The organism is Cupriavidus pinatubonensis (genome assembly GCF_019602855.1).
Classification (GTDB): Bacteria; Pseudomonadota; Gammaproteobacteria; order Burkholderiales; family Burkholderiaceae; genus Cupriavidus; species Cupriavidus pinatubonensis.
The window spans coordinates 115,344-337,721 of record NZ_CP080767.1; the positions used below are offsets into that span (position 1 = coordinate 115,344).

Annotated in this window: 219 protein-coding genes, 1 tRNA gene, 2 pseudogenes and 2 riboswitches (2 of these 224 running past the window's edge); of the genes and pseudogenes, 146 read left to right on the forward strand and 76 right to left on the reverse strand. The window is 65.7% G+C overall.

Annotation, left to right across the window (positions count from 1 at the left end; translation table 11 throughout):
* From K2O51_RS12910 to pcp, 5 genes are all read left to right on the forward strand, one after another.
* Window positions 1-190, forward strand: the end of a protein-coding gene (locus K2O51_RS12910) for a 5-oxoprolinase subunit C family protein (protein WP_140950885.1). Its footprint begins 830 nt before the window's first position; 190 of the gene's 1,020 nt are visible here — the last part of the coding sequence; the start codon falls outside the window, past its left edge; the stop codon is at window positions 188-190.
* A gap of 12 nt (window positions 191-202) precedes the next feature.
* Window positions 203-943 carry a 5-oxoprolinase subunit PxpA gene (gene pxpA, locus K2O51_RS12915; protein WP_011296279.1) on the forward strand — a complete coding sequence of 247 codons (741 nt, stop codon included), beginning with the start codon at window positions 203-205 and terminating at the stop codon, window positions 941-943.
* Window positions 944-1,044: 101 nt separating this feature from the next.
* Window positions 1,045-1,776 carry a DUF969 domain-containing protein gene (locus K2O51_RS12920; RefSeq protein WP_011296280.1) on the forward strand — a complete coding sequence of 244 codons (732 nt, stop codon included), beginning with the start codon at window positions 1,045-1,047 and terminating at the stop codon, window positions 1,774-1,776.
* A gap of 3 nt (window positions 1,777-1,779) precedes the next feature.
* Complete coding sequence (locus K2O51_RS12925) at window positions 1,780-2,730, forward strand: DUF979 domain-containing protein (RefSeq protein WP_011296281.1); 951 nt, start codon at window positions 1,780-1,782, stop codon at window positions 2,728-2,730.
* Between the two features lie 15 nt (window positions 2,731-2,745).
* Window positions 2,746-3,396, forward strand: coding sequence for a pyroglutamyl-peptidase I (gene pcp, locus K2O51_RS12930; protein WP_011296282.1), 651 nt, complete (start codon window positions 2,746-2,748; stop codon window positions 3,394-3,396).
* Between the two features lie 112 nt (window positions 3,397-3,508).
* Here pcp and K2O51_RS12935 read toward each other — a convergent pair whose 3' ends face one another.
* From K2O51_RS12935 to K2O51_RS12955, 5 genes are read right to left on the reverse strand one after another with little or no spacing between them, the layout of a single operon-like run.
* Entirely contained in the window at window positions 3,509-4,759 is a 1,251-nt protein-coding gene (locus K2O51_RS12935) for a VanZ family protein (protein ID WP_220631202.1), read from the reverse strand.
* Between the two features lie 12 nt (window positions 4,760-4,771).
* Window positions 4,772-5,398, reverse strand: a complete 627-nt coding sequence (locus tag K2O51_RS12940; RefSeq protein ID WP_140953229.1) for an ABC-type transport auxiliary lipoprotein family protein — start codon at window positions 5,396-5,398, stop codon at window positions 4,772-4,774.
* 34 nt (window positions 5,399-5,432) lie between these two features.
* Window positions 5,433-6,374: an MlaD family protein gene (locus tag K2O51_RS12945; protein WP_140953228.1), complete on the reverse strand. Its 942-nt coding sequence runs from the start codon at window positions 6,372-6,374 to the stop codon at window positions 5,433-5,435.
* A complete protein-coding gene (locus tag K2O51_RS12950; protein ID WP_220631203.1) occupies window positions 6,371-7,207 on the reverse strand; it encodes an ABC transporter ATP-binding protein in 837 nt (278 codons plus the stop codon). The genes K2O51_RS12945 and K2O51_RS12950 overlap by 4 nt, the downstream gene beginning before the upstream one ends.
* The gene (locus K2O51_RS12955) at window positions 7,204-8,334 is read right to left on the reverse strand and encodes an MlaE family ABC transporter permease (RefSeq protein ID WP_140953227.1); all 1,131 of its coding nucleotides are present in this window, start codon (window positions 8,332-8,334) and stop codon (window positions 7,204-7,206) included. Before K2O51_RS12955 ends, K2O51_RS12950 begins: the two co-directional genes overlap by 4 nt.
* A 203-nt stretch (window positions 8,335-8,537) precedes the next feature.
* On the opposite strand from K2O51_RS12955, the gene K2O51_RS12960 reads away from it, so the two are divergent.
* The 3 genes from K2O51_RS12960 to K2O51_RS12970 all read left to right on the forward strand — a co-directional run bounded on the left by K2O51_RS12960 (window position 8,538) and on the right by K2O51_RS12970 (window position 11,073).
* The gene (locus tag K2O51_RS12960) at window positions 8,538-9,398 is read left to right on the forward strand and encodes a biotin--[acetyl-CoA-carboxylase] ligase (protein ID WP_140953231.1); all 861 of its coding nucleotides are present in this window, start codon (window positions 8,538-8,540) and stop codon (window positions 9,396-9,398) included.
* The gene (locus K2O51_RS12965) at window positions 9,395-10,222 is read left to right on the forward strand and encodes a type III pantothenate kinase (protein ID WP_140953226.1); all 828 of its coding nucleotides are present in this window, start codon (window positions 9,395-9,397) and stop codon (window positions 10,220-10,222) included. The genes K2O51_RS12960 and K2O51_RS12965 overlap by 4 nt, the downstream gene beginning before the upstream one ends.
* A gap of 74 nt (window positions 10,223-10,296) precedes the next feature.
* The gene (locus K2O51_RS12970) at window positions 10,297-11,073 is read left to right on the forward strand and encodes an SPOR domain-containing protein (protein ID WP_140953225.1); all 777 of its coding nucleotides are present in this window, start codon (window positions 10,297-10,299) and stop codon (window positions 11,071-11,073) included.
* A gap of 6 nt (window positions 11,074-11,079) precedes the next feature.
* Here the strand turns inward: K2O51_RS12970 and rfaE2 are convergent, their stop codons facing one another.
* From rfaE2 to K2O51_RS13010, 8 genes are all read right to left on the reverse strand, one after another.
* Window positions 11,080-11,574 carry a D-glycero-beta-D-manno-heptose 1-phosphate adenylyltransferase gene (gene rfaE2, locus K2O51_RS12975; RefSeq protein WP_140953224.1) on the reverse strand — a complete coding sequence of 165 codons (495 nt, stop codon included), beginning with the start codon at window positions 11,572-11,574 and terminating at the stop codon, window positions 11,080-11,082.
* A gap of 61 nt (window positions 11,575-11,635) precedes the next feature.
* Entirely contained in the window at window positions 11,636-12,592 is a 957-nt protein-coding gene (locus tag K2O51_RS12980; RefSeq protein WP_140953223.1) for a LysR family transcriptional regulator, read from the reverse strand.
* 660 nt (window positions 12,593-13,252) lie between these two features.
* Window positions 13,253-14,107: a ferritin family protein gene (locus K2O51_RS12985; RefSeq protein WP_011296297.1), complete on the reverse strand. Its 855-nt coding sequence runs from the start codon at window positions 14,105-14,107 to the stop codon at window positions 13,253-13,255.
* A 159-nt stretch (window positions 14,108-14,266) separates the two neighbouring features.
* Entirely contained in the window at window positions 14,267-15,595 is a 1,329-nt protein-coding gene (locus tag K2O51_RS12990; protein ID WP_084791888.1) for a patatin-like phospholipase family protein, read from the reverse strand.
* A 40-nt stretch (window positions 15,596-15,635) separates the two neighbouring features.
* Window positions 15,636-16,433, reverse strand: a complete 798-nt coding sequence (locus K2O51_RS12995; RefSeq protein WP_041679440.1) for a PhaM family polyhydroxyalkanoate granule multifunctional regulatory protein — start codon at window positions 16,431-16,433, stop codon at window positions 15,636-15,638.
* 74 nt (window positions 16,434-16,507) lie between these two features.
* Window positions 16,508-17,341: an enoyl-CoA hydratase/isomerase family protein gene (locus tag K2O51_RS13000; RefSeq protein ID WP_011296300.1), complete on the reverse strand. Its 834-nt coding sequence runs from the start codon at window positions 17,339-17,341 to the stop codon at window positions 16,508-16,510.
* 118 nt (window positions 17,342-17,459) lie between these two features.
* Window positions 17,460-18,440, reverse strand: coding sequence for a fumarylacetoacetate hydrolase family protein (locus K2O51_RS13005; RefSeq protein WP_011296301.1), 981 nt, complete (start codon window positions 18,438-18,440; stop codon window positions 17,460-17,462).
* Between the two features lie 76 nt (window positions 18,441-18,516).
* The gene (locus tag K2O51_RS13010; RefSeq protein ID WP_011296302.1) at window positions 18,517-19,533 is read right to left on the reverse strand and encodes a Bug family tripartite tricarboxylate transporter substrate binding protein; all 1,017 of its coding nucleotides are present in this window, start codon (window positions 19,531-19,533) and stop codon (window positions 18,517-18,519) included.
* A 246-nt stretch (window positions 19,534-19,779) separates the two neighbouring features.
* Here K2O51_RS13010 and K2O51_RS13015 point away from each other — a divergent pair, with 246 nt between their 5' ends.
* The 4 genes from K2O51_RS13015 to K2O51_RS13030 all read left to right on the forward strand — a co-directional run bounded on the left by K2O51_RS13015 (window position 19,780) and on the right by K2O51_RS13030 (window position 23,054).
* A complete protein-coding gene (locus tag K2O51_RS13015) occupies window positions 19,780-20,613 on the forward strand; it encodes an IclR family transcriptional regulator (protein WP_011296303.1) in 834 nt (277 codons plus the stop codon).
* A gap of 85 nt (window positions 20,614-20,698) precedes the next feature.
* The gene (locus tag K2O51_RS13020; RefSeq protein ID WP_011296304.1) at window positions 20,699-21,679 is read left to right on the forward strand and encodes a DUF3108 domain-containing protein; all 981 of its coding nucleotides are present in this window, start codon (window positions 20,699-20,701) and stop codon (window positions 21,677-21,679) included.
* A 52-nt stretch (window positions 21,680-21,731) separates the two neighbouring features.
* The gene (locus K2O51_RS13025; RefSeq protein WP_011296305.1) at window positions 21,732-22,580 is read left to right on the forward strand and encodes an alpha/beta fold hydrolase; all 849 of its coding nucleotides are present in this window, start codon (window positions 21,732-21,734) and stop codon (window positions 22,578-22,580) included.
* A gap of 216 nt (window positions 22,581-22,796) precedes the next feature.
* Entirely contained in the window at window positions 22,797-23,054 is a 258-nt protein-coding gene (locus K2O51_RS13030; protein ID WP_011296306.1) for a BTH_I0359 family protein, read from the forward strand.
* A gap of 78 nt (window positions 23,055-23,132) precedes the next feature.
* Here K2O51_RS13030 and K2O51_RS13035 read toward each other — a convergent pair whose 3' ends face one another.
* Window positions 23,133-23,525, reverse strand: coding sequence for a rhodanese-like domain-containing protein (locus tag K2O51_RS13035; RefSeq protein ID WP_011296307.1), 393 nt, complete (start codon window positions 23,523-23,525; stop codon window positions 23,133-23,135).
* 167 nt (window positions 23,526-23,692) lie between these two features.
* Between K2O51_RS13035 and K2O51_RS13040 the strand changes: the two genes are divergently transcribed.
* From K2O51_RS13040 to K2O51_RS13060, 5 genes are all read left to right on the forward strand, one after another.
* A complete protein-coding gene (locus K2O51_RS13040; RefSeq protein WP_011296308.1) occupies window positions 23,693-24,748 on the forward strand; it encodes a homocysteine S-methyltransferase family protein in 1,056 nt (351 codons plus the stop codon).
* A gap of 19 nt (window positions 24,749-24,767) precedes the next feature.
* Window positions 24,768-27,515, forward strand: coding sequence for a methionine synthase (gene metH, locus K2O51_RS13045; protein ID WP_220631204.1), 2,748 nt, complete (start codon window positions 24,768-24,770; stop codon window positions 27,513-27,515).
* 263 nt (window positions 27,516-27,778) lie between these two features.
* Window positions 27,779-28,141 (forward strand): hypothetical protein, encoded by a 363-nt coding sequence (locus K2O51_RS13050; protein WP_011296310.1) that lies wholly within the window; start codon window positions 27,779-27,781, stop codon window positions 28,139-28,141.
* Between the two features lie 334 nt (window positions 28,142-28,475).
* Window positions 28,476-29,108 (forward strand): response regulator, encoded by a 633-nt coding sequence (locus K2O51_RS13055; RefSeq protein ID WP_011296311.1) that lies wholly within the window; start codon window positions 28,476-28,478, stop codon window positions 29,106-29,108.
* A gap of 71 nt (window positions 29,109-29,179) precedes the next feature.
* Entirely contained in the window at window positions 29,180-29,590 is a 411-nt protein-coding gene (locus K2O51_RS13060) for a response regulator (RefSeq protein WP_011296312.1), read from the forward strand.
* Window positions 29,591-29,639: 49 nt separating this feature from the next.
* Here the strand turns inward: K2O51_RS13060 and K2O51_RS13065 are convergent, their stop codons facing one another.
* A complete protein-coding gene (locus K2O51_RS13065) occupies window positions 29,640-31,040 on the reverse strand; it encodes a CHASE3 domain-containing protein (protein WP_011296313.1) in 1,401 nt (466 codons plus the stop codon).
* 301 nt (window positions 31,041-31,341) lie between these two features.
* Between K2O51_RS13065 and K2O51_RS13070 the strand changes: the two genes are divergently transcribed.
* Complete coding sequence (locus tag K2O51_RS13070; protein ID WP_011296314.1) at window positions 31,342-31,506, forward strand: DUF1328 domain-containing protein; 165 nt, start codon at window positions 31,342-31,344, stop codon at window positions 31,504-31,506.
* Between the two features lie 45 nt (window positions 31,507-31,551).
* Entirely contained in the window at window positions 31,552-31,971 is a 420-nt protein-coding gene (locus K2O51_RS13075) for an ElaB/YgaM/YqjD family protein (RefSeq protein ID WP_011296315.1), read from the forward strand.
* A gap of 172 nt (window positions 31,972-32,143) precedes the next feature.
* On the opposite strand, the gene K2O51_RS13080 is transcribed toward K2O51_RS13075, so the two are convergent.
* The gene (locus K2O51_RS13080) at window positions 32,144-32,461 is read right to left on the reverse strand and encodes a DUF1840 domain-containing protein (RefSeq protein WP_011296316.1); all 318 of its coding nucleotides are present in this window, start codon (window positions 32,459-32,461) and stop codon (window positions 32,144-32,146) included.
* 272 nt (window positions 32,462-32,733) lie between these two features.
* Between K2O51_RS13080 and argS the strand changes: the two genes are divergently transcribed.
* The 5 genes from argS to K2O51_RS13105 all read left to right on the forward strand — a co-directional run bounded on the left by argS (window position 32,734) and on the right by K2O51_RS13105 (window position 37,870).
* Complete coding sequence (gene argS, locus K2O51_RS13085) at window positions 32,734-34,521, forward strand: arginine--tRNA ligase (RefSeq protein WP_140953221.1); 1,788 nt, start codon at window positions 32,734-32,736, stop codon at window positions 34,519-34,521.
* A 126-nt stretch (window positions 34,522-34,647) separates the two neighbouring features.
* Window positions 34,648-35,436 (forward strand): SPOR domain-containing protein, encoded by a 789-nt coding sequence (locus K2O51_RS13090; RefSeq protein WP_140953220.1) that lies wholly within the window; start codon window positions 34,648-34,650, stop codon window positions 35,434-35,436.
* Between the two features lie 103 nt (window positions 35,437-35,539).
* The gene (locus tag K2O51_RS13095) at window positions 35,540-36,175 is read left to right on the forward strand and encodes a thiol:disulfide interchange protein DsbA/DsbL (RefSeq protein ID WP_011296319.1); all 636 of its coding nucleotides are present in this window, start codon (window positions 35,540-35,542) and stop codon (window positions 36,173-36,175) included.
* A 67-nt stretch (window positions 36,176-36,242) separates the two neighbouring features.
* Window positions 36,243-37,040 carry an SDR family oxidoreductase gene (locus K2O51_RS13100; RefSeq protein ID WP_011296320.1) on the forward strand — a complete coding sequence of 266 codons (798 nt, stop codon included), beginning with the start codon at window positions 36,243-36,245 and terminating at the stop codon, window positions 37,038-37,040.
* 2 nt (window positions 37,041-37,042) lie between these two features.
* A complete protein-coding gene (locus tag K2O51_RS13105) occupies window positions 37,043-37,870 on the forward strand; it encodes a helical backbone metal receptor (RefSeq protein ID WP_220631205.1) in 828 nt (275 codons plus the stop codon).
* A 6-nt stretch (window positions 37,871-37,876) separates the two neighbouring features.
* On the opposite strand, the gene K2O51_RS13110 is transcribed toward K2O51_RS13105, so the two are convergent.
* Window positions 37,877-38,953, reverse strand: a complete 1,077-nt coding sequence (locus K2O51_RS13110) for an MBL fold metallo-hydrolase (RefSeq protein ID WP_220631206.1) — start codon at window positions 38,951-38,953, stop codon at window positions 37,877-37,879.
* 230 nt (window positions 38,954-39,183) lie between these two features.
* On the opposite strand from K2O51_RS13110, the gene K2O51_RS13115 reads away from it, so the two are divergent.
* The 25 genes from K2O51_RS13115 (at window position 39,184) to K2O51_RS13235 (ending at window position 63,540) form a co-directional block, all read left to right on the forward strand.
* Window positions 39,184-39,639 carry a MerR family transcriptional regulator gene (locus K2O51_RS13115; RefSeq protein WP_220631207.1) on the forward strand — a complete coding sequence of 152 codons (456 nt, stop codon included), beginning with the start codon at window positions 39,184-39,186 and terminating at the stop codon, window positions 39,637-39,639.
* A gap of 93 nt (window positions 39,640-39,732) precedes the next feature.
* Complete coding sequence (locus K2O51_RS13120; protein WP_011296324.1) at window positions 39,733-40,212, forward strand: PaaI family thioesterase; 480 nt, start codon at window positions 39,733-39,735, stop codon at window positions 40,210-40,212.
* 45 nt (window positions 40,213-40,257) lie between these two features.
* Entirely contained in the window at window positions 40,258-41,439 is a 1,182-nt protein-coding gene (locus tag K2O51_RS13125; protein ID WP_011296325.1) for an isovaleryl-CoA dehydrogenase, read from the forward strand.
* A 166-nt stretch (window positions 41,440-41,605) separates the two neighbouring features.
* Window positions 41,606-43,432, forward strand: a complete 1,827-nt coding sequence (gene aceK, locus K2O51_RS13130) for a bifunctional isocitrate dehydrogenase kinase/phosphatase (protein WP_011296326.1) — start codon at window positions 41,606-41,608, stop codon at window positions 43,430-43,432.
* Window positions 43,429-44,100 carry a carbonate dehydratase gene (gene can, locus K2O51_RS13135; protein WP_011296327.1) on the forward strand — a complete coding sequence of 224 codons (672 nt, stop codon included), beginning with the start codon at window positions 43,429-43,431 and terminating at the stop codon, window positions 44,098-44,100. The genes aceK and can overlap by 4 nt, the downstream gene beginning before the upstream one ends.
* Window positions 44,101-44,210: 110 nt before the next feature.
* Window positions 44,211-45,392: an acetyl-CoA C-acetyltransferase gene (locus tag K2O51_RS13140; RefSeq protein ID WP_140953219.1), complete on the forward strand. Its 1,182-nt coding sequence runs from the start codon at window positions 44,211-44,213 to the stop codon at window positions 45,390-45,392.
* 86 nt (window positions 45,393-45,478) lie between these two features.
* A complete protein-coding gene (locus K2O51_RS13145; RefSeq protein WP_011296329.1) occupies window positions 45,479-46,159 on the forward strand; it encodes an SDR family oxidoreductase in 681 nt (226 codons plus the stop codon).
* Window positions 46,160-46,192: 33 nt separating this feature from the next.
* Window positions 46,193-47,323, forward strand: a complete 1,131-nt coding sequence (locus K2O51_RS13150; protein WP_220631208.1) for an acyl-CoA dehydrogenase family protein — start codon at window positions 46,193-46,195, stop codon at window positions 47,321-47,323.
* A gap of 101 nt (window positions 47,324-47,424) precedes the next feature.
* Window positions 47,425-48,084, forward strand: coding sequence for a 2-hydroxychromene-2-carboxylate isomerase (locus K2O51_RS13155; protein WP_011296331.1), 660 nt, complete (start codon window positions 47,425-47,427; stop codon window positions 48,082-48,084).
* Window positions 48,081-48,788, forward strand: coding sequence for an HAD family hydrolase (locus K2O51_RS13160; RefSeq protein WP_011296332.1), 708 nt, complete (start codon window positions 48,081-48,083; stop codon window positions 48,786-48,788). Before K2O51_RS13155 ends, K2O51_RS13160 begins: the two co-directional genes overlap by 4 nt.
* Window positions 48,785-49,216, forward strand: coding sequence for a YchJ family protein (locus K2O51_RS13165; RefSeq protein ID WP_011296333.1), 432 nt, complete (start codon window positions 48,785-48,787; stop codon window positions 49,214-49,216). Before K2O51_RS13160 ends, K2O51_RS13165 begins: the two co-directional genes overlap by 4 nt.
* Window positions 49,213-49,905 carry a glutathione S-transferase family protein gene (locus K2O51_RS13170; RefSeq protein WP_140953216.1) on the forward strand — a complete coding sequence of 231 codons (693 nt, stop codon included), beginning with the start codon at window positions 49,213-49,215 and terminating at the stop codon, window positions 49,903-49,905. The genes K2O51_RS13165 and K2O51_RS13170 overlap by 4 nt, the downstream gene beginning before the upstream one ends.
* A 99-nt stretch (window positions 49,906-50,004) precedes the next feature.
* Window positions 50,005-51,612, forward strand: a complete 1,608-nt coding sequence (locus K2O51_RS13175; RefSeq protein ID WP_220631209.1) for a carboxyl transferase domain-containing protein — start codon at window positions 50,005-50,007, stop codon at window positions 51,610-51,612.
* A 33-nt stretch (window positions 51,613-51,645) separates the two neighbouring features.
* Window positions 51,646-52,551: a dienelactone hydrolase family protein gene (locus K2O51_RS13180; protein ID WP_140953522.1), complete on the forward strand. Its 906-nt coding sequence runs from the start codon at window positions 51,646-51,648 to the stop codon at window positions 52,549-52,551.
* 287 nt (window positions 52,552-52,838) lie between these two features.
* On the forward strand, window positions 52,839-54,257 hold the full coding sequence (gene bioA / locus K2O51_RS13185) for an adenosylmethionine--8-amino-7-oxononanoate transaminase (RefSeq protein ID WP_220631210.1): 1,419 nt from the start codon (window positions 52,839-52,841) through the stop codon (window positions 54,255-54,257).
* Complete coding sequence (gene bioF / locus K2O51_RS13190) at window positions 54,247-55,473, forward strand: 8-amino-7-oxononanoate synthase (protein WP_140953520.1); 1,227 nt, start codon at window positions 54,247-54,249, stop codon at window positions 55,471-55,473. The genes bioA and bioF overlap by 11 nt, the downstream gene beginning before the upstream one ends.
* Window positions 55,470-56,216, forward strand: a complete 747-nt coding sequence (gene bioD / locus K2O51_RS13195) for a dethiobiotin synthase (protein ID WP_011296339.1) — start codon at window positions 55,470-55,472, stop codon at window positions 56,214-56,216. Before bioF ends, bioD begins: the two co-directional genes overlap by 4 nt.
* Window positions 56,217-56,231: 15 nt before the next feature.
* On the forward strand, window positions 56,232-57,260 hold the full coding sequence (bioB, locus tag K2O51_RS13200; protein ID WP_011296340.1) for a biotin synthase BioB: 1,029 nt from the start codon (window positions 56,232-56,234) through the stop codon (window positions 57,258-57,260).
* A gap of 73 nt (window positions 57,261-57,333) precedes the next feature.
* Window positions 57,334-59,358, forward strand: a complete 2,025-nt coding sequence (locus K2O51_RS13205) for an acetyl/propionyl/methylcrotonyl-CoA carboxylase subunit alpha (RefSeq protein WP_011296341.1) — start codon at window positions 57,334-57,336, stop codon at window positions 59,356-59,358.
* 100 nt (window positions 59,359-59,458) lie between these two features.
* Window positions 59,459-60,400, forward strand: coding sequence for a 2-hydroxyacid dehydrogenase (locus K2O51_RS13210; RefSeq protein WP_011296342.1), 942 nt, complete (start codon window positions 59,459-59,461; stop codon window positions 60,398-60,400).
* A 42-nt stretch (window positions 60,401-60,442) separates the two neighbouring features.
* Entirely contained in the window at window positions 60,443-61,378 is a 936-nt protein-coding gene (locus tag K2O51_RS13215; RefSeq protein WP_011296343.1) for a hydroxymethylglutaryl-CoA lyase, read from the forward strand.
* A gap of 31 nt (window positions 61,379-61,409) precedes the next feature.
* Complete coding sequence (locus K2O51_RS13220) at window positions 61,410-61,934, forward strand: YbaK/EbsC family protein (RefSeq protein ID WP_220631211.1); 525 nt, start codon at window positions 61,410-61,412, stop codon at window positions 61,932-61,934.
* Window positions 61,931-62,359, forward strand: coding sequence for a thioesterase family protein (locus K2O51_RS13225; RefSeq protein ID WP_220631212.1), 429 nt, complete (start codon window positions 61,931-61,933; stop codon window positions 62,357-62,359). The genes K2O51_RS13220 and K2O51_RS13225 overlap by 4 nt, the downstream gene beginning before the upstream one ends.
* Window positions 62,360-62,361: 2 nt before the next feature.
* Window positions 62,362-62,598 carry a DUF1289 domain-containing protein gene (locus K2O51_RS13230; protein ID WP_140953484.1) on the forward strand — a complete coding sequence of 79 codons (237 nt, stop codon included), beginning with the start codon at window positions 62,362-62,364 and terminating at the stop codon, window positions 62,596-62,598.
* 48 nt (window positions 62,599-62,646) lie between these two features.
* Entirely contained in the window at window positions 62,647-63,540 is an 894-nt protein-coding gene (locus tag K2O51_RS13235) for an MBL fold metallo-hydrolase (protein WP_140953483.1), read from the forward strand.
* Window positions 63,541-63,625: 85 nt separating this feature from the next.
* Here the strand turns inward: K2O51_RS13235 and K2O51_RS13240 are convergent, their stop codons facing one another.
* From K2O51_RS13240 to K2O51_RS13265, 6 genes are all read right to left on the reverse strand, one after another.
* Complete coding sequence (locus tag K2O51_RS13240) at window positions 63,626-65,755, reverse strand: TonB-dependent receptor (RefSeq protein ID WP_041679786.1); 2,130 nt, start codon at window positions 65,753-65,755, stop codon at window positions 63,626-63,628.
* 155 nt (window positions 65,756-65,910) lie between these two features.
* Window positions 65,911-66,378, reverse strand: a complete 468-nt coding sequence (locus K2O51_RS13245; protein ID WP_245001905.1) for a hypothetical protein — start codon at window positions 66,376-66,378, stop codon at window positions 65,911-65,913.
* On the reverse strand, window positions 66,308-67,498 hold the full coding sequence (locus K2O51_RS13250; RefSeq protein WP_220631213.1) for a GTP-binding protein: 1,191 nt from the start codon (window positions 67,496-67,498) through the stop codon (window positions 66,308-66,310). The genes K2O51_RS13245 and K2O51_RS13250 overlap by 71 nt, the downstream gene beginning before the upstream one ends.
* A 212-nt stretch (window positions 67,499-67,710) precedes the next feature.
* Window positions 67,711-68,130: an RNA polymerase-binding protein DksA gene (dksA, locus tag K2O51_RS13255; protein WP_041679444.1), complete on the reverse strand. Its 420-nt coding sequence runs from the start codon at window positions 68,128-68,130 to the stop codon at window positions 67,711-67,713.
* A gap of 605 nt (window positions 68,131-68,735) precedes the next feature.
* A complete protein-coding gene (locus K2O51_RS13260) occupies window positions 68,736-69,809 on the reverse strand; it encodes a CobW family GTP-binding protein (protein ID WP_011296353.1) in 1,074 nt (357 codons plus the stop codon).
* Between the two features lie 47 nt (window positions 69,810-69,856).
* A complete protein-coding gene (locus K2O51_RS13265) occupies window positions 69,857-70,375 on the reverse strand; it encodes a Fur family transcriptional regulator (RefSeq protein ID WP_140949618.1) in 519 nt (172 codons plus the stop codon).
* Between the two features lie 180 nt (window positions 70,376-70,555).
* On the opposite strand from K2O51_RS13265, the gene K2O51_RS13270 reads away from it, so the two are divergent.
* The 5 genes from K2O51_RS13270 (at window position 70,556) to K2O51_RS13290 (ending at window position 75,525) form a co-directional block, all read left to right on the forward strand.
* Complete coding sequence (locus K2O51_RS13270; RefSeq protein ID WP_140949619.1) at window positions 70,556-71,455, forward strand: alpha/beta fold hydrolase; 900 nt, start codon at window positions 70,556-70,558, stop codon at window positions 71,453-71,455.
* 262 nt (window positions 71,456-71,717) lie between these two features.
* Window positions 71,718-72,704 carry a tripartite tricarboxylate transporter substrate-binding protein gene (locus K2O51_RS13275; protein ID WP_140949620.1) on the forward strand — a complete coding sequence of 329 codons (987 nt, stop codon included), beginning with the start codon at window positions 71,718-71,720 and terminating at the stop codon, window positions 72,702-72,704.
* Between the two features lie 232 nt (window positions 72,705-72,936).
* Window positions 72,937-73,473, forward strand: a complete 537-nt coding sequence (gene hslV, locus K2O51_RS13280) for an ATP-dependent protease subunit HslV (protein ID WP_140949621.1) — start codon at window positions 72,937-72,939, stop codon at window positions 73,471-73,473.
* Window positions 73,474-73,529: 56 nt separating this feature from the next.
* Window positions 73,530-74,861 (forward strand): ATP-dependent protease ATPase subunit HslU, encoded by a 1,332-nt coding sequence (gene hslU, locus K2O51_RS13285; RefSeq protein ID WP_140949622.1) that lies wholly within the window; start codon window positions 73,530-73,532, stop codon window positions 74,859-74,861.
* Window positions 74,862-75,072: 211 nt separating this feature from the next.
* Window positions 75,073-75,525, forward strand: a complete 453-nt coding sequence (locus K2O51_RS13290; RefSeq protein ID WP_140949623.1) for a PA2169 family four-helix-bundle protein — start codon at window positions 75,073-75,075, stop codon at window positions 75,523-75,525.
* An 85-nt stretch (window positions 75,526-75,610) separates the two neighbouring features.
* Here the strand turns inward: K2O51_RS13290 and K2O51_RS13295 are convergent, their stop codons facing one another.
* Window positions 75,611-76,168 (reverse strand): YcnI family copper-binding membrane protein, encoded by a 558-nt coding sequence (locus K2O51_RS13295; protein WP_245001906.1) that lies wholly within the window; start codon window positions 76,166-76,168, stop codon window positions 75,611-75,613.
* Between the two features lie 271 nt (window positions 76,169-76,439).
* On the opposite strand from K2O51_RS13295, the gene K2O51_RS13300 reads away from it, so the two are divergent.
* A complete protein-coding gene (locus K2O51_RS13300; RefSeq protein WP_140949624.1) occupies window positions 76,440-76,736 on the forward strand; it encodes a hypothetical protein in 297 nt (98 codons plus the stop codon).
* Between the two features lie 37 nt (window positions 76,737-76,773).
* Here the strand turns inward: K2O51_RS13300 and K2O51_RS13305 are convergent, their stop codons facing one another.
* Window positions 76,774-77,385, reverse strand: coding sequence for a response regulator transcription factor (locus K2O51_RS13305; protein ID WP_041679788.1), 612 nt, complete (start codon window positions 77,383-77,385; stop codon window positions 76,774-76,776).
* A 5-nt stretch (window positions 77,386-77,390) separates the two neighbouring features.
* A complete protein-coding gene (locus tag K2O51_RS13310) occupies window positions 77,391-78,746 on the reverse strand; it encodes an ATP-binding protein (RefSeq protein WP_140949625.1) in 1,356 nt (451 codons plus the stop codon).
* Between the two features lie 156 nt (window positions 78,747-78,902).
* Between K2O51_RS13310 and K2O51_RS13315 the strand changes: the two genes are divergently transcribed.
* Window positions 78,903-79,379, forward strand: a complete 477-nt coding sequence (locus K2O51_RS13315) for a copper chaperone PCu(A)C (protein WP_220631214.1) — start codon at window positions 78,903-78,905, stop codon at window positions 79,377-79,379.
* 161 nt (window positions 79,380-79,540) lie between these two features.
* Here K2O51_RS13315 and K2O51_RS13320 read toward each other — a convergent pair whose 3' ends face one another.
* Complete coding sequence (locus K2O51_RS13320) at window positions 79,541-80,476, reverse strand: LysR family transcriptional regulator (RefSeq protein ID WP_220631215.1); 936 nt, start codon at window positions 80,474-80,476, stop codon at window positions 79,541-79,543.
* Window positions 80,477-80,570: 94 nt separating this feature from the next.
* Between K2O51_RS13320 and K2O51_RS13325 the strand changes: the two genes are divergently transcribed.
* Window positions 80,571-81,089, forward strand: coding sequence for a DMT family transporter (locus tag K2O51_RS13325; protein ID WP_220631216.1), 519 nt, complete (start codon window positions 80,571-80,573; stop codon window positions 81,087-81,089).
* On the opposite strand, the gene K2O51_RS13330 is transcribed toward K2O51_RS13325, so the two are convergent.
* Genes K2O51_RS13330 through K2O51_RS13340 form a run of 3 tightly spaced genes read right to left on the reverse strand, consistent with a single transcriptional unit; the run spans window position 81,074 to window position 82,152 of the window.
* Window positions 81,074-81,304, reverse strand: coding sequence for a cysteine-rich CWC family protein (locus K2O51_RS13330; RefSeq protein WP_140949364.1), 231 nt, complete (start codon window positions 81,302-81,304; stop codon window positions 81,074-81,076). The genes K2O51_RS13325 and K2O51_RS13330 overlap by 16 nt on opposite strands.
* A complete protein-coding gene (locus K2O51_RS13335; protein WP_140949363.1) occupies window positions 81,301-81,534 on the reverse strand; it encodes a zf-HC2 domain-containing protein in 234 nt (77 codons plus the stop codon). Before K2O51_RS13335 ends, K2O51_RS13330 begins: the two co-directional genes overlap by 4 nt.
* Before the next feature lie 18 nt (window positions 81,535-81,552).
* Window positions 81,553-82,152 (reverse strand): sigma-70 family RNA polymerase sigma factor, encoded by a 600-nt coding sequence (locus tag K2O51_RS13340; RefSeq protein ID WP_140949362.1) that lies wholly within the window; start codon window positions 82,150-82,152, stop codon window positions 81,553-81,555.
* A 237-nt stretch (window positions 82,153-82,389) separates the two neighbouring features.
* Between K2O51_RS13340 and argB the strand changes: the two genes are divergently transcribed.
* The 3 genes from argB to slmA all read left to right on the forward strand — a co-directional run bounded on the left by argB (window position 82,390) and on the right by slmA (window position 85,025).
* Window positions 82,390-83,319 carry an acetylglutamate kinase gene (argB, locus tag K2O51_RS13345; RefSeq protein WP_011296370.1) on the forward strand — a complete coding sequence of 310 codons (930 nt, stop codon included), beginning with the start codon at window positions 82,390-82,392 and terminating at the stop codon, window positions 83,317-83,319.
* 75 nt (window positions 83,320-83,394) lie between these two features.
* Window positions 83,395-84,363: a pyrimidine 5'-nucleotidase gene (locus K2O51_RS13350; RefSeq protein WP_011296371.1), complete on the forward strand. Its 969-nt coding sequence runs from the start codon at window positions 83,395-83,397 to the stop codon at window positions 84,361-84,363.
* A complete protein-coding gene (slmA, locus tag K2O51_RS13355; protein ID WP_041679447.1) occupies window positions 84,360-85,025 on the forward strand; it encodes a nucleoid occlusion factor SlmA in 666 nt (221 codons plus the stop codon). Before K2O51_RS13350 ends, slmA begins: the two co-directional genes overlap by 4 nt.
* Here slmA and creD read toward each other — a convergent pair.
* From creD to creB, 3 genes are all read right to left on the reverse strand, one after another.
* Window positions 85,022-86,422, reverse strand: coding sequence for a cell envelope integrity protein CreD (gene creD / locus K2O51_RS13360; protein WP_011296373.1), 1,401 nt, complete (start codon window positions 86,420-86,422; stop codon window positions 85,022-85,024). The genes slmA and creD overlap by 4 nt on opposite strands.
* A 110-nt stretch (window positions 86,423-86,532) precedes the next feature.
* Window positions 86,533-87,978 carry a two-component system sensor histidine kinase CreC gene (gene creC / locus K2O51_RS13365; protein WP_220631217.1) on the reverse strand — a complete coding sequence of 482 codons (1,446 nt, stop codon included), beginning with the start codon at window positions 87,976-87,978 and terminating at the stop codon, window positions 86,533-86,535.
* 19 nt (window positions 87,979-87,997) lie between these two features.
* Window positions 87,998-88,678 carry a two-component system response regulator CreB gene (gene creB, locus K2O51_RS13370; RefSeq protein WP_011296375.1) on the reverse strand — a complete coding sequence of 227 codons (681 nt, stop codon included), beginning with the start codon at window positions 88,676-88,678 and terminating at the stop codon, window positions 87,998-88,000.
* 310 nt (window positions 88,679-88,988) lie between these two features.
* Between creB and metX the strand changes: the two genes are divergently transcribed.
* Window positions 88,989-90,161, forward strand: coding sequence for a homoserine O-succinyltransferase MetX (gene metX / locus K2O51_RS13375; protein WP_220631218.1), 1,173 nt, complete (start codon window positions 88,989-88,991; stop codon window positions 90,159-90,161).
* Complete coding sequence (metW, locus tag K2O51_RS13380) at window positions 90,158-90,769, forward strand: methionine biosynthesis protein MetW (RefSeq protein ID WP_011296377.1); 612 nt, start codon at window positions 90,158-90,160, stop codon at window positions 90,767-90,769. Before metX ends, metW begins: the two co-directional genes overlap by 4 nt.
* Before the next feature lie 22 nt (window positions 90,770-90,791).
* On the opposite strand, the gene K2O51_RS13385 is transcribed toward metW, so the two are convergent.
* Window positions 90,792-91,700 carry a LysR family transcriptional regulator gene (locus K2O51_RS13385; protein WP_011296378.1) on the reverse strand — a complete coding sequence of 303 codons (909 nt, stop codon included), beginning with the start codon at window positions 91,698-91,700 and terminating at the stop codon, window positions 90,792-90,794.
* Between the two features lie 111 nt (window positions 91,701-91,811).
* Between K2O51_RS13385 and K2O51_RS13390 the strand changes: the two genes are divergently transcribed.
* The gene (locus K2O51_RS13390) at window positions 91,812-92,699 is read left to right on the forward strand and encodes a DMT family transporter (protein ID WP_011296379.1); all 888 of its coding nucleotides are present in this window, start codon (window positions 91,812-91,814) and stop codon (window positions 92,697-92,699) included.
* A 74-nt stretch (window positions 92,700-92,773) separates the two neighbouring features.
* A complete protein-coding gene (locus K2O51_RS13395) occupies window positions 92,774-93,628 on the forward strand; it encodes an acyl-CoA thioesterase (RefSeq protein ID WP_140949359.1) in 855 nt (284 codons plus the stop codon).
* Window positions 93,629-93,646: 18 nt separating this feature from the next.
* On the opposite strand, the gene K2O51_RS13400 is transcribed toward K2O51_RS13395, so the two are convergent.
* Window positions 93,647-94,906, reverse strand: coding sequence for a muropeptide transporter (locus K2O51_RS13400; protein ID WP_011296381.1), 1,260 nt, complete (start codon window positions 94,904-94,906; stop codon window positions 93,647-93,649).
* Between the two features lie 121 nt (window positions 94,907-95,027).
* Here K2O51_RS13400 and K2O51_RS13405 point away from each other — a divergent pair, with 121 nt between their 5' ends.
* Window positions 95,028-95,987: a M48 family metallopeptidase gene (locus tag K2O51_RS13405; protein WP_220631219.1), complete on the forward strand. Its 960-nt coding sequence runs from the start codon at window positions 95,028-95,030 to the stop codon at window positions 95,985-95,987.
* A 62-nt stretch (window positions 95,988-96,049) separates the two neighbouring features.
* Here K2O51_RS13405 and argC read toward each other — a convergent pair whose 3' ends face one another.
* Together argC and K2O51_RS13415 are read right to left on the reverse strand one after the other, a co-directional pair.
* Window positions 96,050-96,997, reverse strand: coding sequence for an N-acetyl-gamma-glutamyl-phosphate reductase (argC, locus tag K2O51_RS13410; protein WP_011296383.1), 948 nt, complete (start codon window positions 96,995-96,997; stop codon window positions 96,050-96,052).
* Window positions 96,998-97,197: 200 nt separating this feature from the next.
* Window positions 97,198-97,974, reverse strand: coding sequence for an exodeoxyribonuclease III (locus tag K2O51_RS13415; RefSeq protein ID WP_011296384.1), 777 nt, complete (start codon window positions 97,972-97,974; stop codon window positions 97,198-97,200).
* Between the two features lie 32 nt (window positions 97,975-98,006).
* On the opposite strand from K2O51_RS13415, the gene pyrE reads away from it, so the two are divergent.
* On the forward strand, window positions 98,007-98,708 hold the full coding sequence (pyrE, locus tag K2O51_RS13420) for an orotate phosphoribosyltransferase (RefSeq protein WP_011296385.1): 702 nt from the start codon (window positions 98,007-98,009) through the stop codon (window positions 98,706-98,708).
* Between the two features lie 194 nt (window positions 98,709-98,902).
* Entirely contained in the window at window positions 98,903-100,084 is a 1,182-nt protein-coding gene (locus K2O51_RS13425) for a patatin-like phospholipase family protein (protein WP_373460830.1), read from the forward strand.
* A 25-nt stretch (window positions 100,085-100,109) separates the two neighbouring features.
* Here the strand turns inward: K2O51_RS13425 and K2O51_RS13430 are convergent, their stop codons facing one another.
* The 4 genes from K2O51_RS13430 to K2O51_RS13445 form a co-directional block, all read right to left on the reverse strand.
* Window positions 100,110-100,919, reverse strand: a complete 810-nt coding sequence (locus K2O51_RS13430; protein ID WP_011296387.1) for a polyphosphate kinase 2 family protein — start codon at window positions 100,917-100,919, stop codon at window positions 100,110-100,112.
* Between the two features lie 108 nt (window positions 100,920-101,027).
* Window positions 101,028-101,894, reverse strand: coding sequence for a diaminopimelate epimerase (dapF, locus tag K2O51_RS13435; RefSeq protein ID WP_011296388.1), 867 nt, complete (start codon window positions 101,892-101,894; stop codon window positions 101,028-101,030).
* A gap of 43 nt (window positions 101,895-101,937) precedes the next feature.
* Window positions 101,938-102,831: a lipid A biosynthesis lauroyl acyltransferase gene (locus tag K2O51_RS13440; RefSeq protein ID WP_140949357.1), complete on the reverse strand. Its 894-nt coding sequence runs from the start codon at window positions 102,829-102,831 to the stop codon at window positions 101,938-101,940.
* Window positions 102,828-103,715 carry a lysophospholipid acyltransferase family protein gene (locus K2O51_RS13445; RefSeq protein ID WP_011296390.1) on the reverse strand — a complete coding sequence of 296 codons (888 nt, stop codon included), beginning with the start codon at window positions 103,713-103,715 and terminating at the stop codon, window positions 102,828-102,830. The genes K2O51_RS13440 and K2O51_RS13445 overlap by 4 nt, the downstream gene beginning before the upstream one ends.
* 311 nt (window positions 103,716-104,026) lie before the next feature.
* Here K2O51_RS13445 and metK point away from each other — a divergent pair, with 311 nt between their 5' ends.
* From metK to K2O51_RS13460, 3 genes are all read left to right on the forward strand, one after another.
* Window positions 104,027-105,190, forward strand: coding sequence for a methionine adenosyltransferase (metK, locus tag K2O51_RS13450; RefSeq protein WP_011296391.1), 1,164 nt, complete (start codon window positions 104,027-104,029; stop codon window positions 105,188-105,190).
* 144 nt (window positions 105,191-105,334) lie between these two features.
* Window positions 105,335-106,252, forward strand: a complete 918-nt coding sequence (gene kdoO, locus K2O51_RS13455; protein ID WP_011296392.1) for a Kdo hydroxylase KdoO — start codon at window positions 105,335-105,337, stop codon at window positions 106,250-106,252.
* Between the two features lie 157 nt (window positions 106,253-106,409).
* Window positions 106,410-108,089 (forward strand): GMC family oxidoreductase, encoded by a 1,680-nt coding sequence (locus K2O51_RS13460; RefSeq protein WP_220631220.1) that lies wholly within the window; start codon window positions 106,410-106,412, stop codon window positions 108,087-108,089.
* Window positions 108,090-108,104: 15 nt separating this feature from the next.
* Here the strand turns inward: K2O51_RS13460 and K2O51_RS13465 are convergent, their stop codons facing one another.
* The gene (locus K2O51_RS13465; RefSeq protein WP_011296394.1) at window positions 108,105-109,766 is read right to left on the reverse strand and encodes an acyl-CoA dehydrogenase family protein; all 1,662 of its coding nucleotides are present in this window, start codon (window positions 109,764-109,766) and stop codon (window positions 108,105-108,107) included.
* A 199-nt stretch (window positions 109,767-109,965) separates the two neighbouring features.
* A riboswitch (TPP riboswitch) is annotated at window positions 109,966-110,068 on the forward strand.
* Between the two features lie 100 nt (window positions 110,069-110,168).
* Between K2O51_RS13465 and thiC the strand changes: the two genes are divergently transcribed.
* From thiC to K2O51_RS13495, 6 genes are all read left to right on the forward strand, one after another.
* The gene (thiC, locus tag K2O51_RS13470) at window positions 110,169-112,049 is read left to right on the forward strand and encodes a phosphomethylpyrimidine synthase ThiC (RefSeq protein ID WP_011296395.1); all 1,881 of its coding nucleotides are present in this window, start codon (window positions 110,169-110,171) and stop codon (window positions 112,047-112,049) included.
* Window positions 112,050-112,177: 128 nt separating this feature from the next.
* On the forward strand, window positions 112,178-113,386 hold the full coding sequence (locus tag K2O51_RS13475) for an FAD-dependent oxidoreductase (protein ID WP_011296396.1): 1,209 nt from the start codon (window positions 112,178-112,180) through the stop codon (window positions 113,384-113,386).
* A gap of 10 nt (window positions 113,387-113,396) precedes the next feature.
* Window positions 113,397-113,594: a sulfur carrier protein ThiS gene (gene thiS / locus K2O51_RS13480; RefSeq protein WP_011296397.1), complete on the forward strand. Its 198-nt coding sequence runs from the start codon at window positions 113,397-113,399 to the stop codon at window positions 113,592-113,594.
* Between the two features lie 5 nt (window positions 113,595-113,599).
* Window positions 113,600-114,436 (forward strand): thiazole synthase, encoded by an 837-nt coding sequence (locus K2O51_RS13485; protein ID WP_011296398.1) that lies wholly within the window; start codon window positions 113,600-113,602, stop codon window positions 114,434-114,436.
* Window positions 114,433-115,569, forward strand: a complete 1,137-nt coding sequence (locus K2O51_RS13490; RefSeq protein WP_220631221.1) for a thiamine phosphate synthase — start codon at window positions 114,433-114,435, stop codon at window positions 115,567-115,569. Before K2O51_RS13485 ends, K2O51_RS13490 begins: the two co-directional genes overlap by 4 nt.
* A 262-nt stretch (window positions 115,570-115,831) precedes the next feature.
* A complete protein-coding gene (locus K2O51_RS13495; protein ID WP_011296400.1) occupies window positions 115,832-116,281 on the forward strand; it encodes a PaaI family thioesterase in 450 nt (149 codons plus the stop codon).
* Here K2O51_RS13495 and K2O51_RS13500 read toward each other — a convergent pair whose 3' ends face one another.
* On the reverse strand, window positions 116,282-116,713 hold the full coding sequence (locus tag K2O51_RS13500) for a PGDYG domain-containing protein (protein WP_011296401.1): 432 nt from the start codon (window positions 116,711-116,713) through the stop codon (window positions 116,282-116,284).
* 11 nt (window positions 116,714-116,724) lie between these two features.
* Entirely contained in the window at window positions 116,725-117,561 is an 837-nt protein-coding gene (gene thiD, locus K2O51_RS13505) for a bifunctional hydroxymethylpyrimidine kinase/phosphomethylpyrimidine kinase (RefSeq protein WP_049796439.1), read from the reverse strand.
* Between the two features lie 71 nt (window positions 117,562-117,632).
* A riboswitch (S-adenosyl-L-homocysteine riboswitch) is annotated at window positions 117,633-117,714 on the forward strand.
* Between the two features lie 121 nt (window positions 117,715-117,835).
* Here thiD and ahcY point away from each other — a divergent pair.
* From ahcY to K2O51_RS13530, 5 genes are all read left to right on the forward strand, one after another.
* Window positions 117,836-119,254: an adenosylhomocysteinase gene (gene ahcY / locus K2O51_RS13510; protein ID WP_011296403.1), complete on the forward strand. Its 1,419-nt coding sequence runs from the start codon at window positions 117,836-117,838 to the stop codon at window positions 119,252-119,254.
* A 65-nt stretch (window positions 119,255-119,319) separates the two neighbouring features.
* Window positions 119,320-119,670: a phage holin family protein gene (locus K2O51_RS13515; protein WP_011296404.1), complete on the forward strand. Its 351-nt coding sequence runs from the start codon at window positions 119,320-119,322 to the stop codon at window positions 119,668-119,670.
* 60 nt (window positions 119,671-119,730) lie between these two features.
* Complete coding sequence (gene metF, locus K2O51_RS13520; RefSeq protein ID WP_011296405.1) at window positions 119,731-120,561, forward strand: methylenetetrahydrofolate reductase [NAD(P)H]; 831 nt, start codon at window positions 119,731-119,733, stop codon at window positions 120,559-120,561.
* Window positions 120,562-120,563: 2 nt separating this feature from the next.
* Complete coding sequence (locus tag K2O51_RS13525; RefSeq protein ID WP_220631222.1) at window positions 120,564-120,926, forward strand: TfoX/Sxy family protein; 363 nt, start codon at window positions 120,564-120,566, stop codon at window positions 120,924-120,926.
* 37 nt (window positions 120,927-120,963) lie between these two features.
* On the forward strand, window positions 120,964-121,707 hold the full coding sequence (locus K2O51_RS13530) for a Mut7-C RNAse domain-containing protein (protein WP_011296407.1): 744 nt from the start codon (window positions 120,964-120,966) through the stop codon (window positions 121,705-121,707).
* 37 nt (window positions 121,708-121,744) lie between these two features.
* Here the strand turns inward: K2O51_RS13530 and K2O51_RS13535 are convergent, their stop codons facing one another.
* On the reverse strand, window positions 121,745-122,335 hold the full coding sequence (locus K2O51_RS13535; protein ID WP_011296408.1) for a 5-formyltetrahydrofolate cyclo-ligase: 591 nt from the start codon (window positions 122,333-122,335) through the stop codon (window positions 121,745-121,747).
* Between the two features lie 92 nt (window positions 122,336-122,427).
* On the opposite strand from K2O51_RS13535, the gene K2O51_RS13540 reads away from it, so the two are divergent.
* The 4 genes from K2O51_RS13540 (at window position 122,428) to K2O51_RS13555 (ending at window position 127,676) form a co-directional block, all read left to right on the forward strand.
* On the forward strand, window positions 122,428-124,389 hold the full coding sequence (locus K2O51_RS13540) for a lytic transglycosylase domain-containing protein (protein ID WP_220631223.1): 1,962 nt from the start codon (window positions 122,428-122,430) through the stop codon (window positions 124,387-124,389).
* An 82-nt stretch (window positions 124,390-124,471) separates the two neighbouring features.
* Window positions 124,472-125,494: a complex I NDUFA9 subunit family protein gene (locus tag K2O51_RS13545; RefSeq protein ID WP_011296410.1), complete on the forward strand. Its 1,023-nt coding sequence runs from the start codon at window positions 124,472-124,474 to the stop codon at window positions 125,492-125,494.
* 207 nt (window positions 125,495-125,701) lie between these two features.
* Window positions 125,702-126,391 (forward strand): glutathione S-transferase family protein, encoded by a 690-nt coding sequence (locus K2O51_RS13550; RefSeq protein ID WP_011296411.1) that lies wholly within the window; start codon window positions 125,702-125,704, stop codon window positions 126,389-126,391.
* 37 nt (window positions 126,392-126,428) lie between these two features.
* The gene (locus tag K2O51_RS13555) at window positions 126,429-127,676 is read left to right on the forward strand and encodes a multifunctional CCA addition/repair protein (RefSeq protein WP_220631224.1); all 1,248 of its coding nucleotides are present in this window, start codon (window positions 126,429-126,431) and stop codon (window positions 127,674-127,676) included.
* Here the strand turns inward: K2O51_RS13555 and K2O51_RS13560 are convergent.
* Together K2O51_RS13560 and K2O51_RS13565 are read right to left on the reverse strand one after the other, a co-directional pair.
* Entirely contained in the window at window positions 127,653-127,847 is a 195-nt protein-coding gene (locus K2O51_RS13560) for a DUF2905 domain-containing protein (protein ID WP_011296413.1), read from the reverse strand. The genes K2O51_RS13555 and K2O51_RS13560 overlap by 24 nt on opposite strands.
* Before the next feature lie 12 nt (window positions 127,848-127,859).
* On the reverse strand, window positions 127,860-129,062 hold the full coding sequence (locus tag K2O51_RS13565; RefSeq protein WP_011296414.1) for a class I SAM-dependent methyltransferase: 1,203 nt from the start codon (window positions 129,060-129,062) through the stop codon (window positions 127,860-127,862).
* A gap of 15 nt (window positions 129,063-129,077) precedes the next feature.
* On the opposite strand from K2O51_RS13565, the gene K2O51_RS13570 reads away from it, so the two are divergent.
* The 3 genes from K2O51_RS13570 to ttcA all read left to right on the forward strand — a co-directional run bounded on the left by K2O51_RS13570 (window position 129,078) and on the right by ttcA (window position 131,398).
* Entirely contained in the window at window positions 129,078-129,911 is an 834-nt protein-coding gene (locus K2O51_RS13570) for an SDR family oxidoreductase (protein WP_011296415.1), read from the forward strand.
* 66 nt (window positions 129,912-129,977) lie between these two features.
* Entirely contained in the window at window positions 129,978-130,379 is a 402-nt protein-coding gene (locus K2O51_RS13575; RefSeq protein WP_011296416.1) for a dihydroneopterin aldolase, read from the forward strand.
* A gap of 80 nt (window positions 130,380-130,459) precedes the next feature.
* Window positions 130,460-131,398 carry a tRNA 2-thiocytidine(32) synthetase TtcA gene (gene ttcA / locus K2O51_RS13580; RefSeq protein ID WP_011296417.1) on the forward strand — a complete coding sequence of 313 codons (939 nt, stop codon included), beginning with the start codon at window positions 130,460-130,462 and terminating at the stop codon, window positions 131,396-131,398.
* Between the two features lie 59 nt (window positions 131,399-131,457).
* Here ttcA and K2O51_RS13585 read toward each other — a convergent pair whose 3' ends face one another.
* The gene (locus tag K2O51_RS13585) at window positions 131,458-132,285 is read right to left on the reverse strand and encodes a DUF6279 family lipoprotein (protein ID WP_041679449.1); all 828 of its coding nucleotides are present in this window, start codon (window positions 132,283-132,285) and stop codon (window positions 131,458-131,460) included.
* Between the two features lie 311 nt (window positions 132,286-132,596).
* Here K2O51_RS13585 and glmU point away from each other — a divergent pair, with 311 nt between their 5' ends.
* Window positions 132,597-133,961 (forward strand): bifunctional UDP-N-acetylglucosamine diphosphorylase/glucosamine-1-phosphate N-acetyltransferase GlmU, encoded by a 1,365-nt coding sequence (gene glmU, locus K2O51_RS13590; protein WP_220631225.1) that lies wholly within the window; start codon window positions 132,597-132,599, stop codon window positions 133,959-133,961.
* Between the two features lie 148 nt (window positions 133,962-134,109).
* Window positions 134,110-135,948: a glutamine--fructose-6-phosphate transaminase (isomerizing) gene (gene glmS, locus K2O51_RS13595; RefSeq protein WP_011296420.1), complete on the forward strand. Its 1,839-nt coding sequence runs from the start codon at window positions 134,110-134,112 to the stop codon at window positions 135,946-135,948.
* Between the two features lie 93 nt (window positions 135,949-136,041).
* Here the strand turns inward: glmS and K2O51_RS13600 are convergent, their stop codons facing one another.
* The 4 genes from K2O51_RS13600 to K2O51_RS13615 all read right to left on the reverse strand — a co-directional run bounded on the left by K2O51_RS13600 (window position 136,042) and on the right by K2O51_RS13615 (window position 137,582).
* A complete protein-coding gene (locus K2O51_RS13600; RefSeq protein WP_011296421.1) occupies window positions 136,042-136,245 on the reverse strand; it encodes a YgaP family membrane protein in 204 nt (67 codons plus the stop codon).
* A gap of 137 nt (window positions 136,246-136,382) precedes the next feature.
* A complete protein-coding gene (locus K2O51_RS13605) occupies window positions 136,383-136,814 on the reverse strand; it encodes a DUF6691 family protein (RefSeq protein WP_011296422.1) in 432 nt (143 codons plus the stop codon).
* Between the two features lies 1 nt (window position 136,815).
* Window positions 136,816-137,250, reverse strand: a complete 435-nt coding sequence (locus K2O51_RS13610; RefSeq protein ID WP_011296423.1) for a YeeE/YedE family protein — start codon at window positions 137,248-137,250, stop codon at window positions 136,816-136,818.
* Window positions 137,244-137,582, reverse strand: coding sequence for an ArsR/SmtB family transcription factor (locus tag K2O51_RS13615; RefSeq protein WP_011296424.1), 339 nt, complete (start codon window positions 137,580-137,582; stop codon window positions 137,244-137,246). The genes K2O51_RS13610 and K2O51_RS13615 overlap by 7 nt, the downstream gene beginning before the upstream one ends.
* Before the next feature lie 172 nt (window positions 137,583-137,754).
* Here K2O51_RS13615 and K2O51_RS13620 point away from each other — a divergent pair, with 172 nt between their 5' ends.
* Window positions 137,755-138,273, forward strand: a complete 519-nt coding sequence (locus K2O51_RS13620; protein ID WP_011296425.1) for a winged helix-turn-helix transcriptional regulator — start codon at window positions 137,755-137,757, stop codon at window positions 138,271-138,273.
* Between the two features lie 28 nt (window positions 138,274-138,301).
* Here K2O51_RS13620 and K2O51_RS13625 read toward each other — a convergent pair whose 3' ends face one another.
* A complete protein-coding gene (locus tag K2O51_RS13625) occupies window positions 138,302-139,768 on the reverse strand; it encodes an efflux transporter outer membrane subunit (protein WP_220631226.1) in 1,467 nt (488 codons plus the stop codon).
* Between the two features lie 122 nt (window positions 139,769-139,890).
* On the opposite strand from K2O51_RS13625, the gene K2O51_RS13630 reads away from it, so the two are divergent.
* From K2O51_RS13630 to K2O51_RS13640, 3 genes are read left to right on the forward strand one after another with little or no spacing between them, the layout of a single operon-like run.
* Entirely contained in the window at window positions 139,891-140,445 is a 555-nt protein-coding gene (locus K2O51_RS13630) for a winged helix-turn-helix transcriptional regulator (RefSeq protein WP_220631633.1), read from the forward strand.
* Window positions 140,438-141,565, forward strand: coding sequence for an HlyD family secretion protein (locus tag K2O51_RS13635; RefSeq protein ID WP_220631227.1), 1,128 nt, complete (start codon window positions 140,438-140,440; stop codon window positions 141,563-141,565). The genes K2O51_RS13630 and K2O51_RS13635 overlap by 8 nt, the downstream gene beginning before the upstream one ends.
* The gene (locus tag K2O51_RS13640) at window positions 141,565-143,175 is read left to right on the forward strand and encodes a DHA2 family efflux MFS transporter permease subunit (RefSeq protein ID WP_220631634.1); all 1,611 of its coding nucleotides are present in this window, start codon (window positions 141,565-141,567) and stop codon (window positions 143,173-143,175) included. Before K2O51_RS13635 ends, K2O51_RS13640 begins: the two co-directional genes overlap by 1 nt.
* A gap of 256 nt (window positions 143,176-143,431) precedes the next feature.
* On the opposite strand, the gene K2O51_RS13645 is transcribed toward K2O51_RS13640, so the two are convergent.
* Together K2O51_RS13645 and K2O51_RS13650 are read right to left on the reverse strand one after the other, a co-directional pair.
* Complete coding sequence (locus K2O51_RS13645; RefSeq protein ID WP_011296430.1) at window positions 143,432-144,079, reverse strand: dihydrofolate reductase family protein; 648 nt, start codon at window positions 144,077-144,079, stop codon at window positions 143,432-143,434.
* Window positions 144,080-144,130: 51 nt separating this feature from the next.
* Complete coding sequence (locus K2O51_RS13650; RefSeq protein ID WP_011296431.1) at window positions 144,131-145,078, reverse strand: LysR family transcriptional regulator; 948 nt, start codon at window positions 145,076-145,078, stop codon at window positions 144,131-144,133.
* Window positions 145,079-145,193: 115 nt separating this feature from the next.
* Here K2O51_RS13650 and K2O51_RS13655 point away from each other — a divergent pair, with 115 nt between their 5' ends.
* The 5 genes from K2O51_RS13655 to K2O51_RS13675 all read left to right on the forward strand — a co-directional run bounded on the left by K2O51_RS13655 (window position 145,194) and on the right by K2O51_RS13675 (window position 148,882).
* Window positions 145,194-146,171, forward strand: coding sequence for a Bug family tripartite tricarboxylate transporter substrate binding protein (locus tag K2O51_RS13655; RefSeq protein ID WP_220631228.1), 978 nt, complete (start codon window positions 145,194-145,196; stop codon window positions 146,169-146,171).
* 262 nt (window positions 146,172-146,433) lie between these two features.
* Window positions 146,434-146,910 carry a bacterioferritin gene (gene bfr / locus K2O51_RS13660; RefSeq protein ID WP_011296433.1) on the forward strand — a complete coding sequence of 159 codons (477 nt, stop codon included), beginning with the start codon at window positions 146,434-146,436 and terminating at the stop codon, window positions 146,908-146,910.
* A gap of 89 nt (window positions 146,911-146,999) precedes the next feature.
* Window positions 147,000-147,074: transfer RNA gene (locus K2O51_RS13665), tRNA-Cys, on the forward strand.
* 307 nt (window positions 147,075-147,381) lie between these two features.
* A complete protein-coding gene (locus K2O51_RS13670; RefSeq protein ID WP_011296434.1) occupies window positions 147,382-147,825 on the forward strand; it encodes a GNAT family N-acetyltransferase in 444 nt (147 codons plus the stop codon).
* A gap of 76 nt (window positions 147,826-147,901) precedes the next feature.
* Window positions 147,902-148,882, forward strand: a complete 981-nt coding sequence (locus K2O51_RS13675; protein ID WP_011296435.1) for a quinone oxidoreductase family protein — start codon at window positions 147,902-147,904, stop codon at window positions 148,880-148,882.
* 6 nt (window positions 148,883-148,888) lie between these two features.
* Here K2O51_RS13675 and dmeF read toward each other — a convergent pair whose 3' ends face one another.
* Both dmeF and K2O51_RS13685 read right to left on the reverse strand, forming a co-directional pair.
* Window positions 148,889-149,905: a CDF family Co(II)/Ni(II) efflux transporter DmeF gene (gene dmeF, locus K2O51_RS13680; protein WP_011296436.1), complete on the reverse strand. Its 1,017-nt coding sequence runs from the start codon at window positions 149,903-149,905 to the stop codon at window positions 148,889-148,891.
* 339 nt (window positions 149,906-150,244) lie between these two features.
* Window positions 150,245-151,693, reverse strand: coding sequence for an aminotransferase-like domain-containing protein (locus K2O51_RS13685; protein ID WP_220631229.1), 1,449 nt, complete (start codon window positions 151,691-151,693; stop codon window positions 150,245-150,247).
* 341 nt (window positions 151,694-152,034) lie between these two features.
* On the opposite strand from K2O51_RS13685, the gene aptA reads away from it, so the two are divergent.
* From aptA to K2O51_RS13700, 3 genes and pseudogenes are all read left to right on the forward strand, one after another.
* The gene (gene aptA, locus K2O51_RS13690; RefSeq protein ID WP_011296438.1) at window positions 152,035-153,366 is read left to right on the forward strand and encodes an omega-aminotransferase AptA; all 1,332 of its coding nucleotides are present in this window, start codon (window positions 152,035-152,037) and stop codon (window positions 153,364-153,366) included.
* A 14-nt stretch (window positions 153,367-153,380) separates the two neighbouring features.
* Complete coding sequence (locus tag K2O51_RS13695) at window positions 153,381-154,898, forward strand: CoA-acylating methylmalonate-semialdehyde dehydrogenase (RefSeq protein WP_220631230.1); 1,518 nt, start codon at window positions 153,381-153,383, stop codon at window positions 154,896-154,898.
* Between the two features lie 385 nt (window positions 154,899-155,283).
* A pseudogene (locus K2O51_RS13700) lies at window positions 155,284-156,348 on the forward strand (IS256 family transposase); the annotation flags it as partial.
* Between the two features lie 25 nt (window positions 156,349-156,373).
* On the opposite strand, the gene K2O51_RS13705 reads toward K2O51_RS13700, so the two are convergent.
* Window positions 156,374-157,615 (reverse strand): IS110 family RNA-guided transposase, encoded by a 1,242-nt coding sequence (locus K2O51_RS13705; RefSeq protein ID WP_140953302.1) that lies wholly within the window; start codon window positions 157,613-157,615, stop codon window positions 156,374-156,376.
* Between the two features lie 234 nt (window positions 157,616-157,849).
* Here K2O51_RS13705 and K2O51_RS13710 point away from each other — a divergent pair.
* Window positions 157,850-158,071: pseudogene (locus tag K2O51_RS13710) on the forward strand (transposase); the annotation flags it as partial.
* A gap of 629 nt (window positions 158,072-158,700) precedes the next feature.
* Window positions 158,701-160,098, forward strand: coding sequence for a branched-chain amino acid transporter BcaP (bcaP, locus tag K2O51_RS13715; protein WP_220631231.1), 1,398 nt, complete (start codon window positions 158,701-158,703; stop codon window positions 160,096-160,098).
* 13 nt (window positions 160,099-160,111) lie between these two features.
* On the opposite strand, the gene K2O51_RS13720 is transcribed toward bcaP, so the two are convergent.
* Complete coding sequence (locus K2O51_RS13720) at window positions 160,112-161,515, reverse strand: aminotransferase-like domain-containing protein (protein ID WP_220631232.1); 1,404 nt, start codon at window positions 161,513-161,515, stop codon at window positions 160,112-160,114.
* 143 nt (window positions 161,516-161,658) lie between these two features.
* Here K2O51_RS13720 and K2O51_RS13725 point away from each other — a divergent pair, with 143 nt between their 5' ends.
* From K2O51_RS13725 to K2O51_RS13745, 5 genes are all read left to right on the forward strand, one after another.
* The gene (locus tag K2O51_RS13725) at window positions 161,659-162,000 is read left to right on the forward strand and encodes a DUF2917 domain-containing protein (protein ID WP_011296442.1); all 342 of its coding nucleotides are present in this window, start codon (window positions 161,659-161,661) and stop codon (window positions 161,998-162,000) included.
* Window positions 162,001-162,183: 183 nt separating this feature from the next.
* Window positions 162,184-165,465, forward strand: coding sequence for a fused isobutyryl-CoA mutase/GTPase IcmF (gene icmF, locus K2O51_RS13730; protein ID WP_220631233.1), 3,282 nt, complete (start codon window positions 162,184-162,186; stop codon window positions 165,463-165,465).
* A gap of 134 nt (window positions 165,466-165,599) precedes the next feature.
* Window positions 165,600-166,037 (forward strand): HIT family protein, encoded by a 438-nt coding sequence (locus K2O51_RS13735; protein WP_011296444.1) that lies wholly within the window; start codon window positions 165,600-165,602, stop codon window positions 166,035-166,037.
* A gap of 45 nt (window positions 166,038-166,082) precedes the next feature.
* Window positions 166,083-166,937 carry a 3-hydroxybutyryl-CoA dehydrogenase gene (locus K2O51_RS13740; protein WP_011296445.1) on the forward strand — a complete coding sequence of 285 codons (855 nt, stop codon included), beginning with the start codon at window positions 166,083-166,085 and terminating at the stop codon, window positions 166,935-166,937.
* A gap of 220 nt (window positions 166,938-167,157) precedes the next feature.
* Window positions 167,158-167,499, forward strand: a complete 342-nt coding sequence (locus K2O51_RS13745; RefSeq protein ID WP_011296446.1) for a hypothetical protein — start codon at window positions 167,158-167,160, stop codon at window positions 167,497-167,499.
* A gap of 229 nt (window positions 167,500-167,728) precedes the next feature.
* On the opposite strand, the gene K2O51_RS13750 is transcribed toward K2O51_RS13745, so the two are convergent.
* The 3 genes from K2O51_RS13750 to K2O51_RS13760 are packed head-to-tail and all read right to left on the reverse strand — an operon-like array spanning window position 167,729 to window position 169,570.
* Window positions 167,729-168,415 carry a DUF2459 domain-containing protein gene (locus K2O51_RS13750; protein ID WP_166486974.1) on the reverse strand — a complete coding sequence of 229 codons (687 nt, stop codon included), beginning with the start codon at window positions 168,413-168,415 and terminating at the stop codon, window positions 167,729-167,731.
* A gap of 53 nt (window positions 168,416-168,468) precedes the next feature.
* Window positions 168,469-168,897 (reverse strand): DUF3293 domain-containing protein, encoded by a 429-nt coding sequence (locus K2O51_RS13755; RefSeq protein WP_011296448.1) that lies wholly within the window; start codon window positions 168,895-168,897, stop codon window positions 168,469-168,471.
* Between the two features lie 4 nt (window positions 168,898-168,901).
* Window positions 168,902-169,570, reverse strand: a complete 669-nt coding sequence (locus K2O51_RS13760; RefSeq protein WP_011296449.1) for a Crp/Fnr family transcriptional regulator — start codon at window positions 169,568-169,570, stop codon at window positions 168,902-168,904.
* Window positions 169,571-169,819: 249 nt separating this feature from the next.
* Between K2O51_RS13760 and K2O51_RS13765 the strand changes: the two genes are divergently transcribed.
* From K2O51_RS13765 to K2O51_RS13795, 7 genes are all read left to right on the forward strand, one after another.
* Window positions 169,820-171,778 (forward strand): AMP-dependent synthetase/ligase, encoded by a 1,959-nt coding sequence (locus tag K2O51_RS13765; RefSeq protein WP_011296450.1) that lies wholly within the window; start codon window positions 169,820-169,822, stop codon window positions 171,776-171,778.
* A 16-nt stretch (window positions 171,779-171,794) separates the two neighbouring features.
* Window positions 171,795-172,748: an ABC transporter ATP-binding protein gene (locus K2O51_RS13770; RefSeq protein WP_041679450.1), complete on the forward strand. Its 954-nt coding sequence runs from the start codon at window positions 171,795-171,797 to the stop codon at window positions 172,746-172,748.
* A gap of 46 nt (window positions 172,749-172,794) precedes the next feature.
* Window positions 172,795-173,709: a branched-chain amino acid ABC transporter permease gene (locus tag K2O51_RS13775; RefSeq protein WP_011296452.1), complete on the forward strand. Its 915-nt coding sequence runs from the start codon at window positions 172,795-172,797 to the stop codon at window positions 173,707-173,709.
* 26 nt (window positions 173,710-173,735) lie between these two features.
* Window positions 173,736-174,812 carry a branched-chain amino acid ABC transporter permease gene (locus tag K2O51_RS13780; protein ID WP_011296453.1) on the forward strand — a complete coding sequence of 359 codons (1,077 nt, stop codon included), beginning with the start codon at window positions 173,736-173,738 and terminating at the stop codon, window positions 174,810-174,812.
* A gap of 87 nt (window positions 174,813-174,899) precedes the next feature.
* A complete protein-coding gene (locus tag K2O51_RS13785; RefSeq protein WP_011296454.1) occupies window positions 174,900-176,237 on the forward strand; it encodes an ABC transporter substrate-binding protein in 1,338 nt (445 codons plus the stop codon).
* Between the two features lie 87 nt (window positions 176,238-176,324).
* A complete protein-coding gene (locus K2O51_RS13790; protein ID WP_011296455.1) occupies window positions 176,325-177,140 on the forward strand; it encodes an ABC transporter ATP-binding protein in 816 nt (271 codons plus the stop codon).
* A gap of 87 nt (window positions 177,141-177,227) precedes the next feature.
* Window positions 177,228-178,478 (forward strand): phenylacetate--CoA ligase family protein, encoded by a 1,251-nt coding sequence (locus tag K2O51_RS13795; RefSeq protein WP_011296456.1) that lies wholly within the window; start codon window positions 177,228-177,230, stop codon window positions 178,476-178,478.
* Window positions 178,479-178,482: 4 nt separating this feature from the next.
* Here the strand turns inward: K2O51_RS13795 and K2O51_RS13800 are convergent, their stop codons facing one another.
* The 3 genes from K2O51_RS13800 to K2O51_RS13810 form a co-directional block, all read right to left on the reverse strand.
* Window positions 178,483-178,851 (reverse strand): YbaN family protein, encoded by a 369-nt coding sequence (locus K2O51_RS13800; RefSeq protein WP_011296457.1) that lies wholly within the window; start codon window positions 178,849-178,851, stop codon window positions 178,483-178,485.
* A 99-nt stretch (window positions 178,852-178,950) separates the two neighbouring features.
* Window positions 178,951-179,928, reverse strand: coding sequence for an NAD(P)H-dependent flavin oxidoreductase (locus K2O51_RS13805; RefSeq protein ID WP_220631234.1), 978 nt, complete (start codon window positions 179,926-179,928; stop codon window positions 178,951-178,953).
* Between the two features lie 158 nt (window positions 179,929-180,086).
* Window positions 180,087-180,869 carry a DNA-binding transcriptional regulator gene (locus tag K2O51_RS13810; RefSeq protein WP_140949337.1) on the reverse strand — a complete coding sequence of 261 codons (783 nt, stop codon included), beginning with the start codon at window positions 180,867-180,869 and terminating at the stop codon, window positions 180,087-180,089.
* A 268-nt stretch (window positions 180,870-181,137) separates the two neighbouring features.
* Between K2O51_RS13810 and K2O51_RS13815 the strand changes: the two genes are divergently transcribed.
* Genes K2O51_RS13815 through K2O51_RS13835 form a run of 5 tightly spaced genes read left to right on the forward strand, consistent with a single transcriptional unit; the run spans window position 181,138 to window position 186,995 of the window.
* Window positions 181,138-182,994, forward strand: a complete 1,857-nt coding sequence (locus tag K2O51_RS13815; protein WP_140949336.1) for a bifunctional 3-(3-hydroxy-phenyl)propionate/3-hydroxycinnamic acid hydroxylase — start codon at window positions 181,138-181,140, stop codon at window positions 182,992-182,994.
* 2 nt (window positions 182,995-182,996) lie between these two features.
* Window positions 182,997-183,941, forward strand: coding sequence for a 3-carboxyethylcatechol 2,3-dioxygenase (locus K2O51_RS13820; RefSeq protein ID WP_220631235.1), 945 nt, complete (start codon window positions 182,997-182,999; stop codon window positions 183,939-183,941).
* A 20-nt stretch (window positions 183,942-183,961) separates the two neighbouring features.
* On the forward strand, window positions 183,962-184,750 hold the full coding sequence (gene mhpD, locus K2O51_RS13825; RefSeq protein ID WP_140949334.1) for a 2-keto-4-pentenoate hydratase: 789 nt from the start codon (window positions 183,962-183,964) through the stop codon (window positions 184,748-184,750).
* 44 nt (window positions 184,751-184,794) lie between these two features.
* Complete coding sequence (gene mhpT, locus K2O51_RS13830) at window positions 184,795-186,066, forward strand: 3-(3-hydroxy-phenyl)propionate transporter MhpT (protein WP_220631236.1); 1,272 nt, start codon at window positions 184,795-184,797, stop codon at window positions 186,064-186,066.
* A gap of 59 nt (window positions 186,067-186,125) precedes the next feature.
* Window positions 186,126-186,995, forward strand: a complete 870-nt coding sequence (locus tag K2O51_RS13835) for an alpha/beta fold hydrolase (protein WP_140949333.1) — start codon at window positions 186,126-186,128, stop codon at window positions 186,993-186,995.
* A gap of 243 nt (window positions 186,996-187,238) precedes the next feature.
* On the opposite strand, the gene K2O51_RS13840 is transcribed toward K2O51_RS13835, so the two are convergent.
* The 3 genes from K2O51_RS13840 to K2O51_RS13850 form a co-directional block, all read right to left on the reverse strand.
* A complete protein-coding gene (locus K2O51_RS13840) occupies window positions 187,239-188,564 on the reverse strand; it encodes a sigma-54-dependent transcriptional regulator (RefSeq protein ID WP_011296465.1) in 1,326 nt (441 codons plus the stop codon).
* An 8-nt stretch (window positions 188,565-188,572) separates the two neighbouring features.
* On the reverse strand, window positions 188,573-190,552 hold the full coding sequence (locus tag K2O51_RS13845; RefSeq protein WP_011296466.1) for a sensor histidine kinase: 1,980 nt from the start codon (window positions 190,550-190,552) through the stop codon (window positions 188,573-188,575).
* Between the two features lie 82 nt (window positions 190,553-190,634).
* Window positions 190,635-191,933, reverse strand: a complete 1,299-nt coding sequence (locus K2O51_RS13850; RefSeq protein WP_041679792.1) for a dicarboxylate/amino acid:cation symporter — start codon at window positions 191,931-191,933, stop codon at window positions 190,635-190,637.
* Window positions 191,934-192,341: 408 nt separating this feature from the next.
* On the opposite strand from K2O51_RS13850, the gene K2O51_RS13855 reads away from it, so the two are divergent.
* The 5 genes from K2O51_RS13855 (at window position 192,342) to K2O51_RS13875 (ending at window position 196,483) form a co-directional block, all read left to right on the forward strand.
* Window positions 192,342-192,662 carry a (2Fe-2S) ferredoxin domain-containing protein gene (locus K2O51_RS13855; protein ID WP_011296468.1) on the forward strand — a complete coding sequence of 107 codons (321 nt, stop codon included), beginning with the start codon at window positions 192,342-192,344 and terminating at the stop codon, window positions 192,660-192,662.
* 149 nt (window positions 192,663-192,811) lie between these two features.
* A complete protein-coding gene (locus tag K2O51_RS13860) occupies window positions 192,812-193,453 on the forward strand; it encodes an alpha/beta hydrolase (protein WP_011296469.1) in 642 nt (213 codons plus the stop codon).
* Window positions 193,454-193,516: 63 nt separating this feature from the next.
* Window positions 193,517-194,716: a D-alanyl-D-alanine carboxypeptidase family protein gene (locus tag K2O51_RS13865; protein ID WP_011296470.1), complete on the forward strand. Its 1,200-nt coding sequence runs from the start codon at window positions 193,517-193,519 to the stop codon at window positions 194,714-194,716.
* Between the two features lie 55 nt (window positions 194,717-194,771).
* The gene (locus K2O51_RS13870) at window positions 194,772-195,077 is read left to right on the forward strand and encodes a YbeD family protein (RefSeq protein ID WP_011296471.1); all 306 of its coding nucleotides are present in this window, start codon (window positions 194,772-194,774) and stop codon (window positions 195,075-195,077) included.
* A 209-nt stretch (window positions 195,078-195,286) separates the two neighbouring features.
* Window positions 195,287-196,483 (forward strand): class I SAM-dependent rRNA methyltransferase, encoded by a 1,197-nt coding sequence (locus K2O51_RS13875; protein WP_011296472.1) that lies wholly within the window; start codon window positions 195,287-195,289, stop codon window positions 196,481-196,483.
* 24 nt (window positions 196,484-196,507) lie between these two features.
* Here K2O51_RS13875 and K2O51_RS13880 read toward each other — a convergent pair whose 3' ends face one another.
* From K2O51_RS13880 to K2O51_RS13890, 3 genes are all read right to left on the reverse strand, one after another.
* Complete coding sequence (locus K2O51_RS13880) at window positions 196,508-198,625, reverse strand: ATP-dependent helicase (protein ID WP_041679793.1); 2,118 nt, start codon at window positions 198,623-198,625, stop codon at window positions 196,508-196,510.
* 168 nt (window positions 198,626-198,793) lie between these two features.
* Window positions 198,794-199,330 carry a TlpA disulfide reductase family protein gene (locus tag K2O51_RS13885; RefSeq protein WP_011296474.1) on the reverse strand — a complete coding sequence of 179 codons (537 nt, stop codon included), beginning with the start codon at window positions 199,328-199,330 and terminating at the stop codon, window positions 198,794-198,796.
* 118 nt (window positions 199,331-199,448) lie between these two features.
* Window positions 199,449-199,961, reverse strand: coding sequence for a SoxW family protein (locus K2O51_RS13890; protein ID WP_220631635.1), 513 nt, complete (start codon window positions 199,959-199,961; stop codon window positions 199,449-199,451).
* A gap of 131 nt (window positions 199,962-200,092) precedes the next feature.
* On the opposite strand from K2O51_RS13890, the gene K2O51_RS13895 reads away from it, so the two are divergent.
* The 3 genes from K2O51_RS13895 (at window position 200,093) to K2O51_RS13905 (ending at window position 201,626) form a co-directional block, all read left to right on the forward strand.
* The gene (locus K2O51_RS13895; protein WP_011296476.1) at window positions 200,093-200,689 is read left to right on the forward strand and encodes a hypothetical protein; all 597 of its coding nucleotides are present in this window, start codon (window positions 200,093-200,095) and stop codon (window positions 200,687-200,689) included.
* A gap of 35 nt (window positions 200,690-200,724) precedes the next feature.
* A complete protein-coding gene (locus K2O51_RS13900; RefSeq protein WP_140949331.1) occupies window positions 200,725-201,369 on the forward strand; it encodes a LysE family transporter in 645 nt (214 codons plus the stop codon).
* 83 nt (window positions 201,370-201,452) lie between these two features.
* Window positions 201,453-201,626 carry a hypothetical protein gene (locus K2O51_RS13905; RefSeq protein WP_166486975.1) on the forward strand — a complete coding sequence of 58 codons (174 nt, stop codon included), beginning with the start codon at window positions 201,453-201,455 and terminating at the stop codon, window positions 201,624-201,626.
* 16 nt (window positions 201,627-201,642) lie between these two features.
* Here the strand turns inward: K2O51_RS13905 and K2O51_RS13910 are convergent, their stop codons facing one another.
* On the reverse strand, window positions 201,643-203,184 hold the full coding sequence (locus tag K2O51_RS13910) for a YifB family Mg chelatase-like AAA ATPase (RefSeq protein ID WP_011296478.1): 1,542 nt from the start codon (window positions 203,182-203,184) through the stop codon (window positions 201,643-201,645).
* Window positions 203,185-203,275: 91 nt separating this feature from the next.
* Window positions 203,276-203,554: an accessory factor UbiK family protein gene (locus tag K2O51_RS13915; RefSeq protein WP_041679795.1), complete on the reverse strand. Its 279-nt coding sequence runs from the start codon at window positions 203,552-203,554 to the stop codon at window positions 203,276-203,278.
* A 380-nt stretch (window positions 203,555-203,934) separates the two neighbouring features.
* On the opposite strand from K2O51_RS13915, the gene K2O51_RS13920 reads away from it, so the two are divergent.
* The 12 genes from K2O51_RS13920 (at window position 203,935) to mnmH (ending at window position 215,409) form a co-directional block, all read left to right on the forward strand.
* Window positions 203,935-204,732: a TorF family putative porin gene (locus K2O51_RS13920; protein ID WP_011296480.1), complete on the forward strand. Its 798-nt coding sequence runs from the start codon at window positions 203,935-203,937 to the stop codon at window positions 204,730-204,732.
* Between the two features lie 51 nt (window positions 204,733-204,783).
* Entirely contained in the window at window positions 204,784-205,122 is a 339-nt protein-coding gene (locus K2O51_RS13925; protein ID WP_011296481.1) for a P-II family nitrogen regulator, read from the forward strand.
* Window positions 205,123-205,148: 26 nt separating this feature from the next.
* Window positions 205,149-206,690, forward strand: coding sequence for an ammonium transporter (locus K2O51_RS13930; RefSeq protein WP_011296482.1), 1,542 nt, complete (start codon window positions 205,149-205,151; stop codon window positions 206,688-206,690).
* A gap of 439 nt (window positions 206,691-207,129) precedes the next feature.
* On the forward strand, window positions 207,130-208,425 hold the full coding sequence (gshA, locus tag K2O51_RS13935) for a glutamate--cysteine ligase (protein WP_011296483.1): 1,296 nt from the start codon (window positions 207,130-207,132) through the stop codon (window positions 208,423-208,425).
* A gap of 9 nt (window positions 208,426-208,434) precedes the next feature.
* Window positions 208,435-209,388 carry a glutathione synthase gene (gene gshB, locus K2O51_RS13940; protein ID WP_011296484.1) on the forward strand — a complete coding sequence of 318 codons (954 nt, stop codon included), beginning with the start codon at window positions 208,435-208,437 and terminating at the stop codon, window positions 209,386-209,388.
* A gap of 100 nt (window positions 209,389-209,488) precedes the next feature.
* Window positions 209,489-209,944, forward strand: coding sequence for a PTS sugar transporter subunit IIA (locus K2O51_RS13945; RefSeq protein ID WP_011296485.1), 456 nt, complete (start codon window positions 209,489-209,491; stop codon window positions 209,942-209,944).
* Window positions 209,913-210,182 (forward strand): HPr family phosphocarrier protein, encoded by a 270-nt coding sequence (locus K2O51_RS13950; RefSeq protein ID WP_011296486.1) that lies wholly within the window; start codon window positions 209,913-209,915, stop codon window positions 210,180-210,182. Before K2O51_RS13945 ends, K2O51_RS13950 begins: the two co-directional genes overlap by 32 nt.
* Before the next feature lie 49 nt (window positions 210,183-210,231).
* Entirely contained in the window at window positions 210,232-211,992 is a 1,761-nt protein-coding gene (gene ptsP, locus K2O51_RS13955) for a phosphoenolpyruvate--protein phosphotransferase (protein ID WP_011296487.1), read from the forward strand.
* A 213-nt stretch (window positions 211,993-212,205) separates the two neighbouring features.
* On the forward strand, window positions 212,206-212,511 hold the full coding sequence (locus K2O51_RS13960) for a (2Fe-2S)-binding protein (RefSeq protein ID WP_041679451.1): 306 nt from the start codon (window positions 212,206-212,208) through the stop codon (window positions 212,509-212,511).
* Window positions 212,512-212,637: 126 nt separating this feature from the next.
* The gene (bfr, locus tag K2O51_RS13965; protein WP_011296489.1) at window positions 212,638-213,117 is read left to right on the forward strand and encodes a bacterioferritin; all 480 of its coding nucleotides are present in this window, start codon (window positions 212,638-212,640) and stop codon (window positions 213,115-213,117) included.
* A gap of 148 nt (window positions 213,118-213,265) precedes the next feature.
* Window positions 213,266-214,309, forward strand: a complete 1,044-nt coding sequence (gene selD / locus K2O51_RS13970; protein ID WP_220631237.1) for a selenide, water dikinase SelD — start codon at window positions 213,266-213,268, stop codon at window positions 214,307-214,309.
* Complete coding sequence (gene mnmH, locus K2O51_RS13975; protein ID WP_220631238.1) at window positions 214,309-215,409, forward strand: tRNA 2-selenouridine(34) synthase MnmH; 1,101 nt, start codon at window positions 214,309-214,311, stop codon at window positions 215,407-215,409. The genes selD and mnmH overlap by 1 nt, the downstream gene beginning before the upstream one ends.
* A 6-nt stretch (window positions 215,410-215,415) precedes the next feature.
* On the opposite strand, the gene K2O51_RS13980 is transcribed toward mnmH, so the two are convergent.
* The 3 genes from K2O51_RS13980 to gpmA form a co-directional block, all read right to left on the reverse strand.
* Window positions 215,416-216,165, reverse strand: a complete 750-nt coding sequence (locus K2O51_RS13980) for a HesA/MoeB/ThiF family protein (protein ID WP_011296492.1) — start codon at window positions 216,163-216,165, stop codon at window positions 215,416-215,418.
* A 72-nt stretch (window positions 216,166-216,237) separates the two neighbouring features.
* Window positions 216,238-217,836, reverse strand: coding sequence for a S41 family peptidase (locus K2O51_RS13985; protein WP_011296493.1), 1,599 nt, complete (start codon window positions 217,834-217,836; stop codon window positions 216,238-216,240).
* Between the two features lie 171 nt (window positions 217,837-218,007).
* Window positions 218,008-218,754, reverse strand: a complete 747-nt coding sequence (gene gpmA / locus K2O51_RS13990; RefSeq protein WP_011296494.1) for a 2,3-diphosphoglycerate-dependent phosphoglycerate mutase — start codon at window positions 218,752-218,754, stop codon at window positions 218,008-218,010.
* A 189-nt stretch (window positions 218,755-218,943) separates the two neighbouring features.
* On the opposite strand from gpmA, the gene K2O51_RS13995 reads away from it, so the two are divergent.
* The 5 genes from K2O51_RS13995 to K2O51_RS14015 form a co-directional block, all read left to right on the forward strand.
* Entirely contained in the window at window positions 218,944-219,357 is a 414-nt protein-coding gene (locus K2O51_RS13995; RefSeq protein WP_011296495.1) for a rhodanese-like domain-containing protein, read from the forward strand.
* An 89-nt stretch (window positions 219,358-219,446) separates the two neighbouring features.
* On the forward strand, window positions 219,447-219,704 hold the full coding sequence (gene grxC / locus K2O51_RS14000; RefSeq protein ID WP_011296496.1) for a glutaredoxin 3: 258 nt from the start codon (window positions 219,447-219,449) through the stop codon (window positions 219,702-219,704).
* Between the two features lie 131 nt (window positions 219,705-219,835).
* Window positions 219,836-220,354 carry a protein-export chaperone SecB gene (gene secB, locus K2O51_RS14005; RefSeq protein ID WP_011296497.1) on the forward strand — a complete coding sequence of 173 codons (519 nt, stop codon included), beginning with the start codon at window positions 219,836-219,838 and terminating at the stop codon, window positions 220,352-220,354.
* Between the two features lie 110 nt (window positions 220,355-220,464).
* Window positions 220,465-221,481: an NAD(P)H-dependent glycerol-3-phosphate dehydrogenase gene (locus tag K2O51_RS14010; RefSeq protein ID WP_140949328.1), complete on the forward strand. Its 1,017-nt coding sequence runs from the start codon at window positions 220,465-220,467 to the stop codon at window positions 221,479-221,481.
* A gap of 31 nt (window positions 221,482-221,512) precedes the next feature.
* Window positions 221,513-222,378, forward strand: the 5' portion of a protein-coding gene (locus K2O51_RS14015; RefSeq protein ID WP_011296499.1) for a Bug family tripartite tricarboxylate transporter substrate binding protein. 121 nt of this gene lie beyond the right edge of the window; 866 of the gene's 987 nt are visible here — the first part of the coding sequence; it begins with the start codon at window positions 221,513-221,515; its stop codon lies off the right edge, out of view.

The window sequence follows — 222,378 nt, forward strand, 5'->3', positions numbered from 1 at the left end:
CCTGTGGCGCCTGGCGCAGGTGCCGCTCGGCGCGCCGGTACGTTTCGTGCGCGTCACGCTGGAAGAAGCCACCAATGCACAGGCAGCCGTGGACCGCTACCTGCGCCAGATTGACCAGGCCCTGCAATGGCAGGGCGATGGCATGACCATTGCCGCGCGCCGCCGCACCGGCTCGCGCGCCGCAGCCTGAAGGAGAAACGCAATGCAGATCGATTTGAACGCCGACCTTGGTGAAGGCTGCGGCAATGACGAGGCGCTGCTCGCGCTGATCAGCTCCGCCAACGTAGCGTGCGGCTGGCACGCCGGCGATGCCGCCACCATGCTGCAGACCGTGAAGTGGGCAATCGAAAAGGGCGTCGCCATCGGCGCGCACCCGAGCTTCCCGGACCGCGAGAACTTCGGCCGCACCGAGATGCAGCGCGACCCCGAAGCCGTCTACGCCGATGTGCTCTATCAGATCGGCGCGCTTGCGGCGATGGTACGTGCGCAAGGCGGCCAACTGCACCACGTGAAGCCGCACGGCGCGCTCTACAACCAGGCGGCGCGCGATCCCGCGCTGGCCGAGGCCATCGTGCGCGCCGTACGCGATTTCGATTCCGACCTCATCTTCTTCGGCTTGGCCGGCAGCAAGATGATCGACGTGGCGCGCAAGGCCGGCCTGCGCGTCAAGGAAGAAGTCTTTGCCGACCGCGGCTACAACGCCGACGGCTCGCTCGTCAAACGCGGCACGCCCGGCGCGCTGCACGAAGATGAGGAAGTCGCCCTGAACCAGACGCTGACCATGGTGCGCGAGCAACGCGTGCGCGCCATCGACGGCAACTGGGTACCGATCCGCGCTGAAACCGTGTGCCTGCACGGCGACGGTGACCATGCGCTTGCCTTTGCGCGCCGCATCCGCGAGCGGCTCGGCGCCGAAGGCATTGCAGTCCGCGCCGGCGCATAGGGCCACCAGCCCTGTGCGCGGCATGTCCCGCGGCTTTCGCCGTCGTGCCGTCTGACGGCTGAAGGCCGCACGCCTCCATCACACTCTCTCTGGTGTCTCTTATGGAACAGGCAGTCAACCTCTGGCCCCTCATCGGGGTCGGCGTCATCATCATCGGCTTCGTGCTGCGCTTCAATCCCATGCTGGTGGTGGCGCTGGCCGCCATTGCCACGGGCCTGGCGGCGTCGATGCCCGTGATGCAGATCTTCACCGCGATCGGCACCGCCTTCGTCAAGGCGCGCAACCTGCCGCTGATCATTTTGCTGCCGCTGGCGGTCATTGGCCTGCTCGAGCGGCACGGCCTGCGCGAGCATGCGCAAGCGTGGATCGCACGTATCGCATCGGCCACCGTCGGCCGCTTGCTGATCGTCTATCTCGGCGTGCGCGAGCTGACCGCTGCGGTTGGCCTGACCAGCCTTGGCGGCCATCCGCAGATGGTGCGACCGCTGCTGGCGCCGATGGCGGAAGGCGCAGCGGAGAACCGCTTTGGCCATCTGCCAGAACCGATCCGCCAGCGAGTACTGGCGTTCTGCGCGGCTACCGACAACGTCGGCCTGTTCTTCGGCGAGGACATCTTCGTAGCGTTCGGCGCCATCGCGCTGATGCATACGTTCCTGCTGTCGTCGAACATCGACGTGGAGCCGCTGCATATCGCTGTGTGGGGCATCCCGACCGCGATCTGCGCGTTCCTGATCCACGCGGTGCGCCTGAGGCGCCTGGACGGCTGGCTCGAGCGCGAGCTCGGTGGCAAGGCCGCCGCTGCCAATGTCGCGGCCACCAAGAGCGGGGAGTAAGCCATGATCGTTTCCATCGAGTACCTGTACTGGCTGGCGGGCCTGGTCCTTGCCATCACCGCGCTGCTGACCTTTGCCGACCGCGAGCATCCGCGCCGCTTCAGCACGGGCCTGTTCTGGCTGCTGTACGCCATCGTCTTCCTGATCGGTGACCGTCTGCCGCCCGCGGCAGTGGGCATCGGCGCGGTGGTCATGGCGCTGATCGCCGGTTTCGGCGGCGTCGGCCACGGCAAGCACGACACGCTGCCCGAAGAAGAACGCCGCGCCAGCGCGCGCCGTCTCGGCAACAAGCTGTTCATACCGGCGCTGCTGATCCCGGTGGTCACCGTGATCGGTACTGTGCTGTTCAAGGACGTGAAGATCGCCGGCATTCCGCTGCTCGACCCGAAGAACGTGACCTTCGTCTCGCTTGGCATCGGCTGCCTGATCTCGCTGGGCGTGGTGTGCTGGCTCACGCGCGACACCGTGGCGCAAGGCGTGCGCGAATCGCGCCGGCTCACGGAATCGCTCGGCTGGGCGCTGGTGCTGCCGCAGATGCTGGCGATGCTGGGCCTGGTGTTCGCCGACGCCGGCGTGGGCAAGGCCGTGGCGCACCTGACCACCGCCTACATCAACATGGACTACAAGCTGGTCGCCGTGACGGTGTACTGCGTCGGCATGGCGCTGTTCACAGTGATCATGGGCAACGGCTTCGCCGCGTTCCCGGTCATGACGGGCGGTGTCGGCGTGCCGATCCTGGTCGGCATGTTCCACGGCAACCCGGCGGTGATGGCGGCTATCGGCATGTTCTCGGGCTACTGCGGTACGCTGATGACGCCGATGGCGGCGAACTTCAACATCGTGCCAGCGGCGCTGCTCGAACTTGAAGACAAGAACGCCGTGATTCGCGCGCAGGTGCCGACCGCACTGGCGATCCTCGTCGCGAATATCGCGCTGCTGTATTTCCTGATGTAAGCGAGGAGAGTTGCCATGCGCACCGTTTTGCTGACCGGTTTCGAACCGTTCGAGAACGAGCCGATCAATCCGTCGTGGGAGGCGGTACGCGCGCTCGACGGCGAACGCATCGGCGATGCCGTCGTCGTCGCGCGCCAGTTGCCGTGTGTGTTTGGTGCGGCGATCGATGGCATGGCCGCGCTGCTGCGCGAGTTGAAGCCCGCCATCGCCATAGCGGTCGGGCAGGCGGGCGGCCGCACCGAGATGTCGGTCGAGCGCGTCGCGATCAATGTCGACGATGCGCGCATTGCCGACAATGCGGGCGCGCAACCCATCGATACCGTGATCGCCGCGAAAGGCCCGGCCGCATATTTCTCCACGCTGCCGATCAAGGCAATCGTGCGCGATATGCGTGCAGCGGGTGTCCCCGCCGCCGTGTCGCAGACGGCGGGGACGTTCGTCTGCAACCATGTGTTCTACGGGCTGATGCACGCACTGGCCACGCCGGCAGGCGAGGGCGTGCGTGGCGGCTTCATCCACATTCCCTATCTGCCGGAGCAGGCCGCGCGCCATCCAGGAGAGGCCAGCATGTCGCTGGAGTCGATGGTTCGCGGCATTCGGCAGGCTATCGCGACTACGCTGGCGACGGAGGTAGACGTGCGCGAGCAGGGCGGTCAGTTGCACTGAGCGAAGTATTCCGACACCACCGGGTTTGTCCCCTCTCCCGCTTGCGGGAGAGGGGCCGGGGGCCGGAGCGTGCACGAAGTGATCGACTTCGCTACGGGCCGCGGTATCAGGCTCACACCACCTCCTTCTCCCTCTTCCCAGCCTCCCTCCGCGCCGCGGCCGCCTTGCGCCGCTCATGCCGCTTCAGGCTCACCTGCTCAAACCGCCACATCACATAGCAGAACGCCAGGAACGGCCACAGCCACCCCAACCACTGCGCCAGGCTGTTGAAATGCACAAACCGCCCCATGCGCCAGCCTTGCTCGGAGATCCACGCATACGGATTCGACGGCAGCACATTGGTGAGCACGACCAGCGTGATCAGTGCCGCCATGGCCAGCACCGCGCGCAGCCAGCGCGGCACGTATAGCAACAGCGCCAGCGCGAGCGAGCTGGTCAGCAGCGCGAAGCGGCCGCCTTCGGACAGCCAGATGAAAGCGTTGCCATCGGGAAACTGCAGTTCGGCTACCGCAGCCTTCAGCAGCAGCGCCGCGGCGAGCAAGCCGGCGAGAATGCGTAGCATCGGCGCGTGCCGCCGCATCGAGATCGATGCGAACAGTCCCGTGCCGAGCCAGCTGCTCGCCGTTACGAGCGTTTCGAGCAACTGCTGGCTCTGCATGTCGTCCGGTCGCAGGCCGATGCTTTCCTGCCACGCGGGCAGATCCGGCACTAGCATCTGCAGCACCTGCATCGGCCATGAGTCCGGGTCGGTCAGCCATTCGCGCACGATGCCGCCCATGCCGAACAGGTGTTCCTGCGGGAATATCTGCGCGAACGGCCACAGCATCAGCAGGATGATGGCGAAACTTGCGTGCGGCTCGAACCACGCGGTGCGCAACTGCGTGAGCGTGCCGCGGTCGATCAGCGCGGAGGTAAATGGCGCGACCACGGCGCCGCCTAGCAGTGCACCCAGTGCGTTGGTGATGAGGTCGATGTTCGACGAGATGCGGCTCGGCAGCCAGGTCTGCAGCGCCTCCATGCAGCCGGAGAGCAGGGCGCCCGCGACCAGTGCGATCAGCGTGGCGCGCGCGCCCGATATGCGCGGATGCAGTGCGAGCACGACCAGCGCGCCGAACGGACAGTAGCCGAGCACATTGGTCAGCAGATCGAACTCGGTGATGTAGCGCGGCTTGGGCGCGGTCAGGAATGCAAACGGCGAGACGCCGTTATCGACCCAGCCGGTGAACGGGTACAGGCTGGCGTAGACCACCAGCAGCGTGAAGCACACCACACCCACGCGCGCGAGCGGCGAGTACTTGGGCTCGACCGCCTCAGGCAGTGGCGCCTGCGGCGGCATGGCGGGCGGCGTGGGGGCCGGCACCATGGCGTTGCTTCCTTACTTGCCCTGCAAGGGCAGCCCGGCCGCCCACGCCAGCATGTCGGCAATGACCTTGTCGGTCGCGTCCGCCAGTGCCTTGACGCCGCCCGAGCCGTCGGCGCTCGGTGCCGGTTCGCGCGCGGTGAAGGTCTGCTGGCCGATCATGCCGTGCTGGTACACGGTGGCGCGCACGCGCACCACGCCGCGGCTGTCCGTCGCGCTGTCGAACACCTGCTCGAATTCAAGCATGTCGACCTTGAGCGCGGGGACCGAGGTGTCGCCAAACCAGGTCAGCGCGCCGCGCGCGGCCACGGCTTCGCGCAGGCGGCCGTCGAACAGCTGCGTGGGCGGGATGACCCAGCGCTGCGTCGCATAGGACTGCATCCGCTGGGCCTGCGAATACTGCAGGCGGTAGTACAGCGCATTGCTTTCCATCCACGTCGGGCCGTCGGTCTGCGCGATGCGGAGCTTGGGCAGCGTGCCGGCTGCCGCTTGCGTGGACAGCGGCGGGCCCAGGTCATAGGTGGTGACGGGCGCTGAGGCGCGTGTGAGCGAGCAGCCCGGCAGCGCGGACACGATGGCCAGCGCGGCGAGCAGGGTCCTGGCGGCGCGGCGGGCGGTGGGCAGGTCTGGTGTCGATGTCACGGTTGGCCTCGGTGGGTCAGGGTGGGCATGGCGGTCACGGTGCGCTGAAGCCGGGCTCGCCCGGGCCAGGCACGGGCGTCGGCGAACCGAACAGCAGGCTGTTGGGGCTGTCGCTGAACTGTCCGGCGGCGCGGTCGAAGGTGCGCATGGTCTGTCGCGCGTCGCGCGCCAGGCCGTTGACCTGCGGCAGCGTTTCCTGGCTCAGCGTGCCGGCCGCGGACTGGATCGACGCGGCCGCGCCTTGGAGGTCGCGCCCGACCGTATCGACGGTGCGCAGCACCGTGCCGTTCGGGTTGGACAATTCGTGCGTGAGCTTGCGTGTCGATTCCAGCGTTGCGTTGAGGTTTTCCGCGACCTTCGGCAGCCGCGCCGCGGCGGGCGCGAGCGAGTCGGAGAGTTTCGAGTAATCTTCGGCCGTCTTGTGGATCGAGCGAATGGCTGCCATCAGCTCGGCGCGGTTGCCGCCCTGGAACATGTCGTTGAGTGAGGTCATCATCGTTTCGACCTGCGTCAGCAGCGAATCGCCGCGCTTTTCCAGTTCCTCGAAAAATCCCGGGCGCATGGCGATGCGTGCCACGGCCTTGGGCGAGGTGTGCAGCGGCGGCGAGGCGCCGTTGCCTTCTTCCGCGGCGGTGTCGTCGAGCTGCACGTAAGCGATGCCGGTCACGCCCTGGAAGCCGAGCGTGGCATAGGTCGTGCGCGTGATCGGCGTGTCCTGGTTCACATTGACGCGCACGATGATCTGGCCCGGCACCTGCGGATCGAAACGAATCGACACCACCTTGCCCACCTCCAGGCCGCGGTACTTCACGTCTGCCTGCGGACCCAGGCCATTGACCGTCGAGCGCGTAACGAGGTCATACGGCACGCGTACGGCGTGGTCGCTGCTGAACCAGAAAATCGCGAACAGCACCAGCACGGCCAGGCCGATCGTGAACACGCCGGCAAGGAACGCGTGTGACTTGTTTTCCATCATGCTTCTCCAGATTGCCCGTCGCCGCGGGCCTGGTGCAGGGCCTGCATCGCGCGCTGCGCTCGTTCGCCGAGGAAGTATTCGCGGATGAACGGGTGGTCCACCTTGACGACCTCCTCGATCGGCGCCGCGGCCAGCACCTTGTGGTCGGCGAGCACGGCCACGCGGTCGGACAGCGCCACCAGCGTGTCCAGGTCGTGCGTGATCATCACCACGGTCAGGCCGAGTTCGCGGCGCAGTTCGCGGATCAGCGCCACGTAGTCGTCGGACGCCATCGGATCGAGTCCGGCGGTTGGCTCGTCCAGGAACACCAGTTCCGGCTCCAGCGACAGCGCGCGTGCCAGTGCCACGCGCTTGGTCATGCCGCCCGAAAGATCGGCCGGCATCTTGTCGGCGTCGCGCGCCGACAAGCCCACCATCTGCAGCTTGAGCAAGGCTGCCTGACAGATGAGATTGTCGGGAAGGGCGCGGAGTTCACGCAGCGGCAGTGCAATGTTGTCGATGACCGACAGCGCCGAGAACAGCGCGCCCCCCTGGAACTGCAATCCCCAGCGGTTGCGCAGCGCCTGCAGCTGCGAGGGCTTCAGGCGCGTCGGGTCTTCGCCGAAGATGCGGACCGACCCCGAGGTCGGCCGCTCCAGTCCGACGATCTGCCGCACCAGTACGGTCTTGCCGCTGCCCGAGCCACCGACGATCGACAGCACTTCGCCGCGGTACACATCGAGGTTCACGCCGTCGTGCACCACGGCCTTGCCGTAGCGCTTGACGAGGTTGCGGACCTCGATGATCGGCTCAGCCCGCTGCGCCAGTTCGGAGGTTGTCGTTGGCGCGTTCACAGGCCGACATCCTTGAACATCACGGCGAAGATGGCATCGGCCACGATCACGATCGTGATTGACACCACGACCGATGCGGTGGTGCCTTCACCGAGGCTTTGCGTGTTGGGCTTGATACGCAGGCCGAAGTGGCACGCCGCGAGGCCGATCAGGATGCCGAAGGCCACCCCCTTGCCCAGGCCCAGCCACAGGTTGGCCACGGGCACGGCATCGGGCAGCGCGCGCAGGAAAAACGTCGGACTGATGCCAAGCTGCATGCGCGCGGCGATGATGCCTCCGGCCAGTGCCAGGACGTCCGTCCACGCCACCAGCAGCGGCATGCAGACAGCCAGTGCGATCACGCGCGGCATGATCAGGCGGAAGCCGTGCGAGATGCCCATCACGCGCATGGCGTCGAGCTCCTCTGTCACGCGCATCACGCCGATCTGCGCCGTGATGGCCGAGCCCGAACGCCCGGCGACGAGGATGGCGGCCAGCACGGGGCCGAGCTCGCGGATCACGGCCATGCCCAGGATGTTGACGATAAAGGTACTCGCGCCGAACGTGCGCAACTGGTTGGCCGACAGGTACGACAGTACGATGCCGATCAGGAAGCCGACCAGCGCCGTGATGCCAAGCGCCTTGTACCCGATGTTGTAGATGTTGGCCGAGATCTCGCGCCACGGGCCGCGCTGCGGCATGCGCGCGAAGCGGATCAGGTCGAACGTGAGTTGCCCCAGCATGCTGACGCCGTTGGCGGCCTGCGCGAAAAAAGACAGGACCGAGGCGCCGAACACCGTGATCGGGTTGAAGCGCTCGACGATATGCTTCTTCCAGCCGTCGGCATGCAGGTCGGCGATGCGCTCGAACACGCGGCGCTGCCCTTCGCTGGCGTCGAGCCGCTGCGGCAGCTTGCCGTTCCACGCCTGCCACAGCAGCTGCCCGCCGATATGGTCGAGCTTGTCCACGCCGGCCAGCGACCAGTGCGCATCGTCCGGCGTCTGGCAGAGCTCGTGCAGGCGCGAGCGCATGGCGCGAGCCTGGTGGCATCCAGCCAGGCCGAGCGCGGTCCAGTCGCCACATAGCTGCACACTGACGGCTCCGTCCTGGCGCGTGATGTTGAAGGCAGGCGTCGTCTGGCGTTCCAAGGGCTGGGCAATGTGATGGCTTAGTCCCGATTCTAAGCCACAGGCCGGGGTGGCGCGAGGAAAGGGCACCGGCGGCTACAATGCGGCCTTGAGCCGGCGCGCGCCTCGCGGCGGTTCCGGGGCCGGCCAGACCGGCGCAATCCGACATGTTTATCGGCGTCTACGCCGCGTCCCCACGTCCCGACGTCTTTTCCACGCTTGCCATGACCACCGCCCCCGAATCGCAACCCGCCAGCCTGCAATCCTGGCGCATTGACGCCGACGCCCTGCGGGCCGCGTTGCCGCAGGCGCTCCAGGCATGGACGCTCGACCTGGTCGAAGAGACCGGTTCCACCAACGCCGACCTGACGCAGGCCTGCCGGCAGGCGCCGTGGTCGGACGCCGGCACCCTTCGCCTGGCCTATCGCCAGACCGCTGGCCGCGGCCGGCAGGGCCGCCCGTGGCAGGGGCAGGCGGGCCTGACGTTCTCGGTGGCGCTGCCGCTTGCGCTGTCGCCGTCCCGACTGAGCGGCCTGAGCCTGGGCGTCGGGCTCGCGCTGGCGCAGGCGCTTGGCGATGTCGAGGCGGCCCTGGGCGCGCGCGTCGGCTTGAAGTGGCCGAACGACCTGCAGATCGACGGGCGCAAGCTCGCCGGCATCCTGATCGAAGCCGTGCCGGCCGGGCCACAGCGCGTGTGGGCCGTGATCGGCATCGGCCTGAACCTGGTGCGCGATGCGCAGATGGAGGTCGCGCTCGGACGGGAACTGGCCGGCGTGGCCGAAGCCATGCCGGGTTTCGACGCGCAGCGCGACGCGACCCGGCTGCTGGTCGCCGTGCTCAGGCGGCTCGGCGCCATGCGCGATGCGTTCGTCGCGCACGGTTTCGCGCCGATGGCGGCCGAGTGGTCGGCACGCGATGCCTATCGCGACCAGCCCGTGCGGCTTCTGCATGATGGCCAGGTACTGGCTGAAGGCATGGCCCGGGGCGTCGACGGCGAGGGCCATCTGCTGCTGGAAACGCCTGCCGGTCTCGAACGCATTACCAGTGGCGAGCTGTCGTTGCGGCCGGCCGGAGGCGCGGCATGAGCGCACCCGTGCTGCTGATCGATATCGGCAATACGCGCCTCAAATGGGCCTGGTGCAATGCCGGCGAGGTCGCCGTGCAGGAACCGGGCCGGCTGCCGACGCCATGGCAGCACAGCGGCGCGGTCACGCATACCGACGATAGCGCCATGAGCACGCTGGCTGCCGCATTGCGCAACCTGCGCGGCGAGGGTCCGGTTCCGTCGGTATGGATTACCAATGTGGCCGGGCCGGTGATTGCCGGCCAGGTCGATGCCGCGCTCAACGCAGCATTTGGCGATGGCGCATCGGTGCAATGGGTGCGCAGCGCCGCCGCCCATGGGAGTCTCGTCAGCGGCTACCGCGAGCCCACGCAACTCGGCGTGGACCGTTGGGTCGGCAGCATCGGCGCGCACCGCTGGCTCCCCGGCGAGACGCTGCTGATCGTCACGGCCGGCACGGCGACGACGCTCGATATCGTCACGGCGCAGCCTGGCGGGCAGGGCCGCTTCGAAGGCGGGCTGATCCTGCCGGGCCTGGCGCTGATGCTGGCCACGCTTGCGCGCAATACCGCGCAACTGCCGGCGCTGGATGTAGAGGACACCGGCACCGCGGCCGCCTCGCGTCTGCCGTGGGCCGACAACACGCACGATGCCATTGCCGCTGGCTGCCTGGCCGCGCAGGCCGGCGCCATCGAGCGGACGTGGCGCACGCTGAGCGAACGCGGGCCGACGCGCTGCCTGCTGTCGGGCGGCGCGCGACACGCATTGGCCGGGGCGCTCGCTGTGCCATTCGAGATGCACGATAATCTCGTGTTGCTCGGCCTGCATGCAATGGCAACGGCCTGAGCGCAGCTCTGCCGCCGCATCTCGGTGATTCCGCCATCGTCAACGCGCCGACCCTTTCCCAACGCGCCGCCCCCATGTTCCGCCTAGATCCGCCCGACCAGCCGCGATGGCTGTCGATCTCGCTGCCGCTGCTGCTGCTCGCCAACGTCGTCCTGCTTGCTGCCGTGCTGGGCGTGTTCGGCCCGGATCCGCTGTCGGACTGGTCTGGCACGCCGCGCGAACCGGCGCGGCTGCGGCAGCAGGTGCGTACCGAACGCATGGAGCTTCAACCGGCCCAACCAAACCGACCCGCCTCCGGCGCGGTGCCCGAGCCGGAGGCGCGCGGTGCCGGGCCGGCCGGCAAGGTGCTCGCGGCGGCGACAAAGCGCGTGGCAGTTGCGGCCAGCGAGGACCAGTGCGTGGAAATCGGCGGATTCAGCGCGCAGGCGGTCCGCCGCGCGGCGGAGGACTTGTCAGGCGGATCCTGGCAGGTCGAGCAATTCGAGCGCCGCGAACAGGTGCGCTGGTGGATCCACCTGCCGCCCCAGCCGACGCGCGAGAACCTTGAGCGAAAGCTGGCCGAACTGCGCCGCCGCAACGTGACGGACTATTCGGTGGTGACCAGCGGCTCGGCCGAGGCGGAGTCCTTCACCGTGTCGCTGGGCCTGTTCCGCGAACGTGAGCCCGCCGAGCACTACATGGAAACGCTGCGCGGGCAGGGCGTGCGCACCGCGGTGCTGGCGGACGCCCCGCACCCGTTCACGCGCCAGTGGCTGCGCGTGCGCGGCGCCGACGACGCTGCGCGCGCCCGGCTCAATGACATGCGGCAGCGCTACGGCGCCGAAACCTTGCTGGCCTGCGGCGCCGCCTGAAGGCGCTCAGCCATGCTGCCTGACCTTGGTCAGCAGCTTGGTGGTCGAGCGGTCGTGCAGGAACGGGATGGCAATCGCCGTGCCGCCCCAGCTGCGCACCAGGCGCGTTTCTTCGAGCGTGTCGATATCGTAGTCGCCGCCCTTTACATAGATATCGGGACGCACCTGGCGGATCAGCTCCACCGGGGTCTGCTCGCGGAACATCGCCACCAGGTCGACTGACGCCAGCGCGGCCAGCAGCGCCATGCGGTCGGATTCATGGTTCAGCGGGCGGTCGTCGCCCTTGCCAAGCATCCTGACCGAGGCGTCGCTGTTGACGCCCACGACCAGGCTGGCGCCGAGCTCGCGCGCCTGGGCCAGGTAGGTGGCGTGGCCGCGGTGCATGATGTCGAAGACGCCATTGGTAAACACCAGCGGGCGCGGCAGCGTAGCAATGCGCGCGGCCAGCGCGGCAACGTCGTCGGGCGGGGTCAGTTTGGATTCGAAGGCGGGTACGGACATGTCTGGGGCCAGGTTTCTCATCCCCGGAATGGTACCCCGGCTTGGCGACGCTGCGGCCGGATCAGCCTGCGCGCAACAGCGGCAGCAGCGCGTCATTGGCCGGCAGCGGCATCGTGGCCGCCGCAATGCCGCGCAGCACCGCCAGAAATTCCCTGCGCACCGTGGCCAGCCAGGGTGCCTCGGCGCAGCCGGCCAGGTAGAACAAGCTCACGTTGCCCCAGGCCGGAAAGCCGTGCGGCACCTCGGTGATATACGCCGCGCTGGCACCGTCGATCCACGGGACGTTGAACTTCAGCACCGGCGTCAGTCCGCCGCGCGAGCGCCACAGCGCCAGCTGCCCGTTCCAGGACGGCGCCACCGTCAGCCGCACGCCGCCCGTGGTATTCGCCAGGTAGCGCCGCACGGCGCTGTCGTGATCGGCGTCGTCGCTGAGCAGCGTCCAGTGTTCTCGGGGATCGTGGTCCTCGTTTCCGGTTTCCGCCAGCGGCAGGCCGATCAGGCAGCGCTGCGCCATCAGCATGTGCTCGGCCGCGATGCCGTCCAGCGATACCACGCCGTCGACCGTGACCGCGCAATCGATCAGTCCCTTGCGCAGGGCCTGTCCCACCTGCCGGCCATTTTCGAGCACGCTCGAGACGATCTGGCGCTCGGGCAGGGCCGCCGACAGCCGCGCCAGGACCTGCGTCAGGGCCGGATCGCCAAGCGCCATCGACAACCCGATGCGCATGGTCTGCCGCGGTCCGGTTTCCCGTGGCGCCTGCCGGTTGTGTTCGATCAGGCCGTGCCAGCTTTGCAGCATGCCGGATGCGGCTTTCTCCAGTTTCAGCCCGCGCGCCGTGGGAACCAGGTTGCCCCGACGCTCCAGGAACAGCTCGTCGCCGGTGACTTCGCGCAGCTTGCGGATCGCATACACGACCGTGGGCGCGCGCATGCCGAGTGCCGCAGCGGCGTTGCCGATGCTGCCGTGGCGCATGACGTGGAGAAAAACGTCGAGCGCCTTGAAATCAATGTGACGCAATATCGAACCCCCCAACGATTATGTTGCCGCGTGCCTGAATGAAATTGCCGCCCGGCCTTGGGCGGGCCATATCTGGTGGTTTCCATACTTTGCGGAAGCACCGATATGCGAAATGGGATCCCTTCGACAAACGGGAATGACTCACCCTTTCGGGGTAGGAGCACTGCGGTAAGTGCCTCGCCGGGTCGGGAGGCGTGATTATCTTATCGTATATTTCAAAGCCTTACAAAATGACTAGATTAAATCGTCTAATGTTTGAAAGGGTGAACATTGATAATCGGCGCCAATTACCACATCGACCAATGTAGGTGATTTATTTTTTCTTTTTCGTGATTTCAAAAGTTTCGTTGAAATGCCGCTTACCCATGCTGCAGGCGGCACTCCGAAGAGTATGGGCCGACAGATCGAGGCCTATGTAGTAACCCGCTACTACCGCGTCGGCCGATATGTTCTGTAGCATCTTGCGCCCTGGCCAGTAGCGGCCGACTGCGGGCACGTATTTACTGCCGATCCCTGCGTGGCTACACGAGAATTGTGTCGGCGCGTTTTTCTGACGGATTAAGCGTGCGCGCGGATGGGGCGCGCGAAAATGACGGGCACCAATGAAAAAGCCCCATCGAATCGACGGGGCTTTCAGGTCAGCGAGGAAGGTTTCGCGGCTTATGCCGGCTGCTCGCCGCCAGCTTGCAGGCGCGCATTCAGTTCCTTGCGGTAGCGGTTCAGGTCCTGCACCGTCTCGAAGGTGCGTTCGAACAGCAGCGACATATTGTGCAGGATCCGTTCGATGACCTTCTTCTCCCAGCCTTCGTCGAAGCGGATCTGTTCGTCCAGCCACTTCTCGAGCCAGTCCGGATCCGGCAGTCGCGACTGCACCGTGTCGTTCGGGAACAGCGCCTTGTTGACGTGCAGGTTGGTCGGGTGCAGCGGCTTCTCGGTGCGGCGCGCCGACGCCATCAGCACGCCGATCTTGGCAAACGCGGAGCGCGCGTTGTCGCCGAACTGCGACAGATACTTCTTCATGTAGCGCAGGTAGGCGCCGCCATGGCGCGCTTCGTCCTGCGACAGCGTGCGGTAGATATGCTTGATGACCGGTTCCGAGTGCCATTCTGCCGCACGGCGGTACCAGTGGTTCAGGCGGATTTCGCCGCAGAAGTGCAGCATCAGCGTTTCGAGCGGCGGAGCCGGGTCGAACTCGAAGCGCACGGCGTGCAGCTCTTCCTCGGTCGGCACCAGGTCCGGGCGAAAGCGGCGCAGGTACTCCATCAGTACGAGCGAATGCTTCTGCTCTTCAAAGAACCAGATGCTCATGAAGGCCGAAAAGTCGGAGTCGTGGCGGTTGTCGCGCAGGAACATCTCCGTTGCCGGCAGGGCCGACCATTCCGTGATGGCGTTCATGCGGATGGTCTTGGCCTGGTCGTCCGTCAGCAGGCTGGCGTCGAAGGTGTCCCAGGGGATGTCCTTGTCCATGTGCCAGCGGACCGCTTCCAACGATTTGAACAGTTCGGGGTAGAGCATGGTAAGCCTTTGAAATTACGGGCGGATTCTACCAGATGCGAATTATTCTCTATTCCCTTTTTTAGGGCGGATCGCCGCAAATGCAACGACTATCTCTACGGTTCGTGCGGATTCGAAGTCATTTTTGGGCGATTAACGGCGTTGACATACAGTAATGTGTCAGTGGCGGCGCTTGGGCAGTTCGCCGGCGGCCTGCAGAACGGGTTCCTGCACGGCCAGCGCGGCGGGTCCGGACCCCGGGGAGGGCCGCGAAGAAGTGCCGGGAATGATGCCGTAGAGGAAGGCAGCCAGCTCGTCGGCCTGTGCGGCGGCATCGCGCTCGCCAAGCGCGATCAGGGACTGCGTGAACTCGGGCTCGAACAGCAGGTAACTCGCAAAAGCGGCGCCGCGTGCCTCCGTGCCGCCCAGCGGGGTCAGCAGTGCTCGCACCGTGCGCGGCAATTGCTGCAGGTGATCGGCGGCAATGGCCTCGATCGGCTCGCTCGGCGAAATCGTCATGACCTGCACGGGGCGCCAGCCTTCTGCGTCGCCCGCCAGTTCCGGCATGCGCGCGAGCAGCCGGTTGATATGGAGCAGGCGCTCGAGGTCAGCGGAAAGCCCGTCCAGGAAGATGCTGGCGAGCGCCTGTCCGCCCACCTGCGCCAGCGACGGATAGCCACCCGCGGGCACGGTATCGAACCACCCCGGACGCTGCCGCGACGCCGAGCCGATGGCCAGGACGCGCGAAGCCCCAAGATGGATCGCCGGCGACAGCGGCGACATCTGGCGCATGGTGCCGTCGCCAAACCACTCGTGGTGGCCGTCGAGTTCCAGCGCCATGGCCGGGAACAGGAACGGGATGGAGGCCGAGGCCAGCAGGTGGTCCACCGTGATCTGCGCCGGGACGGCGATGCGCTGGCTGCGGTGCCATGGATGGATGCGCCGGTGCGACTGGTAGAACGTCACATGCCTGCCAGTGCTGTACGACAGCGCGGTGACCGCGAAGGCCTGAAGCACGCCGGCGTCGAGGCTAGCCTGGATGCGGTGACCTTCGAACAGCTCGTCCAGCATGCTGCCCAGCGGCGCGTTGTCGAGCAGGGCGCGCGGCGCACGCCGGTGGGTGACCCAGCCGAACGCCAGTGCGGACAGCCACCGCGCTCCTGACACGCCCGCGCGCAGCACGTCGGTGCGATAGACGTCGTCGGTGTGGATGCCGTGCCAGAGTGCCGACAGGCTGTCCGCGGCGGCCTGGAAGTTCGCCGCCTGGATGGCCAGTCCCGCACCGTTGATCGCGCCCGCCGACGTACCGGCCACGATGCCGAACGGGATCGGGTCATGGCCGCGCCCATGCTGTGCCGCAATGCGGGCCACGCCGCTCAGCACGCCGGCCTGGTAGGCCGCGCGCGCGCCGCCGCCCATCATGATCAGCGCGGTGGCATTGCGCGTCACGCTGCCGTGGCGCGCCTGGACGTGTGCAGCTTCGTGGCTGGGGAAACTGTCTCTGTGCATGCGGTTTGTTGGGGGGGCGAGCGACCCGATGCAGGCAGGCTTATTCCTCGCCGCCGTCCGGAGTGCCGGGAGCGCCGTTGGACTTGGCTGCCTTGGCGGCGTCCGCCGGTTTCTTGCGGGCGGCAGTGCTCTTGGGTGCGGCCTTCGTGGCGCCCTTGGCCGGGCTCTTGGCGGCGGCGCCGTTCCTCGGCGCCGGTTCACCTGCGGTCTTGCCCGCGGTGGCCGTCTTGGCCGCCGGCTTTGCAGCCGTGGCAGATGCGTCTGGCGCATGGGCGGCAAAGCCGCCCATGCCGAACGGCGCCATGCTGGCCGCGGCGGCGCCGCTCGCGATCTGGTTGAACTGCTGTTGCAGCATGTCCCACCATAGCGACGCATTGGGCGGCAAGGCGGACTCCGCGGCCTGGCTGGCAGCTTCCGCCTGCGCACCGGGTGCCGGCGCGTCTTCCGCAGGCGCGGCCTGCTGTGCCGGCTTCTCGTCGGCGGCAGGGCGTGGCGGCGGCGAGGCGCTCGGCGCGTTGGCGGTGCGGGCCACGTTTTCCATGGCGCTTTGCATGGCTTCCGGCGAAAGCGCATTGCCGAAGGTCTGCAGCGCGACCAGCGTGGCGCGCTGTACCTCCAGGCCCTGGATGGTGGTATGCAGCAGGTTGGTGTTCAGTTGCAGCCAGCCTTCCACCGCCTTCAGGTCATGAATGCGCTTGTCGAGGTCTTCCAGGTTCATGGGCGGCGTCATGGCCGCCTGCAGGCCGGGCATCAGGCTGCCGGGCAAGCCCGCGCCGGTGCCCCAGAGCTTGCTCATGAGCTCGAAGCCGTTGGTGAAATCGGGAATCTGTCCGAACATGTCGCGCGCTCCGTGGTAGAGGCAGCCGGGCAGGCAAGGGGCGCCGCGGTCTGTCTCCATCCGATCTGGTTGGACTACTTGAACTGAGGCGGCCGCTTCTGGCGCAGGCTCGCCATGCCTTCGTGCACGTCGGGGCCGGCAAAGCCCATGAATTCGAGCGCCAGCGAGGAATCGAAAGCGGGACCGGCCATGCGCAGCCAGTTGTTGAGAGCGTACTTGGTCCAGCGGATCGCCGTCTGCGAACCAGCCGCCAGCCGGTTGGCCACCTCGAACGCGCGCCCGACCAGTTCTTCCTCTTCCACCGCCAGCGAGACCAGGCCGATCCGCTCGGCTTCCTCGCCGCTGACCGACTCGCACAGCATCAGATAGTACTTGGCCTTGGCCATTCCGCACAGCAGGGGCCACACGATCGCCGCATGGTCGCCCGCGGCCACGCCCAGGCGCGTGTGCCCGTCGACGATGCGCGCGGTCTTCGCCGCGATCGAGATATCGGCAAGCAGCCCGGCCACGAGGCCTGCGCCGACGGCCGGCCCGTGCATGGCCGAGACCACCGGCTTGTCGCAGTTGATGACGTTGTAGACGAGGTCGCGCGCCTCGTGCCACACGCGCGTGCGCGTCTCGAAATCATTGGCCATGTCTTCGACGAGCGACAGGTCGCCACCGGCGGAAAAGCCCTTGCCCTCGCCGCGGATCAGCGCCACGCGCACGTCGGGGTCGGCCGATACATCGCGCCAGATTTCGGCGAGCTCGCGGTGCATATTGGCATCCGCGGTGGCCAGCTTCTGGTTGGCGGACTGCGCCGCGCCCATGACGATTTCCAGGATCGGGCCATGCTGGCGCAGCGTGAGTGCGCGATAGCGTTCGTAGCGGGAAGACAGCGGTGTAGGCGCAGGAGTCGGTGTGGTCATGGCAGGCCTGTGGAATGGAAAAAGGGCCGTGCCGGGTGCATGGAACAATTCACCAACCGGCCGGTCGGTAAATTATATGCACATCCGGCACGGCCCTGTCTGGCCGTGCGCTCGACCGTCAGGGTTGCGCGACGAGCTGGTCGATTGCGCCGAACACCGAATGGCCCTGCGCGTCGAACATCTCGATCTTCACCGCATCGCCAAACTTCATGAACTCGGTCGACGGCTTGCCGTTTTCGATGGTCTCGATCATGCGCTTCTCGGCGATGCAGGCGTAGCCCTTCTTGCGGTCGACATTCGAAATCGTGCCCGAACCGACGATGCTGCCCGCGCGCACATTGCGCGTCTTGCAGATATGCGCGATGAGCTGGCCGAAATCGAACACCATGTCGGTGCCGCAATCGGGCTGGCCCACTTTCTTGCTGTTCCAGTGCACGGTCATCGGCAGGTGCACCTTGCGCTCGCGCCACGCGTCGCCGAGTTCGTCGGGCGTGACGGCAACCGGCGAGAACGCCGTGGCCGGCTTGCTCTGGAAGAAGCCGAAGCCCTTGCCAAGTTCGGCCGGGATCAGGTTGCGCAGCGACACGTCGTTGGCCAGCATCACGAGCCGGATGCCTTCGGCAGCCTGCTCGGGCGTGGCGCCCATCTTCACGTCGCCGGTAATGACGGCGACCTCGGCCTCGAAGTCGATGCCGAAGGTTTCGCTCGCGCACACGATGTCGTCGTAGGGGCCGAGGAAATCGTCGGAGCCGCCCTGGTACATCAGCGGATCGGTCCAGAATTCGGGCGGCATCTCGGCACCGCGCGCCTTGCGCACGAGCTCGACGTGATTCACGTAGGCCGAGCCATCGGCCCATTGGTACGCGCGCGGCAGCGGCGCCATGCAGTGCTTCGGATCGAACGCGAACGGGTGGCGCGCGCGGCCCGCGTTGAGGGCGTCATACAGGTCCTGGAGCTGCGGCGCATAGAAGGCCCAGTCGTCCAGCACGGTCTGCAGCCTGCCGGCGATCTCGGCGGCGTAATGGGCGATCTTCAGGTCGCGCGAGACGACCACCAGCTGGCCGTCGCGCGAGCCATCCTTGAGGGTGGCGAGTTTCATGTTGGATAGAGGCTTGATCTGTCGATGCGTGCGGTGCCGGATTTCCGGATTTCCCGGCGACCACACGTGGCGGCCGTTAGTCTACCGTGATGCCTTTCGCCTTGATGAGCTTGCCCCAGCGCTCGGCTTCGGCGTGCGCATACTGCGCGAACTCTTCGGGCGTGCTCGACACCGGTTCCACGCCCACGCCTTCCATGCGCTTCTGCACATCGGGGCTCTTGAGCGCCTTGACGAGTTCAGCGTTGAGCCGCGTCACGATCGGCTTCGGCGTGCCGGCCGGCGCCACCACGCCTTGCCACGCGTAGGCCTCGAAGCCCGCGACACCGCCCTCGGCGACGGTCGGCACATTGGGCAACATGGCCAGGCGCTTCGGCGTTGCCACGCCGAGCGCGCGCAGCTTGCCGGCGGTCACGTTCTGCTGGCCCGATGCCAGGTCCACGAACATCAGGTCCACCTGGCCGGCGAGCAGGTCCTGCACGGCCGGCGCGGCGCCCTTGTAGGGCACGTGCGTCATCTTGATGTGGGTCTGGTCCATGAACAGCTCCATGGCCAGGTGGTGCGGGCTGCCCGGGCCCGGCGACGCAAAATTGACCTTGCCGGGATTCTTCTGCGCGTACTCGATGACTTCCTTGAGCGTCTTAGCCGGGAAATTCGGCGTGGCCACCAGCACCAGCGGGAAGCGCGCGATCATGCCGACGTGCACGAAGTCCTTGTCGGCGTTGTAGGGCAGCTTCTTGTACAGCGACGGATTCGCGGCCAGCGTAGCTGTGTCAGCGGTCAGTATGGTGTAGCCGTCCGGCTTGGCGTGCGCCACCGCGTCGGCGCCGACGATGGTCGCCGCGCCAGGACGGTTGTCGATCACCAGCTGCTTGCCGAGCGCAGGGGTAATGGCCTGACCCAGCGTACGCGCGACCACGTCGGTACCGCCGCCTGCCGGATAGGGCACCACCCAGCGGATCGGCTGCGACGGCCATGCGTCGGCCGCGCTCGCAGTCGCGGCGGCGCCCACGGCCAGCGTGGCGGTAGCGGCAAGGACGGCCAGGGAACGTGAGGCGGCGCGCAGCGTGGCGCGCGCGGGGCGGAAGGGCATCATCGGTTGTCTCCGTCTGGGTATTCGCAGCCCGGCCTTGTCATGCGGCACCGCGGTCCATGCCGACCAGTGGGCGCCCCGGGTCTGTCGGCAAAGTCTACTCACCGTTTAAAAATTGGTAAATCGATTTCGCTATAGTAAATTTACGTAAGGTTTTTGCCGGATCCCCTGTGCTGCCGGCGCTGAATACCCCACAATTCTGCCGTATCCCCCAATTTTTTCCATTCACGCCCCCAATGCTCGCCGCGCATGACCGAACTTGAGGAAGACGACGCCAAGCTGCGCTCCGGTATCCAGTCCATCGAGGTAGGGTTCAAGCTGCTGCAGGCGTTGGCCGCCTCGCCGCGCGCGATGATGCTGCGCGACCTCGCCGCCGCGGCGGAGATGAATCCGGCCAAGGCCCATCGCTACCTGGTCAGCTTCCTGCGCCTCGGCGCGGTGGCGCAAGACCCGGTGAGCGGGCGCTATGATCTCGGGCCGTTCGCGCTGCAGCTCGGGCTGGCCGGCCTGAACCGGCTGGATCCGGTCAAGAAGGCGCGGCCGATCCTGTCGCAGTTGCGTGACGAGATCGACCTGACCGCGGGCATCGCGGTGTGGGGCAACCACGGGCCCACCATCGTGCACTGGGAGGAATCGAGCCACCCGGTCACGGTCAGCCTGCGGCTCGGCGACGTGATGCCGATGCTCAACTCCGCCACCGGCCGCCTCTACGGCGCGTACCTGTCGCGCAAGCAGACGCTGCCGCTGATCGAGCGCGAGCTGGCCGCGCGCGGCCAGGACGACGTGCCCGACATCCCGGCCAGCCTGTCCGAATACGATGCGATCTGCGCCGATGTGCGCACACACGGCGCGGCGCGTACGCGCGGCGGCGTGCTGCCGGGCATCAACGCGTTCTCGATGCCGGTGTTCGACGCCAACGGCCATCTGGCGATGGGTTTGATCGTGCTCGGCGCGCAAAGCATATTCGATGCAGAATGGAACGGTACGGTCGATCGCCGCGTGCGAGAGATCGCCAAACAGCTTTCATCGGAACTCGGCTACCTTGGCGCCGCCCAAACGGCCGGACGGAACGGCCCCCTCTGATTCTCGCGCCAGAACCGGCGCCGATCCGCGCGTTTGGCGGCGGCGGCGCTGGATCCTCGTCATCTTGCTGGTGCTGCTCGTGCACATGCTGGCCGTGATCGGCTTCCTGCGCATGCCCGGCCCGCTGATCCCGCTCGATGTCAGTGAAACACCGGCGCTCGAAGCGGTGCTGTTGCCGCCGCCGCGGCCGGCGCGCCCGCCGCCCGCGGTGCCTCATCCCACGCCAAAGCCGCGTCCTGCCGCGCCTCAGCCCGTCCCCAAGGCCGTGGAAACACCGCCCGAGCCGCCTGCGCCGCCTGTAGCGACATCCGAAGGTGGTACCACCGAAACCGTCACCGGTCCTGGCGGCAACGGCGCCGGCGCAGCCGCTGCGCCGTCCCCGGCTCCGGCTCCTGCTGGACCGGCCGGTCCGCCCGCACAGGAAGGCGAAAAATACGTTCCGCCGCCTTCGGCCACCATGCACTACGCGAGCTTCGTCAACGGCGTGCAGAACCCGGACGGTCTGATCCGCTGGGAGCAGGACGGCAAGCACTATCGCCTGGCGGTCGAGACGCGCGTGCTGTGGTTCCGCTTCGCCTTCCAGAGCAGCGGTGTCATGACCGAGACGGGCCTCGTCCCCGAACGCTACGAGGAAAACCGGCGCGGCAAATCCGAAGCCGCACGCTTCGACCAGTCCGCCGGCACGGTCGCGTTCGCGCGGGGCACACAGGCGCAGCTGTCGCCGGGTGCCCAGGACCGGTTCAGCGTGTTCCTGCAACTGGTGGGGCGCGTCCGTGGCAATCCTCAGCGCTATGCGGCGCCGGGCGTCACCGAGGCGTTCCAGGTCGCCGACACGCGGGACATGCAACCGATGCAAGTGCAGTATGTTGGAGAGGAAGAGATCGATACCGGCCGCGGCATGGTGCGTGCCAAGCACTTTGTGCGGCTGCAACGGCACGCGGGCGACAAGCGTCGCGTGGAAATCTGGCTAGCGCAGTCGCTCGGGTGGATGCCAGTGCGGCTGCGCCAGACCGAGCCGGATGGCACGCAGATCGACCTCGTCTATCGCAGCACCGAAGGCCAGTAACGGCGCGCGGCGCCGCCCGCGCCGAACCGTCAGCCATTCAAGGAGCTCCGCCATGACCGCCAGCACCGCAGCCAACACATCCGGAGAGACGCATCGCATCCACGCCGATGGCGCCGACCTGCACGTCCGCGTGGATGGCGCCGACGGCCCGTGGGTCATCCTTGCGCACGCACTCGGCGCCAACCATACGCTGTGGGATGCCACGGCGCGCCATCTTTCGTCGCGCTATCGCGTCGTGCGCCCGGACATGCGCGGCCATGGCAACAGCGATGCACCGGTCGGGCCCTACACGATGGTGCGGCTGGCCGACGATGTCGCCGCCATCATGGACGCGCTGCAGATACCGCAGGCGCATTTCTGCGGCATCTCGGTGGGCGGCATGATCGGCGAGACGCTGGGCGTGCGCCATGCCGAACGGCTGCTATCGCTGACGCTCGCGGCCACCATCAGCCGCACGCCGCTGGAAGCGCATCCGATGTGGCACAACCGCATCGGGCAAGTCGAAGCGCATGGCATGTCGGGCCTTGCGGATGCCACGCTGGAGCGCTGGCTGACCGAGCCATTCCGCAACGCGCATCCCGACGAAGTCGCGCGCATCCGCGCGATGCTGCTGGCCACGCCGGTACGCGGCTATGTCGGCGTAGGGCAGGCCATCATGGCGTTCGACATGGCAAGCGCCCTGGGCCGCATCCATTGCCCGACGCTGGTCGTAGCGGGCGAACATGACCAGGGTGCGACAGTCGCCATGGCGAAGTCCATCGCCTCGGCGATTCCTGGGTCTCGGCTGGAAGTCTTGCCTGCGGCGCATCTGGTGTCGGTCGAACAGGCGGATCGCTTCCATGCCGCGCTGGATACGTTCCTCGGTCACGCTGCCTGCGGCGGCCAATGCGACGTTCCGTAAGGCACAACACACTGGTGTCCAAACCTCAAGAAACTTGTTGGTGTTGCCGTTGCCCAACTTATAAAGGCAGAAAACGTTGTATCCGTACGGCGGCTCGCACGCAAAACTTGAAATTGCCGTGGCCGCCCCTAGCTTGGAGATAACCACGCCGCGCCCCGCTCAACGGCAACAATGAAAAAGGCCGGCCGCCCCAACCATGACGCAAGGAGGTGTGCCATGCAAATGATCTACAACAGCGACAACTACTGCATCGTTGAGTTTGGCGCAGATGTCGAGCAAGCGCCTCTTGAATTCGGTGGCTATGAAATCGTCGACAAGAACATGAAGCGGGAGATTTTTCTTGGCGGGAAGCTGGCTGAGAATTTCCGTGCCGACGTGCAGAGGCTGATCGAAAGCGAGCCGTCAGTGGAAGAAGTTGACGATTTTCTCGGGAAGTTCGATACGGTGATGACGCATCCGCTGGTGATGCATTGAGCGTGTCAGCCCTCGAATGAACGCCCGCGGTATCGCGGGCGTTGTCATTTCTGGCCGCTTCGTTCGATGCCGGGGCGCTCAATACTGCTCCCACGGCAATCCCTCGAACCTCCACCCATTCACCGTATTCCGGTGCCGCTCCGCATCCAGATCACCTTCAAATCCATGCAGCACGTTATAAACACTCGAAAACCCGGCCCCCTCTAAAGCGCGAGCCGCAGCCGTAGACCGATTGCCGCTGCGGCAGATCAACAGCACAGGTCGCGCCGAAGCCTGCCCGGCAAGCTTCTTCACAACCTGCACGAAATGCGGATTCACTTCCCAATCGGGCCCGTCATTCCAGGGCACGTTGTGTGCGCCTTTGGGGTGTCCGACGAACAGGTATTCCATCTCGCTGCGGCAATCGATGAACAATGCCTCGGGCGATTGCTGCAACAGGGCCTGGGCGTCGGCGGGGCTGAGGTGTTCCATGGCGGTGCGGAGGCAGCCGGCGCCAGCGCCGGCAAATGGTGATCGTTACGCCTCTCAGTGTAGGCGCCCAGACCGTATGCAGGCAACCCGCCACACCCGCAAGGCCTTGATGCACCTGATAAAATCGCCGTCTTGACTATCCGTCCCGCCTTCTAACAGTCCCCGCCATGAGTGCCCCTGAACAACCCTCCGTGCGTCCCTATACACGGGCTGCCAATCTGCCCCGGCTGCTGCGCGAGCGCATCCTGATCCTGGACGGCGCCATGGGCACCATGATCCAGCGCTACAAACTGACCGAAGCCGACTATCGCGGCGAGCGCTTCGCGGAACACAAGGTCGACGTGAAGGGCAACAACGAATTGCTGCTGCTCACGCGTCCGCAGGTCATCAGCGAAATTCACGAGCAGTACCTCGCCGCCGGCGCGGACATCATCGAGACCAATACCTTCGGCGCCACAAGTGTGGCGCAGGAGGACTACAAGATGGCCGAGCTCGCGTACGAGATGAATGTCGAAGCCGCGAAGCTCGCGCGCGCGGCCTGCGACAAGTACAGCACGCCTGACAAGCCGCGCTTCGTGGCCGGCGCGTTCGGCCCCACGCCGAAGACAGCCAGCATCTCGCCCGACGTGAATGATCCGGGCGCGCGCAATATCACGTTCGAGGAACTGCGCGAGTCCTACTACGAGCAGGGCAAGGGCTTGCTCGATGGCGGCGCCGATGTGTTCCTCGTGGAAACGATCTTCGACACGCTCAACGCCAAGGCGTGCCTGTTCGCGATCGATCAGCTCTTCGAAGACACCGGCGAGCGCCTGCCCGTGATGATCTCCGGCACCGTGACCGATGCGTCGGGCCGCATTCTCTCGGGCCAGACCGTCGAAGCGTTCTGGAACAGCCTGCGCCATGTGAAGCCCGTCACGTTCGGCCTGAACTGCGCGCTGGGCGCGACGCTGATGCGTCCATACATCGCCGAACTGGCGAAGGTCTGCGACGTGGCGATTTCTTGCTACCCGAACGCGGGCCTCCCGAATCCGATGAGCGAAACCGGCTTCGACGAGACGCCGGAAGTCACTTCGTCGCTGGTCGACGAATTCGCCGCCTCGGGGCTGGTGAACCTGGTGGGCGGCTGCTGCGGCACCACGCCTGAACACATTGCCGCCATCGCCGAGCGCATGGCGAAGCGGAACCCGCGCACGTGGCCGGGCCAGTACAGCGAAGCCGCCTGAGCCAGCGAGACAACAAGACATGAGCACGAACCAACTGCCCCCGCGCCCGATGCGCCTGTCCGGCCTGGAGCCGTTCACGATCGACGACGACACGCTGTTCGTCAACGTCGGCGAACGCACCAACGTCACAGGCTCGAAGGCCTTCGCCCGCATGATCCTGAACGGCCAGTTCGACGAGGCGCTGGCGGTCGCACGCCAGCAGGTCGAGAACGGCGCGCAGATCATCGACATCAACATGGACGAGGCGATGCTCGATTCGAAAGCGGCGATGGTCCGCTTCCTGAATCTGATCGCCTCCGAGCCGGACATCGCGCGCGTGCCGATCATGATCGATTCTTCCAAGTGGGAAGTGATCGAGGCCGGCCTGCAGTGCGTGCAGGGCAAGCCCGTGGTGAACTCGATCTCGCTCAAGGAAGGCGAGGAACAGTTCCGCCACCATGCCGAGCTGATCCGCCGCTATGGCGCGGCCACCGTCGTGATGGCCTTCGACGAGAAAGGCCAGGCCGACACCTTCGAGCGCAAGACCGCGATCTGCAAGCGCAGCTATGACTTCCTCGTGAACGAAGTCGGCTTCCCGCCCGAGGACATCATCTTCGACCCGAACATCTTCGCGGTGGCGACGGGTATCGAGGAACACAACAACTACGCGGTCGACTTCATCGAAGCGACGCGCTGGATCAAGCAGAACCTGCCGTATGCGAAGGTGAGCGGCGGCGTGTCGAACGTGTCGTTCTCGTTCCGCGGCAATGACCTGGTGCGCGAGGCGATCCACACCGTGTTCCTGTTCCACGCCATCGAGGCGGGCATGGACATGGGCATCGTCAATGCGGGCCAGCTCGGCGTGTACGACCAGCTTGATCCCGAACTGCGCGAGCGCGTGGAAGACGTGGTGCTGAACCGCCGCGACGACGCCACCGATCGCCTGCTGGAGATCGCCGACAAGTTCAAGGGCGGCGGCGCCAAGAAGGAAGAGAACCTGGCCTGGCGCGGCACGCCCGAGCAGCCGGTGCCGGTGGCAAAGCGCCTCGCGCACGCGCTGGTGCACGGCATCACCAATTTCATCGTCGACGATACCGAGGAGGCGCGCCAGGAAATCGCCGCGCGCGGCGGCCGTCCGATCGAGGTGATCGAAGGCCCGCTGATGGATGGCATGAACGTTGTCGGCGACCTGTTCGGCGCCGGCAAGATGTTCCTGCCGCAGGTGGTCAAGAGCGCGCGCGTGATGAAGCAGGCGGTGGCACACTTGCTGCCGTTCATCGAGGAAGAGAAGCGCCTGCTGGCCCAGGCCGGCGGCGACGTGCGCTCGCGTGGCAAGATCGTGATCGCCACCGTGAAGGGCGACGTGCACGACATCGGCAAGAACATCGTGTCGGTGGTGCTCCAGTGCAACAACTTCGAAGTGGTCAACATGGGCGTGATGGTCCCATGCAACGAGATCCTGGCCAAGGCCAAGGTCGAGGGCGCGGACATCGTCGGCCTGTCGGGCCTGATCACGCCGTCGCTCGAGGAAATGGCCTACGTGGCCTCCGAGATGCAGCGTGACGACTACTTCCGCGTGAAGAAGATTCCGCTGCTGATCGGCGGCGCGACCACGTCGCGCGTGCATACGGCGGTGAAGATCGCGCCGAACTACGAAGGCCCGGTGGTGTACGTGCCGGACGCTTCGCGTTCGGTCAGTGTGGCGTCGAGCCTGTTGTCGGACGAAGGCGCCGCGAAGTACCTGGACGACCTGAAGACCGACTACGAACGCATCCGCGTCCAGCACGCGGGCAAGAAGGCCACGCCGATGGTGACGCTGGCCCAGGCGCGCGCGAACAAGACGCCGATCGACTGGAGCGGTTACGTGCCGCCGAAGCCGAAGTTCATCGGCCGGCGCGTGTTCCGCAACTACGATCTCGCGGAACTGGCCAACTTCATCGACTGGGGCCCGTTCTTTCAGACATGGGACCTGGCAGGCAAATTCCCGGACATCCTCAACGACGAGATCGTCGGCGAGTCCGCGCGCCGCGTGTTCTCGGACGGCAAGGCCATGCTGTCGCGCCTGATCCAGGGCCGCTGGCTGACCGCCAACGGCGTGATGGCACTGCTGCCGGCCAATACGGTGAACGATGATGACATCGAGATCTATACCGACGAGACGCGCAGCAAGGTCGCGCTGACGTGGCACAACGTGCGCCAGCAGAGCGAGCGCCCGGTGGTCGACGGCGTGCGTCGCCCGAACCGCTGCCTGTCCGATTTCATCGCGCCGAAATCGTCGGGCGTTGCGGACTACATCGGCCTGTTCGCGGTCACGGCCGGCATCGGCGTGGACAAGAAGGAAGCGCAGTTCGAGGCCGATCACGACGACTACAGCGCGATCATGCTCAAGGCGCTGGCGGACCGCTTCGCCGAGGCCTTCGCCGAATGCCTGCATCAGCGCGTGCGGACCGACCTTTGGGGCTATGACGCGGCCGAGCACCTGAGCAACGACGAACTGATCGCCGAAAAGTACCGCGGCATCCGCCCGGCTCCGGGCTATCCGGCGTGCCCCGAGCACACCGTCAAGGGTCCGATGTTCGCGTACCTCGATTGCGCCGAGATCGGCATGGGCATCACCGAAGCCCTCGCCATGACGCCGGCCGCATCGGTCAGCGGCTTCTACCTGTCGCATCCGGACTCGACCTACTTCACGATCGGCAAGATCGGCCAGGACCAGGTCGATGACATGGCGGCCCGCCGCCATGAAGACCGCAACGCCGTGGCGCGGGCGCTGGCCCCCAACCTGTAACCGCATGCGTCGCCGGGGCGCCGCTATCGCGCGGCGCCTGCTCTGGCGCAGGTCCTTGATGCGGCAGGGAAATTCGCCTTGCATCGCAGCATCGCCAAACCCCAGGCGCCGTTCGCGCCGCTTCACAACTCCTTACACTGCATTGCAATCACTCACAGACCGGGGACGGGCGCACCCCTAGACTGGCTCCAAGTTCACGTGAACAACAGCGTGGATGCCGCAGCGAATACTTCGCAGCGGATCACCCTGAAAGGAGCCTTTCCATGAAGAAACTGCTGATCTCCCTGTCCGCCCTGTCGATCGCTGCTGCTTCGTCGCTGGCCATGGCGCAAGGTACGGGCACTACCGCCGGCAACGCGGGTGTCAAGGCCGATGTCGGCGCCGCCGTGAATGCGCCGGCTCCGGTCGGGGGCACCAGCGCGGGCGTAGGCGCATCGACTTCGCTGGACAAGAGCGCGGCGGCGACGCCTGCAACGCCGGCCACTCCCGCCACCCCGGCAGAGCCTGCGAAGGCAGACGCCGGAAAGGCCAAGAGCAAGCACAGCGCAAAGTCGCACAAGAAGGACAAGGCCGACGCGACCCTGGGCGCAAACGCGGGTGCCGACGCGGGCGCCAAGGCCCAGTAAGCCGGGGCCGGCGCGGCCGGCCTCAGCCGCCCCGGGCCCGGACTGGCCCCACGCGGTTTAACGCACTGCAGCAACCTGCAAAGCGGGACGGACCTCCAGCCGTCCCGCTTTGCTTTTGTGGTACGGATTGGGCATGTGCACGGGAAGGGGCGGTGTCTATGCCGCTTTTCCCGTCCCCGATCACCCGTCCCCTGCTGCGGCACTGCGGCAGCGCGTCCATGTCAGCCTGACACCGACAGTCCGCGGCGCCTTGCGGCACTACAATGCTTACACGGCAAGCGGTTCCGCCTGCACCCGAATCTATTAGGCGAAAGCCCCACCAGTGGAGCCCATGATGATCCGCGTCCTGATCGCCGATGATCACGAGATTGTTCGCGCAGGGCTGCGCCAGTTTCTTGCTGACGAACCCGATATCCAGGTCACCGGCGAGGCCGGCAGCGGCGACGAAGTCATGGCGCAATTGCGCGACGGCGAATTCGACGTGCTGGTGCTCGACATCTCGATGCCCGAGCGCAACGGCATCGATGTGCTCAAACTGATCCGACAGCGCAAGCCTGACCTGCCTGTGCTGATTCTTTCGACTTATCCGGAAGACCAGTACGCGATCAACCTGATCCGCGCGGGCGCTTCGGGTTATCTCACCAAGGAAAGCGCGCCGGATGACTTGGTCAAGGCCATTCGCACCGTGGCCCAGGGCCGCCGCTATGTCAGCGCGGCTGTGGCGGACCTGCTGATCGGCGGGCTCGACAAGCCAACCGAACAGCCGGTGCACCAGATGCTGTCCGAGCGCGAGTTCCAGATCTTCTGCAAGCTGTCACGCGGCCAGTCGGTATCGGTGATCGCGGACGAACTCTTCCTGAGCGTGAAGACCGTCAGCACTTACCGTTCGCGCATCCTGGAGAAAATGGGCATGAAAACCAACGCGGACCTGACCTACTACGCCATCAAGAACGGCCTGGTCGAATGACGGCCAGGAGATCCCGACGCGAACGCTGCATCACGCGCCGGGTGAACCGTCCCACTGAACGTTTTTGAAGAATGTCGGAGCAGGCTTCGAACTCCCCATACCGGGCACTGCGCGTACTGCTGATCGAGGATTCGGCAGTCCTGCGGGGCATGCTCCTCGAATACCTGAACGACTTCCCCTATGTGCAAAGCGTCGACTGGGCCGATACCGAGGCCATGGCGGTGCGCATGATCGCCGGTGACAAGCCGTATGACGTGGTCATCGTCGATCTGCAGCTACGGCAGGGCAATGGCGTCAACGTGCTGCGTGTCATGCAGCGGGAACACCTTCCCGGCCTGCGCATCGTCTATACGAACCACGCGCAGGTGTCCGTGTACCGCAACCAGTGCGCCGAAGCCGGGGCAGATTACTTCTTCGACAAATCGCTGGAGCTGGAGCAGGTGTTCCGCGTGATCGAGGAGCGGGCGGCCGCAGGTGCCTGACGCGCGCTTCTCCACACTCCCCGTATGTCCCGAATTACCGTATTTCAGTCTATTCCGGCTGCGTCTCGCCGATGGGTTCTTCCGCCGGTGCCAGGACCGATGCGGTGAGCGGGACTTCGACGCGGATGCTCACTCCGGTATTGGGCGACGACACGATCTCCATGCTGCCGCCCAGCGCTGTCACGCGCTGCTCCATGCCTAGCAGGCCATGGTGTCCTGCGGTGCTGCCGGCATCGAAATCGGGCGGCAGGCCCTTGCCATCGTCGTGAACGGTCAGCGTCAGCTGTTCGTCGGTGCAACCGACCGACAGCCGGATATGCGTGGCCTGCGAATACTTGCTGGCGTTGGTGAGTGACTCCTGGGCGATGCGGTAGAGCGCGATCGCGGCGTCGTCGCGCAGGCGTGGCAGTTCTTCCGGCACGCTGACTTCGGATTCCCAGTGGTTACGCCCGGCAACGTCCTCGACCAGCTGGAGCAGCGCGGCACGCAGGCCGAGGTTGAGCAGCACGGTCGGCCGCAGGTCTTCGATCAGGCGGCGCTTGATCTGGATGCCCTGGTCCACGTGAAGCATCACGCGCGACAGCTTTTCGGCGGCTTCCGGCTGGCTTTCCTGTACGCGCCGGCGCACCCAGTGCAAGTCCAGCTTGATGGCAGTCAGGATCGCGCCAAGTTCGTCGTGCAGCTCCCGCGCAAGCCTGGTCTTCTCGTCCTCGGTCACGCGCTGCAGGTGGCCTGCGAGCGCCGATAGCTGGCGTGTGCGCGCGCGCACCTTGCGATCGAGCCGCAGGCCTTCCTCCTCGGCCTGCGCGCGCGCTGATTCCGACATGGTCAGGCGCTTGGCATGGCCGAGTCCCACGGCGATCAGCAGCACGATATTGATGGCGGTCAGCAAGGCGATGCCATAGCGCGAAAGCTGCACGTCGCGCTCGGCGCCCTCCAGCCGGTGCGCGACGGTATCGGCTTCGCGCGCCTGCAGCCGGTCCAGGCCGCGGCGCGCGTTGTCCATGGTCTGCTTGCCGTAGTCGGTGCGCACCAGGTCCAGCGCCACCGCCAGGTCGCGCTTGCCGTACAGCAGCGTGAGCGCCATCTCATTGAGCTTGCTGCTGATCTGCTTGGAGGTCTCGCCAAACATCTGCAGCGCTTCGGGATCGGCCGCGTAGTCGGCGCGGATGTGCGCCATCAGCTCGTTGATGCGCGGCAGGGCCTGGTAATAGGGATCCAGGTAGCTGTCCTTGCCGGTCAGCAGGAAGCCGCGCTGGCCCGCCTCGGCATTGACCAGTTCGCCATTGAGCGCGGCCAGTTGCGTCTGCACGCGCTGCGAGCGGATGACCTCGTTGTAGCTTTCGCGCAGGCGTACGTTGCCGGTCTCTGACGCGACCAGCACGGCCAGGGTCAGCAGGATGCCGCCAGCGAGCAGCAGGGTATGTGGAAGGAAAGACTGCTTGAACATGAGGCAATTCCTCGGTGGGGCGCTTGCCGCCGGGGTGCGGCCATGGGATCACATCCTCACGGCGAGGTCAACCTTTGAAAGTGGCCGCGGCCACTTTCGGCATGCACGATTCGACGCTGCATGCGGTGCTCCGGGCGGGCACTGTAGGACTTGGCTGACAGCGGAATCGGCCCGCTGTCGGTGTCTGCGCCGGGGAGGGCTTCCTACGATGAGGCTATGAGCTTGTTCGTCACCGCGCAAGCCCTAACCGGCGATTCCGTCCGCCAGGCGGGCAGGTTTCGCCTCCTTCGGGAGTCCAGTCATGCTGCAATATGCACTCGTCTTTTTCGTTATCGCGCTGATTGCCGCGGTTTTCGGTTTTGGCGGTATTGCTGCCGGCGCCGTAGAGATCGCGAAAATCCTGTTCTTCATTTTCCTGATCGTGGCTTTGGTTACCGCCGTAATGGGTCTGGTCCGCAGACGGTGACGCTTAACGCGCCCTGACCTGTGCCCCACGACCTGAGGAGAGCCCATGCTGACGCAGAACCCCAAAGTCCGGAAGGAAATCACCCACCTCGCCGACAGCGCCGACAGCACCATTCGCCGGATCCGGCACGCCGCACGCGATACGCGCGACGCGGCAGGGCCCATCTCGGACGAGGTGAAATCGCTGATCTCGCAGCTCCAGCACACCATCGAAGTGCTGGCCAGCGAAGGATCGGAGCAAAGCCTGAACGCCGGGCGCCGCCTGCGCGCGCGGGCCAGTGAAATGACGGAGCGCTTGCGGGCGCAAGCCGAGGATGGCGTATCCCAGGTCCGCGAACGGATGGATGGAGCCGTCGTGCATGCCCAGCAGCGCGTAGCAGAGTCCCCGCTGAAAGCCGTGGGACTGGCAGCCGCGATCGGCGCGCTGATTGGGCTGATGCTGGCCACCCGCAATCACCGGGAGTAGCACGCTGCGGCCATCCGCGGGCAGGCGCGATGGCCGGCAACATTCCCCCCTTGTCCGGAAGACATCCACGATCCGGAAGCCCGACGCCGCCATGGCGGCGTCGGGCGCTTTTTTTTGTATGTGCAGCCATTACGGCGCTGCGACAAAACGCAGCACCGTCCTCAGAATTTCCTCACACGCCCCAGAGTACGTCCACGCCTTCGCGCTGCGAGGCGCGCAGCATGTCGAGGAACGGATAGGCGCGCTGGCCGAGGTGCAGCGGCTCCTCTTCCTCTTCGTCATGCTTGCCGTCGACGGCGGCTTCGGCGGGGTGAGTGCGCTTGGCGTCGGAAACCGCGGCTTCGAGTTTCTGGATCGCGCGCGGCAGTTCTTCCACTGTGATCACCCCTCGCTCTCCAAGATGCTTGCCGATGATGCCCATGAGCGTCACGGCCAGATCTCGCATCATGATCAGGTCCTGCGCGGCGTGGGATTTGAAGGTGATCAGCATGATGTTGTTTCCTTTCACGGACCTGCAGAAGGCGGGTTCCCCGGGGGAAGTCACCGCTCGGATTGTGGCTCTTGCGAGCCGCGCGCATGATGTCAGCATAGCACCTGATAAAATTCCGCGTTTCCGAATTCCATTGCCGGTCACGCGGCGCGGCGCGCACTTGCGCACCGCTTTCGGCGTTCCGCACGTGCTCTCTGCCGGCCATTGCCGGTTTGGCTGCGCGGGCCGACGCACCGCCTGCCCGACTACCGCCCAACAGGGCCTCGACACCCATGCTGCCTGTTCAGACCTCCAATCTTGCCGCTGCGTTCACTGATGCCGTGCGCGCGCTCGCGCCGGCCGATGCGGCCCTGCCCGCCGTGACATTCGAGCGGCCGAAGGCCGCCGCCCACGGCGACCTGGCATGCAACATCGCCATGCAGGTGGCGCGCGCGCTCAAGAGCAATCCGCGCGAACTGGCCCAGCGCATCGTGGCGATGGTGCAGGCCGATCCGCGCGCGGCCGAACTGGTCGCGGGCATGGAGATCGCCGGCCCGGGCTTCATCAACCTGCGCCTGACGCCGGCCGCCAAGGCGGACGTGTTGCGCGCGGTGCTGAGCGAGGGCGACGGCTACGGCGCCCAGGAGCGCGGCATGCACGGCAACGTGCTGGTCGAATTCGTCTCGGCCAACCCGACCGGCCCGCTGCACGTCGGCCATGGCCGTCAGGCGGCGCTCGGCGACGCGCTGGCCAATCTGCTGTCGTGGCAGGGCTATGACGTGCACCGCGAGTTCTACTACAACGACGCCGGCGTGCAGATCCAGAACCTGGCCGTGTCGGTGCAGGCGCGCGCGCGGGGCTTCAAGCCCGGCGATGCCAACTGGCCGGAAGCCGCCTACAACGGCGACTACATCGGCGACATCGCCGCCGACTTCCTGGCCGGCAAGACCGTGAGCGCGTCCGATGGCGAGCCGGTGACCGCGTCGGGCAACCCAGAGGATCTCGACTCGATCCGCAAATTCGCGGTGACCTACCTGCGCAACGAGCAGGACATTGACCTGCAGGCCTTCGGCGTCAAGTTCGACCACTACTACCTGGAATCATCGCTGTACACCGACGGCCGCGTCGAAGCCGCGGTGCAGGGTCTGGTCGGCAAGGGCAAGACCTACGAGAGCGAAGGCGCGCTGTGGCTGCGCACCACCGACGACGGCGACGACAAGGACCGGGTCATGAAGAAGACCGACGGTACCTACACGTACTTCGTGCCGGACGTGGCCTACCACACCACCAAGTGGGAGCGCGGCTTCACCAAGGTCATTAACGTACAGGGCAGCGACCACCACGGCACCATCGCGCGCGTGCGCGCCGGGCTGCAGGGGCTCGACATCGGCATCCCCAAGGGCTACCCCGACTACGTGCTGCACAAGATGGTCACCGTGATGAAGAACGGCGAGGAGGTGAAGATCTCCAAGCGTGCCGGCTCGTATGTGACCGTGCGCGACCTGATCGAGTGGTCAAACGGCGGCGATGAAACCATTCGCGGCTGCCTGGACGCAGGCGTGGCCGACTGGCCCGAGCACTTCACGCGCGGGCGCGATGCCGTGCGCTTCTTCCTGCTGTCGCGCAAGGCTGACACGGAGTTCGTGTTCGACGTGGACCTCGCGCTCAAGCAGAACGACGAGAACCCGGTGTACTACGTGCAGTACGCCCACGCGCGCATCTGCTCGATCTTCGAATCGTGGGGCGGCGCCGACTGGGAAAGCCGCCTGGCCGAACTGGCCGGCACCGACCTGGCCGCCGTCACCGGTGCCGACGCGAGCCCGCAGGCACTGGCGCTGGGCCAGCGCCTGGCCGAGTTCCCCGAGATGCTGGCCGCCGCTGCGGGCGAACTGGCGCCGCACGCCGTTGCGTTCTACCTGCGCGACCTGGCCGGCGATTTCCACGCGTTCTACAACGCCGACCGCGTGCTGGTCGATGACGAAGCCGTCAAGCGTGCCCGCCTGGCACTGCTGGCCGCCACGCGCCAGGTGCTGCGCAATGGCCTGGCGGTGATCGGCGTCTCGGCGCCGCGCCGCATGTAAGTACGGAAGTCAAGGCACCGGCGTGCGATCGGGCCGGCTGGCGGGGCAGTGTTGCTCCGCAATGTGGCCGGCGCCGCCGCGGGCGGCGCTGGCACTATAATCTCCCGGCAACACCTAAGAGGACTTATGCAACAGCAACGCAAGCGCGACGCGCGCAGTGCCCGCCGCAGCCAGCAGCGCGGGGGAACGTTCCTGGGCCTGGTGCTCGGGCTGATCGTCGGCCTGGCCATTGCCGTGGTGGTCGCCCTGTATATCACCAAGTCGCCGGCGCCGTTCCAGCAGAAGAATGCGCCGCCCCGGCCCAGCGAACCCGGCAACGTAACCAGCAACCTGCCGAGCCCCACGCAATCGCAGTCTCAGCAGGAAGGCCCGACCGACCCGAACAAGCCGCTGTGGAGCAAGACGCCGGCCAAGCCGGTTGGCCAGCCCGCGCCTGAAGCGCAGCCGCAGCAACAGCCGCCCGTGGCCACCGCGCCGGAGAACCGCAACGGCAATGGCAATAGCAACGGAAACGGCAACGGTGACCGCCAGCCGCCCGTGGCGGTCGCGCGCCCCGCGGAAAAGCCCGCCGAGAAGCCGGTTGAAAAGCCTGCCGACAGGACAGTTGCGAACAACAAGCCGGCCGAGAAGCCGGTGTCGGATCCGATTGCCGAGATTGCCCAGGCAGATGCCAACAAGGTGGGCTACCTGCTGCAGGTCGGTGCGTTCCGCTCGTCGGACGACGCCGATCGCCAGAAGGCCAACCTGGCGATGCAGGGTTTCGAAGCCAGGATCACCGACCGTGACGTCAACGGCGTCAAGATGTACCGCGTCCGCATCGGCCCCTATGCCCGCATCGAGGACATGAACAAGGCGCGCGACCGGCTGCAGTCGGCCGGATTCGATGCCTCCGTGATCCGCTTCACCAAGCAGTAACGCGCTGTAACCACGAGGCTGGCGGCCCCGCTGAACCGGATGCCGCCGCCGCTGTCATACGCTCATCGCCCAAACCTCGCCCAAACCGGAAGGCCGTTCCAAGATGAAGAAACTTGCCGCACTGATTGCTACGTTCGCCGCTGTCGGCAGCCTGTTGATGACTGCCCCCGCCCACGCGGCGCCCACCGAAGGCAAGGAATACCAGGTGCTGAAGGCGCCGCAGCCTGTGCCGGCGGGCAAGATCGAAGTCACCGAGTTCTTCTGGTACGGCTGCCCGCACTGCTTCGATTTCGAGCCCGAACTCGAAGCGTGGGTCAAGAAGCAGGGCAAGGACGTGGTCTTCAAGCGGGTGCCCGTGGCCTTCCGCGACGACCTGCTGCCGCACACGAAGATCTTCTATGCGCTGGAGTCCATCGGCAAGCTGGACGCCATGCATGCCAAGGTCTTCAACGCGATCCACGTCGACCGCAAGCGCATGCTGGACCCGAATGAGATCGCCGATTTCATGGCCAAGAACGGCATCGACCGCAAGGCGTTCCTCGATGCCTATAACTCGTTCTCGGTGACGACCAACGCGCAGCGTGCGAACAAGATTGCCGACGCGTACAAGGTCGACGGCGTGCCGACCGTGGTGGTCCAGGGCAAGTACGTGACTTCGCCGTCCATTGCTGGCACCAAGACCGGTGCAATCCAGGCCATGGATTACCTGGTGACCCAGGTCCGCGACAAGAAGCTCTGAACGCGATTTCCCGAAGGCCGGTACGATGTCGTACCGGCCTTTTTTTATTTGAGCTTCCGGTAGACCGATGCGCCCCCTGAAAGTCTTCCTCACCGGCGCCTCCAGCGGCCTGGGCCAGGCGCTGGCGCGCGAATATGCGCAGCAAGGCGCCATCCTCGGGCTCGTCGCGCGGCGTGAAGATGCCCTGCGCGACCTTGCCCAAAGCCTGCCCAATCCTGGCGCCGTGCACGTCTATGCCGCCGATGTGCGCGATGCCGACGCCATGCAGCGGGCCGCGCAGGACTTCCTGGACCGCTACGGCGTGCCCGACGTGGTCATCGCCAACGCCGGCGTGTCGGTCGGCACGGTGGCCAGCGAGCGCGAGGACCTCGAAGCGTTCCGCATGGTCATGGATACCAACTGGTTCGGCGTGCTGACCACCTTCCAGCCCTTCCTGCAGCCCATGCGCGACCGGGACCCCGGTGTCGGCGGCTGGCGCGGCACGCTGGTCGGCATTGCCAGCGTGGCCGGTGTGCGCGGGCTGCCGGGCGGTGGTGCGTACAGCGCGTCCAAGTCCGCGGTGATCAAGCTGCTGGAAAGCCTGCGGCTGGAAGAGCGCCGCCATGGCATCCGCGTGGTGACCATCGCGCCCGGCTATATCCGTACGCCGATGACGGCGCACAACCCGTACCGCATGCCGTTCCTGACCGATGCCGACGTTTTTGCGCGCAAGGCCGTCAAGGCGATCGGCGCCGGCAGCCGCTTCAAGGTGATCCCCTGGCAGATGGGCATGGTCGCGTCGCTGATGCACCTGATGCCACGCTGGCTTTACGATGCGCTGGCGGCAAGCGCGCCGCGCAAGCCGCGCAACGGCGAAGGGGACTGACCATGTGGCGCGACGCCATCGGCGAGCAGCATGCCGCGGCCAGCGGCGATGTGCGCATCGCCTCGCTGGTGCCGTCGGTGACGGAGCTGCTATTTTCGCTGGAACTGGGCGAGCAGATGGTCGCACGCACGGGCTTCTGCATCCATCCGGAACCGGCCGTGCGCGCCGTGGCCAAGGTGGGCGGCACCAAGGACGTGAAGCTGGACCGCCTGCGCGATCTGGCGCCCACGCATGTCGTGGTCAATATCGACGAGAACCGCCGCGAAACCGTGGAGGAGATCCGCGCCTTCGTGCCCAACGTGATCGTCACGCATCCGTGCGCGCCGGAAGACAATTTCGAGTTGTACCGGCTGCTCGGCGGCATTTTCGGACGCCAGCCGCAGGCCGAGCGCCTGTGCGCCGCGCTGCAGGCGGAACTGAAGGCCATCCAAGCGCGTGCGTGGCCCGCCCGCAAGGTGCTCTACGCGATCTGGCAGGACCCATGGATGACCGTGTCGCGCAATACCTATATCAGCCGCATGCTGGCGCTGGTGAACTGGCAGACCTGGCCCGAAGAGACGCCGCAGGCGTGCGCGGACGGCGACTGCACCCGGCCGAACGCGGCGGGAGAGCGCTATCCGAGCTTTCGCTGGAACGACGCGCTGGTACGTGGGCTCGATGAGGTGCTGCTGTCCACCGAGCCCTACCGCTTTACCGAAGACCATGCCGACGCGCTCGAGCGGCAGCTCGGCAAGCCGGTGCAGCTGGTCGATGGCGAGATGCTGTCCTGGTACGGCAGCCGCGCCATTGAAGGGGTGCGCTACCTCGCCGCGCTGGCTGCGCGCGGCTGAGCGATATCAAGCCGCCCGAAAGCGGATCACACCGTCATCGCCCGTTTCCCGCACCAGCTCGCCGCGATGCCACAGCGCATGCAGGTGCGCGAGCGATTCGCCCATCGCAAACGTCATCTGGTGGATGTCGAACTGGCGCTTGAAGATCACGCTGACGATATCGTGCGCGCAGCACGGCTTTTCGCGGCACGCTTCGAGCGTTTCGGCGAGGCGATCCACATGGTGTTCGCGCAGTTGGGCGATGCGCGTGTGCAGGTTGCGGAAGGGCCGGCCGTGCGATGGCAGGATCAGCACGTCCTCGGGCAGGCCTTCGTACTTGCTCAGTGAATCGAGATAGAGCTGCAGCGAGTTGGCTTCCGGCTCCATGTCGAACACACTGACATTGGTCGAGATGCGCGGCAGCACCATGTCGCCGGAGATCAGCACATGGGTCGCAGCGTTGTAAAGCGCCACGTGCTCGGGCGAATGGCCGAAACCGGTGATCACGCGCCAGCCCGAAGTCGCCGGATCGGTGCCGATCGTGACCGTGTCGCCGTCCATCAGGCGGCGATACTGCGTGGGCAGGTCTGGCACCAGCGACGGGTAGTAGGTCTTGCGCGCGCGCAGCTTTTCCTGGCTGTCCGGGTCGGTCAGGCCGTGGCGCGCGAAGTGTTCGGCGGCCAGCTCGCCGCCGGCGCTGGAACCCGCGCCGGTGCCGCTGCCCATCACGCGCGCGCTCATGTAGTCGCCCAGGCTCATCCACAGCCGCACATCGAAGCGCTTGCACAGCCAATGCGCCAGGCCGACATGGTCCGGGTGGCTGTGCGTGACCAGCACGCGCAACACCGGCAGCCCTTCGAGTTCGTTGGCGAAGATGGTTTCCCAGTGCGCCTTGATGGTGTCGTTGGTGATGCCGCAGTCGATGATGGTCCAGCCGTCTTTGCCGTCCTGGTGATCCCGCAGCAGCCACAGGTTGATGTGGTCGAGCGCGAAGGGCAGGGGCATGCGCAGCCAGTAGACGCCGGGCGCCACTTCCTGTTTGGCGCCGGGCGCGGGCATGGTGTCCGCGAACGGGTATTGGAGCTGGTGTTCGAGTGCGTTCATGAGGAGTCTCGTGATCGAAGCCCTGCGCCGTGTCACGCTGATTCACGCCGGGGCAGGCGGGCTTTCTTGTCTTTGCCGTCACGCCGGGCCAAATCGGCCGGGCATGAAAGCACCGGTTGCCAGCCGCAGGCGTTGACGCTAACGTAAACGTCAACTCGTGCGACTCGTCTCCATCTTAAGCCAAAAGTTGACTTCGCAACGAACGACCGTTCACTTACTTTGGGCGCACCATGGCAGCCACACACGTTTCCGGATCACCCGCCAGCCCGGTCACCTATACGATCACCGATCTTGCGCGCGAGTTCGATGTCACGCCGCGTACGATCCGGTTTTATGAAGACCAGGGCCTGCTCTCGCCTGAGCGAGCCGGGCCTGGCGGCCGCACGCGCGTATTCAACGGGCGCGAGCGCACCCGCCTGAAGCTCGCGCTGCGCGGCAAAAGGTTGGGGCTTACTCTCAATGAGATCCGCGAAATTCTGGATCTCTACGAGTCTCCGCGCAACACCGCGCCGCAGCTCGAACGCTTCCTCGACGCATTGGCCGGGCACCGCGCCGCGCTCGAGCGTCAGCTCGAAGACCTGCAGGCGCAGCTCGCCGAGATCGATCAGCATGAGAAGCAGTGCAAGGCACTGCTTGAAGCCCAGCGGGCGCACGGCAATGCTCCGGCCAAGCATGAACCTGCCTGACGCTGCACTTGTGGCGCGTCAGCGCACCACTACTGATTGACGTTTACGTAAACGTCAATAGAATACTCCGGACAACCTCACCACGGAGCCGCCATGACGCAGGACCTTGAAGCCGCAGCTGTCCCCGCCCAGCCCGAGCAGTTGTCGGCGGCTCGTGTGGACACCATTGCCACGAGCTTTGCCCGCCAAGGCCTGATGACGACCTTCGGTGCAAGCCTGGCCCGCGTCGAGCGCGGCGAGGTCGAAATCGCCATGCCCTGGTCCGAAGGCGTGACCCAGCAGCACGGCTTCTTCCACGGTGGCGTGGTCGGCGCACTGGCCGACAGCGCGTGCGGGTATGCGGCGCTGAGCCTGGTCGCTGACGGCGAGGCGGGCCTGACCGCCGAATACAAGATCAACCTGCTGTCCCCGGCGCAGGGCGAACGCCTGATAGCCGTGGGGCGCGTGCTCAAGCCCGGCCGTACGCTGATCGTGGCCCAGGGCGATGTCTTTGTCGAACAACAGGGTCGCCGCAAGCTCGTGGCGACCATGCTGATGACGCTTTGCGTCGTGCGTACGCTCGGACACGTCTGACACGCGCCGAACCGCTGCTGCCAACAAGACCCCAAGGAGACCACCATGACCGAACTGCCTGGCCTGAAATTCGACCTGGGCGATGACATCGAGATGCTGCGCGGTGCCGTGCGCGACTGGGCGCAGGCGGAGCTGGCGCCGCGCGCGGGCGAGATCGACCGCACCGACCAGTTTCCGATGGACGCCTGGAAGAAGATGGGCGACCTCGGCGTGCTCGGCATCACCGTGGCCGAGGAGTACGGCGGCGCCAACATGGGCTACCTGGCCCACATGGTGGCGATGGAGGAAATCAGCCGTGCCTCGGCGTCGGTCGGCTTGTCCTATGGCGCGCATTCGAACCTGTGCGTGAATCAGATCCACCGCAACGGCACCGCCTCGCAGAAGGCCAAGTACCTGCCGAAGCTGGTGTCGGGCGAGTGGATCGGCGCGCTCGCGATGAGCGAGCCCAATGCCGGCTCCGACGTCGTCAGCATGAAGCTGCGCGCCGATTTCAAAGGCGACCGCTTCGTGCTCAACGGCACCAAGATGTGGATCACGAACGGCCCGGATTGCGACGTGCTGGTCGTCTACGCCAAGACGGAACCGGACCTCGGCGCGCGCGGCATGACCGCGTTCATCGTCGAGAAGGGCATGAAGGGCTTCTCGGTCGCGCAGAAGCTGGACAAGCTCGGCATGCGGGGGTCGCACACCGGCGAACTGGTGTTCGAGGACGTGGAGGTGCCGGTCGAGAACATACTTGGCGGCGAGAACAGCGGCGCCAAGGTACTGATGAGCGGTCTCGACTACGAACGCGCGGTGCTGTCGGGCGGCCCGATCGGCATCATGCAGGCGTGCATGGACGTGGTCACACCGTACATCCACGACCGCAAGCAGTTTGGCCAGAGCATCGGCGAATTCCAGCTGATCCAGGGCAAGGTCGCCGACATGTACACGACGCTGCAGGCAGCGCGCAGCTATCTGTACACAGTTGGCAAGAACCTGGATTCGCTCGGCAGCGAGCACGTGCGCCAGGTGCGCAAGGATTGCGCCGCCGTGATCCTGTACACGGCGGAGAAGGCCACCTGGATGGCCGGCGAAACCGTGCAGATCCTGGGCGGCAACGGCTATATCAACGAATACCCGGCCGGGCGGCTGTGGCGCGATGCCAAGCTGTACGAGATTGGGGCCGGGACTTCAGAGATTCGGCGGATGCTGATCGGTCGGGAATTGTTTGCCGAGACGATGTGATTCTGACGGCGCCTGGTATCGCCGGGTTCCTCCCTCTCCCGTCAGCGGGAGAGGCGGAGCAAACCGGCGGCTATTCGGAAGGTATTCGCCACTGAGCACCCCAAATCGAGTCCCGAAACCCATTTACAATCCCACTAGCCCCCGCCAGAACGCGTCCACTCGTCTCATGTCCCACTTCCCCAAACTGCTCTCTTCGCAGATTGCCTTCGACGTGGCGCGGACCATGCTGGACGGGTTCGACAAGCATTACCGGCTATTCCGCGAGGTCAGCCGCCAGGCCAAGGTGAAATTCGAGGCCGGCGACTGGCATAGCCTGCAGCAGATGCAACGCGACCGCATCGCGTTCTACAACGAGCGCGTGCGCGAAACCAGCGTGATCCTCGAGGACGAGTACGACGCCGAGAATATCGAGGACGAGATCTGGCAGCAGATCAAGCTGCACTACATCGGCCTGTTGACCAATCACCACCAGCCGGAGCTGGCCGAGACGTTCTTCAATTCGGTCTGCACGCGCCTGCTGCACCGCTCTTACTTCAACAACGACTTCATCTTCGTGCGCCCGGCGATCTCGACCGAGTACATCGAGAACGAGGAGTCGCCGACCAGGCCCACGTTCCGCGCCTACTACCCCGGCAGCCGGCAGGGCATGGCCGAGTGCTTCGAGCGGATCGTGCACAACTTCCAGCTGGAAACGCCGTTCGAAGACCTGCGCCGCGACGTCGGCCATGTCGTGCGGGGCGTGGAGGAGCACTTCGGCGACTTCCGCATCGCGCCGAATTTCCAGATCCACGTGCTGTCGTCGCTGTTCTTCCGCAACAAGACGGCCTTCATCATCGGCCGCATCGTGAACGCCGATCGCACCTATCCGCTGGCGATTCCGATCGTGCACGGTCCGTCGGGCAAGCTGACACTGGACGCCGTGCTGCTCAAGAAGGTGCAGGTGCTGATCCTGTTCTCGTTCACGCACTCGTACTTCATGGTCGACATGGAAATTCCGTCGGCCTACGTGACCTTCCTGCGCGACATCATGCCGCGCAAGCCGCGCGCGGAGATCTACACCTCGCTCGGTTTGCAGAAGCAGGGCAAAAACCTGTTCTACCGCGATTTCCTCCATCACCTGCAGCATTCGTCGGACAAGTTCATCAGCGCGCCGGGCATCAAGGGGCTGGTGATGCTGGTGTTCACGCTGCCGTCGTATCCGTATGTGTTCAAGGTCATCAAGGATTTCTACCCGGCGCCGAAGGAGACCACGCGCGAGCTGATCAAGTCCAAGTACCAGCTCGTCAAGCAGCACGACCGTGTCGGCCGCATGGCCGACACGCTGGAATACTCCAACGTGGCCTTTCCGCTGTCGCGTTTCGACGAGGACCTCGTGCGCGAGCTGGAACACCACGCGCCGTCGATGATCGAATACCAGCGCGGCAAGGACGGCGGCGAGGAGATCGTGGTGCGCCACGTCTACATCGAGCGCCGCATGACGCCGCTGAACATCTGGCTGCAGGAAGGCACCGACGAGCAACTCGAGCACGGCATCATCGAATACGGCAATGCCATCAAGGAGCTGATCGCCGCTAACATCTTCCCGGGCGACATGCTGTACAAGAATTTCGGCGTAACGCGCCACGGCCGCGTGGTGTTCTACGACTACGACGAGATCGAGTACTTCACCGACTGCAATGTGCGCCGCGTGCCCCAGCCGCGCAACGAAGAGGAAGAAATGTCGGGCGATATCTGGTACACCGTGCGGCCGCACGACATCTTTCCGGAGACGTTCCGTACTTTCCTGCTCGGGAACCCGCGCGTGCGCGAGGCGTTCCTGCGCCATCACGAAGATTTATTCGACCCTGCCATGTGGCAGAGCCATAAAGACCGGCTGCTGGCCGGACATGTTCATGACTTCTTTGCCTATCCCATTTCTGAACGCTTCATCAACCGCTACGGCACGGCTGCGCACGGCACGCCCGTCGCCAGTTTCGCAAGGAGAGTCGCATGAGTGACGCTATCGCCCAGCTGTTCCGCAACAACCGCGAATGGGTCGACCGCGTCAACGCGGAAGATCCGACCTTCTTCATGCGCCTGGCCAACCAGCAGGCGCCGGAATACCTGTGGATCGGCTGCTCCGATTCGCGCGTGCCCGCCAACCAGATCCTTGGCCTGGCGCCGGGCGAGGTCTTCGTCCACCGCAATATCGCCAACGTGATCGCGCACAGCGACCTGAACGCACTGTCGGTAATCCAGTTCGCCGTGGAAGTGCTCAAGGTGCGCCACATCACCGTGGTCGGCCACTATGGTTGCGGCGGCGTGAAGGTCGCGCTTAAGCGCGAGCGCATCGGCCTGGCTGACAACTGGCTGCGCCATGTGCGCGATGTGGCCGACAAGCACGAGGCCTATCTCGGCACCATCCTGCGCGAGGAAGATGCGCACACGCGGCTGTGCGAGCTCAATGTCATCGAGCAGGTCAGCAACATCTGCCAGACCACCGTGCTGCAGGACGCGTGGTCGCGCGGACAGGCTGTGACGGTGCACGGCTGGATCTATGGCGTCTCCGACGGCCTGCTGCGCGACCTCGGCATGGCTGCGAGCAACAACGACGAACTGCACGAGCAGCTCGCCGCGGCCTACCGACAGTTCGGCGATCCGCCGCAGGCCTCCATCCGCTGAACGTGCGCGGCATCATGTAGTCATCGAATCAAACACCGTCGTTTCCGTGCGCGTACCCTTACCCGCACGGAGCGACGGTGGTGAAGCATACCGATATCAGGAGAACAGACATGCAAGACCCGATCGTCATCGTTTCCGCCGCCCGCACCCCCATGGCGGCTTTCCAGGGCGAGTTCGCATCGCTGACGGCGCCGCAGCTCGGCGCGGTCGCCATCCGCGCCGCAGTGGAACGCGCAGGCATCAAGCCCGAACAGGTCGAGGAAGTGGTGTTCGGCTGCGTGTTGCCGGCCGGTCAGGGCCAGGCGCCCGCACGACAGGCGGCGCTCGGCGCGGGTCTGCCGCTCAGCGTTGGCTGCACCACCGTCAACAAGATGTGCGGCTCGGGCATGCGTGCGGCCATGAACGTCTATGACGGGCTGGTGGCGGGCTCGTTCGACATCGCCGTTGCCGGCGGCATGGAGAGCATGACCAACGCGCCGTACCTGATCCCGAAGGGGCGCGGCGGTTACCGCATCGGCCACGGCATGATCTATGACCACATGATGCTCGACGGCCTCGAAGACGCGTACGACAAGGGCCGCGCGATGGGTACCTTCGGCGAAGACTGCGCCGCCAAGTACGGCTTCACGCGCGAGCAGCAGGACACCTTCGCGATCGAAAGCGTGCGCCGCGCGCAGCAGGCCACCGAGGCTGGCGACTTCCGCTGGGAGATCGCGCCGGTCACCGTGTCGGGCAAGGGCGGCGACACCGTCATCGATACCGATGAAGGCCCGCGCCGCATCAAGACCGACAAGATCCCGTCGCTGAAGCCGGCGTTCGCCAAGGACGGCACCATCACCGCCGCATCGTCGTCGTCGATCAACGACGGCGCCTCGGCGCTCGTGATGATGCGCGAATCGACCGCCAAGAAACTGGGCCTGCAGCCCATCGCACGCATGCTTGGCCACACCACGCACGCGCAGGCGCCGGGCTGGTTCACCACCGCACCGGTCGAGGCCATGGCCAAGCTGTACCGCAAGCTGGACTGGACCACCGACAGCATCGACCTGTTCGAGATCAACGAGGCCTTCGCCGTGGTGCCGATGGCTGCGATGCACGACCTCAAGATTCCGCGCGAGAAGGTCAATATCCACGGCGGCGCGTGTGCGCTGGGCCATCCGATCGGCGCCTCGGGCGCACGCATCATGACCACGCTGATCGGCGCGCTGCGCAAGACGGGCGGCAAGCGTGGCGTGGCCAGCCTGTGCATTGGTGGCGGAGAGGCGACGGCGGTTGGTATCGAGATCGTCTGATTCAACCCAGCATGTTCCCCCTCTCCCGCTTGCGAAAGAGGGGCCAAACAACCCGATCATCTGAACCTCGCCTGAGGAGATAACCCTTGCCAACCGCACTCATCCTCGGTGCCTCGCGCGGCATCGGTCTTGAATTCGTACGCCAGTACCGAGCCGACGGCTGGCGCGTCATCGCGGCGGCGCGTACGCCCGAAGGCGTCGCGGCGCTGAAGGCGCTCGGCGCCGAAGCGCATCAGGCCGATCTGACCGATCCCGGTGCGGTGGCAGGGCTCGGCTGGAAGCTTGATGGCGAATCGCTCGATGTCGCCATCTACAACGCCGGCGTGCTCGGCCCGCGCACCGAAGGCGCGCAGCCGGTCACGCGCGAGGACTTCGACCGCGTGATGCACGTGAACGTGCTCGGCCCGATGATGGCATTGCCGCTGGTGCTGCCCTACGTCGAAACCGGACAGGGCGGACACGGCGGTGTGCTCGCGGTACTGTCGTCGCGCATGGGTAGCCTCGGCTCCATGGACAGCAACGGCAGCTGGCTGTATCGCGTGAGCAAGGCCGGCGTCAACGCGGCGCTGAAGTCCGTGGCACTCGACGCCCGCCATGCCACCTGCGTGGCGCTACATCCGGGCTGGGTGCAGACCGACATGGGTGGCAAGGGCGCCGACCTCACGCCGCAGCAGAGCGTGAAGGGCTTGCGCCAGGTGCTGGCTGGCGCCAAGCGCCGTGACAACGGCAGCTTCTTCAATTACGACGGCACCCCGATCCCCTGGTAAGCGCGGGCCCGACTCATCGAACAAAGACACGACATGCTGCTGACATCCGAACACGAAATGATTCGCGACGCCGTGCGCCAGTTCGCGCAAGAGGTGATCGCGCCGCAGGCCGCGCAGTGGGATCGCGACAAGACCTTCCCGAAAGACGTGCACCGCGAGCTGGCCGGACTCGGCGCCTACGGGGTGGCCGTGCCGGAAGCCTACGGCGGCGCGGGGCTGGACTACCTGTCGCTGGCGCTGATCCTCGAAGAGATCGCCGCGGGCGATGGCGGCACGTCGACCGTCATCAGCGTGAACAACTGCCCCGTGTGCAGCATGATGATGGCGTTCGCCAATGAAGCGCAGAAGCAGCAGTGGCTGGTGCCGCTGGCGCGCGGTGAGATGCTCGGCGCGTTCTGCCTGACCGAGCCGCACGTGGGGTCGGATGCTTCGGCATTGCGCACGACCGCCGTGCGCGATGGCGACCACTACGTGCTCAATGGCGTGAAGCAGTTCATCACCAGCGGACAGAACGCGGATGTGGCCATCGTCCTGGCCGTGACCGACAAGGCCGCCGGCAAGCGCGGTATCAGCGCGTTCCTGGTGCCGACGAACACGCCGGGCTACATCGTGGCGCGTCTGGAAGACAAGCTCGGCCAGCATTCGTCGGATACCGCGCAGATCGTGTTCGAGGACTGCCGCGTGCCAGCCGCCAATATGCTCGGCGATGAAGGCGCTGGCTACAAGATGGCGCTGTCGGGGCTCGAAGGCGGGCGCATCGGTATTGCCTCGCAAAGCATCGGCATGGCACGTGCGGCGTTCGACGCGGCGCTGGCGTATGCCAAGGAGCGCGAGAGCTTCGGCCAGCCGCTGTTCCAGCACCAGGCCGTGCAGTTCCGTCTGGCCGATATGGCCACGCGCATCGACGTGGCGCGCCAGATGGTCTGGCACGCCGCTTCGCTCAAGGATGCCGGCCGGCCCTGCCTGAAGGAAGCCGCCATGGCCAAGCTCTTTGCCAGCGAGATGGCCGAGAAGGTTTGCTCCGACGCCATCCAGGTGTTCGGCGGCTATGGCTATGTCAGCGACTTCCCGGTCGAGCGCATCTACCGCGACGTGCGTGTGTGCCAGATCTACGAAGGCACCAGCGATATCCAGAAGATCCTGATCGCCCGCGCACTGGCGTAGCCGCGACGCGCGGACACGCGTACCATGGGGCTTGGGAAGCACGGCCAGGCGTCCTGGAGGCTTCCCCAAGCCATCCAACTCACGACAGAGGGCCCCCGTTCATGACCGCTGCGATCGACTTCTACTTTGACTTCTCGTCGCCGTATGGCTACTTCGCCAGCACGCGCATCGACGAACTGGCGCAGAAGTACGGCCGCAATGTGGCCTGGCATCCGATCCTGCTTGGCGTGGTGTTCAAGACCACCGGCTCGTCACCGCTGCCGCAGATCCCCCTCAAGGGCGAGTACTGCTGGCGCGACTTCGAGCGCACCGCGCGCTTCCACGAGATCGAGTACAAGCGCCCGACGCACTTTCCGCTGCCGACCACGCATGCCGCACGCGCCATGCTGTGGCTGCAGAACCATCACGGCGCCGATGTCGCCACGGCGTTCGCGAAGTCGGTCTACCACGCGCTGTTCGTGGACGACATCAATATCGCCGAGCCGGCGGAAATCTCGAAGCTGGCCGAACCGCTTGGCGTGGACGTGCACGCCATGGATGCCGGCGCCACCAGCTACCAGATCAAGGACCAGCTCAAGGCGGAAATCGAAGTCGCCATGGCCAAGGGCGTGTTCGGCTCTCCGTTCGTAATCATCGACGGCGAACCGTTCTGGGGCTTCGACCGGTTCAACCAGATTGAAGACCACCTGAAACGCGGCCGCCAGACCGAACTGCGCGCCGTGGCCAGCGTGGACAGCAACAAGGAAAAGAAACCCGCATGACTGCAGCAAACCGGGCCGATTCCGGCCTGACCTCCGGCCCATCCTCGCGTTTCGACTGTGTGATTTTCGACTGCGACGGCGTGCTCGTCGACAGCGAACCCATCGTCAACCGCGTGCTCAACGAAATGCTCAACGAGCTGGGCATCGCCATCTCGCTCGAGGATTCGACCAAGATGTTCCTGGGGCGCGCGGTGCGCGAGGAACTCGGCAACATCGAACGCATGCGCGGCGCGCCGCTGCCGGAGAACTGGCTGTCGCACTGGCTCGTGCGGCGCAACCAGGTGCTCGAGGCCGAGGTGCAGAGCGTGCCCTTCGTACGTGAAGCGGTGTCTGCGATTGCCGCGACCGGCATGCCGGTGTGCGTGGCATCGGGCGCGGATCGTATCAAGGTCAAGCTGCAGCTCAAGCAAACAGGCCTGGTCGAACTGTTCCAGCAGGACGAGCGCGAGCATATCTTCTCGGCCACCGAGGTGGAGCGCAGCAAGCCGGCGCCGGACGTGTACCTGCTCGCGGCGCGTACCATGGGCGTGGAGCCGTCGCGCTGCGCGGTGATCGAAGACAGCCCGGCCGGCATCACCGCCGGCGTGGCCGCGGGCATGACCGTGTTTGGCTACGCGGCGCGCAACGATGCCGCCATGCTGCGTGCTGCCGGCGCGCATCACCTGTTCACGGATATGCGCGAACTGGCGGAGCTGCTCGGATGAGTGCCAGGCGCCCGCCCCGCGCCACGCCCACGCCGTGCCCGTGCGGCCTGGGCGCGGAATATGACGCGTGCTGCGGCCGCTATCACCGCGGCGACGCCGTGCCACCAAATGCCGAGGCGCTGATGCGCTCGCGCTATACCGCGTACGTCATGGGCAATATGGACTGGGTCCGACAGACCTGGCACCCGTCCACGTGCCCGGCCGACCTGTTGCCGGACACGGCGACGCGCTGGCTGGGCCTGTCGGTCAAGGCCCATTCGCAGCAGGACGATACGCATGCCGAAGTGGAATTCGTGGCGCGCTACAAGGTAGGCGGGCGCGCCTGGCGGCTGCATGAGCGCAGCCGGTTCGTGCGCGAGCCGCGCGCGGCCGGCGAGCCGCCCGTGTGGCTCTATGTGGATGGCGACATGATCGGGGAGGCGTCATGAGCATCGAAGCGAAGGCATCCGGCGACGCGCCGGAATACCTGCTGTACTGCTTTGCCCAGTCGGGCAATGCCTACAAGGCGGCGCTGCTGATGGAAACCGTCGGCATACAGCGCGGCCGCAAGCTGTGGCAGCCGCGCTTCGTCGATTTCTTCAATGGCGAGACCCGTACGCCGGAGTATCGCGCCATCAACGTGATGGGCGAGGTGCCGGTGCTCGAGTTCGGCGGGCAGCGCCTGACGCAGTCCGGTGTGATCCTGGAAACGCTCGCGTCGCGCCTCGATGCCTACGGCGCCGCAAGCGATGCAGAGCGCGCCGAAGTCCTGCGCTGGCTGCTGTTCGACAACCACAAGTTCACGTCGTACACCGCGACCTACCGCTTCCTGCGCGCGTTTGCATCGTCGCCGGACCCGACGGTGGTGCAGTTCTTCCGCGCACGCTGCGAAGGCGCGTGGAGCGTGCTGAACGCGCAACTCGCCGGCCGCAGTTTCGTGGTGGGCGACCACGCCACCATCGCCGACTTCTCGCTGGCGGGCTATGTGTTCTTCGATGACGAGATCGGTGTGCACTGGCGCAAGGAGTACCCGCACATCCACGCCTGGACGGAACGCATGCGCGCGCTGCCGGGATGGAAACATCCGTATGACCTGATGCCCGGACATCCGCTTAACAAGCCCGTCGTTCCCGCGTAGGCGGGAACCCAGTGACTTCTTAGGACGCTGGATTCCCGCCCACGTGCCCTTTGGGTATGCGCGGGAATGACAGGGGTGACAAGCAGGAAGGGACAAACCATGCCCACGCTGGAAACCAAACTCAACGCGCGCTCCGAATCGTTCAAGTCGAATGCCGAAGCCATGCAGGCGCTGGTCGCCGACCTCAAGGCCAAGGTCGCCAAGCTCGCCGAAGGCGGCGGCGATGCCGCGCGTGACAAGCACCTGTCGCGCGGCAAGCTGCTGCCGCGCGATCGCGTGCAGCAACTGCTGGATCCGGGCACGCCGTTCCTGGAACTGTCGCAGCTCGCCGCGTACGACATGTACGACAACGCTGCGCCGGGCGCGGGCATCATCACCGGCATCGGGCGCGTGGCCGGGCAGGAATGCGTGATCGTCTGCAACGACGCGACCGTCAAGGGCGGCACGTATTACCCGATGACGGTCAAGAAGCACGTGCGTGCGCAGGAGATCGCCGAGCAGAACAACTTGCCGTGCATCTATCTGGTGGACTCGGGCGGTGCGAACCTGCCGAACCAGGACGATGTATTCCCCGACCGCGATCACTTCGGGCGCATCTTCTACAACCAGGCCAACCTGTCCAAGCAGGGCATCCCGCAGATCGCCGTGGTGATGGGCTCTTGCACGGCCGGCGGCGCCTATGTGCCGGCAATGAGCGATGAGTCGATCATCGTCAAGAACCAGGGCACGATTTTCCTCGGCGGTCCACCGCTGGTGAAGGCCGCTACGGGCGAAGAAGTCACAGCCGAAGACCTCGGCGGCGCCGATGTGCATACGCGCCTGTCAGGCGTGGCGGATTACTTCGCGCAGAACGATCATCACGCGCTGTCGCTGGCCCGGAACATCGTGCAGCACCTGAACCGGCGCAAGCCCGACCAGATCCGCCTGCATGCGCCGGCCGATCCGCTGTATCCGGTAGAAGAACTGTACGGCGTGATCCCGACCGATACGCGCAAGCCGTTCGATGTACGCGAGGTCATCGCGCGCATTGTCGATGGCTCCGAGTTCGACGAATTCAAGGCGCGCTACGGCACGACGCTCGTCTGCGGCTTCGCACGCATCTGGGGCTACCCGGTCGGCATCATCGCCAACAACGGCATCCTGTTTTCCGAATCGGCGCTCAAGGGCGCGCACTTCATCGAACTGTGCTGCCAGCGCAAGATTCCGCTGGTGTTCCTGCAGAACATCACGGGCTTCATGGTAGGCCGCAAGTACGAGAACGAAGGCATCGCACGCAATGGTGCCAAGATGGTCACGGCGGTCGCTACGGCACAGGTGCCGAAGTTCACGGTGATCATTGGCGGCTCGTTCGGTGCGGGCAACTACGGCATGTGCGGCCGTGCGTATTCGCCGCGCTTCCTGTGGATGTGGCCGAACGCGCGTATCTCCGTGATGGGCGGCGAGCAGGCCGCAAGCGTGCTGGCGACGGTGCGCCGCGACGGCATCGAGGCCAAGGGCGGTAATTGGAGCGCGGAGGAAGAAGAGGCATTCAAGCAGCCGATCCGCAACCAGTACGAGCATCAGGGTCATCCGTACTACGCGAGCGCGCGGCTGTGGGACGACGGGGTCATCGATCCCGCGCAGACGCGCACGGTGCTCGGGCTGGGCCTGTCGGCCAGCCTCAACGCGCCGATCGACGACATGAAGTTCGGCGTGTTCCGCATGTAAGGGCGTCAGAAAAACTCGCCTTGCGCGATTGTCATGGGTTGTCCTGCCTTGCTGTTTCGATGTCTTTCCCTACTGCCGGTGATCGGCCTGCTGGTGTATGCGCAGACCGTGGCGCAGGCGCAGCCTCCGGGCACGGCACCGGCGCCGGCAACCGCGCGCGTGCGTTTTTCGGAGCAGGTGGTACTGGTGCCCAAGGCCGCTTCGCCGTTCAGCATCGACCTGGAAGCCACGGTATTCCGCCCGAACGGCGAGGGTCCGTTTCCGCTCGTGGTCATCAATCATGGCAAGGCCCCCGGCAAGCCGGCGTTCCAGGGCCGGGCGCGCTTCCCGGCGCAGACCGTCGAGTTCCTGCGCCGCGGGTACGTCGTGGTGCTGCCGATGCGCCAGGGCTTCGCGCGCTCGGGTGGGCCATATATCGGGGGCAGTTGCAACATCGAGGTCAACGGCCAGCAGCAGGCCGAGGATGTGGTGGCCGCGCTGGACTACATGGTCAACCAGCCCTATGTCGACAAGGACCGCATCGTCGTGATCGGCCAGTCGCACGGCGGCCTGACCACCATGGCCTTCAGCACGATTTCCTATCCCGGCGTGCTTGGCGTGGTCAACTTCGCCGGCGGCTTGCGCAACCTCAGTTGCGCGGACTGGGAAGACAGGCTGATCGAGACCTTCGGCGACTATGGCAAGGACGCGCGCTATCCTTCGCTGTGGATTTACGGGGACAACGACAGCTATTGGCCAGCGCCGCTGCCCGACCGCATGTTCAATGCGTACAAGGCCAACGCGAAAGGACCGGCCGCGAAGGCGCGCATGGTCGATGTCGGCGAATTCGGCGGCGATTCGCATCGGCTGTTCAGCGCGCGCGAAGGCATTCCCATCTGGCTGCCGGAAGTCGGCGCTTTTTTTCGGTCGCTGGGTTTGCCGTTTGATAACGGGTCCTGATTGGTCGTCGATGCAGACGCATGCCAGGCAATGCACCTCAAGCCCAACCGCCCCCCGCCTTTTTGCGCGGCAATTCGAAGAAAATTTTGCGTGAAGATAGCGACACGCTGGCACCAAGAGTCGGCCTTCGTCGCGGTAAGTTCGGTCAAATCACGATAACTCTACCCTAAAACCAGAAATCCATCGCCATTGCCAACCCCAAGGAGACATTCCTAACATGATCCTCCCGAACCATTCCGCAGCGCAGCGAGTACGCACCGCGAAATGGTCAACAAAGGAGGACTCCCTTGGAACAACAGTCCCTGCATGCCCCACTGCCCGGCGCCAGCGATTCGCTAGCGCTGCGCAGCAAGCACGCCGTCTGGCACCCCTGCACGCGCCTGCGTCCAGACGACACCGCCACGCCGCTCGCCATCGTCCGTGGCGAGGGCCCCTGGCTCCATGACGCTGACGGCCACCGCTATTTCGACGCTACCAGTTCCTGGTGGGTCAACCTGTTCGGCCACGCCAATCCGAAGATCAACGCCGCGCTGGCAGACCAGCTCCAGACGCTTGAGCACGTCATGCTCGCCGGCTGTACGCACGCGCCTGCCGTCGAACTTGCCGAGCGCCTGTCCGCACTGACCGGCGGCGCACTCGGCCACGCGTTCTACGCGTCGGACGGCGCGTCCGCCGTGGAGATCGCGCTCAAGATGAGCTTCCACTACTGGCGCAACACCGGCCTGCCGGCCAAGCGCGAGTTCGTCTGCCTGGCCAATGGCTACCACGGCGAAACCGTGGGCGCGCTGGGCGTGACTGATCTCGATGTCTTCCGCGATGCCTATGACCCGCTGATCCGTCGCGCGCATGTGGTGATGTCGCCCGACGCGCGTCAGGCCGCAGATGACGAGACCGCCGCCGATGTCGCCGTGCGCGCGTTGGCCGCACTCGAGACACTGCTGCGCGATCGCGCAGGCCAGATTGCCGCGCTGATCGTCGAGCCGCTCGTGCAATGCGCGGCGGGCATGGCCATGTACGACCCATCCTATCTGGAGGGCGCGCGCGCGCTGTGCGATCGCTACCGTGTGCACCTGATCGCCGACGAGATCGCGGTTGGCTGCGGGCGCACCGGCACGTTCTTCGCGTGGGAGCAATGCCGCGATGCGGACCAGCCGCTGCCCGCGCATGCATGGCCCGATTTCCTGTGCCTGTCCAAGGGCATCAGCGGTGGCTATCTGCCGCTGTCGCTCGTGCTGTCGCGCCCGGAAATCCAGCGCGCCTTCATTGCCGATGAGCTCGCGCGCAGCTTCCTGCATTCGCATTCCTACACCGGCAACCCGCTCGCCTGCCGCGCCGCCGTGGCAACGCTCGACCTGTTCGCGCAGGACGACGTCATCGCGCAGAACCGCGCCCGGTCGCAGTGGCTGGCCGACGCGATGGCGCCGTTCGCCCGCGATGCGCGCCTGCACCGCATGCGCCAGCGCGGGCTGATCTGGGCCGTCGATGTCCGCGAGGAACGGGCTGGCGAAGGCTTCGCCGGGCGCTTCCATCAGGCCGCGCGTGCGCGCGAACTGCTGGTGCGGCCGATCGGCAACACGCTGTACGTGATGCCGCCCTACGTATTCGATGCCGAGCAGGCGCGCTGGCTCGCCACGCAACTGCAGGCCACGCTGGACGATGTGCTCGGCAACGCCGAGGCTGACAAGGAGGTACGCCATGCTGCTTGAACAATTGCGCCGCGCCGCGGACGAACGCCAGGCCCGCGCGCTCACGCGCCGGCGCCGCATTGCGCATACCGCATGCGCGCCGCACCAGGCCGTCGGCCCGGTGGATGCACCGGCGCCGCAGCCGTTGCTGACGTTCTGCAGCAACGACTACATGGGACTCGCAAGCCATCCCGATGTCGTTGCCGCGCTAGCCGACGGAGCACGTCTCTACGGCGCCGGCAGCGGCGCTTCGCATCTTGTCAGCGGGCATTCGCTTGCGCATGCGCGGCTCGAAGAGGAACTCGCGCGCTGGTTCGCGCCGCACATCCCGCAAGCGCGCACGCTGTACTTCTGCACTGGCTACATGGCCAACATGGCCGTGCTGACGGCGCTGGGCACCGCGGGCGCGACGCTGTTCTGCGAAACGCTGAACCATGCCTCGCTGATCGACGGCGCACGCCTTGCGCGCGCCGATGTGCAGCGCTACCCGCACTGCGACGCCGCCGCACTGGACGCGCTGCTCGCGGCCAGCACTAGCCCGCTCAAGCTGATCGTCACCGACAGCGTGTTCAGCATGGACGGCGATGTGGCGCCGCTGGCGGAATTGCTTGCGCTGGCCGAACGCCATGACGCGTGGATCATCGTCGACGATGCGCATGGCTTCGGCGTGCTCGGCGACGATGGCCATGGCGTACTGCAGGCATTGGGGCTGAACTCGGAGCGCTTCATCTACATCGGCACGCTCGGCAAGGCCGCCGGCGTGGCGGGCGCGTTCGTCGCCGCGCACGAGACCATCATCGAACATCTGGTCAACACCGCGCGGCCCTACATCTACACCACGGCTGCCCCGCCGGCGGTTGCGCATGCGCTGATGGCAAGCCTTGCCATCATTGAGGGCGAGGAGGGCCGGCAGCGCCGCGCCAACCTGAACCAGCTGATCGCCGACCTCCGCGCAGGCCTCGCGCCGCTGGCCGCCGCAGCCGGCTGGGAACTCGGCGACAGTGCCACCGCTGTGCAGCCTCTGATTGTCGGGGACAACGCTGTCTCGCTGGCATTGTCCGCGCGCCTCGAAGCAGAAGGCATCCGCGTCGGCGCGATCCGGCCGCCAACCGTGCCCGAGGGAACCGCGCGGCTGCGCATCACGTTGTCGGCCACGCATACGGCGGCGGACGTGCAGCGCCTCGTTAGCGTGCTGGCCGACGCGGTGCCCCCCGAAGCGAAGCGGGAGGCCGCATGAACCGCATAAACCAGCCCGCCAGGTTCCAGTGCTTCGTCACCGGCACCGACACCGGCGTCGGCAAGACCCACGCGAGCGCCACGCTGCTGCATGCGCTGCACGCGGCCGGCTATGCCGCCGTCGGCATGAAGCCCGTGGCCAGCGGCAGCGAATGGCGCGTCGATCACTGGCACAACGATGACGTGGCCGCGCTGCGTGCCGCCAGCTCCGTCGCGGTGCCGCTGGGACAGACCTGCCCGTTCTTGCTGCGCACGCCATGCTCGCCGCATCTGGCTGCGGCGCAGGAAGGCGTGCGCATCACGCGTGCGCCGATCCGCCATGCGTTCGACGCGCTGCGCGAGCAGGCCGATGCCGTCGTCGTTGAAGGCGTCGGCGGCTTCCATGTGCCGCTCGATACCGGCGCGGTGCGCTGGAGCACGGCGGACCTTGCCGAGATGCTGGCGCTGCCAGTCGTCATGGTGGTGGGCATCCGCCTCGGTTGCCTGAATCACGCCGTGCTGACCGCCGAAGCCATCCGCGCACGCGGCCTGACACTGGCTGGCTGGATCGCCAACCGTGTCGACCCGGACATGTTGCTGGCTGACGAGAACATCGCCACGCTGCATGACGCGCTCGACGCACCTTGCCTGGGCGAGCTGCCGTGGCAACTGGCGCCGGCCGATGCCGCTGCCCGTCTCGACCTCGCGCCGCTGTTTGCCCATTCCCTCCAATACCGAGCCGAGGCCACAAGCCTCGCCGCATAAAACCAGAACCTCACCATGAACCAAGCCGCTCAAACCGTCGCCACCATCTCCGCCGAAGCGCTGCGCCAGACCGCGCGCAACACCCATGCATTGCCGGAAGACGCCCGCTGGCGCGTCGACGACGTGGCCGCGCTGTTCGCGCTGCCGTTCAACGACCTGCTGTTCCGCGCGCAGCAGGTGCATCGCGAGAACTTCGACGCCAACACCGTGCAGCTTTCCACGCTGCTGTCGATCAAGACCGGCGGCTGCGAAGAGGATTGCGGCTACTGCCCGCAAAGCGCGCACCACGACGCCGGCGTCAAGGCCGAAAAGCTGATGGAACTCGATGAAGTGCTCGAAGCCGCCCGCGCTGCCAAGGCCAACGGCGCTACGCGCTTTTGCATGGGAGCCGCCTGGCGCAGCCCGAAGGACCGCCACCTGGAGCCGGTCATGGACATGGTGCGCGAGGTCAAGGCCATGGGCCTGGAAACCTGCGTGACGCTCGGCATGCTGAAGGCCGAGCAGGCGCAGCAGCTCAAGGACGCGGGCCTGGATTATTACAACCACAACCTCGATACCTCGCCCGAGTTCTACGGCAAGATCATCACCACGCGCACGTACCAGGATCGTCTCGATACGATCGGCCATGTGCGCGACGCCGGCATCAACGTGTGCTGCGGCGGCATCGTCGGCATGGGGGAATCACGCGAGGCGCGTGCCGGGCTGATCGCGCAGCTCGCCAATATGGATCCGTATCCGGAATCGGTGCCCATCAACAACCTGGTGCAGGTCGAAGGCACGCCGCTGGCCGGCACCGAGGCGCTGGACCCGTTCGAGTTTGTCCGTACGATCGCCGTGGCCCGCATCACCATGCCGGGCGCGATGGTGCGCCTCTCCGCCGGCCGCGAGGCGATGGACGAGGCGCTGCAGGCGTTGTGCTTCATGGCGGGCGCCAACTCCATCTTCTACGGCGAAAAGCTGCTGACCACGGGCAATCCGCAGGCTGACCGCGACCGCGCGCTGCTGGCGCGACTCGACATCCGTGCGGAAGGCTACGCAGGCTAATAGTTAAGAAATCTTCACGTGAAGGGCTCCCCCGCCGTAAGATCGCCATAACGGGGTTAAAAGGAGGGAGCTCATGTTCAGCAAGATCCTGATCGCCAACCGCGGCGAGATCGCCTGCCGCGTTGCCGCCACCTGCCGCCGGCTGGGCATCCGCACCGTCGCGGTGTACTCGGACGCCGATGCCGATGCGCGCCACGTCGCCTTCTGCGACGAGGCCGTGCATATCGGCGGCGCTGCGGCGCGCGACAGCTACCTGCGTTCCGACCATATCATCGAGATGGCGAAGGAGACCGGGGCGCAGGCGATCCACCCCGGTTACGGCTTTCTCTCCGAGAATGAGGCGTTTGCAGAAGCCTGCGCCGCCGCGGGCCTCGTCTTCATTGGGCCGCCGGCTTCAGCCATCCACGCGATGGGCAGCAAGAGCGCGGCCAAGCAACTGATGGAAAAGGCCTCGGTACCGCTGGTACCGGGCTATCACGGCGAGGATCAAGACCCCGCCCTGCTGCGCCGCGAGTCCGACCGCATCGGCTACCCGGTGCTGCTCAAGGCCAGCGCCGGTGGCGGCGGCAAGGGTATGCGCGTGGTCGAATCGGGCGATGCGTTTGAAGCCGCGCTCGCCTCGGTCAAGCGCGAAGCGTCGGCGAGCTTCGGCGACGACAAGGTGCTCGTCGAGAAGTACCTGACCCGTCCGCGCCACATTGAAATCCAGGTGTTCGCCGACACGCACGGCAACTGCGTCTACCTGTTCGAGCGTGATTGCTCCGTGCAGCGCCGTCACCAGAAGGTGCTCGAAGAAGCGCCCGCGCCGGGCATGACGGAGGAACGTCGCCGCGCGATGGGCGAAGCGGCCGTCGCCGCCGCGAAAGCAGTCGGCTATGTCGGCGCCGGCACGGTCGAGTTCATCGCCAACCAGGACGGTTCGTTCTACTTCATGGAGATGAACACGCGCCTGCAGGTCGAGCATCCGGTTACCGAAATGATCACCGGACAGGACCTGGTCGAATGGCAACTGCGCGTGGCGGCTGGTGAACCGCTGCCGCTGAAGCAGGAACAACTCCACATCCACGGCCACGCGCTCGAAGCGCGCATCTACGCCGAAAACCCGGACAAGCAGTTCCTGCCATCGACGGGCACGCTGCGCTTCCTGCGCACGCCGCCTGCCGTGCAGTTCATGCGTGGTGGCGATGCGCATGGCCCGGCTGGCGTCCGCATCGACGCAGGCGTGCGAGAGGGCGACACCATCAGCCCCTACTACGACCCGATGATTGCCAAGCTGATCGTCTGGGGCAAAGACCGAGACGAGGCCCTGGCGCGGATGCGCCAGGCACTGGCCGCGTACCACGTGGTGGGGTTGTCGACCAACGTGGCATTCCTGCAGCGGCTGGTGAAATCCGAAGCGTTCCGCACGGCGGACCTCGACACGGGCCTCATCGAGCGTAACGAAGCGACGCTGTTCCCCCCACCCGCGCCGGTCGGCATGGAGATCATCGCGCTGGCCGTCGCCGCGCTGCTCGATCGTGAAACGCGCGAGCGACATATCGACACCGCCGACCAGTATTCCCCGTGGACCCACGCCGGCGCATGGCGGCTTAACGGCGGCGCCACGCGTACGCTGCGCTTTGCCTATGGCAGCCACACGCTGGACGTCACGCTGACCGCTAACGCGCGGGGCAGCACGCTGATCTACGCGGATCAGGCTGCGCCGTTCAAGGCCGCGTGCCAGGCCGACGACATCCGCGTCGATCTTGGCACGCGCCGCGCGCATGGCCAGGTCCATGTGGAGGGCGATGATTTCCACGTCTTCAACGCGGGCCGCCATGCGGTGCTGGGCTGGCTCGATCCGCTTGCGCATGCAGGGGAGACCGAGGGCGAGGGCGGCAAGCTGACTGCGCCGATGCCGGGCAAGGTCATCGCTGTCATGGTGGAGCCCGGCAGCACGGTCACGCGCGGCACGCCCCTGCTGGTGATGGAAGCGATGAAGATGGAACACACCATCAGCGCGCCGGCGGACGGCGTGGTCAGCGAAGTCCTGTTCGGCGTAGGCGAACAGGTGACGGAAGGGGCGCAGTTGCTGGCGTTTGCGACTGGCGAAAGCTGAGCCGCCGGCGGGAGCGGGGCGATTGCCGGCCACCGGCCGGCACCGTCGCGCGACCTCTGCGAAAATGCAGGCATCCCGCCACAGAAGACCCGGAGTCCCCATGAAGTTGCAGTTGTACGTGCCCGATGGCCGCTATGAACCCTGGATCGAAGGCTTCGCGCAGGCGCTGCCCGAAGCGCAGTGCGTCACCTGGGAAGATAGCCGCGGCGAACCGGCCGACTACGCCGTGGTCTGGCGTCCTCCCGTGGAAATGCTGCGCGGCCGTACCGACCTGAAGGCGGTGTTCAACCTCGGCGCCGGCGTGGACGGCATCTTGCGCCTGCGCGACCAGGATCCGGATGCGCTGCCCGCCGGCGTGCCGATCGTGCGCCTGGACGACGCCGGCATGGCCGCCCAGATGGTCGAATACGTCACCCATGCGGTGCTGCGCTATTTCCGCCGGTTGGACGACTATGCGGCGCAGCAGCAGGCCGGCAACTGGAAGTTCCTGAAGCCGCACCGCCGTGCGGACTTCACCATCGGCGTGATGGGCGTTGGCGCGCTCGGCACGCATATCGCGCGCACGCTGGCCGGGTTCGGGTTTCCGGTGCGCGGCTGGAGCCGCACCGCGCGCGCGATCGAGGGCGTGGTGGGCTTCCATGGCGATGCCGGCCGCGTGCCGTTCCTCGACGGCTTGCGCGTGCTGGTCAATGTGCTGCCGCTGACGCCTGAGACCGAAAACATCCTGAACGGCGAACTGTTCGGCAAGCTGGCGAAGGGCGCCTACGTGATCAATGTCGCGCGTGGCCAGCATCTCGCGGAGGACGATCTGCTCGCCGCTGTGCAGGCAGGACAGATCGCCGGCGCGACACTCGACGTATTCCGCACCGAGCCGCTGCCGGCGGACCACCCGTTCTGGCAGGAACCGCGCATCACCATCACGCCGCATATCTCGGCGCTGACGCTGCGCGAGGACAGCATCGCGCAGATTGCCGGCAAGATCCGCGCGCTGCGTGCGGGCCAGCCGATCGCCGGCGTCGTCGACCTGCAGCGCGGCTACTGAGCCGCAAGCCATCCGGTACACGAACAGACATTGGAGACAGCGATGAACGTGCCCAACTACGTGAAGATCGTCGAAGTCGGCCCGCGCGACGGCTTGCAGAACGAGAAGGCGATGGTGCCGACCGACGTCAAGGTCGCGCTGATCAACCAGCTGACCGATGCCGGCTTCGTCAATATCGAGGCCGCTTCTTTCGTCTCGCCGAAGTGGGTGCCGCAAATGGCCGACGGCGCCGACGTGATGGCACGCATCCAGCGCCGTCCCGGCACGCTGTATTCGGTGCTCACGCCGAATATGAAGGGCTTCGAGGGCGCGGTGGCAGCCGGTGCCGATGAGGTTGTGATTTTCGGCGCCGCGAGCGAGGCGTTCTCGCAACGGAACATCAACTGCTCGATCGCCGAATCGATCGCACGGTTCGAGCCGGTCGCAGCGGCCGCGAAGGAAAAAAATATCCGCCTGCGCGGCAGCATCTCGTGCGCGCTGGGTTGCCCGTATCAGGGCGAGGTGCCGGTGAGCGCCGTGGTGGATGTCGTGCGCCGCATGCGCGAACTGGGCTGCGACGAGATCGATATCGCCGACACCATCGGCGTGGGCACGCCCGGCAAGGTGCAGGACGTGATGCGCGCGGTGTCGGCCGAGTTCGCGATGGACCGCCTGTCGGGGCATTTCCATGACACGTATGGCCAGGCGCTGTCGAACATCCTCGCCAGCCTGGAAGTCGGTATCTCGATCTTCCATGCATCGGTGGCGGGCCTCGGCGGCTGCCCGTACGCCAAGGGCGCGACCGGCAACGTGGCGACCGAAGACGTGCTGTACATGCTGCACGGGCTCGGCATCCATACCGGTATCGATCTCGAAGCCGTGGTGCGTGCGGGGGACTATATCTCGCAGGCCATCGGCCGCGCCAACAGCTCACGCGTAGGCCGCGCACTGCTGACCAAATGGGCGGCGACAAGCGAAGCCGCGCCGGCGTGCGCATGAATCCACGACACCAAAGAATTCAGGAGCAAGCATGAGCCAGTCCGCTGACCAGGGCAGCGCCAACCAGACCGAAGGATTGCCGGAATCCGCGCAGCGCGTTGCCAGCCTGCTGGCCGGGATCGGGCATGACCGTCCCGTGGTGATGCTGCCGGCCACCGGCAAGACGTCGGCCGAGGCTGCAGCGGGCCTCGGCTGCAGCGTGGCGGAGATCGCCAAGTCGATCATCTTCCGCCGCGTCGAAGATGATGCGCCGGTGCTCGTGATCGCCAGTGGCAGCAACCGTGTCGATGAAGCCAAGGTCGCAGCGCGCGTGGGCGCGCTCGGCAAGGCCGACGCGAAGTTCGTGCGCGAGAAGACCGGCTATGCGATTGGCGGCGTCTGCCCGATCGGCCATGCGGTGGCCCCGGTGATGCTGCTCGACCAGGACCTCTTCCGCTATGAAAGTCTGTGGGCTGCCGCTGGGCATCCGCATGCGGTGTTCAATCTGACGCCGCAGCAGCTGCAGCAGATGACCGGCGCCGAAGTGGCCGACGTGGCGCAGGGGACGGCGGCATGAGTCCCGAGCTGCGCCCGGGCCTTACGTTCACGTGGGAGTACACCATACCGCCCAAGGCCACTGTGCCGCGCCTGTATGACGACATCGCGATGTGCACGGAGATGCCGGACGTGCTGGCTACTGGCTACATGGTCGGCATCATGGAGTGCGCGTGCCTGCAGGCGCTGCGCGACTACCTGGACTGGCCGCGCGAGCAGACACTCGGCACGCTTGTCAGCTTCTCGCACCTGGCCGCCACGCCGCCCGGCATGACGATCACGGTCAAGGGCCAGCTGGTCGAGGTGGACGGGCGCCGGCTGCGCTTTGAAGTGAGCGCATGGGATGGCGAAGACAAGATCACGGAAGGCGTGCACGAACGTCACGTGATCGATGCCGCTCGCTTCAATAAGAAGGTCGCCGCCAAGGCCGCCCGGGCTGCTGGATGAGCATGGTGCTGGCAGCTTCCCTCATCAAGGACATCACGCGCCGCGCACGCTCGGCCGAGACAGCGCAACCGGTTCCCTCGCCATGCCGCAACGTGTGCCGCATGGACGCGGCCAGCGGCTATTGCGAAGGGTGTTTGCGCACCATCGAAGAAATCGCCGGCTGGTCTGGCATGGCGGACGAAGACAAGCGCCGCGTCTGGGCGCAACTGCCGCAGCGCGCCGACTGGCTTGCCGAATAGGAGACCATCGACTTGAGCGACACCAAGCCCCCGCAGTTGCCGTCCACGATGCGCGTCTTCGAACGCGGCTGGCTCTCGGCTAACAACATTCTGTTCATTGACGGCGACGACACGGCGCTCGTGGACAGCGGCTATGTCACACACGCGCCGCAGACGGTGGCGCTGGTGGAATCGGCGCTGCAAGGGCGTCCGCTCAAGCGGCTCATCAACACCCACCTGCATTCCGACCATTGCGGCGGCAACGGTGCGCTGCAGGTGCGTTGGCAGCCAAAGACATGGATTCCCGGCGCCGAAGCGGCCGCCGTTGCTGCGTGGGATGTCGATGCGCTGACCTACAAGGCCACCGGCCAGGAATGCGCCCGCTTCACCTTCGATGCACTGCTCCATGACGGTGACACGCTGAGTCTCGGCGGCATCGACTGGCAGGTCGTGGCCGCGCCTGGGCATGATCCGCACGCGGTGATGCTGTTTGCGCCGCAGTCGCGCATCCTGATTGCAGGCGATGCGTTATGGGAGAACGGGTTTGGCGTGATCTTTCCCGAGTTGGAGGGGGAGAGCGGGTTTATCGAACAGGCGGCGGTGCTGGAACGGATTGCTGAGCTGGATGCGCACCTGGTGATTCCCGGCCACGGCCGACCGTTCACGGATGTCGCTGCGGCGGTCGAGCGTGCTCGCGGTCGGCTCGCCTACCTCGGCAAGGACCCGCAACGCAATGCGAGTCATGCGGTCAAGGTGCTGGTCAAATTCAAGCTGCTTGAGGCGCAGCGGATGCGGCGTGATGCGCTGCTCGCCTGGATGGAAGCTGCGCCGCTGATGCGGGCCATTCACCAGCGCTTTATGGCTGAGCAATCGATGGACGAAATTCTGTCGCAGACGCTGAGGTCACTCGCCGGCGTAAAGGCGTTGGTGGTCGAAGGCGAAGTGGTTACCAATACCGACTAGGAAGAAGTAAGTCGCCGGCTACGCCGGCGAAACAGCGGCGCCGGTCAAAAACGACACCGGCCCCAATAACAGCCGCCCCCAACTCTCAGAACGTCGTCCTGAACCCCACCTTCACACTCCTCCCCGGCAACGGCGCAATATCCCGCAGAATCGACGACGCATTCCGCGCCTCCTGATTCGTCAGGTTATCGCCGCGCAGGTAGATCAGCGTCTGTGTCCCGGAAGTCTTGAACTTGTACGTCAGCGCAAGGCTGAGAAGCGTGTACGCATCGGTCGGCGTATCGTTGACCGGCACGCGCGTCTGCTTGGCCGCATAGGTAACATCCACACGCGCCCCCCAAGGCCCCGCACCATAGACCAGCGCGCCGCCCAGACGCAAAGGCGCCAGCCTCGGCAGCGGCTCCCCGGTATCCCGGTTCTCTCCGCGCACATAATCCGCCCGTGCCTCGAAGTCCAGCGTATCGCTCGACGTCAGCATCTTCTGGAACAGCCGCGCCTTGCCTTCGGCTTCGAAACCATACAGCGTGGCCGGTACGCCGAGGTACTCGAACTCGGGCAGCGCGCCGGGACTGCCGGACGCGACCACGTCGCCAGCCTCGTCGCGCGAGCGGCCCGTCGACGTCAGTGCGAGGTAGTTGGCGAAGCGGCTGTAGTAGCCCGACACGCCGGCACTGTGCGGGCCGTACTTGTAGCGCAGGCCGAGATCCACCGAGGTGGCGCGTTCCTTGTTGGCGTTGGGATCGCCGAGCTCCCAGGCGCCGGTGGCGACGTGCGGGCCGTTGGCGTACAGCTCGTAGAAGGTCGGTGCGCGCTCGGTGTACGACACATTGCTGGTCAGCGACCACAGCGAATTCAGCTTGTAGAGCAGGCCCGCCGATGCACTGGTGGCGTTGAAGCTGCGGTCGGCATCGCTGAAGCGGTCGTTGCCGTTCGCACTGGCCTTGATATTGCTGTGATCCAGCCGGCCGCCGAAGTTGAGCTTGAAGTCGCCGGCGCTATCGAGCGGCAGTTCTTCGAAGACGAACAGCGCGGCGTTGTCGGTATTGGTGCTCGGCACGAAGGCTTCTTCGCCGAGCGCGGAGAACTGCGTGTGGCCGAACTGCGTGCCGACGACCCCGCTCATGTTGCCGATCTTCGCGTGCTTGGCCTCGAAGCGTGCGTCCCAGCCCTGGTTCTTGAAGATGGTGCCGACCTGGCCGTCTTCGATTTCCTTGTGCTCATAGTCGGTGTAGCTGAACTTGCCCTTGACCGATTCGATGATGCCGGACGTGTTGGCCTGCAGGTTGCGCGCTTCGCCTTCGAGCGCGAAGCGGTCCTGGCGCATTTTCAGGCGGACGTCGTCTTCGGCAGGCGTGCCGTATTCGTTGCGGTAGGCGCTGTAGTTCGCGCCGATGAAGCCGTCGGCCCACGTGTACGAGCCGCCCAGCGCGCCGCCGTCCTGCTGCGCGCTGGTGTTGGGCAGGCGGCCGCTGGCCTCGGTTTCGCCCTCGGGCAGCGGCTGGCTTGCGCGCAGGCGGTCGCTGCGCGCGAATCCGGGAATATGCAGGTCGCTGGTCTTGCGCGCGAAGGCGTCGGCGTGGATCGCGAACTGGCCGTTGCCGGCCTCGACCAGCGCGCTGGCGTTGCGCGCCACGTCGCCGCCGGCCGTGGCGCTGGCATCGACAGCGCCGCCGATGCCTTCAATGGGCTCCTTCGGGATGCGGTTATCGATCACGTTGACGACGCCGCCGATGGCGTTGCCGCCGTACATCAGCGCGGCGGGGCCGCGCACGACTTCAATGCGCTCGGCCACGAGCGGATCGATCGGTACGGCGTGGTCGTAGGACAGCGTCGAGGCATCGACCGAGGAGCCGCCGTTCTGCAGCACCTTGATGCGGTCGGCATCGAGTCCGCGGATCACGGGCCGGCTGGCGTTGGGGCCGAAGTAGCTCGACGACACGCCCGGCAACTTGTCCAGCGTTTCGCCGAGCGTGCTGTTCTGGCGCAGCGACAGCGCGTCGCCGCTCAGTGAGGAGACCGGCGCGACCATGTCGTTGAGGTCGCTGCCCAGCGGGTTCGCGGTGACCACCACTTCCTTGAGGGTGGCAGCGGCGGGCGCAGGGGCCGCCGCAGGTTCGCTGGCGGACTGGGCGAATGCGCCGTTCGAGACGATCAGGGCAGCAAAGGCTGCCAGCGGCGTGCGCCGCAGCATGAGGTGTTGCAGGGTAGAAGACATGGCTCGCGATTCGATGCGATGGCAATCGGGCGAACGGCCGCGCGGTGCCGGCATGGTACGGAGCCCGCACGGGAAGGTGCGAGGTCGTGGGCAGAGCCGGCAGGCGTGGACGCGCGCTTCGTACTGCGGGCCTGCGGCTTGGCCGCGGCCCGGGATCAGGCGAAGGCGGGCGTGTGCGCCGGCGGCGCGCGCGAGCGGAAGGGGTGCGCGGAGGGAAGATCGGGCCAGCGCCAGGCCAGGTTGGCCGGCTTGACCGGTTTGCCGAAGGCCAGCGCGAGCGCTGGCATCTGGATGCAATGGCTGTCGGCGACCGTGGCACCATCGAACAGCACGCACGAATGGCCGGCCAGCTTCTTCGCGAATGGGCCGGCATCGCCATGGTCGGTGCCCGTTTCGGCAATCAGGACCGATACCGGCGAGCCCATCAGGCCGCCGTGCACGACACGGTGCGTCAGGCCCGCATGCTGTGCGAGCAGCAGGCTCAGCGCCAGCCACAGGGCCATCCACAGCCCTGGACCACGTGTGCGCAGGCGGGCGAAGTGCCCGGCGATCTCAGTGATCATGCGGATGGCCACAGTCGCAGTCGCCGCCGTGGTGGTGGTCATGGCCATGGTGATGACCATGATCGTGATCGTGATCTTCGTCGTCGAAGGCGTCTTCCCATGCCGGGAACGGATCGGCATACGCGGCCCAGGCTTCGGGCCCGGCCGCCATCTCGGCATCGGTCAGCAGGCAGGCATCGAGACAAGCCTCCAGTGCGGAGCGATCGAGGTCTGCGCCGATCAGCGCGATTTCCTGGCGGCGGTCGCCGTAGGCGGCAGGCTGTCCTTCGTCCAGCATGTCGGCTTCAAGCGCTGCGAGGTCTGCTGCATCAGTCGGCCATTCGGAAGCATCGAGAGCTGCCCACCACGCACCAGCCGCAGCGGGACGGCATACGCCTCCGGCCTGTGCCCAGTCGCCTGCGATGCCCATGCGGCTCGCCAGCCAGAACAGGCCCTTGGAACGCAGCACGCTGCCATGCTCGCGCATCCACTCGGTGTGGATCAGCTCGGCAAAGCGTGCGGGATGGAAGGGGCGGCGACGGCGGTAGAGGAAGCCGCTGATGCCGTGTGCTTCGGGCAGCGTCTCGCCACGCTGCAGGGCCAGCCAGCCCGGGGCGCTTGCGGTGTCTTCGAAGTCGAACCGGCCGGTGCCGAGCACGCGTTCGGCAGCAATCTTGCCGAAGCTCGCCGCGACAATGTCCGCACGCGGGTTGAGCGCGCGAAGGATCGCCTCCAGCTGCGCCAGCGCGCTCGCGTCGACGAGATCCGACTTGTTAAGCACGATCACGTCGGCGAACTCGACCTGGGCGATCAGCACGTCGACCACGGTGCGGTCGTCTTCCTCGATCCCGTTGTCGTGCACATCGTCGCTGCCGTGCAGGAACTCGGCATCGTTGACGTCGCGCAGGAACGTCGATGCATCGACAACCGTCACCAGCGTGTCGAGACTCAGCGTGGCCCTGCCACCATGTTCATCCTCGAACAGCACGGCCTCGGCGATTGCCATCGGGTCGTCCGTGCCTGCGGGCTCGAGCAGCAGATGGTCGAAGCCGCCACGGACGGCGAGCTCGCCGGCCTGCTGGAGGCTGCCAGTCACGCCCACGCGCTTGCCGACTGTCGCAGCAAGGACGTGCTGCAGCAAGGTGGTCTTGCCGGCACCGGTATATCCGGACAGCACGGTGATGGGCAGGCGATCGGCCATGGCGATGTGAACGCGAAAGAGGGCGCCCGGTGAGATGCGCCTGTTATTGCAACAAAGTTGCGACTGTACCAGAAAGGCCCTTCGCCCGACAGCCGGCAGGCTCCCACCATGGTAGTGCCGTCGCCGCGCCGCGACAAAACAAAACGGCCCGGATAACCGGGCCGTCAGGATGATCATGCGCCGGCGAGGCCGGCACGCGGATCAGTCGTTCATCAATCGCCGAACAGCTTCTGGCGCAGTTCGCGGCGTTGCTGAGCTTCGAGCGACAGCGTGGCGGTCGGACGGGCCAGCAGACGTGGCACGCCGATCGGCTCGCCGGTTTCCTCGCACCAGCCATAGTCGCCGGACTCGATGCGGGCCAGCGACTGTTCCACTTTCTTGAGCAGCTTGCGCTCGCGGTCGCGGGTGCGCAGTTCCAGCGCGTGCTCTTCCTCGATCGTGGCGCGGTCCGCCGGATCCGGCACGATGACCGTTTCGCGCAGGTGTTCCGTGGTCTGATCAGCGTTCTTCAGGATGTCGTCGCGCAGCTGCTCAAGGCGATGCTTGAAGAAGGCGAGCTGCGCTTCGTTCATGTAATCCTTGTCGCTCATCTTCAGGATTTCAGCTTCAGTCAGAAGTTTGTTGCTGCTCATGGTTGCTGCTGATTCTCTTGTTGATCCGACCGGCGGCGTCTGTGTCCGCTCGGGTGCTGTGTCCACGTGCTTGCGCGGGGCGGACGTTTCACTCTGGCTGGCTGCAGTCTTGCTGCTTCGCGGGCCTCCCTTGGCCTCGCCCGCGCCGGCGTGCGCCGTACTGCCGCGGGGAGCTGGCGCAGCCTTCACCGACTGCGCCTTGAGCGTCTCTGCCGCGGCACTACCTGTCTTGCTGCGGCTTTCTTTTGTCTTTGTTGCGGCTGTCATGGGGACACCTCTCTCTCGCGTCGGTATGGAACGGCGCGTGCCGGGTACCCCAAGCGGAGGGCGGTCTCCGCACGAAGCCCTGCGACCGCACCTGCCGGCGGTCTGCCTCGTGCTGACGACAACCGCCGCCCTGCGGCCCACCGTGCTTCAGTGGACCATACCGGCGGCGGGAAAAAGGTGCGCCGCCAGTATCAAATCCGGCCTATTGTACTTGAACAAATTTTTCCAAGATACGGAAAAGGCCTAGCCATGCCTTCGGTGTTTCCCCGGTACCCCGAACGGGGGACATGCCGGAGCCGACGCGGAGCGAGATAGCCGCCGTGGGGCGGCTGCCGCACTCAGGCCAGGCAGTTGCCCAGCCCCTTCAGAATGGCATCGCGGGGCAGGTCCACGCCGATGAACACCATCTTGGTGCCAGGCGTCTCCTCTTCCCACTTGGCACCGACGTCGCTGCCCATCAGTTGGTGGACTCCCTGGAACACGACTTTCCGGTCCACACCTTCCATATATAGTACGCCCTTGTAGCGCAAGAGTTTTTCCCCATAGACGGCCAGGATGCCCGACAGGAATTCCTCAAGCTTGCCGTAGTGGAACGGCTTGTCGCTGCGGAAGACGAACGACGCGATGCGGTCGGTGTGGTGGTGGTGATGATGGTGGTCGTGGCTGTGGTCATGGCCGCACTCCGTGCCGCAATGCTCTCCGTGCTCGTGCTCGTGCTCATGGTCGTGGCCATGACCGTGATCGTGGTCATCGGCGCTCAGGAACTCCGGATCGATCTCCAGCTTGGCATTCAGGTTGAAGCCGCGCAGGTCGAAGATGGTGTCGATCGGCGTCTCGCCGAAGTTGGCCTGGCGGATCGGGGCGCGCGGGTTCATGTGCAGCAGGCGGTGGCGCAGTTCGGCCACCTCGGCCTCGCTGACCAGGTCCGACTTGGTGATGAAGATCGCGTCGGCAAAGCCGACCTGGCGCTGCGCCTCTTCCTGCTTGTCGAGCTGCAGGTGGGCGTGCTTGGCATCGACCAGCGTGATCACCGCGTCCAGCAGGTAGCGCGACGCGATCTCGTCGTCCATGAAGAAGGTCTGCGCGACCGGTCCCGGATTGGCCACGCCGGTGGTTTCGATGACCACGCGGTCGAACTCGATCTCACCCGCGTCGCGCCGCGTCATCAGCGTCGACAGCGCCTGCACCAGGTCGCCGCGGATCGTGCAGCAGATGCAGCCGTTGCTCATTTGCACGATCTGCTCGCGGCCGTCCTGTACCAGGATTTCGTTGTCGATGTTTTCTTCGCCGAATTCGTTCTCGATCACGGCGATCTTCATGCCGTGCTGCTCGTTGAGGATGCGCTTGAGCAGCGTGGTCTTGCCGCTGCCGAGGAAGCCGGTCAGGATCGTGACCGGGATCAGTTTGGACATGGGTGGATTCTCCGGGGGAATTTGGGGTCTTGCGCCGGGCAGAGGCGTCAGGTTGCGCTGTCGGGCTGCCGTGCCACCCGTGCGCCGCACTCCGCGCACACGCCGTTCACGGTCAGCTCGACATGTTCGATGGCGAAGCCGCTGGGCACGCGCGGCGCGGCCGGCTGCGCCGGCAGGCCGACGTCATCGAGGCAGAACGTGCGGTCGCAGCGCGTGCAGTGGAAATGGCTGTGCTGGCGATGCACCTCGGCGCGCGCGGCCTCGTGCTCGACCAGGCTGAAGCGGAACACGCGGTCATTGCCGGCGCGCTTCTGCGCCACGCCTTGTTCCACCAGCCAGTCCAGCACGCGATAGACCGTGACGCGGTCGATGGCCTCGCCCTGCCCGGGCAAACGGTCGATCACGGCCTGGTGGGTCAGCGGCTCGTTGCTGCCGATCAGGCAGGCAAGGATGCACAGCCGCGGCTGCGTCACGCGGGCACCGAGACGGCGCAGACGCTCCTGCGCGGCTTCGAGGACAGCCGGCGCCGGTGCGCTATCGGGCTGGCTCGGGGTAAGACTGGTCATGCAGAGGATTTAACCATAGGCACTGCGCTGTTGCAATTCAGTTGCGTGTGGGGTGATGGGGACGCGGCCGCGCGCTGAAGGTTGCCCCCACAGCACACCGAGTGCGCGGTTTGCGCCTATGATCGGCAAGGAAGTACGTCGCCACCCACTCCTTCCAACGGCCCAGACCGGAGACACGCGATGCTGAACGATGCAAGCGCGCTGCTGTTCCCCAACTTCGAACCCTTCAGGCGCCGCGTGGGCGACATCGAGATCGCCGGCGTGCAGGGCGGTTCCGGTCCGCCGCTGCTGCTCCTGCACGGGCATCCGCAGAGCCACCTGATCTGGCACAAGGTGGCGCCCGTGCTGGCCGACCACTTCACCATCATCGCGACCGACCTGCGCGGTTATGGCAGCAGTTCGGCGCCGGCCGGCAACGCCGGACATGAGAACTACAGCAAGCGCGCCATGGCGCAGGACCAGGTCGACGTCATGGCCGCATTTGGCTTCCATCGCTTTGCGTTGTGCGGCCACGACCGCGGCGCGCGCGTGGCGCACCGCCTTGCCATGGACCATCCGCGGGCGGTCGAGCGGCTGATGCTGCTCGATATCGCGCCGACGCTGGACATGTACGAGCGCACCAGCATGGCGTTTGCCGCGGCTTACTGGCACTGGTTCTTCCTGATCCAGCCCACCCCCTTCCCCGAGACGCTGATCAACGCCGAGCCTGATTTCTATCTCAGCAAGCTGATGGGCCTGCGCCACGCGGGCCTGACGCCGTTCTCTCCCGATGCCATGGCGGCCTATGGCGCCGCCATGCGTGAACCGGCGCGCGTGCACGCCATGTGCGAGGACTATCGCGCGGCAGCCACCATCGATCTCGAACACGACCGCGCCGACCGTGATGCCGGGCGCAGCCTGGAAATGCCGGTGCGCGTGCTGTGGGGCGAGCACGGCGTGGTGGCGCGCTGCTTCGAGCCGCTGGCGCTGTGGGAAGCCGTCGGCCATAGCGTCAGCGGCAAGGCGCTGGACTGCGGACACTACATTCCGGAGGAATCGCCGCAGCCCCTGGCGCAAGAGATGCTCGCCTTCTTCCGCTAGCCCTCCTCCCGTCAGGGCGCTTCCGTCGCATTCCACCCCGATGCGCGCGGGTTAGCCCTGATTCCGTCTGGATGTCTGCAATTGCTAACATCAACGCCGCCCTCGGCCGCTATATACAGGTGTGCGGGGCGGCGCTGCCAGACATCCCATCGTCGATCGCGCAACGGGACCCCCCCCGCGGCTTGCGCACAGACCGCATCACGACACGCGGCATCCGGCACCGGCAGCGCTTTGCAGACGGAAGCAGGAACAGGAGAGTACTATGAAACGAGTTGCAAAACTGGTCGCCGCAGTCGTGGCAGTGGGCGCAATGGGCGCATATGCCGGCGCGCAGGCGCAGGAGTTTCCCGGCGGCAAGCCGATCTCGGCCGTGGTGCCGTTCTCGGCTGGCGGCCCGACCGACAAGGTGGCGCGCGAGCTGACCGCTATTATGTCCAAGCACCTGGGCACGACCGTTGTGATCGAGAACCTCGGTGGCGCCGGCGGCACCATCGGCGCCAAGAAGGTTGCGCAGTCCAAGAACGACGGCCACACGATCCTGATCCACCATATCGGCATGGCCACGGCGCCAGCGCTGTACCGCAACCTGGGCTTCGATCCGCTCAAGGACTTCGAGATGGTCGGCGAAATCGCCGACGTGCCGATGATCATGGTCGGCAATAAGCAACTGCCGCCGAGCAGCTTCAAGGACCTGCTGCCGTACATCAAGGCCAATGCCAGCAAACTGTCGCTGGCCAATGCCGGCATCGGCTCGGCCTCGCACCTGTGCGGCCTGCTGTTCCAGAGCGCGATCCAGACCGAGCTGACCACCGTGCCGTACAAGGGCGCTGCGCCGGCGCTGACCGATATCCTGGGTGGCCAGGTCAACCTGCTGTGCGACCAGACCACCAACCTGGCCGGGCATCTGAAGGCCGGCTCGGTCAAGCCGTACGCGGCCATGCAGGCACGCCGCGTGGAAGCGTTCAAGGACGTGCCGACCGCGCAGGAGCAGGGCATGCCGGGCATCGAAGTGAAGGTCTGGCACGCCATGTACGCGCCCAAGGGCACGCCGAAGGCCGTGATCGACAAGCTGTCTGCTGCACTGCAGAAGTCCGTCACCGACCCGACCTTCCGCGCCAAGATGGCCGAGCTCGGTGCCGAAGCGGTGCCGGCGCAGCGCGCCACGCCGGATTCGCTGCGCACCTACCTGAGCGCGGAAATCAACAAGTGGACCCCGGTGATCAAGAAGGCCGGCGTCTATGCCGACTGAGTGATGCGAGGGGCGCCGGGCTGACCGCCCGCGCCCTGCGCCGCTGCAAAAGACAAAGGCCGTGCCGCTGCGCATGGCCTTTTTCTTTTGCGGTCTTCCGAACCGCGCGGGGCGCGGCGGCGTCCTATATTGGTCTGATTGCGCATCACCGGCCGGCGGCGTGCCCGGGTCGGCTCTTGAAACCGGCCCCTGCGTCGCCACCTAGCCTCCTGACACATTCACGGAAGCCACCATGGAACAGTATCACGGCACTACCATCGTCAGCGTCCGCCGCGGCAATCAGGTCGCACTCGGCGGTGATGGTCAGGTCACTCTCGGCAATATCGTGATGAAGGGCACCGCGCGCAAGGTGCGCCGCATCTACAACGGCAAGGTGCTGGTCGGGTTTGCCGGCAGCACGGCCGACGCGTTTTCGCTGCTGGACCGCTTTGAAGCCAAGCTGGAAAAGTACCAGGGCAACCTGACCCGCGCCGCGGTGGATCTCGCCAAGGACTGGCGTTCGGACCGCGCGCTGCGCCGCCTGGAGGCGATGCTGATTACCGCCGACCGCGACACCACGCTGGTCATCACCGGCAACGGCGACGTGCTCGATCCCGAAGGCGGCATTGCCGCGATCGGCTCGGGCGGCTCGTACGCGCAGTCGGCCGCCAAGGCGCTGGTGGAGAACACCGAGCTTGGGCCGAAGGACGTGGTCGAGAAAGCGCTGACCATTGCCGGCGAACTCTGCATTTACACGAACACCAACTTCGTCATCGAAACGCTGGAATGAGCGCCGGCCGGCCCGTGCACGGGCCGGCGCGCCCCACTGAACGCTGAACGGACACCATGTCGCATACCATGACCCCGTCGGAAATCGTTTCCGAACTCGACAAGCACATCATCGGCCAGAACAAGGCCAAGAAGGCCGTGGCCGTCGCGCTGCGCAATCGCTGGCGCCGCCAGCAGGTGGCCGAGCCGCTGCGCCAGGAAATCACGCCGAAGAACATCCTGATGATCGGCCCGACCGGCGTCGGCAAGACCGAGATCGCGCGCCGCCTGGCCAAGCTGGCCGACGCGCCCTTCATCAAGATCGAGGCGACCAAGTTCACCGAAGTCGGCTACGTCGGCCGCGACGTGGACACCATCGTGCGCGACCTGGCCGAGATGGCCATCAAGCAGACGCGGGAGTCCGAGATGAAGAAGGTGCGCACCAAGGCCGAAGAAGCGGCCGAGGACCGCCTGCTCGACGTGCTGCTGCCGCCGCCGCGCGACATCGGCTTCTCGCAGCCGGAAGAGAAGGATTCCAACACGCGCCAGGTATTCCGCAAGAAGCTGCGCGAAGGCCAGCTCGACGACAAGGACATCGAACTCGAAGTCGCCGCCGGCCTGCCGAGCATGGACATCATGGGTCCGCCGGGCATGGAAGAAATGACCGAGCAGATCCGCTCGATGTTCGCCGGCATGGGGCAGGGCAAGAAGCATCGCCGCAAGATGAAGGTGAAGGAAGCCTTCAAGCTGCTCATCGATGAAGAGGCCGCCAAGCTCGTCAATGACGAGGAGCTCAAGCACAAGGCCATCGCCAACGTCGAGCAGAACGGCATCGTGTTCCTGGACGAGATCGACAAGATCGCCAACCGCAGCGAAATGGGCGGCGGCGAGGTGTCGCGCCAGGGCGTGCAGCGCGACCTGCTGCCGCTGGTGGAAGGCACCACGGTGAGCACGAAGTACGGGATGATCAAGACCGACCACATCCTGTTCATTGCCTCGGGCGCGTTCCACCTGGCCAAGCCGAGCGACCTGATCCCCGAGCTGCAGGGCCGCTTCCCGATCCGCGTTGAACTGGAATCGCTGTCCGTGCAGGACTTCGAGGCCATCCTGACGCAGACCGATGCGAGCCTGACCAAGCAGTATCAGGCGCTGCTCAAGACCGAAGAGGTCGAGCTGCAGTTCGCGCAGGACGGCATCCGCCGCTTGGCCGAGATCGCGTTCTCGGTCAACGAGAAGGTCGAGAACATCGGTGCGCGCCGGCTGTACACGGTGATGGAGCGCCTGCTCGAAGACCTGTCCTTCCACGCGAGCAAATCGTCGGGTGAGACGGTGACGATCGATGCCGCCTATGTGAACGAACGGCTGGGTGATCTTGCCGTCAACGAGGACCTGTCACGCTACGTGCTGTAAGCGGGTAGCGCGATCGCAATCGGGAAGGGTGCACAGGAGTGCACCCTTTCTTGCTTCTGGGGCCGGCGCGAAAAACGAACCGGGCACCGACGAGTTCCACCGCGCGCCATGCATTTTCCTATGATGGAAAGGCGCCCGATCTGCAGCGCAGTGACGGCGGAGCCTGGAAAGCCGCCGAATGGCTGTTCTCCAGGCATGTCAGGAGACTTCCATGGACGTCATTCAGAAACAAACCGTGATCGCCCTTAACCAGCTGATCGAGGTCGACATGGACAGTGAACGTGCCTGCATGGCTGGGGCCCGCGACGTGCGCAATGCGGAGCTTCGCGACATCCTGGCCAGCACGGCGGAAACCTGCCGCGCCTCGGCCAGGGAGTTGCAGTCGATGGTCAGCGCCATGGGCGGCGAGCCATCGGACCGGGGCAGCATGAACGCCATGTTCGCGCGTGGCTGGATGGCTTTTCGCCATATGCTTTCGCCGAACGATGACGACGCCGTGCTCGGGCTGTGCGAGCGTGAGGAAGAGGCGGCCAGGCGCCAGTACCAGTCCGTACTGATGAAGACGCTTCCGCCGGACGCTACCGCCGCGGTCCAGCGTCAGTATGAGGCCCTGCGGCAGCACCATGATCGGCTACATGCCATGCGCGGCATGCAGATCCACTAGCGCGAGGTCTAACAGGTCTACCTTTGGATGAGGAAGGGGCAACCGAATCACGGTTGCCCCTGTTTTTTGCGATGGCGACGAGACCCTAGTGCGAGTGCCCTTGCATATGCCCCGCCGGCGCCAACACCTCCAGCTCCGCCGCCGGTGATTTCAGATCGCGCATCGTCTGTCCGTCTGCAGGCACCTGCGTCCATTCGGTCGTGCCGTTGTCGCACTCCTGCAGCACAGGGAAGTACAGTTTGCCGCCTTGCTCGGGCAACTTCATCAGCATCACGAACTCGTCGAAATGCGCGTCGGCCAGCGTGCCGCCGAACCAGCGCAGCGTACGCACATCGTCGGTCATCAGCTTGCCGTGCGACTGGACGGGCTTGGCCAGCGATGCGCGCTTGACCTCCACTTGCCACCCCGCCTTAGGCTGCGGATGTGCGCCTTGCACGCCCTCGGGGATGGTGACTGTGATGGCGCGCGTGGCGCTGCCGTTGCAGCCGTGGCCGACCATCAGCGTGCCCTTGTAGTAGCTCCCTGCCGGCGCTTGCTTCTGTTCGAAGACGATATGGGCCGACGCGGCGGCGGACATCGTCAGCAGCGCGGCGGGCAGCAGCCACAGGCGCGCGAGTCGGCGCGGGGAAAGCGGGTCATGCATGGAGTTCTCCTTGTCGGCCCGCCAGTCTAGCGGCGCAGGTGCTGTCTCGTGTTGTGGGCCGATGCGGCGTAGTGCCGCAGCCATGGATGTCAGTGCCACGTGTCACGGGCGTATCAAACGTATCGACCCTGCCACACCTCGGTAAGGTTGGTAAGCATTGGTAAGCACGCTAGCGCACACCGGTCGCCCAATGAGACCCTTGCGCACCTTAAGCCGAATGGCAGATGCGGGAGCCACCGCATTTCAACAACCTACTGGCAGGAGGAAAAACATGGTGAAGACACAGTTCAGCCGCGTGGCGGTCGCTACCGCCGGCTTGTTGGCCGCGATCGCCGCGGCGACTGCCTTCCTGTGCATGCGTCCGGCAGACGCCGCGGCGCCCATCGCCCGGCACGGCAGCCTGGGCGCCGCCGCAGTTGCTGCGGCCACGCTTGCACTGCAATCCGGAGAGCTGTTCACACTGGCCGACCGTCACGCCAGCGATGCGCTGCGCGTGGTCGCGCGGCAAGACAAGCCGGACGGAGCCAGCGATGCGCTGGAATGGGACTACGTGCAGCTTCGGCTGTAATCCACATCCGTAATCCACATCCGTACGGCCAGCGCCGTCAGCGCGATACCGGGCGCTTGCCCAGCTTGCGCTGCAGCGTGCGCCGGTGCATGTTGAGCGCGCGCGCGGTCGCGGAGATATTGCCGCCGTGCTCGTTGAGCACGCGCTGGATGTGCTCCCATTCGAGCCTGGCCACCGACAGGGGCACCGGCTCTTCCATCGCGGCTTCCGCTGCATCTTCCGAGATCCCCGCCATCAGGGCCGTGAGGATCGAATCCACGTTCGCCGGTTTGGCCAGGTATTCGTCGGCCCCTTGCTTGACCGCCGCCACGGCAGTGGCAATGCTCGCGTAGCCAGTCAGCACCAGGATGCGCGCGTCCGGCAGCGACTGGCGCAGCGGCCCGACCAGTTGCAGCCCCGATTCGGCCGGCGCGGTGCTACCCGCTTCGGGGGGCGGGCCGAGGTGCAGGTCCAGCGTGACGTAGGCGAACGCCGTACGCGCAGCCAGTGCCAGCGCCGTGCTGCTGTTGTGCGCGACCTGCACGGCGTAGCCGCGACGTGTCAGCGCGCGGGCCAGCGTGCCGGAGAACACGGCATCATCGTCGATGACCAGGAAGGGCGTGCCGGCCGGCGCGGTCGATTCGGGAACCGGGTGGTGGGTAACGGTCATAACGGTCATGACGGATTGACTGCCAGCGAAGGGGAGGACGGCACACGCAATTCGGCGATCGTGCCGCCGCCGGGGCGATCGCGCCATGTGAGTCCGCCGCCCATCTGCCGCGCGCCGCTCTGCGCGAGGTACAGGCCGATGCCCTGGCCACCGTGCGGGCTGACCACAGGAGTCTCGCCAAGCTGCGAACGCAGTTCGGGCGGAATGCCGTCGCCGTGATCGCTCACGCGGAAGGCGATATTGCCCTGCTCGAACGCGATTTCCAGTTGCAGCGGCCGTTGCGCATGCCCGGCCGATTGCTGGCTGCGCGCGGCGTTATCCAGCAGGATGGTCAGGATCTGTCCCACGCGTGCCGGTTCGATGGCCAGTGCACCAGCCTGCGCAGTGGCGCTGGCCTGCAACGTGGCATTGGGATGACGCAGTTGCCAGCGCTCCGCAAAGCTGCCAAGCCATGCGTCGATGCGCTCGGGCTCGAGCGTGGCAGGATCCTCGCGTAGCCGCGCCAGGATGGTTCGGCACAATTCCAGTTGCTGCTCGACCGTCAGCAGGTCCGGGAGGTAATCGGCCACTGGCGTGCCGCTGCGCGCGCGGTCCGAGGCATCGGCGCGCAGTTCGCCGGCAATGACCGCCAGCGTTGCCAGCGGCGTGCCGATCTCGTGGGCGACGGCTGCCGCCTGGGCATTGAGGTCTTCCACGCGCGCTTCACGCAACAGCTGTTCGCGCGCCAGGTGCAGTTGCGCCTCGCGCTGGCGCAGCACGCCGGAAAGCCGCGCCACGAACAGAGCGATCATCACTGCGCTGGCCACGAAATTGAGCCACATGCCGGCGAGGTGATAGTTCACGGCCTTGTCCGGATCGTGCAGATCCAGCGGCAGGTACTCGAACAGCAGCACCGTGTAGCAGGCCAGCGCGAAGCACGCGAGCGCGATCACCTGCCGCCACGGCAGGATCGCGGCTGCGATGGCGAGCCCCGGCAGGTAGAACGACACGAACGGGTTGGTGGCGCCGCCCGTATAGAACAGGATCGCCGACAGCGCGGTCAGGTCGACCAGCAACTGCCCCATCAGCTCCGCTTCGCCGGGCACCGAGCCCTGCCGCGTGTGCAGCCGCAGGCGCAGGCCGGTCAGCACGTTGAACAGCGCCTGCAGCGCAAAGACGACCAGCAGCGGGCCCGTCGGCAGCGTGACACCAATGATCGGCTCGCACGACAGCAGGCACAGTGCCTGCCCGGCCAGCAGCGCCCAGCGCAGCCAGAACAGGCGGCGCAGGCTCACCAGGCTGGGACGCGCGGCGGGTCCGGCCGGAAGCGGCGGCGAAGCGGTGAAAGCTGGCGGATGGGACACGGCAGGAGCGGCATGCATGCCGCGAGTGTATCAATGCGGCCGGAGCGCTCCGGCATGTGCGACACCTTGCCGCATTGGTCACGTGGCGCTTCGGCTCCAGACTATCCGGTTATCTGCACCCCGGCACCTGCCAGCGGTGGCATGGTCTAATGTCTGCTTTCGGGAGAGCCCTACATGCAAGCCAAATTCCGCGCGGCCACGCTGGCCGCATCGTTCGCCATGCTGGCCTCGGGCGCCGCGCTGGCGCAGGTTGATGTCAGCAACGCATGGGTGCGCGGCACGGTACCGACCCAGACGGCGTCCGGCGCCTTCATGGTGCTGCACGCGCATGACAACGCGAAGCTGGTCGGCGTGTCGTCGCCGGTCGGCGTGGCGGAGCTGCACGAGATGAAGATGGAAGGCAACGTTATGCGCATGCGCCAGATTCCATCGCTGGACCTGCCCAAGATGCAGGATGTCGAACTCAAGCCGGGCGGCTACCACGTGATGCTGACGGACCTGAAATCCCAGCTCAAGAAGGGCGACACCGTGCCCATCACGCTGAAGATCGAGCAGGGCGGCAAGGTGATCGAGCAGAAGGTCACGGCCGAAGTGCGCGACATGACCGCCAGTGCCGCCAGCCAGAGTGGCCACGGCGATCACAAGCACTAAATCGACCGAGCGGCGGGGCAAGTGATGGCGAACAAGCAGCTCGGTACCCGCCAGAAACTCGTATTCCGTGGCGGCACGGGTTCACAGCCGCCGCCGCGCGGCAAAGGCACCGTGCGAAAATCCGGTCCGCCACAGACCAGCGGCAAGTCGACGCCTCCGCGTCAGCCGCGCAAGCTGATCGGCTCGTCCGATTCCTGAGTGGCTGCCGCGGCCTGCACGCGTTCGCGCAGCCAGGTGTGGCCCGGGTCTGCCTCGGTGCGGTCGTGCCAGATCATGGTGAAGGTGAAGTCGTCCAGCGGGAACGGCGGATCGAACACCGCGTAGCGCGGGTCCGCTTCCAGTGCCGCCAGGCTGCGGCGTGCCGTGGTCAGGACCAGGTTGGTGCCGGCGATCAATGCAGGGGCCACGCTCCAGTGCGGTACCACGCAAGCGATCTTGCGCCTTCCGCCAATCTTCGCCACAGCCGCATCGATGGCATCGACGCGCTCGCTGTGCGTGGCCACCAGCACGTGTGAACGCGCGAGGTAAGCCACCTGGTCCAGCTTGCCGTTATCGCGCACGGTTGCCGCATCGACGGCGCAGGCGTAGCTTTCCTCGAACAGGGCCGTGGCATGCACGCCTTCCGGCTGGTGCGCGAAGACGCCCAGCGCGATGTCGATCTCGCCATCGGCCACCTGTGCCGTCATGGCTTCGCGGCTGGCCTGCGTGACGACGAGATCAATATTTGGCGCGGCCTTGCGCACCGCTCGCAGCAGCCGCGGCAGCACGACAAGCGCGCCGTAGTCGGACATCGCCAGGCGGAACGTGCGGCGCGCCGTGGCGGGCTGGAAGCCGCCGGGCCCGAGCAGGATACGCACCTGCGCGAGCGCTTCTGCCAGCGGCCCGGCGATTTCATGGGCGCGGGCGCTCGGCACCAGTCCACCCTTGCCGCGTACGAGGATGGGGTCGTCCAGCAATTGCCGCAGCCGTCCCAGCGCGTGGCTGACCGCCGGCTGGCTCAGGTGCAGGCGCAGCGCGGCCCGGGAGATATGGCGTTCGGCCAGCAGTGCTTCCAGCACCACCAGCAGGTTCAGGTCGATTCCGCGTAGGCTATTCATTCGGCGAATGTTAAACGTATGAAAGCAGAATTGGAAATTCATTCTGCGATATTTCACACTGTCAGGCATCGAATATTGCCTTACGGAGTGCGCCATGTCAGGCACGACCCTTCCGACAAACCTGCTTCTCCCGCTTCTGACGGCCGTGCTGGCCGGGGCAGCCATTCCGTTTCAGGCGGGCGCCAACGCCACGCTTAGCCGCTCGCTCGGTCACCCATTGTGGGCGACGGTGGTGTCCCTGCTGGTCAGTCTGGCCGCCATCCTGCCGCTGCTCTGGCTGTTGAGGGTGCCACTGCCGGCGCTATCGCTGTCGGCGCCCCGGCCGCCATGGATGTGGATCGGCGGGGTGCTGGGCGTCTTCTATATCACAGCCGCGCTGCTGATGGCGCCGCGATTGGGTGCCGGCGGCTTCATTGCCGCGGTGGTGGCCGGACAGGTGGCGGCGGCCTTGGCGGTCGATCACTTCGGGCTGGCCGGCTTTGCTGCGCGCGCGCTGACGCCTGCACGCGTGGCCGGCGCTGCGCTGATCGTGGCCGGCATGGTGCTGATGCAGTGGAGTGCGGCGCATGAGGCACGGCCGCAAGCCGCGCCGCCGCTTCAGTCCGGGGCTTGAGAGGTTTCCTGAGCCGCGATCCGGCGCTTCTGCAGGCAGGTCGGGCACAGGCAGTGCTGGTTCGGCACGATCCTGCGCGCCGGCAGCAGCGGCTGGCTGGCGCACCAGCATTCGGGCAAACCGGCCACGTAACCGCACACGAAGCCCGCTCCGCACTCGCTGCAGTGTTCGATCGGGCGCAGCTGGCCCGTAAGCACCGTGGACGGATTGGTCACCGCGGGCTGTCCGGCATATCGCCGTCCTGGTCATCCTCGCCCAGCCGGCGCATGGCCGAGCGCATCATCTGCATCTGCGCGCTGAAACGCGTGCAGGCGTCGCAGATGACTAGGTGGCTGCGCACGCGCAGGCGCTCGGTCCAGCTCAGGGGGCGATCCATCCCCTTCATGGTCAGATGATGGACTTCCTCGCAGTTGGGCAGCAGGCGGTGGCGGGACGAATCAGGCATGGGTTCCTTTCAGGCGGGTCACCGCGTCTTGCCGGAAGTTAGTTTGGGCTGCTGCCCGAACCAGTTCAGTTCCAGGCACTCGCGCAGGCGCATGCGGGCGCGGTACAGGATGACCCACACATTGGTCGCGCTGACCTCCAGATCCTGACAAATTTCTTCGGTATCGAGTTCCAGCCACTCGCGCATCATGAAGACACGCGCCGTCTTGGCGGGCAGGCGGTCGACGCAGGCTTGCAGGATCTCGAAAAACTCGCGCCGCTCCAGCGTCCGGTCCGGGTTGCCCCAGTCGGACGGCATGTCCTGGTAGTGGCCATTGCGTGTGAATAGCGCGTCGAAGGCGTCTTGCTCGGACTGGGTCTCGCCGTCCTCGTCGGTGGCCAGCGCCAACCGCACCTCGCGCCGGCCACTGCGCAGCAGGTCGATGATCTTGTGCTTGAGGATGCCAACCAGGTAGGTCTTCAGCGCCGATTGCCCGGCAAAGCGCTCCGGGTGCTCCAGCGCGGCCAGCAGCGTGTCGGACACCGCGTCTTCCGCAAGCGCCTCGTCGCGCAGTTGCAGCCGGGCGAAGCGCAGCAGGTGGGGGCGAAGGGTTTCAAGGTCGGCGGTGTCGTGAGGCATCGCTGCGGCGTTGGTCCGGACGTGTTGCGCAAAGATGACGCCGGGGCGCCGTGTCGTGCGCCACGATGCGCATCGGCCCGGCTTGTGCCCGGCCCCGTGAGCCGGTCGCCCGCGCACCTCGCGGATTCTTGTAAAATCGGCGCCTGCCGTGGCCCTATGGTGCACTTTCGGGCGATCCCCGTGAGTTTTCCGTCAGGTTTGCGGCAGATTTGCCATCATACCTGTTGATTCTCACGGATGTCCCCAGCCATGAACGCCGACAACCCTGGAGCTGCCGCGACTGCGGTGGCCGCTATCGCCCCCGCCCTCAAGGCCGAGATCCTCGCCGAGGCGCTGCCCTATATCCGCAAGTTCCACGGCAAGACCATCGTGGTCAAGTACGGCGGCAATGCCATGACCGAGGAAAAGCTCAAGCACGGCTTCGCGCGCGACGTGATCCTGCTGAAGCTGGTCGGCATGAACCCGGTGGTGGTGCACGGCGGCGGCCCGCAGATCGATGAGGCGCTGAAGAAGGTCGGCAAGGTCGGCACCTTCGTGCAGGGCATGCGCGTGACTGACGAAGAGACCATGGAAGTGGTCGAGTGGGTGCTCGGCGGTGAGGTCCAGCAGGACATCGTGATGCTGATCAACCAGTACGGCGGCCAGGCCGTGGGCCTGACCGGCAAGGACGGCGGCCTGATCCGCGCCAAGCGCCTGCAGATGCCCGATCGCGAGAATCCGGGTGCGTTCATCGACATCGGCTACGTCGGCGACATCGAAGCCATCAACCCGGCCGTGGTCAAGGCACTGCAGGACGACGCCTTCATCCCGGTGATCTCGCCGATCGGCTTCTCCGACGACGGCCAGGCCTACAACATCAACGCCGACGTGGTTGCCGGCAAGATGGCCGAGATCCTCAAGGCCGAGAAGCTGGTCATGATGACCAACATCCCCGGCGTGATGGACAAGAAGGGCAACCTGCTGACCGACCTGTCCGCGCGCGAGATCGAGGAGTTGTTCGCCGACGGCACCATCTCGGGCGGCATGCTGCCGAAGATCTCGTCGGCGCTCGACGCCGCCAAGAGCGGCGTGCATTCGGTTCACATCATCGATGGCCGCATCGAGCACTCGCTGCTGCTGGAAATCCTGACCGAACAGGCGTTCGGCACGATGATCCGCTCGCACTGAGCGGCGCCACGGGGCGGCACCCGACTGGCGCGCTGCCCGCTGTTTTCTCCCCCATTGCCTCAGCACCGATCCGGCGTGTCTTCCAGTCATTCCCCTTCGCGCCGTGTCCAGGCGCGCCTGCGCCGGCGCCCGGCCGGCGATCAGTCCGGCGACACGGTGTGGCTGTTCGATCTGGACAACACGCTGCACGACGCCTCGCATGCCATCTTCCCGGCCATCAACCGGCTGATGACTGCGTACGTCGCGCGCGTACTCGGCTGCGACGACGCCACTGCGAGCCGCGTGCGCGTCGACTATTGGCAGCGCTATGGCGCCACGCTGCTGGGCATGATCCGCCATCACGGCGTGGACCCCGCCGATTTCCTGCGCGCCGCGCATGAATTCCCCGAACTGGCCGACATGGTGCGCGTGCGGCGCGGGCTGGCCGCGCATCTGCGCCGGCTGCCCGGGCGCAAGATCATCGTCACCAACGCGCCGCAGGCCTACGCGCGCGCGGTGCTCGATATCGCCGGCATCAGCCATTGCTTCGAGCGCGTGATCGCCATTGAGCAGATGTGGGTGCACGGGCATCTGCGCCCGAAGCCGGACCGGCGCATGCTGCGCCGCCTGCTCGCGCAGACGGGCATCGCGCCGCACCGGGCGGTGCTGGTGGAAGACACGCTGTCGCATCTCAAGCGCTACGCCGGCACGGGCATTCGCACGGCCTGGGTCACGGGCTACCTGCGCACGATCGCGCCATCGCGCCCGCACGTGGTGGCTGCGCCGGAAGCTTCCGGCAGCCGCGGCGATGCCGCGGTGCGATCCACGCTGGACGCCGAGGATCGCCAGCACGCGAGCCATGCCGCGCAAGAGCATTCGGTGACGCTGGTGGCGGCCGAATCGCAGGTCCCGCCGGCGGCGGGCGCTCCCGGGCTGTCACCGCAGTCACAGCCTGAAAACGCGCCGCGGGTACGGGCGCGCGTGCCGAACCGGCCGGCGTATGTGGACATAAAAGTACAATCGATGCATCAACTACAACAAAGATTGCGGAGAACCGGGTCATGATGGAAAGCAACGGAAACCCGCCGGAAGCGGTCCTGCCGGGCGGGCAGGATGCCGCGCCGGCTACTGAAACCGCGCCGCCTGCGCGCAAGCGGCCGCGGCCGGGCGAGCGCCGCGTGCAGATCCTGCAGACGCTGGCAGCGATGCTCGAGCACCCGCGCGGGGAAAAGATCACCACCGCCGCGCTGGCAGCGCGCCTGAGCGTGTCGGAGGCCGCGCTGTACCGCCATTTCGCGAGCAAGGCGCAGATGTACGAAGGCCTGATCGCCTTCATCGAGCAGACCGTGTTCGGCCTGATCAACCAGATCACGACGACCGAGGAGCATGGCCTGCGCCAGGTGCAGGCCATCGTGCGCATGCTGCTGTCGTTCGCGGAGAAGAACCCCGGCATGACGCGCGTGTTGACCGGCGAGGCGCTCGTCGGCGAGCACGAGCGCCTGCAGGACCGCATCAACCAGATGGTCGACCGCATCGAGGCCTCGCTGCGCCAGTGCCTGAAGATCGCCGTGACGCAGGGCGCGTTCCCGGCCGATGCCGATGTCGCGCTGCGCGCCGCGCTGGTCATGGCGTACGTGCAGGGCCAGTGGCATCGTTATGCCAAGAGCGGTTTCCGCAAGTCGCCGGGCGAGCGCGTGGACGCGCAGTTGCGCGTGCTGCTCGGCTAGACCGCACCCTCTCCCGCCGCCGCAACGGCGGCGGGCTTGTCGCGCTGCGGCTGCAAGGCCGCGCCGGCGGCATACCAGTCCACCTTGCGCGTCACGACCATGATCGCGGCCAGCAGCAGGAACAGCAGCAGCGAGCCAAGCACCAGCGCGTTGTCTTCCGAGCGCAGCAGCACGTAGAGCGCGCCATACAGCGTGGTCAGCAGCGTGGCGAAGCCCAGCCCGCGTTTCCAGCTTCGCAGCACGAACGACAGGTAGAAGCCGAGCAGGCCGATGCAGGCCGCGCTTGCCGCCACATAGGCCAGCGCGAAGGCGATATGTTCGGAGAGGCTCAGCAGCAGCAGGAAGAACAGCGCCAGCGCCAGGCCCACCAGCAGGTATTGCACCGGGTGGATGCGAAGCTGCTTGACCAGCTCGAACAGGAAGAACCCCGCAAACGTCAGCAATACGAACAGGATGCCGTACTTGGTTGCGCGCTCGGTCTGCAGATAGATGTTGACCGGCTCGATCAGCTTAACCGTGACCGTGTCCAGACCGCCGCCGCCTGCGCCCGAAATCTGCTCGCGTGCCTTGGTGTTGAAGGCGGTTACGCTCCAGTTCGCGCGGAACCCTTTGTTGTCGACCGTACGCGTACGCGGCAGGAACTCGCCGTCGAAGCTCGGGTGCGGCCACGCCGACTGAATCGCGATATCGTTCTGCGCGGCGATCGGCACCACGGACAGCGATTGCGCGCCCAGCAGCGGCAGCGTCAGGGCGAACGGCACCGTGCGGCCCGCATCGCGCGGATGGCTCGCCGCGGCCTTGAAGTCGGGCAGGTCCAGATCGGCATGCAGGCCCTGCGGCAGCGTGGGCAGTTTCGCGCCTTGTTGCAGCGGCAACTTCTTGCCATCGAGTTCGATCACGGGCGCAGTCATCAGGCCGCGTGTGTCGGTGATGCCCAGTGCCAGATAAGGCTGGCCGACTTCAAACCGGACATGGCCGGGCGAGCGGGCCAGGTCTTCGGGCGAGGGCAGGGTGATGCTGCCCTCCCAGCGGCTCTGCATCTCGTACACCAGCGTCTTGTGGATGCCGCGGTAGCGTTCGCCCGGCGTAACGCCGGCTTGCACGCGCAGGGTTTGCGGAAACACCAGCAACTGCCGCACCTCGACGTGCATCGTCGAGACGGCGGGCTGCTTCGCATCGGCGCGTTCGGTGACGGACGTCACTTCCTTGTACGGCACCACCAGCACCGGTCCGGTCAGCGTCTGCGGGCCGGCGTAGCTCTTCCAGATACTCTGCTCTGCCTCTTGGCCGTAGGACTTGCGCTCCTGGACGAGGTTGCCCACAAGGCTGAGGGGGATCAGGATCAGCACGATCAGCACGCCGGTGATCAGCGATTTGTACAGCAGGACTTTGTTCATGGCTCGGCCCGGGAGTGATGGTGCCGGCCAGATTAGCTACCGCGTGTGCGCAGACCGCGGGGCCGGTGTGAAGCGTTTGTGTGCCCGCTGTGAAGTGCGTGCCGGCTGGGTCAGGACGCGGCCGGCAGCGTGAGCGTGGCAAGCGCGCCACCACCGTCGCGATTGTGAATGGTGATGTCGCCGTGATGCAGCGTCGCGACCTCGCGCACGAAGCAGAGGCCGAGGCCCGTGCTCTTGTCCCGGCCGTCCGGGCGGGGCAGCGAATAGAATCGTTCGAACAGGCGCGGCAGCGCGTAGTCAGGGATGCCAGGACCATCGTCGGCAACTTGTATGGCGATTTGGCCGGCCGGCGCGCCGGTTACATCTATCAGCACCGTGCTGCCGGCTGGCGCGAAATCGAGCGCGTTTTCGAGCAGGTTGGTGACGGCCTGCCGCAGCATGAAGGGATCGCCCAGCACGGCCAGTGCAGGTTCGGCGTCCGGTGCGAGGGCAAACGTCACGCCGCGCTGGCGCGCACGCGGTTCGAGCTCATCGACGAGTGCCTGCAGCAATGGCAACAGCGCGACGCGCTCGGCATGGTCCAGCCGCTGCCGCTGTTCCACCGCGGCCAGCGCCAGCAGCTTGCGGATCATCTGGGCCAGGCGCTGGGACTGGCCACGGATATTCGCGACAAAGCGCTGACGGTCCGCCGGTGGCATGTCTTCCTGCAGCAGCTCCGCCGCGCCGCTGATCGCCGCCAGCGGGCTCTTCATCTCGTGCGTGAGCGTGTGGATGTAGTGCTCGACATACTGCTTGCCTTCGAGCCGCAGCCGCATGGTTTCCACCGCGCGCCCCAGTTCGGCCAGCTCGCTCGCGCCGTGCAGCGGCATTTCCGCGCGCTCGCCGGCTGCCACGGTGCGCGCGTAGCGCTGCAGCCGGCGCAGCCCGAACACCAGCCACAGCGTGCAGACCAGGCCAACCGCGAACGCGACGCCCATCAGCAGCAGACCGTACAGCAGGATCTTGCGCTGGCTGCGCTCGATGAACGGCGCCATCGCGAGATTCGGCTTGGCGACGGTCAGCACGCCGATGGTCTGGCTATTGTCGGGATCGCGAATCGGCGCGGCGACGTGCATGACCGTGCTGTTCTCGTCATCGGGATTGGCGCGCGTGCTGCGCGCGCCGTACTTGCCCTGCAGCGTCAGGTAGACGTCGTTCCAGCGCGAATAGTCGGCGCCGACCGCGCTGCCGCTGGTGTCGAAACGGACGATGCCATGCGTGTCGGTGACGTAGATGCGGTAGCCGACCGACTGCTTGCGCAGGCCCCAGACGCTTGCATCGACGGGCGTGTCCTGCAGCCGCGCCAGCCGCTGGGCGAAGGCGCCTTCGTTGATCCGACCGTGCTTCATGTCGTCCGCCGCCAAGGCTGCCAGCACATTGGCGGTATCGACGAGCGTGTCCTCCATGGCCTGCCGGACGCCGGGCTTTACCTCCTGCACAAAGACGCGCAGCGTGAGGAAAGCGGCCAGCCCGACGATCACGAAGAAGCCGAAAAAGATGCGAAGCCCGATATGCATGTTCAGGCCCGGTCGACCGTCATGGTTCGATGGAGTAGCCCATGCCGCGGTGCGTGCGGATCGGGTCGCTGGCGGCATCGAGTGCGCGCAGCTTGGCGCGCACGGTCTTGATGTGGGTATCGACGGTGCGGTCGATCGTGTCCGGCGCGTCGTGCCAGACCTCGTCCATGAGCTGCGCGCGCGAATAGATGCGGCCAGGGTGGCGCAGCATCAGCGCGAGCATGCGGTACTCGTAGCGCGTGAGTTCGAGCCAGTGGCCGTGGAAGGCCACGCGTGCGCCGTCGTTGTCCACCGTGAATACGCTCTGGCTCGCGGGTTCCGCAACGGGCTGGCGCGCCGTGCGTCGCAGGATCACGCGCACGCGCGCGGCCAGCTCGCGCGGCGAGAAGGGCTTCACCACATAGTCGTCCGCGCCGATCTCCAGGCCGACCACGCGGTCGATCTCATCATGCCGCGCGGTCAGGAAGATGACCGGCACATCGGTGAACGTGCGCAGGGTACGGCAGACCTCGAAGCCGCTCAGGTCGGGCAGGCCGACATCAAGGATCACCAGGTCGAATGCCTGCGTGCGCAGCCGCTCCAGGGCATCGCCACCGAGCGCGCAGCGCTCCACGGCCATGCCGTCGGTGGACAGCGCATAGTCGATCGTGTCGGCAATGGCGGATTCATCTTCGATGACCAGGATGTTCGGCTTGTGCATGGCGATTCGGCGGTGCCGACGTGGCTTGCGGGTGGCGGATGAACGCCCGATGCGGCGCGGTCGGCGGATTGCACTATAATAAGCCGTCGCGCCGATTTGATGACTGGCTTGCGGGCGCGCGGCAGCCGGATGGTCCCACGATCCTCCGTCTGCGAATATAAATGCGGCTAAAGAGGTTGGGTCGGCGCCCCCAGGCAGGATCGGGATTCACGCCGGCACGCGGAACACCGCGAATGCCCGACTTGGCTGCGACGCTTCACACGCACTGCCGGTCGGGTTTTTTTATGCCTGCTTCACGCGGGCCGATTCCATGACAGATGTCGCCTTGCCGCCTGCCGCGCTCACGCTGCCGAACGATTCCGTCGGCGTCGTCACGCCGCAGCGTATGCATTTCCAGGAGCCGCTGAAGCTGCGCAACGGCTCGTCGATCGCCGGGTACGACCTGATGGTCGAGACCTACGGCACGCTCAACGCCGACCGCTCCAATGCCGTGCTGGTCTGCCACGCGCTGAACGCGTCGCACCATGTGGCGGGCGTCTATGCGGACGATCCGCGCGACGTGGGCTGGTGGGACAACATGGTCGGTCCCGGCAAGCCGCTCGACACCAACCGCTTCTTCGTCATCGGCGTGAACAACCTGGGTTCGTGTTTCGGGTCCACGGGCCCGATGAGCACCAACCCTGCCACGGGCGGGCCTTATGGTGCGGCGTTTCCCGTGGTGACCGTCGAGGACTGGGTCAACGCACAGGCGCGGGTGGCGGATGTGTTCGGCATCACGCAGTTCGCCGCGGTGATGGGCGGCAGCCTGGGCGGCATGCAGGCGGTGGCCTGGAGCCTGATGTATCCGCAGCGGCTGCGCCACTGCATCGTGGTCGCATCGACCCCCAAGCTTTCGGCGCAGAACATTGCGTTCAACGAGGTCGCGCGCAGCTCGATCCTGTCGGACCCGGATTTTCACGGCGGCAACTACTACGCGCATGGCGTGAAGCCAAAGCGCGGCCTGCGCGTGGCCCGCATGATCGGCCATATCACTTACCTGTCGGACGAGGACATGGCCGAGAAATTCGGCCGCGAGCTGAAGACCGAGGACATCCGCTTCTCGTTCGATGTCGAGTTCCAGGTCGAGAGCTACCTGCGCTACCAGGGCGACAAGTTTGCCGAGTATTTCGACGCGAACACCTACCTGCTGATCACGCGCGCGCTCGACTATTTCGACCCGGCACTGGCCTATGGCGGCGACCTCACGCGCGCGATGGCGCAGACGCAGGCGAGCTTCCTCGTCGCGAGCTTTACCACCGACTGGCGCTTTGCGCCGAACCGCAGCCGCGAACTGGTCAAGGCGCTGCTCGACAACAAGCGCCCGGTCTCGTACGCCGAGATTGACGCCCCGCACGGCCACGATGCATTCCTGCTCGACGATCCGCGCTACCACAACCTGATGCGCGCTTACTACGACCGCATTGCAGAGGAGATCGGCGCATGAACGCCCTGGCCAATCCGAATATCCTCGCGCTGCGTCCGGACTTCCGCGCGATCGCTCGCTGGATCGAGCCTAATTCCACCGTGCTCGACCTCGGCTGCGGCGACGGCAGCCTGCTGCGCGTGCTGCAGGACGAGCTCGACGTGCAGGCCTATGGCATCGAGATCCAGGACGAAGGCGTGCTTGCGTGCGCGCAGAAAGGCGTGCATGTCATCCAGCAGAACCTGGAAGGCGGTCTTGCGCTGTTCGAGGACAAGAGCTTCGATACGGTAATCCTGTCGCAGACGCTGCAGACCATCCACAACACCGCTCAGGTGCTGCGCGACACGCTGCGCGTGGGGCGCGAGTGCATCGTCTCCTTCCCGAACTTCGGCTACTGGCCGCATCGGCTGTCGGTGTTCCGCGGCCGCATGCCGGTGTCGGAGTCGCTGCCGTACCAGTGGTACAACACGCCGAACGTGCGCGTGCTGACCATCAGCGATTTCGAGGCGCTGGCGCCCAAGGTGGGCCTGCGCATTGTCGACCGCGTGGTCATGCACGAAGGCATCACCGTGAACTGGGGCGTGAACTGGCGCGGCAGCCTCGCGGTGTACCGGGTCTGCTCGGCCTGAGCGACGCGCGAACGCCGGGCGGTCAGCGCTCGGCGGTCGTGGCCACCAGATAGTCGACGAACGCGCGCACCTTGGGCGCCACGTGCCGCGTCGGGGTGTACACGGCGTAGGCCGTACCGATGTACGGCTCCAGGATGTCCCAGTCGTCCAGCACCGTGACCAGCCGGCCGTCGGCGAGGCCCGCGGCTGCGGAGAAATCTGGCACGAGGCCTATACCGGCATCGCGCTCGACCATCGCGACGATGGCCATGCTGTTGTTGACTGTGAAGCGTGGCGGAATGCGCACGGTGACATCATCGCCCGAAGTCTTGTGCCGCAACGACCAACGCTCGCCGAACGCGCCATACCCAAGGTACACGCAGCGCGTGTGCGGCAGCTCTTCCGGGCTTGCTGGTGCGTCATGTAGCCGCAACCATCCCGGCGAGGCGACGAGCTGGTAGCGCACCGGGCGTAACGGCCGCGCCACCAGCCCAGGCGGCAGTTCGCGCGCGATGCGGATCGCGACGTCGAGTCCTTCCTCTACCAGATCGACCATGCGATCAACCAGCGTCAGCTGGAGTTCCAGGGCCGGATAGCGCTCCAGCAGCGCGGGAAGGCGGGGTGCCAGCCACGCCTGGCCGAATACGACCGACGCGCTGACGCGCAGTACGCCATGCGGCTCGCCGGTATGGTCGGTGCCAAGTGCGGTGACTTCGCGCGCGGCTGCCGACATGCGGGCGCAGGCCGCGTAGACGGCATGGCCAAGTTCAGTCAGCGCAAAAGCCCGTGTGGTCCTCTGCAGCAGGCTGGCACCAAGCGTGGCTTCGAGCCGCGATACATGCCGGCTGACCGCCGAAGGCGTCATGCCGAGATCCTGCGCGGCGGCGGAGAAGCTGCCGCATTCCACCACGCGCGCGAACACGGCCATGGCATTGAGTGGCGCAGCCTGCATCCGGGTCTCCCCATTCTTTGACTTAGAGTCAAATACTAATTGAGTTCTTGCGGGATTGTTGATCTCTGATCATGATGGAACAATGCACGCAAAGATTCTGCGGAGCACTTCATGGGCAATCAACAAGCAGGCACAGGCGGTACGTGGCGCATGGTCGCCGCGATGGCGTTGTCGGGCACCATCGGCTGGTTCGTCGTCACCAGCGGCCAGCCGACCATCGACGTGGTGTTCTTCCGCTGCTTGCTCGGCGGCGCGTCGCTGCTGAGCGTGCTGACGCTGCAGCGCGGCTGGGTGCGCATGGACAACGCGCGCATGGGCTGGCTCGCGCTGGGCGGCGTCACTCTGATCCTCAACTGGCTGTGCCTGTTTTCGGCCTATGCGTATAGCGGGATCTCGATCGCGACCGTGGTCTATCACACGCAGCCGTTCTTCCTGCTGATCCTGACTGCGGTGTTCCAGCGCGAGCCGTTTCCCTTCGGCCGGTTGCCATGGCTGCTGCTGGCATTTGCTGGCGTGATGCTGATCACGGGGCTGGAGCACGGCGCGCAGGGGACGGCGATGCTGGCTGGTATCGGGCTGGCCATGCTGGCGGCGCTGTTGTATGCGATCACCACCATGGCGACGCGGCGGCTGCAGGGCATTCCGCCGGGCCAGATCGCAGGGCTGCAGATGGTGATCGGCGTGCTGATGCTGGCACCGCTGGCGCATCCGGCAGTGGGCACCTTGACGGGGCAGGCATGGGGCGCGCTGCTCGCGCTCGGGTTGATCCACACGGGCGTGATGTACACGCTGCTGTATGGCGCGTTCCAGCGGCTGAGTGTGGTGTCGATCGCGACGCTGTCGTTCATCTACCCACTGGTCGCGATCGTCATTGATGTGGCGGTGTTCGATGTGGTGCTTGGGCCGCTGCAGCTCGCCGGCATGGCGTTGGTGCTGCTTGGCGTGATCGCGAACCAGCTCGGCTGGAGCGTGCCGCTGCGAACGCGTGCCCGAGGCTGACGCGGATATGCATTGACGCGAACCCTGACTACGGCTAATGTAGGCAGGGTAATCGAACGACCGTGCTATTTGCTATGACCACCGCGCCCCAGACTGTCAACGCCGCCACCGCCGCCGGCACGCTGCTTCATCCCTTCGACGATGCGCTTGTGCTCGAGCGCGCAGGCGAACACTGCTATCTGGGCCGTACTACGCCGGCCTACTGGAACATGATCGGGCCGTTTGGAGGCATCACGGCGGCCACACTGCTGCAGGCGGCCCTGCGGCATCCGGAGCGGCTTGGCGATCCGCTTGCGCTGACGGTCAACTTCGCCGGCCCGATTGCCGAAGGGCCGTTCGAGATCGAAGCGCGTCCGACGCGTACGAATCGCTCGACCCAGCACTGGCAGATCGCGTTGCGGCAGGGCGATGCGGTGGCGACCACGGCGACCGTGGTGTTTTCCGTGCGGCGCGAGACCTGGGCTTGCGGGGAAGCCTCGCGACCAGAGGCACCGCCCGCACACGAAGTTCCGCCGATGGCGGGTTTTGCGCCGGTGCGCTGGCTCAAGTCCTATGACATGCGTCCGTTCCGCGGCGCCAAGCCGACGACGGAGCCGGGCACGGAGCATCCTGACAGCCTCACTCAGTTCTGGCTGCGCGACGAACCGGCGCGCACACCAGACTTCGCTGCCGTGGCGGCGTGGTGCGACAGCTTCTATCCGCGCATCTTCCTCAAGCGCGCTGGCTTCGTGCCAGCGGGCACAGTGTCGCTGACCACCTATTTCCATGCCGATGCTGCCACGCTGGCCGCGCTCGGCGACAGCCACGTGCTGTGCAGCGCCCAGGCGCAGGTGTTCCGGCAGGGCTTTTTCGATCAAAGCGCGCAGGTCTGGAGCGCGGGTGGCGAGTTGCTCGCCACGTCGCACCAGATCGTCTACTACAAGGAATAAGGCTGCCGGCTACGCCGATCAGGCAATCGCTTCGCGCGCCTGGGCTTCGTAGCGATGGACGGTGTGGCGCATGGCCCAGAGCAGCAGCACGCCGGGCAATGCCACCAGCACCGTGCCCAGGTAGAAGGGCGCCCAGCCCCAGGCTTCGACCATATAGCCGGAGGTCGGTCCGACGTAGACGCGGCCCACCGACGCCAGCGCCGACAGCAGCGCGTACTGCGTGGCCGAGAATGAGCGGTTGCACAGCGTCATCAGCAGCGCGACGAACGCCGCCGTGCCCATGCCGCCGCAGAGGTTTTCGACCGCGATGGTGGCGCCCATCGACCACAGGTGCGGCGGCGTCACCGACAGGATCCAGTAGCCGAGGTTGGATATGGCCTGCAGCAGGCCGAACAGCATCAGGGAACGATACAGCCCGAGCCGCACCATCAGCGTGCCGCCGAACAGCGCGCCGACGATGGTCGCGGCCAGTCCGAGCGTCTTGTTGACGATGCCGACTTCGCCGGCGGAAAAGCCGACACCGCGGATCAGGAACGTCGTGGAGAGGCTGCCGGCGAACGCGTCGCCAAGCTTGTACAGCACGATCAGCAGCAACAGCCACCATGCGCCGGGGCGCGAGAAGAAGTCGCGCAGGGGGCCGACGATGGCTTCTTCGAGGGAGCGCGGCGCACGCGCGGGCACGTCGGGCTCGGGCGCCCACAGCAGCGTGACCATGCCGACGCCCATCAGCGCGGCCATCAGCAGGTACATCTGCGGCCAGCCCATCACGCGGTCTGCCAGCCAAAGCGCTAGACCGCCCGAGACCAGCATCGCCAGCCGGTAGCCGAGCACCTTGACGGCCGCGCCGGCGCCGCGTTCGGCCGGGCGCAGCACGTCGGTGCTGTAGGCATCGAACACGATGTCCTGCGAGGCCGACAGGAACGCCACGAGCGTAGCCAGCGCCGCCAGCGTCCACAGCGCTTCGCGCGGCGGGCAGAATGCCATCGCGCCAATGCCGATCACGAGCCCGATCTGCGTGACCAGCAGCCAGCCCTTGCGCCGGCCCATCAGCGGCGGCGTGTAGCGGTCCATCAGAGGCGCCCACAGGAATTTGAAGATGTAGGCCTGGCCCACCAGCGAGAAGAAGCCGATGGTTTTGATATCGAGCCCTTCGACCGTCATCCAGGCCTGCAGCGTGCCGGACGTGAGCGCCAGCGGCAGTCCTGAGGCGAAGCCCAGCGCCAGCATGGCGCCGATGCGGCGGTTTCGGAAGATGTCGAGATAGTCCTGGAAATTCATGGATGGCGTGGGCGGATGGCGCCGCGCGGCTGCGCAGGCGCCGTGTATTATTGCATCACCCGTTTGCCCCCTCTGTCCAAGACTGCTCCCGGCTTTCCCTACTGCCCCCAAGGAACCGAACATGTCCCGCCACCTGCCAGGTGTTCCGCGTCCTGTCCTGTCCCGCATGGCCTGTGCGTTGTCCATGGGCGCGGCGATGAGCATGGCGCCGTTGGCACTGGCCCAGCAGGACCCCGGACAGGAGGATGGCATCCGCTTGCAGCGTGGCGGATCGGCGGTGAAAAACATCGTACCGGTCGAGGTGATCGAGCAGCAGGCCGCGCAGGAGTACGAGCAGATCAAGCAAGAAGCGATCGCCAAGCATGCGCTCGCTGGCGACAGCAATGCGCAGCTGCAGCGCCTGCGTGCTATCGGCAAGCGGCTGCTGCCGGAGACCACGCGCTGGAACGAACGCGCGCGCCAGTGGCAGTGGGAAATCAACCTGATTGGCTCGAAGCAGGTCAATGCGTTCTGCATGCCGGGCGGCAAGATCGCGTTCTACACGGGCCTGCTCGAACAGCTCAAGCTGACCGACGATGAGATCGCCATGGCCATGGGCCACGAGATCGCACACGCGCTGCAGGAGCATGCGCGCGAGCGCGCGGCCAAGTCGGAGATTACCAACCTTGGCGCCAATGTCGTGTCGCAGCTGTTCGGCTTCGGCAACCTCGGCAATATGGCGCTGGGCACGGGCGCGCATCTGCTGACGCTGCGCTTTTCGCGTGCGGATGAAAGCGAGGCCGACCTGATCGGCATGGACATTGCCGCGCGCGCCGGCTACGACCCGCGCGCTGCCGTGACGCTGTGGCAGAAGATGGCCAAGGTCACGCAGTCGGGCGCGGATTTCCTGTCCACGCACCCGTCGGGGCGTACCCGAATTGCCGATCTCGAGAAGCACATGCCCGAGGTGCTGCCGCTCTACGCGCGCGCCATCAACACCACGGTGGACCGCCTGCCGCCGTATCGCGCCAATATGGCCAACCTTGGCGATGCACCCGTCGATGCCGGCGACGACGACCGGCAGCGGCCGCTCAAACGCTGATGATCCCGCAGAAAGTAAAAAAGCCGGCAATGCCGGCTTTTTTACTTGAGACCTTGAAACGCTCAGGCCTGCAGCCCGGTCGCCTCGTCGGCGCCGACATGCACGTTCATGCATTGCACTGCCGCGCCGGCCGCGCCCTTGCCCAGGTTGTCCAGGCGCGCGACCAGATTCAGGCGATCGGGCGTGCCGAACACGAACAGGTCGACACGGTTGGTGTCGTTGTTGGCCTGCACGTCGAGGAAACCATCGTCGAGGTTGTCGTCGCTGTTGTACGGCAGCACGCGCACGAACTGCTCGCCTTCATAGTGCTCGCGGTAGATGTCGACGATCTGCTCGGGGCTGACCTTGCGCGCGAGGCGGTCAGCATAGACCGGCACCGTCACGGCCAGGCCCTTGAAGAAGTTGCCGACGATCGGGTTGAAGATAGGCTCCGCCGCCAGGCCGGCCTGCACGCGCATTTCGGGCAGGTGCTTGTGCGCCAGGCCAAGCGCGTACGGGCGCGGGCTTTGCAGCTTCGGATTACCGCCGGCTTCGAAGTCGGCAATCATCTTCTTGCCGCCGCCGCTGTAGCCGGTCAGCGAGAACGCCGAGACCGGGTAGTCGCGCGGCAGCACGCCGGCATCGATCAGCGGACGCACCGCCAGCACGAAGGCGCTGGCATGGCAGCCCGGCACAGCGATGCGCTTGCTCGCGCGGATCTTTTCGCGCTGGCCGCGCACCAGTTCCGGCAGGCCATAGGCCCAGCTGTCTGACGTGCGGAACGCGGTGCTGGCGTCGATCACGCAGGTATTCGGGTTGGTCACCAGCGACACGGCCTCGCGCGAGGCCACGTCCGGCAGGCACAGGAAAGCGACGTCTGCGGCATTCAGGAAGCGTGCACGCTCGGCCGGGTCCTTGCGCTTGTCATCAGCAATGCGCAGCAATTCGACGTCGGAACGACCAGAGAGATAGTCAAGCAGCCGGAGACCGGTGGTGCCTTCCTGACCATCGACGAACACTTTGAAAACCATGGCGGACTCGCTCTAGAGATGCGGGGAATGCGAAACGTCCCTGCCGGGCGCAGGGGCGAACCTGCATTGTAACGGGGATGGGGGCGGGTCGCAGGGGTTTGTACCGATTGGATTCTTGTGATTTGGCAGGGTTAGTGGCTTGCTGGACCGCCCCCCGGAACTGCTAGAGGAAGTCAGGGCGGCATGACCGCCCTGACCCGTCACAGAGGATAGTTGTAATCGATCGACAGCGGCGCGTGGTCGCTGAACTTCTCATCCTTGTAGATCGAGCAGACATGCGCCGTTCCGGCAATCTTCGGCGTGGCCAGGTGGTAATCGATGCGCCACCCGACGTTCTTGGCATAGGCCTGGCCGCGGTTGCTCCACCATGTGTATTGCTCGGGGCGGGGATCCAGCTGGCGGAACACGTCCACGTAGCCGTGCATGTCGAACAACTGACCGATCCAGGCCCGTTCTTCCGGCAGGAAGCCCGAGTTCTTCAGGTTGCCCTTCCAGTTCTTGATATCGATTTCCTTGTGCGCGATGTTCACGTCGCCGCACAGCACGATCTCACGCCCACTGGCCTTCAGTTGCAACAGGTGAGGCAGGAACGCCTCCATGAAGCGGAACTTTGCCTGCTGGCGCTCCTCCGAGCTTGAGCCCGACGGAACATACACCGAGATCACCGCGAGGTGCGGATACTGCACCTCCACGTAACGGCCTTCACTGTCGAACTCAGGGTTGCCAAAGCCCGTGATCACGCGCTCCGGCTTGTGGCGTGTGTAGAGGCCGACACCGCTGTATCCCTTCTTCTCGGCGTAGTGGAAGTAGCCGTGGTAGCCATGTGGCGCCAAGAACGCTTCGGTCATGTCGGCGGCCTGGGCCTTGAGTTCCTGCACGCAGACCATGTCCGCGTCCTGCTTGCCCATCCACTCGAAAAAGCCCTTCTTGGAAGCGGAGCGGATGCCGTTGAGGTTGGCGCTGATAATCCGTAACATGCGGGAAAATTTTTGAATTCAGAGAGAAGAGCATGACGCAGCAGACGACGACTTCGACCACGCAGCAGGCGGGCCAGCCGGATCTCAGCCAGACCTTTATCCGCTTCGCGCTGGACGCCGGCGTGCTGTCCTTTGGCGAATTCGTCACCAAGGCGGGCCGCAAGTCGCCGTACTTCTTCAATGCCGGCCTGTTCAACCAGGGCGCCATGCTCGGCCAGGTGGCGCAATTCTATGCGAAAACCCTGCTGGCCTCGGGCGTGCAGTTCGACGTGCTGTTCGGGCCGGCCTACAAGGGCATCACGCTCGCGTCTGCCACCGCAGTGGCGCTGGCGGGCATGGGACGTGACGTCGGCTTCGCCTATAACCGCAAGGAAGCCAAGGACCATGGCGAGGGCGGTACGCTGGTCGGGGCAAAGCTCCAGGGCAAGGTCGTCATCATCGACGATGTGATCTCCGCCGGCACTTCGGTGCGCGAATCGATGCAGCTGATCCGGGCGGCCGGCGCCGAACCGGCCGCCGTGCTGATCGCGCTGGACCGGATGGAAAAGAGCGGTACCGCCGACCAGATCGGCACCCATTCGGCCGTGCAGGACGTGCAGCGCGAATACGGCGTGCCCGTGATCGCCATTGCCAGCCTGAAGGATCTGCTGGCCTATCTGGACGCGTCCAACAATCCCTCGCTGTCGGCCTCGCGCGAGGCTGTGGCCGCCTATCGCCAGCGCTACGGCGTCTGACCGGCACTGTGGCGCGCGGCTGACCGGAGGTAGCTGCCGGCGTGCCGCGCCCAAGGCAGGATTCACCATCTGTGAAGGAGCAAGGCGTGGCGGGCAAAGAGCGACAGGAATCCCAGGAAACGGCGGCGCGGCGCGCAAAGCCAGTGCGCAAGCGCAAGGCGACTTCGGTAGACCCATGCGGGCCGGCGGAAGACCTGCCCAAGGGTCCTGAACCCGGTCGGCCGGCACATGAGGCCTATGCCGTGCGCGCGCTGGTGCTGCAGGGCGGCGGCGCGCTCGGCGCCTATCAGGCGGGCGTCTACCAGGGGCTCGCCGAAGGCGGCATCTATCCGAACTGGGTCGCGGGCATCTCGATCGGCGCACTGAATGCGGCGATCATTGCCGGCAATCCGCCCGAGCGGCGCGTCGAGCAGCTACGCGCGTTCTGGGACTACATCTGCGCGCAGCCGTGGCTGCCGAGCCTGTCGCAGTCGTCGATGTTCGACAGCGCGGATACCTGGCCGGAGCCGTTGCGCGTCTGGTTCGACGGCATGCACGCGGCGCGCGCGATGTTCGAAGGCCAGCGCGGCTTCTTCATGCCGCGCAACTGGCTGGAACTGGTGACGCGCTACACCGACCCTACGCGAGCGAGCTACTACGACACCACGCCGCTCAAGGCCACGCTCGAACGCTTCGCCGACTTCGACCTGATCAACCGGCCCAAGGAAATGCGCGTGTCGGTCGGCGCGGTCAATATCCGCACTGGCAACTTCGCCTATTTCGACAACACGCGCGACACGCTGCGGCCCGAGCATTTCATGGCGTCGGGCGCGTTGCCGCCGGGCTTCCCGGCCGTGGAGATCGATGGCGAGTACTACTGGGACGGCGGCCTGGTGTCCAACACGCCGCTGGCCGAGGTGCTTACCGCGCAGCCGCGCCGCGACGCATTGATCTTTCAGGTCGACCTGTGGAGCGCGCGCGGCAAGCTGCCGCATGACTTGAGCGAGGTAGCCGAGCGCCAGAAGGATATCCAGTATTCCAGCCGCACCCGCACCATCACCGACTACATGCGCGAGCAGCAGAACTACCGCCGCATGCTCAGCGAAGTGATGGCGCTGGTGCCAGCGTCAAAGCGCGACAGCGACTGGTACCGCCGCGCCGCCGAGCATGCCTGTGATGCGCGCCGCAACGTGATTCAGCTTATCTACCGCGACAAGTCGTTCGAGAACAGCGCAAAGGACTACCAGTTTGGGCTCCTGGCCATGAACGAACACTGGTCCAGCGGTCTGGACGATATCCGCGACACGCTGCGCCACCCGCACTGGCTGGCCATGCCGAGCCCCGAACGCCCGTTCGTCACGCACGACGTGCATCGCGGCAACGGCGACCGCGAGTAATGCGGCGCTCGAGTCATGCGGCGCGCTACTCGACCTTGATCCCCGCCAGGTCGGCCCGCGCCGGCGGGTAGGCCGGCTTGAGCTGGCGGAATACCTCGGCGAGAATCTCGGCCACCATCAGGTTACGATGGGTCTTGGAATCGGCCGGCACGATGTACCACGGGCATTCCGGGGTGCTCGTGGCCGCAATGGCCGATTCATAGGCATCCATGTAAGCCTTCCAGTGCTTGCGCTCGGCCAGGTCGGTCGGGTCGAATTTCCAGTGCTTGTTCGGGTCGGCCAGGCGTGCTTCGAGGCGCGCCTTTTGTTCGTCCTTCGAGATATGCAGGAAGCACTTGACGATGGTGGTGCCGGTCTCGGTCAGCAGTGTCTCGAACGCGCGTATCTGCTTGTAGCGGCGCTCGCATTCCTGCGTATCGATCCAGTCGTGCACGCGCGTGATCAGCACGTCTTCGTAGTGGCTGCGGTTGAACAGCACGATCTCCCCAGCCCGGGGCACCTGCACGTGTACGCGCCACAGGTAGTCGCGCGCGAGTTCGTCGGGCGTGGGCGCCTTGAAGCTCACCACGCGGATGCCTAGCGGATCGAAGCTGCGGAACACCGAACGTACGGTGCCGTCCTTGCCGCTGGTGTCCATGCCTTGCAGGACGACGAGGATCTTGCGCCGGTGTTCGGCATAGAAGATGTCTTGCTGAGCGTCGAGGGCATCGCTCAGCCGCGTGATGCAAGCGAGATCGGTCTCTTTGTCGCCTTGCGACATGGGCTTGCTGCCCGGGTCGAAGCTGGCGAGGTTGAAGCGCTTGCCCGAGGTGATGCGGTAATCGTCCAGCGGCATGGGTGATCCATCGGTGCGTCCGGCGGCAGGGCACCGCGCGGAACGTTCGGGGAACCCCGCCGCAGTCGGGACACGAGGATGCGAAGCGGGGCGCACAGGCCCCTATAGTCAGGCCGGCAGGGCGGCGAGGTCAATGGTGCCTTCGAACACGGTGGTAGCCGGACCGGTCATGCGCACGGGTTCGGCGCCGCCGTCCCAGGCAATGTTCAGGTCGCCACCGTGCGTGTGGACCTTGACCGGGGAATCCAGCAGGCCGCGGCGAATGCCGGCTACGACGGCCGCGCAAGCGCCCGTGCCGCAGGCCAGCGTCTCGCCGGCGCCGCGTTCGAACACGCGCAGGCGCGCGGTATGGCGGTCCACCACTTGCAGGAAGCCGGCGTTCACGCGGTTCGGGAACGTCGCGTGATGTTCGATCAACGGACCGTCCTGCAGTACCGGGAAGTTCTCGACATCGTCCACCACCTGCACTGCGTGCGGATTGCCCATCGACACCGGGGAAATCCACGCCGTGCGGCCGTTGATTTCCAACCCGTAGGCGATGTCTTCACCTTGCGTGCGGACTGGCAGGCCATCCGGGCGGAACGGCACGCGAGCCGGTTCCAGTTCGGGCGCGCCCATGTCCACGGTGACCTGGCCGTCGTCCTGCAGTGTCAGCGTGATCACGCCGTTCATGACCTCCACGCGCACCGAGCGCTTGTCGGTCATGCCCTTGTCGGTGACGAAGCGCACGAAGCAGCGCGCGCCATTGCCGCAGTGCTCGACCTCGCTGCCATCGGCATTGAAGATGCGGTAGCGGAAATCCACGTCCTCGCGCGTGGGCTTTTCCACGATCAGCATCTGGTCGGCGCCGACGCCGAAATGCCGGCTGGCAAGCGCACGCCACTGTTCGGTGGTCAGGTCGAGCTTCTGGTGGATGCCGTCGAGCACGACGAAGTCGTTGCCGGCACCGTGCATCTTGGTGAACTGGAGTTTCATGGTGCGAATTGTAGCCGCGCAGGGCCGGACCTGCCGGCGGTAGTCAGTAGATGGACGGTTCGCCGGGCGGGCGGTTCTTGAAGCGCTTGTGCACCCAGTAGTACTCGGCCACGCGCGGGCGGATGCAGTCTTCAAAGAACGCGTTCATGCGGCGCGTGTCCTCCGTCACGCTGTCGCCGGGGTAGTTGTCCCAGGCCGGCAAGATGCGAAGCACGTAGCCCTGGTAGTCGGGCAGCATCTCCGTGTAGACCGGCACGACCTTGGCGCCCGTCATCCGCGCCAGGCGCGACACCGAGGTCAGCGTCAGCGCCTGCACGCCGAAGAACGGCACATACTCCGAATCGCGCTCGCCGAAGTCCATGTCGGCGATGAGCTGCAGTGCTTCGCCTTTCTTCAGGCAGCGCAGGATGTCGCGCGCGCTGTCGTTGCGCGAGATCATCTTCGCGCCAAAGCGGCCCCGTGCGTGCTTGAGGAACCCGTCGAACAGCGTGTTCTTCTGCGCGGTGTACAGCGATGCACCCGAACGACCGACGTGGTCCCGCAGGTGGATGGTCAGGCGGATCGCACCGGCTTCCACGCCGGACAGGTGGAGCGTGACCAGGATGTGGGGTGTACCGTCGAGCGCGACCAGATCCGCCTGGTCGTCGATCTGCACCCAGCGGCGCATCTGTGCCTCGCTTCCGGTCCAGAAGATGCCGCGCTCGGCAAAGCTGCGGAACACGGTGCGGAAGGAATCACGCGACAGCGTGTCGATCTCGGCTTCGGTCTTGTCGGGAAAGCTGGCGCGCAGGTTGGCCTGCACGATCCGGCGCCGGCTGCTCGGAAAGAGATATAGCAGGCTGCCCAGCCCCTCGCCGAAACGGGCGACGAACGGGTAGGGCAGCTTGCCCAGCACGGTCAGCAGACCGATGCCGAGCCAGGTAAAGATACGGCTCATGAGCGGGAGGATTCGGTAGCCGCCAGCGTGCCCCGATCGGGGTCCTGCACGCCGGACGGAGTCTTGTAGCGGTGATAGCCCCAGAGGTACTGCGTGGGCGCGATGGCCACGAGTGCCTCTATGGTCCGGTTGATGATGGCGGCAGCTTCGGCCGGGTCTTCGGGCAACATGCCGCCATCGTTGATGACGCACAGATGGCCGCGGTAGCCAGCGCCGCGAGGGAGCCGTTCGCCGAAGATGGCGACAACCGGCGCTCTGGTCAGTTGCTGCAGGCGGTGGACCAGCGCCATGGTATAGGCGGGTTTGCCGAAGAACGGCGCCCAGTTGCCTTCGCCGCCGCTCGGTACTTGGTCAGGAAGGATGCCGACAGCCTGGCCCCGCTTGAGCGCTTTCACCAGCATGCGCACGCCGCGCGGCGTTGCCGGCGCCATTGCCAAATTGGGCCGGGTGCGCATGCGTTCGATCCAGTCGCGCAGCCACGCCTGGTGCGGCGGCTTGAACAGGGCGGTAACGGGGCGCAAGAGCGCATGCGATTGCGGCAGCACCTCGAAGCAGCCCAGGTGAGGCGTCAGGATGATGATGCCGTTGCCGCGGGCCTGAAGCTTTTCCAGTTCCGGCCACAGGTAATCGTCAAAGCCGTACAGGCGCGCGGCGATGGTCTTTCGGCTCCAGAAGTACGGCATTTCCAGGATCATCCGGCCGCTCGAGCGGGCCGCTTCGGCAATCATCTGTTCGGTCGCGTCCGGGAACGCGAGCAGGAAGTTCTCTCGCAGCCGACGTCCATAACGCCCCGGCACACGCGCTGCCAGCAGTCCGAGCGCACCGCCCACGGCCTGGAGCAGGCGCAGCGGCAAGCGGGAGATCAGCCAGAACAGGAAAGTCATTGCGTGGCGGTGGATGTCGGGTCCCTTGTGGAAAGGGTCATCAATGCTGGAGCAAGCCGTCGTTCAGGGCTAAGGATCCGTAGAATTCCTGCCGCTAACCATGGATCGGATCGGCGTGCGCCGGCGCACGGTGGCCCTTGGGCCACAGGCTGCATTGTGCCGGCAGGCGCGTATAATAGCGTGTATCGCCGAGTTAACTGACAACTTGCGGGGCGATACCGCTCTAACCGAGCGGCCTGAAAATACCGCTAAAGCGTCGCCGCCATGACCCGACAGGGTGGCACGCAATAGCCAACCTGGAGAACAAGTTCGTGGCAAACGACTTCCTTTTCACTTCGGAGTCCGTCTCCGAAGGCCATCCCGACAAGGTCGCAGACCAGATTTCCGACGCCGTCCTCGATGCCATCCTGGCGCAGGACAAGTACGCGCGTGTGGCTGCCGAGACGCTCTGCAACACCGGGCTGGTCGTGCTGGCCGGGGAAATCACCACCACGGCCAACGTCGACTACATCCAGGTCGCGCGCGACACGATCAAGCGCATCGGCTACGACAACACCGAGTACGGCATCGACTACAAGGGTTGCGCGGTGCTGGTCGCCTATGACAAGCAGTCGCCCGACATCGCCCAGGGCGTGGACCGCGCCTCGGACGACTACCTGAACCAGGGTGCCGGCGATCAGGGCCTGATGTTCGGCTACGCCTGCGACGAGACCCCGGAACTGATGCCGTTCCCGATCTACTACTCGCACCGTCTGGTCGAGCGCCAGTCGCAGCTGCGCCGCGATGGCCGTCTGCCGTGGCTGCGCCCGGACGCCAAGTCGCAGGTCACCGTCCGTTATGTCGACGGCCGTCCGCACAGTGTCGACACCGTCGTGCTGTCGACCCAGCATGCGCCGGACATCACCCAGGCCCAGATCCGCGAAGCGGTGATCGAGGAGATCATCAAGCCGGTGCTGCCGCCCGAGATGCTCAAGGACACCAAGTACCTGGTCAACCCGACCGGTCGCTTCGTCATCGGCGGCCCGCAGGGCGATTGCGGCTTGACCGGCCGCAAGATCATCGTCGACACGTACGGTGGCGCTTCGCCGCACGGCGGCGGTGCGTTCTCGGGCAAGGACCCGTCGAAGGTCGACCGTTCGGCCGCCTACGCCGCGCGCTACGTTGCCAAGAACGTCGTGGCCGCGGGCCTCGCGCGCCAGTGCCAGGTGCAGGTGAGCTATGCCATCGGCGTGGCGCGTCCGATCAACGTGACGGTCTACACCGAAGGCACGGGCAAGATTTCCGACGCGAAGATCGCCGAACTGGTCCAGGAACACTTCGACCTGCGTCCGAAGGGCATCGTGCAGATGCTCGACCTGCTGCGCCCGATCTACGAGAAGACTGCCGCTTACGGCCACTTTGGCCGCGAAGAGCCGGAATTCTCGTGGGAAGCGACGGACAAGGCTGCGATCCTGCGCGCAGCGGCTGGTCTGTAAGCATTCGCCTTTCTGGCATGAAACCCCGCCGGCCATTGGTCGGCGGGGTTTTTTGTTGGGCGCTTTGCGTCTGCCATGTCTGTGATCAATTCGTCACCAGAAATAGCGCGTAAAATCCGGCTATCCGGCAAACCGAGAACGCCCATGCCATCCGCTTCCGCCTCCACTTCCTCAGCCAAACTCGACCTGATCCGCCCGCAGCCGTACACCGACTGGTCGCCGGAGGTGGATGGCGCAACCAAAGCGGACCTGCGCCGCCAGCTGGAGCAAGGCGCGGTGCTCTATTTCCCCGATCTGCACTTCCGTTTCGAGCCGGGCGAGGAGCGCTTCCTCGACAGCCGCTATTCGGACGGCAAATCCAAGAACATCAACCTGCGCGCCGGCGACACCGCCGTGCGTGGGGCGCAGGGCAGCGAGCAGGATCGCGCCGATCTGTACCGCCTGATCCGCCGCTACGCCGATTTCAGCGAAAAGCTGGTGCTGTCGCTGTTCCCGGAGTACGCCCCGTACATGACGCGCGCGGGCACGTCGCTGCGCCCGAGCCAGATCGCCGGCCGCGCCGTGAGCTGGCGCAAGGACGACACGCGCCTGCACGTCGATTCCTTCCCGTCGAACCCGCTGCTGGGCAAGCGCCTGCTGCGCGTGTTCCACAACATCGACCCCGAAGCGCCGCGCGTGTGGCGCGTGGGCGAGCCGTTTGCCGATTTTGCGCAACGCTTCGTGCCGAAGACCCACGGCATGTGGCCGGGGCAGGCGGCGCTGATGAAGCTGCTGCACATCACCAAGCGCACGCGTTCGGAATACGACCACCGCATGCTGCAACTGCACGACCTGGCCAAGGCCGACCTGGACTACCAGGCCAGCGTGCCGCAGCAGGAATTCCACTTTCCGCCGGGTTCGACCTGGATTGTTTTCAGCGACCAGTTACTGCACGCCGCCATGCGCGGCCGCGCGATGATGGAGCAGACCATCTACCTGGACCCGAAGGCGATCTCCGACCACACCCACTCGCCGGAAGCCGTGCTGTCGCGCATGCTGGGCCGGCCGATGCTGCTCTCCTGACGGTGCCGCGCGCCCGGTAACCCAGCCACGCGCGCTTCCTCCGCCCTTCACTTCACGCGGCGGCAGCGCCTACACTGGTTTTCAGGCTGCCATCCTTCCGGGTGGGCGGGCAGAGGGCATACGCCCCGCCGCCCTCTCCGGACACGCGGGGAGACTGATGGAAACCACGTATGACTATGTCGTTGTCGGCGCGGGTTCGGCGGGGTGTGCGCTGGCCGGGCGCCTCGCTGACAGCGGCAGCGACAGTATCGCGCTGGTCGAGGCGGGCCATCACGACCACCATGTGCTGGTGCGCACACCCGCGGGCATCGGCGCCATGCTGCCGCGCGGCGGGGCCCGCAACTACGCCTATGAAACCGTGCCGCAGCCCGGACTGAACGGCAGGCGCGGCTTCCAGCCACGGGGCCGCGGGCTCGGTGGCTCCTCATCGATCAACGCCATGATCTACACGCGCGGCCGCCCCGCCGACTACGACGCGTGGGCCGCCGCAGGCTGCGACGGGTGGTCATGGGACGATGTGCTGCCGTACTTTCGCCGCGCCGAGTGCAATGCGCGCGTGGCCGGCAGCGACGAGGATCCACTGCATGGCGGCACGGGCCCGCTCCACGTATCGGACCTGCGCACGCCCAATCCATTCGGCCAGCATTTCATCGACGCCGCCCAGCAGGCCGGCTTCACGCGCAACGACGATTTCAACGGCGAGGAGCAGGAAGGCGTCGGCTGGTACCAGGTTACGCAGCACGAAGGCGAGCGCTGGAACGCCGCGCGCGCTTACCTGCATGGCGGCAATGCACGCGACAAGGCCTGTAACGGCGGACGTGCCGGCCTGCACGTGCTGACCGGCATGCAGGTGCTGCGTATTGTCTTCGAGGGCAGGCATGCGGTAGGCGTGCTGGCTGTGCGCAATGGCCGCCAGCACCTGCTTCGCGCTCGTCGGGACGTCATCGTGTCGGCTGGCACCTTCGGCTCGCCGCAGCTGCTGATGGCCTCCGGCATCGGCCCCGCGGCGCACCTGCGCGATCGCGGTATTGCTGTGGTGCACGACCTGCCCGGTGTCGGCGGCAACCTCCAGGACCATCTCGACGTCATCCTGCAGAAGCGCGTGCCCGCGCTGGAGCTGTTTGGCCTGTCGCTCAGCGGTGCCATGCACTTGCTGTCCGAGATGCTGCGCTACCGGCGCGAGCGCGCGGGCATGATGAGTTCCAACTTTGCCGAGGCCGGCGGCTTCATCCGCAGCCATCCCGACCTGGCAGAACCGGACCTGCAACTGCATTTCGTGGTGGGCATGGCCGACGACCACATGCGCAAGATCCGCTTCGGCCACGGTTATTCATGCCATGTGTGCGTGCTGCGTCCGCGCAGCCGCGGTGAAGTCCGGCTCGATTCGCCCGATATGCGGCAGCCGCCGTGCATCGATCCCGGCTACTTGTCAGATCCGCGCGACCTGGACGATATGGTGGCCGGCGTGAAAATCGTGCGCCGGATCTTCAATCAGCCGCAGCTTCTGTGCTTCGGCGGGCGCGAGTTGTATTCCGCGCACCTGCGTGCCGACGACAGCGACGACGCGGCCGTGCGCGAGATGATCCGCGAACGCGCGGACACCATCTACCATCCCGTGGGCACGTGCCGCATGGGCATGGACGCAATGGCGGTGGTCGATCCGCAATTGCGCGTGCGCGGTGTGGAAGGTCTGCGCGTGGTCGATGCGTCGATCATGCCGACGCTGATCGGCGGCAATACCAATGCACCCGCCATCATGATCGGCGAGCGCGCGCATGACCTGATCCGCTATGCGCCGCGCGTACTGCTCAGGATTCGCGAGCCGATGGAGGCCTGAGTCGCTTCGCGGGTTTCACGCGGTCCAGCCGCGTTCGAATACGCGTTTCAGCACTTCGGGCTCCATGTCGAGCGTGCCGAACACGCGCCCGTGCTGCCGGCCGAGCCGGCTTGCGACGAACGCTTCGGCATTCTCGGCGTCTGCATGTGCGAGCATCAGGGCGGACTGCGCGGTCAGTACAAGTCCCTGCGCAAAGCGCCGCGCATGGGCCTCAAGCTGTTCCGCGGGCTCGCGGAGCATGGCCTGCAGCGACGCCAGTTCGGCGCGAACCGCAGGATGCGCCGCGGCGCGCCGGGACAGGTCATGCAGCAGGCGCGCTGCGTCGTCGGGCGTGCGCTGGATCGCGCGCAGTACGTCCAGGCACATGATGTTGCCCGATCCTTCCCAGATCGAATTGACCGGCGCTTCGCGATAGAGGCGTGCCATGGGGCCGTCTTCGACATAGCCGTTGCCGCCCCAGACTTCCATCGCCTCGCCGGTGGCCTCGATCGTTCGCTTGCAGATCCAGAACTTGGCAGCAGGCGTCACCACGCGCTTCCACGCGGCGGCAAGCGGATCGGTCTCGGCGTGCTCGAACGCATGGGCCAGTTCCATCATCAGCAGCGTGGCGGCCTCGCTTTCGAGCGCGAGGTCGGCCAGCACGTTGCGCATCAGCGGCTGGTCCGCGAGCAGGCTGCCGAAGGCGGCGCGGTGGCGCGTGTGGTGCAGCGCCTGCACGTACGCTGCGCGCAGGATCGCCGCGCTGCCGATCACGCAATCGAGCCGTGTGCTCGTGGCCATTTCGATGATGGTCGGGATGCCGCGGCCCTCCTCGCCGATCAGGATGCCGCTGGCCTCGCGGAACTCCACTTCGCTGCTGCTGTTGGAGCGGTTGCCGAGCTTGTCCTTCAGGCGCTGGATCTGGATCGGGTTCTTGCTGCCGTCGTCGCGAAAGCGCGGCACGAAGAAGCAGGACAGCGGGCCGTCTTCGGCGCCCATGCGCGCGACCACCAGATGCGCGTCGCACATCGGCGCGGAGAAGAACCACTTGTGCCCGGTCAGCAGGTATTCGGCGCCGCGGCCCTCGCCGCGCACGGGATGGGCTACCGTCGTGTTGGCGCGCACATCTGAGCCGCCTTGCTTCTCGGTCATGCCCATGCCGATCATGATCGCGGTCTTGTCGCGCCACGGCAGATCGCGCGCATCATGGTTCTTCGCGTACAGGCGCGGCTCCAGGTCGGCGAACAGCGCGGTTTCCTTGCGTAGCACGGGAATACTGGCGAAGGTCATGGTGATCGGGCACAGTGATCCCGACTCGACTTGCGCCTGCAGGAAATAGCCGGCCGTGCGCGCAATCCAGGCACCGGCGCGCGGTTCTGCGAACGGCATTGCCTGCAACTGCTGGCTGCGCAGCAGGGACAGCAGCGCATGCCAGCTCGGGTGGAACGTGACCTGGTCGACGCGCTCGCCGGTGCGGCTGTACGTATGCAGTTCGGGGGCGTACCGGTTGGCATCGGCACCCCACGCGAGCACTTCCGGTTCACCAAGCCGCGCGCCATAGGCCATCAGGTCCGCCGCGTGCCACCCGCCACCGAGGCGCTCCAGCGCGTCGCCGACGATGGGATCGCAGCCAAACAGGTTGTAGTGCGCGAGATCGGGCACCTGGTTGAAGACGCGATGCGTGGCGGCGTCGGTCATGATGTCTCCTGGATTGTGCTGGCCTTTGATTGCATGGTAGAGCACGTAGAACGGCGCGCGAGTGCCTCGTGGTGCCCTTATGGCACGTACTGCGCCGCAACATCCGTGATTCGATACCGCAGCGCAAAGCTGTGGCACCACAAATGACCGGCAACTGGCACTGGCGCCCACCCGGTGCTTATGCTTAAATTCACCCCGTTGGATGAAACAGGGGTGCCGTACGGATGGGCCGTGCGAGCTGAGAGAGTCCCTTCGAACCCGATCCGGTTAGTACCGGCGTGGGAAGTTTCTAGCAAGACCAAGTCTCTTGTCCCTCCGGGACTCGCCTCCCCGGCCTCAGGCCCCGGCGGCGCTCACAGGGCTCCTGGTTTCGTCCACCCCGCAAGAGAGAGGACGACACCCATGGCCCGTACTGCCCCCGCCGCATCATTCGAATCGCTCGAGAGCGACCTCGACCAGAAGTTTGCCTACCCGGCTTCCAGCAAGACCTACATCCCCGGCAGCCGCCCGGATATCCGCGTGCCGATGCGCACGATCCTGCAGACGTCCACGCGTACCGAGAAGGGCGAAATGCCCAATCCGCCGATCCCCGTGTACGACACCTCGGGCCCGTACAGCGACCCGGACGTGCATATCGACCTGAAGGCCGGCCTGCCGGCGCTGCGCGAAAAGTGGATCGCAGAACGCGGCGACACCGAAGTGCTGCCCGGCCTGTCGTCGGAATATGGCCGTGACCGTGCCAACGACCCGGCCACCGCGCACCTGCGCTTTGCCCAGCTGACGAACCCGCGCCGCGCGAAGGCCGGCGCCAACGTGTCGCAGATGCACTATGCGCGCAAGGGCATCATCACGCCGGAAATGGAATACGTGGCGCTGCGCGAATCGCTGAACCTGCAGGCGCTGTACGACAAGCCCGAATACAAGGCGCTGCTGCGCCAGCACCCGGGCAATGCGCTGGGCGCCGGCCTGCCGCTGCGTCCGGAAGACATCACGCCGGAATTCGTGCGCAACGAGATTGCCACGGGTCGCGCGATCATCCCCGCCAACATCAACCACACCGAGCTGGAGCCGATGGCGATCGGGCGCAATTTCCGCGTCAAGATCAACGGCAACCTGGGCAACTCCGCCGTGACGTCGTCGCTGGCCGAGGAAGTGGAAAAGATGGTGTGGTCGATCCGCTGGGGCGCCGACACCATCATGGACCTGTCGACCGGCAAGCACATCCATGAAACGCGCGAATGGATCCTGCGCAATTCGCCGGTGCCTATCGGCACGGTGCCGATCTACCAGGCGCTCGACAAGACCGGCGGCATCGCCGAGGACCTGACCTGGGAGATGTTCCGCGACACGCTGATCGAGCAGGCCGAGCAGGGCGTGGACTACTTCACGATCCATGCCGGCGTGCTGCTGCGCTACGTGCCGCTGACGGCCGACCGCGTGACGGGCATTGTCTCGCGCGGCGGTTCGATCATGGCCAAGTGGTGCCTGGCGCATCACAAGGAGAACTTCCTGTACACGCACTTCGACGAGATCTGCGAGATCATGAAGGCGTACGACGTGTCGTTCAGCCTCGGCGACGGCCTGCGTCCGGGTTGCATCGCGGATTCGAACGATGACGCGCAATTCGGCGAACTGCGCACGCTTGGCGAGCTGACAGCCAAGGCATGGAAGCACGACGTGCAGGTCATGATCGAAGGTCCGGGCCACGTGCCGCTGCAGCGCATCCAGGCGAACATGGATGAAGAGCTCAAGCACTGCTACGAGGCACCGTTCTACACGCTCGGACCGCTCGTGACCGACATCGCCCCGGGCTACGACCACATCACCAGCGGCATCGGCGCGGCCAACATCGGCTGGATGGGCACGGCCATGCTGTGCTACGTCACGCCGAAGGAGCACCTGGGCCTGCCGGACAAGGAAGACGTGCGCGAGGGCATCATCACCTACAAGATCGCCGCCCACGCCGCCGATCTGGCCAAGGGCTGGCCCGGCGCGCAGCTGCGCGACAACGCGCTGTCGAAGGCGCGCTTCGAGTTCCGCTGGGAAGACCAGTTCAACCTCGGCCTGGATCCGGAACGCGCACGTTCGTACCACGACGCCACGCTGCCGGCCGAAGGCGCCAAGATTGCCCACTTCTGTTCGATGTGCGGGCCGAAGTTCTGCTCGATGAAGATCACGCAGGAAGTGCGCGACTACGCGGCATCGCTGCCGAAGGAAGCGCAGCAGGGCATGGAAGAGAAGTCGATCGAGTTCCTGAAGAAGGGCAGCAAGATCTATTCGTAAGGCAGTACGGGCATGGTTCGCAGCCATGCCCGCGTTTTTTCGCCCGCCGCGCAGCGCCCCGCGCGACGGGCTATCCGGATAAGGAGGCCGGCGGCGGCGCGCATTGCGCCGCCGGCGGCACAAACCTCATGACAGCAGTGCAGTCCTTTGATGTCGCTATCCTCGGTGCCGGCCTTGCCGGCCGCCTGGCCGCCTGGCTGCTCGTGCGCCAGGGCGCGCGCGTGGCGCTGGTCGAGCGCGGCGGCCCGGACGGTTCGGGCTCCGCCGCGTACGTTGCGGCCGCCATGCTCGCGCCGCTTGCGGAGTCGGCGATCGCGGAGCGCCGAATTGTCGATCTCGGCATTGCCAGCGTCGGCCTGTGGCGCGCGTGGCTCATGCAGTTGCGCGAACCCGTGTTTTTCCAGGAGGACGGCACGCTCGTAGTCTGGCATGCGCGCGATCGCGGCGAGATGTCCCTGTTCACGAGCCGCGTGCGCGCGGTGTCCCCGCCGGAACTCGTGGCGCAGCGCATGCGCGCGCTCGACGGCAAGGGCGTGGGCGAGGTGGAACCCGCGCTGGCAGGACGGTTTCCGCAAGGCTTGCTGCTGTCTGGCGAAGGCCAGCTCGACAATCGCGGTGCGCTGCGCGCGCTACTGTCGTGCGCCGTCGGCGACGGCGTGCATTGCGTGTGGGAAGCCGGAGATGTAGACGTTGCCACGCTGCCATCGCTCGGCATTCGTGCGCGCGTGGTGCTGGATTGCCGCGGTCTGGGCGCGCGCGCCGCATGGCCTGCGGAGCCCGGCAAGGACGGCCGCGGCGCGATGCCTGGCTTGCGCGGGCTGCGTGGCGAAGTCGTGCGGGTGCATGCGCCAGACGTGAAGCTGCACCGTCCTGTGCGCCTGCTGCATCCGCGTTATCCGATCTACATCGCACCGAAGCCCAACGACCTGTACGTGATCGGCGCCACCGAACTCGAGAGCGAGGACGATTCGCCGATGAGCGTGCGTTCCGCGCTGGAACTGCTGTCGGCCGCGCACTCCCTGCACCCGGCATTTGGGGAGGCGCGCGTGCTCGAACTCAACGTGCAGCGCCGTCCCACGCGTCCCGATCACCTGCCCGCGATCCGCGTAGACCAGCAGGCCCGCGTGGTACGCGTGAACGGGCTGTACCGGCACGGTTTCCTGATCGCGCCCGCGGTGACCGAGGCGGCGTGCGAGGTGGTGAATGCGCTGCTCAACGATGACCCGGCCGCCCATGCGGTGCCGTCCGCGCTGCGCTGGCCCGGCATGATCGACGCCGTGACGGAAACCCCCGCGCTTGCCGAAGCCCCTGTGGGCCCCACCGGCCTGCTGCACTGATGCTGAACCCATGGATATCCTGTTGAACGGCCGCCCCTTCGTTGTCGCCGACGCCGCCACGCTCGCGGACGCGGTGGTGGCCGCCAAGATTGCTCCGCCGTTCGCCGCGGCGGTCAACGGCCAGTTCGTGCCCCGCGCCGCGCACGCGGCCACGCCCCTCGCGGCCGGCGACCGCATTGACCTCGTCCAACCCGTGACGGGAGGCTGACCCCCATGACATTCGAACCGACTGAAACCCTGCGCGACCCGTTCGTGCTCTATGGCGAGTCCTTCGACTCGCGCCTGCTGCTGGGCACGGCCCGCTATCCGTCGCCGGCCACGCTGCAGGCAGCCGTGGAAATTTCGCGCCCGGCCATGGTGACCGTGGCACTGCGCCGCCAGGGCGCGGTGGGCGAAGGCGAGGGTGGCCAGGCCTTCTGGCAGATGCTCAAGGCGCTCGGCGTGCCCGTGCTGCCGAACACCGCCGGCTGTTTCACGCCGCAGGAAGTGGTCAACACCGCCATGATGGCGCGCGAGGTGTTCGAGACCGACTGGATCAAGCTCGAGCTGATCGGCGACGACTACACGCTGCAGCCCGACACGCTGAACCTGCCCGACGTGGCCGAAACGCTGATCAAGGAAGGCTTCAAGGTGCTGCCGTACTGCACTGAGGACCTCGTCCTGTGCCGCCGTCTGCTCGACGTCGGCTGCCAGGCACTGATGCCGTGGGCCGCGCCCATCGGCACCGGCCGTGGCGCCATCAACCCGCACGCGATGCGCGTACTGCGCGAACGCCTGCCGGACACCCCGCTGATCGTCGACGCAGGCCTGGGTCTGCCGTCGCATGCGGCGCAGGTGCTGGAGTGGGGCTATGACGGCGTGCTGCTGAACACCGCTGTGGCGCAGGCCGCGTATCCGGTCAACATGGCACGCGCGTTCGCGCAGGCCGTCGAAGCCGGACGCACCGCCTATCTGGCCGGCCCGATGCCCGAGCGCGAAGTCGCGCAGGCCAGCACCCCGGTGGTCGGCATGCCGTTCTGGCACGCCGAAAACACGGAGCACCGCGCATGACCCGCCACGCGGTGCACGCCCCGAGCGACGGCCCGCTGCGCCAGGCCGTGCTTGAACACTACGGCGAGACCTTCGGCGTGTCGGATCATCCGTGGCAGGCCTGGCGGCTTGCCGATGCGCCCGCCAGCCCCGGCGTACACGACGTGCTGCTGTCGGATGGTGAGGCCGATGCCGACCTGATCGCACGTGTTGGGGCCGCCGGTGCCACGCTCATCGAGACAGATCGCGAAGGCGGTCAGTGGATCGACACCGTGCGTTCCCCGATGGGCACGTGGGTGCTTTCGTCGCACGCTGATGATGACCACGCGCATTCACCGGCGTTTGTCGCGGTGCTGCTGGCCTGTCTGTCGCTGCATTTCCCCTCGCATGACGCGTTGTGCCTTGCACGTGCGTGGCGGCCGGGGTCGGCGGAATGGCCGTCCGAGTTCGAGCGCTTCCCGCGCGTGCGCCATGCCGCGCTGGTGGCGCCGGAAGCCGCTACGCAAGCCTTCGCGCCGTGCCCGCCGGCACTGGGTCTCTATGCCGTGGTGCCGAGCGCCGAATGGATCGAACGCCTGGTGCCGCTGGGCGTTCCGACGGTGCAGCTGCGCTTCAAGTCGGATGACCCGGCCGCCGTGCGCGCGGAAATCGCGCGTGCCGCGCAGGCTGCCAAGGGATCGCAGTCCCGGCTGTTCATCAACGACCACTGGCAGGTGGCTGTTGAATTGCACGCCGCCGCTGGCGGCGACAGCGGCATCTATGGCATCCACCTCGGTCAGGAAGACCTCGACAATGCGGATCTTGATGCGCTGCGCGCTTCGGGGCTCAGGCTCGGCGTGTCGACGCATGGCTATGCGGAGATGCTGCGCGTGGCGGCGATTCGGCCTAGCTATCTGGCGTTGGGCGCGATCTTCCCGACGACTACCAAGGTGATGCCTACGGCGCCGCAGGGGATGGGGCGGTTCCGGGCGTATGCGAAGGTGATGCAGCCAGTGGTTCCGTCGTTGGTGGGTATTGGGGGGGTGAATGCTTCCAATATGGGGCAGGTGCTGGCGGTGGGCGTCGGCAGCGCTGCGGTGGTCCGTGCGATCACTGAAGCCGACGATGTCCCGGCGGCCGTCGCACACCTGATCAGCCTTTTCCCGGCAGCGTAAGCGCCGGCCCCCTTCGTCGTCCGCCAGGCCACGGCGGACGACGTGCCGCATGTTCTCGCCGCGATCTGGCTGCAACTGCGCTGTTCCCGGATATCGACCTGCTTGCGCTGTTCTCGCGTGGTCAGCATGCCCGAAGCTTCAGTGAACCTCGGATGCGCAATGCTCCAACATTTGTGCGACATTCGCCCAGGCGCCGGAACCAATCCCGACCCCGCCGCTATCATGTCGCACAGCATTCCCGGCCAATCACCTCGCGCCCATCATGTCCACCCCCATCCCCGAAATCATCCCCGCCGCGCCCGGCACGCTTGAAAAACCGTATTTCGGCATCGATGTCCCGCTGATGCGCTACTTCGGCCTGCAGCCGGAGCTGATCGAGGAGGGCTATTGCCGCACGCGCCTGCCCGCGCATCCGCAGCTTGTGAACAGCCGCGGCGACGTGCACGGCGGCACGCTGATGGCGACGCTGGATTTCACGCTGAGCGGCGCGGCGCGTTCGCACGCGCCCACGGAAACGGGCGTGATCACGATCGATATGTCCACACATTTCCTGGCGGCGGCGCGCGGCGAGCTGACGCTCGAAGCCCGCTGCATGCGCCGGGGCGCACGCATCGCGTTTTGCGAGGGTGAGGTGAAGGACGCCTCGGGCACCGTGGTATGCGTGGCCCGCGCGGCCTTCAAGCTCGTGCCGCTGTCCAGCGGCGGCAACTGATCAGTCCGGCAGGCGCCGGTAGACCGCTGCGAATCGCTTCTGCTCGGTGATGCCGTAGTCGCCGGGCGCGTACTGCATCAGCCAGTCGCCCGGCTTGCCGTGCAGCACATCGCCGCCGTCCGAGCGCGCGATGCTGAACGCCTCCTCCATGCGCCGGGCCAGCACGGGTACCGGCTTGTTGCGGTAGGGGCCATCCTGGCCGTGGGCAGACGGCTCCAATGCCACGTACTTCGGATCGAAGCGTTCACGCGAGACGACCCAGCGGTCGCCGGTCGCGCCGGTGACGATGGCATCGCCGACGCGGTAGCGGTTGGGGCCTTCGCGGCTCTCCAGTTCGCCGGCTTTGGCGGCAAACATCACCTGTACCTGCTCTTCCTTGACGTAGCGCGCGGCGGCAGGGTCTTCGCGCAGGTCGATGTCGGATAGCTGCATGTCGTCTCCGTTCAGCCCAGCACGCGCGGTGCGAAGGCGTGGTTGAGCGGGCCGTTGCCCGCACCGAGTTCGAGGCCGGCGCCTGCGGCGATCGCCTGCGCCACAAAGTCCAGTCCCTTGCTGACGGCCTCTTCCAGCGCGTCGCCGCGTGCCAGTTGTGCGGCGATGGCCGCAGCCAGCGTGCAGCCGGTACCGTGCAGGTTCTTCGTGTCGATGCGCGGGTGCGTAAAGACGCGCACGGTGCCGTCGGCCAGCATCAGCAGATCGTCCAGTCCGCTGGCAACGCTCGCGGGGCCATCGTCATCGAGGTGGCCGCCCTTTAGCAGCACTGCGGGGCAGCCCAGCGCGATCAGGTCGGCGGCGGCCTGTTCCATCTCGGCACGGCGCGTGATCGGCCGCCCCAGCAGGTAGGAGGCCTCGGGGAGGTTGGGCGTCACCAGCACGGCACGCGGGAACAGCAGGCGCACCATGGCCTGGCTGGTAGCGTTATCCGAGAGCGTCGCGCCCGAGGTGGAGATCATCACGGGGTCAACCACGAGCTTGCGGATGCCGTGGCGGTCCGCTGCCGCGGCCACGGCCTCGACAATGGCTGCGGTGCCGAGCATGCCTGTCTTGGCGGCATCGACGCCGATATCCGAGGCGACCGCATCGATCTGCGCGGTGACCATATCGGCCGGAATCGCATGCACGCCCGTCACGCCCAGCGTGTTCTGGGCCGTGATCGCGGTGATGGCGCTCATGCCGAAGCAGCCGAGTGCCGAAAACGTCTTGAGGTCGGCCTGGATGCCGGCGCCGCCGCCCGAGTCGGAACCTGCGATGGTGAGGGTGCGGGGTGGTGTCGGGGTCATGTCAAGGAAATAGCGGAAAAAAATGCCGGTGGCCATTGTGCGGGTCCACGCCGGGCAGGCTACAATACCGCCACTCCGAGGAGCGTTGCAACGGATCGTGGCGTAACATGCCCTCCGCCAGGCTCGGACTGTCTTCAACGGCGCTCGCTGATCCGTGGTTTGCACGGTGGCGAGTCGACCTATCCGCCCGCTTCACGCATGGCATCCATGCATATGGGAAGCGCGGCCTGATCTCCGCCCGTCACCGTCATCCACTCTTCACCGGGAGTGATACATGAACGCCGTGACCGACCTCAAGCAAGACTACCTCGTCGCCGACATCAGTTTGGCCGGCTGGGGCCGCAAGGAAATCGCCATCGCCGAGACCGAAATGCCGGGCCTGATGGCAATCCGCGACGAATTCGCCGCCGCTCAGCCGCTCAAGGGCGCGCGCATTGCCGGTTCGCTGCACATGACGATCCAGACCGCCGTGCTGATCGAGACGCTCAAGGCGCTCGGCGCCGACGTGCGCTGGGCCTCGTGCAACATCTTCTCGACGCAGGACCACGCCGCTGCCGCGATCGCCGCGGGCGGCACGCCCGTGTTCGCGTTCAAGGGCGAGTCGCTCAAGGAATACTGGGACTTCACGCACCGCATCTTCGACTGGGTCGACGGTGGCACCCCGAACATGATCCTGGACGACGGCGGCGATGCCACGCTGCTGCTGCACCTGGGCGCCAAGGCCGAGAAGGACGCTTCGCTGATCGCCAACCCCGGCAGCGAGGAAGAGACCTTCCTGTTCGCGGCGATCAAGGAAAAGCTGGCCAAGGACCCGTCGTGGTACAGCCGCAACCTGGCCGCCATCCGCGGCGTGACCGAGGAAACCACGACCGGCGTGCACCGCCTGTACCAGATGGCGCAAAAGGGCGACCTCAAGTTCCCGGCCATCAACGTCAACGACTCGGTCACCAAGAGCAAGTTCGACAACCTGTACGGCTGCCGTGAGTCGCTGGTGGACGGCATCAAGCGCGCCACCGATGTGATGATCGCCGGCAAGATCGCCATCGTGGCCGGCTACGGCGACGTGGGCAAGGGCAGCGCGCAGGCGCTGCGCGCGCTGTCGGCACAAGTGTGGGTCACCGAAATCGACCCCATCTGCGCGCTCCAGGCTGCCATGGAAGGCTACCGCGTGGTGACCATGGACTACGCTGCCGAACACGGCGACATCTTCGTGACCTGCACCGGCAACTACCACGTCATTACGCATGACCACATGGCCAGGATGAAGGACCAGGCCATCGTCTGCAATATCGGCCACTTCGACAACGAGATCGACATCGCGTCGATCGAGAAGTACGAGTGGGACGAGATCAAGCCGCAGGTTGACCACGTCAAGTTCCCGGACGGCAAGAAGATCATCATCCTGGCCAAGGGCCGCCTCGTGAACCTGGGCTGCGCCACGGGCCACCCGTCGTACGTGATGAGCTCGTCGTTCGCCAACCAGACCATCGCGCAGATCGAACTCTGGCAAGAGCGCGACAGCGGCAAGTACCCCGTGGGTGTCTACACGCTGCCGAAGCACCTGGATGAAAAGGTCGCCCGCCTGCAACTGCGCAAGCTGAACGCGCAGCTGACCGAGCTGACCGAGCAGCAGGCCGCGTACATCGGCGTGAAGAAGGAAGGCCCGTACAAGGCCGATCACTACCGTTATTGATACCGTTGCCGCGCACCCCTCTCCCGCTTGCGGGAGAGGGGAGAAACCGATTCCAAGGAGCCGTCATGAGACTGCTGATCGTCTGGATCATCAACGCCGTGTCGCTGTTCGTGCTGCCGTACATCCTGCCGTCGATCCACCTCAAAAGCTTCGGCTCGGCGATGCTGGCCGCGCTGGTGCTGGGTTTGGTCAATACGCTGATCCGGCCTATCCTGGTGATCCTGACGTTGCCGGTGACAGTGCTGACGCTGGGGCTGTTCATCTTCGTGATTAACGCGCTGCTGTTCCTGTTCGTCGGCAACCTGCTGTCGGGCTTCTCGGTCGGCGGTTTCGGGGCGGCTCTGCTGGGCTCCATCCTGTACAGCGTGATCTCGTGGCTGCTGTCCAGCCTGCTGCTGGGCGAACGCGCGGCCTGACGGCCGCGCACTACCGCGGGTCCTACCAAGCGCGCTGTGCCAACGCAGCGCGCCACCATCATGCAAGACCGCTACTACAGTTTTGAATTCTTCCCGCCGAAGACGGCGGAGGGCGCCGAGAAGCTGCGCAACACGCGTGCGCAGCTCGCCCCGCTCAACCCGAAGTACATCTCGGTGACGTTCGGCGCCGGCGGCACCACACAGCAGGGCACGCTCGATACCGTGCTGGAAATCCAGCGCGAAGGCATCGAAGCCGCGCCGCACCTGTCGTGCGTGGGCTCGTCGCGCGAGAGCATCCGCGAAATCCTGCAGCAGTACCGCGACGGTGGCATCCGCCATATCGTGGCGCTGCGCGGCGACATGCCGTCGGGCATGGGCGAGATCGGCGAATTCCGCTACGCCAACGAACTGGTGGAGTTCATCCGCGCCGAGACCGGCGACTGGTTCCAGATCGAAGTGGCGGCCTATCCGGAATACCATCCGCAGGCAAAATCGCCGCGCCACGACCTGGAGAACTTCGTGCGCAAGGTGAAGGCCGGCGCGAACTCCGCCATCACGCAGTACTTCTTCAACGCCGACGCGTACTTTCGCTTCGTCGACGATGCGCGCGCGATGGGCGTGGACGTGCCGATCGTCCCGGGCATCATGCCGATCACCAACTACTCGCAGCTCATGCGCTTCTCTGACATGTGCGGCTCGGAAGTGCCGCGCTGGGTGGCCAAGCGGCTGGAGAGCTTCGGCGATGACCGCGAGTCGATCCGCGCGTTTGGGCTGGACGTGGTCACGGCACTGTGCGAACGGCTGCTGGCCGGCGGCGTGCCGGGCCTGCATTTCTACACGCTCAACGCGGCCGGCGCCACCAAGGCGATCTGGCAGCGCCTGAAGCTCTGAGCGTGGCCGCGCGCCGACCTGATCCCTTCATCGAGCACCTGCTCGAACTGATGGGGCCGCTGGGGGCGCGCATCGGCGCTATTTCCGCGCGACGCATGTTCGGTGGGCATGGCCTGTTCTATGACGGGCTGATGTTCGCGCTGATCAGCGATGGCCAGTGCTACCTCAAGGCCGATGACAAGACGCTGCCGCGTTTCGAGGCCGAGAGCAGCCATACGTTCCGCTACCAGTCCTCCCGGGGCGAGGTGGCGTTGCGGCACTACCTGAGCCTGCCGGCGGAGTGCCTGGAATCGCCGGCCGCGATGACGCCGTGGGCGCAGATGGCCGTGGAGGCCGCGCTGCGGCTGGCGAACCAGAAGGGCTGAGCCGCGCCACGGGGCCAACGGTGTCATACTCTGGCCCATGGTCACCGCTACCTTCCGCTTCTACGAGGAGCTGAACGACTTTCTTGCGCCGGACCAGCGCAGGCGTGACCTGTCGTGCCCGTGCGCGCGCGCCGCCACGGTCAAGCACATGATCGAGGCACTGGGCGTGCCGCATACCGAGGTGGAGCTGATTCTCGTCAATGGCGAGTCGTCAGGCTTCGACCGCATGCTCGAGGACGGCGACCGCGTCTCGGTCTATCCCAAATTTGAATCGCTCGATGTTTCCCCGTTGCTGCGGGTACGCGCGCATCCGCTGCGGATCATGCGCTTCGTGGCCGATGCCCATCTTGGCGGGCTGGCCCACCTGCTGCGCATGATGGGTTTCGACACGCTTTACGACAACCACTTCGAAGACAGCGAGATCGAGCGCATTGCCGAGCGCGAAGGCCGCATCGTGCTGACGCGCGATCGCGAGCTGCTCAAGCGCCGCGGCATTACGCACGGCTGCTATGTGCGCGCGATCAAGTCCACGCCGCAGGTGCGCGAGATCTTTCAACGGCTCGACCTGGCTCGCAGCGCCAGGCCGTTCTCGCTCTGCCTGGACTGCAACGTACCGCTGCAACCGGTGGCGCGCGATGTCGTGGCGGACCGCGTGCCGCCTGCCGTGCTCGAACGCCATGACCGCTTCGTCACCTGCGATGGCTGCCGGCGCGTGTTCTGGGAAGGCTCGCACTGGCGCTGCATGCGCGCGCTCGTGGACGAGCTCGTCTGCGCGGGCTGAGCCCTCAAGCCCCGCGCGGTTTCACCGTTAGTCAGCGTCAGAACACGCCAGCCTCGCTGACGATCCAGTCCATCGGCAGGTCGTGCTCCTGCGCTTGCAGCGCGATGCGGCAGGCTTCGAAACCGATGCCGATAGCCACGGGGAACCCGGACATGGCCGCCAGCGTGCGGTCGTAGAAGCCGCCGCCGTAGCCGAGGCGGAACTTATCGGGGCTGAAACCGACACAGGGAATCAGCAACGCATCGGGCTGCGCTGCGTCGGTGCCGTCCGGTACCGGAATGCCGTAGTGGCCTTTGGTCATCGGCGTGTCCGGTGTCCACAGGTGGAAGTCGAGCGGCGCGCCGGGGCGGCTGACCGCGGGCAGCGCGGCGCGGCGGCTGGTGTCCGCCGACAGCCACTGTGTCACGACGCCGCGTGCATCGAATTCCTGCTGGATCGGCCAGTAGAAACCGAGGCAACGGATGGCCAGCCGTTCGAGCAACGGCAGCAGGCCGGCGGCGATGCGCTCGTCGGCATCGGCGCGGTCCGCCACGGCGGCGCGCTGCGCCAACAGGCGCGCGCGCAGCGCGCGGCGGTCTTCTGCGGCGGCGCTGTCAGGTGGCGGGGAAGGCGGAGAAGGGGCTGACATGGCGTGGGATAATGCCCTGCAATCAAACCAATAATTGACGGTGGCAGCGTGCAAAGCTGGCGCCGTCTGACGTCACAATAAGGAAGCTAAGAATGCTGAAGGCAGTATATCTGCGGCGTGCTGGGCAGGCCGCATCGGTCGCCGTGGCGTGTGCCGTGCTTTCCACCCCCGCGCTCGCGCAAAAGCGCCTGCAGCAGCAGGCTGCGCCGCGCGTGCAGGCCGCGCCGGTGATCCCGTCCGATCCCGACGACGCATTCGTTGCGCTGCGCGAAGCCGCGCGCAAGAACGACGTCGAGCGTGCGTACGCCATTTCGGCGACGCTGGTCGACTACCCGATCCCGTCGTACGTCGAATATTTCCGCATCAAGCCGCAGATGTTCGACGGCAGCGGACTGGCTCGCATCGATGCGCCGGACGACCAGGTGCGCGCGTTCCTGCAACGCTACAAGGGTCAGGCCATTGCCGACCGCATGCGCAACGACTGGCTGCTGGTGCTCGGCAAGAAGCGCGACTGGGCCAACTTTGATGCGGAGTATCCGCAGTTCGTGCTCAAGGACGACACGCAGGTCGAGTGCTACGCGCTGCTGTCGCGCGCGCTCAAGGGGCAGAATGTGGCGGCCGATACGCGCAACGTGCTCAGCGATGTGCGCTACTACGGCGAAGGCTGCGTCGACCTGATCGGCTATCTCGTGCAGAGCCAGCAGATCCAGCGCAGCGATGTCGCGTTCCAGGCGCGCCAGGCGCTGGAACAGAACCTCGTCACGCTGGCCGGCAGGATCGCGGCCACAGTGCCCGATGCGCGCGTGGACAGCGACACGCTGGCGACTATCGTCAAGATGGCGCGCAATGATCCGTCGCAGGCCGTGGCCTATCTGACAGCAAGCGGCGGCAGCCTGTCGCGCGATGAACAGGGTGCGGCTTGGGGAGTGATCGGTCAGTACGCGGCCAAGAAGCTGTTGCCCGATGCCGCCTTCTACTACCGCCGCCAGATGGACCTGGGCGGCAACCAGTGGATGTCGGACGAGTCGCAGGAGTGGCGCGTGCGCGCGGCGCTGCGGCAGGGCGACTGGAAGCAGGTGCGCCAGGCCATCGAGATGATGCGGCCCGAATTGCGCGCCAAGGACCCGGCCTGGACCTATTGGTACGGCCGCTCGCTGAAGGCGGATGGCCGCGACGCGGAGGCACAGCAGCAGTACCAGCAGATCGCGGGCCAGTTCAATTTCTATGGCCAGCTCGCCAGCGAAGAACTCGGCAACCGCATCACGCTGCCGGCGCGCACCACTGTGAGCGATGCCGAGGCCATGACCATGCGCAGCCGTGCGGGCTTCCAGCGCGCGCAGAAGCTCTACAACATGAACCTGCGTTTCGAAGGCACGCGGGAATGGAACTGGGAACTGCGCGGCATGAGCGACCGCGAGCTGCTGGCTGCGGCCGAGTACGCACGCCGCGTCGAATTGCTGGACCGCACCGTCAACACGGCGGACCGCACGCGCGCCGAGCATGACTTCTCGCTACGCTTCCCGATGCCGTATCGCGACCTCATGCAGCGCGCGACCGACGATGTCGGCCTCGACATGGCATGGGCCTACGGCCTGATCCGCCAGGAATCGCGCTTCATCATGAGTGCGCGTTCGTCGGCGGGCGCGCATGGGCTGATGCAGGTGATGCCGGCGACGGCAAAGTACGTGGCGCGCAAGATCGGCATGGCCGACTTCTCGCCATCGATGATGGGTGATCCCAACATCAACATCGTGCTGGGCACCAATTACCTGAGCATGGTGCTGACTGATCTCGACAGCTCGTGGACGCTGGCGTCGGCCGCTTACAACGCCGGTCCGGGGCGGCCCAAGGCCTGGCGCAGTACGCTGACGCGGCCGGTCGAAGGCGCGATCTTCGCCGAGACCATTCCGTTCAACGAAACGCGCACGTACGTGAAGAATGTGCTTTCCAACGCTACGTACTATGCTGCATTGATGAGCGGCCAGCCTCAGTCACTGAAGTCGCGCCTGGGCCAGGTTGCACCGTCGGCGGTGACCACCACCAGCCTGCCGTGAACGCGTGCGCGCCCCGCCTTTCCGGGGCGCGTGCCATGGCCGGTCTGCCGCCACGTGCCGTTTTCCTCGCACGGAGGCATCCATGCAGACCAGCAACGTCCTCATCGTCGGTGGCGCCGGGTTTATCGGCAGCCATCTCGCTTCCCGGCTGGCCGGTGCCGCCTCGGCGTCCGGCGCGCCGCTTGAACCGGGCTCCAATCCAGATTCCCCCATCGCACCCGAACGCATCGTGATCGGCACGCGCAACGTGGAGCATGCGCAGCATCTGCTGCTGTTGCCGCGTGTGGAGGTGGTGGAACTCGGTCTGGCCGACAATGCGGCGCTCGACGATGCGATTGGCCCGCTCGGCACGGACGGCATTGTCGTCAACCTGGTCGGGGTGCTGCACGGCGAGCGTGGTGACCCGTACGGGCCCGAGTTCGCGGCTGCCCATGTCGAAATCGTCGAGCAGGTGGTGGGTTCGTGCCTGCGCACCGGCGTCCGCCGGCTGCTCCATATGAGCGCGCTGGGCGCGGACAGCCGCGGTCCGTCGATGTATCAGCGCAGCAAGGGCGACGGCGAACGGCTGGTGCGCGACAGCGGCCTGGACTGGACTGTGTTCCGCCCCTCCGTAGTCTTTGGTCCCGACGACCACTTCCTCAACCTGTTCGCGCATATGCAGGAGATCGCGCCGGTGGTGCCGCTGGCCTGCGCGCATGCGCGCTTCCAGCCGATCTACGTACTGGATGTGGTGCAGGCCTTCGTCAACGCCATGGTTACGCCCGCGACCATCGGACATGGCTATGACCTCGGCGGCCCCACGGTGTACACGCTGGAAGAACTGGTGCGCTTTGCGGGCCGCGCATCGGGACACCCGCGCCCGGTGATCGCATTGCCCGACGCGCTGGCACGCGTGCAGGCCGCAGTGATGGAGCACATGCCGGGCGATACGCTGCTCTCGCGCGACAACCTCGATTCGATGCAGTTCGACAACGTGCTGCACGGGCCCATGGCGAGCGAACTCGGCCTGCATCCGGTCGGGCTGGAAGCCGTGATGACAGACGTGCTGGCCGGGCGCACCCGTGATGCCCAGCTCACGGTCATGCGCGCGAGCGTGCATCGGTAGCGGACCCGGCTCGCAACGCCGCGCTTGCTTCTATGTGATCGGGATTCGCAGCCGTTGCGAGTCCTTTTCACTTTGAGAGCGAACGCCGCGCTGGCAAAATGATCGGTTTGGCACACCGTTCCTCAAGCGGCGGCTGTCCGGCTCCGGTCAGGCAATGCCGCTGTCCGGCGGCCATTCTCCATCCCTTCCTCCCCCAAGGATTTCGCGATGAAGCTCGTCATCGGCAACAAGAATTACTCGTCCTGGTCGCTCCGCCCGTGGCTGCTGATGCGCCAGGCCGGCATTGAGTTCGAAGAAGTGAAGGTGCGACTGTTCGTAGAAAGCTTTGCCGCGGAGATCGCGCAGTATTCGCCGGCCGGCAAGGTCCCGGTGCTCATCGATGGCGACATCGCGGTGTGGGACACGCTGTCGATCGCGGAATACCTGGCCGAGCGTTTCCCCGAAAAGGCGCTCTGGCCCGCTGACCGCGCCGCGCGCGCGCATGCGCGCTCGGTTTGCGCCGAGATGCACGCCGGCTTCACCAACCTGCGCAACCAGATGCCGATGAACGTGACCGCGGTGCTGCCCGGCTGCGGCTGGAACGTCTCCGTGCAGCGCGACGTCGACCGCATCGCGCAGATCTGGACGGACCTGCGCACGCGCCATGGCGACGCGGGCCCGTTCCTGTTCGGCGCCTTTACGGTGGCCGATGCCTATTACGCGCCGGTGGTCTCCCGCTTCGCGACGTACGGCGTTCACCTGCCGGAGGCGGCCAAGGCCTACGCGGACTTCATCCTCGAATTGCCGGCTGTGCAGGAGTGGATTGCCGATGCTCGCGAAGAGCGCGATTTCCTGGCTGACGACGAGCCGTATCGCCTGGCCCCGGACCGCGCCGATGCGATAATCATCAACCACTGAGCGCCGCGTCAGCGGCGGAACACAGCGAGACAAGACAATGCAGGTGTACGCCGTCGGCGGCGCGATCCGCGACGAACTGCTGGGCAAGCCCAGCCAGGACCGCGACTATGTCGTGGTGGGGGCTACCCCGGCCGACATGGAGGCCGCCGGCTACAAGCCGGTCGGCAAGGACTTTCCGGTCTTCCTGCATCCGCGCACGAAAGAGGAATACGCGCTGGCGCGTACCGAGCGCAAGACCGCGATGGGCTACAAGGGTTTCGCGTTCTATTGCGAGCCTGATGTCACGCTCGACGACGACCTGGTCCGGCGCGACCTGACCATTAACGCGATGGCGCGCGCCGTCGACGATGACGGCAAGCTGGTTGGCCCCGTTATCGACCCGCACGGCGGCCAGCGCGACCTGGCGGCCCGGCAATTCCGGCATGTCTCCGAAGCGTTCGCCGAAGATCCGGTGCGCATCCTGCGCGTTGCGCGTTTTGCCGCGCGCTTTCACGACTTCACCGTCGCGCCCGAGACCGTTGCGCTGATGCGCAGGATGGTGGACGCCGGCGAAGTCGACGCGCTCGTGCCCGAGCGTGTCTGGCAGGAGCTTGCGCGCGGCTTGATGGAGGCACGCCCGGCGCGCATGTTCGAGGTGCTACGCCAGTGCGGCGCGCTCGCGCGCCTGCTGCCCGAACTGGACCGGCTGTGGGGCGTGCCGCAGCGCGCGGACTACCACCCCGAAGTCGATACGGGCGTCCATGTGATGATGGTGATCGATTGCGCCGCTGCGATGGGCACGACGCTCGCGGTGCGCTTCGCCGCGCTGGTCCATGACCTTGGCAAGGGCACCACGCCCGAGCACGTGCTGCCGCGCCACCTGGGCCATGAAACGCGCAGCGTCGAACTGCTCGAAGACGTTTGCAAGCGCCTGCGCGTGCCCAATGACTGCCGCGACCTGGCCGTGGTGGTGGCGCGCGAGCACGGCAACATCCATCGATCGATGGAATTCGGCGCGGCCGCGATCACGCGCCTGCTCGAGCGCTGCGACGCGCTGCGCAAGCCGGGCCGCTTTGCCGACGCACTGCTCGCGTGCGAGGCGGACAAGCGCGGGCGCAAGGGATTCGAGTCGGACACCTATCCGCAAAAGGCACGGCTGCTGGCAGCCCTGGATGCCGCGGCCAGCGTGGACGCCGGCGCCATTGCCAAGGTGTTGGCCGACGATGTCAGCAAGATCAGGGAACGCGTGCACGAGGCACGCGTGGCGGCGGTGGATGCCCGATTAAAGCAGCTTGCCGATCACTAGCGCGATCAGCGACAGCAGGATCGTCGACGCGAATGGCAGGGTGTAGTCGCGCCCGAACAGCCGGAAGCGCACGTCGCCGGGCAACCGGCCGATGCCGAGCTTCTGCAGCCACGGCAACGCTGCCGACAGTACGACCACGCTCAGGAAGATGGTGAGGGTCCAGCGCAGCATGGCGTCAGCGGCTCAGAGCGTGTGGCAGCGGTCGCCGCGTGCAAAGCCAGCGAGCGGTTCGCTGTCGTCCAGCCCGCGCGTGAGCGCCACCACCTTGAACAGTTCGCCCATCTCCGCTTCGGACAGCAGCTTCTGCACCGCGTTGGCGGCGGGCAGGAAGGCGCGCGTGTCGGACGGGTCCAGCGTCATCAGCAGGTCGGTGATGCCGGCATTCATCAGGAAGCGCGCCTGCGAGGCGAAGCCCGACACGGACAGGCCGGCATCCACGGCCGCATGGGCGATGCTGCTGAAGTTGACGTGGGCCGTGATGTCCTGCAGCCCCGGATAGAAGAACGGATCGGGGTGCGAATGGTGGCGGTAGTGGCACATCAGCGTGCCGCCGGTGCGCTGCGGGTGGTAGTACTCGCCCGCCGGGAAGCCGTAGTCGATGAAGAACGCCGCGCCGCGCGCGAGCATGGCGCCCACCGCGCGCGCGAAGCCATCGGCCTCGGCATGGGTTTCGGTGACGATGTCATGGTCGCCGGGAATGGCGTGCAGCACTTCGGGGATCGCTTGTGCGGGGAGCTGGCGGTCTTCGAACGTGAACGCGTGCGCAGCGGTGCTGTCGTCGCCGGCGACGCTGCGGGCCACGCCGCGTTCATGCCAGCGCCCGGCCGTGCGCGCGAACAGCCGCACCGGCATGGCGTCCAGCACTTCGTTGCCGACCACGATGCCCTCGAAATGTTCGGGCAACGTATCAAGCCATTGCACGCGCGGCGCCAGTTGTGGTGCGCGTTGCGCCAGTGTGTCTTGCTGGCGCGCACGCAGTTCGCCGGACAGTTCGACGATGCCGTAGGTGTCGGGCAATTGCCCTTCCTGTTCCAGCGCCAGCAGCAGGTCGGCTGCCAGCCGCCCGGTGCCCGCGCCGAATTCGAGCATGCGCGGCAGGCCCTGTGCCAGCAGCGGCGCGAACTGGCGCGCCAGCGTGCGGGCAAAGAACGGGGACAGTTCCGGGGCGGTGATGAAGTCGCTGCCGTCGCGCACATCGCGACCGAACTTGGCGGCGCCGCCGCTGTAATAGCCCAGACCTGGCGCGTACAGCGCCAGCGACATGTAGCGGTCGAAGCCGATCCAGCCACCGGCCGCATCGATGGTTTCGCCGATCAGGGTGGCCAGCGCGTCGGAGGCGGCCAGCGCGTCGGCGGGGGGAAGGGGTAAACTAGCGGCTTTCTGCATGCCTTGATTGTAGCAATGCCCGAATCCAATCCATCTGCCGCCGCTCCATCGCCGGCCCCGCCGCAGGCCACTGCTGCGCGTGGCGTGGCCATCGTCACCGGCGGCGCGCGCCGGCTTGGCCGCGCCATCGCGCTCGAACTGGCCGCGCAAGGCTGGGATGTGGCCGTGCACTGCCACCGCTCGCGCGACGAGGCCGAGGCGCTGGCCGCGCAGATCCGCGCCGGGGGCCGCCGTGCCGCCGTGCTGCAGGCCGACCTGGCCGACGAAGCCTCCACGGGGACGCTGATCGCCGCGTGCACGGCTGCACTCGGCGTACCGACCTGCCTCGTCAACAATGCCTCGCTGTTCCAGTACGACGTGGCGACGAGCTTCTCGTATGCATCGCTCGACACGCATATGCGCACCAATGTGGCAGCGCCGTTGCTGCTCGCGCGTGAGATGTACAAGGCACTGAGCGCGGCAGACGCGACCGCGACGGATCCGCGCGGTGTCGTGATCAACCTGCTGGACCAGAAGCTCGACAACCTGAATCCGGACTTTCTGTCGTACACGCTGTCCAAGGCCGCGCTGCAGACCGCCACGGTGCAGCTTGCGCAGGCCTTCGCGCCGCGCCTGCGCGTGGTCGGCGTCGCGCCCGGCATCACGCTGGTGTCGGGCGAGCAGTCGGAGCAGAGCTTCCGCCGCGCGCACCGCGTTACGCCGCTGGGCAAGTCGTCCACGCCTGAGGATATCGCCCAGGCCGTGGCTTACCTTGCCTGCGCGAATGCCGTGACCGGCACCACGCTCTACGTCGACGGCGGCCAGCACCTGATGCCGCTGTCGCGCGACGTGATGTTCCTGACCGAATGATGTAACCACCTGCCGCGCCGGCTGTTTTGGCGCGGCCCCTCCTGAATTCCCTTTCCCCCGCTTGCCATGACCATGCTCGCCGCCCTGACCCATCCCAGCCTGCAAGACTGCCGCCGCATGTTCCTGCGTAACTACGAAGTGCAGATCAATATCGGCGTGCACGAATTCGAAAAGAAGGGCGAGCAGCGCGTGCTGATCAATATCGACCTGTTCGTGCCGCTGGCCGCGAGCACGCCGCAAGCCGACAAGCTAGAAGAAGTCGTCGACTACGATTTCATGCGCAATACCGTGGCCGAGCGCATGGCGCAGGGCCACGTGCACCTGCAGGAAACGCTGTGCGACGACGTGGCCCGCGCCATGCTCAAGCACCCGAAGGTGCGCGCCGTGCGCGTGTCGACCGAGAAGCCCGACGTCTACCCGGATTGCGACTCGGTCGGCGTGGAAGTCTTCCACATCAAGCAGAACTGAGCCGGCCCGAGTAAAATCTTGGCCCTTCCGAGCCATCCCGGCCATTTCATCCGGGCGGCCGCAACGATCAGGTATGTCTCATGAGCCACTCCAATAACTTCTACCGCCTCGAAACGAGGCTGCAATCGCAAACCGGCAAGGCCATCGGCGACTTCGGCATGATCGAGGACGGCGACACCGTGCTGGTCTGCATGAGTGGCGGCAAAGACTCCTACACCATGCTGTCGGTCCTGATGGCGCTGCAGAAGCGCGCGCCCATCCAGTTCAAGCTGATTGCGATGAACCTGGACCAGAAGCAACCCGGCTTCCCCGAGCATGTGCTGCCGGAGTACCTGAAGTCGACGGGCGTGGAATACGTGATCGTCGAGGCGGACACCTACTCGATCGTCAAGGAGAAGGTGCCCGAGGGCAAGACCACGTGCTCGCTGTGCTCGCGTCTGCGCCGCGGCGTGATCTACCGCACCGCCAAGGAGCTTGGCGCCAACAAGATCGCGCTGGGCCACCACCGCGACGACATCGTCAACACGTTCTTCCTGAACATGTTCTTCGGCGGCAAGATGAAGGCCATGCCGCCCAAGCTCGCCACGGACGACGGCGCGCACATCGTGATCCGGCCGCTCGCGTATTGCTCGGAGAAGGACATCGCCGCGTATGCGCGCGCGATGGAATTCCCGATCATCCCGTGCAACCTGTGCGGCTCGCAGGAGAACCTGCAGCGCAAGAAGGTCAGTGAAATGCTGCAGGCATGGGAGCGCGAGAACCCGGGCCGTATCGACAATATCTTCGCGTCGCTGCGCAATGTGGTGCCGTCGCACCTGGCTGATACTGACCTGTTCCCGTTCACGGGGCTGGCCACGGGCTTGGCCAAGGTGGACGAGGCCTCCCTGTTCGGCGAGACCACGTTCACGCAGCAGCCGCTGGTGTTTGCGGGCAGCAGCGACGAGAACCGGCTGGAATTTGTGCGTTTCGAACGTCCGCCACAGACGTCGGCGACCGTCCAGCAGGCCAGCATCGAATAAGCGGCCCGCCGTCAGACAGAACCCCGCGTCGTGACGCGGGCGTTTTGTTTGGGTTCGGCTTACTTGTTGGCCGCCTGGGACGTGTTGCCCTGCCGCTCGCGCATCAGGCTGCGCGTGTCGTCGATCCACTTCTGGAAGCGTTCCACGGCATGCGCCTTCTGCGTGGGCGTCGCGAGGTTGGCGATGGTGGTGGCCAGCGCTACGCCCGCCTGGTTGTTGGCTTCATAGCTGGCGGCGCGTATTTGCCCCTGCGGGTGCTGCCAGTGGTCGCCGAAGCGGCGCAGCAGTTCGACGACCTGTGCCTTGGGCGGATGCGTCTGCTGGACCTGCCGCGCCAGCGCCAGCCATTCCTCCTGCCGCCGCAGCCGCTCCGCATAGCGCGCCTGGGCACCCTGCATCAGCGGGGCCAGGGCGGCGTGGATGGCCTGTTCCTGCTCGTTCGAGAAGCTTCCGTAGATTAGCTTGGCGTAGCTCATCACCTTGTCAAAACGCGCCGATTCGCGGTCCTCGGCACTGCCGCTCAGGAATTTCTTGCGGTACTTGGTGTTGCCCTCGTCGAATTTCTTTTCCATCCGGTCGATCTGGGCCGGGGTCAGCGTGAGCAGCAGGTCCGCCACATCGGGGACCGCCTGGTCGAACGACTGCCGCGCCAGGCGCTGGGTGGCCTCCTGGATTTGTACGATAGCAGCGGTGCTGACTGGTTGCTGGACCTGGTTGCGGGCCTGGGTCAGCAGGCCGGCGATTTCCGGCAGCTGCGCCTGCCGGTGCCAGGCGAAGAATCGCGCGATGGCGTCGCGTGTGAGGGGCTCTTGCGCGTCGGAGACATCAACGTAGTGGTCGATCCACCAGTAAGCCAGGCGGTCGCCTTGCTGGTAGCCGGTCTTCATTGCGCTGCACGCGCAAAGGATTGCCGTGGCAAATATCGCCAATATCAGGCGCAACCAGCGATTGTGAGAATCGGAAACAGGGGCGTATTGAGCAGATACCGTCATGTTAAAATCGCCGCGGATCTTGCCAGGGTCTGCTGATCGTCCGCAAGCCCAGTCCTGGCAAGGGTCGGCGGCTCCAGAAAGGCCGGAAGCCACCACCGCCGGGCTGGCGGAAGCCGGGTTGTCGAACGCCGTGACGCCGGTTATCGAACCTCCGGCTGGTGCTTTAAAGAATATATTTCCCGATACACGCACCAAGGGGTCTCCTTGTGAATATCGTCATTCTCGCCGCGGGCATGGGCAAGCGGATGCATTCCGATTTGCCAAAGGTCCTGCACCCTATTGCCGGGCGCCCGATGCTCGCGCATGTCATCGATACGGCGCGTACGCTGTCGCCTTCGCGGCTCGTGGTGGTCATTGGCCACGGCGCGGAGCGCGTGCGCGAAGCCGTCGCCGCCGATGACGTCACCTTTGCCGAACAGGACCAGCAACTGGGTACCGGCCATGCGGTGATGCAGGCACTTCCTCAGTTGGACGACAACCAGCCCACATTGGTTCTCTATGGTGACGTGCCGCTCACCACGGCAGCCACCCTCAAGGCGCTGGTCGAGGCAGCCGGCAACACGCGTTTCGGCGTGCTGACCGTGGAAATGCCCGATCCGACTGGCTACGGGCGCATCGTGCGCGATGCCGCGGGCAGCATCGTACGGATCGTCGAGCAGAAGGACGCCAGCGAGGCCGTCCGCGCGATCCGCGAGATCAACACCGGCATCATCGTGTGCCCGACAGGCCATCTGCGCCGCTGGCTGGCCACGCTGCGCAACGACAATGCCCAGGGCGAGTACTACCTGACCGATACCGTCGAGCGCGCGGCGACCGAAGGCATCGACATTGTCTCGGCCCAGCCTGCGGCGCTGTGGGAGACGCTCGGCGTCAACAGCAAGGTGCAACTTGCCGAAGTGGAACGCATCCACCAGCGCAATCTGGCGCAGCGCCTGCTCGAAACTGGCGTGACGCTGGCCGATCCGGCGCGCATCGACGTACGCGGCGAGCTGACCTGCGGCCGCGATGTTTCCATCGACATCGGCTGCGTGTTCGAAGGCCGCGTGCATCTCGGCGACGGCGTGCAGATCGGCGCCAATTGCGTCATTCGCAACAGCAGCATCGATGCCGGCGCGCAGGTGCAGCCGTTCTGCCATATCGACAGCGCGAAGATCGGCGCGGACGGCCGCATCGGCCCGTATGCGCGCCTGCGCCCCGGCACCGAACTGGGCGAAGATGTCCATATCGGCAACTTTGTCGAAGTGAAGAATTCGCAGGTCGCCGCGCACAGCAAGGCCAATCATCTGGCTTATGTGGGCGACGCCACGGTCGGCGCGCGCGTGAACATTGGCGCCGGCACCATCACCTGCAACTATGACGGTGCGAACAAGTTCCGCACGGTGATCGAGGACGACGTTTTTATCGGCTCCGATACGCAACTGGTTGCGCCGGTCACGGTGCGCCGCGGTGCGACTATCGGCGCAGGCACGACGCTGACCAAGGAGGCGCCGGCCGACAAGCTGACGCTGTCGCGCGCCAAGCAGATGACGCTCGACGCCTGGCAGCGCCCAGTCAAGAAGGCGAAGCAGTAAGCGGTATGGCCGCCTGCATGTCGTGTACGGTGGCCATCGATCGACACAATACGACGGACGCAGTGTTGCGGCCGTTCCGGCGCGCCGCTGTGGCTGCGCAGGCATTGAAACAGGCGCCGGCATCGGCGCCGAGCACGGGGGTACAGCCATGTGTGGCATCGTCGGCGCGGTTTCCACGCGCAACATCGTTCCGGTCCTGATCGAAGGCCTGCGCCGCCTCGAATACCGCGGCTATGACTCCTGCGGCGTCGCCGTCGTGCGCGATAACGCTGTCGAGCGCGCACGCACGGTGTCGCGCGTGGCCGATCTGGACGCCCAGACGCAGGCATCGGGCCTGGCGGGCACCACTGGCGTTGCGCACACGCGCTGGGCCACGCATGGCAAGCCCGACACCGTGAACGCCCACCCGCACCTGTCCGGCGAAACCATCGCGCTGGTGCACAACGGCATCATCGAAAACTACGAGCCACTGCGCGAAGAGTTGCGCGCGGTCGGCTACGGCTTCGAGTCGCAGACCGACACCGAAGTCGTCGCCCACCTGATCCACCAGGCCTACTGCTATCCGAGCAGCGCCACGCGCGGCGACCTGTTCGCATCGGTGCGCGCCGTGACCAAGCGCCTGCACGGCGCCTACGCGATCGCCGTGTTCGCCAAGGACCAGCCCGAGCGCGTGGTCGGTGCACGCGCCGGCTCGCCGCTGGTGGTGGCGCTCGGCGACGGCGAGGCCTTCCTCGCTTCGGACGCGCTGGCCGTGGCCGGCACGGCCAACCGCATCATCTACCTGGAAGAGGGCGATGTCGTCGAGGTCACGCGCGACGGCGTGACCATCCACGACGGCCATGATCACCCGGTCGAACGCGAAGTGCGCGTGGTGGAAGCGCATGCCGCCACGGTGGATCTGGGGCCGTACCGCCACTTCATGCAGAAGGAAATCTTCGAGCAGCCGCGCGCGCTCGGCGACACGCTGGAAGGCGTCGACGGTATCTCGCCCGCGCTGTTCGGCGATCGTGCCGCCGAGGTGTTCCCGGAGATCGACAGCGTCCTGATCCTGGCGTGCGGCACCAGCTACTACTCGGGCTGTACGGCGAAGTACTGGCTCGAAAGCATCGCAAAGATCCCCACGCAGGTCGAAGTGGCCAGCGAGTACCGCTACCGGGACACGGTACCCAATCCGCGTGCGTTGGTCGTGGTGATCTCGCAATCCGGTGAGACCGCCGACACCATGGCCGCGCTGCGCCATGCGCGCGCGCTCGGTCATACGCATACGCTGTCGATCTGCAACGTGGCGACCAGCGCCATGGTTCGCGAGACCGAGATGCGCTTCCTTACGCGCGCCGGTACGGAAATCGGCGTGGCGTCGACCAAGGCCTTCACCACTCAGCTCGCCGCGCTGTACATGCTGACGCTGGCCCTGGCCAAGGTGCGCGGTTTCCTGTCGGAAGAAGCCGAGGCCAAGGACATGGCCAACCTGCGCCACCTGCCCGCCGCGCTGCATGGCGTGCTGGCGCTGGAGCCGCAGATCATCGCGTGGTCGGAAGATTTCGCGCGCCGCGAGAACGCGCTGTTCCTCGGCCGCGGCATGCATTACCCGATCGCGCTTGAGGGCGCGCTCAAGCTCAAGGAAATCTCGTACATCCACGCCGAGGCGTATCCCGCCGGCGAACTCAAGCACGGCCCGCTCGCGCTGGTGACCGAGGCCATGCCCGTGGTCACTGTGGCGCCGAACGATGCACTGCTCGAGAAGCTGAAGTCCAACATTCAGGAAGTGCGCGCACGCGGCGGCCGCCTGTACGTGTTCGCCGACAGCGACACGCACATCCAGTCGACGGATGGCATCCAGGTGATCCGCATGCCCGAGCACTATGGCGCCCTGTCGCCGATCCTGCATGTGGTGCCGCTGCAGCTGCTGGCGTATCACACGGCGTGCGCACGCGGTACCGACGTGGACAAGCCGCGGAACCTGGCGAAGTCGGTGACGGTGGAGTAATCGGGCGCGCCTGGCGGCGCGTAAAACACATACGCCCGGCAAGAATGAGCCCCGCTTGTGCGGGGCTTCTTTATTAGGCGAGATGGCAGGGCGTTACTTGGCGTCCGGTGTGGACGCCGTGCACGTCTTTACGCCAAGAAGGCTATACGCTGGACAGATGCGCAGGATGCCCGTCGCCAGCGGCACGATGCCGATCCATCCCCACGCCCCGATATGTCCGGTTGCCGCCAGGACGATGAGGGCCAGGCCGATGACGATCCGGAGCGTCCGGTCGAGGGTTCCGACGTTTGCTTGCATGGCCGGCTCCTTGCCAGTTTGCGATGCGGGTGAAATTCCCGTGATCTGCCGGCAGTAACGCCGGCAAATCCATACTGCGCCTTGCGTGCGGGCTGGCTCTTGATCTGGCGCAATCTCCGGCGACAATGCCGACGCACTCAGGCTTGCCGCATGGTGGACGTTGCGCGCTCGACGATCTCGAAGACGATCATGCCGGCCACCATGGCCGCCACAAAGCCGATGGCTTTGGGATAGCCCGCCCCAAGCGCCACCAGCGCCGGGCCCGGACAGAACCCGGCGATCCCCCAGCCGACGCCGAAGGCCGCGCTGCCCAGCACCAGGCGCACAGTCACGGCCGTGGTGGCCGGCAGCTGCATGGGGAAGCCGAGCCACGAGCGCTTGCGGCGCTTCGCGATCAGGAAAGCCACCAGCCCGATGGCAATGGCCCCGGCCATGACAAAGGCCAGCGATGGATCCCAGCGGCCAGCCAGATCCAGGAATCCCTGCACCTTGGCGGGATTCGCCATGCCGGAAACCATCAGGCCGATGCCGAAGAGCAAGCCGGCCAGCAATGCGAAAAAAGCAGCCATATCAGCCTCCGATCAGGTGCCGTTGCACGAAGACGGTCAGGAAACCGGCCGCCATGAATGTCAGCGTGGCGACCAGCGAGCGGATCGAGCCGCGCGAGATTCCGCACACGCCGTGCCCGCTGGTGCATCCGCTGGCATAGCGGGTGCCGATGCCGACGAGGAAGCCCGCGATCATGATCTCTCCCCAGCTTGCCTGAATGTCGGCGATCGCCGGCTTGCCGACCAGGCCGGCAACGATGGGGGCGCCGATCAGGCCGGCAAGGAAGGCCAGGCGCCATGCCATGTCCCCGCGAGGCAGCGTCAGCAGACCACCGAGGATGCCGCTGATGCCCGCAATGCGGCCATTGAACAGCACCAGAACGGCAGCCGCCGCGCCGATGACAAGTCCGCCGGCAAGCGAGAAGCCCGGCGTGAAGTTGGCAAGATCAATCAGCATGTTGGCTCCTGGCCGGGGTTTGCACAGAACTGTTCGTAGAGAACCGCCATGACGGCGAGCGCTTCAGGACTTGCGACCGAATAGAAGATGTTCTTGCCGTCCCGGCGTGTTGCCACGAGGCCGTTCTCGCGCAGCACGCCGAGTTGCTGGGACAGCGTGGGCTGGCGGATGCCAAGCTGTTCCTCCAGTTCGCCCACGGCAAGTTCTCCCTGCGACAGCTGGCACATCAGCAGCAGACGGTCCGGATTGGCCAGCACCTTGAGCAAGCCGCATGCGCGCGTCGCAGCAGCCTGCATGGTGGGGAGTTCGATGTTGGGATGAGGCTGGTTCATGGGTCGGCTATAGTTTCGTATCAGATATTATATACAAATATATAATATAAAAAAGAAGAATTTCGCCGTCGACGTTCACCCATGAGCCGGGTCTCACTTGCATGATTAAACCCTCGGCAGTAGCATGCTCCTGACACGGGCACGAAGCTGCCCTTAGCCATTGCCGACCACCATGCAAAGAAAGACCTTCCGGGACATGCAATGTCCCATCGCACGCAGCCTGGAGCGGGTCGGGGAGTGGTGGAGCATCCTGATCCTGCGCGAGGCGTTCTATGGCACGACCCGCTTCGACGCCTTCCAGAAGAACCTCGACATTGCGCCGAACATGCTGACGCGCCGCCTCAACGGACTGGTGGATGAAGGCTTGCTGGAGCGCCGCCAGTATTCGGAGCGGCCGCCGCGCTACGAATACGTGCTGACCGAGTGCGGCCGCGATTTCGAGCCGGTGATGTTGTCGATGCTGGCTTGGGGCAACAAACACTTCGCCCCCGAGGGGGTGAGCGTGCAGCTTGTCGACAAGGCGACTGGGGCGCCCATCGAACCCGTACTGGTCGATGCCGCGAGCGGCGCGCCCGTTGACCTCGCGCGTTACGCGCTGGCACCCGGGCCCGCTGCCGGCGAAGGCGTGCGCCGGCGCCTGGCCGATGCCGCCGCCTACCTGTCGACCACGGAAAAGGCCGAAGCCGACTAAGGCGACGCGGCGCTTTCTCCCCTGATTCTTACCAGCCGCCACCCAGCGCACGGAACGCCGCCACTGCGGCGCGTGCGTTATCGGTGCCCGCGCGTGCCTGCTGGTCGCGCGCGGCCAATAACTGGCGGTCTTCCTCAAGCACTTCGAACAGGCTGACAGCGCCGCCCTTGTAGGCCTCTTCGGCCGCGCCGCGCGATCGGGCCTGAGCATCGACTTCCACGGTCAGGTCCTGGCTCTGCAGTTGCAGCTGGGTCAGCGTGACGATTGCGTTTTCTACATCCTCGGTCGCGCGCAGCATGGACTTCCGATAGGTGGCGAGTGCCTCTGCATTCGCGCCGCGTGCCTGGGCGACTTCGGCGTCCACACGGCCGAAATCGAACAGACGCCAGCGCAGGCCGGCCATGGCTGCGGGCTGGAACGTGGCGGCCGTGAACATCTTGCTCGCCGACAGGCTTTCGAAGCCGAGCAATGCCGCGAGCGATAGCTTGGGGTAGTACTCCGCCGTAGCCACGCCGATGCGCGCGCTGGACGCGGCCAGCCGGCGTTCGGCGGCAATGACGTCGGGGCGGCGTTCGAGCAGCGCGGCAGGACCCTGTGCGAGCGGAATCTGCGGAACGCCGGTACGCGCACCCGGCGTGGCGAGTTCGGCGGCATAGGTGCCCGGCGCCGCGCCCATCAGCACGTCGAGTCGGTTGAGCTGCGTGTCGAGCTCGATCTGGAGCGGCGGGATGGTGACGCGGGTCTGTGCGAGCCGCGCTTCGGCCTGCGCGCGTTCGCGCTCGGCGCCGATGCCGTCGGCCAGGCGCAGCTTCACCAGATCCAGCAGCCGCGCATTGGTCTGCACCTGCTGCTGCGCGATGGTGATGCGCTGCTGCGCACCGCGCACGCGGAAGTAGGCGTCGGCGGCTTCCGCTGCCACCAGCACGCGCACGCCGAGGTGTTCGGCCTCGGCCGCCTGGGCTTCCGCGTCGGCCGCCTCGGCCCCGCGCCGCAGGCCGCCGGCGATGTCGATCTCCCAACTGGCCCCCGCACCGGCGTTGTACAGCGTGTTGTTGCGCTCGAAGCCAGGCGACTTGCTGGCGATCTTGCCCAGCGGGCTTTCGAGTGACTGCCGTTGCCGCGCGACGCTGTCGGACAGCGATCCCTCCGGCAGCAATGCCGCGCCGGCGTAGTCGGCGGCCGCACGCGCTTGGTCGACACGGGCTACCGATGCAGCAAGGTCCAGGTTCTGCGCCAGCGCGCGCTCGATGATCCGGGTCAGCGCGGGATCGTCGAATCCCTTCCACCAGCTATCGAGCGCGGGCGCCGCAGGCGCTGCTTCCTGGGCCTGCAATGCGGCGGCGTGCGCGTATGCCGCCGGCAAGTCCGGCGCGGGGGCATGGTAATCGGGACCGACCGCGCACGCGGCCAGGCTCGCGGCCATGGCTGTGGCGGCGAGTACCGCGAGGCTGCGCCCAAAGCGCCGTGCCGGAGGGAAGGGTTGCCCTTGCGTCATGTCATGCACCTCTCGTTCGTGATTCGTACTGCATGTTGCCAAATTAACTTGCAACATGCTAGTCACTACTCTAGACTAACTTTCAACTTGATAGCAACCCCTGATGAAGAGGGATGATGATCATGCAGAGAAAGCCACTGGACAAAGCGCCTTGCCCCATTGCGCGGACTGTCGCGCGGATCGGCGACGCGTGGAGCGTGCTGATCTTGCGCGAGGCGTTCTACGGCACGGCCCGCTTCGACGATTTCGAGAAGAGCCTTGGCATCGCGCCGAACATGCTCGCGCGCCGGCTCAGCGCGCTCGTCGAGGAAGGTCTGCTGGAGCGGCGCAGCTACTGCGAACGCCCCCCGCGCTTCGAATACGTGCTGACCCCGAGCGGCCGTGATTTCCGCCCTGTGCTGGTGGCGCTGCTGGCCTGGGGCAACCGGCATTTCTCCCCCGAGGGCGAAAGCGTGCAATTGCTGGACCGCGAGACCGGCGCACGTGTCGAGCCCGTGCTGGTCGACGCCGCGAACGGACGGCCGATTACTGAAGCTCACTACGCGCTTGGGCCTGGCCCTGCCGCGACCGAACGCATGCGGCAGAAATTGAATCGTGCAGCGGCGATGCAGGCCGCATCCGGCTCGAATCTGAATCCCATCGAAACTGAGTGCGCTGAAAGGAAGTGCCATGACTAGCAACACCATCACCGAACGCACGGGCGAGCAGCCTGTTCCGGCCGCGAAACAGGCAGGATCGCGGCCCACTACGAAGAAGCTGCTCGCGACCGGGGCGCTGCTTGTCGCGGGTCTGGCCGGTGTCGGCTACGGCTACCACTGGTGGAGCTCCGCGCGCTTCGTGCAGAGCACCGACGATGCCTACGTGGGCGGCGACGTGACCGTGATCGGCGCGAAGGTTGCCGGCTATATCTCCGAAGTTGCCGTGACCGACAACCAGCCTGTGCATGCAGGGGATGTGCTGGTGCGCATCGACGACCGCGACTATCGTGCCGCGCTGGCCAAGGCCGAGGGCGCGGTGGCTGCGCAGCAGGCGCTGCTCGAAAACCTCGACGCCACGCAGCGGCTGCAGGAAGCCGTCATCGGCCAGGCGCGGGCCGGCTTCGCGGGCGCCAATGCCGACACCGTTCGTGCGCGCCAGGACCAGGCACGCTATGCGAGCCTGGTCGAAAAATCGGCGGTGTCGATCCAGAGTTCGCAGAAGGCCGATGCCGACTACAAGCAGGCGGCCGCCAACAGCGAAAAGGCGCAAGCGTCGCTGCTCGCCGCGCAGCGCCAGCTCGAGGTGATCGGCACGCAGAAGCTGCAGGCGAAAGCGGCGCTGGCGCAGGCCGTGGCGGAACGCGACATCGCAAAGCTCAACCTCAGCTACACCGAACTGCGCGCGCCGGTCGACGGCACGGTGGGCAACCGCCGCGCGCGCGTCGGCGCCTACGCCGGCAGCGGTAGTCAGTTGCTGTCCATCGTTCCGGCCAGCGGCTTGTGGGTCGATGCAAACTTCAAGGAAGGTCAGCTCGCGCATATGCGCGAGGGCATGCCTGTCACCATCGAGGCCGATGTGCTGCCCGGACGCGTCTTCCATGGCCGCGTCGGCAGCCTCGCGCCGGCGACTGGGGCGCAGTTCAGCGTGCTGCCGGCCGAAAACGCGACCGGTAACTTCACCAAGATCGTCCAGCGTGTGCCGGTACGCATCCAGCTCGACGAGAAAGATGCCACGCTCGGCACCTTGCGCCCGGGCCTGTCCGTGATCGCGCAGGTCGATACGCATCCGGATACGCATTCAACCAGGCAGGTGCAATGATGAGCACGGCCACACTCGACAGGCCGGTCGCGGCACCGGCGGCGGCGTTGCCGTCCCCGGCATCGCTATCGATGCCCGCGAAGATCTTCGCTTTCGCGACCATGTGCGTGGGCATGTTCATCGCGCTGCTCGATATCCAGATCGTCTCGGCGTCGCTGCGCGATATCGGTGGCGGCCTGTCGGCGGGCGCCGACGAGACGGTCTGGGTCCAGACCAGCTACCTGATCGCGGAGATCATCGTCATTCCGCTGTCGGGCTGGCTGTCCCGCGTGATGTCGACGCGCTGGCTGTTTGCCGCGTCGGCCGCGGGGTTCACGGTAACCAGCCTGCTGTGCGGCGTGGCGTGGAATATTCAGAGCATGATCGCGTTCCGCGCGGCGCAGGGCTTCCTGGGCGGGTCGATGATCCCGCTGGTGTTCACCACAGCCTTTGCGTTCTTTGCCGGCCCGCAGCGCGTGATCGCCGCAGCGACCATCGGCGCGCTCGCGTCTCTCGCGCCAACGCTTGGCCCGACCATCGGCGGCTGGATTACCGACAACTTCTCGTGGCACTGGCTGTTCTTCATCAACCTGGTGCCCGGCATCTTCGTCACGGTGGCCGTACCGATGCTGGTCAAGGTCGATCGCCCGAACTGGTCGCTGGTGCGCGGCGCCGACTACCTCGGCATCCTGTTTATGGCGCTGTTCCTGGGCTGCCTGGAATACACGATGGAAGAGGGGCCGCGCTGGGACTGGTTTGGCGACGACGTGATCCTCGCCACCGCATGGATTGCCGGGCTATCGGGCGTGGCCTTTGTCTGGCGATCGCTGACCTACGCGAATCCCGTGGTGGACCTGCGCGCGCTGCGCGAGCGCAACTTCGCATTGGGCTGCTTTTTCTCGTTCGTTACCGGTATAGGCATCTTCGCGACGATCTACCTGACACCGTTGTTCCTGGGACGCGTGCGCGGCTTCAGCGCGCTGGACATCGGCCTGGCGATCTTTTCGACGGGCCTGTTCCAGGTCGCGTCGATCCCGCTCTATGCGTTCCTGGCCAATCGAGTCGACCTGCGCTGGCTGATGATGTTCGGACTCGGCCTGTTCGCGCTGTCGATGTGGTTCTTCGCACCGATCACGCACGACTGGGGCGGCGCCGAACTGCTGCTGCCGCAGGCACTGCGCGGCATGGCACAGCAGTTCGCGGTGGCGCCGACGGTCACGCTGACGCTGGGCAGTATGCCGCCCGAACGGCTCAAGCTCGCATCAGGCCTGTTCAACCTGATGCGCAACCTGGGCGGCGCCATCGGCATCGCGGCCTGCGCCACCGTGCTCAACGACCGCGGCAACCTGCATTTCCTGCGCGAGGCGGAGCACCTGAATATCCGCAACGAGGCCATGGGCGCGTTCCTGCAAAGCGCAGGAAGCCAGATGCTCGCGGCTGGCCACGACCTGGTCGATGCGAATACGGTCGCGTTGAAGCAACTCTTTGCGCTCGCGTGGCGTGAAGCGCAGACCCAGACGTTCGGCGATGCGTTCCTGATCGTCATGGTGTGTTTCGTGATTGCCACCGCGATGGTCCCGCTGATGCGCAAGGTCGCGCCGCCGAAGGCTCCGTCTGCGGATGCGCATTGAGCCGCAGTGCTACGGAGTTCAGCCATGAAACTTGATGCCCTGACGCGTTTGCTCTGTACTGTGATGTTGGCCACATGCGCCACTACCGCGGCGCGCGCCGATACGGATCGTCCGCGCCAGACCGGTGTGGGGTGTGCGCGTGCTGGCAATAGCTACTGCCAGGCACCGCAACCGGCGGCTGATGCCGGGTCGCACGCCATGCGGCCCGTCAGCACCGATACGGCTCTACCATTTGCCGCAGGTGCCTGAGGCCCCCCTAAGCCTGCCTGGTCAGCACGACGTGCAACACAGCCGGCGTGGTCACATGCTCGCTGCAGGCGAAGCCGAGTGCCGGGAGATCCAGCCCGGCCAGTAGTGCCTCGCCACCGCCTAGCAGTTTCGGCACGATGGCAAGGTGCATCTCGTCGACCAGGCCGGCCTGCAGGTATTGGCGGATCGTTGACACGCCGCCCCCAAGCCGCACGTCGCGTCCCTGTGCCGCTTCGCGAGCACGCGCCAGTGCCACATCGATGCCTTCGGTGACGAAGTGAAAGGTCGTGCCGCCTTCCATCTCGATCGACGGCCGCGCGTGATGCGTCAGCACGAACACCGGCACATGGTAGGGCGGCTTGTCGCCCCACCAGCCTCGCCAGCTCTCGTCGGGCCATGGCCCGCGCACGGGCCCGAACATATTGCGTCCGAGAATCCACGCGCCGATGTTGTCAAAGCCGCGTTCGACGAAGTCGTTGTCGACGCCGGCGCTGCCGCCTTCGCCGGCGAACATGACCTGGAAGCGGCGCGTGGCGAACGCCCATTCGTGCAGCGCTTCGCCGCCCACGCCCAACGGGTTTTCGAGGCTTTGGGCGGGCCCGGCGCCATAGCCGTCAAGCGACAACGTAAAGCTGTTCACTCTGAGTCTGGACATTGCCGTGTCTCCTTTCTTCTTCGGGAAACCGAAGCGCACAGCATACGCTCACTAGTGCGCCTGACGTGCGCCCTTGCGCAAGGCCGGGTGCTCGGCCAGCACCTCGTGCACCAGCGTCACGAACGCCCGCGCTGCGGGGGACAGGGAGTGCCCGGCCAGCGACACCACGCCATACGGCGCACGCAGTTCCGTGGCGGGACGCAGCGGCAGCGCCACGGCTTGTCCGTCGGCCTGCAGGCTCGCCATCATCGCGCGCGGCACCAGCACCACCGCATCGGTCGACAGCATCAGCGTGCGCAGCGCGTGCATGTCGTCGCACGTGACCGTCAGAAGTTCGCACGGCGTGCCATCAATGTTGCCCTGATCCTCCGCGACCCGGCGGTGGAAGAAGTCACGTACGCCGGCGGGCAGTCGCGGACCGGCCACGGGGTAGGGCGTCAGTGCCGCCAGGTTGATCGCGCGGCGTTTGGCCAGCGGGTGGCTGCTGCGCACGAAGAATGCAGTCTGCAGCGCCGGCAGCCGTTCAATCTGCAGGTGTGGCAGTCGGGTCAGGCTCTGGCTCTCGCCGACAAAGGCATCGAGCCGTTCCGCCTCCAGCGACGTCAGCATGGTGCGCGTGTCCGCTGTCTCCAGGTCGATGCGCAACGTCGGATGGCGCGCCACCAGCGCGGCCAGCACCGGCTCAAGAAGGAACGCTGATGCGAATGGCCCGAAGCCGATGCGGATCTCTCCGATCTCGATGTCCTGCAGCATCTGCAGGTCGCGCCTGAGTTCGCGGCCTTCGCGCAGCATGCGCCGTGCGCGCTCGAGGACGATGGCGCCGGCAGCGGTCGGTCTGGCCTTGCCATATGCGCGGTCCACCAGCGTGCCCAGGTCGCCCTCGAGCGTCTGGATGCTGCGTGTGAGCGCGGGCTGCGACAGGTGCAGCGCATCGGCGGCGCGGGCGAAGCTGCCTTGCTCGATCAGCGTGACGAAGTGATGGAGCTGACGCAGGCTCATGAATTCAGTTTTTATGCATGGAAATTTGAAAAATATTGCATTGGACGTATTTTCTCAAGCCGGTTAGCTTGTCTGCAAACCAAAAACATCAAGCTCAAGCAACCGGAGACAAGGCATGAACCGACGTGCGCTGCTGGCGCTCGCCCTGAGTGGCATTACCGTTTGCAGCGCACCGGCGCTCGCGCAGACCTATCCCTCCAAGCCGATTCACATCGTCGTGCCGTATGCGGCTGGCGGCGGCACCGACACCGTGGCGCGCGCGCTCGGCGAGAAGCTCAGCAAGCGGCTGGGCCAGCCCGTCGTGGTGGAGAACAAGGCCGGTGCTTCCGGCATCATTGGCACGGATGCGGTGGCAAAAGCTGCACCGGACGGCTATACGCTGCTGGTGACCATCACGCAGACCGTTCTCACCAACCAGTTCCTGTTCGCCAAGCTGCCGTACGACCCGCGCAAGGACCTGTCGATGGTCAGCGTGCTCGCCGATGCGCAGCTCGTACTCGTGACGAATACGTCATTGCCGGCACGCACGCCGCGCGAACTGGGCGACTATGCGCGCACGCGGCCGGGCAAGGTCAGCTATGCGTCGTGGGGTGTGGGCTCGTACTCACATCTGAGCGGCGCGTATTTCAGCAAGCTTGCACGCGCCGAGTCCACCCATGTGCCGTACAAGGGCGAAGCGCCGATGCTGCAGGACCTGCTCGGCGGCCAGGTGCAGTTCGGCTTCGCCAGCATCCTCACGGCCAAGCCGTATATTCAAAGCGGGAAGCTCAAGGCGCTGGCGGTGACGGGGGCACAACGCAGCAGCGCGCTGCCCGAGCTGCCGACGTTCGCCGAACTGGGCATGGGCGACAGCGCGTTCAAGACGGTCGGCTGGATCGGCATGGCGGCCCCTGTCGGCGTGCCGCCGGCAGTGACCGCGAAGCTCGAGGAAGAGGTGCGCGCGATTATGCAGACGCCTGACATGCAATCGCGCATGGCTGGGCTTGGCCTGCGCCCGCTGGGCAGCACCCCGGCCGAGGCCCAGGCGATCTTCACGCGCGACTGGCCGGTGCTGAAGATGCTGGTGGCCGATTCGGGGGCGAAGCTCGACTGAGTCCGGGCATCCCTAAGTGGCAAAAAAGCCGCCGGCCACGGCGGTTTTCTGCTTCTGCATGGCGGGGCATAATCTGGACGAAAATCAAAACCATACGCATTCTCGATTGCATGCGGTAGATGTGGCGATTACCGTCGCATTTTGGCGTGTCGCTTGATGTCGCCCCAATTGTGGCTACCATGAAAACGCACCGGTAAAAGCCGGGCACGATGGAAAAAAAGGAGAAGCACGATTTTCAGCCGCCGGGGGAAGGGAATATGCCATGAAAACGGACAAGAAAGTCATTCAGCTGCTCAACGCCCAACTCAAGCACGAACTGACTGCGATCAACCAGTATTTCCTGCACGCGCGCATGTACCGGCACTGGGGCATGAACGCGCTCGGCAAGCATGAATACGAGGAATCGATCGAGGAAATGAAGCATGCCGACAAGCTGATCGAGCGCATCCTGTTGCTCGACGGTTTGCCAAACCTGCAGGATCTCGACAAATTGCTGCTCGGCGAAAACACCGAGGAAATGCTGGCCTGCGATCTCAAGCTCGAACAGGTTTCCCAGGCGAGCTGCAAGGATGCGATCAAGTATTTCGAGTCGGTGGGCGACTACGTCTCGCGCGAGGTCGTTGTCGATATCCTTGAAGCGACCGAAGAGCATATTGACTGGATCGAATCCCAGATCGAACTGGTCGCCAAGGTCGGCATCCAGAACTACATCCAGTCGGCCATGGGCGGCATGGAATAGCCGCACTGCGAACAGCGTTTCTGCAGAGTTTCCGATTTCCCGCTACACTGCGCCCCGCAACACGATTTGTCCCCGGACGTTTCGTCCACGGCGGGGTGGCAGAGTGGTGATGCGACGGCCTGCAAAGCCGTTTACGACGGTTCGATTCCGGATCCCCGCCTCCAGTTTCCTTCTGCGCACCTGGCGCGGAATCTGCGTGGCGCCGTACAGCGGTGCGCGCCACGGCTTTTCTCCTTTCCCGCCTCACCCGTTTGAGAGCCGGCCGGCTCGCTCATGAAACGGGCTGCCCTCGGCGTGATCGACGGTTATCTACGCGTTCTTCCCGTCTGGAACAACAACGCTGTTTAGGGTAGTGTGTTGGCGCGGCTGCGAGTCGATACGCGACATACAATGCAAGCAGGCGCACGTGACAACCATGCAGGGCTTCCGTGGTTTGCTGTACGTGAGTGACGCAAGAACAAGAGGCTCCAGATGATCAAAGATTTGCGAATCCGGGCGGCGCTGGCTCCGGATGCGCCCGCGGTTGGCGCGGTGCTCGAACGTTGCGGCCTGCCGACCGATGATGTGTTCCGCTTGCTGGAACACTTCCACGTCGCCGTCCACGAATCGCAGATTGTCGGCTGCGGGGCCGGCGAGCGGTTTGGCGAAACCGTCGTGGTCCGCTCGGTCGGGGTGCTGCCGGAATACCGCGACCAGGGCGTTGCGTCCCACGTGGTCCGCGCGGTGCTGATGCGAGCGCGTGCCAACGGCGTCAAGCGCGCCGTGCTGCTGACGACCAGTTGCCCAAGCTACTTTGCGCGCTACGGCTTCTCGCTGATCCCGGCCGCCAAGCTGCCGGCGGAAGTCCTGTCGTCGAAGGAATTCCACCGCCATACCGACACGCCGCCGCTATGCATGTGCTGCGACCTGACGTGATCGCTTGCGTCTGAGCCCGGGCACGTTTTCGCAAAACCGGAAATAATCGGGTCTTCCCAGTCAGAGGAGACCCGGCATGCTGACCGCCCGCGTCATACGCGTCCACGAATTTGGCCCACCCGAAGCGATGCAGCTCGAGCGCATGGAGCTGCCACCGCCCGCCGAAGGCGAGGTAGTGGTGCGCCAGACGGCGATGGGCTTTAACTTCATTGATATCTACCAGCGCCGCGGCACGTATCCCTTGCCACCGGGCACCGGCCTTGGCCATGAGGCCGCCGGCGTGGTCGAGGCAGTCGGTGCGGGCGTGAGGGGGTTTGCGCCGGGCGACCGCGTGGCCTACATGAATGCGGGGCTTGGTGCCTATGCCGACTACCGCAACGTGCCGGCCGCGAAGCTGGTACGCGTGCCGGACAGTATTTCCGACGAGCAGGCTGCCGCCGTCATCTTCAAGGGGATGACTGCGCAATACCTGGTGCGCCATACCCATGCCGTGAAGGCGGGCGATGCGGTGCTGATCCATGCCGCCGCGGGCGGTGTGGGCCAGATACTGAGCAGCTGGGCCAAGGCGCTGGGCGCCTATGTGATTGGCACTGCGGGCTCGCCGGAGAAGTGCGAACTCGCGCGCCGGATGGGCTGTGACGTGGCCATCGACTATCGCAGCGGCGATTGGGTCAAGGCCGTACGCGAGGCCACCGGCGGACGTGGCGTGCGCGTCGTATATGACGCGGTGGGCAAGGACACCTTTTTGGGCTCGCTCGATTGCGCGCAGCAGTTCGGCCTGGTGGTGCTGTACGGTGCCGCGTCTGGCCCGGCGCCGGCGATCGAACCCGAACTGCTGAACAAGAAGGGTTGCCTGTTCCTGACGCGACCTTCGGTGTTTCCGCACAACGCGGACCCGGATATGTTCCGCGCCAACGCGAAGGACCTGTTCGACGCCGTTACCGCCGGCCATGTGAAGGTGGAGATCGGCGCGCGTTTCGCGCTGCAGGACGTTGCCAAAGCGCATGCCGCCGCAGAGTCCCGGGCGACGACCGGGGCAATCGTATTGCTCCCGTAGTGTCGATCAGACTTGCTGCGTTGCGGACGCCGCGTGCCAGTGCTGGTCGCGGCAAACACTGATCTCCACCGTCACGTGCACGAGTTCCTCGTGCACGGACAACGCCTCGCGCACAGACTGCGGCGTCAGCGTGGCGTCGTGCGTGACCAGGCAGACGATGGAGGCGAACTGCTGCTTGCCGACGCGCCAGACATGCAGGTCAGTCACGCGCGTGGCGTCACGCGCATCGCCGGCGTCCTCGAAGGCGGCGAGCACTTCGCGTACCTCTTCGACCACGGGATGATCCATCTCTCTGTCCAGCAGCACGGTGCCGCTCTGGCGCAGCAGGCCTAGTGCCCAGCGGCCGACCAGTGCCGCGCCCACCAGTCCCATCACTGGATCCAGCCAGCTCCAGCCGAGCCACCATCCACCAGCCAGTGCGACGATGGCGAGCACTGACGTTGCCGCGTCCGCGAGCACGTGCAGGTAGGCCGAGCGCAGGTTGATGTCGTGGTGGTGGCCGTGATCATGGTGATCGTGCGCATGCCCGTGGTGATGCCCGTGGTGGTCGTGACCGTCGTGGTGGTGATGCGCGCCGCCGAGAATCAGCGCGCAGCCAAGATTCACCAGCAGCCCGAGCGCCGTAACCGCCATGGCTTCACGGTAGTGGATCGCTTGCGGGCTGAACAAACGCTCCACGGAGCCGATCGCCATCAGCGCGGCCACGCCAAGCAGGAATATGGCGCTGGCGAAACCCGCCAGCACCTCGATCTTCCAGGTGCCGAACGCAAAGCGCGCATCGCTCGCGTAGCGGCGCGCGGCGGCGTAGGCAAATGCCGTCATGCCGATGGCCAACGCGTGCGAACTCATGTGCCACCCATCCGCCAGCAGCGCCATCGAGTTGAACCACCAGCCCGCGGCGATCTCTACCACCATGGTCGCGGCGGTGATCGCCATCACCAGCCGCGTGCCGCGCTCGGCCGCATGGTTGCCGCTGTCGAAGACGTGGCTGTGGGTCCAGGAGGAAAGATTCTCGGTGTGCATGGCGTTAGAAGACCGAAGGAAGCGAGACGAAAAGCGTAGCAGAGGGCGATGTCGGTATCGCATCCGTCCATGCTGCACGGAAGGGAAATGAGCCGGGCGAATCACCGTGAGGCTGGAAAGTCGCCAGATGTGACGACTTCCGCCAAAAACATACATTCATGAATGCATGTATACTTTCCGAAGTATTCACATTCCTGCCTCACATTTGTTGTGGATTTCGATATGAGCTACCGTTTTATCGCTACTTGCATGACCGTCTGGATTGGCGTCTGCGCCACAGCGGGTTGGGTGGTCGAGCGCCTCTGGGGCTGATCTCCCGCAGCGGCCGGTTCGCGGACCTCACGCAGCACGTACCGCGCGCTGCCCATTCGCCAGGCTGTCAAAGAATTCCCATAACTGTGGCGCGTCTCCGGTCGCCACGTTGAAACGTATCCACGGCGAATCCGTCTCCTCCGGCTCGAAATAAGAACCTGGCGCCAGCCAGATGCCACGTTCCAGCGCCAGCGTAGCCAGCCGGTTGCCGGTCATGGGCGCGCCGTCATGCAGGACATCGCGCACACGTGCCCACGCGAACATTCCGCCTTCCGGCCGCAGCAGCACTTCCAGGCCGTGCGCTTCCATCTTCTCCGTCACGCAGTCCTGCTGCGCGCGCAGGCGCTCGGCCAGCGCTGCCACGTGCCGCCCGTAGTGGCCGCTCGTGAGCACCGAGTACACAAGCCGCTCCGTGACTTCCGAAGATGTCAGCCCGACCGCCATCTTGGTCCTCGCAAACGCCTTGGCCAGGTCCGCGCTGGCGGCGACGTAACCCACGCGCAGCGACGGCGTGATCGTCTTGGAAAACCCGTTGATGTAGACCACCTGCGACAGCCCGTCCATCGCGGCCAGCATCGGTGAGCCGGCCGGCGCAAGTTCGCGGTAGATGTCGTCTTCCACGACGAGCAGCCGGTGCTGCTCGGCAAGCTGCAGCACGCGGAACGCATTCATGCTGGTCAGGGTCGCGCCAGTGGGGTTCTGCAGCACGGTGTTGATGAAGAGTGCGCGCGGTGCGTGCGTGCGGATGGCGTCTTCGAGTGCATCGGTATCGAGCCCGGCCGCAGTGCGTGGCACGCCAATCACGCGTAGCCCGGCAAGTCGCAGGATCTGCAGCAGGTTGCAGTAGCACGGCGCCTCGACCAGCACCGTATCGCCGGCCCGCAGCAGCGTGCGCACCACGAGATCCAGCGCCTGCGTGGCACCCTGCGTCAGCACGACCTGTTGTGCCTGCGCAGGAATGCCGTACTGGCCCAGGCCCGTGGCGATATGCTCGCGCAGCGGCGCGTAGCCGTAGGGATGGCCATAGCCCGATACCTGCGCGGCCGGCACCCGCGCCGCGGCGCGCATGGCCTGGTGCAGGCCTTCCTCATTGAGCCAGTCGCCCGGCAGCCAGCCGGCGCCGGCCTTGATCGGCACCGAATGATCGGCGAATACATCCGACAGCAGCCACGCCGCATTCAGACCGGGCGCCTCCCACTGGGGCGACCGCATGCCGCCGGCGGGCGCGTGGCGATGCGCGACGGTGTAGCCGGAGCCCGGGCGGGCAGCGAGATAGCCGAGCGCCGTGAGGCGACCGTAGGCTTCCGCGACTGTAAAAGTGCTGACGCCATGCTGCTGCGCAAAGCGGCGTACCGAGGGCAGCGCAGAGCCCGCACGCAGTGCGCGGCGGTCCACCAGCGCGGCAATTCCTGCCACGATCTGTTCGGTGAGGGTCTCGCCGCCACGGCGGCTGCGGGTGAGGTCCAGGGTCAGCATGGGGCACTTCAGGCAAGTTCTAACCTGTACAGTTTAGCGGCTGCACGAGCTTGGCTGGCCTGTGCGTCTGCGCGGTCGCCGCAAATGACGCGGTGCAATGTGGGGCGCCGCACAGCATCGCATAGCCTGCGCTGTCAGACTGCCCGCGGATCGTTGCTGCACCGGCACAATCCTGTACGGTTTGGCTTGCCTAAACTGTACGGTAAGGCGAAGTTGTCCGGACTGTATATTTTGTCGTCCCGGCGCCGCCGGTAGAGTGGCCGACATCCCTGCCGCTGCACACGTTTCGCCGTGACAGCGCGCGCCAACCCGAATCGCCCAGATTGCCCAGAGGAGGACGTATGGACGCCGCGAAGACCGTGATTCCCGATCTCGATGCCCTGTGGATGCCCTTTACCGCGAACCGCCAGTACAAGGCGGCGCCGCGCCTGCTGGCCTCGGCCAGCGGCATGTACTACACCACCCACGACGGACGCCAGATCCTCGACGGTTGCGCGGGCCTCTGGTGCGTAGCGGCCGGCCACTGCCGCAAGGAGATTGCCGAGGCCGTGGCCCGCCAGGCCGCCACGCTCGACTACGCGCCGCCGTTCCAGATGGGCCATCCGCTGTCGTTCGAAGCCGCCACCAAGGTGGCCGCGATCATGCCGCAGGGACTGGACCGCATCTTCTTCACGAATTCCGGTTCGGAATCGGTGGACACCGCGCTGAAGATTGCGCTGGCCTACCACCGTGCGCGCGGCGAGGGCCAGCGCACCCGCTTCATCGGGCGCGAACGCGGTTACCACGGCGTGGGCTTTGGCGGCATGGCTGTCGGTGGCATCGGGCCGAACCGCAAGGCGTTCTCGGCCAACCTGATGCCGGGCACCGACCATCTGCCGGCGACGCTGAATATCGCCGAAGCGGCGTTCTCCAAGGGTCAGCCGACATGGGGCGCGCACCTTGCCGACGAACTCGAGCGCATCGTCGCGCTGCATGATCCGTCCACGATTGCCGCCGTCATCGTGGAACCGCTGGCGGGCTCCGCCGGGGTGCTGGTGCCGCCGGTCGGCTACCTCGACAAGCTGCGCGAGATCACGACCAAGCACGGCATCCTGCTGATCTTCGACGAGGTCATCACGGCCTTTGGTCGCCTGGGTACCGCCACCGCGGCGGAACGCTTCAAGGTCACGCCGGACCTGATCACCATGGCCAAGGCCATCAACAACGCCGCCGTGCCGATGGGTGCCGTGGCCGTGCGCCGCGAAGTCCATGACACCGTGGTCAACTCGGCCGCGCCGGGCGCGATCGAACTCGCGCATGGCTACACCTACTCGGGCCACCCGCTGGCCGCCGCCGCTGCCATCGCCACGCTGGACCTGTATCAGCGCGAGAACCTGTTCGGCCGTGCCGCGGAGCTGTCGCCGGTGTTCGAAGCGGCCGTTCACAGCGTACGCAGCGCGCCGCATGTGAAGGACATCCGCAACCTCGGCATGGTGGCCGGCATCGAGCTGGAGCCGCGTCCGGGCCAGCCCGGCGCACGCGCCTACGAAGCCTTCCTCAAATGCCTTGAGCGTGGCGTGCTGGTGCGCTACACCGGCGATATCCTCGCGTTCTCGCCGCCGCTGATCATCAGCGAGGCGCAGATTGCCGAGCTGTTCGATACGGTCAAGCAGGCCTTGCAGGAAGTGCAGTAAAGAGGGATTCCAAAGTGAATATTGCTGAGAACCGGCAGATCGCCGAAATCCACCACTACATCGGTGGCACCGTCCGGCCAGGCGCGTCCGCGCGCTTTGCCGACGTCTTCAACCCGGCCACCGGTGAAGTGGCCGCACGCGTGGCGCTGGGCACTGCGCAAGAAGTGTCCGACGCCGTCGCCGCCGCGAAGGCAGCGTTCCCGGCATGGGCCGACACGCCGCCGCTGCGCCGCGCGCGCATCCTGTTCAAGTTCAAGGAGTTGCTGGACAAGCATCACGACGACCTTGCTGCGCTGATCACGCGTGAACACGGCAAGGTGTTCAGCGATGCAAAAGGCGAAGTCACGCGCGGCGTGGAGATCGTCGAGTTCGCCTGTGGCATCCCTAACCTGCTCAAGACCGATTTCACCGACAACGTCGGCGGCGGTATCGACAACTGGAACCTGCGCCAGCCGCTGGGCGTGGTGGCCGGCATCACGCCGTTCAACTTCCCGGTGATGGTGCCGATGTGGATGTTCCCGGTGGCGCTAGCATGCGGCAACACGTTCGTGCTGAAGCCGAGCGAACGTGATCCGTCGCCGAGCCTGTTGATCGCCGATCTGCTGAAGCAGGCAGGCTTGCCGGATGGCGTGTTCAACGTCGTTCAAGGCGACAAGGTCGCGGTCGATGCGCTGCTCGCGAATCCGGACGTGCAGGCGCTGTCGTTCGTGGGATCGACGCCGATTGCCGAGTACATCCACACGGAAGGCACGAAGCACGGCAAGCGCGTGCAGGCGCTCGGCGGTGCGAAGAACCATCTCGTGGTGATGCCCGACGCGGACCTGGACCAGGCCGTCGATGCGCTGATCGGCGCAGGCTACGGTTCGGCTGGCGAGCGCTGCATGGCGATCTCGGTAGCGGTAGCCGTGGGCGACGTCGCCGACAAGCTCGTGCCGCGCCTGGCCGAGCGCGCCGCCGCGCTGAAGATCCGCAATGGCATGGAAGCCGACGCCGAAATGGGACCGCTGGTGACCGGCGCGCACAAGGCGAAGGTCGAAGGCTATATCGCCAAGGGCGTGGAAGAAGGCGCGACGCTGGTGACCGATGGCCGCGGCCACAAGGTCGAAGGCCACGAGAACGGCTTCTATGTCGGCGGCACGCTGTTCGACCATGTCACGCCGGACATGACGATCTACAAGGAAGAGATCTTCGGGCCGGTGCTGTCGGTCGTGCGTGTGCATGACTTTGCCGAGGCGGTGGCGCTGATCAATGCACATGAGTATGGCAACGGCGTGTCTTGCTACACCAGCGACGGTGGTATTGCGCGTGCTTTTGCGCGGCAGATTCAGATTGGTATGGTCGGAATCAATGTTCCTATCCCAGTGCCGATGGCCTGGCATTCGTTTGGTGGCTGGAAGCGTTCGCTGTTTGGCGATCATCATGCGTATGGTGAAGAAGGCGTGCGCTTCTACACGCGCTACAAGAGTGTGATGCAGCGGTGGCCGGATTCGATTGGGAAGGGGGCGGAGTTTATGATGCCGGTGGCGAAGTAAAGGGCGGGCCGGTAATGGCGGTGTTGTCGTTCTTGGCAGGCGCCGCTGTTTCGCCGGCGTAGCCGGCGAGTCACTTTTTGGCCGGGCGACAAAAAGTAACCAAAAAACGCGTGTCTGGGCAGACGGCCATCAACGATGCGCTTCTATGGTTCGAGCGGCTTTGGTCTCGCGATGCCTGGGTGCTCGTTCAGGCCTGCTCACGCTATGTGAGTCAGAACCTGTGCCTGGCGCGGCACGACTTTTGAACGATCCCCAAGTTGGACTCGGGTACAGCGTTTCAACACGGTCAGTGGTGGGACGCCTTCGGCTGCGCTGCGCGCACGTCGTCGTCTGGGCCTGTCAGAAATTTTGTGTTTAGGGCATAACATGTCACCAAGGAGCATGTATGCCACGCAAAACCAAGACGAGCCAAGCCGCTGACCGCGAGCTGCCGACCATTCCCGAGGACCTGATCGCGCATTTCGTCAAGGGTCCGATGACCGCTGAGGCGGTCCAGGACGCCTCGATGGCGTTCAAGAAGGCCCTGATCGAGCGCGCCCTGGGCGCTGAACTGGGCCATCATCTAGGCTACCCGGCTGGTGCTGAGCGCCCAGCCGGCACGGCCAATCAGCGCAATGGCAAGAGCGCCAAGACGGTCTTGACCGATGACGGCCCACTGCGGGTGGATATCCCACGCGACCGCGATGGCAGCTTCGATCCGATCCTGATTCCCAAACACGAGCGGCGCTTTACCGGGTTCGACGACAAGATCATCGCCATGTACGCCCGCGGCATGACCGTGCGCGAGATCCAGGCGTTTCTGGCCGAGCAGTACGGCACCGAAGTGTCGCCCGAGTTCATCAGTTCGGTGACCGACGCAGTCATGGATGAGGTAATCACCTGGCAGTCGCGCCCGCTGGAGGTGATGTACCCAGTGGTGTTCTTCGACGCGCTGCGGGTCAAGATGCGCGAGGACGGCGTGGTGCGCAACAAGGCTGTCTACCTGGCCTTGGGCGTGCTGCCAGATGGCACGCGCGACATCCTGGGCCTGTGGATCGAGACTACCGAAGGCGCCAAGTTCTGGATGAAGGTGTTCAACGACCTGAAGACCCGCGGCACGCAGGACATCCTGATCGCGGTCACCGATGGGCTCAGAGGCATGGAGCAGGCATTGAATGCGGTGTTCCCGAATACGACGCTGCAGACCTGCATCGTGCATCTGATCCGCAACAGCCTCGAGTACGCCAGCTGGAAGGAACGCCGGGCCGTGGCGGCAGCGCTCAAGCCCGTGTACACGGCACCTACTGTCGAAGCTGCGCTAGCCGAGTTGTCAGCCTTCGAGCAAGGGGAATGGGGTCAACGGTACGCACCCATCGGCGCATCCTGGCGGCGCGCCTGGGATCAGGTGATTCCGTTCTTTGCGTTCCCGCCGGCAATCCGCAAGATCGTCTACACGACGGATGAAGTTGACAAGCCCGCGGTGCTCTCTCACTCGTTCATGGCGTCCGTATTGGTGGCCACGGAGCGCGTACCGCACCTGTCTGCGGTCGCGCTTGTTTCCAGCGTGAGAACAGGCGTTGGTAAGCCTGCTCGGCTTGCTCTCCGACTGCACGCTCCAGATCCCGGACGGACTTCAGATTGTAGGCGGCGGCTGCTCCCTTGCGGCTACCGCGACGCGCAGAAGGCATGCCCGCCTGCAGTTCCAGCTCACGGGTCTTTCGCGCAGTCAGCGCCGGGCGATCCCAGGCGAAGCATTGGTTACGCGTGAGGACGTGCCAGACGATGATCGCCAGCTTGCGTGCCGTGGCAACAGCGGCGATCTGCTGACCGCGATGATCGCGGATACGTAGGAAGAAGGCTCGGACGGGGCCGGCCGTTTGCGCTGCGGCCCAAGCAGCCTCGACCAGCATGGCACGCGCATAGGAACGTCCGCGCTTGCTGATGTGTCCGTGTTTTGCTGGTTGCAAGCCGGATTGGTAGACCGACGGATTGAGGCCAAAGTAGCTGACCAATTTCTCCGGCGAGCGAAAGCGGGCGATATCGCCGATGGCGGAGAGCAACCCGATCGCCACTGTGGTGTTGACGCCGGTGATAGTCAGGAGCTTGCGTAGCCTGTCGTCCTGAATAGCGGATTGGGCCAGGACGCGGTCAATCTCCTGCAGATTCTCTGCCAGCCGGTCCAGCTCATGCAACCGCTGGTCGATCCCGATACGTTCGTCCGTGGGTAGCGGCTGCAGACTCAGCCACGCCCGCCCTTTCTTGCCAAACAGGTCTGTCGCGGGACACCGCTCGATGAGATGCGCGGCAAGGACAGCGTGAACCTCATTCTTGAGGCGCGTCCTCTGTCGGACGATCTGGGCGCGGCGCGACACCTGCCGCCGCATCGCTTGCGTGGCCTCGTCTGGAATCCAGACCTCGGGCAGGAAGCCACTCGCATAGAGTTGCGCAAGAATGGCCGCATCGATCTTATCCGTCTTCACGCGGGCTTCCGCAATTAGACGGACTTGCAGCGGGTTGGCGACGATCACTCTGCCAACATGACTAGTCAGCACATTTGCAATGGCGATCGTATTGCCGGTCGCCTCGAGTACTACGTGGTCGTCGGGCTTTAGTTTGGCGGCAAAGCGTTCGAGCTCGTCGCGTCGCAGTCCGACGCGACCCCCGGCGCGTAGCAGGCCATTCTCCAGATAGGCGATCTCGGCAACGGATCGCGATACATCCAGTCCTATCACTCGCATTGGCGTCTCCCATGGGAAACATCGCAAATGGGAGCCGGTGGGACAGCACGACAACTACGGATTCGCGCTCGCAGCGCAACCGGGCGGGTCGCAGGGGCGGCCAACTACTAACACGAGCTCGCAGCTCAACGTATATGAACGGCCTGCCCACCCGAAGTGCTCCCCGGTGCCCCTGTCCCGGATGGTCGAACCATACACCAAGTTACTCGGTGAGGAGGAGGGGCACCGGTTCCTATCATGCCGGTTACCAACGCCATTGAGAGTATCAATGCCCAATTGCGCAAGATCATCAAGACGCGAGGTCACTTCCCCAGCGACGAGGCGGCAACCAAACTGCTCTGGCTGGCGCTGCGCAACATCACCGGCAAGTGGGGAAGCTCCACCCATGACTGGAAGGCGGCGATGAACCAGTTTGCGATCCTCTACGAGGAGCGCTTCACCCATCCGCATCGTTGAGATAATGCTGGCTCACCGCTCAATCGACGGTGAGCCTTTAACTGCCCTGCACACAAAAAAACTGACAACCCCCGTCGTCTGGACGCAAGCTCATCAGCGTCGCTGGCGCACGAGGTCCGTTTTCTTCTACCTCTCTCTACTTCGCGCATCAATGCGCAGGCCTCGTCACCGCGGCGTGGTTGGCCCTGGGCTCACGCGCTCAGACTAGAGCTCAGCGCGTAGCGCAGCCGAGGGCGATCACACGATATCGCTTGCAGCAGGGTCCACGGACAGTTTCGGGGCTCGTTCAATCAGCGCTGTATTCCCACCCACGGTGGTGCCCCACGCGGCAGGCAGCGTGAAAAAACCTCTGAAGCTCATACCCGTACAACACCCCAAGCTCCCTACGATAAATATTCGCCCGTTAGGGCAAGCCTGACGCGCTTTTGCCTCCTTTTGTCGCTCGGACAAAAGGAGGTCGCCGGCTACGCCGGCGAAACAGCAGAGCATGCCAAGCACGATAACCCAACCCCGACCAGCAGACTCCGTCAAATAGTGACCCGACGCGCACCCCCAAAAGAGTAAACTCCGACCCTTTCCAGAAAAGCCGAATCCCCTCCACAAGACGGGCATTCGCAGGAGTTGCTCCGATGAGTCTGTTCCGCACCAAGAATATCGACGCCATGCTCGCCGTGGCAAACAACGACGGCCTGAAGAAGGTCCTCGGGCCGATGGATCTCGTGATGATGGGCATCGGCGCCATCATCGGCACCGGCATTTTCGTGCTGACCGGGACCGGTGCCCTGACCGCGGGGCCCGCACTTACCGTGTCATTCGTGATTGCCGCGATGGCCTGCGGTTTTGCCGCGCTGTGCTACGCGGAGTTCGCGTCGGCCATTCCCGTCTCGGGTTCTATCTACACCTATAGCTATGCCACGCTCGGCGAGATCATCGCCTGGATGATCGGCTGGGACCTGTTGCTCGAATACGGCCTCGCCACGTCAGCGGTGTCGGTGGGCTGGTCCGGCTATTTCCAGTCGCTGGTGGCCGGATTCGGCGTGAAGTTGCCGGCCGCGCTGACCGCGGCGCCCGGTGCGGTGCCCGGTGTCGAGACCATGGTGAACTTGCCGGCCGTGCTGATCATGCTGGCGATTACGTGGATCGTGTCGTACGGCGTGAAGGAATCGGCGCGGTTGAACAACGTGATGGTGGCGATCAAGATCGGCGTGGTGCTGCTGTTCATCGCGGTCGGCGTATGGCACGTGAAGCCGGCCAACTGGGAGCCGTTCGCGCCGTTCGGCATGACTGGCGTGTTCAATGCGGCGGCGCTCGTGTTCTTCGCTTTCATCGGCTTCGATGCCGTGACCTCGGCCGCCGAAGAGGTACGCAATCCGAGCAAGGACTTGCCGATTGGCATCATCGGCTCGTTGGCCGTCTGCACGGTGCTCTACGTTGTCGTGGCCGCGATCATGACGGGCATCGTTCCGTTCGCCAAGTTCGCGGGCGTGGATCACCCCGTGTCGCTGGCGCTGCAGTACGCGGGAAAGAACTGGGTGGCGGGCTTTGTCGATCTTGGTGCCATTCTCGGCATGACCACGGTGATCCTGGTGATGACCTACGGCCAGACCCGCATCATCTTCGCGATGTCGCGTGACGGCCTGCTGCCCGAGCGACTGTCATCGGTGCATCCGGTGCATGCCACGCCATACTTCGCCACGTGGACCGTCGGCATCGTGTTTGCCGCGATTGCCGGCTTCGTGCCGCTCAATGTGCTGGCGGAGTTGATCAACATCGGCACGCTGGCAGCATTCACACTGATCTCCATCGCCGTGCTGGTGCTGCGCCGCACGCGCCCCGATCTGCCGCGTGCATTCCGCTGCCCTGGCGTGCCCGTGGTGCCGCTGCTGTCGGCCGGTTTCTGCCTGTTCCTGATGGCGCATCTGCAGGCACTCACGTGGATCGCATTCCTGGTCTGGCTCGTGATCGGGCTGGCGATCTATTTCCTCTACGCGCGGCGCAACGCCGTGCTGCATAACCACGGCGGCTGAGCCCGCCGCTGGCCTAGCGTTTGGAGGCGGCCTCGCGCATGAACGCTACCGCGCGAGGCTCGTTGACATAGGCGGTGTTGACGCGGATCCATGCCGAGGTCTCGCCGCCGGGCCGGAAGTAGTTTCCCGGCGCGATCGTTACGCCGAAGGTCTCGGCCAGCGTGACCAGTTCGCGCGAATCCTCGATGCCCGGCGGGCGTGCCCACAAGAAATTGCCGCCGGCTGGCTCGCAGAATACCTCCCACCCGCAGGACGCAAGCTGGCGCAGCGCGTTGGCCGATGACTCGCGCACGCGCAGGCGCAGCCGTTCCACATACTTGCGATAGCCGCCGCGCTCCAGCAGCGCGGCCGTGACGGCTTCACCGAAGTGCGATCCGGCCACGCTGGTCAGCACTTTCACATCCACGAGGTCTTTCACCAGCGCCTTGTCGGCGACCACATAGCCGATGCGCAGCGACGCCGACACGGTCTTGGAAAACCCGCCGATGTAGATCACGTGCTCGAGCTGGTCCAGCGTTGCAAGGCGGTCGGTGAAGTGCGTCTGGAAGTCCGAGAAGATGTCGTCCTCGACAAAGCGGAAGCCATGGCGGCGCGCGAGTTCCAGCAGCCGGAACGCGACCGGCGGCGCCAGCGTGGAACCCGTGGGGTTCTGCAACACACTGTTGGTGAAGAACAGCTTGGGCTTGTGCTGGCGCAACAACGCCTCGGTCGCATCCGGATCGGGTCCCGATGGGGTCTGGGGCACGCCGACGAGTTGCACGCCGTGCAGGCGCAGCAGGCCAAAGAGGTTGTAGTAGCCCGGGTCCTCGACGAACACGGTATCGCCGGGCTTGAGCAGATGGCGCACGACGAGATCGAGTGCCTGGCTCGCGCCGGTCGTGATCAGCACCTGCGGCAGTTCCGCTGCGATGCCGAGCTGGCGCACGCGGTGCAGTACCTGCCGGCGCAGTTCGGGGTGGCCCATCGGCGTGGCGTAGTGGATCACGCTGTCGATCTCGTTGCGCGAGACCGCGCGGATCGCCTGCGTCAGGCCCTCCACGTCACGCCAAGTCTCGGGCACGAAGCCGCCGGCAAGCTTTAGCGTGTTGCTAGGGTGATTGAACTGTTCGAGGATATGGTCGGACAGGTCTTCAGCCAAGCTCGGGTCAGACCAGCCGCGCGCCGAACGGCTCGCCAGCGGGCTGTCCGCGACATAGAACCCCGATCCCTGCCGCGAATCGAGCAATCCCTGCGATACGAGCCGGTCATAAGCTTCGATCACCGGGAAGCGGCTGATGCCGTTGTCGGCCGCCAGTTGCCGGATCGACGGCAGCCGCGCGCCGGGTCGTGCTTCGCTCGAGCTGATCCAGGCCTTCACGCCCTGGATGATCTGGTCGGTCAGCGGGATGCCGGTGTTGGCGTCGAGGATCAGCTTCATGGCGGCGCGGGCGAACTGTCAGGGAAAACTGCTGAACAGTTCATCGAAAACTGTTCACAACTGTACATGGGATTGTAGGCGCCAATCCGAATAATGGAAGCATGGCGGAGAAGGGTGCCGCCAGGCAGACAGGGAGTGGCGACATGCGTGAACTCAGAGTGTTCGAACTGGAAGAGCCGGGGCAGCCCGTGAGCCTGCGCGCCGGCTATGGGCAAAGCGTGAAGGTGATGGAGGGCCGGGTATGGGTCACGGTGGAAGGCTGCGTGGCCGACTTCTGGCTGCAGCCGGGCGAAGTCTTTGCACTGGCGGAGGGGGAGCGCTTCTGGCTGTCGGGCGAGGGCGGCCCGGCTCGCTTCACGCTGGCTGCAACGTCGGCGCCGCTGTCATTGCGGCGGTTGGCCGGCCTACTGCGGGTGCTGGCGCACCGCTGGGGCGAGTGGAAGACGGATGCGTTCGGGGAATGTCCGAGGTTGGGTGTGCGGTGATGAAGGAGTGATCGGGGCGCATTCAAGACACAGAGGACCGACGCCTGTCTGACGTCAAAGTCATATAATCGACTGGCCTTCGCCTCGCGAGGGCCATCCCCGCCTGCACGGCCAAGCCGGCAACAGACCGGCGCACCAGGCCAGCAAGCGGCCGCCAGCCCATACCAGCGAGCGGTGGAGACTATGACCGACCTTTCCGATGTGCGAGACGTACGTCGCGACGTGCCCCAGGCCCAGGCGCGCGGCCCCGTCAACAAGGTGCGTTTCGTCACGGCGGCTTCGCTGTTCGATGGCCACGATGCGTCGATCAACATCATGCGGCGCATCCTGCAATCGCAGGGCTGCGAGGTGGTTCACCTCGGCCACAACCGCTCGGTCGACGAGATCGTGACGGCGGCGCTGCAGGAAGACGCGCAGGGCATTGCTATTTCCAGCTACCAGGGCGGGCACGTCGAGTACTTCAAGTACATGGTCGACCTGCTGCGCGAGAAGGGCGGCGAGCATGTCCAGGTGTTCGGCGGCGGCGGCGGCGTGATCGTGCCGGACGAGATCCGTGAGCTGCAGGCCTACGGCGTCGCACGCATCTTCAGCCCCGAGGACGGCCAGCGCATGGGCCTCGCAGGCATGATTGCCGACATGGTGCAGCGCTGCGACATTGACCTGAGCCGCTACGCGCCGACGACGCTCGATGCCGTGAAGGGCGGTGACCGGCGCGCGCTGGCGCAGCTCATCACGGCATTGGAGAACGGCAAGGCGAATCCGGGACTTGTCGCGGACATGCACGCGCAGGCCGGCAAGGCGGCGGTGCCAGTGCTCGGCATCACCGGCACGGGGGGCGCGGGCAAGTCGTCATTGACCGATGAGCTGATCCGACGCATCCGGCTGGACCAGCGGGACACGCTGCGTATCGCGGTGGTGTCGATCGATCCGTCGCGGCGCAAGTCTGGCGGCGCGCTGCTCGGCGACCGCATTCGCATGAACGCGATCAACCATCCGAACATCTTCATGCGATCGTTGGCGACGCGCGAGGCAGGCAGCGAGATTTCGCAGGCGCTGCCCGATGTCATCGCCGCATGCAAAGTTGCCGGGTTTGATCTCGTGATCGTCGAGACCTCTGGCATCGGCCAGGGCGATGCAGCCATCGTGCCGCACGTGGACCTGTCGCTCTACGTGATGACGCCAGAGTTCGGCGCGGCGAGCCAGCTCGAGAAGATCGACATGCTCGATTTCGCCGACTTCGTCGCGATCAACAAGTTCGACCGCAAGGGCGCGCAGGATGCGTGGCGCGATGTGGCCAAGCAGGTGCAGCGCAATCGCGAGCAATGGCATGGCAAGCCAGAGGACATGCCGGTGTATGGCACGCAGGCGTCGCGCTTCAATGACGACGGCGTCACTATGCTCTACCAGGGCTTGCGCGAGGCGTTGGCAGGTAAAGGGCTGAAGGTCGAATCCGGTGCGCTGCCGCCGGTGAGCGGCCGCATCTCCACAGGCCAGAACGTCATCGTGCCGCCGCAACGCAGCCGCTATCTGGCGGAACTGGCCGATACCGTGCGCGCATACCATCGTCGTGCGGTTGATCAGAGCCGCATCGCACGCGAGCGCCAGCAACTGCGCGCATCGAGCCGGATGCTGATCGAAGCAAAGGGCGAGGGTGCTGCAGCGCTCGACAACCTCGCCGCGGCTCGCGACGCAGCGCTCGGCGCTCTGGAGCGAAAGCTGCTCGCGATGTGGCCGCAGATGCAGCAGGCCTACAGTGGCGACGACTACGTGGTGAAGATCCGCGACAAGGAACTGCGCACGCGACTGGTTACGACCACGCTGTCCGGCACCAAGGTGCGCAAGGTGGTGCTGCCACGCTTCGAGGATGAGGGCGAAATCCTGACGTGGCTGATGCGCGAAAACGTGCCCGGCAGCTTCCCGTACACGGCCGGCGTGTTCGCATTCAAGCGCGAGAACGAAGACCCGACGCGCATGTTCGCGGGCGAGGGCGATGCGTTCCGCACCAACCGCCGATTCAAGCTGGTGTCGGAAGGCATGGAGGCGAAGCGCCTCTCCACTGCCTTCGATTCCGTCACGCTGTACGGCGAAGACCCGCATGTGCGCCCCGACATCTACGGCAAGGTCGGCAACTCGGGCGTGTCGATCGCCACGCTCGACGACATGAAGGTGCTGTACGACGGCTTCGACCTGACGAGCCCGAATACCTCGGTGTCGATGACCATCAATGGTCCGGCGCCGACCATCCTCGCGATGTTCATGAACACCGCCATCGACCAGAACCTCGACAAGTTCCGCGCCGACAACGGCCGCGAGCCGACCGACGACGAAGAAGCCAAGATCCGCGCCTGGGTGCTGCAGAATGTGCGCGGCACGGTGCAGGCCGATATCCTCAAGGAGGACCAGGGCCAGAACACGTGCATCTTCTCGACCGAGTTTTCGCTCAAGGTCATGGGCGACATCGCCGAGTATTTCGTGCACCACCAGGTGCGCAACTTCTATTCGGTGTCGATCTCGGGCTACCACATCGCCGAGGCCGGCGCGAATCCGATCTCGCAGCTCGCGTTCACGCTGGCGAACGGCTTCACCTATGTCGAGGCGTACCTCGCGCGCGGCATGCATATCGACGATTTCGCGCCGAACCTGTCGTTCTTCTTCTCGAACGGCATGGACCCCGAATACAGCGTGCTGGGCCGCGTGGCGCGCCGCATCTGGGCCGTGACGATGCGCGACAAGTACGGCGCCAACGAGCGCAGCCAGAAGCTCAAGTACCACATCCAGACCTCGGGCAGATCGCTGCACGCGCAGGAAATCGACTTCAACGATATCCGCACCACGCTGCAGGCGCTGATCGCGATCTACGACAACTGCAATTCGCTCCACACCAATGCGTATGACGAGGCCATCACCACGCCCACGGGCGAGTCGGTGCGCCGCGCGCTGGCGATCCAACTGATCATCAATCGCGAATGGGGCGTGGCGAAGTGCGAGAACCCGAACCAGGGCAGTTTCCTGATCGAGGAACTGACCGACCTGGTGGAAGAGGCCGTGCTGCAGGAGTTCGAACGCATCGCCGAGCGCGGCGGCGTGCTCGGGGCGATGGAGACCGGCTACCAGCGCGGCAAGATCCAGGAAGAGTCGCTGTACTACGAGCAGCTAAAGCATGACGGCACGCTGCCGATCATCGGCGTGAACACATTCCGCAATCCGGCAGGCGATCCGATTCCGCAGAAGCTCGAACTGGCCCGCTCGAGCGAAGCCGAGAAACAAAGCCAGCTCGACCGCCTGGCAGCGTTCCAGCATGCGCACGCCAACGATGCACCCGCCATGCTGAAACGGCTGCGCCAGGCCGTGATCGACAACGAGAATGTGTTCGCGGTGCTCATGGACGCGGTGCGCGTGTGCTCTCTTGGGCAGATTACGCACGCGCTGTTTGAGGTTGGAGGCCAGTACCGGCGCAATATGTAGGTCGAACCGGGCTGAAAGCGCGGAAAACCGCACCCCGAAATCGGGGGGCGGAGGGTGGCTGTCACATCCATGGCGGCCCTCGTGCGGTAAACTCGGAGGCTCGCCGGATTCCGGAACCACCGCCGCACCCGACCATGAACAGCCCGTACGACACGAACAACATTTTCGCGAAGATCCTGCGCGGGGAAATTCCGTGCCACAAGGTCTATGAAGATGCCGAGACCATCGCCTTCATGGACATCATGCCGCAATCGGATGGCCACACGCTGGTAGTGCCCAAGGAGGCCGCCGTCAATCTGTTCGATTTGTCGGAAGCCGGCGCCCAGGCCGCCATCCGCACCACGCAGCGCGTCGCGCGCGCGGTGCGCCAGGCGTTCAATCCGGACGGGCTGTCGATTGGCCAGTTCAACGGCGCGGCAGCCGGCCAGACCGTACCGCACATCCATTTCCATATCGTGCCGCGCTATGCCGACCAGACGCTGCGCGGCCACGCGCGTGACATGCAGGACCCGGACCTGCTCAAGAAGCACGCGGAGCGCATTATCGCCGCGCTGCGCGAACAGGCAGCCTGATCTGGCACGAACCCCAAACATATAACCAGCAAAGAGGAAGAAGAGATGGCAATCAGGACAGTGGGCATCGTGGGTGCCGGCACCATGGGCAACGGCATCGCGCAGGCTTGTGCGGTGGTGGGCCTGGACGTGGTGATGGTGGATATCAGCGACGCAGCGGTGCAGAAGGGCATCGCCACCGTCGCCGGCAGCCTGGACCGCCTGATCAAGAAGGACAAGATCAGCGAAGCCGACAAGATGACTGCGCTCGCGCGCATCCACGGCAGCACCGCGTATGACGACCTGAAGAAGGCCGATATCGTGATCGAGGCCGCCACCGAGAACTTTGACCTGAAGGTCAAGATCCTCAAGCAGATCGACAGCATCGTCGGCGAGAACGTCATCATTGCTTCGAACACGTCGTCGATCTCGATCACCAAGCTGGCCGCCGTGACGAGTCGCCCCGAGCGCTTCATCGGCATGCACTTCTTCAACCCGGTGCCGGTGATGGCGCTGGTGGAACTGATCCGCGGCCTGCAGACCAGCGACGCGGCTCACGCCGATGTCGAGGCGCTGGCCAAGGAACTGGGCAAGTACCCGATCACCGTCAAGAACAGCCCGGGCTTCGTCGTCAACCGCATCCTGTGCCCGATGATCAACGAAGCCTTCTGCGTGCTCGGTGAAGGCCTGGCCTCGCCGGAAGAGATCGACGAAGGCATGAAGCTCGGCTGCAACCATCCGATCGGCCCCCTGGCACTGGCCGACATGATCGGCCTGGACACCATGCTGGCAGTGATGGAAGTGCTGTACACAGAATTTGCCGACCCGAAGTATCGTCCGGCCATGCTGATGCGCGAGATGGTGGCTGCGGGGTATCTGGGCCGCAAGACTGGCCGTGGCGTGTACGTCTACAGCAAGTAATCCCTACCGCCTGCGCGTGTTGCCCTGACGCAACGCGCGATGTGCAGTAATCGCCGGCCGCCTTTCAGGCGGCCGGTTCGCTTTTGACGTGAATTCGGGCGTTGGCGGCGCGCTGCGAAAGCCGCTTACACGGATTCATATGCGGAAACAATTCCCCGTCACCCGTTACGCGTTTCGCGCGTTAGAGTGAATCATGGATGCAATACAAAAGAGGAATCAAATGATCCGCCCCCTGCTTGCCACTCTGACGCTCGGTGCGCTGTCGCTGGCAGCGAGCCCGGCGATGGCACATGTTGATGTTGGTGTGAGTATCGGCGTGCCCGCCCCGGTGTATGTCGCGCCGGCACCCGTCTATGCCCCGCCGCCGCAGCCGGTCTATGTGGCGCCGCCGCCGCCTGTCGTGTATGGCCCGCCGCCCGTTGCCTATGGCCCGGCTCCGGTGGTGGTTGCGCCGGCCCTCGTGATCGGCTGGCATGGTGACCGCTACTGGGACGGCCGACGCTGGTGGGGACGCGAGCAGTACTACGGCCATCGCCACCATCACGACCACGATCGCTGGTGATCGCTGGTCATTGCCCTCCGGGGGCAGGGTCCGATTTCGCCTATAACTGAAGTCGCCCCTGCTCATCACCGGAGACGGCAATGCTAAGAACCTGTCTGGCTGTCCTGCTGCTGGCCCTGTCGCTCACCGGTTGTATTTCCGTCAGCAGCAGCGATCCGAATCCTCCTGCCAATAATGCTGCGGCGAGGCCGTCGTCCGGAACTACGGTCACATGTACGCAGTTGCCGTGCTATTGAGCGCTGGCAGGGGCTGACGGACTTCTCTCCGCGCCCATCGGATGGGAGAGCGGCGAAACCCGGACCAACCCGTCCTCCTGCTGTTCCGACCCAATCCGCCTGACCTGCATCATGACGTCGTCCGCGAAGACCGCGATGGGTGCGAGCGGCAGCCCGGCATGGCGCAGCGCGTTGGCTGTCCACGTATTGCACGTATAGAGCAGGCTGTAAGCGGCTGTTGCTGACAGGTAGGCGCCGCCTTCGTAGGGCCCGGCGCCAAGCGGTATGGCGCCGCCGTCAGCATTCCTTTCCACGGCGTTGCGCAGGTAGGTCTGCAGTCCTTCAAGCCCGGCATCGCCGACGGCCAGGCTCACCACATTCTCCGCCCCGAACGCATCCGCCGGCGGCGCGCGCAGCGCGGTCATCAGCACCACGCCGCGCCCGGGCACCAGCGCCAGCAGCATGGTGCCGATCCCATGATTGCGCCGGACCACATACGAGCGGTCGCCGAAACCGAAGCACAGATAGCGCACGTCCTCGAACCCGCTGGCGAGGCTGTGCACGCCGGCGCCTGCATCCTCGCTGCGCAGGCAGACGTCGGTGTGCCAGTCGCGCGCGACCACGGCGATCGTGGCGGCAACCGGGATGGCTGGCGTGGTGGACGGTGCAGGCGGCAGCGGCGCGCATGCGGCAGACGCCAAAGCGGCCGCGCCGGTCAGAAGGCGAATGGTACGTGCAAAGGCGCGGCGCACGTTCAGCGCAGCAGGATCAGGCGCGGCACGGCGTCGGCGCCGCTCCAGACGATGGCGTTCTGGCCGTACTTCGTACCGAGCATGCGGGCGGCTTCCAGCGAGATGCCCGGTACAAGGAAGCTCGGCTCCCCGGGCCAGCCGTTGCCCGGATGCTGCCCGATGCCCGGGATGGCCGCGAAGCCGAGTTGCGCGAGTTCATCGGCCAGCGCGTGTTGGCGTGCGTCGTTTTGCGAGGCATCGCACGGCTGGCTGAACGGATTGGCGGCGGTGATGAACGCGCTCGATGTCACCTTCAGGTGTTCGTGCAATGCAACTAGCGGTGCGCTCGGTTCGTCGATCTTCAGTGTCAGCGGCGCATCGCCATGCACGCGGTACTCGGTTTCGCGATAGGCCTGCAGCGTGGCGTTGTCGATCGCGGAGCGCGCTGGCATCGCATCACTCGCCGTACTGGCGCAGTCCTTCCAGGTCCAGCACTTCGATCACGCCATAGTCCACGCGCACCAGGCCCTGCTGCTCGAGCACCTTGAGCGCCTGGTTGGCGCGCTGGCGCGAAATGCCGGCGAGCAGGCCGATCTCTTCCTGCGAGATCTCCAGCGTGTTGCCGATACCGGGATAGAGATGCTCATTGAACAGCGACGAGACTGCGCGCGCCACGCGCGAGTCGATATCGAGCAGGCGTTCGTACTCAACCGCCGCGATGAACTGGCCGAGCCGCTCGTTGAACTGCGTGAGCAGGAAACGCGTGAACGGCAGGCTGGTATCCAGCAACCACTGAAAAGTGTCGCGCGGCAGGAACGCGATGGTCGAGCGGCGCAATGCCATCACGTCGTACTTGCGGATCTCCGACTTGAGCACCGCGCCCTCGCCGAACCAGCCGCCGGTCGGTACGCCGGTGAACGTGACCGACTTGCCGGACGGCGACACGGTAGTGATCTTGACGATGCCTTCGAGCACGCCCAGCCAGTGCTCGGCGATTTCACCCTTATGACAAACGTAGTCGCCTTGCGTGTACTCGCGAACAAACATCGCGCGGCGGACGCGATCACGCTGCTCGGCACTGAGGTCAGCGGCCCACACACAACGGTCGACAAAATCGTTCAGCATGGCGAAAAAATCATTGTGTAGGGATTAACCCGGAATTGTCACCGGCGTGACAACCGGGGGGGAAGGCATCGGCTATCTTACGTTCACCACGGAGCCGGCAAGTGCCACAAGGCAAGACAACAAACAGGGCACGACGGGCTTGATGCGCCGCGGCATGACTGCCGCCAGGCAAAACAGGCCAAGTATAACGACCGGACCGGCGCTTGACACCGCGAGTGGATCCCCACCGCGGAGGGACAGGAGACAGCGATGCAGGAATCGTCGGCGACGACCTTCCCGCGATTGCTGCTGGAGCACGCCCGGCAGCGGCCGGCGCATCCGGCATATCGCGAAAAGGATCTCGGCATCTGGCAAACATACAGCTGGTCACAGGCGGCGCAGGAGGTCAGGGCGCTTGCTTGCGGGCTTGCGGCATTGGGATTCACGCGCGGCATGAACCTGGCGGTGGTGGGCGACAACCGCCCGCGCCTGTACTGGGCCATGACCGCCGCACAGGCCCTGGGCGGCGTGCCGGTGCCCTTGTACCAGGACGCCATTGCGAATGAAATGGTCTACGTGCTCAACGACGCGGAGATCGACTTCGCGATCGTCGAGGACCAGGAGCAGGTGGACAAGCTGCTGGAAGTCGAAGAGCAGCTTGCCGCTTCCGGCCGCAGCGTGCGGCACGTGATCTACGAAGATCCGCGCGGCCTGCGCGACTACGATCATCCGTCGCTGATGTCGTACGAGCGCCTGCAGGAAATCGGGCGCGAGTTCGACCAGGCGCATCCCGGCTTCTATGACGCATCGATTGCCGCGGGATCGCCCGAGGACACGGCCATTATCCTCTATACATCGGGTACCACCGGCAAGCCCAAGGGCGTTTGCCACGCGCATCGGGGCCTGATCGGCTCGGCGCAGAACGGTTGCGGCTTCGACGGCCTGACGGCGAAGGACGACGTGCTGTCCTACCTGCCGATGGCGTGGGTTGGCGACAACCTGTTCTCGTATGCGCAGGCCATGGTGGCCGGCTTCACGGTGAACTGCCCCGAATCGCGCGAGACCGTGATGACGGACTTGCGCGAGATCGGCCCAACCTATTACTTCGCGCCGCCGCGCATCTATGAAGGGTTGCTCACGCAGGTGATGATCCGCATGGAAGACGCAGGCTGGATCAAGCGCAAGCTGTTCCATTGGGCCATGGACGTCGCGCGCCGCTGCGGCGCCGACATCCTCGACGGCAAGCACGTCGGACTGGCCGAACGCATGCGTTACGCCGCCGGCGAGTTCCTGGTCTACGGGCCGCTGCGCAACGTGCTCGGCATGAGCCGCATCCGCGTGGGCTATACCGCTGGCGAGGCGATCGGCCCGGACCTGTTCCGCTTCTATCGTTCGATCGGCGTGAACCTCAAGCAGTTCTATGGCCAGACCGAAACCTGCGCCTATGTCTGCCTGCAGCCCGATGGTCAGGTGAAGTTCGATTCCGTGGGGCCCGCGGCACCGGGCATGGAAATCCGCATCGCCGACAACGGCGAAGTGCTCGTGCGTGGCGTAGGTCTGCTGAAGTCCTACTACAAGCGCGACGATGCCACGCGCGAGGCCATCAACGACGAGGGCTACTTCATGACCGGCGATGCCGGCGTGATCGATGCCGACGGCCATCTCAAGATCATCGACCGCGCCAAGGACGTGGGCAAGCTTGCCGACGGCTCGATGTTCGCGCCCAAGTACATCGAGAACAAGCTCAAGTTCTTTCCGTACATCAAGGAAGCGGTGGCTTTCGGCACGGGCCGCGACAAGGTGTGCGCGTTCATCAATATCGATTTCGACGCGGTGGGCAACTGGGCCGAGCGCCGTCACCTGCCGTACGCCGGCTATGTGGATCTCGCGGGCCAGCCTGACGTGATCGCGATGATCGGCGAATGCGTCGAACAGGTGAATGCCGACCTCGTCAACGACGGCATGCTGGCCGGCTCGCAGATCGCGCGCTTCCTGATTTTGCACAAGGAGCTTGATCCGGATGACGACGAACTGACCCGCACGCGCAAGGTGCGGCGCGGCTTTATCGCAGAGAAGTACGCGGTGCTGGTCGATGCGCTGTATGCGGGCAAGACCGAGCAGTTCATCGAGACGCGCGTCAAGTTCGAGGACGGGCGCGAGGGCAGCGTGTCGGCCACGCTGAGGCTGATGGATGCCAAACGCCTGCCGCCGGCGGCACGCGCGGCATGAGCAGGGGAGCGAAAGCATGACGCAAGTGGCCTGGCAAGGAACAGACCGCATGCCCGCGGCGCGTACGGACGCGAGCGGTGCAATGCCTGGTGGCGGCGCCATCGCGCCGGTTGGCCCGATGGCGCCCGATACGCGGGCTGATCTCGGCCTGCAGACCGGCACGCGGCATTCGCAGCAGACGCATGAGCACGCGCGCACCGGCGGCGAGGTGATCCTCGACCTGCAGAACATCTCGCTGTCGTTCGGCGGCGTGAAGGCGCTGACGGACATCTCGTTCAATGTGTGCGAGCACGAGATCCGCGCGATCATCGGCCCCAATGGCGCGGGCAAGAGTTCGATGCTGAACGTGATCAACGGCGTGTATCACCCGCAGCAGGGACGCATCGTGTTCCGTGGCGAGGAACGCCGCCAGATGCATCCGACCGCCGCTGCGCGCCAGGGCATCGCGCGCACGTTCCAGAACATCGCGCTGTTCAAGGGCATGACCGTGCTCGACAACATCATGACCGGCCGCAACACGCAGTTCCGCACGAGCTTCCTCGCCCATGCGCTGTGGTGGGGCCCGGCGCGCAACGAGGAAATGCGGCACCGTCAGAAGGTGGAAGAGGTGATCGACTTCCTGGAAATCCAGTCGATCCGCAAGACGCCGGTCGGGCGCCTGCCGTACGGCTTGCAGAAGCGCGTGGAGCTGGCACGCGCACTGGCGGCCGAGCCGTCGATGCTGCTGCTCGACGAGCCGATGGCCGGCATGAACGTGGAAGAGAAGCAGGACATGTGCCGCTTCATCCTGGACGTGAACCGCCAGTTCGGCACCACCATCGTGCTGATCGAGCACGACATGGGCGTGGTGATGGATATCTCGGACCGCGTGGTGGTACTCGACTACGGCAAGAAGATCGGTGACGGGACGCCGGAAGAGGTGAAGGCGAATCCAGATGTGATCAAGGCCTACCTCGGTACGTCGCACTGAGCCCGCACGCGGCTTTCCATTCAACTGATTCCACCGGAACGCAGCCATGACGTTCTTCATTGAAATCCTGCTCGGCGGCTTGCTGTCGGGCCTGATGTACTCGCTGGTGGCGCTGGGCTTCGTGCTGATCTACAAGGCCTCCGGCGTGTTCAACTTCGCGCAGGGCGCGATGGTGTACTTCGCCGCGCTGGCCGTGGTGGGCCTGATGGACAAGGGCCTGCCGATGTGGGCCGCCGTGATCGGCGCCTTCGTGGTGATGATCCTCGTCGGTATGAGCACCGAGCGCTTCGTGTTGCGAAAGCTGGTCAACCAGCCGCCGATCACGCTGTTCATGGCGACCATCGGCCTGTCGTTCTTCCTCGAAGGACTGGGGCCGCTGCTGTTCGGCAACGAAGTGCGCCCGATCAATCTCGGCATCGTCGATGAGCCGATCGAAGCCATCCTCACGCGCTTCAACGTCGTTCTCTCCAAGTTCGATCTCGCTGCCGCCGCGATCGCAGGTCTGCTGGTCGGTTCGCTCGCGCTGTTCTTCCAGTACACGAAGGTTGGACGCGCGCTGCGCGCCGTTGCCGATGACCATCAGGCCGCGCTGTCGCTGGGCATTCCGCTGCAGCATATCTGGGCGATCGTGTGGGGCGTTGCAGGCTTTGTGGCACTGGTGGCCGGCATGCTGTGGGGCTCGCGCAATGGCGTGCAGTTCGCGCTGACGCTGACCGCGCTGAAGGCGCTGCCGGTGCTGATTCTTGGCGGCTTCACCTCGGTGCCGGGCGCCATCGTTGGCGGGCTGATCATCGGCGCGTCGGAGAAGCTCGCCGAGATCTACATCCCGCCGGTGTTCCAGTCGGCGTTCGGCGGAAACTTCGGCGGCATCGAAGGCTGGTTCCCGTATGTGTTCGCGCTGCTCTTCCTGCTGGTCCGTCCGGAAGGGCTGTTCGGCGAGAAGCACATCGACCGCGTCTGAACTGACTACGCTCCAGGAGACTTTCCATGTTCTATCGTGAAGCCGGCCAGTTCAAGACGAGCTACGTCTCGGACAGCCAGATCTTCCCCATCCGTCAGGACCGCATCGGCTTTGCGGTGCTGATGGCGGTGGCCTTCGGCGTGATTCCGTTCGTTGGGTCGGAATACTGGTTCTCGGCCATCCTGATTCCGTTCCTGATCTTCTCGCTCGCGGCGCTGGGGCTGAACATCCTCACGGGCTACGCAGGCCAACTGTCGCTTGGTACGGCCGCTTTCATGGCGGTGGGTGCCTACGCCGCGTACAACTTCCAGCTTCGCATCGAGGGGATGCCGGTGCTGCTCACCTTCATCCTCGCCGGCCTGTCGGCGGCGGTGGTGGGCGTGGCCTTCGGCTTGCCGTCGCTGCGCATCAAGGGCTTTTATCTCGCGGTCGCCACGCTCGCCGCGCAGTTCTTCGTAGTGTGGGCGCTGACCAAGTTCCCCTGGTTCTCCAACAACAGCTCGTCGGGCGTGATCACGGCGCAGCGGCTGGACCTGTTCGGCATCGCCATCGACACGCCGGTGAAGAAGTATCTGTTCGTGCTGGCCCTCGTCACCGTACTGGCGTTCATCGCCAAGAACCTGGTGCGCTCGGCCACGGGCCGTGCATGGATGTCGGTGCGCGACATGGACGTGGCAGCGGAAGTCATCGGCATTCCGCTGATGCGCACCAAGCTGCTGGCCTTTGCCGTGAGCTCGTTCTACTGCGGCGTGGCCGGCGCGCTGTATGCGTTCTGCTATCTCGGCTCGGTCGAGCCGGACGGCTTCTCGCTGGACCTGTCGTTCCGCGTGTTGTTCATGATCATCATCGGCGGCGTGGGCAGCATCCTGGGTTCGTTCCTTGGCGCGGCGTTCATCCTGCTGCTGCCGATCTTCCTGGACAACGTGCTGCCGCCGCTCGCATCGCTGCTGCACCTGCCGTTCACGAATGCCACGGTGTCGCATATCCAGTTGATGGTGTTCGGTGGCCTGATCATCTTCTTCCTGATCGTCGAGCCGCACGGGCTTGCGCGGTTGTGGCAGATCTCCAAGGAGAAACTCAGGCTGTGGCCGTTCCCGCACTGACCGTCGCACCGCTTATCGTTTTCTGACGTAGTTCGATCCAACGGGTACCCCATAACAAACGCACCTGCCAAGGTGAAGGAGACTGTCATGACAACCCTGATTCGCAATGTGCAGCGTGCCGTGCTGGCCGCGAGCGCCGCGGCCGCACTGATGGCGCCGGCGGCATCCGCACTGGCGCAGGCCAACGAGCAGTTCGTGGCATTGCCGAGCTACCGCGTAGGCCCGTATGGCGCCAACGGGCAGTCCTGGTATGGCGGCTTCGTCGACTACCTGAACTACGTCAACCTCAAGGACGGTGGCGTCAACGGCGTCAAGCTGAGCTGGGAAGAGTGCGAGACCGAATACAACAACGCCAAGGGTGTGGAGTGCTATGAACGCCTGAAGGCGAAAAACGCCACCACCAAGGGCACCGCCTATCACTCGATGTCGACGGGCATCTCGTACGCGCTGGTCGACAAGACCGCGGCCGACAAGGTGCCGCTGGTGATGATGGGCTACGGCCGCACCGATGCGGTGGATGGCTCTGTGTTCCCCTATGCCTTCCCGCTGGTGACGACCTACCAGATGCAGGTGTCGGCCATCGTGAAATACCTGGCGACCAAGAATGGCGGCTCGCTCGCCGGCAAGAAGATCGTCTACCTGTACCACGACTCGGCCTATGGCAAGGAACCGATCGTCGCGCTGCAGGCCGAGGCCAAGCTGGGCAAGTTCAACCTGGTGGAGATTCCGGTGGCGCACCCAGGCAACGAGCAGGGCGCGCAGTGGCTGAAGATCCGCCAGGAAAACCCGGACTACGTGATCTTCTGGGGCTGGGGCGTGATGAACCAGACCGCGCTGAAGGCAGCGCAGAAGGTGGGCTTCCCGCGTGACAAGATGATCGGCTCGTGGTGGGCGGGCTCCGAAGAGGACACCGTGCCGGCCGGCGAAGCCGCCAAGGGTTATATGAGCGCTACCTGGAACGTGGCGGGCCGCGGCGTGCCGCTGATCGCCGACATCGACAAGGTGGTGTACGGCGCGGGCAAGGGCAATATGCAGGACAAGAACAAGGTTGGCTCGGTGCTCTACAACCGTGGTGTTTCCGCGGCTGTGGTGACCGTGGAGGCGGTGCGTGTGGCACAGGAGAAGTTCGGCAAGGGCAAGCCGATGACCGGCGATCAGATGCGCTGGGCGTTCGAGAACCTGAACCTGACCAACGCACGCCTGCAGCAGCTCGGGGCGACCGGCCTGCTGCCGGAGATCAAGACGAGCTGCGACAACCATGAGGGCTCGGGGAAGGTGAAGATCCAGCAGTGGGACGGCACCAAGTGGGTCGTGGTGTCCGACTGGATCGAAGGCAACAAGAACCTGATCCACCCGCTGTTCAAGGCGACCGCGGCGCAGTACGCGAAGGAGAAGGGAATCACGCCGGGGTGCATGAAGTCGTGATTGCTGCGGCAGTGAACGCTGCCAGTTGTGTGCTCTCCGCTCGTGCGTGCACGGGCGGAGAGGCCCCAGACATTTGAGAGCCGTACCATGACCCTTCTCTCCGTCAACAATATCGAAGTCATCTACGATCACGTGATCCTGGTGCTCAAGGGCGTATCGCTCGAAGTGCCGGAGGGCAAGATCGTCGCGCTGCTGGGCGCCAACGGTGCGGGCAAGACCACCACGCTCAAGGCCATCTCCAACCTGCTGCATGCGGAGCGCGGTGACGTCACCAAGGGCTCGGTCGAATACCGCGGCGACCGCGTCGACCAGCTCACGCCGAACGACCTGGTCCGGCGTGGCGTGATCCAGGTGATGGAGGGCCGCCACTGCTTCGCCCACCTCACCATCGAAGAGAACCTGCTGACCGGAGCCTACACGCGCGGCCTGTCGCGCGGAGAAACGCGCGACGAGCTGGAGAAGATCTACGCCTACTTCCCGCGCCTGAAGACGCGCCGCAAGTCGCAGGCGGGCTATACCTCCGGCGGCGAGCAGCAGATGTGCGCGATCGGCCGGGCCATGATGGCCAAGCCCGCGATGATCCTGCTCGACGAGCCGTCGATGGGCCTCGCGCCGCAGATCGTCGAGGAGATCTTCGAGATCGTGCGCGACCTGAACACGCGTGAGAAGGTCAGCTTCCTGCTGGCCGAGCAGAACACCATGGTGGCGCTGCGCTATGCCGACTACGGCTACATCCTGGAGAACGGCCGCGTGGTGATGGACGGCGACGCCGAGTCGCTGCGCACCAATGAGGACGTCAAGGAGTTCTACCTTGGCGTGGCCGCCAACGACGCGGAGGGTGGAGAGCGCAAGTCGTTCCGCGATGTGAAGAGCTATCGCCGCAGAAAGCGCTGGCTGGCGTGACGCACTCCGGTTGCTTGCCACGTCCCCTCAGCGGAAGAGGGGCGCAACACCCGCCGAATTCACCGAACTTATTCGTCGTATCCCACCATGCCTGAATACTTCGATTCGCTCGAAACCCGTGCGCCGGAAGTTCGCGAGCAGGCGCTGCTGGCCGCACTGTCCCGCCAGGTAGCCCATGCCCGTGCGCATGCGCCTTACTTCGCGGAACTTCTGCGCGACGTGGATCCCGCCACGCTGACCACGCGCGAAGCGCTGGCCGCGCTGCCGGTAACACGCAAGTCGGACCTGACCGCGCGGCAAAAGGCCATGCCGCCGCTGGGCGGCCTAAATGCCACGCCGATCGGCGGCCTGCGCCACATCTTCCAGTCGCCGGGCCCGATCCACGAGCCCGATGGCCACGACGCCGACTGGTGGCGTATCGCACGCGCCATGTTCGCGGCTGGGTTCCGCGCTGGCGAACTGGTCTACAACACCTTCTCCTATCACTTCACGCCGGCCGGCATGATGATGGAGACGGGCGCGCATCGGCTCGGCTGCTGCGTGTTCCCCGCAGGTGTCGGACAAACCGAGTCGCAGGTGCAGGCGCTGGCCAGCCTGCAGCCGTCCGCCTACGCGGGCACGCCGTCGTTTCTCAAGCTGCTGCTGGAGCGTGGCGCGGAAATGGGCACGCCATGCCACAGCCTGTCCAAAGCGCTGGTCTCTGGCGAGGCATTGCCGCCATCGCTGCGCGGCTGGTTCCAGGAGCGCGGCATCCGCGTGCAGCAGATGTATGGCTCGGCCGATCTCGGACTCATCGCTTACGAAACGGACGGCGGCGATGGATGGGTCGTCGATGAAAACGTGCTCGTCGAGATCGTCGAACCGGGCGGCACGCGGCCGATGCCCGAAGGCGAGACCGGCGAGGTCGTGGTGACCGTGCTCGGCAATGGCGACTATCCGTTGATCCGCTTTGGTACGGGCGACCTGTCGGCGATCGTCGCCGATTCTTCGCATCGCGCGAGCCCTTGCGGGCGCACCAATATCCGCCTTAAGGGCTGGCTCGGGCGCGCCGACCAGACTACCAAAGTCAAGGGCATGTTCGTGCATCCGGGGCAAGTCGCGGACGTGCTGCGCCGCCATCCGGAAATCCGGGCTGCGCGGCTGGTCGTGACCGGAACCATGGGTGCCGACGTGATGACGCTGCATTGCGACGCCGCTCGCGACGACGACGGGCTGAAGCAGGCCGTGGCGGAGTCGTTGCGCGAAGTGATGCGCCTGCGCGGCGAGGTGGCGTTCGTGCAGGCAGGGTCATTGCCGCAGGACGGCAAGGTAATCGAGGACGCCCGCCGCTACGATTAGCGGTTTAATTGCCGTGCCCGCCCGGCGGCCGGGTGGGCAGGCGCAGCATCCAGATGCTGACGGCGGCCGCACACGCAATCAGGGCGGCCGACGCCAGAGGCCGCGCACGCATCAGCCACGCGGTGGCACTCATCGACGTCCACATCATCACGAGTGCCAGGCATTTCGCGCGCAGCGGAATGCTGTGATGGCGCTGCCAGTCGCTGACCAGCGGCCCGAAGCGCGGATGCTCGAGCAACCAGCCATGAAAGCGCTCCGACCCACGTGCAAAACAGGCCGCAGCCAGCAGCACGAACGGCGTGGTGGGAAGCACCGGCAGAAAAATGCCGATGATCCCGAGCAGCAGGCTCAACGCTCCCAGCGTCACCCACATTGCGCGCAGCAGCCGCTGCCGGCGGCTCAGTTCGACCGCGGCAGCGAGATTCGGGGCAGGGGAGTTGCGGGGCTCGGGCTGCAACGGCTGGGGGCAAGCTTAGCGCGCGATACCCAGCCGCGCTTTGGCGGCGTCGTACTCGGTCTTCATGCGCGCGATGATCTCTCCAGCGGGCGGGATGTCGTGGATCTGGCCTACGCCCTGGCCGGCGCCCCAGATGTCCTTCCACGCCTTGGTCTTGGAGCTGCCGCTGGAAAAGTCCATCTTGGTCTTGTCGGCCACCGGCAGGTTCTCCGGATCGAGGCCGGCACCGACGATGCTCTCGCGGATGTAGTTGCCGTGTACGCCCGTGAACAGGTTGGTGTAGATGATGTCGGCGGCGGCCGAATCGGTGATCGACTGCTTGTACGCTTCGTTCGCGTGCGCTTCCTGCGAGGCAATGAAGCGCGTGCCCACGTAGGCAAAGTCAGCGCCCATGGCCTGCGCCGCCAGCACGGCGTCACCGGTGGCGATCGACCCTGACAGCGCAATCGGGCCGTCGAAGATCTTGCGCACCTCGCCAACCAGCGCGAACGGCGACAGCATGCCGGCATGGCCGCCCGCGCCGGCGGCGACCAGGATCAACCCGTCGACACCCGCTTCGAGCGCTTTCTCGGCATGGCGCAGGTTGATCACGTCATGCAGCACGATGCCTCCGTAGCTGTGCACGGCGTCGATCATCTCCCTGACCGGCGCGCGCAGCGACGTGATGAAGATCGGCACCTTGTGGTCCACGCAGACCTTCACGTCGTGTTCAAGGCGCGCGTTGGACGTATGCACGATCTGGTTCACCGCGATCGGGCCGACCGGCTTGCCCGGATTGGCGGCCTGGAAGCTGGCCAGCTCCTCCTGCATCTGCGTGAGCCATTCGTCGAGCAGCTCCGCCGGGCGCGCATTCAGCGCCGGGAACGAACCGACGATGCCAGCCTTGCACTGCGCCAGCACCAGTTCCGGATAGCTGACGATAAACATCGGCGAGGCGATGACGGGAAGAGCCAGGTTTTGGAGCGCCTGAGGCAGTTGTCTTGCGGCGGGCATGATGTCTCCTGAGCCACGTGCGGGCGCCGGTGGCACCCTGAAATGAACGGTCGTTCGATTATAGGGATTTTCCGATTGCAGGGGCTAGAAGCGTCAATCTACGCCAAATCGGGGAATCGTCGGGGCGGTGCGCAACCGCGGGGCGGCTTACGCCGCGACTACGCGCTCAACGCAGCTACCATCTCCTTCGCCGCCTGCTGCAACTCCGGCACAAACCGCCGCGTCGCCTCTGCCGGACTGATCGCTTGCTCCAGATAAACGACATTCAGGCTCGCCAGCACCCGCCCCTCCGCCTGGATCGCTACGGCCACCGCCCCGATCTTCTTCTGATCCGCCCAGTCACCATGATTCGACCCGAATCCATCCTTGCGGGTCTGCCGGATCAGGTTGCGGATATACGCGTCATCCATCGCCAGCTTGAACTGCTGTTCGCCGCCCGCGCCAGAGCGCAGCACTTCGAGAATGTCTTCGCGTTCGGCATCCGGGCACATCGAGAAATACACGCGGCCCGCGGAGGTCAGCAGGATCGGCAGCCGCCTGCCGACCATGGAGCGGTGAAACGACAGCGGGCTGAAGCGGTGCGTGGTTTCGCGGATGATCATGGCGTCGCCGTCGGGCGTGGTCAGGTCGGACGGCCACACTACGCGCTGCAGGAGCCGTCCCATGATCGGCGGCGCGATGGTGGCGATGCGTTCGTCGTCGGTGAAGCCTTCGCTGAGCGCGCGCACGTCGAGTGTCAGGCGGAAGCTGTCGTCCGATGTACTGCGCCGCACGAAGCCTTCTTCGACCAGTGTTTCCAGCAAACGCCGCACGGTGGTCCGGTGCAGGCCCGTGGCCTCGCTGAGCTGCTGGCTGGTGGCACGGCCGTTTTCCATGGCATTGAGCGCCCGCAGCACCTGCAGGCCGCGTGACAACCCCCGCACGTTGGCGTACTTGGTCATCGAAAATCCTTAAAAATCAAAGATGTGCACTCCTTGCACATTTTATAGAAATGTTTGAGCGCGCGCTGGCGGATGCCTAGACTCCTCTGAAAATCGCAAATCCACGGAGACGCCCCCAATGACCCGCCTGATCCGTCGCCGGCGCCGCAGTTCCGGCGCCTGACCCCAGCCGGCATCGCCGGCCACCTGATTCCAATTCATCGCAGCAGAGCCAATACGCGCCACAGCGGCGCGGGGGCGCGCTCGTGCCTTGCACAGTAGGAGACCTATGAACACCACGGCCACGCAGACGGTACACGCCGACCGTCTTCCCGATGTCGATACCGACGTCGCCATCATCGGCGCGGGCCCGGTCGGGCTGATGATCGCCAACATTCTCGGCCTGCAGGGCGTGCGCGTCACGGTCGTCGAAAAGCTGGACCAACTGATCGACTATCCGCGCGCCATCGGCCTCGACGACGAAGCGCTGCGCGTGTTCCAGGCGATCGGGCTTGCCGACACGCTGCTGCCGCACACCACGCCTGACCACTGGATGCGCTTCGTCACGAAGGACGGCCATTGCTTCGCGTCCATCGAGCCGCGCACCGACGAGTTCGGCTGGTCGCGCCGCAATGCGTTCATCCAGCCGTTGGCCGACCGCGTGCTGTTCGAGGGCCTGCAGCGCTTCGAGCACGTGCAGGTGCTGTTCGGCCACGGTGTCGAGGCGTTCACGCAGGACGGCCACGGCGTCAGTGTCGAGGTGACCACCAGCGCCGGCCGGCGCCGCACGATCCGCGCCGCGTACATGGTCGGCGCGGACGGCGGCAACAGCATTGTGCGCCGCGCGCTGCAGGTGCCGTTCGAAGGGCGTACCAAGCCGAACCAGTGGATCGTCGTCGACGTGCGCAACGACCCGGTCGGTTCGCCGCACATCTACATGCACTGCGATCACGAGCGCCCCTATGTTTCGGCCGCGCTGCCGCACGGTATCCGCCGCTTCGAGTTCATGGTGATGCCGGGCGAGACCGAAGAGGAGCTGTCGAAGCCCGAGAACATGGCCGCGCTGATCCGCAAGGTGGTGGCCGATCCGGACAAGGTCGACTACATCCGCAAGCGCGTGTACACACACAACGCCCGGCTCGCCTCGACGTTCCGCGTCGATCGCGTGCTGCTGGCTGGCGACGCCGCGCACATCATGCCGGTGTGGCAAGGGCAGGGCTACAACAGCGGCATCCGCGACGCCAACAACCTAGGCTGGAAGCTCGCGATGGTCGCGAAGGGCCTTGCCGATGGCCGGCTGCTCGACACCTACACAGCCGAACGCCGTGCGCATGCGCGTTCGATGATCCACCTGTCCGAAGTGGCAGGCGACATCTTCGCACCGAACACGCGCTTCGGCGTGCGCTTCCGCGACGCCTTCGTGCGCAGCTTCAACGTGTTGCCCGCGGTCAAGCGCTACTTCATCGAGATGCGGTTCAAGCCGATGCCGCGCTATGAGGAAGGCGTGGTGCTGCTGCCGCCGCCGCAACATCGCGGCGGCTGGCTCGCCCGCATGCTGGAACGCGCCGGCAACTCGGCACCGGGACGCCTGCTTGGCCTGATGAGCGAGAAACGCGAGTCGTTCCTCGGTCGCCTGGTGTATGGCAAGGATCCGCTGGCCGGCTCGCCCGTGGGCCGCATGTTCATCCAGCCGCGCGTACGTACTGCCGATGATCGCCTCGCGCTGCTCGACGACGCCATCGGCAATGGTTTTGCCGTGATCGGCTGGGGCACCGATCCGACCTTCGGCCTGACGCCGCAGGCACGCGCGCTCGCCGAGAAGGCCGGCATGCGCTTCGTACTCGCCAAGCCTGATGTGCAACTGCGTCACGGCGACGACGTGCCCGATGGGGTGATCGCGATCGGCGATGCAAGCGGCCGCCTGAAGGAATGGTTCAGCCGCCTGCCGCAGTCGGTGGTCCTGCTGCGTCCGGATCGCTTCGTTGCGGGCGTGTGCTCGCCCCAGCAGGTGTCGGAGGCCATCACTGAACTCGCCGGCAAGCTCGGCATGACGGAGGTGCCGCCTTATGCCGAGGCCTCTACCCCTTCCAAGACGTCGCGCCCCGTGCTCGACCCCGTCACCGTTACCCAGGCAGCAGGAGCATGAAGATGCCGATCCAACTGGAATGTCTGTCGCATACGCCGTTGCACGGCTACGTCGACCCCGCGCCCGAAGTCGTCGCCGAGGTCGAGCGCGTACAGGCTGCGGCGCGCGATCGCGTGCGTGCATTCGATCCCGAACTGGTCGTGGTCTTTGCGCCGGACCACTTCAACGGCTTCTTCTATGACGTGATGCCGCCGTTCTGCATCGGCGCAGCCGCCACCGCGATCGGTGACTTCAAGAGCCTGGCCGGCAAGCTGCCTGTGCCGGCGGACCTCGCTCTGTCGCTGGCCGAAAGCGTGATGGCCGCCGATATCGATGTCGCGCTGTCGCACCGCATGCAGGTCGACCATGGCTGCGCGGATGCGCTCGCGGCATTGACCGGCAGCCTGGATCGCTATCCGGTCATCCCCGTGTTCATCAATTCCGTGGCGCCGCCGATGGCGACACTGCGCCGCGCGCGCCTGCTCGGCGATGCGGTCGGCCGCTTCCTGTCGCGTACCGGCAAGCGTGTGCTGGTGGTCGGTTCTGGCGGCATCTCGCATGAGCCGCCGGTGCCGGAGTTGGCCGGCGCCAGCGAGGAAGTTGCCGAACGCCTGATCGCAGGACGCAACCCGTCGCCCGAATCGCGCGCCGCGCGCCAGGCCCGCACTGTTGCCGCCGCGAAGGCTTTCGTCGCGGGCGACAGCCACCTGCATCCGCTCAATCCCGAGTGGGACCGCGCATTCCTGTCGCTGCTCGCTTCCGGTGAACTCACCGCCGTCGATGGCATGACCAACGACGCGATCACGCGCGACGGCGGCAAGTCGGCGCACGAGATTCGCACGTGGGTGGCTGCATTCGGTGCGCTGGCTGCGTACGGGCCGTATCGCGCATCGCTCGATTTCTACCGCGCGATTCCTGAGTGGATCGCGGGCTTCGCCACCATGCATGCCGAGCCTGCAGCGGTCTGACCCGATCAAGGAGAACCCCGATGACTGAACCTAATTTCGTCAACGCCATCGCAGCACGCCTGCGCGATGCCGAGGCCACGCGCCAGACCGTCGCGCCGGTGCGTGGCGAGATCGCGATCGATGACATCGCCACCGCGTATGCCGTGCAGCAGGCCAACGTCGACGCGCGCCTCGCACAAGGCGAACGCATCGTCGGCCGCAAGATCGGCCTGACTTCGCTGGCCGTGCAGAAGCAGCTCGGCGTCGACCAGCCCGACTTCGGCGCGCTGTTCGCGAGCATGGCGTATGGCGACAGCCAGCCGATGCCGCTGTCGCGCCTGATCCAGCCGAAGGTCGAAGCCGAGATCGCACTGGTGCTCGAGCACGACCTGACGCACGAGCGTCATACGTTTGCCGACATCCTGCGCGCGAGCGCCTACGCGCTGGCGGCAATCGAGGTCGTCGACAGCCGCATCCAGAACTGGGACATTCGCTTTGTCGATACCGTCGCCGACAACGCGTCGAGCGCGCTGTTCGTGCTCGGTAGCCGTCCGGTGCCGCTGTCCGCCGTCGATCTCACTGCATGCGCGATGACGCTGTCGCGCGACGGAGAAGTGCTGTCGCGCGGCAACGGTGCGGCCTGCCTCGGCAACCCGCTCAATGCGGCGGTCTGGCTTGCGGATCGCATGGTGCAGCTCGGCACGCCGCTGCGTGCTGGAGACGTGGTGCTGACCGGTGCGCTCGGCCCGATGGTCGCCGTGACCGAGCCCGGCACCTACACCACCGAAATCGAAGGACTCGGCAGCGTCCGCGCGACGTTCGCCGCATAAGCCGTCACCAAGAGCGGCACACACAGACAAAAGCGGAGACAAGAATGCAACCATCAAACAGCAGCGGCGCTAACGGGCGCAGCACAACAAGCAGCATCACCACCATCGGCCTGTGCCTGGCCATCGCCCTGCTGGAGGGGCTTGACTTGCAATCAGCCGGCGTCGCCGCGCCCCGCATTGCAAAGGAGTTCTCGCTGTCGGTGGCGCAGATGGGCTGGGCCTTCAGCGCCGGCGCCATCGGCCTGCTGCCGGGCGCGGCGCTGGGCGGCCGGCTGGCCGATCGGCTGGGCCGCAAGCGCGTGCTGATGCTGTCGGTCGCGCTGTTCGGCGCGTTCTCGCTGGCGACGACGCTCGTGTGGAACTTTGAAAGCCTGCTGGCCGCGCGCCTGCTGACGGGCCTGGGCCTCGGCGCCGCCATGCCCAACCTGATCGCGCTGTGCTCGGAAGCAGCGTCGCCCGCGCAGCGCAGCACCGCCGTTGGCGCGATGTACTGCGGCATGCCGTTCGGCGCAGCACTCGCCGCCGCGATCGGGATCGTCAGCCCCGCTGACGAAGGCTGGCGGCACATCTTCTACGTGGGCGGCTTCGGGCCACTGCTGATGGTGCCGCTGCTCGCGCTGTGGCTGTCCGAATCGGCACAGTTCGTCGAAGCAAAGTCGCAATCGGTGAAGCGCACCGAAGCCACGCCGGGCTTTGTCGAGGCGTTGTGCGACGACGGCCGTACGCGTACCACGCTCGCGCTGTGGATCAGCTATCTGGGCACGCTGATCGTGCTGTATTTCCTGATGAACTGGCTGCCCTCGATGGTGCTGTCCAACGGCCTGACACGAACGCAGGCGGGCATCGCAATGATGATGTTCAACATCGGTGGCGGCATCGGTGCGGTGGGCATCGCCAACGTGATGGACCGCTTCAGCCGCCGCCTCACGGTGGTCGGCATGTACGTGGGCATCGGCGCCGCACTGGCGGGGCTGTCCGGCGCGGGCGGCAGTACTTCGATGGCGGTCGGCGCATTCTTCTGCGGCCTGTTCCTCGTGGGCGGGCAGTCGGTGCTGTACGCGCTGGCCGGCCAGGCCTATCCGACGCAGGTGCGCGGCACAGGCGTAGGCGCCGCAGTCGCAATCGGCCGGCTGGGCTCGATCCTCGGGCCGCTCGTCGCCGGGCAATTGTTCGCGCTGGGCCAGAGTGCGTCGATGCTGGTAGCCGCGAGCATTCCGCTGATCGTCATCGCCGCACTCGCCGCGCTGGCGGTGGTGGGTTCATTCTCGCCGCGCCTGGCATCCGGCGCGGCAGTTCCAGGCGGGCGCGGCGCGTGAGCGGCGCACTGTCAGCACATTCCATTCCCTACAGATTCAGTCGAGCAAGGAAGATCAACATGCAAGCGAACGTACAAGCCATCACCGAAGCCGGCACAAGCCGTTTCGTGACCGTGAAGGATGGCGATACCGAATTCCGCATCCACTGCAACGACACCGGCGCCGGTGCCGAGACTGTCGTCATGCTGCACGGCTCGGGTCCCGGCGCGACCGGCTGGGCCAACTTCAATCGCAATGTCGAGCCGCTGGTCGCGGCCGGTTATCGCGTGCTGCTGGTCGATTGCCCGGGCTGGGGCAAGAGCGATCCTGTCGTCAACGCGGGCTCGCGTTCGGAACTCAATGGCCGCGTGCTCAAGGGTGTGCTGGACGAACTTGATATCGAACGCGTGCACATCCTTGGCAACTCGATGGGCGGTCACAGCGCGGTGGCATTTGCGCTTGCCAACCCGCAGCGTGTGGGCAAGCTCGTGCTGATGGGTGGTGGCACCGGCGGCCCGAGCCTGTACGCGCCGATGCCGACGGAAGGCATCAAGCTGCTCAACGGCCTGTACCGCGAGCCGTCGATCGAAAACCTGAAGCGCATGATGAATGTGTTCGTCTATGACGCCAGTTCACTGACTGACGATCTGATGCAGGCGCGGCTCGACAATATGCTGGCGCGGCGCGACCACCTCGAGAATTTCGTGAAAAGCCTGGCGGCGAATCCCAAGCAGTTCACCGACTACGGTTCGCGCCTGGGCGAGATCACGGCGCCGACGCTAGTGATCTGGGGGCGTGACGATCGCTTCGTGCCGATGGATGTCGGGCTGCGGCTGATCGCCGGGATTCCGAATGCGCAGATGCATATCTTCAATCGCTGCGGGCACTGGGCGCAGTGGGAGCATGCGGAGGCGTTTAATCGGATGGTCGTGGATTTTTTGGGGAATTGAGGGGGAGCTTGGGGCAGGGTGTCGTTCTTGGCGCGAGCGAAGAGCGATGTCCCAGGTGCAGCTGAGACCTCAAAAAAACGCCCCGCAGAAACGCGGGGCATCAACTACCACGAAGACTCATAAAAGAAGCAAGCAGTCATGGCACCTGCCAATGCCGCAACCGCACACGAAATATAGTCGCCGATTGTGACGTTGACATGGCAGCGTAGTGAAAACCCTGAGACAGGTTATGTAGCAGGTTTCCTATAAGCCATAACGCTTGATCTTGTCATACAGCGTCGCCTTGCCGACCTGCAGCAAGTCTGCCGCCTGGCTGACCGCACCGCCGGTGCGGGCCAGCGCATCAGCGATTACGGCACGCTCGAAGTGCTCCATGCGCTCCCGCAGCGGCGCGCTCTCATCCGGTGCTGCCGTGGTCGCCCCGGACTGCCCGCCTTCGGGGACGCCCAGCACTAGCCGGTCAGCCGCATTGCGCAGCTCGCGCACATTGCCGGGCCACGGCCGCTGCGCCAGCGCCTGGCGCTGCGACTCCGAAAGAATGGGCGCAGGCCGTTGATAGCGCACCGCCGCGACGAGCATGAAATGCTCGAACAGCGGCACGATATCTTCACGCCGCTCACGCAGCGGCGGCAGCGCGATGGTGACGACGTTCAGGCGGTAGTAGAGATCCTGCCGGAACACGCCCTGCGCGACCAAGGCGTCCATGTCGCCCTTGGCGGCGGCTACGATGCGCACGTCGATCTTCACCGACGCATTGGACCCGAGCCGTTCCAGCGTACCTTCCTGCAGCACGCGTAGCAGCTTCACCTGCAGCGCCAGCGGCATGCTTTCGATCTCGTCGAGGAACAGCGTGCCGCCCGACGCATGTTCGAGCTTGCCGATGCGGCGCTTGCCGGCGCCGGTGAAAGCGCCGGCTTCGTGGCCGAACATCTCGCTTTCGAATATCGATTCCGGGACGGCACCGCAATTGAGCGCGATGAACGGGCCGTCCGCGCGGTTGGACAACGCATGCAGGCTGCGCGCGACCAGTTCCTTGCCGGTGCCGGTCTCGCCGTTGATCATGACCGGCACGTCGGTGGCCGCGACATTGGCCACGAGCCCACGTACCTGATCGATCGCATGCGAGCGGCCGATGATGCGCGTGCCGGCGGCCGACCCCGCCAGTTCGCGGCGCAGTGCCTGGTTTTCCAGTTCGAGCCCGCGCCGTTCGATGGCGCGGCGCACGGTCTCGGTCAGGCGGTCGGCGCCGAAGGGCTTTTCGATGAAGTCGTACGCGCCCTCACGCATGGCCTGCACCGCCATGGTGATGTCGCCGTGTCCCGTGACCAGTATCACCGGCACGCCGGGCGCGGCGTTGCGGCAGTGATGCAGCAGTTCGAGACCGCTCGCGCCGGGCAGGCGCACGTCGGTCACGAGCACGCCCGGAAAATCGGCGCTCAAGTGGGGCAGGGCAGCTTCGGCCGTGGGCAGCGCGAGCACGGAAAAGCCGGCCAGCTCCAGGCTTTGCGCGGTGGCCTGGCGCACCAGCGGTTCATCTTCGACGAAGAGGACGCGCAAACCGTCTTGCATGGGATGCCTCAATGTGTCTGGGTGACGCCTGCGCCGGCGTCGACCGGTGCGCGCGTCAGCACGATGGTGAATACCGCGCCGCCGCCGTCAGCATTGGCGGCGCTGAGTTGTCCGCCGAACTCGCGCACGATCGACGAGGAGATCGCCAGGCCGAGGCCCAGCCCCTGGCCGGTTTCCTTGGTCGTGAAGAACGGCTCGAACAGGCGCGGCAGGTCTTCCGGCGAGATACCCGTGCCATTGTCGCGCACCTGGATCGTCACCGCGCTTGCGTCGGCGCTGACGGAAACGTCGATGCGCCCTTGCGCAGGCGCCGCGCTGGCGATGGCATCGAGCGCATTGCCGATCAGGTTGAGCAGCACTTGCTCAAGCTTGAGTTCGTCGGCGCGCACGGCAATGTTGGGCAGTGCGTGGAGTCCATCAACATGCAGTGTCACGCCGGTCAGCCGCGGCGCCAGCAGGGCCAGCACGTGCTCGATCGCGGCGCTGACCAGCACCGAACGGCGCGGCGGGCGCGCCTTGCCGGCAAACAGCTTGAGCTGGCCGGTGATCTTGCCCATGCGCTCGGTGAGGTCGGCAATCGCGGACAGGTTGCCTTCCGCAGCGGCGAGTTGCCCACGCTCCAGCAACACGCGCGTGTTGTCGGAGAACGTGCGCAACGCGGCCAGCGGCTGGTTCAGCTCATGCGTGATGCCGGCGGCCATCTGACCCAGCGCAGCGAGTTTGCTGGCCTGCACGAGTTCGTCCTGTGCCGCGCGCAACTCGCTCTCCGCGCGTGTGCGTTCGGCGACTTCTTCTTCGAGCTTTTCGTTGATGGCCATCAGGTCGGCCGTGCGGGCTTCGACACGCCGCTCAAGCTCGTCATAGGCGGCTTCGAGCAGGCGGCGGCTGTACAGCATGTCGCGTGCGCGCTGGCGGCGCTGACGCCAATTGACCAGCAGCAGGCAAATGCACGCGTAGGCCAGCGCCGCTGCCACGGTGGCATTGCGCGCATTGGCCAGCACCGGGTCGAGCGGTGCCATCACCTGCATGGTCCACTCCGCGGGGCCCACCTTGCGGCCGAGTTCGAGGTAGCGGTCCGCGCGCTCGCTGCCGTCGGGGTTGGGGCCGTCGGCGCGCACACGCACCAGGCGCGCGCCCGGGTCGAGCGCCCTGGAGGCCAGCCACTCGGTGACCGGCGAGGTTAGCGGTTCGAGCGGAAGCGGCGTGACATCACGGTCGTGATACTGACGGGTCTTGCCCAGCTCGTCGTGCAGCTCGGCCGGCAACGGCCCCAGCGTGCGGTACTGCCAGGCAGGCACGGACGACAGGAAGATCACGCCGTGGTCGTCGCTGACCATGAGCGGCTCGGCGCTGCCGCCGCCGGCACGCTGGAACCACTCCAGGTTGAGCTTGACTACCGTCACGCCGATCACCTTGCCGCCCGACTCCACGGGCTGCGCGATGTAGTAGCCCGGCTCGTCGCTGGTGATGCCGATCGCATAGAAGCGCCCCATCTCTCCGCGCGATGCGATCTGGAAGTAGGGGCGGAAGCGGTAGTCGGTGCCGACGAAGCTGCCGGGCTCGCCGGCGTTGCTGGCGGCCAGCGCGATGCCGTTGGTGGCGATCACGTAGGTGGCCGACGCATGCGAGCGGCGGTTGACTTCAGCAAGATAATGGTTGGCCGCAGCGACGCGTGCGGGATCATCGGGCGCCTGCAGCAGGCCACGCACGAACGGGTGCAGCGATACCAGCGCGGGCAGGAATTCGTAGCGGTCGAGCGTGCTTTCGAGCGTGGCGGCGTAGCGGTCGGCGCGTGTAGCGGTGCTTTCCTGCAGTGTTGCCAGGCCGCGCTGCACGGATACCAGCCACGTCAGCGCGCATAGCAGCACGAGGCCGGCCGCCAGTGCCACGGCAAAGCCCCACCAGCGGCGGTTCTCGCTGCCGGGCTCGTGCGCCGCCTGGGCGGCGGCGGGGTCATGTACGGCGAGGAAGTCGTCGGAATGGGGCATCGGCGCGCGCGAAGGCTGTCGCGCCGATGATACTCGCTGCGGCGCGGCCGGCCCACCGGGCCGGCCGCTTGCCTGCGAGGCGTCAGACGTTCTGGCCGGCGTCGGCGAGTTCTGCCTCATCCTCGCCACCTTGCTGAAGCGTGCGCTTGAGCTGGGCGCGGTCAAGCTCGTGCTCCCAGGCCGAGACCACCACGGTGGCCACGCCGTTTCCGATGATGTTGGTCAGCGCACGGCATTCGCTCATGAACCGGTCGATGCCGAGGATCAGCACCATGCCGGCCACCGGAATGGTCGGCACCACGGCCAGCGTCGCGGCCAGCGTGATGAAGCCCGCGCCGGTCACGCCGCTGGCACCCTTGGACGTGAGCATGGCCACCCCGAGGATGGTGAGTTGCTGCAACAGCGTCAGTTCGATGCCGGTGGCCTGCGCGATGAAGATCACCGCCATGGTCATGTAGATGTTGGTACCGTCCAGGTTGAACGAGTAGCCGGTCGGCACGACCAGGCCGACCACCGACTTGGAGCAGCCGAGCTTTTCCAGCTTTTCCATCAGGTGCGGCAGCGCGGCTTCGGACGAGCTCGTGCCCAGCACGATCAGCAGCTCTTCCTTGATGTACGAGATGAAGCGCAGGATGTTGAAACCGGTCGCGCGCGCGATCGCACCCAGCACGAACACCACGAATACGATGGCCGTGAAGTAGAACGTGCCGATCAGCTTGAGCAGCGGCACCAGCGAGCCCAGGCCGTACTTGCCGATGGTAAAGGCCATCGCGCCGAACGCGCCGATCGGCGCGACCTTGGTGATGACGTGCACGATGTGGAAGAACACCTTCGACACCTGCTCGATCAGCTGGACGACGATGCGGGCACGTTCGCCGATGGCGGCCAGCGCGGCGCCGAAGAACAGCGAAACCAGCAGGATCTGCAGGATGTCGCCGTTGGAGAACGCGCTGAAGATCGTGTCCGGGATGATGTGCATCAGGAACTCGACCGTGCTCTGGCCGTGAGCCTTGGACACGTACTGCTCGATCGCCTTGGTGTCCAGCGTGGCCGGGTCGATGTTGAAGCCCACGCCGGGCTTGAGCAGGTGCGCCGCGCCCAGGCCGATCAGCAGCGCGAACGTCGACACGATCTCGAAGTACAGCAGCGCCTTGCCGCCGACCCGGCCGACCTTCTTCATGTCGCTCATGCCGGCGATGCCGGTCACCACGGTACAGAAGATGATGGGCCCGATGATCATCTTGATCAGCTTGATGAAGCCATCGCCGAGCGGCTTCATGGCAACGCCTGTGTCGGGCCAGAAATGGCCCAGCAGGATGCCGACGAAAATGGCGAACAGCACCTGCACGTACAGGATCTTGTAGAAGGGTTTCCTCATGATGTCGTCCTCGGTTTTTTGGGCCGTAACCCGCCGGGGGCGGCGGGCGCGCGCCGTCGCGGATGCGGCGCGTCTCGGGATCTGGATTTGCAATGGCTATGCCAGGGCGCGCCGGATTCGTAACCCCTTGATTTGAAAGACGACATGCAGCGGGGCGCAGGGTCCGGCACTCCGGATTTCCGGAAATCCGGAATCGCCGGCTCCGGGGATCCGGAATGCCTGCGCGCGTGGGGGTGCCCCATATGGCACATGAGGCGGCAGGATTGGGCGACAGCGAGCGCAGACCATGCTTGCGGAAGCCGGATTGACCTGGTCCGGCCCTCCGCACACCGTATAATTCCGAGCTTCCACCCATGCCGCCGGACGCGCCTAACCCTGTGCCGGTGCGGCAAGCCATCTTCCCCAGCACGCATGAGCAGCTACTACAAGCACCACGTCTTTTTCTGCCTCAACCAGCGCGAGGCCGGCGAGAACTGCTGCGCCCAGCACAATGCCAAGGCCATGCAGGAGTACGCCAAGAAGCGTTGCAAGGAACTGGGCATCGCCGGCGGAGAGGGCCGCGTGCGCATCAACAAGGCCGGCTGCCTGAACCGGTGTGAACTCGGACCGGTACTGGTGGTCTACCCCGAGGCCGTCTGGTACACCTTCGTCGACGAGAAAGATATCGACGAAATCATCGACAGCCATCTGCTGAACGGCAAGCCGGTGGAGCGGTTGATGGTGGACCGCTGAACCGCTGAATGCGGTGCCTGCCAGTGCGGCAGAGCCCGCATCACGGATGTCTCCGAGGTTTTTTCCAGTGTTTACCGTAGCGATGCCGCTCCAGCGCGAGCGCAGCGGCAGCGTTTTTCATTGCCCCAGTTGCATCGTCCATCGTCATCATGAACGCGCATACCCAGGTATTGACCATTGCCGGCCCGGCCGGCGCGATCGACCTCTCGGTCGACCTGCCGCAATCCGCGCCGCGCGGACTGGCGCTGGTCGCGCACCCGCACCCGCTGTTCGGCGGCACCAAGGACAACAAGGTCGCGCAGACGCTGGCGCGCTGCTTCGTGCAGCTTGGCTATGCCACGGTGCGTCCGAATTTCCGCGGCGTTGGCAACAGTGCCGGCGAGCATGACAACGGCGTGGGCGAGCAGGACGACCTGCTGGCCGTGATCGCATGGATGCGCGAGCAGACCGCATGGTCGCCTGATGCCGCGACGCTGCCGTTGGCCCTGGGCGGATTTTCGTTCGGCAGCTTCGTGACCACGCACGTCGCCAAGCGCCTGGCCGATGCCGGCACGCCCGCGCAGCGCCTGGCGCTGGTCGGCACCGCCGCGAGCCGCTGGCAGGTGGCCGATGTGCCCGCCGATACCATCGTGATCCACGGCGAGCAGGACGACACCGTGCCGCTGCAGAGCGTGTTCGACTGGGCTCGCCCGCAGGAACTACCCGTGATTGTCATACCGGGCGCCGATCATTTCTTTCATCGCAAGCTGCACCTGATCAAGCAGCTCGTCGTCAACGCGTGGGACCGGTAAGGACGGCCTTGCCCGTAGCCGCTACCGTCTTTCGCGAAATCTATCTTGTCGGAAACTGAAAACATGCTGAACAGAGCCACGCCGCGCCTAGCGTCCGTCTTTGCCCCCGCCGCCATCGTCGCGGCAGCCACGCTCGCCGCCGCGCCCGCCGCCGTGCTGGCCCAGGGTGTGCCGATGCCGCAAGTGGCCGCCAAGTCCTGGATGCTGTTCGACGTGACCAGCGGCCAGGCACTGGCTTCGCAGAACGCGGACCAGCGCATCGAGCCCGCGTCGCTGACCAAGCTGATGACCGCCTACCTGGCGTTCGAGGCACTGAAGGAAAAGCGTCTGACGCTGGACCAGGCCGTGGTCCCGACCACGCTGGTGCTGAAGGTCAAAAGCGATGAATCGCGCATGTTCATCGAGCCCAACAAGCCGGTCAGCGTGCAGGACCTGCTGATGGGCCTGATCGTGCAGTCGGGCAACGACGCCGCACTGGCGCTGGCCGAAGCCGTGGGCGGCTCGGAAGAGGGTTTCGTCGCGATGATGAACCGCGAAGCCCAGCGCATGGGCATGAAGAACACGCACTTCACCAACACCGACGGCATTCCCGACCCGAACCACTACACCACCGCGGTGGATCTGGCGACGCTGACCACGCGACTGATCCAGGACTTCCCCGAGTACTACGGCATGTACTCGCAGAAGGAGTTCACCTATAACAAAATCAAGCAGCCGAACCGCAACCGCCTGCTGTATATCGACCCGACCGTCGATGGCGTCAAGACCGGCCACACCAAGTCGGCCGGCTACTGCCTGATCTCGTCGGCCAAGCGGCCGCTGGCCAATGTGCCGAACGGATCGCGCCGGCTGATTTCGGTCGTGATCGGCACCACCACCGAACAGGTGCGCACCCAGGAAAGCCTGAAGATCCTCAACTACGGCTTCCAGTTCTTCGACACGCTGCGCCTGTATGACAAGGGCCAGGTGCTGGCTACGCCGGACATCTACAAGGGCAAGGCCGGCACGGTCAAGATCGGCGTGCAGAACGAGACCTTCGTCACGGTGCCCAAGGGCACGGGCGGCCGCCTGAAGCCGGTGCTGGAGCGTCAGGAACTGTTGATCGCCCCGATCGCCGCCGGCCAGCAGGTGGGCTCGGTGAAGCTGATGGATGGCAACACGAAGGTGGCAGAATTCCCGGTGGTGGCACTGGAGGAAGTGCCCGAAGCCGGCTTCTTCGGCCGCCTGTGGGACACCATCCGCCTGTGGTTCAAGCGCAAGTGATGGGATAGAGCGGTCCGGTGCGCCATGCGTGCGCCGGGCTGCCGGAGATACTGACATGACAGCCGACAATACTGGCGGCGGCAAACCGGGCGACATTCCGCCCGAACAGTCGCTGATCGAATACCCCAGCCATTTCCCCATCAAGGTGATGGGCGCGATGCAGGACGGCTTTGCCGAAGCCATCGTGGCGCTGGTGCAGGAATTCGACCCTGGTTTCCACGCGGGCAAGATGGAAATGCGTCCGTCGAGCAAGGGCAACTACCTGGGCCTGACCGTGACCGTGTGGGTCACAAGCCGCGAACAGCTCGATGATATCTATCGCGCGCTGACAGGGCATCCGATGGTCAAGGTGGTGCTGTAAGGCATTGCCGTTTCGAATTACGCGTGTTTTCTCCCCTCTCCCGCGCACGGGAGAGGGGCCGGGGGTGAGGGCAGGCACTGGCATACCAGCGCCCGTCACTTCGTTGATACTCCGCCCCTCACCCCCAACCCCTCTCCCGTACACGGAGAGGGGGCCGCGCCGCAGTGTGAGAAACGCTTCTGGCGTGGCGAGCTTTTCCCCATACCAACATGAACATCATCACCCTCAAGCCCGGCAAGGAAAAATCCCTGCTGCGCCGCCACCCGTGGATCTACGCGACGGGCATTGCGACCACGGAAGGCCGCTGCGAGCCGGGCGCCACCGTCATCGTGCGCGCCGCCGATGGCCGCTTCCTGGCCAAGGCCGCCTACAGCCCCGAATCGCAGATCCGCGCACGCGTGTGGACCTTCGACGAGAACGAGCCCGTCGACCACGCCATGTTCAAGCGCCGCATCTCGGCGGCGGTGGCGCATCGCCGCCAGTGGGTGAAGGACAGCGACGCGGTACGGCTGATCTTCGGTGAATCCGACCGCCTGCCGGGCCTGATCGTCGACTACTACGGCAATGGCGAAAGCGGCCAGCTCGTGTGCCAGTTCAACGCCGCGGGCGTGGAGCATTGGAAGACCGCCATCGTGCAGGCGCTGGTCAAGGAGACCGGCTGCCCGAACGTGTACGAGCGGTCCGACGCCGCCGTGCGCCAGCGCGAGGGACTGGAACTCGTGACCGGCGTGCTGGCCGGTGCTGAACCTGACCCGGCGCTGTCGGTGACCGAGCATGGCGTGCGTTACTACGTCGACGTGCGCAACGGCCACAAGACTGGCTTCTATGTCGACCAGCGCGACAACCGCAAACTCGTCGGCGATCTCGCGGCGGGCCGCGAGGTGCTCAACTGCTTCTGCTACACGGGCGGCTTCTCGCTGGCCGCGCTGCGCGGTGGCGCCACGTCGGTGACGTCGATCGATTCCTCGGGCGAGGCGCTGAAGATCGCCGCCGGCAATGTCACGCTCAACGGCTTCGATGAGAACCGCGCGACGTGGCTCGACGCCGACGTGTTCAAGACGCTGCGCGAATTCCGCGCGGAGGGCCGCCAGTTTGACCTGATCGTGCTCGACCCGCCGAAGTTCGCGCCGTCGTCGCAGCATATCGACCGCGCTGCGCGTGCCTACAAGGAAATCAACCTGGTCGGCATGCAGTTGCTGCGTCCGGGCGGGCTGCTGTTCACGTACTCGTGCTCGGGTGCGATCAGCATGGAGCTGTTCCAGAAGATCGTGGCCGGTGCGGTGACGGATGCGCGCGCTGATGCGCGCATCATGCGGCGTCTGTCGGCCGGCACGGATCACCCGATGCTGGCGGCGTTCCCGGAAGGGGAGTACCTGAAGGGGTTGCTGCTGGAGAAGGTGGCGTAAAGGGATACGGCGGAAGCGTGAGGCTCACCGCCACATATTCCGCATCCTGCTGGCCAGGTCCACCGGCGCCAGCGTAGCCTTCGACGGCGCCTCCCCCGGCATCGGCGGAGGCGGCCAGGACCGGCTGTAGAAGTTCGGCATCACGCGATTCGGCAGGAAGCGCGTGCGCGACGCATAGACGTGCCGGTCGCCGAACCCCGGCTGCTGATGCACGTAGAAGCGCTGCGGCACGACGACATCCAGATGGTCCTTGGCGCGCGTCATCGCCACATACAGCAGCCGTCTTTCCTCTTCGATCTCTTCCGTGGTGCCGGTGGCCAGGTCCGACGGCATGCAGCCATCCACGGCATTGAGCACGTACACCGCCTTCCATTCCTGGCCCTTGGCCGAGTGGATGGTCGACAGGATCAGGAAATCCTCGTCGCGCAGCGGTACGCCCGATTCATCGCTGGACGCGCTCGGCGGGTCGAGCGTCAGCTCGGTCAGGAAGCGCTCGCGCGAGGCATAGGTCGCGGCAATGCGTTCGAGCTGCTGCAGGTCGGCCATGCGCGCGGCGGCATCGTCGTGGATGCGTTCCAGGTGCGGTTGATACCAGGCGACAACCTGCTCGAACTCCGACGGCCACGGTGATGCGGGCCCCAGCAGCGTGCGGGCCAGTGTCAGCAGGTCTGTCCAGGCCGGCGCGGCAGCAGGCGGCGGCTCGAACGATTCCAGCGCGAAGAGCGGCTCCGTGGCGACCGCGAGCGCATCGAGTACGCGCGCCGCGGTCTTGGGCCCGATGCCGGGCAGCAACTGCAGCGTGCGGAAGCCAGCGATGCGATCGAGCGGATTTTCGAGCCAGCGTACCACCGCCATCGCATCCTTCACGTGCGTGGATTCGAGGAACTTGAGCCCGCCGAACTTCACGAACGGGATATTGCGCCGGGCCAACTCGATCTCGACCTGCGCGCTATGGTCGGCGGCGCGGAACAGCACCGCTTGCGACATCAGCGAGAGGCCTGCCTCGCGGCGCTCGAGCACGCGCTCGACCACGAAGCGGGCCTGGTCGGCTTCATCGTTGACGACGACCACGCCGGGCTTCTCGGCCGAGGTCCGCTCCGACCAAAGATCCTTCGTGTAGCGCTCGGCAGCCAGCCCGATCACCGCATTGGCGGCGTGCAGGATCGGCTGCGTCGAACGGTAGTTCTGCGACAGCGTGACCTGATGCGCGGCCGGCGTGAACTGTGCCGGGAAATCGAGGATATTGCGTACGGTTGCGCCGCGGAACGCGTAGATCGACTGCGCGTCATCGCCGACCACGGTCAGGCCGCGCCCGTCGGGCCGCAACGCCAGCAGGATAGAAGCCTGCAGCGCATTGGTGTCCTGGTATTCATCGACAAGGATATGGTCGAAGCGCGCACCCATGTCCTGCGCGATCGCGGGTTCCGTCAGCGCCTGCGCCCAGTACAGCAGCAGGTCGTCGTAGTCGAGCACCTGCTGCTTCTGCTTGGCCTCCACATAGCCCGCGAACAGCGTGCGCAGCGCATCTACCCACATGGTGTAGCGCGGGAACCAGTGCTTGAGCACGTCTTCGAGCGGCGCCTGCGTGTTGACCACGCGCGAATAGATCGACAGGCAGGTTTCCTTTTTCGGGAAGCGGCTGGCCTGCTCGGACAGTCCGAGATCGTGCCGCACGACGTGCATCAGGTCGGCGGCGTCGCCGCGGTCGCAGATCGTGAAGGCGGGCGACAGGCCCAGCGTTTCTGCATACTCGCGCAACAGGCGCGCGCCGATCGCGTGGAATGTGCCCGACCACTGCAGCGCGGCGCGGCCTGCGCCCGTATTGGTGCCAAGCGCCTGATCGACGATGCGCTCCACACGCCGCCCCATCTCCGCCGCGGCGCGTCGCGAGAACGTGAGCAGCAGGATGCGGCGCGGATCGGCGCCATTGAGCACCAGATGCGCGACGCGGTGCGCGAGCGTGTTGGTCTTGCCCGAGCCTGCGCCGGCGATGATCAGCAGCGGTCCGTCGCTGTGGTGCTCGACCGCCGCGCGTTGCTCCGGATTGAGCCGCGACAGGTATGCCGGAACATCAGCGTCCGGGGAGACGACTGCGGCGGGAGCGGACGGGCGTTCCGCGAGAGGGGCAAGATCCAGTGACACGGGCGGTTCGGAAGCGCCGGGGCGCAGGGCGGATGAGACTGGCGCAAACTGTATATCCATACAGGCCGGTGGCGCAAGCCGCTTAAGCGAACGCGGTAGCCGCCCAACAAAAAAGGTGCTCGATGAGCACCTTTTTCGTAACTTTCGCTGCCGTTGCCGGGAAATCGGTCAGGCAGCCTTCTCCAGCGCGCCGTCGAGCAGCTTGTGCAGGGCGTCCCACTCCGGTTCGCCGACATAGCGCTTCAGGATGCGGCCGTCCTTGTCGACGACGAAGGTAGTGGGCGTGAGCTGCACATTGCCGAAGGCCTTGGCCGCGGCGCCGTCCGAGTCCATCGCGACCTTGAACGGCAGGCCGCGCGTCTTGGCGTAGTTCATCACGTACATCGGCGGATCGTAGTTCATGGCCACGGCCACGAACTCCAGGCCCTTGCCCTTGTACTGCTCGTAGGTGCGAACCATGTCGGGCATTTCCTTGACGCAGGTGGCGCAGCTCGTTGCCCAGAAATTGATCAGGTAGACCTTGCCCTTGAGATCGCCGGTGCTGACCTTCTCGCCCGACAGCAGCGTGAACGTGGCCGCAGGCACCTGGCTCGACGGGGACAGCGCGCGATAGCCGAACCAGCCCAGCACGGCGAGTACGACGACGGCCACGGCGATGGGCCAAAGCTTGCGGGGTTTCGAAGTGGCGGATGCGGGGTTTGTCATGGCAATGCGGACCGGCGAGAACCGGACCCGTTCAACTGGCAACAGGCCATTCTAAACCCGTGCGCGCCGTGTTGCTGTCATCCGGCGTCTGCGTCAATCCGCCGCAGTCCGGAGCCGGTCAGCGCGAGGCGGCGATGGCTGCACGCGCCTGGCCCAATGCCTGTTCCAGATAGGCACCGTAGAAGTCCGGCTGCAGGCCACGCAGCGGGGCGGCCGCCTGCTTGCCGTCCCGGTCAAGGAACAGCACCGTCGGCGCAACACGGACCTGATGGGCTCGCGCCCATGCACGTGCGGTGGTCATGGTGCCGTCGGTGTCGCGCAGCGGCGTGTCGGCGGTCATGTCGAGTTCGCGCACAGCGATCTCGCCAGCCGCCGCCTGCGGGCCGAGATAGCTTTTGCGTACGGTCTCGCAGTAGCCGCAATTGGGCAGGGAAACCAGCACCAAGAGCGGTTCGCCGCGGCGTGTGGCATCGGCTGCATGGGTGGCCAGGTCGGTCGCAAGCGGCAGGTGTGCGGTGCCCGCGAACGCAGGGACGGCGAGCGTTGCCATCGTCAACAGCAAGCTGGCCGCAAGGCGGACGGCAAGGTAACGGATGGTGGCGGTTGGAGCGAGCGGACTAATGGGGCGCATCATGTGGAGTGCGGCAAGCACGGGCGGGCCGCTTCCCGGATAATACCGGTTTCCGCCCGACGGCAAGGCGTGCCCGCCCGCCGCGCGCCGGTCCCGACAATAAGCGCCGCACCGTGTACGGCCACGTCCCGATGCCCCTTCCTCAGCCCTGTCAGTGGTTTTCCCGGCTCCGCCTGGTTCTGCCAGCGATGCTCGCCGTGGCCTGCCTCGGCGCGTGCTCGCCGCGCTATGACTGGCGCACGATCCAGTCGGGCGACGGAGGCTATGCGGCGCTCTATCCGGCAAAGCCCACGAGCGCCGCGCGCGACGTGGCCATCGCTGGACACAAGCTCCCGATGACCATGCAGGCAGCCCGCGTCGACGACACGCTGTTCGCCGTCGGTGTGGTCACGCTGCCGTCTGACGACGCCGAATTGCGGCGCGAAGCGCTGGCCGCGATGCAGTCGGGCCTGGTGGCCAACCTTGGCGTGCATGGCAGCGAACCGGCGCATACGCGCCCGGTGACAATCCAGTCGGCGGACCAGCCCGCGCGGCCGCTCGATGGCGTAGAGGTTCAGGTCAGCGGTGTGTCGCCGCAGGACCGGTCGCCGCGCCGCCTGACCGCGCGGCTTGTGGCCGTGGGCACCAAGGCTTACCAGGCAGTGGTGTTGGAATCGGGCGAGGGCGCGCGCGACCAGCGCAACGCCGAGCAGGTGGAGCAGTTCCTGGGCGGATTCCATCCGTATTGATCCACCCGGCAAGATTTATTCGAAGGAGAGAAGTGATGCGTTGGGAAGTCTGGCTGGCCTATTTCGCCGCGTGCTGGGTCATTGCGGTGTCGCCCGGTTCGGGCGCGGTGCTGTCGATGAGCCACGGCCTGTCGTACGGCGTGCGTCGGACCTCGACCACGATCTTCGGCCTGCAGGCGGGGCTGGTGATCATCCTGCTCGTGGCCGGCGGCGGGCTCGGCGCGCTGCTGCTCGCGTCGGAGCATGCGTTTGCCGTGGTCAAGACCGTCGGCGCGATGTACCTGATCTATCTGGGCCTGCAGCAATGGCGAGCGAAGGTCGAGGAGGGCGGCACCGACAGCGGCAGCACCGCTGTCCGCGTGACGCCCATGAGCCCGCGCCGGCGCTTCGCCACGGGGCTGCTGACCAATGTGACCAACCCGAAGGGCATCATCTTCATGGTCGCCGTGCTGCCGCAGTTCATCGACCCGTCCCGCCCGCTGGCACCGCAGCTCGCCATCCTGGCGGCCACCATGTGCGGCGTGGACCTGATCGTCATGCACGGCTACGCGTTGCTGGCCTCGCGCATGCAGGGCCTGTTCCGTAACGCGCGTGCCGTGCACTGGCAGAACCGCTTCTTCGGCAGCGTGTTGATGGCGGTAGGCGCGGCGCTGTTCTTCGTGCGTCGGCAGCACGCCTGATAGCCGCATCCCGGTTGCGTGCTGGCGGCCTGACGCCCGGTTTGCTTCAATGGGAGAGACCCCTCGCCGCGGAGATCTCCCGAATGCCGACCATTCCGTTCCCCCAAGCCGGCACGTTTGCGCACCCCACGCATACCGTGCCGCCTGTCGACGAACCCCCGCCGCCGGGCGTCCCGCCTGATCTGCCTTTGCCGCCCGAAGAGGATCCGGTTCCGCCTCCGGTCGATCCGCCCGTCGGCGTGCCGCCGCGCCGCTGAGCGCATTGGATCTCCCTCATCCCGGCGTGCGCAAGGCGCGCCGGTATTGGATCGCTTCGCCCACGTGCGCGGTGGTCAGGACTTCAGCACCTTCCAGATCCGCAATCGTGCGGGCCACCTTGAGCACCCGGAAGTAAGAGCGCGCCGACCATGCCAGCCGCGCCATGGCCCCGCGCAGCAAGGCCTGGGCGGTCGGTTCCAGCGGGCAGTGCTTGTCGATCTCACGGCCGGACAGGTCGCTGTTGGGTTTGCCCTGCCGCGCAAGCTGGCGTTCGCGCGCCGCCAGCACCCGTGCGCGCACGACTTCGCTGGATTCGCCCGCGGGCCCGTCCAGCATCTCGCCCTGGTCCTGGGCCGGTACTTCGATCTGCAGGTCGATCCGGTCCAGTAGCGGCCCCGATATCTTCGACTGGTAGCGCCGGATCTGGTCCGGCGTGCAGCGGCACGCGCGTTCGGGGTGCCCGAGATAGCCGCAAGGGCAGGGATTCATGGCCGCCACGAACTGGAAGCACGCCGGGAAGTCGGCGTGGCCTGCGGCGCGTGCGATGGTAATACGGCCAGATTCCAGCGGCTCGCGTAGCACCTCCAGCACCTTTCGGTCGAACTCCGGCAATTCGTCGAGGAATAGCACGCCGTGGTGGGCCAGCGAGATCTCGCCGGGGCGAGGATTCCCGCCGCCGCCCACCATGGCCGGCCCCGAAGCGGTGTGGTGAGGCGCCCGGCACGGCCGCACGCCCCATCGCGACGGCTTGAAGCCGCCCGGCGTCAGGCTGAGCACGGCGGCTGACTCGAGCGCTTCATCGAGCGACATGGGCGGCAGCAGCCCCGGCAGCCGCTGAGCCAGCATCGACTTGCCGGTGCCGGGAGGTCCAACGAGCAATGCCGAATGCTGGCCGGCGGCGGCCACTTCCATGGCACGCCGCGCCTGCGCCTGGCCACGTACGTCGCGCAGGTCCGGCCCGGGCTCCGGCACCCGCGAGAGCGCGGCCGGTACGGCGCGGGCGAGCCGACGGTCGTGCGGTGGCGTGAAATGGGCGCAGACCTCGCGCAGCGTGGTGCCGCTGTGGACGGTCAGGTCTTCGATCAATGCCGCTTCGGCCCCGTTGCCTGCCGCCACCAGAAACGCGCGAGGGTTGCCGCCGGAGACCTGCCGCGCGGCGTTTTCGCGCGCCAGGCGCATGGCCATCGCCAGCGCGCCGCGCACCGGGCGCAGGTCGCCGGACAGCGACAGTTCGGCGGCGAACTCGTACTGATCGAACTCGGCGGAGGGAATCTGGCCGCTCGCCGCCAGGATGCCCAGCGCAATGGCCAGGTCGAATCGCCCGGACTCCTTCGGCAAGTCCGCTGGCGCCAGATTGACGGTGATGCGGCGGTTCGGGAATTCAAAGCCGCTATTGATGATGGCGGCACGTACGCGTTCGCGGCTTTCGCGTACGCCGGTGTCGGCCAGGCCGACGATGGTGAAGACGGGGAGGCCGTTGGCCAGATGGGTTTCGACGCGCACGGGCGGCGCTTCGATGCCGGTGAGCGCGCGGCTATGCAGGACGGCGAGGCTCATATCGGGAAGAAGTTGTGATGGAAGCGTTAACGAAAAAGGCCGCCGTGAAACGGCGGCCTTTCGGCAAGGATCGGGTCGCTGGACCGTGGCGTCATGCGCCCCCGGTGGTGTCCACCGCGCCCGGGCCGGGCGGGATGCCCGCGCGGCGTTCGAGCTCTGCCACGCGCTCTTCGAGTTCCTCGAGGCGTGCGCGCGTGCGCGCCAGGACCTGCGACTGCACGTCGAATTCCTCGCGCGTGACCAGGTCCAGCCGGGCGAAGCCCTGGGTCATCATGCTGCGCACGTTCTTTTCGATGTCCCTTGCCGGCGAGTTGCGCAGTGCCTCGCTGACCTTGTTCTGCAGGTCGTTGAAGAGATCGGTCGGTTTCATGGTTTCTCCTTCGCGCACCGTGGTGGTGCCAATGCGGGAAATGACCTGCCGCATGCCTCGCTTTCGCACAGGAATTGGGCGCCCCTAATGCGGGCGACCGCGGTGCCGCGCGTGCCGGCTGGTCATCTTCAGGCTTCGATTATCGCCCTTCAGGCACGTGCATGAAAGCACCGTGTCGTGGCCGTTCACACCTTTTGACGCGATCTGGCTTTGATGCAAGGCAGATTCAAGCCGGGTTTTGATCACCCTTTAGCCTTCGGGCATTTCCGGATGCGTGTTTTTCTCATACCTGGCACGGCTGTTGCAGTAGTGAGTTGGACAGCATCACCGAAACCCTAAGAAACGAAATCCGAGCCAAAAAGGAAAAGGAGAAGGAATCCATGAAGAAGTTGGCCCTTGCAGTCAGCGCAGTCGTTCTCTGTAGTTCCGCTGCCACCGCATTCGCCCAGACCGCCACGGACGCAGCGGCGCCGGCTCCGGCTGCCGCCGCTGCCGAGCCCGCGTCGCCGCACACGTTCACGGCGAACGTTGCACTGGTATCGGATTACCGCTATCGCGGCCTGAGCCAGTCCAACCGCCGCCCGGCCATTCAGGGCGGCTTCGACTACGCGCACGAAAGCGGCTTCTACATCGGCAACTGGAACTCCAGCATCAGCTGGATCTCGGACGCTGACAAGTCAGTGTCGGCGCCGATCGAGATGGATTTCTACGGCGGCTTCAAGAATACCTTCAAGGCGAGCGATCTCGAGTTCAACTATGACGTCGGCGTGCTGCAGTACTTCTATCCGGGTGGCTACAGCCAGCCGCGTCCCTACACGACCGAGATTTATGCCGGCATCGGCTACGGCCCGGTTTTCCTGAAGTACTCCCAGGCGCTCACCAACCTGTTCGGCATCGCCAACAGCCAGTACAGCAGCTACATCGACCTGAGCGTGAATTACCCGCTCAATGTGTGGGACCTGACGCTGAACGCGCATGTCGGCTACCAGAACGTCCAGCACATCAGTGCGGCTTCGTACCTGGACTGGAAGCTCGGCATCACCAAGGACCTGGGTAAAGGCTTCGCTGTGGCGGTGGCCTATATCGGCACCAACGCAAAGGACTCGTTCTACACGAACAGCTACAACCACAACGTGGGCAACAACACGGGGTGGGTGTCCCTTTCCAAGACTTTCTAATTGAGCGTCAGCCAGGGCAGGCCGAAGCCGGCATGCCCACAGGAGAAACCGATGAAACTGATCATCGCAGTCATCAAGCCGTTCAAGCTTGACGAAGTGCGCGAAGCGCTGTCGGACGTTGGCGTGTCCGGCATCACCGTCACGGAAGTGAAGGGCTTTGGCCGCCAGAAAGGCCACACCGAGTTGTATCGCGGCGCGGAGTACATCGTCGACTTCCTGCCCAAGGTGAAGATCGAGGTAGCCGTGCCGGACGACGTGGTCGAACGCGCCATCGAGGCCATCGAGAAGTCGGCCCGCACCGGCAAGATCGGCGACGGCAAGATCTTCGTGGCCCCGATCGAGCAGGTCATCCGCATCCGCACCGGCGAGACCGGCAGCGATGCCCTGTGACAGCACAACGACAAGAGGTTAAGCAAATGACAACCTGGTTCAAGCGAATCCTGACGGCGGGCGCGATGGCGCTGGCCATCGGCACGGCCGGCGTCGGCCTGTCCACCCATGCCGTCGCGCAGGACAAGCCGGCGGCCGAGGCCTCCGCGCCGGCCGCCGCCGCTGCGCCTGCAGCGGCACCCGCTGCTGCGGCTGCCCCCGCGGCTGCAACCACTGCCGCCGCACCGGCCGAGGCCGCTGCCGCTCCGGCAGCACCCGTTCCAAACAAGGGCGACACTGCCTGGCTGCTCGTGAGCACGGCGTTCGTGATCCTGATGACGCTGCCGGGCCTGGCGCTGTTCTATGGCGGTCTGGTCCGTTCCAAGAACATGCTGTCGGTGCTGATGCAGTGCCTGGTGATCTTCTCAGTGGTGTCGCTGCTGTGGGCCGTCTACGGCTACAGCTTTGCGTTCACCGAGGGCAATGCCTTCTTCGGCGGAACCGACCGGCTATTCATGAAGGGCCTGACGGTTGACGCCGTGGCGGCTACCTTCAGCAAGGGCGTGGTGGTGCCGGAGCTGGGCTACTTTGCATTCCAGTGCGCCTTCGCGGCCATCACCTGCGGGCTGATCATCGGCGCCTTTGCCGAGCGCGCCAAGTTCTCGGCCGTGCTGGTGTTCGTGGTGCTGTGGTTCACGTTCTCGTACATCCCCATCGCCCATATGGTCTGGTTCTGGCCGGGTCCGGACGCCTTCACTGACGCTGCCGCCGGTACTGCTGCGACGGCCAAGTCGGGCTGGCTGTTCCAGAAGGGCGCGCTGGACTTCGCCGGCGGCACCGTGGTCCACATCAACGCCGCTGTGGCTGGCCTGGTTGGCGCCTTCATGTTCGGCAAGCGCATCGGCTTCGGCCGCGAGGCGATCCGTCCGCACAGCCTGACCTTCACCATGGTCGGCGCCTCGCTGCTGTGGTTCGGCTGGTTCGGCTTCAATGCCGGCTCGGCGCTGGAAGCCAACGGCTCGGCCGCACTGGCCTTCGTCAACACGCTGCTGGCCACCTGCGCCGCGGTGCTGTCCTGGACCTTCGGCGAGTGGATCAGCAAGGGCAAGCCGTCGATGCTGGGCGGTGCCTCGGGTGCCGTGGCGGGCCTGGTGGCCATCACGCCGGCAGCTGGCTTCGTCGGCCCGATGGGTTCGATCGCGATCGGCCTGATCGCCGGCCTGCTGTGCCTGTGGGGCGTGACCGGCCTGAAGCGCATGCTGGGCATGGACGACTCGCTCGATGTGTTCGGCGTGCACGGCGTGGGCGGCATCCTGGGTGCGCTGCTGACCGGCGTGTTCGCTTCGCCGAGCCTGGGCGGCACCGGCATCTACGACTACGTGGCCAACAAGGTGGCCGACGACTATTCGATCGCCGGCCAGGTCTGGATCCAGTTCCAGGGCGTGCTGACCACGATCGTCTGGTCCGGTGTGGTGGCCTTCGTGGCATACAAGCTGGTGGATATGCTGATCGGCCTGCGGGTGCCGGAAGAAGAAGAGCGCGAGGGCCTGGATATCACCTCGCACGGCGAAACCGCCTATGAAGTCTGATCGTCAAGGTGTTGTGCTGGAGAGCTGATTGGGAATCGACTCTCAGGAGTTTTGCCCGGCCGCGAGCCGGGCTTTTTTCATACGGCGAGCGGTTCAAGGCAGGAGCGGGTGAAGTGGACGGCTTTTCGCCGGGCGCTTAAATCCGATCTAAAAAAGCTTCAATTGTTTTTGTGGTGCCGCGCACATACAGTGCCATTGAGGCAGTTTCCTCCACCTGCAGAACGCTCCCCGTATCTGTCAGGCCATTTGAAAGCGCGGCAAGCCGCGCTTTTTTTTTCGTTACGCCGGCGGGGGTTTACTTCCGCGCAGGCATCCCCATATCCCAATCCCTTAGGCTGCGCCGGGCATATCCTTATAAAGGGCTTGCCAGCAGCCAATTGGCCGTTCCTCTACAATCGGGGCGAACGATTAAGACGACCAATAGATCAACAGGATGGATATGGTCCCGCATCTCATTACCGCGCTGAACGGTCCGCTGCTCGAACTGGAGAAGAAGATCCTGGACGCGACGCCGTCCATCGAGCGCTGGTTCAGGCTGGAATGGCAGGAACATACGCCTCCGTTCTACTGCTCGGTGGACCTGCGCAATGCCGGTTTCAAGCTCGCGCCGGTCGACACCAACCTGTTTCCGGGGGGCTTCAACAACCTGGCGCCTGAAATGCTGCCGCTGGCGGTGCAGGCGGCCATGGCCGCGATCGAAAAGATCTGCCCGGATGCCAAGAACCTGCTGCTGATCCCCGAGCGGCACACGCGCAACATGTTCTACCTGCAGAACGTCGCACGGCTGTCGCTAATCATGCGCCAGGCGGGCCTCAATGTGCGCCTTGGGTCGCTGTCGGAGGAAATCACCGAGCCCACGCCGATCGAACTACCGGATGGCCAGACCCTGGTGGTCGAGCCGCTGGCCCGGCTGGGCACCAAGGACCGCCGGCTCGGGTTGAAGGATTTCGACCCGTGCTCGATCCTGTTGAACAACGACCTGTCGGCCGGCATTCCGCCGATCCTCGAGAACATCAACGAGCAGTACCTGCTGCCACCGCTGCACGCCGGCTGGTCCACGCGCCGCAAGAGCAGTCACTTCGCCGCGTATGACGAAGTGGCCAAGAAGTTCGCCAAGCTGATCGATATCGACCAGTGGATGGTGAACCCGTACTTCGCGCGCTGTTCGGGCGTGAATTTCCACGAGCGCATCGGCGAGGAAGAACTCGCGGATTCGGTGGAAGCGGTGCTCAAGAAGATCGCCAAGAAGTATCGCGAGTACGGGATCAAGGAAACGCCGTATGTGGTGGTGAAGGCCGATGCCGGTACGTATGGCATGGGCATCATGACCGTGCGCGATCCGTCCGAGGTCAAGGGCCTGAACCGGAAGGAACGCAACAAGATGAGCGTCGTCAAGGAAGGCCTGGAGGTCAGCGACGTCATCATCCAGGAAGGCGTGCACACGTTCGAGAAGGTCAACGAGGCCGTGGCCGAGCCGGTGGTCTACATGATCGACCGCTACGTGGTCGGCGGCTTCTACCGCGTGCACACCGGCCGCGGCAACGACGAGAACCTGAATGCGCCGGGCATGCATTTCGTGCCGCTTGCGTTCGCGCCCAACGGCATCCCGGACAGCCACGCCAAGCCGGGTGCCGCAGTGCCGAACCGCTTCTATATGTACGGCGTAGTAGCTCGGCTGGCGCTGCTGGCGGCCTCGATCGAACTCGAAAAGACCGACCCGAACCCGATTCTCTGACGAGCCCCCATGCGCATCCTCTTCATCACCGATCCGCTGGAGACCTTCAAGACCTACAAGGACTCCACCTACGCCATGATGACCGAGGCCGCGGCGCGCGGCCATCACGTGTTCTGGAGCCTGCAGTCCCAGTTGTCGCTGTTTGGCGACCAGGTCGAGACTGTAGCGACCCCGCTGCAGCTCACCGGCGACAGCCATGACTGGTACCGCGAAGGCACGCCGGCGCTGACGTCGCTGAAGGACTTCGACGCGGTGCTGATGCGCAAGGATCCGCCGTTCGACATGGAATACGTCACCAGCACCTGGCTGCTGGAACTGGCGGAGTCGCAGGGTGCGCGCGTGTTCAACAAGCCGCGCGCGATCCGCGACCATTCCGAGAAGCTGGCCATCAACCAGTTTCCGGAATTCATCACGCCGACGCTGGTCACGCGCGACATCGCGCGCATCCGCGACTTCCACGCCGAACACCGCGACATCATCATCAAGCCGCTCGACGGCATGGGTGGCATGGGCGTGTTCCGTGTCGGCGCGGACGGCATGAACCTCGGGGCCATCGTCGAAACGCTTGGCGAAGATGGCCGTCGCACGCTGATGATCCAGCGCTATATCCCGGCGATCAAGGACGGTGACAAGCGCATCCTGCTGATCGGCGGCGTGCCCGTGCCGTATTCGCTGGCGCGAGTTCCCATGGCGGGCGAAGTGCGCGGCAACCTGGCGGCGGGCGGCACCGGCCGCGCGCAGGAACTGACCGTGCGCGACCGCGACATTGCGGAGGCGCTGGCGCCGGGCCTGTGGGAGCAAGGTTTGCTGCTGGTGGGTCTCGATGTGATCGGCGATTACCTCACAGAAGTCAATGTGACGAGTCCGACCTGTTTCCAGGAAATCACCCAGCAGACCGGTTTTCAAGTAGCCGCCATGTTTATCGACGCGCTCGAGCACGCCGTGGAGGCGCCGGGCGCCTGAGCGTTACAAGCGGGCGAAGGCCGGCAGAAAGCGGGCGTAGGCGCGAAAATACGGGGGAGGGCGCCTGCTACAATCGGGCCAGTCCAACGGATTCACCATCATGGCAGGAATTCTGATCATCGCGCACACTCCCCTGGCTTCGGCCTTGCGCGATTGCGCCGCCCACGTCTACTGTGGCCAGCCACAGCGGCTGGAGGCCATCGACGTCCTTCCGGACGCAGATCCTGCCGCCGTCCTTGCGGAAGCCCGTCAGCGGCTCGACGCCGTCTGCGAAGACAATGGCGCGCTGGTGCTGACCGATATCTTTGGTGCCACCCCGGCCAATATTGCCGCAAAGCTTGCTGAACCGGGCCGCGTCCGGGTGCTGGCTGGCGTCAACCTGCCGATGCTCGTGCGCGCCATCTGCTATCGCGGGGAAAAGCTCGATCAGCTCGTGGCCAAGGCGCTTGCCGGCGGGTCGCAGGGCGTGCTGCAGGTAGGCACTACAACCGTACAAAATCAAACAGCCAACCATCCCGACCGATATGCTGCAGAGGGACACCACCATCATCAATAAGCTCGGGCTGCACGCCCGCGCTTCGGCCAAGCTAACGCAACTGGCAGGCAACTTCGCCAGCCAGGTCAGGATGTCCCGCAACGGACGCCAGGTCGATGCCAAGAGCATCATGGGCGTGATGATGCTTGCGGCGGGGATCGGCTCCACCGTGACCATCGAGACCGACGGACCGGACGAGCGGGAGGCGATGGATGCGCTGCTGGCGCTGATCGCCAACCGCTTTGGCGAGGGCGAGTGAGGCCCGCCGCGCTGCCATGGTTTCCTGAACGTTCCTGACGGAGCGGCACATGTCATTTGCCCTGCACGGCATCCCGGTCTCGCGCGGCGTCGCCATCGGCCGCGCGCATCTTCTTGCTCCAGCCGCGCTGGACGTCTCGCACTACCTGGTCGATGAAGACCGGCTCGACGACGAAGTCGAACGACTTCGATCCGCACGTGCCGCAGTACGTGCGGAACTCATCACGCTGAAGCGCGACCTCCCGCGTGACGCCCCCGAGGAACTCGGCGCGTTCCTTGACGTGCATGCCATGATCCTCGACGACGAGGCGCTGTCGCGCGAGCCCGAGGCACTGATTCGCGGACGCCGCTACAACGCGGAGTGGGCGCTGACCACGCGGCTCGAAGAGCTGATGCGCCAGTTCGACGAGATCGAAGATGAATACCTGCGCGAGCGCAAGACCGATATCCACCAAGTCGTCGAACGGATCCTGAAGGTGCTGGCCGGTGCGCCGGTGCTGGCGCCGGCCCCGGTTCCCGCGCTGGCTGCGGACGGCGAGCCGGCGCCGGGCGTGATCGTCGTCGCGCACGACATTGCGCCGGCCGACATGCTGCAGTTCCGGCACACGGTCTTCCACGGGTTCGTCACCGACATGGGCGGGAAGACGTCGCATACCGCCATCGTCGCGCGTAGCCTGGACATTCCGGCCGCGGTCGGTGTGCAAAGCGCCAGCGAGCTGATCCGCCAGGACGACTGGATCATCGTCGACGGCGATGCGGGTCTCGTGATCGTCGATCCGTCGGCCATCATCCTCGAGGAATACCGCCACCGCCAGAGCGAGCGCGCGCTGGAAAAGAAGCGCCTGCAGCGCCTTCGCCATACGCCGGCGGTCACGCTGGACGGCCAGGAAATCGACCTGCTGGCTAATATCGAGATGGCCGAGGACGCGGGCGTAGCGCTGTCGGCAGGCGCCGTGGGCGTGGGCCTGTTCCGTTCGGAATTCCTGTTCATGAACCGTCGCGGCGAACTGCCGGACGAGGATGAGCAATTCGCGGCCTATCGCGGTGCGGTCGAAGCCATGCACGGCTTGCCGGTGACGATCCGCACGATCGACATCGGCGCCGACAAGCCGCTGGATGGCCGCGGCGACGATTTTGAGACCGCACTGAATCCTGCGCTCGGACTGCGTGCGATCCGCTGGTCGCTGTCCGAGCCGGCCATGTTCCTGACCCAGTTGCGTGCGCTGCTGCGCGCGTCGGCGTTCGGGCCGGTACGGCTGCTCGTGCCAATGCTCTCGCATGCGCGTGAGATCGACCAGACACTGGAACTGCTCGCACAGGCCAAGCGCCAGCTCGACGAGCGCGGCGTGCCTTACGATCCCGGCCTGAAGGTCGGCGCCATGATCGAGATTCCGGCCGCTGTGCTGCTGTTGCCGCTGTTCCTGCGCCGGATGGATTTCCTGTCGATCGGCACCAACGACCTCACGCAGTACACGCTTGCCATCGACCGCGCCGATAACGCCGTGGCGCATCTGTTCGATCCGATGCACCCGGCCGTGCTGCAGCTCATTGCGCGCACCATCCGCGAAGCCAATCGTGCCGGCGTACCGGTGGCAGTGTGCGGCGAGATGGCCGGGGATCCGAGCATGACGCGGCTGCTTCTGGGCATGGGCCTGCGTGAGTTCTCGATGCATCCGGCCCAACTGCTGCGGGTCAAGCAAGAAGTCCTGCACGCCGATTGCGCGCGGCTGGAGCCGCTCGTGGACCAGGTCCTCAACGCCTATGACCCCCTGGAACAGACGGCGGCGCTGGAACAGCTCGCTAAGCCCTAAAATCTAAAGGGTTTTTTGCTCGCCACCGGCGCATAAACCATCACTTTGTTGATGGCGATGTGCGCCGGAATCGGCTTCTCCCTTCTCCTTGAGTGACGCAAATCCCACCTGTGCAATTGTGGCTTAATGGGAATTGTTATCATTTTCGATCTTTGGTATTCTGATGTTCATTCGAGCGGCATGCCGGTGCCGCCAGCCCCCAAGGAGGGAGTTGTGTACGTCTGCATCTGCAACCAGATTACCGATCGTGAAATCCACGGAGCCGCTCACCTAGGCGTCGAAACCCTCGACGAACTGGCCGAAACGCTTGGTGTCGGTACCTGTTGCGGACGGTGCCGCGAGTGCGCCCAGCAAGTGTTGGCGGAAGGCGTTGCCGCCGTGCGCAACGTGACCGCGGCCACGATCGCGAACATCCAGGTTGTGGAGATTTCCTCCTGTTCCGTGTCCAGCACATGTACCATAATGGACACTCGGGACCCGGCAGTCGCGAACGACCAGCGCGAGGCGCTGGTGGCTTGAACGCGCCCATGAACTGAATCACAGTTCACGGCGCGTTTTCGCGCATTCGCATCTTCATTCGACTGCATACGGCGCCTCTGGCGCCGTTCGTGTTTTTGCGCGGGCCCGATGCAACAGGAGCCACCCATGAAAGGTGACAAGAAGGTCATCCAGCATCTGAATGCCCAGCTCAAGAACGAGCTGACCGCGATCAACCAGTATTTCCTGCACGCGCGCATGTATCGCCACTGGGGCCTGAAGAAGCTCGGCGACGTGGAGTACAAGGAATCCATCGGCGAAATGAAGCACGCCGACCGGCTGATCGACCGCATCCTGATGCTCGACGGCCTGCCCAACCTGCAGGATCTGCACAAGCTGCTGCTCGGCGAAGACACGCCCGAAATGCTCAAGTGCGACCTGAAGCTGGAACAGACCGCGCACGCTACCGTGAAGGAAGGGATCGCGTACTGCGAATCCGTTGGCGATTACGTGAGCCGCGAGATCCTGGTCGACATCCTCACCGACACCGAGGAGCACATCGAATACCTGGAAACGCAGCTGGACCTGATCGACAAGGTCGGCCTGCAGAACTACCTGCAGTCGCAGATGGAGCCGGGCGAGCAGTAAGCCGCCGCATCCTGCCAGGCTGCCTGCAGTGGCGGCCGGCATCCCCGCGTGGCGCATCCTGGCGCCGCCGATTCGCTTGCCCGCCTGCAGTAACCCTTCTCATTCCAATTCCTTTCTCCATCCAGGCTGCCGTACAGGAGTCACGACCATGGCCGAATCCATCCGCCTGACGCAATACAGCCACGGTGCCGGCTGTGGCTGCAAAATTTCCCCCAAGGTGCTCGACGTGATCCTGGCCGGCAGCGGCGCGCAGAACCTCGACCCGCGCCTGTGGGTCGGCAATGCTTCGCGCGATGATGCGGCTGTCTATGCCATCGACGGCGACGACAGCGGGCGCGGCGTGGTGTCCACTACGGACTTCTTCATGCCGATCGTCGACGACCCGTTCGACTTTGGCCGCATTGCCGCGACCAATGCCATCAGCGACATCTATGCCATGGGTGGCGATCCGCTGATGGCCATCGCGATCCTCGGCTGGCCGGTCAATGTGCTGCCGCCCGAGGTTGCGCGCGAAGTCGTGGCGGGCGGCCACAAGGCGTGCGACGACGCGGGGATCCCGCTGGCCGGCGGGCATTCCATCGATGCGCCGGAGCCGATCTTCGGGCTGGCTGTGACGGGTATGGTCGATCGCATGCACATGAAACGCAACGACACGGCCACCGCCGGCTGCCGGCTTTACCTGACCAAGCCGATCGGCATCGGCGTGCTGACCACTGCGGAGAAGAAGGGATTGCTGCGGCCCGAGCATGCCCATGTGGCGCGCGACTGGATGTGCGTGCTGAATCGTCCGGGGAGCGCGTTTGGGCGGCTCGCAGGCGTGCGTGCGATGACCGACGTGACCGGGTTCGGACTGCTGGGCCACCTGGTGGAGATGGCGGATGGCAGCGGCCTGACCGCGCGGCTCGACTATGCGGCGGTGCCGGTGCTGCCGGAAATCCGGCGTTATATCGATGCCGGTTGCGTGCCGGGTGGCACCCAGCGCAACTTCGACAGCTACGGCCATCGCATCGGCACACTCACCGACGAGCAGCGCGCGCTGCTGTGCGATCCGCAGACCAGCGGCGGCCTGCTCGTGGCTGTCGAGCCGGCAGGAGAGGCGGCATTCCTCGATGCCTGCACCCGGCTTGGCCTGGACCTCGCGCCCATCGGCGAACTGGCCGCACGCGGCGAGCATGCCGTAGAGGTCGCCTGATGCGTGAAGATACCGGCGATCTCCGCCGATTGTTCCTGAGCGGCACGCCGATGATGGACGTGCGCGCACCGCTCGAATTCGCGCGTGGCGCGTTCCCGGGCACCGTGAACCTGCCGCTGATGGATGACGAAGAGCGGCATCAGGTCGGCCTTTGCTATGCGGAAAAAGGGCAGCACGCGGCGATTGAACTCGGCCATCGGCTGGTGAGGGGCGCTCTCAAGGCGACACGTATCGCGCAATGGGCGGATTTTGCCCGCGCCCATCCGGACGGCTATCTGTATTGCTTCCGCGGCGGACTGCGCTCGCAGATCGTGCAGCAGTGGCTCCGCGACGAAGCGGGTATCGACTATCCGCGCGTGACCGGCGGCTACAAGGCGATGCGTGGCTTCCTGATCGACGTGATCGAGCAGGCCGCGGCCAAGCAGGACTTTCTTGTGCTGGGCGGCCTGACCGGCACCGGCAAGACGGATGTGATTGCCGAAGTGCCGGCGGCTGTGGATCTTGAAGGGCTAGCCTGCCACCGTGGCTCGGCATTCGGTCGCCGCGCGCAACCACAGCCGCAGCAGATCGACTTCGAAAATTCGCTGGCCATCGATGTGCTGCGGCGTGCCGAGGCCGGCTACCGTGCGCTGGTGGTCGAGGACGAGGGCCGCTTCATCGGTGGCCGGGACTTGCCCAAAGTGCTGTGGCAGCGCATGCAGGCCAGCCCGATGGTGTGGCTGGAGGCGTCGTTCGAGGAACGCGTGGAGCGTGTCTTGCGCGACTATGTGCTGGGGCTGGCTGCCGAGCATATCGAGCAGCTTGGTCCGGTGGCCGGCTTCGAGGCGTATGCCACGCGTTTGCGTGACGCCATGGCCGCCATCTCCCCGCGGCTCGGCAGTGAACGCTATGGCCGTTTGTCGGCGTTGCTGGAGCAGGCGCTGACGAGCCAGTCGGAGCGGGGGGAAACCGCGCCGCACCGCGCCTGGATCGAAGTGCTGCTGCGCGACTACTACGATCCGATGTACGCGTACCAGGAAGAGAAACGCGCCGCGCGTGTGGTGTTCCGCGGCGACCGCGCGGCGGTCACCGACTGGCTGCGCGAGCGCTCGGCACGCTGATGCCTGTCAATGCCCGGCGCAAACCGGGCAGTCGGGTGTGCGCGCGAGCTGCATCGTGGTCCACTCCATCGTCATCGCATTGACCATCAGCAGCCGGCCGGCCAGGCTCTGGCCCACGCCACTGAGCAGTTTGAGCGCCTCGGCCGCCTGCACGGTACCAACCATGCCGACCAGCGGCGCGAACACGCCCATGGTCGCGCAGGCGACTTCCGGTGCGGGCTCTGACGGCGGGAACAGGCATGCGTAGCACGGTGCGTTGTCCTGGCGCCGGTCGAAGACGCTGATCTGCCCGTCGAAACGCAGCGCCGCCCCGGAGACCAGCGGTACGCGGTGATGCACGCAGGCGCGGTTGACCGCCTGGCGCGTGGCGAAGTTGTCGCAGCAGTCGAGTACCACGTCGGCCTGTGCCACGAGCTGTTCCAGATCGGCATCACCGACGCGAGCGGCGATGACATCAACCTGCACACCCGGATTGATCCGCAGCATGCCCTCACGCGCGGACTCCACCTTCAGGCGCCCGACATTGTCCGTGGTATGGATGATCTGTCTCTGGAGATTGGTCAGGTCCACATGGTCGTTGTCGACCACGCTGATCCGGCCGACGCCGGCCGACGCCAGATAGGGCAGGGCGGCGGCGCCCAGGCCGCCCGCGCCAATCACCAGCGCATGGGCACCTAGCAGGCGCTCCTGGCCTTCGATGCCGAGTTCATCGAGCAGGATATGGCGCGAATAGCGCAGCAGTTGATCGTCGTTCATGGCATGAGGCTCAGGACAGGACGTGCAATGTAAAAAGCGGCCCCGCAGGGCCGCTTCTGGTCAGGGTGCCGCTCAGGGCGCCTTGCCGGTCGGCGTGCCCAGCGGCTCGCCGATCGGCGCACTGGCCGGCGGCTGCTTGCCGGGCGCCGGCGCGGCGGGCTTGGCAGCCGGGGCGCTGGCGCCCTTCTTCGCAGGCGCGGCCTTGGCCGGCTTGTCGGCGGGCGGGTTGGTTTCGAGCTTCGACTTGGAGCGCTTGACCGGCCGGCCGTCGAGCTGGGCGATGGCCTGCTGCAACATGAAGTCGTCGGCCGAACCGAATTCGATCGGCTTCTTGCGACGTTCCTTCTCGCGCTCTTCCGGCGTCTTCTTCGCGTTCTCTTCTTCCAGGCGGCGCAGTTCTTCCACGCGGCGCTGTTCACGCTCGTTCATTTCCGGCTCTTCCGATTCCTGCTTGTTGTGCAGGTGGCGCTCGGTGTCGATTTCGCGCGTGATCAGCGCGTCGTCCGGGTCACCTTCCGGGTTCTGGTCGACCGGAATGTCCGGGCGGATACCCTTGGCCTGGATCGACTTGCCCGTCGGCGTGTAGTAGTACGCGATGGTCAGCTTGATGCCGGTGTCATTGGTCAGCGGCCGCACGGTCTGCACCGAACCCTTGCCGAACGTGGTCTTGCCCATGATCAGCGCGCGGTGGTGGTCCTGCAGCGCGCCAGCCACGATCTCGGACGCCGACGCCGAATAGGCGTTGGTCAGCACGACCATCGGGATTTTCTTGTACAGCGCCGGCAGGTCCTTGAGCGGATCGTCCTCGAGCGACGACAGGCGGTAGTTGTTGAACGTCGCCTTGTACACGCGCTTGGCGTCGGGCACCTGGCCGTTGGTGGACACCACCGTCGAATCGTCCGGCAGGAACGCCGCCGCTACGCCGACCGCGCCCTGCAGCACGCCGCCGCCGTTGTTGCGCAGGTCCAGGACGATACCCTTCAGGCCCGGGTTCTTCTGGGCCATCTCGTTGAGCCGGCGGCCCAGGTCCCCGACCGTGCGTTCCTGGAAGCTGGTCAGGCGCACCCAGCCGATGGTGTTGTTGTCCAGCATCTTGGTCTTGACCGACTGGACGCGGATTTCGGCACGGGTGATGGAAATCGGGAAGGTGCGCTCTTCGCTTTTGCGATAGATCGTCAGCGTAACCTTGGTGCCGGGCTCGCCGCGCATGCGCTTGACCGCCTGTTCCAGCGGCAGCCCGCGCACGGGCTTGTCGTCGATACGGGTAATCAGGTCGCCGGGCTGGATGCCGGCACGGAACGCGGGGGTGTCCTCGATCGGGTTGATGACCTTGACCAGGCCTTCTTCCTGCGAGATCTCGATGCCGAGGCCGGCGAAGCGGCCGCGCGTGCCTTCCTGCAGTTCCTTGAAGTCTTTCTCGTCCAGATAGGCCGAATGCGGGTCAAGGCTCGCGACCATGCCCTTGATGGCTTCGGTCAGCAGCTTCTTGTCATCGACCGGCTCTACATATTCGCGCTTGATCTGCCCGAAGATGTCGGCCATCAGCCGCAACTGGTCGAGTGGCAGGGGGCCGGCGGAATTCTGCGCGGTGGCTGAAATCTGCAGCGTGGCCAGCACGCCGGCGACGAGTCCGACCGAAACGAGGCTGATGTTCTTGAGCGTCTTACGCATGAGGGCTGCCTGAACGTGTACGTAGGGGGATTATGCCGGCTGCAGCCGCCCTGCGCCGGGCGCGGGGCGGTTTGTCCGACAGTATAAAACGGTGTGGAGAAATAGGCCTGTCACGTACCCGCTGTCGGTGGGCGGCCGCACTTTGGGTGGTGCATGCCGCCCGGCGGCCCTTCAGCGGGCCTTGCCCTGGCTGGCCACGGCCGCCAGCGAGGCGGCGATGGCTTCCTGGTCGCCCAGGTAATAGTGGCGCAGCGGGCGCAGGCTGGCGTCCAGCTCGTAGACGAGCGGGGTGCCATTGGGGATGTTGAGGCCGACGATATCGTCATCCGAAATCTGATCCAGGTACTTAACCAGGGCGCGGATGCTGTTGCCGTGAGCGGCAATGACCACGCGCTTGCCCGATTGGATGTCCGGAGCGATGGATTCGTTCCACAGCGGCAGCACGCGGGCCACGGTGTCCTTCAGGCATTCGGTCAGCGGAATCTGCTCGCGCGGCACATTGGCGTAGCGCGGATCGTCGTAAGAGGCACGCGGATCGGTCGGCTCCAGCGCGGGCGGCGGCGTGTCGTAGCTGCGGCGCCACACGAGCACCTGCTCGTCGCCGAACTTGGCGGCGGTTTCTGCCTTGTTCAGGCCGGCCAGCGCACCGTAGTGGCGCTCGTTCAGGCGCCATTCGTTGCGTACCGGGATCCACATCTCGTCCATTTCGTCCTGCACGTGCCACAGCGTACGGATCGCGCGCTTGAGCACGGACGTGTAGGCCACGTCGAAGGCGAAGCCGGCTTCCTTGAGCAGCTTGCCGGCCAGGCGGGCTTGCGCGGCGCCGGTGTCAGTGAGGTCGACGTCGACCCAGCCGGTGAAGCGGTTTTCGAGGTTCCACGTCGATTCGCCGTGGCGGATGAGGACTAGCTTGTACATGCTGCTGCTTCCAGAGAGTAAATAACCTGCGTGCGCCGGGGCCGCCGCATCGGTGCCGCCTGCCGGTGTTCCTGTGTGCCCGGGAAACGACAAAGAGGCGACAATGGCCGCTGTGGCCTGGCGGCGGAGGCCCGGACGCCAAACCGCGTATTTTATAATGCCGCCGACCCAACCCAACGGAATGCCAACGTGAATTTCTTCGCCGACTATAACAACCTCGCCCTGATCGCCCTCGCCGTGGTCTCGGGCGGCCTGCTGGCCTGGCCCACGATCGCCCGCGGCACGGGCGGAAAGGCCGTCAATACGGCCGCCGCCACGCAGCTGATCAACAAGCGTGGCGCGGTGGTCGTGGACATTCGCGAAGCCACCGAGTATGCCAAGGGGCACCTGCCGCAGGCCAAGAGCGCCCCGCTGTCGGACCTGGCCTCGCGCGCGGCGGGTCTTGCAAAGGACAAGGCTGTCCCCATCATCGTGGTATCCCAGACCGGCCAGGGCCTCGGCAAGGCTCAGGCAGCGCTCAAGGAAGCCGGGTACAGTGAGACCTATGTGCTCGAAGGCGGCCTCGCCGCCTGGCAGCAGGCCGGGCTTCCGGTCATCAAGTAAGCCGCGCCAGACTGGCCGGCCTGTCCGTCACATACGCCGGATCCCGCTAGCGCGGGGCCGGCGGCGTTTGAGTAACGAAGGAGAACTGCATGGCCCGCGTCGTCATGTACAGCACGCAGGTGTGCCCTTATTGCGTGATGGCTGAGCGCTTGCTCAAGTCCAAGGGCGTCGAGACGATCGAGAAGGTCCTGATCGACCGTGAACCCGGCAAGCGCGAGGAAATGATGTCGCGCACCGGTCGCCGCACCGTGCCCCAGATCTATATCGGCGACACCCACGTTGGCGGTTTCGACGATCTCTCCGCGCTGGACCGCCAGGGCGGACTGACGCCGCTGCTGGCCGCCTGAGCCAGAGCAACCCGCGGCTCCGGCGCGGGTGATATTGCCACCCGCGTCATGTACCATATGCGTTTTCCAACCGGGCGCAGGCTCGTGCCGCACCCGGCCGCCGCGTCCAACGCCCATCCCGGAAGCCTTTCATGAGCGACCAGCAAAACACCCAGCAGGAAGACCAACCCTTCTTCAACATCCAGCGCGTGTACCTCAAGGACATGTCGCTCGAGCAGCCGAACTCGCCGGGCATCTTCCTCGAATCGGAAGCGCCGTCGGTCGAAGTCCAGGTCAACGTGGCCGCTTCGCAGCTGCAGGAAGGCATCTTCGAAGTGGTGGTGACGGGCACCGTGACGACCAAGGTCCAGGAAAAGGTCGCTTTCCTCGTGGAAGCGCACCAGGCCGGCATCTTCGACATCCGCAACGTGCCGGTCGAGCAGCTCGACCCGCTGCTGGGCATTGCCTGCCCGACCATCCTGTATCCGTACCTGCGCGGCAATATTGCCGACGTCATCACGCGTGCAGGCTTCCAGGCCATCCACCTGTCGGAAATCAACTTCCAGGCCCTGTACGAGCAGCGCCTGCAGGCCGCCATGGAAGAAGCCCAGGCCGCCGGCGGCGCCAACAGCGGCATCGTGATGCCTGACGGCAGCCAGGCTCGCCACTGATCCGGCAGTCCCGCACTGCCTGACGAAACGGGGCTGCGGCCCCGTTTTGCCTTTCCGGGGCCCGCGCACAGGGCTACCATCGATTGCGCCGATCCACCGTTCGAGCCGCCATGAAACTGACCTTCCTCGGTGCAGGTGCCTGGGGCACCGCACTTGCGAGCCATGCCGCCGCCAACCATGACGTGGTGCTGTGGGGACGCGATCCCGCCCAGCTTGCCGCGATCGCGGCGACCGGCAGCAACGAGGCCTATCTGCCGGGCGTGCCACTGTCTCCGCGGCTGCGCGTGGAAGCGGACTTCGAGCAGGCAGTCGGTCATGCCGCCGGCGATCCCGATGGCCTCGTAGTCGTAGCCACGCCCGTGTCGGGCCTGCGCGAAATGACGCGCCGGCTCGCCGGGCGCGGCAATGGCCATGTGCGCATGCTGTGGCTGTGCAAGGGGTTCGAGGCCGGCACGCACGCGCTGCCGCACCAGATGGTGCGCGAAGAACTCGACGCCGCGGGCCGCACCAGCGGATTCGACTATGGCGTCCTGACCGGCCCCAGCTTTGCGCGCGAGGTGGCGCTGGGCCTGCCGTGCGCGCTGACAGTCGCGGGCAGCGTGCCAACGCTGGCGGATTGCGCGCAGGCGGCATTCCATCATCACGCCATGCGCATCTACGGCAGCGACGACCTGACCGGTGTCGAGGTCGGCGGCGCAGTGAAGAACGTGCTGGCGATCGCCACCGGTGCGAGCGATGGCCTGGGTCTGGGGCTCAACGCGCGCGCCGCGCTGGTGACGCGTGGGCTGGCCGAAATGACGCGACTTGGCCTGGCGCTTGGTGGACGCGCGGAAACGTTCATGGGCCTGGCCGGCGTGGGCGACCTGATCCTGACGGCTACCGGTGACCTGTCGCGTAATCGCAAGGTCGGACAGCAGCTCGCGGCCGGACAAAGCCTCGATCAGATCCTCGCGAGCCTTGGGCATGTCGCCGAGGGTGTGCGTTGCGCGCAGGCCGTGGCCGCACTGGCCGAGGCCTGCAAGATCGAGATGCCGATCACGCGCGCCGTGTGCGCGGTGTTGTTCGAAGGCCTGAGCGCCGCGGATGCCGTGGCGCAACTCCTGCAGCGCGACGCGCGCGACGAATAGCCTTCGTTCAGTACTCTTCGATTCCCTACGCATGACTTCCCGTCGCCGCGCGCTGATCGCGCTTGCCTGTACCTGCGCTGCCGGCGCAGTTTCCCCTGCCTGGGCCGATAAGCCCGACAACTGGCCGTCGCGGCCGCTGCGCATGGTGGTGCCGTTTCCCGCGGGATCGTCGCCCGACCTGATCGCGCGCCTGCTTACGGAAAAGCTCGCGGGGACGCTGGGCCAGCCCGTAGTCGTGGAAAATCGGCCTGGCGCCGGCGGAAATATCGGCACGGGCATGGTGGCCAAGGCCGCGCCCGATGGCTACACGCTGCTGTTCACGATCAACGGGCCGCTGGTGACTGCGCCATCTCTGTCGCGCAACCTGAACTACGACCCGTTCCGTCAGCTGGCGCCGGTTACGCTGGTCGCGACATCACCGAATGTGCTGGTCGTCGATGCAAGGCTGCCCGTGCATAACCTGCACGAGTTCGTGGCGCTGGCGAAGACGAAGTCCGGGGCGCTGAACTACGGTTCAGTCGGTAACGGGAGTGCCGCGCATCTCGCAATGGAGCAACTCAAGGCCATGGCCGGCATCGACCTGCAGCACGTGCCGTATCCTGGCTTCCCGCAGGTCACTACGGCCATGGTGGGCGGACAGATTCAGGCCGGCTTCATGGTGCCGGCGATTGCGATGCCGCTCGTCAATGCGGGCAAGCTGCGCATCCTCGCGGTGACCACCACGGGCCGCACGGCGGTGTTGCCATCGGTGCCGACCGTGGCGGAATCCGGCTATCCCGGATTCGAAGCGATTTCATGGCAGGCAGTGCTGGCGCCGGCGGGCACGCCGCCTGCGATCATCGACCGGCTTTATCGTGAGCTGGTGGCCATCATCGGCAGCGCCGACGTGCGCGAGAA

What these genes read in the sequence shown, in the direction of transcription:
- pxpA (WP_011296279.1), top strand. Translation starts at nt 203, where the DNA reads ATGCAGATCGATTTGAACGCCGACCTTGGTGAAGGCTGCGGCAATGAC.
- K2O51_RS12920 (WP_011296280.1), top strand. Translation starts at nt 1,045, where the DNA reads ATGGAACAGGCAGTCAACCTCTGGCCCCTCATCGGGGTCGGCGTCATC.
- K2O51_RS12925 (WP_011296281.1), top strand. Translation starts at nt 1,780, where the DNA reads ATGATCGTTTCCATCGAGTACCTGTACTGGCTGGCGGGCCTGGTCCTT.
- pcp (WP_011296282.1), top strand. Translation starts at nt 2,746, where the DNA reads ATGCGCACCGTTTTGCTGACCGGTTTCGAACCGTTCGAGAACGAGCCG.
- K2O51_RS12935 (WP_220631202.1), bottom strand. Translation starts at nt 4,759, where the DNA reads ATGGTGCCGGCCCCCACGCCGCCCGCCATGCCGCCGCAGGCGCCACTG.
- K2O51_RS12945 (WP_140953228.1), bottom strand. Translation starts at nt 6,374, where the DNA reads ATGATGGAAAACAAGTCACACGCGTTCCTTGCCGGCGTGTTCACGATC.
- K2O51_RS12960 (WP_140953231.1), top strand. Translation starts at nt 8,538, where the DNA reads ATGACCACCGCCCCCGAATCGCAACCCGCCAGCCTGCAATCCTGGCGC.
- K2O51_RS12965 (WP_140953226.1), top strand. Translation starts at nt 9,395, where the DNA reads ATGAGCGCACCCGTGCTGCTGATCGATATCGGCAATACGCGCCTCAAA.
- K2O51_RS12970 (WP_140953225.1), top strand. Translation starts at nt 10,297, where the DNA reads ATGTTCCGCCTAGATCCGCCCGACCAGCCGCGATGGCTGTCGATCTCG.
- rfaE2 (WP_140953224.1), bottom strand. Translation starts at nt 11,574, where the DNA reads ATGTCCGTACCCGCCTTCGAATCCAAACTGACCCCGCCCGACGACGTT.
- K2O51_RS12985 (WP_011296297.1), bottom strand. Translation starts at nt 14,107, where the DNA reads ATGCTCTACCCCGAACTGTTCAAATCGTTGGAAGCGGTCCGCTGGCAC.
- K2O51_RS12990 (WP_084791888.1), bottom strand. Translation starts at nt 15,595, where the DNA reads ATGCACAGAGACAGTTTCCCCAGCCACGAAGCTGCACACGTCCAGGCG.
- K2O51_RS12995 (WP_041679440.1), bottom strand. Translation starts at nt 16,433, where the DNA reads ATGTTCGGACAGATTCCCGATTTCACCAACGGCTTCGAGCTCATGAGC.
- K2O51_RS13000 (WP_011296300.1), bottom strand. Translation starts at nt 17,341, where the DNA reads ATGACCACACCGACTCCTGCGCCTACACCGCTGTCTTCCCGCTACGAA.
- K2O51_RS13005 (WP_011296301.1), bottom strand. Translation starts at nt 18,440, where the DNA reads ATGAAACTCGCCACCCTCAAGGATGGCTCGCGCGACGGCCAGCTGGTG.
- K2O51_RS13010 (WP_011296302.1), bottom strand. Translation starts at nt 19,533, where the DNA reads ATGATGCCCTTCCGCCCCGCGCGCGCCACGCTGCGCGCCGCCTCACGT.
- K2O51_RS13015 (WP_011296303.1), top strand. Translation starts at nt 19,780, where the DNA reads ATGACCGAACTTGAGGAAGACGACGCCAAGCTGCGCTCCGGTATCCAG.
- K2O51_RS13020 (WP_011296304.1), top strand. Translation starts at nt 20,699, where the DNA reads ATGCTGGCCGTGATCGGCTTCCTGCGCATGCCCGGCCCGCTGATCCCG.
- K2O51_RS13025 (WP_011296305.1), top strand. Translation starts at nt 21,732, where the DNA reads ATGACCGCCAGCACCGCAGCCAACACATCCGGAGAGACGCATCGCATC.
- K2O51_RS13030 (WP_011296306.1), top strand. Translation starts at nt 22,797, where the DNA reads ATGCAAATGATCTACAACAGCGACAACTACTGCATCGTTGAGTTTGGC.
- K2O51_RS13035 (WP_011296307.1), bottom strand. Translation starts at nt 23,525, where the DNA reads ATGGAACACCTCAGCCCCGCCGACGCCCAGGCCCTGTTGCAGCAATCG.
- K2O51_RS13040 (WP_011296308.1), top strand. Translation starts at nt 23,693, where the DNA reads ATGAGTGCCCCTGAACAACCCTCCGTGCGTCCCTATACACGGGCTGCC.
- metH (WP_220631204.1), top strand. Translation starts at nt 24,768, where the DNA reads ATGAGCACGAACCAACTGCCCCCGCGCCCGATGCGCCTGTCCGGCCTG.
- K2O51_RS13050 (WP_011296310.1), top strand. Translation starts at nt 27,779, where the DNA reads ATGAAGAAACTGCTGATCTCCCTGTCCGCCCTGTCGATCGCTGCTGCT.
- K2O51_RS13055 (WP_011296311.1), top strand. Translation starts at nt 28,476, where the DNA reads ATGATCCGCGTCCTGATCGCCGATGATCACGAGATTGTTCGCGCAGGG.
- K2O51_RS13060 (WP_011296312.1), top strand. Translation starts at nt 29,180, where the DNA reads ATGTCGGAGCAGGCTTCGAACTCCCCATACCGGGCACTGCGCGTACTG.
- K2O51_RS13065 (WP_011296313.1), bottom strand. Translation starts at nt 31,040, where the DNA reads ATGTTCAAGCAGTCTTTCCTTCCACATACCCTGCTGCTCGCTGGCGGC.
- K2O51_RS13070 (WP_011296314.1), top strand. Translation starts at nt 31,342, where the DNA reads ATGCTGCAATATGCACTCGTCTTTTTCGTTATCGCGCTGATTGCCGCG.
- K2O51_RS13075 (WP_011296315.1), top strand. Translation starts at nt 31,552, where the DNA reads ATGCTGACGCAGAACCCCAAAGTCCGGAAGGAAATCACCCACCTCGCC.
- K2O51_RS13080 (WP_011296316.1), bottom strand. Translation starts at nt 32,461, where the DNA reads ATGCTGATCACCTTCAAATCCCACGCCGCGCAGGACCTGATCATGATG.
- argS (WP_140953221.1), top strand. Translation starts at nt 32,734, where the DNA reads ATGCTGCCTGTTCAGACCTCCAATCTTGCCGCTGCGTTCACTGATGCC.
- K2O51_RS13090 (WP_140953220.1), top strand. Translation starts at nt 34,648, where the DNA reads ATGCAACAGCAACGCAAGCGCGACGCGCGCAGTGCCCGCCGCAGCCAG.
- K2O51_RS13095 (WP_011296319.1), top strand. Translation starts at nt 35,540, where the DNA reads ATGAAGAAACTTGCCGCACTGATTGCTACGTTCGCCGCTGTCGGCAGC.
- K2O51_RS13100 (WP_011296320.1), top strand. Translation starts at nt 36,243, where the DNA reads ATGCGCCCCCTGAAAGTCTTCCTCACCGGCGCCTCCAGCGGCCTGGGC.
- K2O51_RS13105 (WP_220631205.1), top strand. Translation starts at nt 37,043, where the DNA reads ATGTGGCGCGACGCCATCGGCGAGCAGCATGCCGCGGCCAGCGGCGAT.
- K2O51_RS13110 (WP_220631206.1), bottom strand. Translation starts at nt 38,953, where the DNA reads ATGAACGCACTCGAACACCAGCTCCAATACCCGTTCGCGGACACCATG.
- K2O51_RS13115 (WP_220631207.1), top strand. Translation starts at nt 39,184, where the DNA reads ATGGCAGCCACACACGTTTCCGGATCACCCGCCAGCCCGGTCACCTAT.
- K2O51_RS13120 (WP_011296324.1), top strand. Translation starts at nt 39,733, where the DNA reads ATGACGCAGGACCTTGAAGCCGCAGCTGTCCCCGCCCAGCCCGAGCAG.
- K2O51_RS13125 (WP_011296325.1), top strand. Translation starts at nt 40,258, where the DNA reads ATGACCGAACTGCCTGGCCTGAAATTCGACCTGGGCGATGACATCGAG.
- aceK (WP_011296326.1), top strand. Translation starts at nt 41,606, where the DNA reads ATGTCCCACTTCCCCAAACTGCTCTCTTCGCAGATTGCCTTCGACGTG.
- can (WP_011296327.1), top strand. Translation starts at nt 43,429, where the DNA reads ATGAGTGACGCTATCGCCCAGCTGTTCCGCAACAACCGCGAATGGGTC.
- K2O51_RS13140 (WP_140953219.1), top strand. Translation starts at nt 44,211, where the DNA reads ATGCAAGACCCGATCGTCATCGTTTCCGCCGCCCGCACCCCCATGGCG.
- K2O51_RS13150 (WP_220631208.1), top strand. Translation starts at nt 46,193, where the DNA reads ATGCTGCTGACATCCGAACACGAAATGATTCGCGACGCCGTGCGCCAG.
- K2O51_RS13155 (WP_011296331.1), top strand. Translation starts at nt 47,425, where the DNA reads ATGACCGCTGCGATCGACTTCTACTTTGACTTCTCGTCGCCGTATGGC.
- K2O51_RS13160 (WP_011296332.1), top strand. Translation starts at nt 48,081, where the DNA reads ATGACTGCAGCAAACCGGGCCGATTCCGGCCTGACCTCCGGCCCATCC.
- K2O51_RS13165 (WP_011296333.1), top strand. Translation starts at nt 48,785, where the DNA reads ATGAGTGCCAGGCGCCCGCCCCGCGCCACGCCCACGCCGTGCCCGTGC.
- K2O51_RS13170 (WP_140953216.1), top strand. Translation starts at nt 49,213, where the DNA reads ATGAGCATCGAAGCGAAGGCATCCGGCGACGCGCCGGAATACCTGCTG.
- K2O51_RS13175 (WP_220631209.1), top strand. Translation starts at nt 50,005, where the DNA reads ATGCCCACGCTGGAAACCAAACTCAACGCGCGCTCCGAATCGTTCAAG.
- K2O51_RS13180 (WP_140953522.1), top strand. Translation starts at nt 51,646, where the DNA reads ATGGGTTGTCCTGCCTTGCTGTTTCGATGTCTTTCCCTACTGCCGGTG.
- bioF (WP_140953520.1), top strand. Translation starts at nt 54,247, where the DNA reads ATGCTGCTTGAACAATTGCGCCGCGCCGCGGACGAACGCCAGGCCCGC.
- bioD (WP_011296339.1), top strand. Translation starts at nt 55,470, where the DNA reads ATGAACCGCATAAACCAGCCCGCCAGGTTCCAGTGCTTCGTCACCGGC.
- bioB (WP_011296340.1), top strand. Translation starts at nt 56,232, where the DNA reads ATGAACCAAGCCGCTCAAACCGTCGCCACCATCTCCGCCGAAGCGCTG.
- K2O51_RS13205 (WP_011296341.1), top strand. Translation starts at nt 57,334, where the DNA reads ATGTTCAGCAAGATCCTGATCGCCAACCGCGGCGAGATCGCCTGCCGC.
- K2O51_RS13210 (WP_011296342.1), top strand. Translation starts at nt 59,459, where the DNA reads ATGAAGTTGCAGTTGTACGTGCCCGATGGCCGCTATGAACCCTGGATC.
- K2O51_RS13215 (WP_011296343.1), top strand. Translation starts at nt 60,443, where the DNA reads ATGAACGTGCCCAACTACGTGAAGATCGTCGAAGTCGGCCCGCGCGAC.
- K2O51_RS13220 (WP_220631211.1), top strand. Translation starts at nt 61,410, where the DNA reads ATGAGCCAGTCCGCTGACCAGGGCAGCGCCAACCAGACCGAAGGATTG.
- K2O51_RS13225 (WP_220631212.1), top strand. Translation starts at nt 61,931, where the DNA reads ATGAGTCCCGAGCTGCGCCCGGGCCTTACGTTCACGTGGGAGTACACC.
- K2O51_RS13230 (WP_140953484.1), top strand. Translation starts at nt 62,362, where the DNA reads ATGGTGCTGGCAGCTTCCCTCATCAAGGACATCACGCGCCGCGCACGC.
- K2O51_RS13235 (WP_140953483.1), top strand. Translation starts at nt 62,647, where the DNA reads ATGCGCGTCTTCGAACGCGGCTGGCTCTCGGCTAACAACATTCTGTTC.
- K2O51_RS13240 (WP_041679786.1), bottom strand. Translation starts at nt 65,755, where the DNA reads ATGTCTTCTACCCTGCAACACCTCATGCTGCGGCGCACGCCGCTGGCA.
- K2O51_RS13245 (WP_245001905.1), bottom strand. Translation starts at nt 66,378, where the DNA reads ATGGTCATCACCATGGCCATGACCACCACCACGGCGGCGACTGCGACT.
- K2O51_RS13250 (WP_220631213.1), bottom strand. Translation starts at nt 67,498, where the DNA reads ATGGCCGATCGCCTGCCCATCACCGTGCTGTCCGGATATACCGGTGCC.
- dksA (WP_041679444.1), bottom strand. Translation starts at nt 68,130, where the DNA reads ATGAGCAGCAACAAACTTCTGACTGAAGCTGAAATCCTGAAGATGAGC.
- K2O51_RS13260 (WP_011296353.1), bottom strand. Translation starts at nt 69,809, where the DNA reads ATGTCCAAACTGATCCCGGTCACGATCCTGACCGGCTTCCTCGGCAGC.
- K2O51_RS13265 (WP_140949618.1), bottom strand. Translation starts at nt 70,375, where the DNA reads ATGACCAGTCTTACCCCGAGCCAGCCCGATAGCGCACCGGCGCCGGCT.
- K2O51_RS13270 (WP_140949619.1), top strand. Translation starts at nt 70,556, where the DNA reads ATGCTGAACGATGCAAGCGCGCTGCTGTTCCCCAACTTCGAACCCTTC.
- K2O51_RS13275 (WP_140949620.1), top strand. Translation starts at nt 71,718, where the DNA reads ATGAAACGAGTTGCAAAACTGGTCGCCGCAGTCGTGGCAGTGGGCGCA.
- hslV (WP_140949621.1), top strand. Translation starts at nt 72,937, where the DNA reads ATGGAACAGTATCACGGCACTACCATCGTCAGCGTCCGCCGCGGCAAT.
- hslU (WP_140949622.1), top strand. Translation starts at nt 73,530, where the DNA reads ATGTCGCATACCATGACCCCGTCGGAAATCGTTTCCGAACTCGACAAG.
- K2O51_RS13290 (WP_140949623.1), top strand. Translation starts at nt 75,073, where the DNA reads ATGGACGTCATTCAGAAACAAACCGTGATCGCCCTTAACCAGCTGATC.
- K2O51_RS13295 (WP_245001906.1), bottom strand. Translation starts at nt 76,168, where the DNA reads ATGCATGACCCGCTTTCCCCGCGCCGACTCGCGCGCCTGTGGCTGCTG.
- K2O51_RS13300 (WP_140949624.1), top strand. Translation starts at nt 76,440, where the DNA reads ATGGTGAAGACACAGTTCAGCCGCGTGGCGGTCGCTACCGCCGGCTTG.
- K2O51_RS13305 (WP_041679788.1), bottom strand. Translation starts at nt 77,385, where the DNA reads ATGACCGTTACCCACCACCCGGTTCCCGAATCGACCGCGCCGGCCGGC.
- K2O51_RS13310 (WP_140949625.1), bottom strand. Translation starts at nt 78,746, where the DNA reads ATGCATGCCGCTCCTGCCGTGTCCCATCCGCCAGCTTTCACCGCTTCG.
- K2O51_RS13315 (WP_220631214.1), top strand. Translation starts at nt 78,903, where the DNA reads ATGCAAGCCAAATTCCGCGCGGCCACGCTGGCCGCATCGTTCGCCATG.
- K2O51_RS13320 (WP_220631215.1), bottom strand. Translation starts at nt 80,476, where the DNA reads ATGAATAGCCTACGCGGAATCGACCTGAACCTGCTGGTGGTGCTGGAA.
- K2O51_RS13325 (WP_220631216.1), top strand. Translation starts at nt 80,571, where the DNA reads ATGTCAGGCACGACCCTTCCGACAAACCTGCTTCTCCCGCTTCTGACG.
- K2O51_RS13335 (WP_140949363.1), bottom strand. Translation starts at nt 81,534, where the DNA reads ATGCCTGATTCGTCCCGCCACCGCCTGCTGCCCAACTGCGAGGAAGTC.
- K2O51_RS13340 (WP_140949362.1), bottom strand. Translation starts at nt 82,152, where the DNA reads ATGCCTCACGACACCGCCGACCTTGAAACCCTTCGCCCCCACCTGCTG.
- argB (WP_011296370.1), top strand. Translation starts at nt 82,390, where the DNA reads ATGTCCCCAGCCATGAACGCCGACAACCCTGGAGCTGCCGCGACTGCG.
- slmA (WP_041679447.1), top strand. Translation starts at nt 84,360, where the DNA reads ATGATGGAAAGCAACGGAAACCCGCCGGAAGCGGTCCTGCCGGGCGGG.
- creD (WP_011296373.1), bottom strand. Translation starts at nt 86,422, where the DNA reads ATGAACAAAGTCCTGCTGTACAAATCGCTGATCACCGGCGTGCTGATC.
- creC (WP_220631217.1), bottom strand. Translation starts at nt 87,978, where the DNA reads ATGCATATCGGGCTTCGCATCTTTTTCGGCTTCTTCGTGATCGTCGGG.
- creB (WP_011296375.1), bottom strand. Translation starts at nt 88,678, where the DNA reads ATGCACAAGCCGAACATCCTGGTCATCGAAGATGAATCCGCCATTGCC.
- metX (WP_220631218.1), top strand. Translation starts at nt 88,989, where the DNA reads ATGACAGATGTCGCCTTGCCGCCTGCCGCGCTCACGCTGCCGAACGAT.
- metW (WP_011296377.1), top strand. Translation starts at nt 90,158, where the DNA reads ATGAACGCCCTGGCCAATCCGAATATCCTCGCGCTGCGTCCGGACTTC.
- K2O51_RS13385 (WP_011296378.1), bottom strand. Translation starts at nt 91,700, where the DNA reads ATGCAGGCTGCGCCACTCAATGCCATGGCCGTGTTCGCGCGCGTGGTG.
- K2O51_RS13390 (WP_011296379.1), top strand. Translation starts at nt 91,812, where the DNA reads ATGGGCAATCAACAAGCAGGCACAGGCGGTACGTGGCGCATGGTCGCC.
- K2O51_RS13395 (WP_140949359.1), top strand. Translation starts at nt 92,774, where the DNA reads ATGACCACCGCGCCCCAGACTGTCAACGCCGCCACCGCCGCCGGCACG.
- K2O51_RS13400 (WP_011296381.1), bottom strand. Translation starts at nt 94,906, where the DNA reads ATGAATTTCCAGGACTATCTCGACATCTTCCGAAACCGCCGCATCGGC.
- K2O51_RS13405 (WP_220631219.1), top strand. Translation starts at nt 95,028, where the DNA reads ATGTCCCGCCACCTGCCAGGTGTTCCGCGTCCTGTCCTGTCCCGCATG.
- argC (WP_011296383.1), bottom strand. Translation starts at nt 96,997, where the DNA reads ATGGTTTTCAAAGTGTTCGTCGATGGTCAGGAAGGCACCACCGGTCTC.
- K2O51_RS13415 (WP_011296384.1), bottom strand. Translation starts at nt 97,974, where the DNA reads ATGTTACGGATTATCAGCGCCAACCTCAACGGCATCCGCTCCGCTTCC.
- pyrE (WP_011296385.1), top strand. Translation starts at nt 98,007, where the DNA reads ATGACGCAGCAGACGACGACTTCGACCACGCAGCAGGCGGGCCAGCCG.
- K2O51_RS13430 (WP_011296387.1), bottom strand. Translation starts at nt 100,919, where the DNA reads ATGCCGCTGGACGATTACCGCATCACCTCGGGCAAGCGCTTCAACCTC.
- dapF (WP_011296388.1), bottom strand. Translation starts at nt 101,894, where the DNA reads ATGAAACTCCAGTTCACCAAGATGCACGGTGCCGGCAACGACTTCGTC.
- K2O51_RS13440 (WP_140949357.1), bottom strand. Translation starts at nt 102,831, where the DNA reads ATGAGCCGTATCTTTACCTGGCTCGGCATCGGTCTGCTGACCGTGCTG.
- K2O51_RS13445 (WP_011296390.1), bottom strand. Translation starts at nt 103,715, where the DNA reads ATGACTTTCCTGTTCTGGCTGATCTCCCGCTTGCCGCTGCGCCTGCTC.
- kdoO (WP_011296392.1), top strand. Translation starts at nt 105,335, where the DNA reads ATGCCATCCGCTTCCGCCTCCACTTCCTCAGCCAAACTCGACCTGATC.
- K2O51_RS13460 (WP_220631220.1), top strand. Translation starts at nt 106,410, where the DNA reads ATGGAAACCACGTATGACTATGTCGTTGTCGGCGCGGGTTCGGCGGGG.
- K2O51_RS13465 (WP_011296394.1), bottom strand. Translation starts at nt 109,766, where the DNA reads ATGACCGACGCCGCCACGCATCGCGTCTTCAACCAGGTGCCCGATCTC.
- thiC (WP_011296395.1), top strand. Translation starts at nt 110,169, where the DNA reads ATGGCCCGTACTGCCCCCGCCGCATCATTCGAATCGCTCGAGAGCGAC.
- K2O51_RS13475 (WP_011296396.1), top strand. Translation starts at nt 112,178, where the DNA reads ATGACAGCAGTGCAGTCCTTTGATGTCGCTATCCTCGGTGCCGGCCTT.
- thiS (WP_011296397.1), top strand. Translation starts at nt 113,397, where the DNA reads ATGGATATCCTGTTGAACGGCCGCCCCTTCGTTGTCGCCGACGCCGCC.
- K2O51_RS13485 (WP_011296398.1), top strand. Translation starts at nt 113,600, where the DNA reads ATGACATTCGAACCGACTGAAACCCTGCGCGACCCGTTCGTGCTCTAT.
- K2O51_RS13490 (WP_220631221.1), top strand. Translation starts at nt 114,433, where the DNA reads ATGACCCGCCACGCGGTGCACGCCCCGAGCGACGGCCCGCTGCGCCAG.
- K2O51_RS13495 (WP_011296400.1), top strand. Translation starts at nt 115,832, where the DNA reads ATGTCCACCCCCATCCCCGAAATCATCCCCGCCGCGCCCGGCACGCTT.
- K2O51_RS13500 (WP_011296401.1), bottom strand. Translation starts at nt 116,713, where the DNA reads ATGCAGCTATCCGACATCGACCTGCGCGAAGACCCTGCCGCCGCGCGC.
- thiD (WP_049796439.1), bottom strand. Translation starts at nt 117,561, where the DNA reads ATGACCCCGACACCACCCCGCACCCTCACCATCGCAGGTTCCGACTCG.
- ahcY (WP_011296403.1), top strand. Translation starts at nt 117,836, where the DNA reads ATGAACGCCGTGACCGACCTCAAGCAAGACTACCTCGTCGCCGACATC.
- K2O51_RS13515 (WP_011296404.1), top strand. Translation starts at nt 119,320, where the DNA reads ATGAGACTGCTGATCGTCTGGATCATCAACGCCGTGTCGCTGTTCGTG.
- metF (WP_011296405.1), top strand. Translation starts at nt 119,731, where the DNA reads ATGCAAGACCGCTACTACAGTTTTGAATTCTTCCCGCCGAAGACGGCG.
- K2O51_RS13530 (WP_011296407.1), top strand. Translation starts at nt 120,964, where the DNA reads ATGGTCACCGCTACCTTCCGCTTCTACGAGGAGCTGAACGACTTTCTT.
- K2O51_RS13535 (WP_011296408.1), bottom strand. Translation starts at nt 122,335, where the DNA reads ATGTCAGCCCCTTCTCCGCCTTCCCCGCCACCTGACAGCGCCGCCGCA.
- K2O51_RS13540 (WP_220631223.1), top strand. Translation starts at nt 122,428, where the DNA reads ATGCTGAAGGCAGTATATCTGCGGCGTGCTGGGCAGGCCGCATCGGTC.
- K2O51_RS13545 (WP_011296410.1), top strand. Translation starts at nt 124,472, where the DNA reads ATGCAGACCAGCAACGTCCTCATCGTCGGTGGCGCCGGGTTTATCGGC.
- K2O51_RS13550 (WP_011296411.1), top strand. Translation starts at nt 125,702, where the DNA reads ATGAAGCTCGTCATCGGCAACAAGAATTACTCGTCCTGGTCGCTCCGC.
- K2O51_RS13555 (WP_220631224.1), top strand. Translation starts at nt 126,429, where the DNA reads ATGCAGGTGTACGCCGTCGGCGGCGCGATCCGCGACGAACTGCTGGGC.
- K2O51_RS13560 (WP_011296413.1), bottom strand. Translation starts at nt 127,847, where the DNA reads ATGCTGCGCTGGACCCTCACCATCTTCCTGAGCGTGGTCGTACTGTCG.
- K2O51_RS13565 (WP_011296414.1), bottom strand. Translation starts at nt 129,062, where the DNA reads ATGCAGAAAGCCGCTAGTTTACCCCTTCCCCCCGCCGACGCGCTGGCC.
- K2O51_RS13570 (WP_011296415.1), top strand. Translation starts at nt 129,078, where the DNA reads ATGCCCGAATCCAATCCATCTGCCGCCGCTCCATCGCCGGCCCCGCCG.
- K2O51_RS13575 (WP_011296416.1), top strand. Translation starts at nt 129,978, where the DNA reads ATGACCATGCTCGCCGCCCTGACCCATCCCAGCCTGCAAGACTGCCGC.
- ttcA (WP_011296417.1), top strand. Translation starts at nt 130,460, where the DNA reads ATGAGCCACTCCAATAACTTCTACCGCCTCGAAACGAGGCTGCAATCG.
- K2O51_RS13585 (WP_041679449.1), bottom strand. Translation starts at nt 132,285, where the DNA reads ATGAAGACCGGCTACCAGCAAGGCGACCGCCTGGCTTACTGGTGGATC.
- glmS (WP_011296420.1), top strand. Translation starts at nt 134,110, where the DNA reads ATGTGTGGCATCGTCGGCGCGGTTTCCACGCGCAACATCGTTCCGGTC.
- K2O51_RS13600 (WP_011296421.1), bottom strand. Translation starts at nt 136,245, where the DNA reads ATGCAAGCAAACGTCGGAACCCTCGACCGGACGCTCCGGATCGTCATC.
- K2O51_RS13605 (WP_011296422.1), bottom strand. Translation starts at nt 136,814, where the DNA reads ATGGCTGCTTTTTTCGCATTGCTGGCCGGCTTGCTCTTCGGCATCGGC.
- K2O51_RS13610 (WP_011296423.1), bottom strand. Translation starts at nt 137,250, where the DNA reads ATGCTGATTGATCTTGCCAACTTCACGCCGGGCTTCTCGCTTGCCGGC.
- K2O51_RS13615 (WP_011296424.1), bottom strand. Translation starts at nt 137,582, where the DNA reads ATGAACCAGCCTCATCCCAACATCGAACTCCCCACCATGCAGGCTGCT.
- K2O51_RS13620 (WP_011296425.1), top strand. Translation starts at nt 137,755, where the DNA reads ATGCAAAGAAAGACCTTCCGGGACATGCAATGTCCCATCGCACGCAGC.
- K2O51_RS13625 (WP_220631226.1), bottom strand. Translation starts at nt 139,768, where the DNA reads ATGACGCAAGGGCAACCCTTCCCTCCGGCACGGCGCTTTGGGCGCAGC.
- K2O51_RS13630 (WP_220631633.1), top strand. Translation starts at nt 139,891, where the DNA reads ATGCAGAGAAAGCCACTGGACAAAGCGCCTTGCCCCATTGCGCGGACT.
- K2O51_RS13635 (WP_220631227.1), top strand. Translation starts at nt 140,438, where the DNA reads ATGACTAGCAACACCATCACCGAACGCACGGGCGAGCAGCCTGTTCCG.
- K2O51_RS13640 (WP_220631634.1), top strand. Translation starts at nt 141,565, where the DNA reads ATGAGCACGGCCACACTCGACAGGCCGGTCGCGGCACCGGCGGCGGCG.
- K2O51_RS13645 (WP_011296430.1), bottom strand. Translation starts at nt 144,079, where the DNA reads ATGTCCAGACTCAGAGTGAACAGCTTTACGTTGTCGCTTGACGGCTAT.
- K2O51_RS13650 (WP_011296431.1), bottom strand. Translation starts at nt 145,078, where the DNA reads ATGAGCCTGCGTCAGCTCCATCACTTCGTCACGCTGATCGAGCAAGGC.
- K2O51_RS13655 (WP_220631228.1), top strand. Translation starts at nt 145,194, where the DNA reads ATGAACCGACGTGCGCTGCTGGCGCTCGCCCTGAGTGGCATTACCGTT.
- bfr (WP_011296433.1), top strand. Translation starts at nt 146,434, where the DNA reads ATGAAAACGGACAAGAAAGTCATTCAGCTGCTCAACGCCCAACTCAAG.
- K2O51_RS13670 (WP_011296434.1), top strand. Translation starts at nt 147,382, where the DNA reads ATGATCAAAGATTTGCGAATCCGGGCGGCGCTGGCTCCGGATGCGCCC.
- K2O51_RS13675 (WP_011296435.1), top strand. Translation starts at nt 147,902, where the DNA reads ATGCTGACCGCCCGCGTCATACGCGTCCACGAATTTGGCCCACCCGAA.
- dmeF (WP_011296436.1), bottom strand. Translation starts at nt 149,905, where the DNA reads ATGCACACCGAGAATCTTTCCTCCTGGACCCACAGCCACGTCTTCGAC.
- K2O51_RS13685 (WP_220631229.1), bottom strand. Translation starts at nt 151,693, where the DNA reads ATGCTGACCCTGGACCTCACCCGCAGCCGCCGTGGCGGCGAGACCCTC.
- aptA (WP_011296438.1), top strand. Translation starts at nt 152,035, where the DNA reads ATGGACGCCGCGAAGACCGTGATTCCCGATCTCGATGCCCTGTGGATG.
- K2O51_RS13705 (WP_140953302.1), bottom strand. Translation starts at nt 157,615, where the DNA reads ATGCGAGTGATAGGACTGGATGTATCGCGATCCGTTGCCGAGATCGCC.
- bcaP (WP_220631231.1), top strand. Translation starts at nt 158,701, where the DNA reads ATGAGTCTGTTCCGCACCAAGAATATCGACGCCATGCTCGCCGTGGCA.
- K2O51_RS13720 (WP_220631232.1), bottom strand. Translation starts at nt 161,515, where the DNA reads ATGAAGCTGATCCTCGACGCCAACACCGGCATCCCGCTGACCGACCAG.
- K2O51_RS13725 (WP_011296442.1), top strand. Translation starts at nt 161,659, where the DNA reads ATGCGTGAACTCAGAGTGTTCGAACTGGAAGAGCCGGGGCAGCCCGTG.
- icmF (WP_220631233.1), top strand. Translation starts at nt 162,184, where the DNA reads ATGACCGACCTTTCCGATGTGCGAGACGTACGTCGCGACGTGCCCCAG.
- K2O51_RS13735 (WP_011296444.1), top strand. Translation starts at nt 165,600, where the DNA reads ATGAACAGCCCGTACGACACGAACAACATTTTCGCGAAGATCCTGCGC.
- K2O51_RS13740 (WP_011296445.1), top strand. Translation starts at nt 166,083, where the DNA reads ATGGCAATCAGGACAGTGGGCATCGTGGGTGCCGGCACCATGGGCAAC.
- K2O51_RS13745 (WP_011296446.1), top strand. Translation starts at nt 167,158, where the DNA reads ATGATCCGCCCCCTGCTTGCCACTCTGACGCTCGGTGCGCTGTCGCTG.
- K2O51_RS13755 (WP_011296448.1), bottom strand. Translation starts at nt 168,897, where the DNA reads ATGCCAGCGCGCTCCGCGATCGACAACGCCACGCTGCAGGCCTATCGC.
- K2O51_RS13760 (WP_011296449.1), bottom strand. Translation starts at nt 169,570, where the DNA reads ATGCTGAACGATTTTGTCGACCGTTGTGTGTGGGCCGCTGACCTCAGT.
- K2O51_RS13765 (WP_011296450.1), top strand. Translation starts at nt 169,820, where the DNA reads ATGCAGGAATCGTCGGCGACGACCTTCCCGCGATTGCTGCTGGAGCAC.
- K2O51_RS13770 (WP_041679450.1), top strand. Translation starts at nt 171,795, where the DNA reads ATGACGCAAGTGGCCTGGCAAGGAACAGACCGCATGCCCGCGGCGCGT.
- K2O51_RS13775 (WP_011296452.1), top strand. Translation starts at nt 172,795, where the DNA reads ATGACGTTCTTCATTGAAATCCTGCTCGGCGGCTTGCTGTCGGGCCTG.
- K2O51_RS13780 (WP_011296453.1), top strand. Translation starts at nt 173,736, where the DNA reads ATGTTCTATCGTGAAGCCGGCCAGTTCAAGACGAGCTACGTCTCGGAC.
- K2O51_RS13785 (WP_011296454.1), top strand. Translation starts at nt 174,900, where the DNA reads ATGACAACCCTGATTCGCAATGTGCAGCGTGCCGTGCTGGCCGCGAGC.
- K2O51_RS13790 (WP_011296455.1), top strand. Translation starts at nt 176,325, where the DNA reads ATGACCCTTCTCTCCGTCAACAATATCGAAGTCATCTACGATCACGTG.
- K2O51_RS13795 (WP_011296456.1), top strand. Translation starts at nt 177,228, where the DNA reads ATGCCTGAATACTTCGATTCGCTCGAAACCCGTGCGCCGGAAGTTCGC.
- K2O51_RS13800 (WP_011296457.1), bottom strand. Translation starts at nt 178,851, where the DNA reads ATGTGGGTGACGCTGGGAGCGTTGAGCCTGCTGCTCGGGATCATCGGC.
- K2O51_RS13805 (WP_220631234.1), bottom strand. Translation starts at nt 179,928, where the DNA reads ATGCCCGCCGCAAGACAACTGCCTCAGGCGCTCCAAAACCTGGCTCTT.
- K2O51_RS13810 (WP_140949337.1), bottom strand. Translation starts at nt 180,869, where the DNA reads ATGACCAAGTACGCCAACGTGCGGGGGTTGTCACGCGGCCTGCAGGTG.
- K2O51_RS13815 (WP_140949336.1), top strand. Translation starts at nt 181,138, where the DNA reads ATGAACACCACGGCCACGCAGACGGTACACGCCGACCGTCTTCCCGAT.
- K2O51_RS13820 (WP_220631235.1), top strand. Translation starts at nt 182,997, where the DNA reads ATGCCGATCCAACTGGAATGTCTGTCGCATACGCCGTTGCACGGCTAC.
- mhpD (WP_140949334.1), top strand. Translation starts at nt 183,962, where the DNA reads ATGACTGAACCTAATTTCGTCAACGCCATCGCAGCACGCCTGCGCGAT.
- mhpT (WP_220631236.1), top strand. Translation starts at nt 184,795, where the DNA reads ATGCAACCATCAAACAGCAGCGGCGCTAACGGGCGCAGCACAACAAGC.
- K2O51_RS13835 (WP_140949333.1), top strand. Translation starts at nt 186,126, where the DNA reads ATGCAAGCGAACGTACAAGCCATCACCGAAGCCGGCACAAGCCGTTTC.
- K2O51_RS13840 (WP_011296465.1), bottom strand. Translation starts at nt 188,564, where the DNA reads ATGCAAGACGGTTTGCGCGTCCTCTTCGTCGAAGATGAACCGCTGGTG.
- K2O51_RS13845 (WP_011296466.1), bottom strand. Translation starts at nt 190,552, where the DNA reads ATGCCCCATTCCGACGACTTCCTCGCCGTACATGACCCCGCCGCCGCC.
- K2O51_RS13855 (WP_011296468.1), top strand. Translation starts at nt 192,342, where the DNA reads ATGAGCAGCTACTACAAGCACCACGTCTTTTTCTGCCTCAACCAGCGC.
- K2O51_RS13860 (WP_011296469.1), top strand. Translation starts at nt 192,812, where the DNA reads ATGAACGCGCATACCCAGGTATTGACCATTGCCGGCCCGGCCGGCGCG.
- K2O51_RS13865 (WP_011296470.1), top strand. Translation starts at nt 193,517, where the DNA reads ATGCTGAACAGAGCCACGCCGCGCCTAGCGTCCGTCTTTGCCCCCGCC.
- K2O51_RS13870 (WP_011296471.1), top strand. Translation starts at nt 194,772, where the DNA reads ATGACAGCCGACAATACTGGCGGCGGCAAACCGGGCGACATTCCGCCC.
- K2O51_RS13875 (WP_011296472.1), top strand. Translation starts at nt 195,287, where the DNA reads ATGAACATCATCACCCTCAAGCCCGGCAAGGAAAAATCCCTGCTGCGC.
- K2O51_RS13885 (WP_011296474.1), bottom strand. Translation starts at nt 199,330, where the DNA reads ATGACAAACCCCGCATCCGCCACTTCGAAACCCCGCAAGCTTTGGCCC.
- K2O51_RS13890 (WP_220631635.1), bottom strand. Translation starts at nt 199,961, where the DNA reads ATGCGCCCCATTAGTCCGCTCGCTCCAACCGCCACCATCCGTTACCTT.
- K2O51_RS13895 (WP_011296476.1), top strand. Translation starts at nt 200,093, where the DNA reads ATGCCCCTTCCTCAGCCCTGTCAGTGGTTTTCCCGGCTCCGCCTGGTT.
- K2O51_RS13900 (WP_140949331.1), top strand. Translation starts at nt 200,725, where the DNA reads ATGCGTTGGGAAGTCTGGCTGGCCTATTTCGCCGCGTGCTGGGTCATT.
- K2O51_RS13905 (WP_166486975.1), top strand. Translation starts at nt 201,453, where the DNA reads ATGCCGACCATTCCGTTCCCCCAAGCCGGCACGTTTGCGCACCCCACG.
- K2O51_RS13910 (WP_011296478.1), bottom strand. Translation starts at nt 203,184, where the DNA reads ATGAGCCTCGCCGTCCTGCATAGCCGCGCGCTCACCGGCATCGAAGCG.
- K2O51_RS13915 (WP_041679795.1), bottom strand. Translation starts at nt 203,554, where the DNA reads ATGAAACCGACCGATCTCTTCAACGACCTGCAGAACAAGGTCAGCGAG.
- K2O51_RS13920 (WP_011296480.1), top strand. Translation starts at nt 203,935, where the DNA reads ATGAAGAAGTTGGCCCTTGCAGTCAGCGCAGTCGTTCTCTGTAGTTCC.
- K2O51_RS13925 (WP_011296481.1), top strand. Translation starts at nt 204,784, where the DNA reads ATGAAACTGATCATCGCAGTCATCAAGCCGTTCAAGCTTGACGAAGTG.
- K2O51_RS13930 (WP_011296482.1), top strand. Translation starts at nt 205,149, where the DNA reads ATGACAACCTGGTTCAAGCGAATCCTGACGGCGGGCGCGATGGCGCTG.
- gshA (WP_011296483.1), top strand. Translation starts at nt 207,130, where the DNA reads ATGGTCCCGCATCTCATTACCGCGCTGAACGGTCCGCTGCTCGAACTG.
- gshB (WP_011296484.1), top strand. Translation starts at nt 208,435, where the DNA reads ATGCGCATCCTCTTCATCACCGATCCGCTGGAGACCTTCAAGACCTAC.
- K2O51_RS13945 (WP_011296485.1), top strand. Translation starts at nt 209,489, where the DNA reads ATGGCAGGAATTCTGATCATCGCGCACACTCCCCTGGCTTCGGCCTTG.
- K2O51_RS13950 (WP_011296486.1), top strand. Translation starts at nt 209,913, where the DNA reads ATGCTGCAGAGGGACACCACCATCATCAATAAGCTCGGGCTGCACGCC.
- ptsP (WP_011296487.1), top strand. Translation starts at nt 210,232, where the DNA reads ATGTCATTTGCCCTGCACGGCATCCCGGTCTCGCGCGGCGTCGCCATC.
- bfr (WP_011296489.1), top strand. Translation starts at nt 212,638, where the DNA reads ATGAAAGGTGACAAGAAGGTCATCCAGCATCTGAATGCCCAGCTCAAG.
- selD (WP_220631237.1), top strand. Translation starts at nt 213,266, where the DNA reads ATGGCCGAATCCATCCGCCTGACGCAATACAGCCACGGTGCCGGCTGT.
- mnmH (WP_220631238.1), top strand. Translation starts at nt 214,309, where the DNA reads ATGCGTGAAGATACCGGCGATCTCCGCCGATTGTTCCTGAGCGGCACG.
- K2O51_RS13980 (WP_011296492.1), bottom strand. Translation starts at nt 216,165, where the DNA reads ATGAACGACGATCAACTGCTGCGCTATTCGCGCCATATCCTGCTCGAT.
- K2O51_RS13985 (WP_011296493.1), bottom strand. Translation starts at nt 217,836, where the DNA reads ATGCGTAAGACGCTCAAGAACATCAGCCTCGTTTCGGTCGGACTCGTC.
- gpmA (WP_011296494.1), bottom strand. Translation starts at nt 218,754, where the DNA reads ATGTACAAGCTAGTCCTCATCCGCCACGGCGAATCGACGTGGAACCTC.
- grxC (WP_011296496.1), top strand. Translation starts at nt 219,447, where the DNA reads ATGGCCCGCGTCGTCATGTACAGCACGCAGGTGTGCCCTTATTGCGTG.
- secB (WP_011296497.1), top strand. Translation starts at nt 219,836, where the DNA reads ATGAGCGACCAGCAAAACACCCAGCAGGAAGACCAACCCTTCTTCAAC.
- K2O51_RS14010 (WP_140949328.1), top strand. Translation starts at nt 220,465, where the DNA reads ATGAAACTGACCTTCCTCGGTGCAGGTGCCTGGGGCACCGCACTTGCG.